Source organism: Leptospiraceae bacterium (genome assembly GCA_015075105.1).
In the GTDB taxonomy this organism is placed as follows: domain Bacteria; phylum Spirochaetota; class Leptospiria; order Leptospirales; family Leptospiraceae; genus JABWCC01.
Window position 1 is genome coordinate 450,686 of the sequence record JABTUZ010000002.1, and the last position, 230,686, is coordinate 681,371.

Here is a 230,686-nt window from a genome sequence, read left to right on the forward strand (position 1 = left end):
TCAAATCACTTTCATAAAATTCACCTTCTAAAACTTCCCGCCCTAAAATATTTTTAAAATTTTGTTTTGCGATATTGATTGCGCTTATTGAAATATCGGAAAAAACAACACGGCTCTCCGGTTTGGTCTTCTGAATGGATATTCCAATGCACCCACTTCCACAACATAAATCTAATACAGTTAATGCGCTATGCGAATTACGAATCTGCAAATACCATTCGACCAATTCTTCTGTCTCAGGTCTCGGAATTAATACATTTTCATCCACATAAAAATTAGAATCATAAAACATTTTTTTGTGAACAATATAAGCGACTGGTTTGAAATTACCTCGCTCTTGGATTTTTTTTCTATAATCATTTTCTTCTTCGAGTGTAAGCACCCTCTCAAAGTTAGAATACAATTTGATTCGTTCAAGTTTCAGAACATCAGATAAAATTATCTCGGCATCTAATCTGGGATTTGGAATATTTTTTTTTTCTAAATACTCCTTGGATTTATTTAATACATATAGAATTGTTTTACCGTTTGTAATCATCCAACCTTACTTTCTTCCAATCTCTTTGCACGATCACTTTCTGAAAGTGCTTCCAATAAATCTTCTATATCCCCATCCATGATCGCTGATAGATTATGGCTCGTAAAATTTATTCTATGATCTGTACATCTTCCTTGAGGAAAGTTATAAGTACGAATTCTTTCAGACCTATCTCCAGAACCAATCATTGATTTTTTCATTGCGTCAGAACTTGCTTTTTGGTCTTCTTGAATCTTTTCTAAAATTCTAGATCGTAAAATCCTCATCGCTTTGTCTTTATTTTTTAATTGAGACTTTTCGTCTTGGCAACTGACCACAATTCCTGTTGGAACATGCGTTATACGAACTGCTGAATCTGTTGTATTCACGGATTGCCCGCCAGGACCCGAAGAACGAAAAACGTCAATTCTTATTTCATTTTCATTGATTGTAACCTCTGCATCTTCTGCTTCAGGAAGTATTGCAACTGTCACTGCACTTGTGTGAATTCTTCCACCTGATTCTGTAGTTGGAATTCTTTGCACTCTATGTGCTCCACTTTCAAACTTTAACAATTCATAAGCGTCACTATCTTCTACAGAAAAAACTATTTCCTTGAAACCACCAAGTCCGGTTGGACTGGAATCTATAATTTCATACCTCATTCTTTTCTTTTCACAAAACTTTGTGTACATTCTAAATAAATCAGCTACAAACAAAGCTGCTTCTTCTCCACCTGTCCCTGCTCGCACCTCTACAAAAATATTTTTTCCTGAGTTTGGATCGGGAGGAAGTAGTAAAATCTCAAGCTCTTTCTCTAAGGTTTGTGATTTTTCTGCCGAGTTCGAAATTTCTTCCTTTAACATCGAAATCATTTCACTGTCTTTTTCATTCTCAAGCATTGTCTTGGCATCATTTTGATTTTTCTCTAAATTCAAATATTCTTCAATCTTTTCATAAATCGGAGATAGTCTCACTCTTTCCTTGGAAAGTTCTTTCAACTTTTCGGGTTTAGATGAAATTTTTGGATCTTGCAATTCTTCATCTATCTTTAGAAATTTTTGTTTTATTTTTAATAGTCTGTCTAACATTCTGTATCAAAGGAAAATTTTAGCGAATTTTTTGAAAGAATTATCTAAATTATAAAAATTTGTTTTAAGGCAACCTGGGGAGTGTTAGAGAATGAAAATCAATAGACTCTATCCCGATAATTGGATTTGATGAAAATTAATGAAAAATGAATATTCTTTGGGTGATAGTATTTCTAAATATCTTATCACCTTATTTTCCGGAATCGACAACTACAACAGTCCGTACGCAAAAACTGTAAACGACCCTTCTGAAATCGTAGATTCACTAATCCAATCAGCCAGTTTAAAATCTGCCGCTATCAGTGCTTCGCTATCTTTGCCTCCAGGCCCTTTTGGATGGATAAGTGTCTTGCCCGAGCTATTAATTATTTTTAGAATTCAAGGGCATTTAATAAAAGACATCGCTGCATTATACGGAAAAGAAGTTAAAGTGAACCGAGAGTTACTTTTGTATTGTATGTTCAAACACGGCAGTGCTCATATTTTTCGACGCATGGTAGAAGAAACAAGCGCAAGGATTATAATCCGTCCGACTACGATTCAATTTTTTGAAAAAATTATAAAACTAATCGGAATGCAAATTTCCAAAAAAATGCTGAAAGGAAATTTACTTAGATGGGTGCCTCTTATAGGGGCTACTTTAACCGGAGGATTTGCCTACCTCGACACAAGAACTGTAGGTAAAACTACCAAAGAACTTTTTGCAAAAGAAATACTGACTATACCACTCGAAATCAGTGAGACAACCAAGAATGATTAAATACCCAATGCAACAAGGACAAAAAAAAATTCCTATTATTCTATTTTCCATTTTCATATTTTTATTATTCTCTCAATGCCAAAATAAATATGAAGCTTTAAAAAGTGATGTGGACGTTCTTATCGAAAACGAAAAATTTGATTCTGCCAAAGAAAAAATTAAGATCAAATTAGAAGGGTTAAAATCAACGGATGAAATCATCTCTTCAAATAAACCCAAACTTCCAAGAATTTTAGAAATGTCAAATGACCGAAATCGCATTGTGTGGACTGAAGACAAAAAAATTATTTTCCGAGACCTTGCTAATCCAGTCGTTAAATCTAAAGATATAGGCGAGTTGATTGAGTGGGTTAGCGTATCATCCGAATCCGAATACGCAGTACTTGCAATTAAACTCGTTAATGGTTCAGGTTGCAGACTAAAAACGGTTTCTTTTTTTGATTCCAAAGATTCTTATGATTCGGGTGCTTTTGTTTCTTGTTTCAACAAAGGTGCAATCTCAACCGAAGGAACAAAAATTTATTATTTTGTAGATGATAATTTATATCAGGAAGAAACAAAAGAGCCCAAAAAACCAATTTTAGTCATACCGAAGGAAAAATTAATTTCTCCTTTTCCAAAATTAAAGAATAAATTTTCAATGTTCCCAATAGGTAAAACCTTTCTGATTTTTTCCGGAAACGCAGGCTCTTATTATCTTTATTGGTTTTCTCCAAAATCAAACTCTATAAAAATTTTAGCTAAAGATATACTCAGCCCAAAAATTTTTCACTCGGACGGAAAATCGGTTTATGCAATAGGAGGGACAGTAGGAGCAATGCTATTACGAGAGATAAAATTTACTCATAGTGGAGAGCCTAATATTACCAAAGGACTTCCTATAAGTCAAAATGAAATAAACCCTTGGAGCACTACTAAAAAAAATGAATTTATATCTGGAAATGGAGATTCAGTTTACAAGTGGGGACCAGGAAAGAAAAAACAAATCTATCCTATCATTTGCGAGAGATTTTGGGGCGTGGCTCGAGATCATATTATATACGAGAATAAAAAAAATGAGCTGATCCTTGCAAATACAGAATTTTCACTCGAAGACTGGAAGATTTTAGATTTATATAAAGAAGTTAAAAAGAAAAAGGAAAAATAATTCTATGAATATCAAAATTGGTAATGGAATTGATTTTCATAAATTAGAAGTCAACAAGGAAAGACCATTTATTTTAGGTGGCTACATTATTCCTACCGATCTCTCTCTCATCGGACATTCAGATGCAGATATTCTATTGCATGCGATTGCCGATTCAATACTCGGTGCACTATCGCTCGGTGATATTGGAATTTATTTTCCAGACACGGATCCTGATTTCAAAAATATGAATTCTAAAACTATTATTGAAAAAGTCCTAAACCTAATGAAAGAAAAAAATCACGAAATCGGAAATATTGATAGCACAATTATTTGTGAGAAGCCAAAAATTGCACCTCATCGAGAAGGAATTCAAAAATCTTTAGGAAATATCTTGAATATAGAAATTGATAAAATATCCGTAAAAGCAACTACCTCTGAAAAAATGGGGGCATTGGGTCGATCTGAAGGTATATGTGTTTTAAGTAATGTTCTTCTACACTCTGTAAAATAAAATTTTAGTCTATAAAAGGTGCCATCCTTTCTGCCAAAATTCTCCGGTTATCTCCACTTTGAAGAGATAGAATTCCTCTTACAATAGCATGCCTCTTTCCATTTTCTTGTTTGGAAAAAGAGCGAACTTTATTTGCAAGTGGTAAAAATAATAAATTGGCAAATCCGATTCCATAGAAAGTAGCTATAAACGCAGTAGCAATTCCCTTCCCTAAGGCAGATGTTCCTGCACCTAAATTTTCCAATACATGAACAAGTCCGACTACAGTACCAATGATTCCCATTGTAGGGGAAAAACCCCCCGCAGTATCTAAGATTTTTGCAGAGAAGATTTCTTTTTCTGTTTCTTGTTCTGCGGATTCAAAAAGAATTTCTTCTACAATAGATGGATCAGAGCCATCTACAATCAATCGAATTCCTTTCTGGAATAGTGAATTTTGTATCCCGGAAATATCTTCTTCCAATGATAAAAGTCCGTTTCTTCTTGCTTTTTCTGCAAAGCCTTGAAACAATTCGGATAAGTCATCGTTTTGTTTAAAATAAATTGCTCTCTTTAAGCAGACAAACATGGTCTGGATTTGGGAAAATGTAAAACTTGCAAAAGTGGCCCCAAGTGTTCCTCCCAATATCAAGAGAAGTGACGATAGTTTTATGAATCCAGATACACTCACTCCCTCAAAAATGAGAGCAGCCAAAACTGAAATTACAGCTACCGATATACCAAAAATTGTAGTCAAGTTCATATTATTCAATAGTTATATTATTCCGCTTCATTCTATTTAATATCCATCTTTGCTGAATCTCTTCTCTCTGTAAATTCAAATCTTCGGCTAATTTGCCCCAAGCTATAGAAGTAGGATTTTGTTGCAACTCCCTCAAGATAATCTCACCTGCTTTCACAATATCTTTTTGATTAAGAAAAATTTTCGCTTTTTCGATTCGCAATGATTGTATTTCTGTGTCTCTTTTATTTGCACTGTAAAAACCAATAAGCTCATCAATCTTTTTCATAGCCTCCTCATAATTGTTCGTTGCAATAAGAACAGGAATCAATCGTTTAAGCATTTCTTCTCGATAAGAAGGCACCTCTGAAAGCATTTGAAAAATTGAAACATATTCTAATTCAGGTGAAATTTGCAAAATAGAATCGTAAAGTATTTTTAAATCATTAGCCTCTAATTTTCCAAATTGTGCTGCGATCATTGCAGATTGAACCACTTTGGAATAGAATTTTTTAGAATAAAAGTATTCACAATAAGCGATATAGGAAACAAAAAAAATTTTTCTAACTTGTTCAGAATACTCTTTCAGTTCTTTGCTTGAAAATTTTTCGACAACTTCAAAAATTGAATGTATATCTGTGTAAGAGCTTTTATCTTTTAACTTTGGAAAAATATAGGCTTTTGTCCAAATTGCTGAATCTGCATCATACGAGTACTGAGATTTTTTAAAGTCAATATTGGAATATTTGGGATAATACATTTTAAACATAGGAAATTCTACAATGTTCAATTGCAATTTTTTGAAATTTTCCGTCTCAAAGATATTTTTACTGATTACTATGAATTGAATATTTTCACGAATCAACTCAGCTATATAAGAAGAATATATATTTGTCTCGTTTTTAATCCCTAAGACTAAAGTTTTTTCTTGTATTTTATTTTTATCAGGCAATTTTTTTTTGTCTTCAAACGGTAGATCACTATTGTAGTATATGAATTTATTATTATCAAAAGGAATTTTAGACAACTGAAAAGGTATCAAACTTTTCTCTTCCTCTACTTGGTAAGAAATATTTTTAGAAAAATCGAATGGAGAATGAAATAGAAATGAGAGTATTGAAGAAATGCACAATACTAGAATTCTATGGTATAACCCGATCATTTTATTTGTATATAGTGGAAACAAAAATAAAATTGCAAATACCACAACCGCAATATCTCTTATTCTATAGCTCGACGTTGATGGTAAAAAATAAATCAATACTACCGATATAAAAATTCCCACCATTACAGAAATTGTAACGAATCTTTTACTTACTTTAAATGGTCGGAAAAAAGTCAAAAGTGCCAAATCCGTGAAAAATAAAAAGAATGAATACTCGTAAAATCCTGATTGATTTGCAGTTAAAATTATATTCCCAATAAGAAATATCTCTGCTATTAGAAATTTTATTTTTACTTTTTCGTAAAGTACTCCTGAATACGACATTACACTAAAAAGTAAACTTCCAAAAATAATCCCCGATAAAAATAACTCTGTTTTTTCAGTGGGCGTAACAAACACTAAAACTATATGGCTCGTGAATAAGATTACGCCCGAATAGAAAAATGCACTATAGGAGTCACGATCATTTGATTTTTTCTTTTCAAAAAATATTCCATACTCATGGAAAAAAATACTCAATCCAATTTTTAAAGCCAATATATACAAAAAAGGGTATAAATAGTCTTTTGCATTAATATCATCTATTTTGCTAAAAACCGAATACAGAATTACTATTAATGAGCCTATCAAAAAGCTCCACATTCTAAAATTTTTAAATGAAGATAGTATGTATCCGACAACAAAGCAATTTAATGAATAAAATATTATAAAATGGCTTTTATGAAAAATATAATCAATTACAAACTCATTTGAAGCAAAACTAAAATTCCAAACTATTTCTAAAATTAGAGAAATAACAATGGTCGCTTTAAATATCTTGGATTGAGTAAATGGAATTAATTTTTCTACAAACAGACCAAAGATAAAAAAAGATAGAAAAATAATTCTCAATGTATAGAAATATACATCTCCTTCTTCAACAGACTTTATCTCAAGGATACTTTCTTTGATTAAAAGAGTGAATAAAAATCCTATAGAAAGATTAATCACTAATCCCGGAAGAATCAACCAAACTATAAATTCTTTATTGTGTTGATGGTGTCTCAAGGAATTGTCTGAAATCATAATACCTATGTATCCATTTTTTTATTTAATGGCACTATTATATTTTTACTTATGATTTTTAAAAGAAAAAAAGCGGGACGGTTGGATGTATCCGCCCCGCACTTCATTTGAAGAGAAAATTCGCAGTGTAGAGGGAAGCTATCAATTTGGGAGGTGACAGATTTCCCCTCTATCTGTAATTTTCGTCAAATTGCCTGTATAACTTTAGCAGTTTTTTTAAAGAAATCGACATTTAATAGCAATCAACTCATGCAAAGCAAGGGACAGCTGGTTAGAAACGTCATAAATTTTTGTGAATTTCTTGAAGAGATCGAATCGAAAATCCTTTATTTTTCATCTCTGCTAATCCATTCACTAAGGCTTTTGTTGCAGAAGCTGAGGTAAAATACGGAACTTTATATTTAATTGCAGCCTGACGTATAGCATATGCATCATCACGAGTAACCCGCGACAGTGGAGTGTTTATGATTAAATTAATTTTTTTCTCTTTGATATAATCTACTACATTCGGGTAAGAGCCTTCGTGTAGCTTATTAATCATAGAAGAAAGAATTCCATTGTCTGATAAAAATTTATGAGTGCCTTTGGTTGCAATTAGATTAAAACCCATCTTTGATAAAATTTCTATATACGGCAGCAAATCCGGTTTCGTTTTATCATTTATGCTTACGAATGCAGTTCCGTTTGATGGAGGCTCTTCACCTGCCATAATTTGTGATTTTACAAACGCTTCCCCTGCACCCTCTGCAATTCCCATAACCTCCCCGGTAGATCGCATCTCCGGACCAAGGATAGTATCAACTCCGGGAAATTTATTGAATGGAAGAACTGCTTCTTTAATATTGACTAAAGTAGGAATGATTTCTTTTTCTAATTCAAGCTCACTTAGATTCTTGCCAAGCATAATCATTGTAGCGTATTTAGCTATTGGTACTCCAATAGCTTTAGAAACAAAAGGAACTGTTCGAGACGCTCTTGGGTTTACTTCTAAAACATATAGCTCATCATCTTTTATTGCAAATTGAATATTAATTAGACCAACTACTTTCAACTCCAACGCCAGTTTCTTGGTTGCCTGCCGAATATCTTTAAGAATCTTTTCTGATAGATTTTTGGGAGGAAGCATACAAGCCGAATCTCCACTGTGAATTCCAGCTTCTTCAATATGCTCCATAATTCCGGCAATAAAAACCTTGTTGCCATCGCATAACGCATCCACATCTACCTCAGTTGCATCCTCTAAAAACGAATCTATCAGAATAGGTCTTTCTTCAGAAATTTCTTCTGCGTTGTCCATATATTGATCTAAACTAGATTCTTCATTAATAATTGCCATTGCCCTTCCGCCAAGAACATAGCTTGGTCGAACTAATACAGGATACGTTATACTCTTTGCAATTTTTCTTGCATCTTCTTTAGATACCGCCATCCCATTTTCTGGCTGCTTCAAAGAGAGTTTTTCTAAAACTTCCACAAATCGTTTTCTATCCTCTGCACGATCTATAGAATCGGTACTTGTTCCAAGAATAGGAATCCCTCTTTCTTCCAAAGACTTAGCTAATTTTAATGGAGTTTGTCCTCCAAACTGAATTATAACACCATCCGGTTTTTCATTTTCATAAATATTGACGACATCTTCAAGAGCAAGAGGCTCAAAATAAAGTCTATCCGAGGTATCATAGTCTGTAGAAACTGTTTCCGGATTAGAATTGACCATGATCGATTCAATTCCCATTTCTTGCAAAGCAAAAGAAGCGTGGCAACAACAATAGTCAAATTCAATTCCTTGACCAATTCTATTTGGACCGCCACCCAAAATTATTACAGACTTTTTTTCTGTTCGTATTGATTCATTTTCTTCATCATAGCTTGAATAGAAATAAGGTGTGTAAGCTTCAAATTCTCCCGCACAGGTATCTATTTGTTTGTACACCGGATTAATCTTTTGTTTTTTAATTTCACTTTCTACTAATTTTTCATTCGATTGTAAAAGTTGTGATGCTTGAGTTTTAATTTTACTAACTGTAGATTTGGCGTTTAAAATTTCGCTAATCTCATTCTCACATAATAGATAAGCTAATTGTTTATTTGAAAATCCGGCTTGCTTCATTTTCTTAAGGATAGAAAACTTTTTAATTTTAAATTCTTTTTCTAAAACATCTAAGTCCTTCATTTGATTAACAAACCAAGGATCGATTCCTGTAATTTGGGAAATTTCTTCTACAGAAAAATTTTCATTAATAGCAACCTTAATATAAAAAATTCTTTTATCGGTGGGTCGCTTTATAAGAGAGGTGATAGTCTCTCGCCTTTTCTCTAAAGGAATCTTTTTCATTTCTAAAAGCTCTTTTAAATATCCGTCAGACCCAAACCCAAAGCGATCATTTTCTAATGATCTAAGAGCTTTTTGAAAACTTTCTTTAAATGTTCTGCCAATTGCCATTGCTTCACCAACGGCTTTCATCTGCACACCAAGAGTGTCATCAGATCCGGAAAATTTTTCAAATGCAAATCTTGGAATTTTTGTTACTACATAATCTATTGATGGTTCGTAACTTGCTGGAGTTTCTTTGGTTATATCATTTTTGATTTCGTCTAACGTATAACCTATAGATAAAAGTGCGGCAATTTTTGCTATCGGAAACCCGGTAGCCTTTGAAGCAAGTGCACTAGATCTGGACACTCTCGGATTCATTTCTATAACGAGCACTTCCCCATTTTTAGGATTCACTGCAAACTGAATATTTGAACCACCCGTCTCCACTCCAATCTCACGAATAATTTTTAGTGACATATCTCGCATAGTTTGGTATTGTTTATCGGTAAGAGTTTGTTGAGGTGCAACCGTAATCGAATCTCCTGTGTGAACTCCCATAGGATCAATATTCTCAATCGAACAAATTATAACAACGTTATCAGCTAAATCTCTCATCACTTCCAGCTCATACTCTTTCCAACCAATTACAGATTCTTCAACTAAAACCTGATTGATCGGAGAAGCGCTAAGTCCTTTGCCAACTACTTCCTCAAATTCACTTTCATTATCAATAAATCCTCCACCTGTTCCACCTAACGTAAATGCAGGACGAATAATAATTGGAAGACCAATTTCTGATTTTATTTTTTTAGCTTCTTCGAGATTGGAAGCAAGCCCGGATCGAGGGACTTTCATACCGATAGCTGTCATAGCTTCCTTAAAAAGTTCTCTGTCTTCTGCCTTTTTGATTGCGTCAACCTGAGCACCTATCAAACGAACATTGTATTTACTTAAAATTCCCTCCTTACTCAAATTCATCGCAAGATTCAAAGCAGTCTGACCACCGACTGTAGGAAGTATTGCATCCGGTTTTTCTTTTTCTATAATTTTTGCTAGAATTGAAACTGTTAAAGGTTCAATATAAGTCGCATCCGCAAGAGTGGGGTCTGTCATAATTGTTGCCGGATTAGAGTTGACTAATATTATTCTAATCCCTTTTTCTTTAAGGGCTTTTGCGGCTTGTGTCCCGGAATAATCAAACTCACACGCTTGACCAATCACTATCGGGCCTGAGCCTAAAATTAAAACAGATGAAATATCTTTTCTTTGTGGCATAGCTCAAAACAAGAATTTTAGAAAAGGCTAAATTCTCAAGTATCAATTTTTCTAATTTGTTATTTTCTTGCTTTTATTTAGAAAACGTATTGCTAAAAGGGTGGAGGCAGCAAATAATCTCCTGTTTGTTTGGCACCTTCTTTTTCAATCACCAATTGAAAAAGCTCTTTACGCAAGGACTCACCTATCGGATTTTTCCCGTATAGATTCACTTTGTTTAAGGGATCTGTTTTCCGATTATACAATTCATATAGAACTCCATCACGCGTTGGAATATAAATTAGCTTGAAGTCTGAAGTCATTATGGCTCGATGCTTAGAGAATGCAATAATATCTCTATAGTAATTATCTGTTATCATAATTTCATGATTTTCTTCTGGAACAACTTTATGAAGTTTTAAAATATTCGGATACATGATCCTTTGTTTTTGAAAAAATTGATTCCCTTGATCTGAAAACCAGATTCCCGTTTCAGAATACACTTTTCTGTCATAACCCCAATCCGACTTCCCAAATACTTTTGTTAAATTTTTACCGGGTAATTCTTTTCCGGCTTCAATTTTATATAAATCTAAAATTGTTGGAAGAATATCTATTGAACTTGTGATACCTCGAAAGATTTTATTTTCATAAGATTTGTTTTCTGTTTTAGGAAGTTTTATAATTAAAGGCACTTGTGTAATATAGGGCCCTCTTAGATGCTCTCCATGACCATGACCATGATTGTCTTCAAACAAAGACTCTCCATGATCTCCTGTTAAAATAATTATACTCGAATCGTATAAATCTATTTTTTTTAAAAACGATACCAGATTGTCAACCTCAGAATCAAAGGCAAATACTGAGGAATCAAACAAATTTCGTATAGCTTCTATGTCCTTCTTTTCTAATTCTTCACTTTTTGTCGGATCAACAAATTTAAAATATTTATAAGACCCGTAGTAATTTGGCTCGGTAAATTTTTTATAATAAGGGTACGGTGGAGAGTAGGGAAAATGAATCACAGAAGAAAAAATTGTCAGAAAAAAAGAATGCCCTCTATTTTTTTTTATAAAAGTAAATATATCATTTTTTAACTTATCTCCGTCGCCTAGCGTAGAAAACCCTCTAACCTCAGAAAGATATTCTCCTCCAAAGAAAGAACCTGACAAAATCGGAAGTAAGAATAATTGCGACTCAAGAATTCTCTGAACCGCTAACGTCTTTGCGTTAAACGTCGGAGCCAGCACCTCATCAAATCCAAAGTCTGCTCTTGGAAAAATATCTCCTGCAAAATTTGAAACAACCCCTGTCCTAAAATTTTTTTTCTTTAAATAGTGCCCTATAGTTGGAAAGCGATTACTGCCGATATTTTTCTTTTCGTCAGAAGATGGGAACATATCTCGAACTTTATGACTCATAGAATATTCTCCCGTGAGTAAATCTCCCCAACTCGGAAATGTTCTTGGTATTGTAGTATGATGATCCAAAAATATATAGGATTCTTTTGCAAGATTGTCTATATTTGGAGTAATTCCCTTTCTATTATTTAAAATTCCGATTTTGTCGTATCTAAGACTATCTGCAGAAATTATAATTAAATTTGGAAAATTTATATTTTTTGAAACTGAAATATCAAAGTACATATCTCGAATCAATGGAAAAATATACAAAAATACGATAGAGATTGCAGACAATATTTTTAGATTAAAAGAAATTTTAAAATCTTGCTTTTGTAATATTTCATAAATTGCAAGATTTACCGCAACTCCGATTATATTTCCTTGAAGATGAAAATACAAAAATAGAAAACTAAAAATTCCATGTATATAAAATTGATACTCTTTGAGTTTAAAAAAGTTATAAAGAATATGCAAATAGAAAACGCTCAAAATCCCTAACAATGGAATTGAAATCAAATTTAACGAAAAATAATCGGTTAGAAAATACAATAAAGGTTTAAGATAAGTATGTCTATAATAGAAAAATTCTCCGTACAATTGAGGATACTTTATAATTGAATGAAAAAGTATAATTACAGTAAAAGCAATAAAAGAAAAATACACATATTTCTTCGATAAATTAAATTTATCAGTATAAGGTCGAAATAAAATTCCAAGCGATGAAAAAAATATGAAATATACAAAAAATATTTTCAGATTCGTTTCTAAAATCAACAATAAATATTCACCTTTGAAAAATGAACCGATTTCAGAGCGAATATCCACTCCCATTATATGAAAAGATGTATTAAATAATAAAGATAAAATATAAACAGTTACAGAAAAAATAAATGGAGCAGAAAGTGAAGTTACACTGCTTTTTATTTTTTTTAAAAACTCATAATCAAGTATTATTTTTTTCATTTGTATTTTTAGACAGAACTGTTCAACCAAGAATGAATAATCAAATAGTGATTTCCATACTTTCTAGACTCAAAATTCTTCCAATCCGGATTCATTGGAGATTGAAAAATTAGTAAACTCTTTTTTTCTTTCATTGAAATTATACTATCCGCAAGACTTTTTAACTCACTCCTGTTGTTATCCCAAAAAGAATAAGGTGGGTCTGCAAAAAATACCATAAACTCTTCGCTATCATTTAAAGCTGATTTGTAATATCTAAAGGAGTCTCTACGAAAAAGTACAACTTTTTCTTTGTAGTCCAAACCAATTCCTCTCGTGAACGCAGTAAAACGTTTCTGGTCGATTTCAAATAGGACTGATTTTAAAAACCCACGGCTAATTGCTTCTATACCCATCTGCCCTGATCCGGCAAATAAATCTACAAAAGTTGTTTTTGCTTTTTCTAAATTTCCTTTGAGGTGTAAATCTTCTATGATTGAAAAAATAGTTTTTTTTAAAAGTGAGGGAGTAAAATTTTCCTTATTTTGATTTGTTGTTATCGCCGGAATAATTCTTCCTTTATAATCTCCTGATTGAACTCTTAGAGTTTTCATTTTACCGCATTACATAATTATCTGAAATTTTTTTCTTATGACTTTCCATTAACCCATTTACTTGAGTTGTATATTCTGAATTGGGGAACTTTTCTATAAATTTTTGAATTTCTTTTAAGAGATGTTTGTCTGGCAATACATGCAGTCGCAGAAGATGAATTTTTTCATCGAGTATTTTAGAAGTTGAATGAGACAACGAAAGATTTGACACATACAGAGACTCTCTATTTTTCCCCAATTCTTTTAAAATACAAGAGTAGTAATATAATCCGATAGGGTATTCAGGAAAAGAGTTTGCTTCTTTTTTAAAAACTCCCCCCCATTTCAAACCGAATTTATATTTTTCTGAGACCAGACATCTTTCTAAAAAAAATAAAATACTCTTCGATAACTCTTTGTCTATTTTATTTGAAACTTTATAATAAGATTGAATATATTTTTCTGCCGTGTCAATATCTTTTGAAGTAAGAACAAGTACTACTAAAATCTTTTGAGGAATATACTTCCGAGAATATAAAATTTTTTCTGCTATTTCTCTTGATCTTGAATAATTTCCTTTCTTAAAGTACTCGATAGACAACTTTATTTCTTTTTGTAGTTGTAAATTTTCTTCTCCATAAATTGAAAACTGAACTGAATATAAGAAAGGTACGATGAATAGAAAGTTATATTTTTTAATGAATTGTAGTTTTTGCATTTCAAATATCTACAGCATCCTTTCTATTTCCAAAAAAACTTTGTATAATTTTTTTAGAAGTTTGCTTATATAATTATCGGATTTTAAAAAATGAATATTTCAGGCTTATTCAGAAAAAAAGCGATCTCTGATTCTTTTTATATAATTGATATGCCCATAAAATAGAAATGTCAAAAAGGCACCGATTCCACAGTAAAAGATAATAAGCCCAAATAAGGGAAATTGAAAGGTAAACCAAAGAAAATCAAAAGTGACAGTTTCAGAATTTCCAATAAGACTCAATAGCAAAAAAATTATAACAGCTATAATTAAATTGAGTCTTACAGAGGTCAATGGAAAACCCTGTTAAAAATCAGAAACATTAGATGATCCACACATTGGGCAAATCAGTTCATCCGAAACATATTCATCGTCTTCGACTTGAACGGCACTTTTCCAACGATAATCGCAGTCCTCACAGACAAAAGTGATTGTCTCATCTTCTGAGCCTTCATCTTCAAACTCATCATCAAATTCTTCGTCTTCGTATGGCATAAAAATTAAGCAATCATAATGTTTTTAAATTGTCAAGTTAGTTATATAGAATTTTTTAGATTTTTTTTATTTCAAATAAAAAATAGATGAGTAAAAGATAAAATTCCTCAATCTGGCTTTATGCACTATATACCCAGACACAATAGTCATAAAAAGAAAAAAAGCTACAGCGGTACTATAATTTTTATTTTACTCGTATTGCTTTTTGGAATAGGAGTTTATAAATTCAAAGAAATTCGATTGCTTTTTTCGAGTGATGGTCGAAGCAAATTAATTCGTCTTGAAAAAAAAATCACCGAAGAATTTAAAAAAAATGAACTTTCTGAAGACACAATTAAAGATTATTCAAAAGCATCAGGCTCTTTTTTTTCAATAGATATTACGAATCCGGAAGCTTTTTATTTTTTAGCTCTATCTAACTTTTATGAAACTCACCTAATGGGTTCAGATATCAAACTTAGTCAAATCCCTTACGCCTGTATCAATGGAAAAAGTACCCTTTTGCCTGAATCAAGAAATTTTGATAAGACCTTTGGAAAAATGTACATTGAAGCAAAAAGAGCCAAAGCATTTGGTTTAAATAACGAATTTTCTGAATCAAATAATTTACTCATCTTATACTATGAAACTTTTCACTCATCAAAAAAAAATGAAATCTTATCCAAAGAGTTTCTTATTATTAATAAAAACAATATCTCAAAAAATTTAACAAATTTATACAAAAAGTTGGGTTTACTAATTGCTTGTTTATCCGGTAATACCAATCTGAACAATACAATACTCGAAGAGCATATTTCTTCAGGGCAATCTGAAATCTCCGAGGACGAAATAAATTTCTTAAAGAGTCTGACATTCTACAATGCAAATGAGTACGTTAAAAGTTTAGAATTTCTCAGGAACATTCAGTCTTCAATAAATCCGAGTTTATTAAAAGAAGGAAAAATATTAGAAGCCATGATTTTCTTTAAACAAAATTTGCACGAGAAAGCTATTGATATTTTAGAAAAATTATACGAATCAACCGACAAAAAAGACTCTGAAATTTTAAATAAAATCCAAACAATTGTAAACTCTAAAAAGGGGTTGAAATCAAAACTTGTAAAAGAGTAAATTATCGAATTGTTTGAACTTTGTCTATTATCTGCTTTGCTTTTTCTAATACTTTTTCTCTTTTGATTGGTTTGCCGAGAAAATCCATAGCACCGTTGTCTAAAAGACTTTTCATTACAGCCGGAGTTGTTTCTTCCGTGATAAATAAAATTTTAGGAATCATTCCCATAGATTTTATTTCCCAAAATGTTGCGTAACCGTCCATAACGGGTAAATTCAATTCCATCGTAATTAAATTTACTGTTTTGTTTTTATTGTATAATTCAATAAGCTCTTTCCCTGTTTCAGCAAAGCCAACAATTTTATATTCTTCTGATTCAAAAATTTGCTGAAGTTGTTTTGCCTGAAACTTGGAGCCTTCTGCGATGATTACGGTATAAGGTCTTCCGCTACTTGAAATCCCCTGATGTCTGCTCATTTTTTCTCACCGATTTCGTTAGAAATTTTTTCTCCCATTTCCCAAGTTCCTAGAATGTGGGCATTTTTTTCTGCAATGTCCTTTGTACGAAAACCATTTTTAATCACAGATCGAATTGCGTTTTCAATTTTCATAGCTTCTTCTTCCATTCCAAATGAATATCGTAGCATTAAAGCAGAGCTTAGAACTTGAGCAATCGGATTGGCTATATTTTGTCCAGCGATATCAGGCGCTGAACCACCGGACGGCTCATACAAACCAAAACCTTTTTCGTTTAAAGATGCCGAAGGCAACATTCCGATAGAGCCTGTAATTACAGAGGCTTCATCGGATAAAATATCTCCAAACATATTTTCGCACAAAACTACATCAAACTGTTTTGGACGAACTACAAGCTGCATAGCCGCGTTATCTACATACAAATGATTCAATTCTATATCAGAAAATTCTTTTTTATGAAGCGCAGTTACAACTTCTCTCCAAAAAACAGAAGTAGTTAAAACATTTGCTTTATCAATGCTTGTGACTTTCTTATTTCTCTTGCGGGCAGCTTCAAACGCTTTTCTTGCAACTCGCTCGATTTCCCTTTTAGAATATTTCATAGTGTCGTAAGCAAACTCTTCTTGTCCGGAGCCTTCTCTTCCCTTAGGTTTTCCAAAGTATATTCCGCTTGTCAATTCGCGAATAATTAAAACATCCAGTCCATCACCTATAATTTCTTGCTTAATGGGAGAAGCCTCTCTTAGCTCCGAGTAAATTATTGCTGGTCGAAGATTTGCAAATAAGTCAAAATGTTTTCTAAGAGGTAGCAAGGCTCCTCTTTCAGGTTGGATTTCTGGAGGGAGTGTTTCCCATTTAGGACCCCCCACACTGCCAAAGAGTATCGCATCTGATTTTTCGCACAAAGATAAAGTCTCTTCAGGTAACGGCTTCCCAGTTTTGTCAATGGCAGCTCCGCCTACATACCCTTCTTCAAATGTAAAATGATTCACTTTGTCGCCTAACGTATTTTTCAAGACATGTAGAGCAACGTTCATAACTTCAGGACCGATTCCATCACCAGCCAATACTGCAACTTTTTTCATATCAAACCTTATATAAATTTCAAAATAACTTCTTCAAATATTTTTAATCCCTTTTCTGTTTTTTCGTAAGATATATTTAAAGGAGGCATTATGCGAATTACTGTCTCTGCTGTAGAATTTACAACAAGTCCATTTCTCAAACATTCTTCTGCAATCTTTCTGGAAGGAATAGTCAGGTCAACCCCGATATGAAGCCCTATTCCTCTTACCTCTTTGATAATAGAATACTTTGATTTCATTTCTAATAGTCTTGAAAAAACAAATTCTGAAATAACTTTCACGTTAGTTAATACTTCTCTAGACAAAATCACTTTCAAGGTTTCATAAGCAATTCTCATTGCCAAATGATTTCCACCAAAAGTAGAACCATGACTTCCTACACCCAACACCGAATCATACTTCTCTCCAACTATGAGTGCTCCGATAGGAAACCCCGATCCAAGGGCTTTCGCTAAAGTAATAGCGTCGGGAATTATATCAAAATTTTCATAACAAAAAAGTTTTCCTGTTCTGCCCATCCCGGTTTGAATCTCATCTAAAATCAAAATACATCCTGCTTCTTTTGTCAGTTTTCTTGCTAATTGTATATATGATTTCTGAAGTGGAAGAATTCCACCTTCACCAATGATAGGCTCGAAAATAAAAGCACAAATTCTATCCTTGTATTTATTGAAAGTTTCTATAAGCACATCTTCATTATTTGGTTCAATATATAAAAACCCATCAAGCAAATCACCAAAGCCTTCTCTTATCTTCTCTTGTCCTGTCATACTCATTGACCCGGCTGTTCTACCATGAAAGCTACCTCGAAGAGAAACAATTAATGGGTTTTGTATTTTTTTTTGGATCGCATATTTACGAGAGAGTTTAAACGCCGCTTCATTTGCCTCTGTCCCGGAATTACAAAAAAAAACTTTTCCTGGAAAAGAATTTACTATTAAAGTTTCTGCTAAATTCGCAGCCTCTTCGGAATAAAATAAATTTGAAGAATGAATAATACGATCTGCCTGATCACGCAAGGCTTCTACTATATCTGCTTCTCCGTGACCAAGATTCGTAACGGAAATACCGCACATAAAATCAATATACTCTTTTCCGTCGGTATCATATAGCATTTCGCCTGACCCATAAGAAAACGCCACAGCGTATTTATTATAAGTACCAATCAGATACTTTTTGGTTTTCTCTTGAATTTCGTTTAAAGAAATTTGTTTCTCTTTTTCAGCCATTTAACTCTGCAATTTTCAGAAATTGTGTTTCTGCTTCTTTTATTTCATCCAATAATACCTTTTTTTTAGAAGCCAGCTCAGAGACAAATTGAATTTTACCTTCGTACATAAAGGATGAATAAATTTTTACTTTTGGTTCGGTGCCAGAAGGTCGAATTGTCAGTTTTGCATTACCACCCAACTCCAACTGAATTACATCTGATATTGGAAAAGAGTTTAATGAATTCTTTTTAGCTGCACCTTTTACGATCTTATTTTTATAATCGAGAAATGAGACAATTTTCCTATTCCCTATAGTCTTTCCGATTAAGTCTGTTTTTCGTAATAGCTCAAGGCTATCAAAAATTTTCTGCTTGCCGGATTCTCCTTTTAAAGTAATAGATTTTAAAGATTCCATAAATAACCCGTATTTTAAGTAAATTTCATCTAGATATTGCAATAAGTCCTTTTTCTCGCAAAGTATTTCTAAAATCAACACCGCTGAAGACAAGGAGTCTTTGTCTCGCACAAAATCTACAGGCAAGTATCCGTAAGATTCTTCCCCACCAAACAAAAATTTCTTCTTTGGATTTTTATCAATTTTTGCCATTTCTTCTGCAATAAATTTAAAACCTGTGAGTACATTTTTCAACTCAACAGAATTTTTTTTGGCAATCCTTTCTTGCAAATCTGTTGTAACTATAGTCTTACACAAAACAGGTTTAGTTTTAGACTTCGTATGTTTTGCTCTTTCACATAGGTAGGCTGCCATAATACTTCCTACTTGATTTCCGTTCAGCAGCACGTATTCGCCTAACGCATTTCTTACTCCAATACCTAACCTGTCAGCATCCGGATCGGTTGCGATAAAAATTTCTGCATTCTTTTCTTTTGCAGTTTTTTCACACAACACCAAGGCTTCTTTTTCTTCCGGGTTGGGGAATTTTACTGTAGGGAATTCTCCGTTAGGTTTAGATTGCTCAGGTACAAGAAATACATTTTTATAACCAAGGCTATTCAAAAGCTCTTTCATGTACACTCCACCTGTTCCGTGTAAAGGGGAATACACTATTTTTAGTTTTTTTCTTGTTTCAGATTTTATTTTTTTGTTAAATACATGAGATAACTTTACTTTTTTCTTATACTCATCAAAAACTTTTTTTTCTACATAAGATATTAAACTTTTCTCGCTTGGATTTATTTTATTAACTGGAATTTCATTCCAATCTGTAATCTCATTTATCAAGGAAATAATTTTTTTATCATCTGGAGAGACTAACTGACCACCGTCTGCAAGATAAGCTTTGAATCCATTGTACTCAGGTGGGTTATGAGATGCGGTAATTACAACTCCACCGGTAGCCTTGTAATAACGAATCGCATAAGAAAGCATAGGTGTAGGGGTTACTTCTTTAAATATTTTTACTCTAATTCCTAAAGAGGCTGCGACCTTTGCCGTGGTATTTGTAAACTCTCTCGACATTCTTCTGGAATCACAAGCAATAATAAGCAAAGGCTTATTCGATTTCTTTACTAAGTATTTTGAGAAACCAAGTGCAGCTCTTCCAACGGTGTAAAGATTCATTCTACCTATTCCATTTCCGATTACCCCTCGAATTCCACCTGTTCCAAACTCTAAAGGGACGGTATAACCTTCTATTTCAGGAGAATTTTTCCCTGATTCAAATTCTTTCAAGATCGTCTTTGCTTCTAATATAATTTTTTCATCAAAGGGTGATCTTGTCCACGATTCTATATATTCTATCTTTTTATCAGACATAGTGTCTCCTCTATTTTTCTTGATACTTTACGTTAGGCGAAACAGCTTCTATAGGTTTATTCACTAAATTTGCTTTTTTCAAAATCTCTTCTTTTTTCGGATCTACCCACCAATAATCCATTGCAAAACTTTCATCTCCATATTTTCCAAGAGGATTCAAAGGCATCCCGAATCTCTGCCAATAAAGTAATCTCACGTTTGTTACATGCCAAAGCAAAACATAAGGATACTCTTTAAACACAATTCGATCAATCTGCTTTACAATATCATTTCTTTTTTGAACATTGAATTCTCCTTTTTGGAGTTCAATCAATTTATCAACTTCTGGAATTTTTAAACCGGGTAGGTTAGGTTGACCTTGTTCTTCTGCAAACTTAGAAGACCACTGGGGTTCGGGATCTTTAAACACCCCTCCTCCCCAAGCTGCCCATGTCATATCAAAATCGTATTTATCAATTCTGGCACTCCAGCCTGCAAGATCAGTTAATTCAATTGAAGCCTTTACTCCCACTTCTTTGGCTTTCTCGATAAATATTGTAAAATACTTTTCAGTTTTTTTGTCTCGATCTAATATTGTAAAAGAAAATTCTTTTCCATCTTTTTCTAAAACACCTTTTGAATTCGGTCTCCACCCAGCTTCTGCGAATAATTCTCTTGCTTTCTTTAAATTAAACTCTGTAGGCTCGTTTGGAAGTTTTTCTCCTCCTATATAAAAATCAGGATAATAGGAGTTTGTAGGGTCGTATTCTCCAAAAGCAAGTTTATCTATTAAAAGTTTTCGATCTATTAAATAACTAATTGCTTTTCTAACACGACTATCTTTGAATATTTCTCTACGAGTATTCATTGCCCATCCTTGAAATCCGATAGGTTTTCGGTTGAATATTCTTTGCTTTACTATATAATTTTTCTCGAACTTTTCACCGGTTGCTTCCTTTGCCCAGATAGATGCACTATACACAGGAAAAAAATCCATGTCTCCTTTTTTAAAAGCTTGCAATGCAATAGACTCTTCGTTAAACACTTTAAACAACAACCTATCAAAATTGTATCGCCCTTTATTAAACGGGTAGGCTCTTTGCCACCAATCTCCTCGTCTTTCCAATTTCACATAACGTCCCTTTCTTGACTCAGCAAGTTTATATGGGCCTGAGACAACAGGAAACTCAAAATTCAATTTATTAAAATCTTGATTTTCATAGGCATGTTTAGGTAAAATAAAAAATCCGGATGCAATCTCATGAAAATTATTCCAGTGAATAGTTTTTGCCGTAAATTCTATCGTATAATCATCTATAATCACAGGCTCTTCAAATCGAGACAACCCTATTCTAAAAACTGCCGTATTATTTTTTTTATCCATAATTGTTTTATAGGTAAACATAATATCATGGGCAGTGATTGGCTTATCGTCTGACCATCTAGCATTCTTATCTAAATAAAATGTGAACTTTCTTTTGTCGGCAGAAACCTTCCATTCTCTTGCAATATGAGGAATCGTGTCTAACGTCACAGGATGATAAGCGGTGAGAGTTTCATACATAGAACCAAAGATTTGGGCTGTCGTAGAAAATTGATCGTTATAATAGTTTAACGACTTAGGAAATTGATGACTATATATTCTAAAAGTTCCACCTTTGAGTGCGTTCATAGATGCGACCGGATTCTGAATTCTTAACTTTTCGGGGATTGTGTTTGGGTCGCCCTTCCATTCAACATCTTCTACTGATTTAGAATCAAAGCTGACAGTATCCTCTCCTTTACAAGAAAGAAAGAAAATTTGGTTTAAAAAAACAAATACAAAAATAAAGCTATACAAAATACTTTGAATATTTCTCACGAGGGTCTCCAATGAAAGTTCAATTCGAACAGTTATTCATTTATGAATTAAATACAAGAATTTTTTGCAAGGAAAACTCTTGCACTCTTGATACTTTTCCGGAAAAGTTTTTTTTGTCCAAAGAATTTCAAGCCTGCGATTATCTTTGGTTAATGGGAATCTGGATGCCAAGTCAAAAATCAAAAGCAATCTGTGATACCCACGAAGGACTCCAAAAGGAATTCCACAAAGCCCTCCCTGACTTGACAAATAGCGATATTGTAGGCTCACCGTATGCGATTTATTTATACGAGCCAAATCCTCTTGTCGCAGCATCTTTTGAAGAAATTAAAAGATTTAGAGAAAAAATTCACACATTCGGTAAAAAATTGATTTTGGATTTTGTACCAAACCACCTTGCCGTGGATACTCCTTTAATCTCTGAAAATCCAAATTATTTCCTACAAGGTGACAACCTTTCCTATAGCCACAATTTCTTTCTACACTCAAACGGTAAATATTTTGCGCACGGAAGAGACCCATATTTTGACGGCTGGACGGACACTATTCAATGGGATTTTTCAAACCCGGATGTCTTAGAACTGCATATCTCTATTATTCAAAAAATTTCTGATGTATCCGATGGGGTTCGATGTGATATGGCAATGCTTCCAGAAGAAAAAATTTTTCAAAAAACTCACGGTAAACGTGCACTTCCCTATTGGAAACCTTTAATAGAAAAAATTAAATCAAAACAAAAAGATTTTCTTTTTATTGCAGAAGTTTACTGGGGCATGGAGTACGAACTTCAATTAAAAGGTTTTGATTTTACTTATGACAAAGAGCTATACGATCGAATGAAAACTCACACTCTCGAAATCTATTCTCACCTTCAAGCCGACCTTTCTTATCAAAGACACTCTCTTCGATTTATTGAAAATCATGATGAGATAAGGGCAATGGAAGCCTTTGGAGGAAAATCGATTCACTTTTTTGGAGTACTTGCATTTTTGCAAGGAATAGTTCTGTACCACGATGGACAAACTACCGGCAAGTTTAAAAAACTTCCTGTTCAACTTGGAAGAAGGGATAAAGAAGAGATTCCGCTTCAAATTCAAAACTTTTATAACCGTGCGTTAGACGCAATTGTATTTAGAAAAAATAGAATTCACTATATAGAAAAATGTACTGTTTTTTCTTACTGCGAAATTGAATTTTCCAATACGGTAGCCTATTGCTTGTTAGAAAAAAAAGAACTTAACCCTAAGGTAGAATTATTAATCTACAACCCTTACAATACGCAAATAAAGGGAAGATTCAATCTCCCCACAATCGTTCACAGTTATATCGAATTGCACAAAACTGATGAGGTTCAACTCACAGATATTGTTGACGGACAAGTTTACATGAAAAGAAAAACCGAACTTAGAGAAAATGATGTTTTTTTTGAATTGAGAGAAAATCAAACTCATTGGTTTGTTATGAATTTATGACTTAAACTTATGACTATTGCAAAATTTTCTAAAACTTTTTCAGAGACAGGTTTTTTTATAATTGAAAAGTCATTCCTTCTGTAGCTAAAACTATCTCAGGCAATTTATCTTTTTTAGAGAATTGCCTTTTTGCTTCATCCATCAAACTATAAATAGTTGCATCTGTGTGATCCGGCTCATGGTGAGTTAAGGCAACTTTCTTTACATTAAATTTCATGGCACTTTTGATTACCATATACCCGGAGGTGTGTCCCCAACCTGCCTTTGCCTTAGCTTCTTCGATATTGTATTGTGCGTCCATAATAAGTAAATCTGCATTCATTGTAACAACTTTTAATTTGTCAATATACTCGCAGTCGTCCTCTACGATTTCTACATCAGTACAAAAAAGAAAAACTTTATCTTTTTCTTTTATCCTGTAACCCGAACAGGCTCCAGGGTGTTTTAATGCAAAAGGGGTAATCTCAAAATCTCCTATCTGAAAAGGAACATTCATTTCTTCCAGAAAAAAAGATTTTGTTGAAAGCATTTGATCAAAAGTAATCGGAAAATTTTCTTGATGTTGTTGCCTGTCCATTCTTTCTTTTAAATTTGCAATAGTCGAATGAAAATTAATATTTACTCCTGGTACATAACCAAGTTTAAAAAACGGCCATCCTTGAATATGATCCCAATGAGTGTGAGTTATAAGTATATTCAAATTTTTTTTATCATCGGTTATTCCACCCTTCAACAAATCGTTTCCTAAAGAGCGTATCCCTGTTCCACAATCCAATATAACCTTATCTCCCGAAGAAGACTCAACATAAACACAAGTAGTGTTCCCTCCAATAAGAGAGCTTTCAGAAATATGACAATTTTCCAAAAACTTCTGAACAGAAAAATTTTCTGAATTCTGTTTCCACTCAGAATACGCTCTTTCGAGAACATTGGAGATTGCTAATTTATACAAATCTGGACTTAATGGTGTTGGAAGAGAGCCTCTGACTCCGTATAGTTTAATTTCCATTATTAATTGTTATCAAAAAGTCCTTATTATTATGTCAAAAAAAAGCACACTTTACTCTTTATAAATTTTATATACGCATAAATAGTATCGGTTTATTGCAGATACATTCTAAATATTACAAAATTAAAAGAATGAATTCTAAATTCAAATAGATAAATAGTGCATCCAAAAAAAATCTATTTTCAACCAAAAATACCAAAATTTTAATACCCATCTATAAAAAAATGATCACTATAATAATTTTCACAATCAGCTTTTTTACAGGGGTCATAAATATTTATTCAATATTTCCGGGATCTTAAAATTGCCTTCTTTCTGTTGAAAATTTTCCACTATTGCTGCAAGAGTTCGTCCAATAGCAAGCCCTGAACCATTTACAGTGTGAACTAAAATATTTTTTCCTGTTTTTGACTTATATCGAATCTTCCCTCTTCTGGATTGAAAATCTTTAAAATTAGACACTGATGAAATTTCCATATAACGATTTAATCCGGGCATCCAAACTTCTAAATCATAAGTTTTAGAAGAAGAGCCTGAAGTATCTTTGCTACAAAGAAGTAGAACACGATAGTGCAATCCGAGTAGTTTTAATATATTTTCTGCATCAGCCAGCATTTTTTTATGTTCAGCTTTTGATTCTTCCGGTTTACAAAATTTTACAAGCTCAACTTTTTGAAACTGGTGAACGCGCACAAGACCTCGAGTGTCCCTACCATAAGAGCCTGCTTCTCTCCTGAAGCAAGATGTGTGTGCTGTTACGCAAATCGGCAGACTTTCCTCTGAAAGAATTTCATCTCTGTACAAGTTAGTGAGAGGCACCTCTGCGGTTGGAATCAAATTCAAAGAATCTCTTTCCATTCTATAATATTCATCTTTGAATTTTGGATATTGCCCCGTAGTAAACATGGATTCATCATTGACAATTTGAGGAACCCATACTTCTTCGTATCCATGCTTTCCATGAATATCGAGCATAAAATTCATAAGCGCTCTTTCTAATTTAGCTGCCAATCCAAAATATGTGTAAGCACGAGCACCGGAGAGTTTCACGCCTCTTTCAAAATCAAAAATTTTTAACTCTTCTCCGATTTCAAAATGTGTTTTTATTGGAAAATCAAATTTTGGTTTTTCTCCTACTTTATACAATTCAACATTATCTTCTTCGGAAAAACCGGTTGGAACTTCTTCATCAAGAAAATTTGGTAGAGATTGATTTAACTCTTGTAAATTTATTTCCTCAACTTCTAATTTTTCTTCGAGTGATTTAATTTTTTCTCCTACCGACTTCATAGACTCGGATACTTCTGAAATATCCTCGCCTTTGGATTTTTTAACTCCTATCTCTTTGCTAACACGATTTCTTTCTGAACGAAGGCTCTCTGCTTCTGTCTGAATAGATTTTTTTTTGGCTTGAACCTCTAAGATTTTATCCACAATTTCTAATTGTGAAAAACCTCTCCTCTTCAACATACTCTTGAGTTCTTCAGGGTTTTCTGTGATTCTTATTAAATCTAACATCTATGGAGCCTTTCGTGAAATAAATTTAAGACTGTTTTCGTAAATAGTTTCTTCAACTAAAGTATTGGGTTCACTTCTTAGAGAAAAAAATTTTTCAAGGATATAAGTCAAATTAGATGAGTCATTTCTCTTTCCTCGAAAAGGTGGTGGAGCAAGAAATGGTGAGTCAGTTTCTATTAATATGGATTTCAAAGGTAACTTCTTTGCTGCCTCGTGTATTTCTTTTGCATTTTTAAAAGCGACTATACCGGAAAAAGAAATATAAAAACCCAGATCGCAAAACTTTTTTGCATATTCATAGTCATATGTAAAACAATGAATAACACCAAATACCTTCATTTTATATTTAGATAAAACTTGATAAGTAGCTTCTGCTGCTTCTCTTGAATGAATAATTACAGGCAAGTTTAAATCAGAAGCCAAATCTAAAAAACTTACAAAAATCGGAGTCTGTTCTTCGATAGAATTTTTATCGTGATAAAAATCAAGCCCTATTTCACCAATTCCGACAAAATCTAAATTGTTCTTTTTTTCCTGTACCAACCAAATAATTTCTTCTTTTTGAGTAAAATTACTTTTATACGCAGGGTGACAGCCAATTGTATATAAAATTTCTAAATCTGGAGTAGAGAATTCTTTACAAATATTATCTGCTCGCACCGAGGTTTTGTAATCAATTCCTATTTGAACTATTTTTGAAACACCTGCTAAGGTAGATTTTTCAACAGAATCTTTAATGCTTTGCCCGTTTTCTTCGATAATATCTAAGTGACAATGTGTATCTATAAGATTAGGCATTTGGTTTAATTTGGAATTAGAATGGTTATCCTTTTGACGGTTTTATTTCTTGACGTTAAATTGCAAATCTATTCTGGATATAGTTTATGTAATAATTTAAAAAATTATTAAAAAAGAGACATAAATTTGGATTTCAAGGCATACTCACGCTTAACATTCTACCGAATTCGGTACAAATTTCAGGAATGGAAATTACGACTCTCTGCATATACAAATGAGTTAAACAAAAAAGGGAAAGAGAGACTGACAATTATGATCATTCCTCATACCGAAAAAAAAAGTGTAAATCTCCACATTTCCTACAAATCAATCACTATATTTATTGTCTGTGTAATTTTTCTGATGATAATAAGTGCGATCAATGTATTGAATCATAGCGGGACAATACACGAAATTAGTGAGCTAAAATTATCAAACAAAGATTTCATAAGGCAATCATCAAAAATGAAATCTGAATTAAGCTCACTGCACGAAATCATCGGCTACTATTATCAAAAAATTTCTAACTTGTATATTAAATTAGGTGGAGATCCTACAAAAGTTTCAAAGGGAACAGGTGGAAATGATAAGTTAGATTTTATAAACCCGCAAACTGATATCAATTCTGAAACTTATAAATTAAAATCTGACGTTCACAATTTAAAAGTATCCAGTGAGCTAACTCAAGAAATTATTAAAATGGTAAAAAAAAGAAAAAGTATTATCAAACATACTCCTTCTCTATGGCCGACTCGCGGATATTTACTAAATCCGTTTGGAACTTATTTTTCTCAAATTACCGGAAGAGAAATAAATAATTCCGGTATTGATATAGGCTCATTTTCAGGTGCAGAAGTAGTAGCAACCGCTCCGGGTGTAGTTTATGAAACTTCCTATTCTGACAAAACCGGCTATATAATAAAAATATCTCACAAGTTTGGTTGGAAAACAATATATTCAAATTTAGATCGCATTCAAGTTAAAAAAGGACAACAAGTTTCAAAAAATGACCTGATTGGTTTTGTCGGAAAATCCAGCCAAAATCCACTCTACTATTTGCATTATGAAGTTCACGTAGGGACTCAGCCTCTTAACCCATATTCATTCTTAAACCAAATTCAAGAAAAATGATAGAAGAAACCGAAAATTTTGTAGTCAATAGTATAATTGGTGAGGGTGCAAGTTTCACAGGAGAGTTTCGCCTAAGTGGTCTAATTCGAATCGACGGCAATTTTAAAGGACTCATAGTTACAGACGGAAAAGTTCTAATCGGAAAAACTGGATTTGTCGATACAGATATAAAAGCTCGTGTAATTGTTGCCGGTGGAGAAATTACCGGGAATATTTATGCCTCTGAAAGAGTCATCCTATTGTCAACTTGCCGATTAAGGGGGGATGTAGTGACCCCTCGGCTCATCATTGAAGAAGGTGTAAACTTTCAAGGCAAATGCACGATAAGTCCTGTATCGTGATATCACCCGTACTTACAGAAAAAACTAATTTTAGAGATAAACAAAGAAAAACTCTTGTTGAAGGAAACTCTTCTTTTGGCTCTATCGCAGAAAAAGAAAATGGATTTCTTGCAGTACTTGAATCTATCGCGCCACAATCCAATGAAAATACTGCAGAATTAAACACTCTCTGGAGAGAATTACCCGAAAGAGAAAAAAATTTCATAGACTCACCTACAATACATAATTTAGAAGAATACAAATCTATTGTTAGAAAAATTATCCAACTTATAATACAGAAAAATACCAAGTTCGTACTTGCAAAAAGGAGAGGCGAAACAGATATGAAATTACTACACACAGTAAAAATCATAGATGAAAATATTCACTTACTTGCAACAACCATGATAAGTAAAAATAATTCTGCGTTCATTGCACTAAAACAAATAGAAAAAATTCGCGGATTGTTGTTTGATATTAGTAAGTAATACGCCTATTAAAAATAGTCGCTTTAGAAATCATAACCTGATTCCCATGTTGCTCAAAATTCTTTCAAACTCATCTACACTCGTATAATTAATTATTATTTTACCTTTTCCTGTTTTTTCGTTGTGAGACATGGACACACGCGCAGACAATTTATTTCTGATTTTTGATTCTGCCTGAAGCAACGAAGGCTCACTATTTTTTCTTGGCTTAATTTTATTTTCGCCTTTTTCTAATAGTTTGAAAATATAATCTTCTACACTTCTGACAGACATACCTTTTTTAAATATTTCTTCCGCTACCCTTTCGATCTTCTGTTTGTCGCCAATAGACAGTAGAGGGCGTGCGTGCCCTTCTGTTAATTTTCCTTCTTTGATGTACTTTAACACTAATTCAGGCAATTGTAGAATTCTTAAAAGATTAGAAATAGTAGTTCTATTTTTTCCCACTCTTTGTGCAAGGTCGCTTATCTTCATCGAAGATTTTTCTATTAGTGCTTGATAAGCCAAGGCTTCATCTACAGGATTCAAATTCTCTCTTTGAATGTTTTCGATAATGGCTGCTTCCATAATTTCTAAATCAGAATAATTTTTTACTACGACAGGAATTTTTATAAAACCCGCCAAATTACACGCTTTTAGTCTTCTTTCTCCAGAAATCAATTGATAACCATTTTCGATTTTTTTAACTACAATTGGTTGGATCACACCGTGGGTTTTAATAGTTTCAGAAAGCTCTTTTATTGATTCTTCAGAGAATGTCTTTCTCGGTTGGGTCGGGTTTAAGACAATTTCTGAAATTTTTATTTCTTTTAAATTTCCCGAAGAATCACTTTCAATAGTTTTTCCTTTTGAGTTTACAGGAATTAGATTCTCTAACCCTCTACCCAATACGCTTTGCTTTGCCATTTTTTCCCTCTTACACTCTGGCGATAATTTCTTTTGCTAAATTTTTATAACTTTGTGAACCGATTCCTTCTGGATCATAGAGCGTGATTGGTTTACCAAAAGATGGAGCTTCACTCAATTTAATATTTCTCGGAATAATAGTTTTAAATACTTTTTCTTTAAAATATTTAGTAACATCCTCTGAAACCTGATTAGCAAGATTCGTTCGCTTATCATACATTGTAAGCAGTACTCCTTCCAATAAAAGAGAAGGATTTAATTCTTGTTGAACCAAAAAAATCACCTTCATCAATTGAGACAATCCTTCTAAAGCAAAATATTCTGTCTGTAAAGTTATCATCACTGAATCAGCGGCACACAAAGCATTCAATGTAAGAACCCCCAACGAAGGAGGACAATCAATTAAAATAAAATCATAATCCCCGCGAACTTCAGCTATAGAAGATTTAAGCTTCATCTCTTTATTTTCTTTGTTCAATAGATCAACTTCAATTCCACTTAAATTAATATTGGAAGGAATGATAAACAGATTTTCTATCCCGGTCTTTTGAATTGCATTTTTTACAGACAATTCTCCAAGTAGCACTTCATAAGAAGTTTGCTCCAGCTCGTTTGCGTTTAAACCAAAACCTGATCCTGAATTTCCTTGCGGATCCATATCAACCAAAAGAACTTTCTTGCCAAGGTTGGCTAAGCAAGTTGATAAATTGATTGCAGTCGTAGTTTTACCGACCCCACCCTTTTGGTTGCTAATTGAGATTATCTTCCCCATTATGTCTCATTTCCTCTTTAATAGATTTCCAGCTTCGCGGGTAACCTTGTTTTATTTTTGCGGTCTTTTTCAAGAATATTAAATGCCTCTCCCCAAGAAAGCCTAAAGCACTCAGCCTAACCACCTTTTTAAAATTTAGCCCAAGATTTTCTAAATAAATTTCATCTTCTTTTTTTTGTATAAATTTTCCTAAAAAAGGAATAAAATACCCGTTTTCATTTAATAAGTTTATGCAAACTTCAGCCGACCATGGATAAGACACCACAGACCTCGTTACGATTATGTCGAATTTCTTGCACACCTTCTCCTCTGCACGACTATAAATAAATTGTATTTCTGAAAATTTTTCCTCTTTTGCAAATTTCTCCAATAAACTGAGTTTTCTTCTTTGAGAATCTATCAGAGTAACCTTGGGAAATTCCAATAAACAATAAAATAAAAAACCCGGTAAACCAGGGCCCGTCCCGACATCTGCCAATTTTGTTTCACGTGAAACAGAGACTTCCTTCACAATTCTGTAAACGTGGTAAATGGATTCAATCAAATGCCTTTCTAAAATATTTTCAGTATCTTTTTTTGAGAAAAATCCCCCCCGAAGGTTTTCTTTTTGCAAGAATTCGTAAAATTTCAAAATTTTATTAAAATCAAATTTTGTTTCAATTTCATTTTTTTCTTCAGGAAACAATTCAGATAATCTTTGTAGTATTAGATCCGTTTTCACTATCATTCATTTTTAATATTCTAAAATCTTTTTCTTCTGCAATAAAAATCACCACTAAAATATTTTTTATTCGAGTTTTATAGAGTTAAGATTTTTTGTTTTTTTCCGAAAAAAATAATAGATAGGCAAATATTAATAGATTTAGTCTCATCGACTAAGATTTTATTGAGTATAGAACTATCTAATTTATATTGAGCAACTTTCACTTTATTCAGGAGAATAGAAAATGAAATATTTATTACTAATTGGATCGCTTTTCTTCATTACAGGAAATCTTTTTTCTTTAACGCCTGGAAAATGGTCTCACATGGATCGGTATGTATTAGGCTATGAAAAAAATGGGCCGGTTAAAGAAATCGTAAGAAATACAGAAGGGAAAGTTACCTATATTGCTGAATACGATTACGATTCAGAAGGAAAACTCGTAAAAGAAAAATATTCCGACAAAGACGGGAAATCCGATGGCGAAACAATTTTTATTTACGAGAAAAACAAAGTCGTTGCGGAAGAGCTTTACAATTCAGAAAAAGTTCTAAAAGAAAAAAGAAAATACAAGTATAACTCTAATGGGGATTTAACAGAAATAGACTTATATTCTGGAGAAGGTAAGTTATTGGTAAAATCAAAAATTCACTCTTTTTCTAACGGATTGGTAACTGAAGCTGAAACTGTTTGGGCCGAAAATAAAGAAACAGAATCCTTTGCGATCAAAAAAGACGAAAAGCTACCAAATGTTTATAACCAATCTATTTTTGATGATAACAAAAAACTAACTGCTGAGGTAAAATACACCTACGATAAAAACGGAAAACTTCAACAAAGGGAAAACTTACAAGGAAATCAAATTCGGCTAAATAAATTGTCTTATAACGGGCTCGGAAAATTAGACAGTTTTTCGTTTCACGTGAAACAAGGCGAGAAATGGAGTCTTTTAAAGACCCATCATCTTATTTACAAACAAAATAGTATCCTTCAAAACAACCCGAATTAAATTTCAGATAGTTTCTCTTTCTTTGTTTTTTTCAATGCAAGAGTATAAAGCAAAATGTCGATATCCGATGGATCTACACCGGATATTTGACTTGCTTTTTCTAAGGTCACGGGCTTGTGTTTGGTTAATTTTTGGATGGCTTCTTTTTTTAAACCAATAATCTTAGAATAGTCAAATGACTCTGGAATGGAAATCTCAAGATTCTTTTTTCTAAATTCAATAGAATCTAATTCTCTTTTTATATATCCTTCGTATTTGATCTCCATTTCCAAAACTTCTATATCTTTTGAATCGAGATTTTTTAGAGCACTGATGATTTCCTTGCAATCTTTTAATTTAATTTCCGGTCTTTTAATAAAAGAAATCAAATCAGTTCCGAATTTTACAGATGAAATACCTTTAGATTCCAGAAGGTCTCTTAATGGCTCAGATGGTTTAAGATTCTCTCTTTGAATTTCTTTCTTAACTTGCTCTATAACAAAATACTTTTTCTCCATGGATTCATACACAGAATTCTCGATTAGACCGATTTCTTTTCCATACTGCATTAGTCTTTTATCTGCATTGTCTTGACGTAGAATAAGTCTATACTCAGCTCTACTCGTAAACATTCTGTATGGATCCTCTACACCTTTATAAACCAAATCATCTATCAATACACCGATATAAGATTCGCTTCTAGAAAAATGCAATGGAGAATCTTTTCTAAAAGAACGAATTACATTGTAGGCAGCGACCACTCCTTGAGCTGCTGCTTCTTCGTAACCAGTAGTACCATTGATTTGTCCTGCATGAAAAAGTCCTTTTACTTTTTTTGTTTCAAGTGACGGGTATAGCTCAGTAGGATCAACATAATCATATTCTACAGCGTAGCCGGGCTTCATGATCTCGGCTTTTTCCATTCCTTTTATCGACCTTACTAATTTCCATTGAACTTCTTCAGGAAGACTTGTGGATATTCCATTTACATAAATCTCGCCGGTCTCGTAACCTTCCGGCTCTAAAAAAAGCTGATGTCTTTCTCTTTCCGAAAATCTAACTATTTTATCTTCAATCGAAGGACAATACCTTGGACCAATAGACTGAATTTGCCCGGAATACATTGGAGATAATTCAAGATTATCTCGAATAATTTTATGGGTTTCTAAATTGGTATAAGTAATATAACAGGCAATCTGTTTTCGTGTAATCGATTGGTTGGAAAAAGAAAAAGGAGTAGGGTTCAAATCTCCTTCCTGAATCTCCATATCCGTAAAATCAATAGTCTTTCTATCAATTCTTGGAGGTGTGCCGGTTTTCAACCTACTTAGACGAAAGCCGAGTTTTAAAAGGGAATGCGACAAACCTTCCACAGATTCATCCCCCATTCTTCCAGCAGGCTTTTGAAATTTTCCGATATGAATAAGGCTTCGCAAAAAAGTTCCAGTAGTAAGGATTAAGTAATTCGTTTGAAATTCAAAACCTCTTCCTGTAATCACTCCTTTAATTTCAGAATTAGAAATTATTATTTCCTCAACAGAGTCCTGGCGAATTGATAAATTTTTGGTTTTCTCTAAAGTGTGTTTTACTTTAAACTGGTATTCTTTTTTGTCTGCTTGTGCTCTCGGTGCCCACACTGAGGGGCCTTTTGAAGTGTTTAGCATCTTAAAGTGAATTCCGGTATCATCAATTGTGCGCCCCATGATCCCACCAAGTGCATCTACCTCTCTTACTAAATGTCCTTTTGCAATTCCTCCAATGGCCGGGTTGCAACTCATTTGACCGATAGTATCTAAGTTTAAAGTAATCAAAAGAGTACTCAAGCCCCCCTTTGCACAAAGATATGCTGCTTCAGAGCCTGCGTGACCCCCACCAACAACTATACAATCGAATTTTTCTTTATAATTGTATTTTTCAGAAAGCATTTTTATCGTTCATTATTATTCTCATTGAAATATTACTAAGCTCAATTTTCCTGTGGATTAGTAATTCTATAATTTTTTACTTTTAGAATTATATACTTCAAGAGGTCTCAAGAATGAATACTAATATAAAAAATCTCGCATATTTTCAAGGAAAAATTGTACCGTCTGATGAGGCAAAGATTAGCATACAAACCCATGCTCTCCAGTACGGCACAACTGTATTTGGTGGAATTAGGGGTTACTATGATTCAGAGTCCGACAATGTTTTTATTTTTAGAATCAAAGATCATTTTCAAAGAATTTTCAATTCAATAAAAATCATGCAATTACAGTTCTCTTCTACCGTAGATGAGCTTATGAAAATCACTTTACGTTTGGTTAAAGAGTCCGGCTATAAAGAAAATATCTACATTCGCCCTTTTGTATATACGTCTGCATTGCAGCTATCCCCAAGATTCCATGATGTAAAAGCAGATTTAGCAATTTATATCCTACAACTCAACGATTACTTAGATACTAAAAATGGATTAAAAACAATGGTCTCCAGTTGGAGAAGAATCGACGATAATACTATCCCCACTTTATCAAAAGCATCCGGTGGATATGTAAACTCTGCACTGGCAAAGTCAGAGGCAGTCCAAAGCGGCTGCGATGAAGCTATATTTTTAGATAATAGGGGATTTGTTTCAGAAGGGTCTGCTGAAAATATTTTTATTGTAAGAGAAAACACACTCATTACCCCCCCGATCACCTCTTCTATTTTAGAAGGCATCACAAGACGATCTATTTTAGAAATAGCCAAAGATTTAGAAATACCTTTTCAAATACGAGATATTACTCGAAGTGAGCTATATATTGCCGATGAAGTATTTTTTTCGGGAACAGGGGTTCAATTAGCTTGGATTAAAGAAATCGACAAGCGGGCTATAGGAAACGGAAGTATAGGAAAAATAACCGAAAAACTGCAAAAATTTTATTTTGCGATTTTAACAAATAAAAATCAAAACTATAAAAAATGGCTAACACCTGTTTACTGATTGATAAGCATGGAAAATTCCTATCTATTGCACGATATAGTCGGTCAAGAAAAAGCAGTACATTTTCTAAAAAGCTATTTAACCGACCCGGTTAAAATTCCACCATTACTAATTTTTCATGGGCCCAGTTCAGTAGGAAAAGAATCTATGGCAGATAGATTTTCAAGACAACTATTGTGCTTTACCGGAACTTCTTGTGGAATCTGCAAGTCCTGCAAATCTTTCAATACCGGACTACATCCGGATTTTATCGTATTTCCTTCCACAAGTGACAAAAAAATCAAAATAGGGGATCCAAAAAATCCGGTAGAATTTACGATTCGATGGCTTCAAAAAACCAGAATTAATTTCATACCCCATCTTTCAAAATATAGAATAGTTCTTTTTCCGGATGCCTCTCTCATAGAAGATGAAGCTGAATCCGCCATGTTAAAGATTTTAGAAGAATCTCCTTCTCATACCAAATATATCTTCATCGTAAAAAATCTAAACGAACTGAAAGAAACAATCGTAAGTCGGGGAGTTTGTATTCCATTTAAAAATTTATCTATTCAAACAAATAGGGAATTGCATAGGGCAAAAGGTTTAGTTTATGAAAATTTTTTCGGGGGAAGTATTGGTTGCTTTTCAATTCCTTTTGAAATAATTGAATCCGTAAAATATGAAGTAGAAGAAAATATTCGTCAACCTGTATTAAGAATACAATTAGAAAACTGGATACGAAATTACGATATACCGAAAGAATACGAAGGAGAATTTTCTTATTCTGATTTTTTGGATTTAATTAGTTTATTAATTATAGATGATTTAGCCAAAGAAGACATAGATAAAAACTTAGATAAGATTTTAAAAGTGTTTGAATTTAAAAAAAATCTGCATAAAAAAATTCCCGGTTTAGACCCTTATTTAATCAGCAAGTTATTTTTTGATATTGCATAATTTCTTTTCAGGTAAAGAGACATAACCATTTTACTATTTTTTTTTAATTTTTAAGAATTCTTTTGAGTACTATATGATTTTTTTTTTCATGGCTAATTAGCACTTACCATTTAGAGGAGATATTATTTGGAAAATTTTATTTGGGAAAATATTCAAAAAGAAATTTCCAAAAACATTCCCCCGGCTTATTTTGAACCTTTTATTGCTCCCTTGACTCTAATAGGATTCAATGAAGATAAGTGCAGCATAAAAGCCCCTTCTCTTCAAATAAAAAATCACGTCGAAAAAAAATATCAACACTTTATAGAAAATGCTATCTTTTCAATAAAAGGAAATCGATTCAAGGTTGAGATTTTATTAGATACACCGGCAGAGTTGAAAACTATTGTTGAAGAAAAATATTCTGATGATAATTTTTCGTTTAATCCAGACTACACATTTGAAAGTTTTATCGTAGGCGAAACAAACCAATTTGCATTTTCCGCAGCAAAAGAAGTAGGAAATCGACCCGGGGTTTTAAATCCTTTATACATTTTCGGAGAGTACGGAGTCGGAAAAACTCATCTTTTGCACTCAATCGGCTCTTCGCTAAAAAAAGAACAACCTTGGACAACCGTAAAATACATTGATATACTTTCTTTTATGTTTGAATTTCAATATGCAGTACAAAATAGAACTACAATGGAAAGTTTTAAGATTAAGTATCAATCTTACAACACTCTGATTGTAGATGATATACAAAATCTTAATAGTGGTGCAGAGAAAACCCAAGAACAATTTTTTTCTTTATTCAATCATTTCTATGACCGAAGAAGACAGATTATTATAGCGTCGGACAGACCAAGTCACGAGTTGCCAATTCATGATAGGCTGAAGTCAAGGTTTGTTACAGGAGTCCAAGTGGATATAAAAGCTCCTTCCTACGATGTGAGATATAAAATACTTAAAAAACACTCTGATTCTTTAAATTTGAATCTTTCTGAAAATACACTCTCTTTTATTGCTGAAAAAATTATAAAAGATACAAGGTCTCTACTTGGTGCATTAAACGATCTTTTCTTATACAAAAAAACTTACAATATAATGCTTCTCGACGATGAAAAAATTAAAGAAATCATAGATAGCAGAATATCCTACAGAAACAAAATAGAAATTAGCAATGATCGGATTATTGATATTGTTTGTTCTTTCTTTTCTCAAAATAAAAAAGATATTTTAAGTAAAAGCAGAAAAGCTGAATTTATTCAACCAAGACATGTCTGTATGTATTTTCTAAATGAATTGTCTGGTTTAAACAAAACTGTAATCGGAAGAATATTCCAAATTAAACATACTGCAGTGATCCACGCGATAAAACACGTAAAATTACTATCAAATTCTAATCCAGAGTTTTCAATAATTCTAAAAAAAATTCAAAGCGAAATCGAATTCAAATAATATATGTAAATAAAATGTAAATAACTCAAAAATATCCTATAAATTTTTTGTATATAAGACATAATACTATATTATGTGTCTCTTTTATAAAAATTTGTATAGAAAGTAAAAAGTTATTTTCAAAAAAGCAAAGAGACATATTCCATTAAAAATAAGGCTATTTTAAGTAATTAACATATATACATTGGTAATAATAATAAAAAAGGTAATAAAATGAAATTTAAAGTAAAAACAAATGATTTATTAAAATCAATTAAAGCGGTAGATGGAGTAATTTCTTCCAGAGAAATAAAATCAATTTTATCTAATATAAAAATTGATGCACACAAAGATAAAATTTATCTATCTTCTACTGATTTAGAGATTTCCATAAAAACATCTTGTGTAGCTGAAATTATAGAAGAAGGCTCTACATCTCTTCCAGCTAAAAAATTAAACGACATTATTCGTTATATAAATTTTGAAAATTCTTTACTTGAAGATGATTCTGAATCAAACGCTATTAAAATAACGGATGCCGATAAAAAAAATATTTATTCTACGAAAATTAATTCTTTTGAAGGTGAAGACACTAAAACTTTCTCTTCTGTTGATAAAAAACAAACTATTAATTTTCCTTGTTTTACTTTTCGTGAAATGATTAGAAAAACATCGTATTCTGTTGCACAAGAAGATTCAAGATTTGTTTTCAATGGATTATTTTTAACATCAAAAGGAAAAAGGGTTTCCTTTATCGGTACCGATGGCAGAAGATTAGCTAAAATAGATAGGAGCTTACCCGAAGAAATACCATTTGAAAAAGGTGCAATTATTCCGCATAAAGCAGTAAAAGAAATTTTAAAAATGATTGATACTTCTGAAATCGGGAAAATAGGTTTTTTTGAAAACCAGGTGTATATAGCAATCGGTGAAACAGAATTATTATGTAAAACTATAGACGGGAAATTTCCTGATTACGAGCAAGTGATTCCTAAAAATACAACTCATTTAGTAAAAATTAATAAAGATAAGTTCCAAATAGCTCTTCAACAAGCAATTGTTGCTGCAGAAGAACCGACAAGACAAATAAAAATGGAATTCAACAATAATATACTGATGATGTTTTCTTCTTCTTCCGGGACTACCGATAGCGATGTTGGTTTAAATATCGAATACAATGGAGAAAAAGTTACGATTGGTTTTAAAGGAGATTATTTAACTGATGTAGTGCGTGCGTTAGACGATACAGAGTTTATAATAGAATTTTCAAATCCTAATTCTCCTGTTATATTCCGTGATCCAAGTGATGAAGAATTCATAGCAATTATAATGCCAATGAAGCTTTAATGATTTTAGAAGAAATTCGATTAAAAAATTTTCGTAATTATGAAAACATAATATATAAATTTACCCCGGGTTTAATTTTTATAATTGGTGAAAATGGAAAAGGAAAAACGAATTTAATAGAAGCAATCGGTTTTTTTTCTTATGCAAAAAGTTTTAGAAATAATAAAGAAATCGAACTTATAAAATGGGGAGAAAAATATTTTCATATATCAGGAAGTTTTAAAGAAAAAAAAAATATTAAAATCGAAATTGGTTATGAAAAAGAACCTATTACAAAAAGAAAAATTAAAATAGATGGAGTTCTTGTTAAAAAAAGATCAGAGCTTATTGGAGAAATTCTCTCTGTTATTTTTTCGCCTTCTGATATCCGAATTATAGAAGATGGACCGATTGAAAGAAGAAGATATGTAGATAGTTTTATCTCTATGGCAGATAAATTTTATATGCAGTCTTTACTCGAATACAATAAAATCTTAAAACAAAGAAATGCTTTACTTCGACAAAAAGAAAATAATGAAAAGCTAATTAAAATATGGGATGAACAATTAGTAAACAAAGGTAGTCAGATACAAAAAATTAGAGAAGAGCAGATAGAAATATTAAAAAATTATTACGAAAAAAATATTATAAAAATTAGTGGAGACATAGACAAGTTTAGTTTATATTACAAACCAAATATAAAAAATCAAGATGATTTCATGAATCGTTTAAAAGAAAGATATCCTCGCGATAAGAAAATAGGATTTACCTCAGTAGGAATTCATAGAGATGATATTTTCATAGGTTTTAAGGAAAAGGATATTTTAGAATTTGGATCACAAGGACAAAAGAGAAGCACAGTTCTTGCCCTAAAATTTGCTGCGTTTAAATATTTAAAAACAAAAACAGGAGTTTCTCCAATTCTATTAATAGATGACGTTATTCGTGAATTGGATTTAAAAAGAAGAAAACTATTTATTGAAATAATTTCTGAATCTGAGCAAACTTTTTTTACGACAACAGATTTAGACGGGATTAATGATTATGTGAATATATTTCCAAACAGACAAGTTTATTGTATTCAAAATAATAAAATTTTAGAAGTAGAATAAAATGTCTTTAAAAAAAGTCAATATATCAGAATTGTTAGAAATAATCGAAAAGAATAAAATAGAAAATGATGATATTTTTGATAGAATCGTTTTAGAAAAAATTCTACAAAAATGGAAGGATATTGTAGGACCGATTTTAGAAAAAAATGTTTATCCTGAAAAATATTCTAGAAAAAAATTAACTATTGTGTCATCGCACCCTGCCTATAAACAAGAGGTAAGTTTTCTAAATGAAAAAATTATTAATGAAATTAATTCACTTTTTAATCAAACTGTCTTAGAGAAAATTATATTTAATACTTCTTTTATAGGTTTAAAATATAAACATCAGATAAAAAAAGAGAAACCTGTGAATAAAACAGTTAAATAACTTGCACAGAAAAGCCTAATCTCAAAAGTTTAAATTGATAAGAGTTATATAGAAAATGAGCGATAACTATGGCGTAGAAAAAATCAAAATTCTAGAAGGTCTAGAAGCAGTCAGAAAAAGACCTGGAATGTATATTGGCACACAAGATGAGACAGGGCTACACAAGTTAGTATATGAGGTTGTAGATAATTCAGTCGATGAAGCAATGGCAGGATTTTGTACTGAAATTGTAATACGCATTTTAAAAAATAATATAATTGAAATTATAGATAACGGAAGAGGGATTCCTGTTGGAATCCATCCTGATAAAAAAATATCCACTATCGAAGTGGTGCTTACGATTCTTCATGCAGGTGGAAAATTTGAAAATGATGCGTACAAAGTTTCCGGTGGTCTACATGGTGTAGGGGTTAGCGTTGTGAATGCGCTTTCCGAATGGTTGGAAATTGAAGTTCATCAAAACGGGAAAATTCACTATCAGAAATATTTAACAGGAATTCCAGAGAAGCCGGTAGAAGTAATAGGTGAGACATCTAAAACCGGTACGACAGTTCGGTTTAAAGCAGATTCAAATATTTTTACTACTACAGAATACCAGTATGATATTTTATCTTCCCGATTTCGGGAAATGGCATTCTTAAACAAAGGGCTTATTTTAAAAATAGAAGACATTCGTAAAGAAGAAGTTCACAAAAATACATTTCAGTACAATGGGGGGATTGTATCGTTTGTGCAGATGTTAAATGAAAAAAAACATCCCCTCCATAATGATGTGATTCATTTTGAAAAAGATAAAGAATCTGTTCACTTAGAAATTGCCGTACAGTATTCTGACACATTTACAGAAAATATTTTTTGTTTTACAAATAATATAAATAATCCATTAGGTGGAACACATCTCGAAGGATTTCGAGCTGCACTAACAAGAACGTTAAATGATTTTTTAAAAAAAGATACAACGCTATCGAAAAAGTTTTCTACAGGAGTTTCTGGTGATGATGTAAGAGAAGGATTGACTTCTGTTATTTCTGTAAAAATTCCACAACCTCAATTCAATTCACAAACAAAAGAAAAATTAGTAAACGCAGAAGTAAAAGGGTTAGTGCAGACTTTAGTTTCCGAGGGATTAAGTTTGTATTTTGAAGAAAACCCTCAAACTGCAAGAAAGATTATTGAAAAATGTATATTAGCCGCAAAAGCAAGAGAAGCCGCAAGAAAAGCAAGAGATTTAACAAGAAGAAAAACGGTATTGGAAGGTGGTGGACTTCCGGGTAAATTGGCAGATTGTTCTGAAAAAAATCCGGTAGAGTGTGAATTGTATCTTGTAGAGGGGGACTCGGCTGGTGGCTCTGCAAAACAGGGCAGAGACAGAAATACTCAAGCTATCTTACCGTTGAAAGGAAAAATTCTAAACGTAGAAAAAGCACGCCTCGATAAAATATTGTCAAACGAAGAAATTCGAACTTTAATATCTGCCATGGGCACGGGAATTGGCGATGACGAATTCAATATAGAAAAAATTCGCTATCATAAAATTATTATTATGACCGACGCAGATGTGGATGGCTCTCATATCAGGACATTACTCCTAACTTTCTTTTTTAGATACATGAGACAAATTATAGAAAAAGGATTTTTATATGTAGCACAGCCTCCTTTGTATTTGATTCGTTACGGAAAAGAATCTGTTTATGTTTATTCCGATAAAGAAAAAGATGAAATTGTTCAAAAAATAGGGAAGGACTCTAAATATGTTATTCAAAGATATAAGGGTCTTGGAGAAATGAACCCTGAACAGTTATGGGAAACCACTATGGATCCAAAGGCAAGAGTTGTTTTGCAAATAAGAGTAGATGATTTTATAGAGGCTGAAGAAACTTTTAATATTTTGATGGGTGATGATGTTTTACCAAGAAGAAAATTTATCGAAATGAACGCATCAAAAGTGATGAATCTGGATTTATAAATGGCAAACATGGAAGACGAAAAAGAAGTATCAACACTAACACTAAGCACCTCCTCTCGGCCGGATATAAGCGAAGCTATTAAAAATGGTGTTCGTGTTATTCGTGTAGAAGTTGAAGATCAGATGAAGGAAGCATATCTTGGATATGCGATGAGTGTGATTGTTGGTCGAGCCTTACCTGATATTCGTGATGGTTTAAAACCTGTTCATCGTAGAATTTTACACGCTATGAACGAAAGAGCTTGGAGGTCAGATCGTCCTTATGTAAAATCTGCTAAAATAGTGGGAGAGGTGATCGGTAATTATCATCCACACGGTGACTTTGCGGTTTATGATACTTTGGTTAGGATGGTTCAAGATTTTTCTTTACGAGTTCCACTCATTGACGGTCAAGGAAATTTTGGATCTATAGATGGAGATAACGCTGCCGCCTATCGTTACACAGAAGCAAAGCTTACAAAAGTTGCAGAAGAACTACTCAGAGACATTGATAAAGAAACTGTAAATTTCTCGCCAAATTTTGATGATACAAAACAACAACCCGATGTTTTACCGGCAAATTTTCCAAATCTTTTGGTGAATGGATCATCGGGGATTGCAGTAGGGATGGCTACGAATATCCCACCTCATAACTTAAAGGAATGTATTGCAGCAGTAGTTGAAGTAATCAAAAATCCAGAAATATCAATTAAAGAATTAATGAAAATAATTCCTGGCCCGGATTTTCCTACATCTGCGACTGTGATTGGTGGTGAAGGATTAATTTCTGCATATACTACCGGAAAAGGATCGATCAGAATTCGCTCAAAAGTTGACATTGAGCAAAAAGATAAAGGAAGAGAGTGTATTGTAATTACCGAAATTCCCTATCAGGTAAACAAGAAAAATTTACTTGAGAAGATCGGAGAATTAGTAAATGAAAAAACTATCGAAGGAATTTCTGAAATATTAGATTTATCAAATCGAAAAGGAATTCGTATAGAGATACTTATAAAAAAAGATGCAAATGCTCAAGTTATACTAAACCAATTATTTAAATTAACTCAACTTCAGGTTAGTTTTGGGATTATTATGCTTGCGATACTTAATAATAAACCTAAAATTTTTAATCTAAAAGAAATTCTTCTCGAATTCGCAAAGCATCGAAATGAAGTTGTAAGAAGAAGAACGACTTTTGATTTAAGAAAAGCAGAAGAACGTGCTCATATTTTAGAAGGGCTTAAAATAGCTCTTGATAATATTGATGAAGTAATTAAAACAATACGCTCTTCAAAAAATCCTCCCGAAGCAAAAGTATCCTTGATGGAGAAATTTCTTCTAACTGAAATTCAAACAGATGCTATTTTAGAAATGCGTTTGCAACGTTTAACTTCTTTAGAAGTTAAAAAAATCATTGATGAGTTGGAGCAAATTCGTGCATTAATTATAGATCTAAAAGATATTTTGGCTACACCAAAAAGAATAGATGATATAGTTTGCACTGAGCTTGGAGAAGTTAGTCAAAAATATGGAACAAACCGAAAAACAGAAATTAGTTTAGAGAGCGTAGAAAGTTCTTCCTTTGATGCGGAAGATTTAATTGCTGACGAAGAAGTTGTAATTCAATTATCACAAGATCAATTTATCAAGAGACTTCCTTTGGATACTTTTAAAAGGCAAAAGAGAGGTGGGAAGGGTGTGCAAGGAGCCGGAGGCTCTGCTAAAAGAGACGATGTAATAAAAATAATTAGAATTGCTTCAACCCATGAAACAGTTATGCTTTTCTCGAACAAAGGGCGTGCGTTTATAATGAAAGTTTTTGAATTGCCTATCGGTTCAAAAGAAGCAAGGGGAAAATCTTTGAAAGCAATATTGTCTTTAAATCAAGATGAAATCATTTCGTCTTTGTGTACATTTAAAGAATTCAATGAAGATTCACTTCTTATGGTTACAAGAAAAGGAATAATAAAAAAGTGTGCCTTAAAAGAATTTTCAAACGCAAAAAAATCCGGAATTATTGCAATCGGTCTTAGAAAAGACGATGGGCTCATTGATGTAAAATTAATTAAGCCTGAAGAAGATGTAGTTTTCGCAAGTAAAAACGGATTAGCATTAAGAACAAACCTTTCAAAATTGAGAAGTCAAGGAAGAACTGCTACTGGTGTTACAGGAATGCGTTTAGCTGAAAATGATATATTGGTTGGAGTTACAATTGTTGATGAAAAATCAGACTTACTTGTGATCACAGAAAATGGGTATGGAAAGAGAATGGACTATTCAGAATTTTCCGCAAAAGGTAGAGGCGGAAAAGGGATGACCTATTTGAAAATAACAGAAAAAAACGGGCCTGCAGTTGGGGTAGTTAGTGTGAGTCAAGAAGACGAAGTTATTATAATAGCTGTTTCTGGAATGGTGATTCGTGTAAATGCATCTGAAATCTCAAAAGTAGGTCGAGCAACTGTTGGGGTTAGAGTGGTTAATATCAAAGAAGACGATAAAGCTCAAGATTTTGCGATCATTTCCGAAAGAGAAAATGAGTGAAAAAAAAACTATTCACGTAGGGAATGTGAAAATTCAAGGAGATATAATTTTGTCTCCCATGGCGGGTTTTTCAGATAGTCCTTACAGGCAAATTACCAGAGAATTCGGATCGGCTTTTTCTTTTACTGAATTTGTAAGCACAGACGGGATCAGCAGAGGTTCAAAAAAATCAATAGACTTGTTTCGTTTTCAAGAAAGTGAACGACCAATATTTTTTCAAATATTTGGAAATAAATTAGATGTTATTACTGAAGCGGCAAAAATTATAGAAGATTTAAATCCTGATGTTATTGATTTGAATATGGGTTGCTCAGTAACAAAGGTTGCACACAAAGGTTCAGGTGCAGGGCTATTGAAGAATCCCGCGTATGCAGGAAAAATTATTGAGTCATTGTCTAAAAATGTAAAATTACCGATTACAGCAAAAATTCGATTAGGTTGGGATCACAAAAGTTTGAATTACAAAGAAGTTGTCACTGCCTTGGAAGAGTCAGGCGTGAAAGCAATTTCTGTCCACGGCAGAACAAAGTCAATGGGATATACAGGGAAGGCAGATTGGAATGCTATAGCTGAAATTAAATCATTTGCAAAAGTTCCTATTTTTGGTAACGGAGATATTCAGACATACAAAGAAGCCAAAGATCGTATAAATGAAACCGGAGTGGACGCAGTTCTTATTGGTAGAGCAGCTATTGGAAATCCGTGGATTTTTAAAGGAATTGAAAAATCTAACTTGAAATTTTCAGAAATTCGTGAAGGTATATACCGACATTTAAAACTGATGTTAGGATTTTACGGTGAAAGACAAGGTTTGATTTTATTTCGTAAACATGTATCAAAATACTTACGTGGTTTTTTTGGAATTGCAGATCTACGCGATAAATTAGTAACAGTAACTGATTTAAAAGATTTTTATATACTATTAAACGAATACGATACAGATATTGTAGAGCCTCAAAAAAATTTTACAAATACAAAAGAAGTAGCTTGCACTTTTTCTTAGAAATCAAAAACTATTTTAATTATTAGGAAGGTACTATGGCTGGAGAAAAGTCAATTTTTAATGATTCTTTTAAGGTATTTGATCCTTCAAAGCAAAAAAGAAAAAAAGCGAGGATTCGTCTTGATATCACAGGCTTTTATACTTTAAATGGAAAAGGAAAACCCATAGATTGTAAGTTGATCGATCTTGGAACAGGTGGGATGACTTTTCAGTCTCCTATGAGTTTATACCCCGGTGACAGATTAGAAGTTGAGTTCAAGTTATCAGGAAAATTGATCAGTGTTCCCGGGGAAATTGTAAGAACATCAGGAAAAGATTGTGTTATGAAATATAAGGATTTAATCCCTGCAACAGAAGAAGTGATTCAAGGCTATATACACGATTCTTTTTTTGATGACAAATCTAAGAAAAAGCCCGGTGCTTAAACTGCTTAGACTAGATAAATGATTCTCTTTCGGAATTATGAAACCAATGTAATTTCTCAACAAAAGAATTAATTCCTTTTTCTCGGATCGTATAAGCTTCTTCTTCGGTAATTGGAAGCAAGTAAAGAAAAGTAACTTGTTTTTTATTTTCTGAAATCAATCCATTTATGTCAGGCGGACTATTTAAAAACTTGAATTGATTTGGGTTTATAATAACTAAAGTAGTAAAGTTTAAATATAGAGAATCAGGGTCACGTTTTGGAATTTCAATAGTGTGTCCGTGTCCAAACCACTTAATTGTATTCCAAGGAAACTTTATCAGCTCTCCGATTAAGTGAGGCACCCAAGTGTCTGCTCTTTCAGGAGAGTCTGTGAACCGATAAGCAAAAATAATTTCTATTCTTGAGTAATTCAAATAATCTTTATGGTACAAATCTACTTGAGGCATGTTTTGTGCGCTCATCCCAATTGTAGAATATAGAATAATTTGATCATAGTCTTTGGGTGAAAATTTTGTGATTGCAAGAGGTGGATATTTTCCTCCATCAGCAGACCAGTAGCCGGTATGTTTCCCGAGTCTGTTTTCTAGAAACTGAATTCTTTTTTCTTGAATTTCTTTCCATGAAGATTTATTCGATCTATATTCCCAAAAGTTTCTGGATTGATTTATTAATTCAGGGATAGGACCATTTTCTGAATTGCCGAGAGGACTTGCGGTCAATGCTTTTTCTTTTGCTTCTTTGGAATAGCCGTGAAAACCATTTATGCCGGAAGTCGAAGGTAAAAATGCGTAAAGCTCGTCTTTAATAAACAGTGCGACTCCGTCACCTTCTTCAGTCCAAATCAGATGAATATCTTCTTTGTCAATAGAAGGTTGTGCGTTTGGAAAAAAAGTTTCATCTTGAATTAACACAGGAGCTAAACCCGATTTTAAATCCTCCGGAATTCTGGATTTCGGGGCATCTATTAAATTTCTAATCCATAAAGATTTAATTCCAAATTGGTGATTGTATTCAGACTGAATATAAAGATAGACTGTTCTATTGTCATCTTCTAAAAATGCAGTTAAGGAAGAATAAGGATTTGTTTCTTGATAAATTATTTTAGTATCTAAATTTTCCATAAGATTGTATTACACTTTCTTTTTAGACTATGAATTGAATAGAAAAAATATTTTCATTAGTAGAATAATTGTTTTTTTATAATAAACAAAATGAGTAAGAAAGAAAATGTTGTAAATGAATTATGACACTTCTGCAAAAATATTAAAATGGGTTTTATCCTCATTAAGAAATAACGATCTTAATAAGTTTTTGAACCTATTTATTTCCAAAAAAACTTTTTGTATGTGTGTTAATTATAGGGAAATCAAGATGCCACACGAAATAACTTTAATTACTACTATTGCAGGGTGTTTTATATTAGCTTTAGTTTTTGGATTTATTGCAGCAAAGCTAAAATTTCCCACAATTATCGGTTACTTAATCGCAGGAATCATTGCAGGGCCGGCAACTCCAGGATTTGTAGCTGATGCTGAGTTATCCGGTCAATTATCAGAAATCGGTATCATTCTTTTGATGTTCGGTGTGGGTCTCCATTTCTCGTTAAATGATTTATTGTCAGTTCGAAAAATTGCGCTACCCGGAGCCATTGTTCAAATCGCAGTTGCTACTTTGATGGGAATGACACTCGCAAAAACATGGGGATGGAGCTACGGAGAAGGATTTGTATTTGGGATTACTTTATCTACTGCAAGCACTGTTGTTCTTTTAAAAGCATTAGAAGAGAGAGGCTTACTCGAAACAATCAATGGTAGGATTGCTGTGGGTTGGTTGATTGTAGAAGATCTGGCAATGGTTTTAGTTTTAGTAATACTGCCTCCCTTATCCGGTTGGCTGGGTGGATATTCGGCACCGGTTCAAAGTTCTGAATCTATTTGGGTAACACTTGGAATCACATTTGGTAAGGTAAGCGTTTTTATATTTTTGATGATTTTTCTTGGGAGGCGTATTTTTCCATGGCTACTATGGAAAGTAGCGCAAACTGGATCCAGAGAATTGTTTACGTTATGTGTCATCACGGCAGCAGTTGGAATAGCTTACGTATCTTCGGTACTTTTTGGTGTTTCATTTGCGTTAGGCGCATTCTTTGCCGGAATGGTTTTGCAAGAATCTGATTTAAGTTTTCGAGCAGCAGAAGAATCCCTACCTTTAAGGGATGCTTTTGCAGTATTGTTTTTCGTATCTGTAGGAATGCTTTTTCAACCTGAGATAGTTATTCAAAAACCCTTACAAGTAATTTCGGTCGTGCTTATAATTATTTTTGGTAAATCGGTGGCTGCATTTTTATTAGTATTGCTTTTTCGTTATCCATTAAATACAGCTTTAACAGTTTCTGCAAGCCTCGCTCAAATCGGAGAATTCTCGTTTATCTTGGCAGTTCTTGGTGCTTCTTTAAATTTATTGTCCATCGAAGGACATAGTTTGATTTTATCCGGATCAATAATTTCTATTTCTTTAAACTCTTTATTATTTAAAACTATCGAGCCGATTCAAAAATGGGTGCGAACAAAATCCAATTTGGCAAATCTTTTGGAAAGAAGTGATGATCCTTTAGCTGAATTACCAATGAGTTTTACGCCTGCACATTTAACAGGTCATATAGTTCTTGTAGGATACGGAAGAGTCGGAAAAAGAATTGGAGAAAGATTAATCCAGTCCAATATTCGCTTTGTAGCTGCAGATGAAAATAGGGATATAGTTGAAAGTTTACGAAGTCGTGGATTGCCAGCAGTTTTTGGCGACAGCTCGGAGCCCTCAGTTTTGATTCAAGCGCATATTGTTCGTGCAAAAACTTTAGTAGTGGCAATTCCTGATACATTCAAAATCAGAAAAATTTTAGAAATCGCAAAAACTCTAAACCCAACTATTGAAATCATATATAGAATTCAAACTGAGGAAGAAGCAGAGCTTTTGAAAAAAGAAACCCACGGAAAAATTTTCATTGAGGAAGCAGAACTTGCAGACAGTATGTTTGAATACATCGAACAGAAATATTCAGTTAAGAAAAAATAGAAAAGAATAATGTAAAAATACCTCATTTGTGGTATTGACAAAGAAAACATTTCTCTTAAAATTATTTTTTAAAATTAGTATGAGGTTTAAATAAAATGAGAAATAGATTTCTATTGAGTAATATTTTTATGGTAATTGCTTTTCCCTGGCTTACACTTTTCGCTTTTACGGGTTCTGTTTCAAAAGTTTCAGGTAACAGTGTAATAATTAAAGGAGATAGAATTACTACATTGAGTTATGGTACAAGAATATATTTTGTAGAGAACGAAAAGGTTTATGGAGAAGGCGAAGTCAGGGAAATTTTTTTTACGAAGGCAATATTAAAACTAAAATCAGGATCAACAAAAAAAGGAATGTCCGCAGTAACTAAAAATGAAGATGTATATTGGAGAGTGAAGAGCGAAAATTGTAAATGTATCGAAGGTGATTGCATGGAAGGAATAGGAAAAGAAGAATGCAGGGTGGGTGGTTTTCAGTATTCTGGGAATTTTAAGAACGGGAGAAGAAACGGAAAAGGAACTGCAATTTTCTATGGAGAGGAAATAACCGGACAATGGAAAAATGATAATCTTGTTGGACAAGTAAAATGGAATAGTTATTTAGGTGAGATTTCTGGTAAATACATTGGAAATTTTCCAAACTTTTCAGGGATTTGTATTGAAGGAGATTGCATAAACACAAAAAGCAAAAAATATATCTATCGTTTAGGATATTACACTGGTGATTTTAAGGGTGGGAATCCGTATGGGGAAGGAATTTTTGAATGCAATAGTTTATCTCCTGCTCCATTTATAAACTGTGCAAAAGAATTTTTTCCTGACAATCCTGAAAAAGCCTCTTTGTTATCCGGAAATATTCAAAAACGACAAAAAGGAAAATGGATAGGTTATATTTTGTGTCAAATCGGAGATTGTGAAAATGGGCATGGAATTGGAATTTCAATGAGTGGACTTCGATTAGAAGGATATTTTAAAAACGCAGTAATTCAAAAAGAAGGAATTTTAGTAAATCAGGTTGAGTTGCCTTATGATGTAAATATTGGAAATTGGAAATACGAAGGTGGGATCAAAAACAATCTTATGCATGGAGAAGGTGTATTGACATTTGCTGATGGAACAATTTTGAAAGGGACGTTCTACCAAAATTTTTATTGTAAATCAGGAAATTGTAAAGATGGAAACGGTACAGCGATTTTGATAGACGGAAGGGAATATACTGGAGATTTTCAGAATTTTGAATGGCACGGGAAAGGTGCACTAAAATTAAAAAATAGCGGTATCTACCAAGGATTTTTCCAAGAGAATTCTTTTTGGGAAGGTTTTTATATGAATGAAAAAGGAGAAATCACAGAGAACTACAAAGATGGACAGAGAATAGGAAAATAATAATCATTCTAAATAATTCAAAAATAATTTATTTTTTTAAAAAAATCAAAAATACCTAATTTGTGGTATTGACAAACTTTTTGAAAACCAGTATGTTCGTTTTACAAATTTAATTTTTTGTGTTAAATAAATAAGGAAAAAAAATGAAAAAATATATTTTTATGTTTCTGATAGTATCGAGTTTCTTAGCAAATTGTGCTACCATGCCAAAAAGTGGGTATCCGGTAGCTAACGAGAATTTAAACACGGAGCCTACAGAAGAAATTTTAGAATTATTAGACGAGCTTGCAGGTTGTGTAGGAGAAGTCTCATCTGAAAAAATAAGAAAAAATTTATTTCTTGCATCCTATCAAAAAAAAGGGAACTTGGGTGAAATAAAAAATTTATTAAACTTATGTAAAACCGGTGCTATTCAAGAATTTGAATCAGAGGGAGCTACAACTGATATAGAAATGTCCAAGAGATTTACGTTGTATAGCGAAAGAGCATTGGACAAAGACTATAGATTTGGTAGCTGGACTTCTCGTCAGGCAAGTTGCAAATACCACAATTTATCAGGAAATTTTGCGATATATCTTGGCTTTGCGTATGCGTTTGGATTCACAAATTGTATCGACTATTCTGGTAGGAGATGGTTTGGTCAAGGTTTTTCAATGGGGTTAACAGTAGGAATTGGCGCTCATGCTGGATTTACTCAAATTGACGATAAAGTAACAAGCACTCTCCCATTTTCGCCATTTTCAAGTAATGGAATTGTAGCAGGCAGTATGTGGGGAGCTTTTGGAGTTGGGTATTTCTATAAAGACGCAACAGGATATAACGAAGCTATAACAAAAGGGCCAGTAATAGGTGTTGGAATAGGATACGATGGGTTTCACTGGAGAATGGGAGGCGTGATTATTCCAAGATTTCTATTACCAAAAAACAGAGAGATTCACCATGAATGGCTAAAGGTAATTTATTTTTTAAAAAGAGACCTTTTGATTTCTCGTGTGACTAAAATAACTGGAAAAATCAGAATCGGAAAGAATCCTAAATCAGATATATTTGTAGTAATTAATAAATCCACATTAGATCCTCAAACTATTACAGATATAAATACTATAATAGTTAATAAGGATTTTATAGTTCATGGTTCAGATACAAAAGAAACTAATGTTGTTAGAATCGAAAAAATAGATAAGAGTTCAACAGCTATTGAATTTGTCGCTAAAGCTAAAATTCAAAAAGGCACAGTTTCTCCGGATTCTTTAGCGATTCTCGATTTAACAAACACTCTTCCAAAAGAATCTATAGAAGAAAAGAAAAAAGAAATCCTATTTAAAGGAAACGTATTTGCAGTAGCAGGAAATTCTATTACAATCTCTACGACAAATGCGAAATCTGTCCGGGTAGGTCAAGAGATTATATTCTTGGATAGTGCAGGAAAAGAAATTGGTAAAGGGAAAATTACAACTACATCGTTTACAAATATCAAAGTTAGTTTGACCTCCGGTAGAGCAGAAAAAGATAGAGACGCTGTAATTTATAAAAAATAAAAAAGGAGATTGAAATGAAAAAAAAATTATTAACACTTGCGATTATACTTTTCTTTGTGTTTTGCAAAGAAAAGTATAATCCGAATTCTGCAGGAATTCAAAAATCTGAAATTAACCAGAAAATTAATGAATTTATGGTAAAAGCAGAGAAGACAACGGATGATAATGAGAAGGCTGCGTTTTGGGGTGAAGCCTCTGAATTGCTATGCGAAAAAGGAGACTTTAAAAAGGCTCTTCAGGTTGCAAGGGATGCAAAACGACTAAACCCTACGAATAAAAAAGCACTTACATCTATCGCCGAAAATTATTTGTATGAAAGAAAATTTAGCGAAGCTGAAATTGTATTGCAAGAAGTTCTTGGAAGAGATGCAGGTTATGACAGAGCTAATTATTTGATTGGGAATGTCTATCTTTTTAAAAATAAATTACCGCAAGCAGAAAAGTATTTCCAAAAAGCGATTGATTCAAACCCAACCCATTTAACAGCACAAATAAATTTGGCTGTTGTATTTGATAGAAAAGGAAATTCTTTGGAAGCAATTAAAATTTTAGATAGAGCAATTGAAAAAAATCCAACAATGGCAGAGCCGTATAAAAATGCAGGAATTCTTTCCGAGAAGTCCGGAAAAAAAGCAGAAGCGAAAAAGTACTATGAGAAGTATTTAGAATTAAATCCTTATGGGGACGATGTGGAGGCAGTCAAACTTTGGCTGAAAAATTTAGCATGAAAAAACTGATAATTAGTATAATTGGAATTTGTTTAGTGGTTTCGTCTAACGTATATTCTGTAACAGCAGGAGTTACGGTAGTAAAGACTCATGACTCTGGTTTAGATCAAGAAAAAATCTCTAACTCTTTGCAAACAGAGCTGCAAAAACAAAAAGGCGTAACGATTCGAGATAGAGATGCTTTTCAAGTTGCATGGGAGCAAGTCACTCAATGCAAGGCAGGGATAGTAAAGTGTGACGATAACAACGCCGAAATGAAAATGTTGAATATACTTGTATTTGGGGATATTCACAAACATACCGATGGTTACATATTCAATCTTCGAGCTGTTAGCCAAAAAACTTATTCAGTTCTGTACTCAGGAAGTATCACTGGGAAAAACCCGGATAACCTTGTGGTGGACTTAGCGTCTGAGTTGAATGATAAATTCAAAGCAATTGCATCCAGTGAAACTTCGTTTGAAGATCAAGAGAAACAGGGAGAGGGTGGTTTTAGGATTGCTATTTATAAAATCAAGGCATCCAATGAGGCAGCGCAAAAAATTCCAATAGGAAATATACTCGATTCAGTGCTCACAACCGCATTCAAAAATAAAGGTAAATTTCAAATCGTAGAAAATTCACGTATTGCAGATATCATGAATGAGAAGAGGCTTGCGATGAGCGGGCTTGTAGAAACTAACGCACCACTTTTTGAAGCGAGAGGAATAACTCATTATCTTGCCGGCTCTTTAAAAGTTTACAATAACGATCGAGTTCTTAGCTACCAAATTATAAATGTAAAAACCGGTCTTCCAATTGTGACTTCAATGATAGAATGGGAAGACGAGAAACAACTTGCTGCTGCAATGGAAGAGGTTGCTTCAAAAACAAATGAAGAAGTTTTTCACGTAAACGGAAAATTAACAGTGGAAGCTTGCGAACCCGATGGGGTTTCTATTTTTATCGAAAACAAGGAGCAAGGTTCGAGACTTGATGAGATTGGATTATGTCCTAAAACAATCGAAGACATGCCAAAAGGAAAATACACTCTTGTATTTAAACACGAAGATAGAGACACTATGAGCCAAGAAATTGAGATCAAGGCTATGGAGACGACCAAAGTTCCATTGATAAAAATGCCTCCAATAGATATGAGTGCTTTTCAAAATGGTGGATCATTAGAAGGGCAGGGAAAATATCAGGAAGCTATTGCAAGCTATCAAGAATTTTATAAGCGTTACCCAAGACATAGAATGAGTGGGTATGCAATGTATCGGGAAGGGTTTATTACTCAGATTTATTTAAAGAACTTTGAAAAAGGCAGAAAAATTCTTGAGGATGTGATAAAAAGAAGACCTGATTATGAAATTCTAACCGAAGCATACACAGGAATTGCATTTGGTTATCAGGCTGCAGGAAATAGTGAAAAGAGTAAAGAAATTTTCAAGATGATTATTGAGCAGTATCCAGGAACATCTGCGGCTGATGCTGCAAGAACATGTTTGGATACGGGGTGCAGACTTTGAAAATTGTAATATTTTTGCTTTTATCTATTACGGGAAATTTACTCGCTGTTGATTTTGGAGAGGTAAAAGACTTCAACCCGACTACAAAAAGTATCACAGTAAGGCACGTATCTCCGGCAGCGTTTCGTCCCGGTCAGACCTTGTATATCTTTAGAGATAAAAAAGAGATAGGACAGATGAATGTTGGTATGGTACATTTCTCTTCTTTAAATGGAAAATTAATTTCAGGCGATCCTAAAGATAAAGATTTAGTAATTATTAACCAAACTGATATAGGTAAAATTGCAGGTCTAAAACCGGAGTCGGTGTCTTTTAAAGATATTGGTTCAATTGCAAAGATGTGGATAATTAAAGCAAACTATTCACTGAAATCTTTAGAGCAACAAACAAGGCCATTGGCTTTTTTAGATATAATTGGAGCAAGAGAAACAGGGAAAAATTATTATTCACAATTTCCGGTGAAAGATATTGACTCAATTGTAATGGAATGGGATGGAACAAATTTCCGTGGAAAATCAGTTCAACTAAAAAACAGAAAAAAGTTTTTGATTGATGAAGTTTTGTCTTCCAATATCCACAAAAAATTAGCTCCTCGTGATGCCACAGAAAAAGCAGACTGTGTTATTAAGTTTGTAAAATCTCAAGAAACATCAAGAGATATACCGGATACATTGAAGTTAAAAGTAAAAATTGAAGATGCAAAGTCTGAATATGGAGAAAAACATTTTTTTCTTAAAGCCTATTCAAATTCGATTTATCTAGATGAATTTTACATTGATCCTAATAAAATAGCTAAGGATATTTTTGAAGGTGAATATCATATACCGATGTATTTACTCACTCCAGGAATTAATAAATTAGAGTTATATGTTTCTGAATCGGAAGATTCTTCTGGTAACTTTGAAAAAGGAGAATCTCGTTTGATTGCGGGGAAAGAAATGGATGTGAAAGACGGGGATTTTAAATTAGAAATACAATTACTTGGTGATGGAAAAAAATTTAAGATAGGCAAATAACTATTAAAAGTTATTTTACGGATTTGGAGGAGCTGGAATTTTCCAGTTCCTCTTTAAATTTTTTCATTTCAATATTAATTTCATCTATTTGAGTTCCCGTTACTTCTTGTAATGCCTCTGCGCCACTATTGTCAAAATCTAAATTTTCGTGGTAGGTTTTTATAAATTGAGGTAAAATATTTTTTTTAAAAAGCCATAGAAATAGTATTCGAGCTTGTGCTTTACTGTGATTTTCTCTTAAATCAATTGTCTTTATAAATGTACTTAAATCGGTCCATTTTCCTTTGATAGATTCCATTCTCCAGTTTGGTTCATCAAAAATATAATTACCAAAATTGTCTTTTTTGGGAGATTCAAAAAAAGAAGAGAAGCCTTCTTCAAACCATAGAATTCTATTATTGGAAATAGATTGTAACGATAGGTAAAGGTGGACAAGCTCATGAAAAATCGGTCCAGTCCCACTATCCACAAAGCTAAATAATTCTTTGGACTTAGGTTCAAAATGAGCGTAGGTCTCATGTTGTGTATTCTTTTTTGAGTTATACTCCGTGGTGTTACGGTAGAGATAGATAACGATTTTAGGAGGAAGATTACTAAAATAGGTAGGTAAAACTTGATTTTGAAAGATGAGAAGTTCTGAGGTCAAACTTTCAATTGCTTTCTTTTTCCCTCGGTGATGAATAGTAAAATTTTCTTTAGAGTATGTTTCAAATACTAAACCATCTTTTTTAATTGGATGAGAAAATAAGGAAAAATTTATAAAAATTAGTAAAATAAAAAAGAAAAAGGGAAATTTATCGAAATAAAAAAATCGTTTCATAAATCTATACTATTTTCTTTTAACAATTTAGAAAACAATTTATTTATTGATTAGATAAAAAGAATGGATACCTTTTCCTTCAGTGAAAGGAATTTTCTCTGGACAATTGATTTTTATTTGAGTTGTATAGTGAAGCTGGTAAGGTTTTGCAAAAAACAATCTGACAAAAAAACGTAACACGGGAGAAACGTTTGAAATTACATAAATCTTACCGAGAGATTCTTTAATTTCGGTAGAGATATAACAAGACGAATCATCGCTCAAATAAATATTTTCCGATGTGGGTAGAGTGTATTCAGAAAACGGTTCAAAAGATTCTTTGAGAGTTTCTACACGTTTGACCTTTCCCGATAAAATAACTTCTCCGGTTGGCGAGACTACAGCAATAGTTTTAAAGAATTCTCCAGGAAAGTTTTTATTTCCTATAAATCCTCCCGTAAAAATTAAGTGCCCTTCTTTTGATTTACCTCTTAAAATTTCCCATCTTTTTGAATATTTATAAACCTCATAGTTAGTGTTCAAATGCTCCATCCCACCAATACCATTAAGTAGAATTTCTTCATTATTGAAGTTTAGCTTACCAGAAACCTCACTGAATGCAAAAGGAATATCGGCTCGAACAAATTTTTCTGGTGGTTTAACAATAAATTTTCCCGAGGAAAGAGCTACACCAATTGGTTTTGTTTTGAATTTTAAATGAAGTTTTGCTTCGCCTGTGTTCACATAAATTTCACAAAAATCCTCCTTCATTAACATGAAGTTGTCGTAGCTTCTTTGTCCAAAAGATCCTCGCTTGGCTTGTAAAGTTTTTACTCCAAATTCTTTGGTGTAGAATTTAGTTCCAGTTTTTCGGGATTGTAAAAATAGACTTACACCGTGGTTTAAATCGTTTGGTCCGAGATTACTTACAAGAAATGTGATAAATATATGATATTCTTTATTGTAAAAATATAAATTCCATCCTTGAAAATATCCTTCATCAGAATAACTATCAAATACATAATCCGATGGGGAGACTTTCCGAATAGATATTTCTTGTGGGTATAGAACTTGATTGGAAAGAGCAAGAAATAATACGAATAAGGTAAGTTTTATTGATGATTTAGAAATAATTCTTAAATAAGTTTTCATTAGAATTGGAAATAGATAAAAGGTATTTTTTTATCAGGTGTTAGTAAAAGAAAAATTAAAATGATAAAAGGGTAGCTTGCGTACTCTAAGAATTTCGGTATTTTAAGATTTATATTTTTTTCAAAGAAAAGATAGCCAAGATAGTGACCGATGATTACGCTTAGTATCGCAGGAATTCCTGTCTTTAGCATATAGGGTCGAAGTCCTCCATCGTGAAAAGTAAACATTTTAGAAATCATAATCCATTCTTTGGTCAAGGATTCTGCCCTGAAACAAGTTCCAAAAGTAGCCGTAAGAAAAACAGTTAAAAGAATTCGGAAAACATCCATATACGGACGTAAGCCCGAGTAATCAAAATGAATATATTTTTGTCGGAAATCTTTTAACAGACTTTCTATTAACAGTAGAAATCCCTGTATGCTTCCCCAAATTACAAAAGTCCAGTTTGCTCCGTGCCAAACACCACCCACAAACATGGTAAACCAAATATTAAACTTATGAGAGATATAGCCTCTTTTACTTCCACCAAGAGAGATGTAAACATAATCACGAAGCCAAGTAGAAAGAGAAATGTGCCATCTTCTCCAATACTCAGTAAAACTTTTAGATAAGAAAGGCATTTTAAAATTTTCTGGAAGCTCGTACCCAAGAAGCAGAGCAGACGAATACGCCATGTCGGTATATCCACTAAAGTCGCAATAGATTTGAACACAAAAAAGAAAACTGGCAAGCCAAAGAGCGTAAGTGCCGTAATTTTCAGGATTAGCAAAAATCAAATCACAAATCGGCGATACGTTATCCGACAAGATAACTTTTTTAAAATACCCCAATAGAAAAAATCTTATAGATTTGCGAAAAGGAATTTCATCAAGAGAAACTTTATTGAACAGTTGTGGGAGAAATTGTTTTGCCATAACAATAGGACCTGCAACTAATTGAGGGAAAAAAGAAACGAACAAAGCAAATCGAATAAAACTTCTTTCACTCGGAATAATCTTTCTATAAACGTCAATTGTATAGCTTAAAGATTGAAAAGTAAAAAATGAAACTCCCACCGGAAGAGTAATTTTTAAAACAGGTAAAAAATTTTCCATTCCAAAAATAGAAAGAAAATCTCCGAGCGATGAAACAAGAAAATTATAGTATTTGAAAAATCCAAGAACACACACCAAATTTAAAAATAAACTGATAATTAAATAGGTTAGTCTTTGGCGATGGCTATTTGTTTCTTCGATTAAAATTGCGAGGTAATAGTCTATGAAGGTTGAAAATAAAATTAAAGCTCCAAATCTATAATCCCAACTCATATAAAAAAAATAGCTGGCTATCAAAAGAAAAATATGAACTGATTTTCTTCGATTCTCATCGTTTTGAATGATTGCAGGAAATATATACCAGTGAAATATAAAAACGACGATAAAAAAAATGAGGTATTCTAATGTAGCAAATAGCAATTGGTTTTCCGTTTCCTAAATATAAGCAGAATAAAAAATATTTTGAATTCGTCGAGAAAAATTCTTTTTTGACTTGCCGTTTTAAAAAGGGCAAAATCTATATAACTTAATTTGATTTAGGAGACTAAAATGACTAAAAAATTTTTACGCAATGTAGCATTCGTTACGCTTTTACTTGGAGGGTTTTTCTTAGCTTTTGGAAACTGCTTTGGAAAGTTCGCTCTTACCAGAAAAGTTTATGGGTTCAATGATTCTATAAACATCGGTGGCGGTATCGTTGCAAGATTTTTTAAGACAATTATTATGTATGTATTCTTAATTTTACCAATTTATGGTATAGCATTTTTAATTGACTTTATTATCATCAACTTGATTGAGTTTTGGACAGGAAACAATCTAGTTGGGTTAAACGAATACAACGAAAAAGGTGAATACGTAAAAAGTATGAAATACCAAGACGAAGAAGTAAAACTTACTTTTTCAGAATATGGTGCAAAATTAGCAATGGAAGTAAAAAAAGGCGATACTAACGAAACTTTTTTTGCATTCAGAAATCAACCTAATAAAATTTTTAAAGAAGTGAATGGTAAAATGAAAGAAATAGAAATTTCTTCTCAAACTGTTGGTTCTAAAATGATTTTGAAAATGGCAGAAGCTGGTAAATTACAGTCTTCAAAAGTTGTAGATGTAAAAGACTTTCAAGCAATCGAGAAAAGATACGCTGCAGAAGTACAATAATTAAATTCCTACGTACGGCAGGTGAACCTGCCGTATTTTAATAAAAATCTATTCTTCCTCTATTGTCCCACTGGTTTGATTTTTTTGCAGGATTTCTGCAAGTTTTTTTGCACTTCTGTTATTTGGATCTAAATCAATTGCCTTTCTTTGATAAGCAAGAGCATCTTCTATTCTACCTAAAATCCTATTCAAATCAGCCAGGTTGATTAGATTCTGAATATTTTGTGGTTGAATATTTTTTAATTTTTCAGCAGCTTCGAGTGAGGACTCATACTTTCCTAATCTTTTATGTGCAATAGAAAGATAAAACCAGAAATCGGCAACATCAGGGTCGTATTCAAGATATTTTCCAAGTACTTCAATTGCAGTATCGTAGTTTTTTCCTTTGAAACTTAGTAAAGCCAAAAGTTTATTTAGCTTTGGGTTGTTGTGACTTTTTGAATAACCCGCTTCTAATTCTTTTAGGGCTTGCTCAGGATTGTTTTCCTTTAAGAATTTTTTTGCTTCTTGGTAGTACGATTCTACGTCTTCCTCTTCTTCAGGGTAGCTGCCATCAATATCAATAACCACACTATCTTCTGAAGAGGCAACTTCATTTGAAATAGTTTGTGTTGTTGGCTCTGCAATTTCTTCATTTCCATTCCCTTGAAAATCAATTTTTAAGAAAGATAAATCGTCTGTAATTTCTCCAGCTTTTTTAATTAGTTCGATAATTGCAGGAATGTCTCCTTTCCCTTCTTCTACAAATTTTAGAAATAGGTTTTCATCTTCATTAATTGTACGTGTGTTTTCGTCAGGAGTTAAATTAATGTCGTCTCTTCCATCGGAACCCAGAATAATAACATCTCCCGGGTGTAGTTGGTATTTGAAGACTTGAAATTCAATCTCTGAATCGAGTCCGAGTTTTCTTAGGTTGAGTCTGTCTTCTATAAAACTTGCTCTACCATCTCTATACAATACACTGAATGGATGCTCTGCATTAAAATACCACATTTCTCCGGATTCGTCATCAACAATTGCGACTACGCAAGAAAGTACCATAGTTCCGTTAAAACTTTTGAATACACCATTTGTCTCGTGGTAAATGTCTGTGAGCCATTGTTCAGGAGTGGAATCTAAAATTCTCTTATTTCCGGCAGAACGAGCCATGATAGAATTCATCACAACTCCCATAACTAAAGAGCCTCCTGCACCTTGCATAGATTTTCCCATAGCGTCTCCATTCATTGCCATAGTATATCTTTTGAAATTATCTGGAGTTCCAAACTTTAAATTACCCGTAACACAAATATCTCCTCCAAGGTCTGCTTGTTTGTTTCTAAATTCAAAAGTCTTTTTTTGTTTAATCACAAAATTTGTTTTTACCTTAGAAGATTTATTTGCGTTAAAAAATAAAGGCTTTGTAAGAAGTGAAGTGAGGTAGTAGTCTCCGTCTTGATGGATTTTCAGTGCTTTAATTTCTTCCATTTTCTCTCGAACTTCACGAGTTCTTTCTTCGACTTTTTCTTCTAAGTTGTCAGCATAATCTTGGAGCTTCTCTTGCGCATCTTTGATGGAGGCTACCATGGAGTTAAAAGACCCGGACAAGAAACCAATCTCGTCCTGTACTTTAATAGGCACAACTACATCGAGTTCTCCCCGATTTACCTTAGTCACACCACGCAATAGACTTTGAAGTGGGTTAATTAAACTACCTTTGAAAAACAAAGGATAAAGGAAAATAACTACAACTAAAACAATACCTAATATAATTTTTTGAGTTTTTGCTGCCGGGTGAATGTAATCCCGATAGGTAAGGTAAGAAAAACCGATTTCAGAAATTAGTTTTGTATTTTTATCGTAAGTCATAAAAGCGACAAAGTGTTTTTGCTTATCGTAGCTATCTAAACTTTTTCTATAGTGTCTTGTTTCCGCAGGTTTAAAATACCGAAAGTATTTATCAATTTCATGCAGCAATTCTTTTGAGCTTAACTCTTTTTCATCCCATTTACAATCTTTGAGGTGTTTGTAAATCGCATCACGGAAATGGATCAATCCTTTATTTTGATCAAGATATTTCGTAGCTTCCTTGCAGAAGTGCTCGCTCGAAAGTACGCTAATCTTATTCGTGTGAACAAACGAAGATCGGTTGAGTTTTGCAAAAAAAGGAAAGATGTTCTCTTTAAGAGAGTGGTTGTCTAAAGAAGGGTTATTTTCAAGAAAATCATTAATGGCTGCTTTGTACCCCTCAAAAGTCTCATGAGTATTTGATAAGATTTTTTTTAAATCAGAACGAAAATTTGCTTCAGGTAAATTATTGATTTCTTCATATACGATTGTATTTAGGAAATCTTCTTTAATCGAAGCAACATCAAGATTTTGATTTTCTTTATAGTCTTTATACACAATACCTTTTTTATCTAATTGAAGCAGGTATTGAATATCTTTATTTTTTGCTCCTCCCTCTATTACTCGATCAGAATATTCTAATCGCAAAGCATCATAAGCGTTATCGTTGTCTTTCATAACAAAATAGCTAAGCCCTTGAAGCATTAAGAAGAAAGTTACGAGAGTGATACCAACAATTTTAACCATGAAGGTAGTTTTATCTTTAGTATGATTGATAAAAATTAAAACTACAAAGAAAAATCCTAAAACGAATAAAGATACAAGAGAAAGAAGATAAATCTCTCGATCAATCACACCATCTCTACTAAGTACGTTAGTTATATTGGGAACAGTAGCGGCTACAAGAAAGCCTAAACCCATCTGTAGAATTGTCCATCTTTCTTTGGTTTTGACAATGATAAACTTCCCTACCGGTCTAGCTAAAAATCCAATTACAGAATAGAGCATGATCAAGATTCCAAACGCTTTACTGATAGGCTCTGCATCAAAATCCCAATAGTGGCCAGTAAAGTGGTATTTTCTTGGAACAGAGTATGTGTTTAGGATAAAAAAGATTTCCGCAGCAATAGCAATGCCCCAGCCGCCAATCATAATCACTTTAGTCATTTTTGGGTGATTATTTTCAGGATAATACATCCCCCAAAGCCCAATATGAGTGATAGTCGGCAAAACCCAAAAAGTGGTAAAGTATCTGTGGTAGGCAGCAAATGGATGATAGACAGCTGCCGCAGTAAGATACCCAAACATAAACAACGACAAACACAGAAAGGCAAACCCTAAATGAAAAGTGCTTTCTGATTTGTTTTTAAGAGTTAATAAAAATACCGAGAGAAATATAATAAAAGCTAAAGCAAGAAGAGTTCCAAAGGAAAGAAAGTTAAAATGTGAATTTGTTTGAATTATATTTAGTAGCGCCACAGGAAACTCCTAATTTTTTTAAAATTATTGTAAGTAATATTGAGGACATATATCTTCATCTTCTATCAATTATCGGAATAATTTTATAAATTCAATCGAAAATATTTTTATGATGTTTAAAAACAATATTATTGAAGTATTTAGACGAAAAAAAATCAAAGATTTTTCTATAAATGGCATACTTGCAAAAAGTCTTTTTTTTAAAAAGCAATTATTCAAAAAGCTAATAAAAGCTCCATTTTCTAGCGTTGTCTAACTCTTGTCCACAAGGGCTGGACAGTAGCGTCATAAATAAGAAAATTTATTCTTTTTGTAGAATTTCGGCTAACTTTTTGGCATTCCTATTTTCCGGGTCTAAATCGATGGCTTTTTTTTGATAGACTAAGGCTTCCTCGTTCCTACCCAGAATTCTGTACAAATCTGCAAGATTTACAAGGTTTTGGATATTTTGCGGCTGCAAAGACTCTGATTTTTCCGCAACAGATAGAGAAGATTCGTATTTTCCCAATCGTTTTAGTGAAACAGAAAAATAAAACAAGAAATCAATAGACTCAGGATCATACTCCAAATACTTTTCGATTGCTCTTGCTGCGGTTTCATAATCTTTTTCTTTAAAACTTAACAACCCTAACAACTTGTTTAGTTTGTGGTTGGATGAGTCTTTTTGAAATCCTTCTGATAGGGTGGAAATAGCTTTTTCGGAATTTCCTATTTTTAATAAATTTTTCGCTTCAAGATAAAAAGAATGGCTATTTTTATCCTTGGATGATGAGGCTCTAAGGGTTTCGTTGGTATTTATTTCTTCAGATTCTACTGATTCTTTGAATCCGATTCTTAAAATAGAAAGGTCATCCGTAATTTCTCCAAATTCTAAAATCTTACTCTTGATCGATTGAAGTTCACCTTTACCCAATTCTACATGCTCTAAGAATATAGTTTCGTCTTCATTTATTGTGCGAATAGGGCCGTCAGGTGTTAGATTGATATCGTCTCTTCCATCAGAGCCTAGGATTATAACATCTCCCGGGTGAAGCTGAAATTTAAATACTTTAAAAGGAATTTCAGAATCTAGCCCAAGTTTTCTAAGGTTGAGCTTGTCTTCAATAAATGTGGCTTTTCCGTCTCTATACAAAACAGTGAATGGATGCTCTGCATTAAAATACCACATTTCTCCGGTCTCGTCGTCAACTATCGCTACAACACAAGATAGTATCATTGTACCATTAAAACTTTTAAATACTCCGTTTGTCTCATGGTACACGCTTGTAAGCCATTCTTCTGGAGTAGTATCTATGATTCTTTTATTTCCGGCAGAACGAGCCATGATGGAATTCATCACAACTCCCATGACAAGAGAGCCACCTGCTCCTTGCATGGATTTTCCCATTGCGTCTCCGTTCATTGCCATAGTGCATCTTCTGAAATTGTCGGGATTACCAAACTTTAAATTTCCGGTAATGCAAGTATCTCCACCCAAGTCGGCATTTTTTTTTCTAAATTCAAATTCTTTCTTTTGTTTGATAAAAAAATCTGTAGAGACGTTTGTAGATTTGTTTGCATTGAAGTTTAGAGGTTTCGTCAATAAGGAAGTAAGGTAATAATCTCCGTCTTGTTGAATTTTTAATGCACTGATTTCATCCATTTTTTCTTGGATCACCCTGGCTTTTTCTGATAGCTCGCTTTCGTATCTGCTAAGTTGTTGTTGGTGTTCTCCGGAAAGTTCTATTATTATTCTATCTTTGATTTCTCTTAATTTTTGCTCTCTTCTGATTTTTGGACGACGATAAGTAGCGTTTGCAATTTTTGTCCAAAGTGATTCTGGTTTCCATTCTAATCTTGCTGTTGCTGTTGTTCCGTTATTAAAGGTAATTCCATCTATTTGAAAAGCTCCATCTTTTGCATTTGCAATAATTTTCCCGGAATCTTTTTCAATAATATTTTTTGTAGATTTTTCAAATATATAAACCTTATTATTAAAGTGAGGCATATCCGAAGGAAGGTTTGGGTAATGTGTGATTTCTAATTCACAGACTAAGCCTTTTCTATAACGAATAGCTCCATACACAATTCCAAAACCTGCAATAATAGATGTCCAGTGTGGATATTTGAAACCTTCTGGAAGACGAACATAGTTGAAATTCACATCGCCCACTAAATTTCCTTTAACCTTTGGGTTATTCGTTAGATGAGCGTGGCAAACTGAAATTACGCTGACTTTTTCTGTAGACTCTGATAATTTTTTTAATAATATAGACATAGGAGCAATTTTTAATTTGAAAGTAAATAGAGTGTCCTTCTGGTCCAATCTTCCCGAACCGGAAGCAAGACCAAATTCCCAAATCGCTTTTACGGGATCGTCAAATAGGTCTTTGATTCTATTGTAAAAAAAAACTTCGAGGTCATAAGAATTCCAATTCTCATCATCATAAATATGCTTAAATATTGAGCTATCTTTTTGAATGCCTATGTCTTTTAAAAATTTATCAGTTACTTCTTGCCCTTTAGTTTGAGTTACATAATCTATTGCAGTTCTAATGTATCTCGAAGATCTTTCTTTTTTAGTAATTGCTTTGTGGTAATCAAAAATTTCTTGAGTTTCGTTGGCATTTGTAGTCATCAGGGTCTCCCAAAATTGAAAATGGCAAGCTATCTAAAGTGTGAATTATATATTAATAAAAATTGATTGCAAGTAAAATAATTGACTTTAAAAAAAATTGTGAAAAAGAGTGTATATGTTTATGAAAAAGTCGCATATAAATATACTTTTTGTTGTTCTGGGTCTTTTTATTGCTTTTAACGGTGCATTCTCGCAAGATTGCAGTGATAAAAATACCAAAAAATCTGAATGCAAAGAAAAGAGCCAAAAAATCGGTTGTTGTAAGTTAAAATACCCTGGAGGGGGCTACGATTTTGTTAGGGCGACTGAAGGTGATTGCAAATCGAATGAGAATTATCATAAATTTTTAGGTTACAACAATTCTTTATGTATGGAATGGGAAGAAAAATAGAGCTATTCTAATAACCAGAAATATAAATTTTTTAAAGATTCAAAATTTTGCCTTGTGGTTGATAATTCTTTCTTTTCTAAGATGAAGCTGGAAGGATTTTGACTTTTCAAAAAATTCCAGTTGATACAGTTTCTTTCTACAGTTGTTGCTTGTGAATCAAATTCTACCGGTAAAGAGTTAAGCAAAATTTCCAATACCTCTTTTTTAGAAAACAGAATTTTACAAAATTCTTTGATTTTAGACAAGTCAGAAAATAAATTTAAACTATGTGTGTCTTTTATTCCAACAATGAGAGGAGTCTTGGTAAATTTATTTTCAATATGTTTTAGCGAATCTGCAATATTTCCAATTTCGGTATTTTCATTGTCCCAATCTAAAATAATTATATCAGGTTTTTTATTTTGAATAAGAAAAGTAAATTCAGGCAGGGTGTTTGAGTTCATTAAATGGATCTGAAATAATCTAAGCAAAGAATGTAATTTTTTTCTGAACAATATGTCGGATGTGAAAATCATGATGCAAGGTAGCAAATCAGGTGTATTTTTATTTGAGATGCAAACCGGAAACTCTGTTAAAGAAAATTTATCTAAATCCCAAAACTGAATAACCCCCAATTCTTGCAGATCGAGTTTTTGTTGTGAAGACAATCTGCCAATAACAGAAATTTCTATACTCCAATTTAGCAATTCCTGAATAGTTTTGTAGTCACAATTTGGAATATAAGTCAAATCATGATTTATTGGATGAATGTTTTTTACTGCTGAAAATGGGATTAAATTAAAACCGTGGTATTTGACGAGGGAACTCAACAGTTGAAACTCAATATCAGAAAGAAGCGATCCGACTATACACTTGCTAATGGGAGTATTTTCAGTTTTTTCCAATAGAATTTTTCTTGACCTATTTTCTTGTAAAATTATGATATTTGTGCACTGCATAAAAATACAAATATAAAATCTATTTTTATAGAAAAGATGAAATTATTAAAAAGATACGCAAACAGAAGGCTCTACGATCCAGAAACGAGCAAAACAATTACATTGGAAGATGTAGCCGAAATGATCGTAGATGGGGTAGAAATTAAAGTAATAGACAATATTTCTGGAGACGACATAACTCCAAAGATTTTAGGTCAGACTTTTTTGAAAGTTAGTCTGGGACAAAGAAACGAAGAATTTTCCAGTTTTATGTTGACAGCACTTATTCGCGAAACAGGAAAAGACATAAGCTCTTTATTTGGAAGATTGGTTTTGGGTGGAATTGGTGAGGGTTCTTTAACAAATGAAAAAATTGAAAAAATCCTTCAAAGTATGGTAAATCTTGGCGAATTAAAATTAACTGAGCTACAGGACTACAAAGAAGACCTATTAAAGAATTTTGCTGCAAGAGCCAGCGAGCGAAAAATCCAGATTCAAAAAGATTTAGACAAAATAAGCGGTCAATTCCAAGAAGAAAAAGGGAAATCTATGGAAGAATTGTCCGAAAAGCTCAAAGAAGTCTCTCGGATGATAAAAGAAATTCGCTAAAAAATAGAGTATTTTCTAATACAAATAAAGAACAGAGATTAAAAATTCGATATATATAGTGGAGAAAGAAATGGCAAAAATTTACGGAATTTTTATATTATTATTTTTATTACAAACAAGTGCAATTTATTCAGATTCAACTGGACTCTCTCCAAAAGAACTGTATTTTCAAAAACAAATTAACGATTTGCAATTTGGGTATTTAGAGGAAAGATTAGAAGCAGTCACAAATCTCAGAATATTCAAAAATATCTTAGCAGTTCGATCTTTAATCTCAGTATTAAAAGGTGACAATGTTCCGAATTCGGTAGTGAACACACCGATATTAAAATATTACATATCAAAAACTTTAGCCGGAATGGGTCAAGACATTGCCATTAAGCCGATTATGGATGAGTACAAGAAATATGAATCTACGATTAATGAAAACGATAAACCATTTCTGGATGAAAAAACAGAATACTCTTTGCTTATGGCACTTGGAGAAATGCTTCGCTCACTGGGTGAATTACCCTATACTGTAGATTCTTATAATCTTATTAAATCAGCCCTTACTCATAAAAATTATTATATTCGAGCATCTGCCGCAGATAGTATAAAAAGAGCCAACAGAAAAGAAGGAATAGAGATTCTTATTTCGGCATTGCAAAATGAAAAATCAGAGTATCCAAAAGTCGCTATTTTAAACGCAATTTTAGCTCTTGAGAAAAATTCAGGAAAATATTTTTTACAGCTGATGTCTTTATTAAAAAGTTCTGATCCTAATGTCAGATATAGAGCGTCAGTAGGAATCGGTGAATTGGATATTAAAGCAGCAGAACCTTTTTTAAAAGACGCAATCTTGGTGGAAGATGTCGCAAACGTAAGATTACAAATGAAAAAAGACTTAGAGATTGTCCGTAGCTTTCGATTACCTGACACATTGCCAGGGTTAAAGAATTAAGAAAGGATTGGGAGATACTGGAATCGAACCGGTGACCTCTTCCATGTCAAGGAAGCGCTCTAACCAGCTGAGCTAATCCCCCATCATGTATAGAATTTTCAATCCCTTTGCTTTATCAAGCGTAAATATTTTCTTAGATTGAAAGAAGTAAAATAGATATACTGTAAGAATAACTTTGTATGAACTCAGTATTGTGCTTGAAAAGACAGTTTTTTAAGTATTACTCATTTATTTTATACTTGATTCTCTTGACAATTTTGAAATACTGGAAGTCTCCAAGGGCCTATAGCTCAGTCGGTTAGAGCGGCAGACTCATAATCTGCGGGTCGAAGGTTCAAGTCCTTCTGGGCCCAGTTTTTAAAAAATATTTTAGTGCATATATTGTTTAAATCTTACAAGAATCATTTGACTTTTCTGAAATACATATTATAGTATATTTTCAAATATGGATTTGATTGAAGTTAGAATCTCAGATATTTCTTTAACGAATGTGGGTTTTGCAGTTTTCTTGAAACCTAAAGATATTCCAGACGCTAAAGTAGTTCCGATTTTTATCGGACCTTTAGAAACTCATTCGATTACGTCTGTTTTAGAGGGTGTAGTTCCTCCTCGCCCAATGACCCATGATCTGTTAATGCAAATAGTAAACACGATTGGGGTAAAGATTGTTAAAATAACAATTGATCAAATTATTGATAACACTTTTTTTGCGAAAATATATCTTCGTAAAGATGAAGAGATTTTGATTCTTGATGCAAGACCTTCAGATTCTATTGCGGTTGCACTTAGAGCTGAATCTCCCATGTACATCACTCAAAAAGTATTAAATGAAGCAGGGATTGTAATGAAAGAAGAGCTTTCATCAGATAAAATTCCTGAAATAGAACAACCTATAGTTCCTAAAACCAGATTGCAGATATTGGAAGAAACCCTTTCCAATGCGGTCAAGTCAGAGGATTACGAAACCGCAGCCAAGATTCGGGATCAGATTAAGAAAATAATAGAAAGCTCTTAAACTTTATTTGGGTTTTCTTAAAGAATCTCCTAATAAAAAAGAAAACTTCTTTTGTATTTTTCACAATTTTTTTTAAATGTTTTAAAAGGAGTGTTTTATGGAAAAATTGATACAAGACATAGTAAATGCAGGAATAGCGATTTTTAAAAGTGGGGAAACCGAATTAAAAAATTCAGTGGCTAATTTAGAAAAACTATTCAATGAAATGAAGACTAAAGGTGAGACAGATCAATCTGAACAAGCAGTTAAGATAAGAGAATTGTTGAATAAAACTGTTCGAGATGCACAAGAAGTAATTAATAAGGCAGATTCCGGTTACAAAGAAATTATCGGAAATCTTCAAACAAATTTTGATTCGATTTCAAAACAAATCGAAACAGCAATTCCTCCTCAAGTGAAAACTACTTTACAAACTGGTTTGGATGAATTAAAAAAACTAATGAGTCAAATTAAGAAGTAAACTATATTAAAAGGCAGAAGACAATCCTGCCTTTTAAAAATATCAGTATGAATCAAAATTCCGGAAAAAATCGAGTAATATTATTTTTGATAGTATTTTTGGATATGATGGGTTTTTCTATTATATTTCCAATTTTTCCGGAAATTTTACAATTTTTTAATTCTAAAGGACATGACTATACCTTAGATATTTTTATTAAGATCGCTCATTATATCACTCCTTCCCATGATTCAAAAGTAATTATTGTACTACTTGGAGGAATCTCGGGAAGTATTTATTCATTTTTACAATTTGTATTTGCTCCACTTTGGGGGAAGATTTCTGACTCTGAGGGAAGAAAGCCCGTTTTAATATTCACGTCTATCGGAAATTTACTTGGTTATATTGTTTGGTTATTTTCAGGAAATTTTACGATGTTTGTCTTATCTCGGATTATTACAGGATCGATGGGAGGAAATATTTCTGTAGCTTCAGCGTCAATGGCCGACAGCACATCAATTCAAGACAGAGCTAAGGGGATGGGAATGATTGGAGCAGGGATTGGACTTGGATTTATTTTTGGTCCACCGATAGGAGGTTTTTTATCAAAGTATGAATTGTCTTCTGTTTTTTATTTCTTGTCTCCTGTTTTGACAAAATTTTCTATGTCAGCATTTTTTTCTGTTTTAGTTGCGGCCATGAATATATTATTATTAATTTTTCTTTTTCATGAAACCAAAGAAAAAATCAAAACTCAAACTAAAAAAGTTCACCCTCTGCTGGAAATCAACAACATACAAAATAAAAAGTTGATAACAATAGCTTTAGTTTATTTTCTATTTATGTTTTCATTTTCGGGATTTGAATTTGTATTAAATTTTTTCTTAAGTGAAATTTATAATTTTTCTCCTGAAAATATAGGGATGACATTTGTTTTTATAGGAATCATTATTATTTTTATACAAGGTGGGATAATTCGCAGGATTTCTGGGAAAGTATCGGAAATTAATATTTGTATATTCGGTGCGATTTCTTTGATTATTGGTTTTAGTATTCTAATATTTATCCCTGTGCTTAGTTTTGTATTTTTTGCATTTGCACTTCTTGCGACAGGTAGTGCTTTTCTAAATCCCGGGTTTACCTCGTTGGCTTCGATAAATGCGAGATTGGAAGAGCAAGGGAAGAGCCTTGGTGTTATACGTAGTTTTGGATCATTGGCAAGAGCTATTTCTCCGATTACTTTTTGTTTGATTTATTTTCTAAATGGTGCCTATTTTAGTTTTACTGTTTCATTTATGATTACAATCGTGTTTTTTGTTTTGCTTTTGGTTATGCGCTACAAATATACAGAGCAGACGAATCTTTGATAAAAAGCAAATTTCTTTTTTATCGTTAAAAATATTTTTTTGTAATTTCCAGAGTAGAAATATTTCTGTGATTACTGTTTGCGACTGGATAGGATTATATAGATGGGGAATATTCTTAAATATTTTAAGAGCTATCATTTTTGGATAGTTGCAGTATTTTTTATTTTTATATTTTTTCAAACATTGGAATTTTTAACAGAAAGTAAATATGCTTTCGGATTGGATGGATATTATTATGTAGTTCAGGTTAGATCGTATATCGAAAACGGAAAATTTCTAATTCCGGATTTTTCTTTAGTATTTTACTTTTTCGTTTTTTTATCAAAGTTTGGAAATGATATTGTATTCACAAATAAGTTAGGAATTTCACTAATTCTTTCGTTTATAGCTGTGCCCTCTTATCTGCTTGGGAAAAAAATATCAAATCGAACAGGAGGGATATTTTTATCTGTATTTATAATTTCTAATACATTAATATTTTATTTTGCGATAGAGTATTTGAAAAATTTATTAGGAATAATGTTCATGTTGTTTTTTTTGAATGAATATTTTTCTATTTTAAAAAATAAGATGCATTCATTCATAGCGATTAAACTTTTTTTATTTGCTTCCTTTTCACTTTTATCACACAAACTTACAGGTGCACTATGTATTTTTTTACTTTTCGTTTTGTTTTTATATTATTTTAGAAAAATTTCATTTCTATTTAAAATAATCGGGTTTATATTGATTTTTTTTATATTCTTAATTGTTTATCAGAATTTGATTTTTCATTTTTTGGATTTAGATAGGTTTAATAATTTTGATTTGGAACACTTACAAATTTCAGCAAGATCGTATTGGAGAGAAATTCAACCTTGTTCGACATTTTATTCTGTTGAAATATTTGTTTATGCAGTGATTCCAATTTTTTCAATTTTATTGTGGTTTTATTCTAATGGTTACGAAAGAAGAATTTTATTCATTGCAATTTTTTTGTATTATTTGTTTAATATCCCTTTTTTAAAGTTTATAGAAAAAGACGCAGCGTTTCGATTATATATTGTAAATTTTATTCCTTCAGGAATCGTATTGCTCCTTGGAATCAAAAGATTGCCCAATACAATAATTTTAATGTTTTCGGTTTGTATTTTTTTGTATATAATTCCATCAAGAAATTTTCATAATAACAGAACCAAGATAAATTATTCAGAGCTTGAAAAAATTGTACCAAAAATTGCAGTTCCGTCTAACGCACTATTGATCGCTCATCCCGGTTTTGATTATTTTTATCATTATACTACTAAAAAAGAGGTTTTCCGATTTTTACCGGAAGTCGAGTATAAAGAAAAACCTATATATAGAATCGTTTTTGGACTTAGTTATGATTATGTGAATAAGAAGAATCTTTATTCAAAAGATATAAATATTTTAAATAGTGAATACTCTTTAATGAAAGAAGAAAGTTGGAAAAAAATACACAATTCTATGCCAAAGAATATGTACAATTCGTATAATAATTGGAGAAATCCCTACTTGCATCGACCCAATTTTTTAAAATATAGGAATTCGATTTAATCAATTATCTTTTTCGATTCATTATCAAACTATACCCCGAAGGAACAATTACAAGAGTGAGTATTGTTGAAATGAGCATTCCACCGATCACCGCAATAGCCATTGGAATTCTGGATTCTGCCCCTGGCCCAAATGCTAATGCAGGTGGAATTGCAGCCGCTATTGTAGCTATTGATGTCATAAGGATTGCTCTGAGTCTTTGTGGGCTTGCAGTTTGAATAGCCTCGTCAACCGGTACTCCTTTTTCTATTAGTTGGTTTGTGAAATCTACAAGTAAAATCGAATTTTTTTTAACAAGTCCCATAAGTAAGAGTAGCGCAATAAAACTGTAGATGTTCAAAGAATAGTTGAATATCCAAAGCGCAAAAATTGCACCTGAGAAACTGAATGGTAGAGCGAGTAATACAAGAATCGGTAAAGTAAAGCTATTGAATTGACTTGCAAGAATCATGTAGGCAACTGCAATTCCCAATAGGAGTGCAATGTACAGAGATTGAAAAGAGTCAGACATAGCTTGAGATGAGCCGGTCGGATTTACTGTGTATCCCGGGGGTAGTAATTTAATTGCGATCTTTTGTGCCAAGTCGATTGCTTCTTTTTGCCCTATTTTGTTAGATGGGTTTGCATAAATACTAATTGAACGAGAGCGATTTTTTCTGGTAATCGTCGGTAAAACAATTTGTTCTTCTAATCCTACTACCGAAGAAACCGGAACAACTTCTCCTCTTTGATTTCTTACGATTAGATTTTTGATTTGTTCCGTTTTTTCTCTATCCTCTGCTTTTAATCGAACTCGAATGTCGTATCTATGTCCACCATCAGTAAATTGCCCGACCTTAACCCCTCCAATCATTGCTTCTAAAACTCTTCCGATAGATTCTATGTTTACGCTATAATTTGCGGCAATATCTCTTTTAGGGAATACGTGAACTTCTGGAGCACCTTCTTGAAAACTTGAATCTATATCTGTAAATAATTTAGAGGAATTCATCTCACTTTTTATTTTCTCTGAGACTTCAGCGAGTACATACCAGTCGGATCCTTGAATACTCAATTCAACCGGGTATCCTCTGGATGCAGTAAAACCTCGTGTTGATAAATCTTGGATGGATATTTTTAAATCCGGTGAAACTGTTTGTAATTTTTTCCTAAGAACTCCGGCAAATTCATTTTGAGAAAGTCTTTTTCCGGTCTCTTTATTTTTTGGTCGATCTTTAGGATCTTTCATGGTTAAAAAAATATTCAGTAAATTCGATTGCCCGCCTTGCATTCCCCCAACACTTGAAAATATTCTTAATACTTCTCCTTCCGAGAGAACAACAGCCTCGACTTTTTTAGCGATCTCATCCATATATGCCATCGAGGAACCGGTCTTTCCCTGAACCTTCACAAACAATCTGCTTTGATCCATAGAAGGCACAAATTCTTTTTTTAATGGGAAGAATGTCCAGACAGAAAGTGCAAAAACTAAAATGGATCCGGATACAACTATCAACCTATTTTGTAAGCAAATTTTTAAAACCCTTGCGTATATCTTGTCAAAAAAATGAAGTAGATTGGCTATTTTGCTGGTAATTTTTCCGGTATGAGAAGTGATTTCTAAGTATTTAGAAGCGCGCATTGGGGTTAGGGTGAGTGCTTCAAGAAGTGATAATAGAACGGTAGCAGAAATTGTAACACCAAATTGAAAGAAATATCTACCAATCACTCCTTTCATAAAAACTACAGGCAGGAAAATTGCGACAATGGAAAGGGTCGTGGCGATTGCTGCGAAAGTAATTTGTCTTGCTCCTTTTCTGGCTGCTGTAACTTTTTCTGCTCCACCCTCTCTGTGCCTGACAATATTCTCTAAGACCATAATTGCGTCGTCAACGACTATCCCTATCGCAAGAGACAGAGCCAAAAGAGTGAAAGTATTCAGTGTAAACCCGAATATCTCCATAACAAGAAAACTACCAATAATAGATGTAGGAATCGAAAGTAAAATATTCCAAGTTGAAGACCAGCTCCCCAAAAATAAAAAACAAACAATTGCAGTCGTAAAGACCGAAAGAATAAGAATAAACTCTAATTCACCGATGGATTCTTCTATAAACAAAGTAGAGTCAAAAGAAACTTCCATGTTGTAACCTGGTGGAAGTTGTGCTTTGATTTGGTTCATTTTCGCTTTTACGGATTTTGCAACTTGAACTGCGTTAGTGCCTCTTTGCTTTAATATTCCAAGTCCTACTGCGGGTTTACCGTTCAGTCTGGAAATTCTTCTGATATCTTCAAGTCCGTCTTCTACCTCAGCTACATCTTTAAGAAAGATAGACTTTTCGAGGATTGGAGTTCCACCTCTCGAAGGGATCCTGATTTTGGAGAATGACTGAACGGTATTTACTTCTCCCATAGACCTTACACTTTTTTGTGTGGATGAATTTTCGAGTAACCCTGCTGTTTCTACGTGCTCTCTTTGAACTGCATTAATCACATCTTCAACTGTAAGCTCGAGCCTTGTAAGTTTTTTTTCATCTATCCATATACGAAGATTTCTATCCGCAAATCCTCCAAGGTAAATTTGACTAACGCCTTCCACAGTGGAGAATTGACTTTTTAAAACATCTCTTACATAGACCATCAAATCTCTTTTTGTACCGGTAGAAGTAACGGCTATAAACATAATAGGCGTGTCTTCAGGATTTGTTTTTGTGATAATAGGTGGGTCTAAAGTAGTCGGCAAAATCTTCTGCGCTTGCGCGACTTTTGTTTGTACTTCTTGGAGTGCTGCATCAATATTTCGAGACAGATCAAATTCAATTTGAATATTGGCTTGACCATAGCTTGAGTTTGAATTAATTTCTTTTACGCCCTCTACTGAGAGCAAATTATCTTCTATAATATCTACAATGTTTGTTTCCATTACCTCTGGAGATGCACCTTGCATAGTCAACTGTATGTTGATGACGGGAAAGTCAACGTCCGGCATCTGAGAGATTCCGAGTTTTAGAAAAGACATTGCACCAAATAAAATCATCCCCCAAAATAGCATCCAAGCAAAAACAGGTCTTTTAATAGATAGATCGGCTAAGGTCATTTGTTTTTTTCGTCCTTTTTGTTCTCATCAGTTTTCCAGTTATTGGCTTTATAGGGAAGCTCTCCTGTTACTATTCCCAGTAGCACTCTATTTAATTTATTTTGGAGGTAAGCTCTGTCGTAGCTTTCTCTCGCCTGGGCAAGGCTTGTAAGTGAGTTTAGTAATTCAAGAGAGTTGGTGATTTTATTTTGAAAATCTCGACGGATCAATCTATGACTTCTTTCGGCAGAGTCGAGTGCTTTTTTATAGGCTTCTACTTCGCTAACGCCCGTACGATAGGCGGAATAGGTTCTACGAATTTCTTCTACTCCTGAACGAATTGTATTTTTTAAAAAAATCTCGGCTTCTTTTTTAATTGAGTTTGCTTCCGAAATTGCAAAAATTGTTTTTCCGCCTGAGAATAAAGGGAGTTCAAATACGAATTGTGCAAATATGCTGCTTTTCGTATTGCCTTGTGGAATACTATATTGTGCATCAACATACACATTGGGCAAAAGTCCGCCTTTTGCAGCGAGTACTTTTTCGTGTGCAAGCCCGAGAGAGGCTTTTGCAGTACGAACATCAACCCTGTCCTCTAATTTTTCTATTGCTTCGTTTAGAGTAAAGTTTGGTTCTTGAATCAGAATGTTATCGCTTAGTTTTGGATTAGCACTAACTACATTGCAAAGATAAGAAATTTTTTCATTTCCTGCGACAATTTGTTCTTGGATAGAGAAAACTTCAGCATCATAAGTTGCGAGTCTTGCTTGGATACTCGAAAGCTCCGAGTTTCTTGCCTGACCGAGATTTACTCTTCTTCTGTACTCAAAGATTAATTCTTTCGTTAATTTTTGGATTTCCTTTTTATGTTGTAAAGATTTTTCCAATAGTAGTATTGTGTAATAGGTTTGAGAAAGGTCAGTAAGTAGCAGCATGGCTTCTTGACTCATCTCTAATTTTCTAACTTTGATTTCAGACTTTGCGCTTATATAACTAGAATATTCTGTTAATCCCGTAAATATGGGAACGTGTAAAACTAATCTTTGACCGGAGCGAAGTGTAGGAGGTAAGCTGGTTCCCGAAGAAGACCCCGATGAATTTAAAAGTGGAAGATAAGCCGGGGGAACTCCTGCAACTGAATAGGCCATTTGTTTATTTCTTTCACTCTCTTGCTTATCTGATGGGTTTGGATAAAATTCGGTTCTTTGGTTTCTGTAAGATAGGGTTGGTAAAAACATACTGAAAGCTAATCCTTTTTTAGCTTCGGCTTGTCTTACTTTCTCGTAACGCATGGCGAGTTTGTCACTCGACTCAACAGCAAGTGCGTATAAATCAAACAGATTCCATTCTGTTTTCTTTTTAGCTTCTCTTACTTGCTCTGAACTTATACCTGAAACTTCTACCAGAGAAGGCTCAACTATTCCATCTCCCGTAATTACCGGAGCAGATACACACGAAGTAAAAAATAATAATACTATAGTGAAATATATTTTTTGATAATTAGATTTAAAAATGGCGCACCTGCATAAAATTATTTGTGGAAATAAATAGGATTAAAAATTCTAAGAAGTCGCTATTTGTTAGCGATAAAAAAACTTCGTTTAGAGTTTGTGCAGAAGTGTCATAAAAAAAATATAAATAGTTTAATAGCATAAAAAAAATTCTGATACAACTCCTACTTTTGTGACCCTTGTTTTTATAGAATAGTTCCATACCTAAAAATAAAATTTCCTATTTTCAAAAATTATTTTGGTTAGAGAAATATCGTTTAAAATATAAGTACCAAAAAAATAGAAATGAATGAAATTTCAATAGTTTAACCTTAAATTATTAAAAAATTTGTTTGCAATGTAATTTAGTGGAGATGTTTTTGTAATATGTTTCCTTTGATTGTAGTATTAATTTGTTTGTTTATTTATTTCCTTGGGTATAGATTTTATTCAAAGTTTTTGTCAGAAAAAATTTTTAATCTCGCTGGAAGAGAAGTAAAAACTCCAGCTCATATACTAAGAGACGATTTAGATTATATTCCTACTAAGCCGGCAGTTTTATTTGGTCATCATTATGCATCTATTGCGGGACTGGCTCCGATTTTAGGTCCTGCGGTTGCTGTGATTTGGGGTTGGTTTCCGGCTATGATTTGGGTCGTACTCGGAGGACTATTTATTGGTTGCGTGCATGACTTAGGGTCTATTGTAGTTTCTGTTCGATCAGACGGTAAGTCGATAGGTCAGGTTGCGGAAGACTTGCTTGGGAGACGTGCAAGAAGTTTATTTCATGCGATTATATTTTTTCTTGTCTCGCTCGCAATGGGTGTTTTTGTTTTAGTTCTTGCCGGGTTATTTTCGGCTTCTCCAAAATTGGAAAAATTACCGGAAAAAATAGCGATCGAGGAAAAAGTCACAGTAAATGAAGTAAAAGAATTCCACGACAAAGGACAAATTCAAACGGAAACTAAACCCAAAATAGAGCTAAGAAGCAATTTTCCAGAATCTGTAATTCCAACAATTGCGCTTATGATTTTTGCTGTAATTGTTGGTTTTTTGCATTACAAGAAAGGAATCGATTTAAAACCACTTACCATTATTAGTTTTGTTTTAGTTTTATTAGTGATATATATAGGGATGTACAAACCATTTTTGGATTGGACAGGGTTAAACGATCCAAATAGATCACCTTCTACAGAAAGCTGGAAATGGTACTTATTATCTTATGCTTTTCTTGCATCGGTCACGCCTGTTTGGCTCTTACTTCAAAGCCGAGACTATATCAATTCATTTCTATTGTACTTGGGAGTAATTTTAATTTTCCTCGGTTATTTTACAGGCGCAATAACAGGGAGGTTTTCTCAGTTTAATGCTGAAGCTATCAGAATAGACTCTATAGGTTTAGATTTAATTCCATTTGTATTTATCACTATTGCTTGTGGGGCTGTGTCCGGTTTTCATTCTTTGGTTAGTTCAGGCACTACCGCAAAGCAGATAGATGTAGAAAAAGATGCGAGAGTGATTGGTTATGGGGGTATGATCGGAGAGTCATTGTTGGGGTTGACTTCTGTAATTGCTTGTACTATTGGATTTACTTCTTCGTCGGAGTGGACTTCGTATTATAAATCTTGGTCAGGGATTCAAGGGCTTGCTCCTCAGGTAGGTGCATATATTTACGGTACAGGAAGATTTTTAGCTCAGATCGGAATACCAGAAAGTTTTGCCCAAGGGTTTATAGCATTAATCGTAGTTAGTTTTGCGCTTACTTCATTAGATTCTGCAACGAGGTTACTTAGATACAATATAGAAGAAATTGCAGAGTCAACAAATTCTAAGTTTATGAAAAAATATGTAGCCAATAGATATACTGCGAGTTTACTGGCATGTCTTGCTATTGCAGTTTTTGCATTTTTAAAAGTAGAAGAAAATGGACAGTGGAAACCGGCAGGGCTAACTCTGTGGAAGTTATTCGGAACTACAAATCAATTACTTGCAGGGCTTGCCTTACTTGTGATTGCGATTTATTTATACAAATCGAAAAAGCCTACAATTTATGTAGCAGCACCTATGGTTTTTGTTTTGGTAGTTACGTTTTGGGCTATGGTGGATAATTTTTTTGATTTTTTAATTGGGAAAAACCCAAGTGTATTACTTAGTGCAGTGGGGGGAATTTTAATTCTTCTTACAATTTGGTTAGTTATTGAAGGAATTTTGTCTATGATAAAGTTAAGAAAAACAAATGTGTAAAAATTTTTAGATTGCTAAAATATTCAGGTATTCTAAAAAAAGAATTTTACAAGAATGTGGAGTAAAACAAGGATAAGAATACTTATGGAAAAAATTAATAAAATTACACTATCAGAAAAAGAAATTCCCAAATCTTGGTATAATATTCAGGCAGATATGCCGAATCCTATGTTGCCTCCACTCCACCCGGGAACAAAACAACCTGTTGGCCCTGAAGACCTTGCACCACTTTTCCCAATGGAGCTAATTAAGCAGGAAGTTTCTCGTGAGCGTTATATCGAAATCCCTGAAGAAGTGATAGATATATACAAAGTTTGGAGACCGACTCCTTTATTTAGGGCGTATAGACTCGAAAAAATGTTGGATACTCCAGCAAAGATTTACTATAAATACGAAGGGGTGAGCCCAGCTGGGTCGCATAAACCTAATACTGCAGTTCCTCAAGCCTACTATAATAAAAAACAAGGCGTAAAAAGAATTACTACTGAAACCGGCGCAGGCCAATGGGGCAGTGCGCTCAGCTATGCTTGTAATATTTTTGGAATAGAATTAGAAGTGTATATGGTAAAAGTTAGTTTCGAGCAAAAACCGTATAGAAAAACTCTGATGAATACTTGGGGAGCAAAAGTATTCGCTTCACCATCTGACAGGACAGATGCAGGAAAATTAATTTTATCAAAAGATCCAAAATCTCCAGGTAGCCTTGGGATTGCTATTTCTGAGGCAGTTGAGCTTGCAGCAAAAGATGAGGATACCAAATACGCGCTCGGAAGTGTTTTAAATCACGTTTTACTTCACCAGACAATCGTGGGACAAGAGGCACTTTTGCAAATGGAGAAAGCTGGAGACTTGCCCGATGTAGTGATTGCGCCTTTTGGTGGTGGTTCCAACTTTGCAGGAATAAGTTTTCCTTTTTTAAAATTAAATTTTACGGATAACAAAAAAATTCGTTGTATTGCGGTTGAGCCTGCGTCTTGCCCTAAACTTACCAAAGGGGAATTTAGATACGATTTTGGAGATAGTATCGGCATGACTCCACTAATTCCGATGTACACTCTCGGTCATTCTTTTGTTCCTCCTTCTATCCATGCGGGTGGGCTTAGATACCACGGTGCAGGCGCGATAGTGAGTCAATTATTGAAAGATAAGCTAATAGAAGCTGTGGCTATTCAACAAAAAGAGTGCTTTGAAGCGGGTGTTGCATTTACTAAAGCAGAAGGAATTTTACCTGCTCCAGAGGCGACACACGGCATAGCAGAGGTATTTCGTCAGGCAAAAAAAGCAAAAGAAGAAGGTAAGTCTAAAACGATATTATTCAATCTTTGTGGACATGGGTATTTGGACCTTGGAGCTTATGAAGATTATTTTTCGGGAAAGTTAGTTGATCATAATTTAAGTGATGAAGAAGTAAAAAAATACTTAGTTGACCTTGAAGGATTTCCTAAAGCTATTTAGTTTTTTTATTGGCACCCGAGTAAACGCCTTATAGAATTTGAAATTTTGCTAAAATATAGGTTCGTGGAAATTTACTCAAAACGACTTTTTGCTGCGATACCGTTTCTATTTTTATTTGAAATAATTTTTTTCTCTTTCGAAATTTTTCCTCAGGAAAAAAATATCATAGAAAAAGATAAATCTGCCACGGAATTAAAAGAAAAAAGTTTAGAGCTTGAAAAAGAAAATGAAGAAATTTCAGATAAAGATATTGTAACTTCAAAATTTTCGGAGATAAAAATTTTTGGGTTTGTGGATGTTTATTACAACTATACATTGAATGATAAACAAGGTAATAAAGTTGATTCCTCTGAAACATTTCACCAGTACAATAAACAATTTGCTGTCAATTCAACCGAACTCGATTTAGAAAAAATTGCTAAAAAAGAAAGTCCATGGGGTTTTCGGGTGGATTTTATGTATGGACAAAACCCTGTATTTCAGGAAAGGCCAAGTGCTGTGACAAATAATATTTTTAATATGAATATGTTGCAGCAAGCCTATATTAGTGTATTTTTTCCTTTGCTAAAAGGCTTACACGTTGAACTAGGAAAGATGACCGGGCATATCGGTTTTGATTCATTAGAGTCAATGAACATGAACACATATACACTTGGATATATATTTTTCAATGTCCCATTTATTAATACGGGTGCTAGAGCAGTATTAAAATTTTCTGAGCACTGGACTTTTTCATTGTTCTATTACAATAGTGCTCAAGGAACAGGGTATGCAAACCCTAATTCGCATAACGTCCCTCCATCCGATAAACTTACCTCTACTTTTCTAACAGATACTTCACGCCATGCGTATTCGGACGGTTTGAATAAGGCTCAAACTGTTGGCACCAGATTGAATGGGGATATAATCAGGGATAGATTGAGTCTCACTTGGAACTTGATGCTTGGAAATGATAATGAAGTAGGAAGAATTTCCAATAGAAATATCTATATCCGAGATGTAACCGGAATTTCTCCGAGTACGCCACCTACAAATTCAAAATACGATTACTATTTTATTCATCAGTCTTGGTTGACAATCAGTCCGAATAAAAGTTTTACATTTACCTTAGATTGGACTCACCAGATTCGCTCTGGGAGTACGGCAGTCGGAAATGGCGTTTATGTCAATGAAGGAATACAACAAATCGGTACAACCAATTTGCCTGTAACGGTCGGTAGAGACGATAGAGATGTAAAAAGAATAAATAACACTTACGCAATATTTGCAAAATACTGTTTTACTGAAAATTGGGCACTTGGATTTCGCTATGAAAATATAGACGATAAAAGATACGGTGGTTCTTACGTCGCCAATCCTCCACTTTCCGGGGTAACACCAAATTATAGATATGACTTGGTTTATTTAGATAGGATTGGGCTGAGAAAACCTTCTAACCTTGGGCAGTTGCGCTCCGTGACTGTTACACCAACTTATATTTTTTCTGAGCATGTAATCATTAAGTTGGATTTAAGGAAAGATTGGGCACTTGGTAAACAGTTTGTAAATATCCATGGAAACCCTTCAAGCTCTCAAGTTGGATTTATATTGGGAGTAGTTGCCAAGTTTTAAATTTCAAAATCGGAGTGACTGGATTCGAACCAGCGACCACTTGCCCCCCAGACAAGTGCGCTACCACTGCGCTACACCCCGATTGGTGTATCTTCTTGTCCCATAATTTTCTGTAAAGAATTTTTATGTTAAACTTGCCATAGTTCAGATGCAATCAAAATTTTAGGGAATCCAAAATAAGCTAAGCTCCAGAAGTTAAAAGGGAGGATAATGGAAAAAAGCAAATAAATATAAGGAAAAAATGGCTTTCATATAATTTTTTTAAAGCCCAAGTTTTGAAAAAAAATTTACCAATTTTGCACACAGTGTGCAAAATGTGAAACATGGGACGTTAGGCGGAACTGTAATTTCTTGGCGTATGAAAATATAAAAGAAAAAATTTATGAACTTGATTTTATATTTTGGTTCAATAGCCTATCTATCCCTTCTTCGATTTGTACTTTTGGAGAGTATCTGTATTCTTGGATGGCTTTCGTTGCAGAGATTTCTTGAGATCCGGTTAATGGGCTTAAATCAATTACATATTTTGTTTTAGTTAGTTTGAAAAAAAAGGCAATTCTATTAAAGTTAGAAACTGTTTGTAATAAAAATTTAGAGATAGGTATTTTTAAATACACCGACCCAGAAAGGTTTTTTTGGATTAGTCGAATAAGGTTAGGGTACTCTACTTTTTCCGGGTTTACGATGTTGAAAATAATGTTTGACTTTCTATCTTTTTTTATTTCGAGTAGAAAATATTCAACTAAATCGCCTATATAGATAAAATTTTTACTATTTCTCCCATAATTTAAAAAAGGAATTATTCTTTTTTTCATCAGATGTATTAATTTATTTATAAAACTTTTATTGTTTTCTCCGTAAACAGATCCTATTCTAAAAATTGTTACCGGTACTTTTTTATTTTCCAATAAAATATTTTCAGCGAGTATCTTGGATATTGCGTAATCGGAGATTCCTTCTAATTTAGAGTCCTCTGTGATTTTTTCTTTTTTGTTTTTACCGTAAACAGACACAGAGCTTGAGAAAATAAATTTTTTTACGCTTTTCAATTTTGCAAATTCTAAAAGTATCTTAGTAAAATCTAAATTACTCTTTTTATAGTCTTCAAAAGAAATACTTTTGCCTGCTACTTGCCCGCCAAGATGGATAACGCAGTCTATTTTTTCGTGAATCGATATATGCTTTACATTTTGGTAATCACATTCTATAAAATGAAAATTTTTGTTTAGGCAAATATCTTTCGGGAAGTTTTTCACCTTACGACCTAGTGCATAAATTTTGTAATGGTCTATCAACTTTGGAAGTAAAACTTTTCCGATACTCCCGCTTCCACCGGTAATTAATATAGAATGAATTTTAGAGGAAGTTCTTGACTTTTGAGTGATTTTTTTTACCATTGGAATAGATTCTAAAAGAGGGCTGACTCAAATGATTAATTCTCGTTTTCTTACAATTTCTGCAATGATTTTTTTGGCTGCGATTAGTAGAATACTTCCGCATCCGTCTAATTTTACTCCAATTATGGCTATTTCACTTTTTGCAGGAGCTGTTCTGCCTAAAAAATTGGAAGCTCTTCTCATTCCTACTCTTGCTATGCTTGTAAGTGACTTCATAATAGGTTTTCATCCTCTAATTTGGGTGGTCTATCCTTGTATTTTACTCATGGTATTTTTAGGCTCTTTAATCAAGGAAAAACATAGCGCCTTGAGAATTCTTGGAATGAGTTTATCTGGCTCTGTTTTATTTTTTCTAATTACCAATTTTTTTGTATTTTTAACAACAGGAATGTATCCTCAAAACCTTGGTGGACTAATTCAGGCATACACTCTCGCAATTCCATTTTTTCAAAACAGTGTAATTGGAGATTTATTTTTTACTGTAGTGTTGTTTGGTGCGTTACGCGTCTTTGAAATGCGTGGCTGGGTATCACCAGAATTAAAATCTTCAGAGGTTAGAATTTGAATAAAGTTTTATTTTCTGTTTTTCTTTTAGTAGGGATTTTTTCTTTGACTTTGTTTTCTAATATAACTGCACAAAGTTCAGGAAAAGAAATGAATCTTCACGACTTCATGGAAGATTTTACCGAAGTTGCGATTGAAAAAGCCAAAAAAAATGGCGATATAAAATATCTTGAAAGAGTATATAAAGAAATTCCCAATCTCGCTCTACCTGAAGCAAAAGAAAAATGGACTGAGATTACTTCAAAAGCTATTGCAGGAAAAGACTACGATAGTTTTAAAAAATCCTGTAAAGCCTGCCACAAAGAGTATAAAAAGCCATACAAAAAAACTTACAGAAAAAGACAAATTACTATTCCTTTAGATTTAATTCAGTTGTTTAAGGATATTTAGAAGCATTACGTTTACAGTAAACATAAAAATTTATTGATTATGGCTACTGCAATTTGTCTTGACAAAATATTTTGGGAGCACGACACAGGTAACTCTCACCCTGAAAACTCCAACCGGCTAACTTCTATTCAAAAGAGGTTGCAAAGTTCAAGTTTTTATAAAGACTTGATTCAACCAAAAATTCAAGCTGCAAAGTTAGGCGACATTGCTAAGATTCATACCGAGTCTTATATTCAAAGCGTAGAGAAAATATCTGGGAAAAGGGGGTATTTTGATTTAGACACTCCTTATTCGGAGATGTCGCATAACGCAGCATTTTTAGCGGCAGGTTCCGGTATCACTTTAGCTGATTTAATAACGAGTAAAGAAATTCAAAATGGTATGGCTATTGTAAGGCCTCCTGGTCACCACGCAGAAAATGACCACGCTATGGGTTTTTGTATTTTTAACAATATCGCTATCACAGCGCGCTATATACAAAGCCTTGGATTTACAAAAATTTTAATCTTAGACTGGGATGTACACCACGGCAATGGCACAGAGCGTTCATTTTACGATGACGATAGCGTGTTTTTTATTTCTTTGCATCAGTATCCGTTCTATCCCGGAACAGGAAAAGAGACGAGTAAGGGAAAAGGAAATGGGTTAGGCTATAATTTGAATGTGCCTCTTTCTTCAGGTAGCAGCGACTCCGATTATCTTGCTGCCTTTGATAAACTCATAGAAAAGGAGATAGATTCCTTTTCTCCTGATTTTATTTTGATTTCGGCAGGGTTTGACGCACACAAAAATGACCCTTTAGGTGGAATGGATTTGAGTACTAAAGCTTTTGAAAAATTTTCTATCTTTATGAAAAGAAAGGCGAGTGAGCATTGCGACAATCGGCTAATTTCATTTTTAGAAGGTGGATACGATTTAAAAGCACTTGCAGAATGTGTTGAGTCTCATATTGCAGTACTAGTAGGATGATTTTTAATTATCGCTATACAACTCCTTTACTAAAGAATTTAATACATAATAAGCAAAATTCAGATTATTTTTATTTTTTACTTCCAAAATATCAAGGTTGTTAATAATTTTATCCACACTATTAAAAGAATTATTATCTAACTGGATAAGTTTAATTTGGATAGAGTTTGAAATATCTGATATTTTTTTGGCAATTTCTTTGTTAGGTAGAATTATTTTTTTGAAATCATCCCACGAAATTTCTTTACGAACTTTCAATTGGTTTTGCATTTCATCAAATAAGAACTTTGCTAGGTTTGTGCCGCGAATTTCAAGTGAGATGATTTTTTTATTCTTTAGTTTTAATTGAATGTTGTGATTAAATCCATGTTTCTTTAATCTATTCTCCGGTTCAATAAGCGAGTAACCTTCCCCGGCTATTTCCAAGACATCTTTGATGAGAAAATTTTTAGGAACTTCACCAAAATAAATATAGCTGTTCTTTATTGAATCTAAATCGTTTATATGATTATCAAATATCGTAACTCTTTCGGCGGTTTGAATTTCTATTTCTTTTGAGAGTGAATTTGCAATAATTTGATAATCATATTTTAAATTTTTGATATTTTTATTATCTATATCAAATTCAAAACCAAGATTTTTATAGGAATATAGCTCTCCTGTCCATTCTATAATATAGTCAACCAACCCTTTCTCTTTAATGAATGTGTTACTTGTTTTATTATGTTTGAACTGAGTTGTATCTTTTAAAGTCCTATAATCTCCTGCTAAAAAATCGTGTATTTCTTTTTCTCGTATATTGGAAAAATCGATCTTAGGAATTGGGATTTTAGAAACAGAGGTTGTAAATAATTCAAATGAGTTTCCTTTCATTTTGCAATTACCACTTTTTAGCCAATTCAAAACGTGATCTGAAATGAGCACTCCAAATATGTATTTCAAAGATTCTTCTGTTTTATCTTTTTTATTTATGTAGTAAGTATCTGTTGCGCTATAAAAAGGATGATTTGTGTAAGCAAAACTATTTGTATTTGTACGATAGGAAATCATGATTTTTTCAGATTCAAAGAGAGACTTTTCTCTTGCCCACCACAAATCAAACCATCGGATTTTTCCTTGCTCGACCTCTCTCCTTGTTTCTAAATAATCCGTATATTTTTCTATATGATTTTTGAATTTTGGAAAATTTGATATTTTATCAATTTTTGGTGTGTAAATTAAAAAGTTATTTGAAGAGAAATTTAAGAATGCTTTTTTAATATCTGAATTTTTATAAAACGTATAAAGCAATTCTTTTTCAATAGATTTATGTTCGACTTCTTCTTTTGAAAGAACAAATACTCCTTCATTGTCTGTTATTTTATATTCCTTAATCTTAGAAGATTTTAATTTATTAATCATTTTTCTTGTATCAACGGGACCTGGAACTACCCCCTGATTTACATTACAAAACTGTTGCAACTCTACAATATTTCCATGAATCTGAATGGAGTCTTTTTCTTTTTTATAAATATACCAAGCATTCTCGTCTAGTTCACCTTGTAAATTTACGCTATAATACACATCTGCAATTTCTTCTCTTTTAAAATTTCCAAGTAAAAAACTTGATCTATCAGGGTTTGCAAATAAATCAAATTGTTCTTTATTTAATAAGAGGCTTTGCCATCTATCAAAATTTTTGATAACAGTTTTTTTTGTAGTTAAGGTCTCGGTGGGGTCTAATATCCAGTCTTTTTGAAACTGGATAATTTTAATTTTGTTATTTTTTCTTTCATTCTCTTCGCTACATTTTTCTAAAACAAAAACAATATTTTCCTGTCCTTTCGCTTCAGGAAATAGCTTAATCCCTTTAAAATCAATTATCTCTATTATCTTTGCATTGTTTAAGATATATTTTCTTAACTGGCTGGCTCCATCTGCGGTAAGCCAGTATTGTGTTGTAATAAAAGAAAATCTTCCGCCCTCTTTTAATTTACTTAAGCCAAGTATTATGAAATAGTAAAGGTAGTCACTTTTTCCCTGATAGAAATTTTTCCAATATTTGTGGGTTTGAAGCGGTTTGAAAATATCCTTATGACCGCTTTCACCGACATAAGGAGGATTTCCGACTACAAAATCAAAATCATTCTTATTTATCAAGGAAATAAATTTCTTTTCCTTAGGAGAGGCAGTGACGCTCAAGTCAATTGGCGTAGCCGTTTCTCCGTTTATTTCCTGATGGTTGTAAATCTGCAAAAGACTGTCTTTTCTATACACATTTAATGTGTGGATTTTTTTTTGGGCTTCTTTTTCAAGATTTTTTATTAAAGGCAAAATTTGTACTATTAAGTTTATCTCGCAAAGAAAATGAGCAAATGCAGTCAATTCTGTTCCGAATAAATTGTTTGCAATATGAATTTTCGCCTGACCTTCTGTGTTTAAAGAAGCCATTCTGATTCGTTTTGCTGCCTCAACTAAAAAACCGCCTGATCCGCAAGCCGGATCTAATAAAGTTTTATTTTCTATCTTAGACAAATCTTTAAACGAGAATCCAACCCGATTTAAAATAAATTCTACAATATAGTGAGGAGTATAGTATTGCCCCTTTTCTTTTCGTTCTTCATAATTTAGATAGTGCTCATATAAATCGCCAATCAAGTCAAAATCAATTTCTGAAAAATTTATTTTACTTAATTCAAAAAGAATTTCTATAAATGTGTCTTCATTTTCGATTACAAAATTATAAACACTCTCCTCAAAAAAACTTGGTATAATATCGCTTGCATCAATGTTGGATTCTCTTAGAATTCTTTTTAGCGTAAGACTAAAGGGAGGCTCTGTTTTTAATTTAAATCCTCCGTTGTATAAATGAATCGGGATGAGGTTGTTGTCCTCCAAAATTCTAATTAGAATGAGTTTAATGAGTAGCACATAAGAGGCTTGCTTAACAAATTCCTCAAGTAAAATTGATTCTTGGTCTTCTTCGTTTCTTATCTTAAATTCAAAACTGATTTTTTGCAATTCGGAGTGAAGCTGCTCCCAGTCGTAGCTGTCTTTTGTAATTCGCTCCACTTGATTTTTTATATCAACATTGATTGCGCTTAACGTATTATATATAGTTGCTTTTAACAGATCTTTATCTGGTTTTATTAAATCTTCTTTTTGTCTTGTTTTGATTTCTTCTGTAAATTGAGATCTATCAATCTCGTGATATTTAAAATTTTCAATAAACCATAGAAAGTTCTCGTAGTCTTCGCCTGAAAAGTCATCCTGATGAAATTGATTGTAAAGATTTATAAAATTAATTTTTTTTGGTAAATGCTTAATAACAAAATTACCATTTATATCATAATCCCTTAGATAAAATTCAATGCTGACTAAATTATAAAGAATACCGTATTTATAGCCTTCAAATGATCTTAAATATCTGGAGATTTGATTGTAAGAAGTTTCTGTAGTGTTGGAAGAAATAGGTTTGATTTCAATCCCTGTGGATTTTGCATCTAAAAGAAATAAGTTATTTCTAAACGTTCTGAAGTCTGGTTTATCTCCTCCTTTGGTACCTTGCTGAATAAGATTTACTCCAGATTTATAGCCAAGCAAATCTAAGATTTTTAATAAAATTGGCGTTACTACAGAGTCTTCATCACCCTTATACTTTCGATTATAATCTGTTAAGATAGCATATTCTGTGAAGTTAACAGGTTTGTTCTCTTTAGATCGGAATCTATCTTCTTTCAAAATCCGAATGATTGAATTTAAGAAATCCTTTGTTTTCACTTGAGACATAATGAGCACAGTTAATACAAAGTCAATTTCTAAATATTGAATTTTAAAAAAGCAATATATCATCACTTAAAATTTCACAAAAATAAACGCGGATTTACTATCGGGATAATTTTTTTCCTTTTTTGTAGAATTTTTATATAAAATTATAGTCAAATAATTAACCTAGAGGTTATTTTTCGATGAAATATGTTTTTGCGATAGCTGTAATTTTCTTTTCTATGGGCTCATTTTCATATTCGTTTGCAGACGATAGACTATACACAGATTGCCTTGAAACAGTGAAAGATAAAGAAAAGTGTACAGAGCTTTTAAAAAAGACAAAGGAAAGCTACGAGGATAAAAAACTTGCTTCAACCCAAGATTTTGGCTCTTCTATTCTGCTTCGTCAAAATATTAAAGATTCTTTGCAAAGTAAAAATAAACTCTACGTTATTAATTATTTAGGTGAGCCAGATGAAAGATTGAAAAACGGCCCTGATTATGACCTATTTGTTTATAAAAGGCCGGTTAGTCGTCGTACTAAAACATCTGATCCGGATAGAGAAATTACAATAGTGTTTAGAAGAGAATTAGTTACTGAAGTGGTTCATCTCCCCCCTTCAAATGAGAGCAAGTCTCAATTGCATTTTCATGAGGCAACCAAGCATCATAAATAAGATAGTTGTATTCTTTTCTATTCTTTGTAATATGATTTTTAAGTAGAAAGAGACTTACTTTTTTGCATAACAATTGAAAGTGGATTTTTTTTCAAAAATGAATTTATTTTTTTGAAATTTTACTTTACAATTTATCAAAGTGAGTCATTATACCATATCTAAATTATGTATTTGAAGGGTTATGAAAATAAAAGTAGTAGTTAAAAACGACGTTCATATTTTTAAAATTGAAGGTCCCATAAAAGCAGGCAATGAATTCGAGCTTGGAGAGAAAATCGAAGAATACATAAAGAAAGGTGTAGTTCCGAAATTTATTATTGACTTGAAAAAGGTTCCTTTTATCAATTCTGCGGGTCTTGGTATTTTTTTAAATATCTACAAACACGTGGATAGTCTGAAAGGCAGGATGGTTTTTGCAAACTTAAATTCTGATATTGAAAATTTAATGGAAATCACAAAACTTGCCAGTATATTTGAAATTTTTAAAACAGCAGATGAGGCTTTGGAGTCTTTCGACTTTTAGCGTAGCTTGAATATTGAGGGAATACAAGAAACATTTGTAAGGATTTTGAAGAAGAAGAGTTTTATTATTCTTTTTCTTGTCTTTTGTTTTTACAAACTGGTTTTTAATTCCTTCACGGGTGATTTTTTAGTCTCCTATATTTTTAAGAATTACTCTACTGGAAGCTATTCTGGAAATGTATCTCGGTTTTCTTTATTTTATGGATTGGAAATTAAAAAAGTTTCTATTTTTTCAGGTGAAGACTTCGGAAAAAATAAAATATTTGAAGCCGAAAGGATCGCTGTAAAGTACAACCTGCCTCTTCTATTTTTGGGAAGATTGAAACTTTCTGAGATCGCTTTAATCGCTCCTAAAATAAATTTAATAGAAAAAAATAAAAAATGGAACGTGGAGACTCTTTTTCCTTCTGAAAGCAAGCCTGAAATAAAAAAAGAAGAAAAAGAAACAGAAGAGGAAAGTTCCGACTCAATCAAAACCTATATTCCTGTAAGTGCATTTTTAAAACTCATAATCCATGATATGGATCTTAGCATCGAAAAAGAAAAAGGCGAGAAATTTTTTCATGCAAAAATAGACGGGTTTACTTTTCGATTTCTTCTTGATACTAAAAGAATCAATTCAATTCCGTTAAATACACAAATTGTGACTATTTTCGATAGATTAGAAATTGGTCTAAACCCTGATAAAGAAATCAAGGTTTTATTTGAAGATAATTCTAAGAAACTAAAAAATCCGTTTCATCTGACTTGGACACTATCTCAAGACGCAAAAACAAAGCCTGTACTATTTTCCTCCAAAATGGATATCGGTGCTAAGTCTATTCCGATTTCTGTTAAAAATAAACTTGTCGCACCTTTTGGATTTGGCTTGTCTTACGATTTGCAGTACGAGCCAACAGAAGATATTCTATCTCTAAAAGAATTAAAAGTAAATTTTAATGAGGATGTTTGGATTGGGTCTTCCGGCAAAGTAACTAACGCATTAAAAAAGGAAAGAAATATTCATTTTGAAATCAATAAGTCGTTTATGAATTTAGACCCGGTTTCTAAGGTTTTAAACGATTTACCGGGAATGCCTTCTATGAAGCTTGCAGGAGTCATCAGCCTTGCTCCTTTAAAAATCACAGGCTCTCTTAATAACATGAATGTAGTCGGTGAGATTTCCATAAAAGATCTTATCTACTCTCAAAGTAAAAGCTCTCCTCATAAGGTATCTTATTTAAACTTTCAATTTTCTACAAGTTTAGATTTTCAATCTAATACAAAACCGAGTGCGGCCAATCCTTTGCCTTACATAAAAACTTTAAATATTTCTAAGTTAGATCTAAATTACAACGGGGCTGATATAAAAATTAATGGAGAGTTTTCTATCGGAAAAATTATAGACTTAAATATTGTTTTTGATAAAGTTAATCTTCACACTTTTGTATCTTCCCAATACGGAACGACGAAAGGTAAAATTAATCTCAAAGGGAAATATTTTTCTATTCTTTCTACAGATTTGTATCTATACCTTGATTCATACAGGTACACTGCCGGAAACAGTATATCCGGCGCGCATTTTATAGACTTTTGGTTGAATGGAAATCTTATTTTTAAAGAAAACTACCAGCTTACTGATATTTTGCTAAACAACATGAAAACTATTTTGAAAAATCAAAATGGTGGCGTTGCACTCACTCTTAACACAAAAGGCTCGATGAATCTGGTTGGCGGGTTTACATTGGATGCAAAGAGTATGAAAGTGGAAACAAACTTGACCAATCTCATACCTACATTGGCTTTAAGCTCCAGAGATGCAATTGTGTCTTCTCGTGAGTCTTACGGAAATACGCAAGTCTTAGATGGAGATTTTTTATATTCTATTAAAAAAGGAAATCAAGTTTATGCCGGAAACTTGGTTATAGGGCTACCTGCGTTTGAGCTAAAAGATTTTAAAACAAGGTTTGAAGCGCATTTGCTCGACGATAAAAATGCAACGATTAAAATTCCAAAATTTGATTTTTCTGCGTACAATAATTTAGTTACCGGGCAAATTCAAGGAGTTCTATTCAAAGGAGATCCCAATTTCCCTGCGCCTCTTGGAGTTTACTACCCTGACTTAGACGTAAAAATTTCTCTTAGCTCGGATAAGTCCCAATATATGTTAAAAGGAATTTCTTTTCTCGGAAAAATGGAAATTTATACTAAACTAAAAGATTTCTTAATCAAAGGGTATATTCGTTCTAAGAATACAAATTTTGCCTTTTCAAAAGGGAAGTGTCCGGGTGCAGATTGCCAAACTTATTTAGTGAATAAAATAAATATGGACTTTCCTTTCGAGCACGACTTACAAAAAAGAACTACACCTGAATTAATAGAAGGAGACAAGTCCAGATTTATAAGAACCTACGGACAGACCCCTCCACCAAATTTTACAATTCATCAAATCACGGGACCTCACCCCTATATCACCGGTATAGTTTTTGAGTATGTAAAAAATATCGGGAACACTCCCGGGTTTGAAACGCACTTAGACTACAAAGAAAATTATTTCTTTTTAAACGGAATGAAAATTCGTATGCTCGATGGAGTTATTTATGGAAAAGACGTACTTTTCAATGTAGGGGAAGGTAAGCCTGAAAAAATGGAGTATTCTACTACTCTTCAAATACGGGATATAGATCTTAAACAACTCCTTCCTGAAGCATCCCGAAAAAAAATTGATGACGGAAAAATCAAAGCAGATATGAATATATTTGGAAGAAACTTGAGCGATGCAGTAAGTAATCTAAATTTATTTTTTAGTTGTTTTCAAATCGGAAAAGATTTTGGTAAAAGTGCAGTGAATGTGATTAGCCCTCAAAATATTTTAACGGATTATATTGTCGGGAGTTATTCGGTGGATAAGATGGATGTCCAACTTTCCAAAGGGTTAGTATACGCTACGATACTTTTCAAAGGCTCTCTTTTATCTGCAATGTTTATGAATATTGAAAACAATAAAATCAGTCAAGAAAGAATGCCTCTTGCAAATTTTTTAAAAAGAGCAGGCTCGGAGATTTCAAAATATGAAAAATAATACGATACTATTGTTTATAATTTTATTAGGAGTAATTTTTTCTTTAGGGTGTTTGAGCTTGAAGCCGCCACCAATTACTTTTACACAAACTCAAACTTCGGCAGAAAAGCAGATGGTGGGCGAAGACAAAGAGCTTGAAAAAAATGGCTGGCTCATTGCCTCGATTAAAACTTCATCTTCAGGCTCGGAAACATGGCAAAAGGAATCATCAGGAGATGAATTTTCTGATCCCGAATATATGATTTCCCTTCGTACAATAGCGTATTTTACAGGTGAATTAAAAAAATATAAGAGGCACGGTATTCTTGGAGAAGGATTGGATGGAAGCGTTAGGAGAAATCCTCTTGTAAAAGAAAGCAAATTTTATGCAGATTACTCTACAGCAGAAATGGTAAAACGCATTGATGAAGTCGTCAAAATCATAAATGAAGCAAGAGAGAAAGTAGTAAATTTCAGAATTGAACAAGAAAAGAAAAAAAATATTTCCCCTAAAGAGATTTTAGTGCTAAAGGAAAATCTATCATTGACCTACTATAGAGAAATAACCCCTGGAGAATATTACGAGTCCGCAAAAGGAAAGTGGTCAAAAAAAGAATAGTGCCTATTTAATCTTTTTTATATACATACAACGTAATTTTTCAAAAAATTTATTTTCTTTAAAATACTTTTTTTACCTAAATAGGTATGAAGAGTTTTTTAAGAAAATTTATTCCAAAGAGCCACTTTGCTTTTTTAATTTTAGGGTTTTTAGCGATAGACAGAGTTGTAATTTTTTATGATTATAAAATTTTAACTATACTATTTTCCGGTGCTTTGCTTATTGTTTTTTATCTTTTAAAAAACAAAAGAGTTTCTTATTTTTTATTTGGTATATTTATCTATTTCGCATTTCTTTCGATTGAAACAGAAACCACCTTTTCAAAACTAAATATTTTATCACTTACAGAAATAAAAAATTTTCAAAAAGTAAAAAAGCCTGTTATATTTCAACTTGAAAATGAAATCAAAAAAAATTATTGGAAATCAACCATCGTCATCAATGAAGAAAAAAAAGTAGTAATTGTATATCTAAAGAACTGGAAAGAAGATTTTACTCCAACATTTCAATGCGGTTCGGAATTAATAAAATTAAAATTTCCACAAAGTAGTTTTGGCGACTATTTTTTATTCTTAAAAAAATTTGGGAACTTTTACCTACAATTCCCAAATAAAAAATGCCACATAGTAGAAAAAATTTTAAACCCGAAAAGAAAAATCAGAAATTATGTAGAATCACTTTTAATTTTGGGAGGAATGGAAGACTATAGTTTGGACATTAGCCTTGGATTAATTTTTGGTGATTCGAGTTACTTGGATAAAGAGTTTAAAGCAAAAGCAAAAGAAGGAGGAATCTTACACTTGTTTGCCGCTTCGGGCTTGCATATAGGAATTTTTACGGGATTTGTGTATTTTCTATTATCGAGAATTCAGTTCATAAATTACTACGCATTAAAAATTATACCGACGATAGCTGCCCTTTTTTATTTATACCTACTTGATTTTCCTGTCTCTCTTACAAGAGCATTTTGTTTTATTTCTATTTTAACACTTGCTTCGATGTTTTTTAGAAAGACTCATCCGACAGATGTGCTTTTATATTCGAGTTTTATAATTTTTCTATTGGATCGAGACAGCTATCTTTCTTTATCATTCAATCTTTCCTTTTCGGCAGTTATGGGAATTTTTTATTTTAAAAATGCGTTAGACGAAATACTATTTCATAAACTGAAAAGTTCTTTTGGAGATAATTTAACGATTTCTTTATCTGCTACAATAGGTACATTTCCTGTGCTTATGTATTATTTTCACGCTTTTAGTTTTGGTTCAGTCATTGTAAATTATATTTTAGTTCCACTCACTTCATTTATATTGCCAGTTCTTTATGTTGCAATTTTTGCTGAGCTGATTCAGTTTCCTCTTTTGAATAAAATTCTTTGGACTTACGCAGATTTACTCATTCGTATTCAAGCCTTTCTGTCGGATTTTCTCGGAGAAAGAGTTGGTTTTTATAAAGAATTTGATCATTTTGGAATTTTTCATATTGCCTTATTTACTTGTTTTATTGCTTTAATATTTTTTTGTATATTTATTTACTGTAAAATAATTTTTATTCGAGATGACTTAAAGAATCTGGATCACCGCCAAGATACAAAAATCAATCAACGAAAAATCTTTATTTTATCTATTTTTTCTTTTTTAATTGTGTTTAGTTTTTTTATTATTGGAATTATTTTTTCTCCTGAAAAGAAGAAAATCAATACAGAGTTTGTTCAAATTGAATCAAATTCATTCATAATTTTTTCAAAGAAAGAATTATATATAGGTGGAGACTGCAAATACAATATATATAAATTAAAAAAGAATTTTTCAAATCAAGTTTGCAAGGATACTATTTCAAAAATATTTATCGAAAAAGAAAGTTGTATTGAGCTATTGAAATCTTGCGATAAGAAATCCTTCCCTAAAACTTTATTATTTTACGATTCATCTATTGTTTTATGGAAAGATTCCTTTTTCTCAGTAACACTCGAAAAACGAAACGAATCCAAAAAATTTCAACTTGCAAATTCTTCTTATGTTATTTTTTTTAGACCAGACAAAGATGGATTGAACTTTCTTCAAACTGAAACAAAAAATGGTTTTGGAAAAATTGTAGTGATATTTCCGTATAAATCCAAGGACAATATAGACGATTGGAAATTATATCAAAAGATTCTGGGGATAAATGAAAACTGGCAATTTGTTTCTGCCTCAGAATTTCAACTTTGAATTTTACAAGCCTTCAAAGATAAATGAGTTTCTTCGATCCAACCAAGTCAGTCCCCAGAAAAAGTGGGGACAAAATTTTTTAATAGATCCAAATATCGTTGAATTGATTTTTTCCTCTTTTCCAAAAAACGATTATGAAATTGAATGTATCGGTGAAATAGGAACAGGACTTGGAGTCTTGTCACATAGAATCGCATCCTCTGATTACCCGGTTTTCTTTTTTGAGATAGACCCATTTCTTTGTAAATTTTTACAATCAAATGCTTACTTCCAAAAAAATAAACATACATTACTTCAAGGGGATGTATTGAAAAACTTGAATCAGGTTGCCAATAAAAAAATATTTATTTTTGGAAATCTACCCTATTACATCACTTCTGATATTTTTACAACTCTATTGAAAACAATTCCAGAATTTCAAGGAGGAGTTTTTATGGTTCAAAAAGAATTTGCTAAAAGACTAATAGAAGAAATATCTTCCATTTCAATTTTTATTTCAGCTTTTTGTGAAATTAAATGGATAAAAAAAATATCTAAAACTTGCTTTTATCCTTCACCAAAAGAAGAATCTGCTCTCATCACCCTAAAAAGTTTTCCAAATCGAATATTTACAACTAAATTAGAGGTAGAAAAATTTGAATTAGTGCTTAAAACTTTTTTTTGGGGAAAAAGAAAAACTTTGTACAAATCAGCAAAAGAGGCTCCCTTTTATTCCTCAATTAAAGAAAGAGATACGTTATGCGAAGCTCTGGTAGAAATAAAGGTTCCTGAAAAAACGAGACCTGAACAACTGACTAAAAATCAATTCTATGAAATAGCTAAAATCTTTATAAAAAAGGGGGCATAACCCCCTTTGTTTTTATGCAGCTTTTTTTACCTCCTTGTACTGCGCACTATCAAATCGAACTCTTGAAGCTACAATTTTATACTTTTGTCGTGACAAACCGTCAGCAGTCTTCCACCTATCCTGCCTTAGAGTGCCTATAACGGTTACCTTCCTACCTTTTTTTAAATAAGAAGCACACGCTTCTCCATCTTTTTCCCATGCCTCTACATCAAAAAAGGATACCTCTCCTTCTTCTTTGTCTCCCTTCGGATCTGTGTGATTAACAGCAATTGAAAATGTAGTTACATTTTTTCCATTGGGTGTTTTTTTTGCCTCCGGATCTGCTGTTAAATTTCCATCCATAACGATATGCGCTATGTTTACCATAATTTTTCTCCTTTGAAGCGAATTCATTCGCATCATTAATATAGGTAAATAAAGATGTAGATAGAAAAAAAATTTTTCTATAAATTACACTTTTCATCAAACAAAAATACAAATTATGAAATTCTGTTTGTAAAAATATTTTATTAAATCCAATGTTTTTTTACCTTTCTAAGTATATGGATTACAATAAAGAACAAACAAGTATAATCGAGTGTAGAGAAAAATACCAACAAGTGATCGCAGCCGCAGGATCAGGAAAAACCAGTACAATGGTTGCCTTACTAGAAAGAATATTAGACGAAAAAACAGAAGATCCAAGATCAATTTTAGTCATCACATTTTCCAGAAAAGCAGCAAACGAGATTAGAGAAAGACTTCAAATAAGAGTTGGTGAAGTGGAACTAAAGATAAAAACTTTTCATGCGTATTGTTTGTACGCAATTCAAAAATTTCATCCAGAATATGTGTCGAGCACAATCAAAATTATTGAAGACGAAGAAAAAGAAGAACTGTTTAAAGAATATTTTAAAAGAGAGAAATTTAAAGTCGGTGGGATACCTTACAAGTTTCTTCTCGAAGAAAATTTTTCCTTAAAAAAAGAATTCCCGGAAATTTATAATGATCTCGAAATAGAATATAAAAAATATAAAGCTCTTACAAAGAAATTAGACTTCAAAGATTTAATTGAAATATTTGTTACAGGATTAAGGCAAAATTCAGATTGGACAAATAACGCAAAAAGCGAAATTCAGAGAATCATTGTTGATGAATTCCAAGATACAGATATGGAACAATTAGAAATGATCAAGCTCATGGATCCGAGTAGCTTGACAGTTGTTGGAGATGATTGGCAGGCAATTTATGGTTTTAGAGGAGCAAGCACGATTCCATTTCTAAAGTTTAAAGAATTCTTCTCTCCCTGTAAAGTTCATTTTCTTGAAAGAAATTATAGATCACTTTCTAAAATTATTCAAACCTCTGCAATTCCTATCTCAAAAAATTCAATGAATATTAAAAAAATAGTTAAACCAAAAAGAGAAGGGAAGGGATTCGTCGGAAAAATCTTAATAGAGACAAACTCTGAATTAGCAATTCTTACACAAAAAATTCAAGCTATACCTGATTATAAAAATAAAATAAAGATACTATGTAGATCCAATTTTAGAATTAGTACTTATCATCAAACAAATTTAGATGAAAATTGCCTTATGACAATTCATAAATCTAAAGGGTTAGAATTTGAAACTGTATTTGTCGATTTATTTTCTGGTTGGAATTTAAAAATAGATGAACCCAAAGATACAATTGAAGAAGAAAGAAGAATATTGTATGTGGCTTTGAGTAGAGCTAAAAATAATTTAATAATTCTTGGAAATAAAATAAAGTCCAATGATCGCATAGAAGATTTATTTTTTTCTTATTTTAAACGAATGAAAACTTTAAACCTGGATTGCCTCCCTAATGTTTTTTAAGGAAAAAAGTCATGAAAAAAAATTTAAATAGGTATAAAAAAATTTAGGAGAATACTATGAACCCTGAAAAATTTGAACGAACTCAATCGAGTTTACTTATTCCAGAAAAATACATGGATGAGTTTGATCGCAGGACAGAAAATATTTCGAGAGAAGATTACTTGCATGAGTTGTTAGAGAGGTACAGGAATGTATTACTTTGGGGGACTTTTGAAAAGTTGGATTGTGTGAAAACTTGCTATCAAGAAGAAGGACAGAATTTGCAAAAGAAGAATTTTCGTCCGGAGAATGCAGACTGGATTGAGTTAGGTGAGTTTGCTCAATGGCTTGGTATTTCCCGAACGGCTCTTTTTACTCTTCTTTTGCTGCTTGACATTGCCGGATGGGACATAATCATCCCTGCCAAGTTCTATGACTTTGGAGTTCCACCCAAGGTTAGTTCTATTGCGGTAGGAGTTTACCTCTCCAAGAGAAAAACTATACGATACAATAGACTAAAACGACATAAGCTGAAAAAATAAAGAGCAAAAAAAAGCCAAACTACAAAAAGCCAAAAAGAACAGAGGTGAAACTATGCTTGGAGGAGAAAAAATAGAACTTGACATAGTTTAAAGGAAGTCCAATAAGTAAGTATAGAGAATTATGTCTCTTAAATTTTTAAAATTTTTAGGTAGGTAAACACGGTAAGCTTCCTTGAATTTTCAATAATTAAATTGAAAGAATAATTTATGAAAAAGAAACGTTATGCTATATTCCTCTTCTATTCTATTTTATTTTCTGGAAATTTATTTTCAGAAGGATTGCCTCCATTTGGTTTAAAAGAAGAAAAAGCAAAAGAATTATTTAAAACCGGATTAGTGTATTTCCATAATCGGAATTATACTGCTGCAAAAGAAAATTTTTTAAAAAGTCTATCTATTAAAGAAGACTTTAATCTATCAAGAAAATTTTTATCGGATTCCTACTTTTTGAATGGAGAGTGGAATGAAAGCCTTAATGAATTAGAAATTCTTGAAGGGAAAAATACAAAAAGCCCATATATAAAAAATCGCGCAGACGTTATGCGCCAAATCCTCGGTGGTAGTACTGGAAAAGGCAAGAGAACTTTTTATAAATCAATTTCCGGTGATAGTTTTCGAGGTTTTAGGTTTCGCAATCCCACTGATGCGTTAGTTGATGAGGATGGAAACTTATATGTCCTTTCTTTTGAAACTCAAAATATAATTAAATTCAATCCTGATGGAGTTCCTATTGGAAATTTTAAAGGAGGAATCGGTAGATCTTTTGAGGGCCCTCTTTACTTTACAATTTTTAAAAAAAAATTATTTGTTAGTGATTTTGTTTCTGATAGAATAAATATTTTAAGTGATGCGGGGGATTTTCTTTTTAGGTTTGGCTCTACTGGAAAAACTCCTGGAAAATTTCATGGCCCTGCTGGAATCTCTATTTCACCAAAAGGTGAAGTCTATGTTTGCGATTCTGGAAATTCCAGAATTCAAAAATTCTCTTTGGAGGGAAATTTTTTACAAGAGTTTGGTCTGGCAGGAAAATCAAAACTTTCCAATCCAGTAGGTATTTTATACAAAGACCAAGATCACATTTATGTAGTAGATAAAGCTAGCAAAAAAATTATTATTTTTGATGATGAAGGAAATTTTGTTTCTGAAATTTCTCATAAAAACATGAAGAAGCCCCGGTCGGTTAAAGTACACAACAACAGACTTTATATTGCAGATGAATTGAATGGGCTGATGATATATTCTCCTGATTCGGGAAAATGGTCAAAGGTATCTTCTTTTATGGATGAAACTGGCAAATACAGGAAGTTAGACAGACCATTCTCCAGTGCTTATGATTACACAGGTTCATTGTATGCAGTAGATTATGCAAGGCATAGAATAGATATATTTTCTCCCAAAAATTTATTATTATCCAATCTGAATATATTTATTGAGAAAATTGAAACTTCGAGATTTCCAGACGTTAGTGTATTCTTAACGGTAAAAAATAAGAGTGGTTTAGATATAACAAAAATTCATAAAAATTCTTTTCGTATTTTTGAAAATGACAATCAGGTTCCATTGCCTGGTCTTACAAATTTGAATAAATTTAATGATAACTTAAGTGTTTCCTTAGTTTTTGAAAATAGCAAAAAGCTATCAGAGCATTCTGACAGATTAGAAAGTTTTTTAGGACCTATGCTTAGAAAATTTTCTAAAAACGATAAATTAGAAGTGATTCGTTCTGGACAAGATTCTACAAAAGTTTATGAATTTGGATATTCTATGCACGATATTTTTGCACGAATAAGAAAGTCAGCTCCAGAAAATGAAATCAATCTTGGAAAAGGAATGTATTTTGGTTTATCAGATTTAATACCTGAATTAGGACCGAGATGTTTAATACTTTTAGTTTCAGGAGAGAGTTTGCCTAACGCATTTAATCAATTTGGAATTAGAAAAAATGTTCAGTTTGCAAAAGCCCACTCTATTCCAATTTTCGTTTTATCTCTTGGTGCAGATAATCAAATGTCTTCAATATACAAAGAGATTGCAGATTCTACCGGAGGGCTTTACTTGAAAGTACCCGGCTCTGCGGAAGAAAGAAATTTATATGAAATAATTAAAACTCACATAGACAAAAGATATATCCTTTCTTTTAAAAGTGTAATCAATCCCGACCTAACCGGAAAATACATTGATTTACGAGTAGATGTAAACTACAGAAATACGATAGGAAAATCAGAAGGAGGGTATTTTGTTCCATAGAAAAATTTACTTCCTTTCTCTGTTTACGATTTTTACATTTTTTAATTCTAATTGGAATGCCACAGAAATTCATGACTACCTTCAGAAAGGAGAAGAATACTATAGAGCAAGAGATTATAAAAATTCAGTAATTCAGTTTAGGTCAGCTTTGACCATGAACCCTTCGTCCAAAAAGGCACTGCTCGGGTATGCAAAAAGCTCATCTATAATTGGTGAAAAAAAAGATGCACTCGATTCTTATTTAAGAATTCTTTCTCTTGATTCAAAAAATCGAGACGCTCTTATTGGAATATCTTTTTATTATATTAGTCAGGAAAAATTTGACGAGGCTCTGAAAAATGTAAACCTTGTATTAGAAAATGACCCTTATGATCCTGATGCACTTGTTGTGCTCTCTCAAATCTATCTTAAAATAGGGAAGAAAGAGTTTGCACTAAAAAAATTAGAAGAAGCCAAAAGAAAAACAGCACAAAATAAAGATTTTCTTTTCATGCTCGCAAACGCCTACACTGAAACTGGAAAATTTCATTCCTCTGAAGACCTCCTCTCCAATTTAATAAAAGAAAACCCTGATTACCCGGAAGCCTATTTTGGTATGGCAGAATTAAAAACTCGATTAGCTTCTTTAGAGAATTATGAGAATAGAACGATGTTGATTGAAGAGGCCTATCTGAATTCAAAAAATGCCCTGTCTATTGATAAGTTTTACCCGGATGCAAGGAGACTATTTGCAAGAGTTTGTATTTATTTGCACAAATACGACGAAGCAAAGGATACCTTAGAGTCTTTGTTGGAAGATTTTCGCAATGATTACAATATTCGATATTTATATGTATATACTCTGGAAAAAATTGGTAAACCGGAAAAGATTCCGAATGAGTTTAAAAAAATTCTTACCACGAATGAGTTAGACGACATCGCAAGATTTTATTCAGAAGAATACAGTATTCAACACCTAAAGGAGGGCTCAGAGTTAAGGTCTGTACTTGGAGAATATAGGATGGAAAGAGATCGTTTCGATAAAAGAAATTTTATTTTTATAGATCCAAATTACAACCTTATGAGAGCAAAATATCTAATCCCACAAAAAAATTCTGTTCGTTCTGAAATTCTAAACTACTATCTTAGTAAAGGATTATCAAAAGAATTTTTGAATGCGTTAATAAAAATTAGAAATGATGATCAAAATAATTTTAAAATACAAAATCGTCTTGAGAGTGCGATAAAAAAACAAAAGGAGTCTCTAAGCTATCTTGAGGGTTTTATAGATTTACACCCGGGCGGACTTCGATTGAATTTTGAAAAAAGTTCTCCTGAAATATTTTTATTCGACATTTTTCCTGAAGAATTTTTAGACTACAAACCAAATGCTGCAATTCTAATTAATAATTCTTTAAAATTTTATCTTACTCAAAAACCAATTATAAAAGTGATAACTGGAAAAGAAGAAAAAGCGATAAGAGAAAAGTTAGTTTCTAAATCTATTCCGTTTCCATATACAGGAGGAGTGTATTTTTTTCGTGAACTTACTGGAGTTTTGGATGAAGTGAGAAAAAATTCCAACCCAATTCGTTATGTAGGGCACGGAAGCTATTCTCTTAATAAAGAAACTCTATCTGTAAAATACCGGGTTTACGATATCGAAACCGGTAAAAATATTACTGAATTCAAATTGACTGCATCAGGTAGGGGGTATCTCGGAGATATTACTACAAGGCTTGCACAAAAAATAATATCTGTCTTACCTGTTTCAGGCAAGACAATCAAAGTAAAGTCGAACAGTGTAATAGTAAATTTTGGAGGACACGATGGGATTACAAAAAATCAAAAAATTGTTTTTGAAAGAAATGGAATAGTTTTAGGCGAAGGGTCAGTAGAAAAATTAGATGGACTTATTTCTGAAATAGTTCCATCTTTTAAAAATTGGCAAAATGTATTGAGTATTGGTGATACTGTTTATCCTAAAAAATAGTTTGAGCTTTTTGCTAAACAATCTCTTGACCAAAAACTAAATTAGAAAAAACTGCCACTGTGAAAGAAATTTCAAAAATAGGTCACAACTCATCAAAAGAAGAAAGAGATTTTCTATTAGAGTACAAAGCGATTGATTTAAAATCACTCGAACAATTTACTCTTGGAGGAGTCACATTCGATAATGTAACTATTGATGAATCTATTGCAAAAATAATTTCCTTTGTAGAAAAAAAAGATAAGCACTACCATATATTATTCCTTGATCCCATTAAATTTATGTACATGAGAAAGGGTGCAAAATTAGCACGGATTGCAGAAAAGGCATCGATGGTTCTTGCCGATGGGAGTGGTCTTGGTTGGGCTGCAAGAAAAATGGGTTTTATTCTTAAAGAAAGAATTTCTGTAATCGGACTTATGATGGATATTGTTAGAATGGCAGAAAAGAAAAATTTTACGATATTCATGCTTGGAAGTAAAGAAGATATAATCGAAAAAGTTTTTTTTAATCTGATTCGTCACTTTCCTGATTTAAGGATTGTCGGTCGTCACTCAGGACACATGAACGCTCAAAGAGAATTAATGGTTAAAGAAGCAATACGAAAAACTAGCCCTGATATTATTTTTTTAGGATTGGATTATCCCGAACAAGAAATCTGGATTGAAAACAACACAGGTTATTTGGGCAAATCAGTAATTGTAGGTGTAGGTGGGGCATTTGATATACTAAGCGGCAAAATAAAAAAAGCTCCGGACTACTTTCAAGTCAATGGATTAACTTGGCTTTGGAGAATTATTGTAAGACCCTATCGAATCAATAGAGTGTTTAAACTGCTCTATTTTATCATCTTGGGTATATTAAAAAAATACTAATACTACTGTAATGCATTAGAATGAACATTCTTTAGCTCACGAATTGTATCTAAAGTAGGTGCGAGCCAATCATCTAACAAAGGTTCATTTCCTTTTGGTCTCACTTTAAATACTAAATCTTTATTTGAGTTTGCAATTTCATTTGTTATAGAAAGTTTTCGAGCTTTCTCAATAGATTTCCAATAACTCTTTAGAGCTTCGGTTGTATTATTTTTTCTTTCATAGACCGCACCAATGTTATTATAGATTGCAACTAACGTCTGATAAATTTCCTGATGGTTCATATCTTCTGGAACAGGGGTTGTGATCGCAGCTTCTTTGTCTTCAAAATCTTCTTTAACTTTTAAATAATTTCCGAGACTCGCATTCAATTGACCTGTATAGTAAAAAGCATTTGCTTTTCCGATTAAAAGAGTAGGATTTGAGTATGCGTCCTCTTCTCCGATATTAGACCAAATATTCAGTGCTTCTGTCCAGTTTGAGTGCATGTATTCTATCCAGCCTTTATAAAAATACATTTCTCTTTTTAACATTTCATTTTTTAAATTTAGGTCATTTGCTTTGTTAAAAAATATCAAAGATTCGTGAAGTTCTTTTCTTCTATTTTCATCTTCTTGAGTTAATTTTCCGAGACTTCTTTCGGGATAAATTTTTCTTCCGGGAAATTCTACAATATTATCTTTTTTTGTAACCCCTACCGATGCAAGGTAAATGATTTTTCCCATGTCAAAATATATTCTTCCCGGGTCTCCTTCGATTAGTACTTCATCTTCTTCTCTAACTCCATAGTCAATTTTATAGGTCTCGTATCTTTCTTTAGAGTTTGTGAGTAACTTTGAAGCTTCGGACATATCATTGACACGCATATAATATTCTGCCATCTGCAATACTGCAAGGTAATGAGCCGGATCATAATTAGCAGCAAATTCAAATTGTTTTAAAGCTCTTCGGGTCTCTCCTTTTTTTAAATGAAATCTCCCTCTCTGGTAATAACCTTCTGCGTATTCTCCACCTTTGATTTCCTCTCCATCCCTATCTTCTTTTTTTGAAAACAGTATTGCTAATAGATGCTCTACGTTATCATCAATCTCCATTCCTGTTACTTGATCTTCAGGATTTATATTATATCGTATCCTTACTTCTTTACTATCTAAGTCGTTATAGAAAGCGGCTAATTTTGCCAACACGAACATCGACAAGTCTTCCTCGATGCCTAACGCATTCCTTACTTGACGATGGTGGTTTAAAACAAATTGAGGATTTTTGTCTCTTTTCCACATCTCTATATATGTGCTAAGCAACCCTCCATGTCCGATTTCATTTTTTGGATAAGCCTCGATAATTTTATTGTAGTAGGAAGCCGCTTTGGAAAATTCGTTTTTGTTGTAATAGATTTTTGCAATACCGGTTATTGCAGGAACATTGTAAGGGTCATTGCTGTCCGTAAAAACTTCTTTATAGTAATTGATTGCAAGCTCATCATTTTTATAATCAACACCTTTGTAACGATTTCTATCTGTAAACGAATTTGCGGTATTGGAATGAAATCTTCCTAAATTAATATAAGTTGCAGTATCGTGAATATCTTTTTCTAATCTGGACACGATATAAGCACCCGCTTTCAAGATTTTTCTTTCTACTTTATCTTGAGCGATTAATTTCATCGTATCATTCTCATTAATTACCCTACCTGCAATGGGGAGTTTGAGATTATTCCAGCTTTCATTTTTTGCGAGGGTAATGTTAGGAACCTCTGTTCTTTTATTCCACGCTCTACGATTGTTTGGGTCTGAGCTTTCTGTTCCAAAGTCAGGGCTTACTTTTCCAAATAGTTTTTCAAAAGCTCTTTCATATTCTCCAGCTTTCATATAATGAATGCCGTAAAGATTAAGATACTTCAAACTATTTGGTTCGATTTTTTCACCTTTGGAAAAAAATTCTTCCGCATAAGCAAATCGAATCTTTCTTTTTTCAGGGTCTTTTTCTTCATTCGCTTTTCTAATTTCCAATAATCCTAGCTCATATTGTCCACCAGCTTGCCAAGGTTTGTATAAATGTTTATACGCAGAAAAAAATCCAAAAACGAAAAATAAGGATGCCGCAACACCCAGAATAGATTTTTTAATTAATTGCTTTTGTCTGAGTAGCCCTTCTTTGGTATAAATAGGTTTTGTGGCAATGATCGGTATTCCATCTGCCGAGTATTGCCCGGAGCTATCAAACAATTCTACTTTGTATCCTAAAAGAGGAGACAAGAACGAGGTTATATCTTCCGGTTTCTGATTGGCTTTGATTAACTCGATTAAATCTTTTTGGTTTTGTTTGGAAATTCGATCGTTTACAAAAGCATCGATTACAGTGCGTTTTAGTTTTGGAGGATATTTTATAATTTCTTGTTGAATAGAAGCCAAGTCTTCATCAGAAAGGTTTTCTTCATAAGAAGTTTCTTCATCAGCAAGACTGGAAAGATCGTCATCAATAGAGCCAGGCTCTTCTCCACCGGAATCTGAAATATCGGAATCATCGAAAAAGCTATCCTCTGACGACCCAGAAATATTTTCTATAGAGCTTGTTCCTAGATCAGAATCAAAATCATCGAAATTCATTGAAGGGCCGGAAGATTCTTCTTTGGAATCAGTTGAAATATCGCCTATGTCGCCAAATACATCGTCTGATGAAGTGTCAGTGGGTGTGTCACTTGAAAAATCAGGTGGAGAAGCATCAAAGCCAGGAAAAATATCTTCATTGGATTCGGATGAAATAGGATCGCTATCGCCTCCAATCTCGTTAAACATGCTGTCTGTACTCGAAGTAGATTCTCCTAAACCAGCAAATGGATTTTCTTCTTCAGTGGAAGTTGTAGAATCCATATCGGAGAAACTATCTAAGGATGGTGTATTTGAATTGTCTGTAGAGTCTCCTCCAAAGTCAGTTTCTGCCCCGGAGGAGAATTCATCTTCGGGTAAGGCGTTCAAATTACTGAAGGGATCTTCTTCTGTAGTTTCAACAGGATCATCAAGCCCGCTAAAAGGGTCGTCTCCTAAGTTAGCCATAGATGCGTCCCCCATATCACTAAATGGGTCTTCTTCTTTTTCTTGTATAGGTGTATCGTCTAACGCATCAAATGAATCTGTAGATACACTGTCTGATGGAGAATCGAGAAGATCAGCAAAAGGATCGTCGGGAGTGTCTTGAGAAAGGTTTTCAGGTAAAGAATTCTCTGGTGCAGATAATCCAAAATCATCTGAAGGTATATCTGATTCGTTTACGGGGATTTCAATATTAGAAATATCCGGCTCTTTGGATTGTTGAATTTCTTCTGCCGATGGTTCTCTCAGTAACTCGTCAAGGTCAATATCGTCATCGTCAGAAATATTGGACTCCGGAGGGCTGTTAAAATCGTCATCGTCTCCACCTGAAAAATCGAAGTCTTCTACATCGTCAGAGGGAGTTCCAGATTCATGCTCTGGTTTCGTTTCTTCAGAAAATGAAATAGGCTCTGCGTGTCCTAATTTACCTCTCAAAACTTTTGCCATAGGACTCAATGCTTCTGAGGTACTCGGATTCACATTTAATGGCTCAAGAATCTGCGAAATATGCGATTTGTCTTCTTCTGTAATTTCTAATTTTTTATCAGCCATTTTTGGATTACGAATTCATGTATTATTTGAAAAATTTGATTCAGAAAACTCCCTACTTACATATATTTATCGGTTAAAATTGAATTTTTTGTCATTAGTTTTTTATTATGTCACAGGTAGAAATACTAATATTTACACGATCCAGTTTTCTAAATTTATCTATTTTAGGAAAACTCTCTATTTTTTTTAAGAAAAATACGAAAGATAGAATATATAAATGATCCCTATATAGAAAAAGGGTCAGTTTTTTTGGACTATATATGAAAATGAAAAAATACTTCTTGGCTTTCTTTGTTGTTGGAATTCTTGTATCCGTAGGAATTTTTGGTCAAAATGCAATAGATTGGATCGGCTCATATTCTTCTAATGAATTTTCTGATCCTAAAACAAAAGACAATAACGATAAATTGTATTATTATTGGCAGTTGGAAAGTCTGAAAAAAGGAATTTCTCCAAGATACATTCGATTATTAGATGCAGAAAAATACCCTGAAACAGGAAAATTCCTGAATAAGGGGATATTATTTACTTACGAGGGGATTCGAACCGAAGAAGTAGAAATTTGTGGAAATTTTACTGCCTATAGATGCATTCCAATGAAGAAAAATAAATACGGAGTTTTTTATACTATCCTACAACCTGAGTTTAAAGACAAAAATAGAAATTTAGCAACTAAATACCTTTATAAATACAAAGCTGATGGTTTATTTGAGCCGGATCCCGAAAACCAGAAAAGAATTGAAGAAGATGGGACTATCCTTTCTGAATATATTTTGGAAAAAAAGGATATAGAAAATCAAGCAACTGTTTTGATTGCAGAAAATGAACTGAATGATGAGCCTGATTTTAGGATAGTAGAATTTAGAATATACCAACCCGATGCTACTATTGTGTCTCTGGTTGGAAATTTTAACCATTGGAACCCTGAGCTAGATTACATGAAAAAAAATCGAGATGGGATTTTTATCTTTCGTAAAAAACTAAAACCTGGAGAGTATTTGTATAGTTATGTTGTTGATGGCGAAAAAACTCTCGATTTGTACAATCCTGAAACAAGGATTCGTTACGATACAAAAGAAATATCTTCTTATCTAAATGTAGAAGAAAGAGAGAAGCCCTACGAGAGACCGTAAAATATTGTTATGCAGTATTAACAAAAAGTCTGTTTTATTTGTTAAAGTAGTGATTTGTACTAAAAAAATTATTGAATAATAGCCTCCTATTTATAGGATTTGAATATAATATAATAAGTTTTTAATATAAACAAAAAGAGAGCCTATTCTTTTCAAAAAAGTGGGGCTATACCATTTCAAGAAATTCGACATGTATACATGAAATATTCTATCATTTTAATTATTTTGTTATTTAACTTAACAAAGTGTAATGTAAAATTACCCGAAGTCGATTCTTCACCAGAGCTACTTGCAATATTTAATTGTGTTACCAACCAGTCTCATTGCAATATAGGTTTTTTAGTGGGTGGAACTGTCTCTGGTTTAGTTTCTGGAGAGTTAGTCGTCTCCTTAAACGAAAAATCTGACTTGTCTATTTATGGAGGACAAACAAATTTTACTTTTTTAATGGGACTTATGTTAGGACAAAGCTACACAGTAACTGTTAAATCTCAGCCAACAGGTTACTCTTGTTCAATAGCGAATGGTTCAGGCACAATTGGAGGGAATGTTCATACAGTCCAGATATCCTGTGTAGTTGCAAATATAAATTATTTATATTCTAATGGTTTGAATTGGAATGACTATATAAAAAATGATGGAACTAATATTGCAAATGCTTCAAATACTGCATGTTTAGGAACAGAAACTCAATATCGCGGGTGTATTCCTGCATTTTTATATAGAGTTTTTGAGATTACAGGAAAAACAAGTTGCACCAATATTTCAATCGTTGACAATCTCACATTACTCAATTGGGCTTGCGTGGTATCTCCTAACGGATCTGTTTATGCTCTTTCAACTGGTTTAAGAGATGGGAAAGGTCTTTCTGATACGATTGATTTTACAAATCTACAATTTAAAAATATAACAGTAGCTGTCTATGATGGTCAAACTACATATATGCAAACCAAAGAGCGAGTATTCTGGGGAAATGAAATTGGAACAGTGTCTCCTCTTTGTGTTCCAACAACTTCAGGAGAAGGTGTAATCTATGCAATATCGTCAAACGTAACTTGTTCAAGCACAGTGACACTTGGGAACTCAAAAGTAGGAATAGTTACAAATCCATCAACAAAAACAAAAATTATTTCTACAGCAAATACTGGAATTATAGACACAAATTCTAAGAATTTTGTATGGCTCGAAGTGACATTAGATGGATCGGCTATTACAGCTGCTTCTCAAGGAATAAACCTTTTTCAGTCTAATTATAGTAAAGTTCATAATTCAAGAATCGCTAACATGATTTTTGCAGGTTCAGTAGGACTGAAGATTCAAAATTCAAACAATAATATAGTTCAAAATTTATTTACGGGAAATAATGAATTAGCAGGACTTCAAATTTCAGGTACATCAAGCAATAATTTAATTTTAGGTCTAAGCAGTTATAACAATAGAAGAGGAATTGATTCTAATGGATTCAGCGTATCTTCAAATATTTTTCTATACAATACGATTATGAATACAACAGAGGCCGGAATAGACTTATCCGGGGCTGCTCAAACGAAAAAGAATAATGTTTTTATTTCGGTCACTGTCGCTAATAGCTTTACTAATGGAATTAATTTAGGGGGTACTGCAAGTGGCGGAAATTTATTAATGGATATAGTTTTAGCAAATAATCAAACTAATGGGCTATTAATATCTGATAATTTATCCTCTACTTTAGGAACTCATACATTCAATCATACGGCCTATATCGGAAATGGTGCAGCTGTTTCCATGAACTCTACAGGAAATTCAAGATATTATTTTACAGGGCTTTTTAAAAATACTTTAGCCAGTACATGCACCAATACAACTAATACATCGGGACCAACTACCGGAACATGTAGTCCGGCTGTAGCTCCATCAAATTTTACTTATCAACCAATATCAAGTCCTTATGGTATCTTCAATGGTAAATCTACTGACTCGATAAATTCTTCTGCCGATGGAACAGGACAAGCAATTTATAATATTAGCAACGATTGGTATTTTTTAAATAGTATGACTAAAGGCTGGGGTATAGCTCATGCAAATCCATTTCCTGATACAGGTCATCGTGGAAAGTGTACAGCCGGAAATTGTCAAATCTTTGCTTTAAGTTTAAGCAAAATTAACTCAGAAATCAGGAATGTTTTGACTTGTCCAGATGGAAATTTTACTCAAACTCATTTTTGGCATGCTACAGGACAGACTGACGATGCAAGTTGTAATTTAGTTTTCCCTGGGGCTAAATATTATGGTCCTTTGGATTGTAGAACTACATTTTTAGCCAACGCAATTGAATTAATAAATGATGGTACTGGTAACGATAATGGATTATGCGAATCTAATGAAAATTGCCTATATTCTCCAAACATAGGAGCGTACCAGGGTCACGGAACGATACAAAGTGCATCTAATGTATCCGGGTGTTCAGATATTGGAACAGGTACCGCAATTACAAATGTCAAACTTTTTCAATATGTAGGAAATGGTTACTAAAAGGTTTTCTTTTAATGATGAATGATAAGTTTACTTAAACTTCTATGCTAGTTTGTTTTGAAATGTTTTAATACAAATAAAAATAATAATCTTCCTCTTTAAATACTATGTCCCATAGGAAGTAAGATATTTGTATTTTAACTTTTTCAACTGAATTGTTTTTCTTTTTAATTCAATCTATATTGAAATAGAATTTTGATTTATCTTTTTCGGCACAGTTAGAAAACTGTAATATTACTGAATTAGAAAATGTTTAAGACCATAGTAAATTTTATATTTAAGAAATTATTCGTAGTTTCTGTTTTTTTATTTATTTTATATATACCCGATAACCTATTATCAGAAGATTGCAACTCTGTAATTGGTAGTTTCGACAATAAAATATCGCTGACTTCCGGTTGGATGTATCGCAGGGGAGATAACCCGGATTGGAAAGACCCTCTTATGGACGATTCCCTCTGGACAAAAAAAAACTTACCGGATTACGGTAAGGATAAGTCTGTTAAAATCATAGGTTACCATTGGTACAGATGTAAGTTTTATATTCCTGAAAATTTAAAAGAATGGAACGAGCCACTTTCGATTAGCTTAGGAGAAGTTCGAGATGTTGATGAAGTATATTTTAACGGGAATCTTATAGGTTCTACCGGTCAGACTGTACCAACTCTGAGTGTAGATCTTCACAAATTCAGAGTTTATACAATTCCTAAAAAATTTTTTATAAACGGCTCTAATTTAATTGCTATTCGAATATACTCTTCTACAAATACTTCCGGTTTTATAATCCCACCTGCAATCAACAACCAATTAGAAATCACAAAAAGTGTAGCAAGAAAAAATATTTTTGGAATTATGTCCGGGTATGTTTTTTTAATGATGGGAATTTTTTTTATAATGGCTTCTATTGTAAAATCTACGAATAGAGGTAATTTATTTTTTTCCTTATTCTCTATTGCTTTAGGTTTTTATACACTTTTGCGAACTCAGTATAGATATAGAATCTTTGAAGATTTTGCACTTTCGTTTAAAATAGAGCTAATCATCGTTATCACTCTTCCAGTCTTATTTGTAAACTTTCTGTATATGTATTTAAACCAAAAAAGAAATCTTCTTCTTTATGTTTACGAAATTGGGATGATGATTTTATTGCTATTTACTTTTATAAGTAAGACAACAAGCCAGTGGACTTTGATTATAGATATTTTCAATTTGACTTTAATCTACCCGATGGCTTTGGTACTTTTTACTATTTACAAAAATTACCAAACTAACAAGTCAAAAATAAAATATATTTTTATCGGTATGATCGGACTCGTTCCTACAATTATTATAGATTCATTAACAGCCATAGAACTAATAAAACTCCCCGGTACTGTGTATCTTGGCTTTATGTTTTTTCTAATCAATATTTCTATTCAGCTTTCTGATGAAATGGTTGAAAGTTTAAAAAATTATTTAGACCAAGAAAAAGAATTAATCAAAATGGAAAAAATTAAAACAGATTTTCTTTGGAATGTATCGCATGAGTTTAAAATTTATATGGATGAGCTTGGTAAAATTATAAGCTCAACTATTCAAGGATTAAAACCTTCAAAAAATCCAAAACTTAACCTTGATGAAATTGATTTGTATGTAGGATTATCTCTTTCAACATTCAAAGATGCCATTACATTGAAAAGTGTCGAAGATAAATCATTTGTACCGATCATTACACGATTTTCTATTCGAGAAGTGATCGTAGAAGCTATTGAAACTGTAGAAAAAAGACTCGGACAAAAACGAAAAAATAAAACTGTTACAATCCACCCACCTGATTTTGAAACCACAAATTCTAAAAAATTATTATTTTTAATTGCATACCATCTGATTGAAAATGCATATAAGTATTCCGGGAAAACAGATAGAATTCATATTTCATTCAAGTCTGAATTGGGGAAGGGCCAACTTATTATCAGTGATGAAGGGCCTGGTATTTCAAAAGAAGTTCAAACGAATATTTTTAATAAATTTGTGCGAGGAGGTTTTTCCGGAAAAGAGTCAGAAAATGTAGGTTCTGGAATTGGATTAACCTTAGTGAAAGCATCTGTAGAGTATTTAGGAGGAACAATTGAACTTCAAAGTCAAAATGGATTTGGAACAAAAGTAATGGTTGTACTTCCTTTGAAGGCGGCGTAATATGAAAATTTTTACAAATATACTTTTTTTAATACTCTTAATTTTTCAAATACATTGCAGCTCAGAGAGAAATGAAAAAGGTACGCACATTGTTGATTTATCTGGTGACGATTGGTCTATTGATTTTAGAGATAACCCAAACTATGCTTCTCCAGAATATTCGAGTCAAAACTGGGAAAATACAAAAGTACCGGGAAATTTTCGTCTCTTAAATAAATCTCAAAGGGGAATTCTTTGGATTAGAAAAGGTGTTGATTTGAACCCTGAGATGTACAATCAACCGATGGCTCTATATTTGGGTAGGGTGTATGATAAAGACGAGGTGTTTTTTAATGGAGTTCTAATTGGAATCAACGGAAAAAAACCTACCGATAGCATTCAGAATAATTATGCGTATGGTAGAAAAAGAGTTTATTATATTCCTCAAGAAATTATTCGTAAAGGACAAAATACAATTGCGGTCAAGATCGATTCTGAATTCAGAAATATTGCCGGTATTACATCTGCTCCTGTACAAATTGTACCATTTTCAAATGCGTTAGACGATATATACAACGCTGAAACAGATGATATTATCTATGTAGCTTTTTATTTTTTTATAGGATTATTTTTTCTAATCAATTTCTGGAAGATGAAAGAAATGAAGGAGTATTTATTCTTCAGTATATTTACTTTTTGTTTTTCATTGTATCTCTTATTTAAAAATGAGTATAGATTTGAAATTATAGATAGTTTTTTATTGTTCAAATATTTAGAGTACTTAGTTCTTTTCCATCTCCCTTATTTGTATTTAATTTTTATTCAGGAGTTTTTTTCAGTTCCAAAAATAAAGTACCAAAATATTTATTATTTTGTAAATCTTGGTTTTGCTGTAATTTTTGCAATTTTCAGAAACCCTTATTTTTGGGATAATTTCATATCTATCTGGTCATTGCATATTGTTCTTTTGTTGGGTTACACTGTTTTGATTTGTCAAAGAAAAATTATCGAAAAAAATCGAGAAGGAATAATATTCGGTGTTGCGATTTCTTATTTTATTTATGCAATTATAAAACAAATATTAATTGAGCGAGGCTTTATTGACAGTGATTCATCATTGGATAAAGCGTATTTTATATTTATATTATTTTTAACTCTCTCTCTCAGACTACGATTTATCATGTTTAAATTGAAAATACAAAAACGATTTGAGCAATTGAAAGAGGTGGACTCACTTAGAGAAAGAATATTTAAACACATGGATAAAATGATGACTACTCCTCTTCTTCATATTCGTCAAATTATCGCAAAATTAAAAGCCAAAGATGAGACTTCAAGTATTCCTGAAATGTTTCGAGAGATGAAATCTATCCATGACAATCTAAATTATACTATGGATGATATTTTAGAGTTGTCTCGTCTTGAAGTTATGGCAAAAGCTCAGTACAAAGAAACAGTAAATTTTGTAGATTTTATTCGAGCAGTTTTACCTGAAGGAAAAATCACGTATTCAATAAAAGTTGATTATGCATACGAAATTCACAATAGTTTAGATTTAATCAATTCTATTATTATGCGTCTTATAGATTTTCCGAGTTTTAAAGAATTTCAAAACATTGACTTGATAATCACCTCAGATCTAAAAGGTCAACTTCATTTTCGATTTATGCTATACCATAAAAATCATAAAGTAACCCAAAGACTTTACGAAGAGCTTGCCGGTAGAAAATCAAATGAAAATGCCGTAAAATGGGCAATCATTAAAGAAACTTTACGATTGCTCGAAGGTCATTTCGAAATGAAAATACTGCACAAGAAATATTTAAGAATTGATTTTGAGCTTCAGGCAGTTCCCATAACGGCCAATATTGATATAACTCCGAAAAAGGAAAAAAGATTTAAGCTTCCTACTTTTGGAAAAAAGAAAGTTGCCTGAATTTTTTATTCAGGCGTGGTGTTCTATTTTTTTTCAGGTTTATCTAATTTGTTGTATTTTACAGCAAACCCTGTAGCTTTCCAAGTTACTTTTTGCCATAGGAATAATACTGCGCTTTGGTTTATAATATCGACTTTTACATTCATTACTTCATCTCCACCTAACTTTTTCGCTTGGTCAAGAAGTTCAAAATATCCGGCTCCTCCCACAGAAACAAGCCAGAAATAACTGGAAATGGATCCGGATGCTTCTACTCTACCGAGAATAGTAAAATCAGCAGTTGTAAAATTGTATCGTGTTTCATCTGATGTTTTTATTGGGGCAACAACATTTGTGTAAAGGCAACCAATTGAGTTTAGTGAAATCACAAAAGCTAGTATTAAAAAAAAGATTTTTTTCATATATCTCTCCTTATTCTATGTATGTGCAAATCTAATTTTATAGTAAACAAGAATTTGTATTTTAGAATTGAAAAATACGCTTTAGGAAAATTCTATTTTACTTCGCAGACCTATTCCTCTAAAATGCAAGAAGTCTAAGTAAGTTTTCTACTTCCAATTTTCTACCAACACTTTGAATACGCTTCGTATTCTTTTGGAACTAAATCCGGCAATTCTAGAATTTTCATTTTATATTTAGATTCTAATTTCAAAAGCAAGCTATGAATTTGTTTTTCATTTTCTGTAGTAGGAAAACGTGTTTTTAAAAATATTTCCTTTAATTTACTTATTCTTTTTGTGTATTCTGTTTGACCCAATCGAAACAAAAACTCTGGAGAAAGATTGATGATAACGCCAAAACGAGTTTTCATATTTTCGTCGTATTCGGAATTATTTAAAGAGCAAAAAAATACTCCTTTATCAATAAGATAATCCAACCCAACACTTCTTTCGTGCCCGGGACGAAAGCTACCGGGGCGTTTTTGTTTTGCAATGAATTTATCGGTTAATCCTTGCTCGTCAATTATAAATACGTTAGTGCCTGCTGCTACAGAATAATATCCAAGACCTAAACCGGGCGCACATTTTGCATTTGTAACTGAATTGGTTATAATAAAATTTTTATATTGCAAACAAGTTACAAGCTCTTTCATCTTTAGCCCTTCTATATACCAAGGATAGCGGATTTCTTGAAATCTGGAAAATATATCTTGGTTTAGACCTCTGGTATAAACTTGTCTTTCATCAACGATAAATCCTTTGACTAATGGAATTTTTTGATTAAAGAAAACAAAATATATACAAAATACAAGCAAGATGCTATTTACGAGATAAGTTGATTTAAGAGATAAATCTTTGGATGCCCACAGAGTATTTTGATAGAACTGAAATAAGTATGTAAAGATGACTATTGAAGGCAAGAAAAATCGAAACGCCATAAAATCTCCACCAACACGAACAATATAAAACATTAAGAGTAGCAATCCACTAAAGTCTCGCAATAAAAACTTCACTTGATGGTTGCTTTTTCCCAATCGAATAAAAGCAGGAATTGAAAATAGAAAGATTAGTATTGAAGGTATGAGGAATGGCGAATAACGTAATGTATGAGAAAGGTACTTGATACCTTGGAAGTAGTTGCTTTCACCTCCGGATTTTGCGTAATAAGTATTCGGAAAAATATCATGATAATAAAAAAACCGAAACGCGTGATAACTTCCTGCGATTAAAATTATAGGTAGAACAATTTGAAAAATGTGCTTAAAATCTTTTTCTTTCAAATAGATAAATATTCCAAGCGAACCATAATAAAATAATAGAAGCCCCATTTCCGGCCTTGTTAAATATAAAAGAGACAAGATGGAAAACACAACTATATGGTTTTGAATCTCTCTACCTAAGATAAAAATAAAAAGCATCGTTAAAAGAAAAAATGTCAGAGAAAATTCCAAACCGGAAGTAGAAAAATCTCTAAACCCAGAGTTGGAAATTAAAAGAAAAGCAAAAAGAAAAAGTATTTTGTCAAATCTACTTTGAAAAAATCTATACGCTAAAATTAGTCCCCCAATCGAGAAACATAATCCAAGAAAGATGGCTCCTTGATGGTTTGGTATTCCTACAAATCTTAGTGCAATTAAAAGAAAAGTCCATAGTGGATGGGTAAATCCTTCTACTCGCTCTCCGTTATTGAAGGTCAATCCATTTCCGGCAAAAAAATTATCTATATGTCTAAATGTGATATATGCGTCTTCAGCTACCCAAATTCTATCGAGTATTCCAAGAATAGCTAAAATTAGAAATGCAAAAGCAAACCATTTATTCCAATCATACTTTTTATTCATCTGCCCAATATAATCACTAAGTTTCATTTGTCAAATAAAGTAGAAATTTATTTCCGGTGCATTTTTTTTAAAAGGTTGCAAACATACTATTTGTTTTTGTCTCATATTAGCAAAAATATCTATAGATTCGTTTTAATTTCTTGTTATCATTCAAAAAAGTGCTAATAGATTTTTTAAAACGATGCGAATATTAATAGCAGAGGTGCAAAATGTTCTACTTACTACTCAGCCTTTTACACGAAGATTTAATCTCTAAAAGAATTGACAGAGACACATACACTACAAACGTATTTATGCTGGCAAATGATTATGAAAAACTTGGGGCAATCACCACTCTCTAAAGTTTCTTTAAAAGAAAATGGCAGATTGCTTGTGCAATTTTTTCTTTTTTAGCTGGCCCAAAAGTAATTTCAATTCCATTCGTGGAGTATATTTGAACTGTGGTATCCTTTTCTCCAAAGCCTTTTTGGTTTGAATCGACATAATTTCCTATAATATAACTTAATCCTTTCTTGTTCAATTTATCAAGTGCATACTTTTTCAAATTTTTTGTTTCTGCGGCAAATCCAATTGTTCTTGTATTTTTCCATTTCTCGAATTGAATTTTTTTCTTACACTCTATTAAAATATCCGGGTTTTCAATCAGCTCTATAGTATATTTGCCGGTTAAACTTTTTTTTATTTTTTGCCTTTCTTGTTTTTTAGGTCTAAAATCCGCAGGGGCAGCAGCCATAATTAGTAGTGTAGATTCTTCAATCTCGGATAAAACCGAGTTTTTCATTTCTATCGTTGTTTCGACTTTGATAGTTTTTCCTTTTTGGAATGTCGCATAACGCTCAGTAGTGTTGCCGCAAATATAAACTATTTCAGGAATTTTTTTGCTAAGTTCGTATGCTATGCAATAACCCATTTTTCCTGACGACGCATTTGAGATATATCTTACAGGATCAATCCACTCTCGTGTAGGCCCGGATGTAATAATCGCTTTTTTAAATGTCATGAATTTTTCTGATGAAGTTGTGTCAGAATTTTTTGGATTTCGGATATATCTGCCATTTTTCCGTAACCTTCATCACCACATATAACTACTCCTTTTTGTGAATCGAGGACTATCACTCCATCATTTTTTAGTAGTTCAATATTTCTTTGAACAACTTTTTTGGAATACATTCCCGGATTCATGGCAGGAGCGATAACCACAGGGCAATTCGCTGCAAGGTAGGTGGAAGTGAGTAAGTCACCTGCAATTCCATGAGCCATTTTGCCGATTGTGTTAGCCGTAGCAGGAATTACAGCAAACACAGAAGCAAAATTTTTTACTTCAATATGAGGCATTCCTGATTCAAACTTGTCTACCATCACAGAGTTTCCTGTAAGTGCTTCAAAGGTTATTTTTCCGATAAATTTAGTTGCGTTATGCGACATGATTACTTTTACAGGAAGATTGTCTTTTTTTAAATTTCTGATTAGTTCGCAAGTTTTATAAGCGGCGATACTTCCTGTTACAGCAATTACGATTTCTTTCATTTTAATAAAACCCACTAACCTTTTTTAATAAATTTTACTCGACTAATTTTATTCCCTTCCATTTTTTCTACTTGCAAGTCACCCATAGCAATTGAAATTGTAGTGCCTTCTTCGGGTAGATCTCCATACTTTTCTAAAATAAATCCGGCAATTGTTCTGACATTCACCATATCCGCTAAATTTTCACCTTCTAAAATTTCTTTTAGCTCTTCCAATTCGGCTTCTCCATCCATTGAGAAAACAGGGGACTCCTCTATTTGAGCGGGATCTACACCATGGTCATCTGTTTCATCCTGAATTTGTCCAAAAATTTCTTCAATGATATCCTCAAGAGTCAATAGCCCCGCAACTCCTCCATATTCATCTACTACTATAGCCAAATGTTGTTTGGCGTGTCTCAGTTTTTGTAAAACTTTTTCGATAGATAAAGTTTCAGGAACAAAGACGGGAGCTTGCATAATACTCGTGATTTTGTCTTTTGTGTTTTTTTTTGGATTCGCCATCCACTCGATAAATGCTTGAACATGAACTACTCCGATAATTTTATCAGTTGTATCTTCGTAAACAGGGTAACGAGAGAAGTTGTGCTCTGCGATAAGCCCTAAAATTTTCTCCATTGATACGTTAGCCGGAATCCCTACAATATTGAGTCGGTGTGTCATCACTTCTTTTGCTTCGTGCTCGGAAAAAGTGAAAGATTTTTGAATCATTTGAAACTCGGCGTTATCTATATTTCCGTGTTTATTCTGTTCTTCTATCAATATTCTCAATTCTTCCGGTGAGTGCAAAAATCTTCCTACGCTAAATTGCATTCCAAAAATTCTAAGAATCCCTGAAGTAATTTTGTTCATTATGAAGATAATCGGAAAAAATAAATAGTAGAAGAAAAATAACGGAATGGATGCTCTTAACGCAATAAATTCTGTCTTTTGTATAGCAATTGTTTTTGGTGCAAGCTCTCCTAAAATAATATGAAAAAAAGTTATTAGAATAAAGGATGCTGTGATAGAAAAAGCATGAATTGTAGCAAGACTTGAATTGAATTCAAAAAAGTTTAGTACCGCTTCCAATCTATGAACAATAAACATTTCTCCGAGCCAACCAAGAAGTAAACTTGCAATCGTAATCCCGACTTGGCAGGTGGAAAGCATATCGTTCAGATTGGCAACAGCTCTTTGGGTTAAGTAAGCTAATGGTTTATTCTCTTTGATTAGCTCCTCTAAACGAGAAGGTCGCATAGAAACTAAGGCAAATTCAGTGGCTACAAAAAATCCATTCGCAAGAATTAAAGATAAAATAATAGGTATTTCAAAAATTCCTTCCATTTCAGATTCGTCTTTTAGTTTTTTGGTTGAATCATATTTCTTAAAGATTCCATGCATCCAACCATTCATGGGAATCAATAATGAAACCATACTCTTTTTGTAAAATATTTAAGAAATCAGGAATGTGCGCTGCTCCATACAACATTCCGATTATTTGAGGGTTTTTTTGATTGAGTCGCTTTTGAACAAAACTCAATGCTACTTTATTTCTTTCTAAGATAAGTATTTTCCTTGCAAGTTTCATTTTTTCACTAAAACACAAATCATTGGCTGATGTGACAAGATTTGATGCTATGATTTTTTTATACTCCTTTATCTTTTTTATAAATACTGGATTTGTTTCATCCATATTCTCTATTTCATTATAATTCTGAAAGGTATTTTTATTGTCGAGCGATAAATAATTCATCATCTTATGTTGAGAAATCTCATGTTTTTTTAAAATATTTTGAAATTCGGCATAATTCACATCTGCATTTACCCAATTGTACTCAGGAATTAATTCATCTACCTGACGAGCCAAAGAAACTTTTTTTGCAAAAGACTCTTGGTATTTGAGAATCTCTTTAAAATTGGTTTGTTTATTTGCAACTTGTGCGATATTTTGTAAAATAGAATGTTTAGTATTGCTGAGTTTTTGAGTGGAAAAGGAAACCCCTTCGTAAAAAAGGACATCCATATCTTTTGAAAATACGTTGATTTTTTCGTAGTAGGATTTTTCTCCAATATGAATCACTCCGATTAGGTAAATTATATCTCCGGTGTCAGGAGAGACTAACTTGAATTTCCCTGTTTGAAGTGATGAGTCTTGTAACCTTAAAAATCCGTCTTCTACTGAATGAAATTCTTGGATTTGAGAAAAAATTGAGTAGTGAATAAATCCAAAAAGAAAAATAAGGAGGAATTTCTTCATTTTAATAAATGTCAATAGATTTAAACGCAGAAATCTCACCTAATCTTCTTCGAGATAATTTTTTTAATGATACAAGCCCTTCAAGAATAAATTCTATTCCAGAAGCTAATAACTTCTCGTCTTTGTCTAAATTTTTTTCGTTCAATAAATCCCACATACTTGGTACAATTTCTAAAATATTTCTATATTCAGACAAAGGCATGCTATCAGAAATTTCTAATTTTTGAGAAGAATATACTTGCCTTGTAATTTCTTCAAACTCTTTAGAATACTTTTTTGGTGGAAAGTATTCTTCAAATACAGTTTTTGTAGCGAGGTCAATTAATTTCATTACCACTTGATACTCTGTAATAGCCTCGTCTCTATAGGGATCAAGCTCAATTTTTCCAGAAGAAGACACAAACAGATTTCCAAGATCGGTAATTCTTACGATTCCATTCTTTTCACCAAAAAATAGGCTCCTTCTTCTTGCAGAACTTACTGCTGTTTCATAATTTGCAATACTCAATCTAGCACTAACACCGGATTTTTTATTGATCAGATGAGAATTTCTTGCTTGGATAGTAACTTCTTCTATAATCTCTTCAATAAAATTCGGAACGTCTATTTTAGGAGATGAAATCGGTAAATCAATCTCCTGCTTGGTGATATCTAAACCTATTTTTCGAGATCTTGGGTAGTGAGTTCTAATTTCAGAACCAATACGATCCTTCAATTGAGATATAATTTTCCCTGTTCTGGAGTAATCTTCAGGATTTGCGGTAAAACAAATAAACGAGTCTAATGAAAATCGAATAGGGATTCCACGAATTTGAATATCTGATTCTTCTAAAATATTAAACAAAGACACTTGAACAAGGTAGTCTAAGTCAGGGATTTCATTAATAGCAAAAATTCCCCTGTTCATCCTTGGTAGCAACCCAAAATAAATTGCTCCTTCCGAAGACAGAGCTTCCCCACCTATAATTTTTGAAGGATCAATATCTCCAATTATGTCAGCTATCTTAGAGCCTGGGGCTAAACGTTCAGCGTATCTTTCAGAACTATGAATCCATCGAATCGGTAAACGATCTTTTTCTTCTGCCAATCTTCTCTTAGACTTTGCTGTAATCGGGTGAAAAGGGCTTTCAAATACTTCACTTTCATCTATAACAGGTATATACTCATCGAGAAGTGAGGTGAGCGACCTCATTATTCTTGTCTTGGCTTGTCCTTTTTCTCCTAATAAAACTATATTATGACCGGATAGAATTGCAGTAATTAGTTGAGGGATCACAGTATCGTCATAGCCGTGAATTTCAGGGAAGATTTTTTCTTTGTTTTTGATTTTCAAAGATAGATTTTCAGCCATTTCTACTTTAATTGGACGCTCTCTATACTCAGATTTCTTCAATTGTGCAAGATTGGATGGTTTAATTTTTTGGATTTTTGTTTTCATTGTGTAAAAAATTATATTATTCTGAAATCTTTACTTAAACTTACTAAAAGGGTTTGATTCTTCCAGCAAAAAATGTTTTTTTTAATTAGATTTTTTGAGAAAATAGAGAAAGAATACATAAAAAACAAAAAACCCGCTCTATTCAAGCGGGTTCTAAGTAAATCTTACGATTTTTATATATCTAAAAAGTTTTTTTTATTTATTTCTTTTTAGCAGCTGGCTTTTTTTTAGCAGCTGGTTTCTTTTTTGCTGCAGCTTTCTTTTTAGCAACCATGAAAATTTTTCCTCCTCTCGGATTTGTTTCATATTCATTATTAAACTTAATGAATTAATTTTGATAATGAATACTCTATTCAAGAGACATAATGAATTAAACCCATAAAAGTTGTAAAGAAAAAATAAAAAAAGTATAAATTTTTTTTCATTTTTTTTCTATGCTCATTATGCTTGAACTTTGATTACTTTTGTAATCTAAACAAATTATCGTTCATTAGTTGGAATAAATTCAGTTGATTTTTTTTATCCTTAATTCAAATTAAATTTTATTTTCATCTGTATAGAAACTATCGAATACAATGCTTCATATAGAATATTTGCAAAACTCTATAAACCTTCTTTCCAATTTGATGAATCGTCTTCAAATACTTCCTTCTTCCAAATAGGTGCATTCTTTTTTACGGAGTCTATGATGAATTGATTTGCGGTATAAGCCTCCTTTCTATGAGGAGAAGAAGTTATAACAACCACTGCAGACTCAAGGGGCATCACTACCCCTAAGCGATGAATGCAAATTGCGCTATTCAAATTCCATTTCTCAGTCGCTTCTTTTAGTATTCCTTCTATAATTTTTTCTGCTAACTCTGTATGCGACTCGTATTCTAAGTATTTTACTGTCTTTTCTTTGCTATAATCTCTTGTTTCACCGCTAAATAGAACAATAGCTCCCGATTTCGGGTTGTGGTGCTCGCTTAATAATTCTCCTAAGTCGATTGGATCGCGTGTAAGATATTTCAAGATGATCAACCTCCGCTACAAGGTGGAAGTAAATACACTAATGAGTTTTCTATTAAAGAAAATTCTTTTTCTACAATAGAATCATCTACTACAAAGGCTGAAATAGATAAAAGCCTTTCTGATTCAGGAGAAATGCTTAAGATTTTTCTTTCCAAGTCTTCGATTGTAGAAGACTTAGGCATATTGACCACAATCTCTCCTCCCAATAATTCTTTTAGACCCGCAAATGTTTTTACTTTTATATCCAAATCACCCTCCAATTGATTGCATTGAAATAGAACTTCCCGAAAAAATTCTTTCTTTTTTCAATAAAATTGCTTTCTCAAGAGCTATCTTCAGCTCTTTTTCTTCTTTTTGTATTGGGAAATAGGTGTTTTCGCTTAAACAACCGTATATATTTCCTTTATAATCCATTCTTAACCTATCACAATCCGAGCAAAATGGATTTGAATGGTTTGAAATTACTCCAATTTTTATACTCCCTGGAATTTCCCAATAAGTGCAAGTATCTGACTTCTTCCTTCCAAGCTCGATTAAATTGTATTTCTGCTGAATGATTTCTATAATATTTTTTTCTGAAAAATAAAAGTCTTGATGAGAGTAAAAAATACTCCCCATTTTCATAAGCTCTAAATAACGAGTAGTTATATTTCTTTCTTTTGCCCATTCCAGTATAGGCAGGATCTGGGTTTCATTTATACCTTTCATTACTGTACAGTTAATTTTAACCTCTATACCCGCATTTAGTGCAGACTCAATACCTTCTAAAACAGTACCTACCCCTTTAAATCTATTTATTTTTTGGAAAATTTCTTCACTTATCGAATCTAAGGAAACATTAATGCTGTCTAATCCTGAATTTTTTAGACTAGTTGCTGATTTTTTTAGCCTACTTCCATTTGTAGTGAGTGCAATTCTTGGAATATTGAGTTTTTTTAAGCCTAAAATTAGCTCGATTAAGTTTTTGTAAAGACTTGGTTCCCCACCCGTTAGCCGGATCGACTCTAAACCTACAATATCATGAATCCTAGAAATATTTTCTAAAATCTCGTTTACAGGGGTTTGCTTACCTGTGTTTACTAACTTACTTCCACTTGGAGAACAATACGCACAAGAAAAATTGCAGTTTTGTAATAAACTGACTCTTAACTTTTTAAACTGTCGGTTCTTTTTATCTATTATCATAGTAAACCCCTTTGCAATTTAGTCAAGCTACCTTGACCTCGGCTTGGTGTGGAGATTTCTCTCATACCTTTCGTCCTCTTACCATAGCTTTCGCCTTAGATAATTCGGATCGGAGTCGATTTTAAAAAATTTGCCTTAGTGTCCCCCTCCAAGAATCATATTCAATGCGTGAAACGCTCCAGGTAAAATTGCATCCAAACTTTCCTTTGCACCATTGGAGCTACCGGGCAGGGTAACTATTAAAGACTCGCCTGTGATCCCTGCAATAGTTCGAGAAAGCATAGCCCAAGGTGTTCTTTCAAAACCATGGCTTCTCATCGCCTCTGCAATACCCGGAACTTCCTTTTCTAATAAAGGTTTCACTGCTTCTATTGTATTGTCTCTCGGTCCAAGTCCTGTTCCACCTGTTACAAAAATAAAGTGGATTTTTTGATTAACCCATTCTTGAATCTGCTTTTGAATTATTTCTATATCATCGGAGACTATTTTTAAGTCCACTACTTCTACTTTGTATTTATCCATATACTTTTGGATAATTTTACCGGACTTATCTTCTCTTTCTTTTTTAGAAGTTGAATCAGAACAAACGAGTATAGCCGATTTTGAATTTTTTGGGACTTTAAATTTCTTATCTGATTTGCCCCCTTTTTTTTCTAATAGTTTAATTTCTGAAATTTCCATTTCTAAATCAATCGGCTTTAATAAATCATAAATTGTAAGGGCTGTAACCGAAACTGAAGTCAATAACTCCATCTCAATTCCTGTCTTATGTATAGATTTACCTTGAACAAGAATTTGGATAGCTCCCTTGCCATCAGAATAATTTTCTAAAATTTGAAATTCAATCTGTAAAGAGTCTATAAATATAGGGTGGCAGTGGGGTATCAGAAGATGGGTTTGTTTGGATGCAAGTAGTCCCGCAGCTTTAGCCACATTGAATAAATCACCCTTAGGTAAATCGGAGGACTTAACGCGAGTAATAGTTTCTTTAGAGCAAACTACAAGCCCTGAAGCTTTTGCTTCTCTTAAACTAGAATGTTTATCACTTATATCAATCATAGTCGATTTTCTCTCATATAATAAACATTTTTATAGAAGCAATTATTAAAACACAAAATAAAGCACCAAGGATCACTTTATTTTCCATTTTTTTTGCACCGAGTGTCGAGCCGGCTAATCCACCTAAAATAACGCTTAGGGACCAAATCCAAACCGATTCGTTGATTTGTATGCTTTTTGAAAATTGGCCTACAAGTCCTGAAATAGAATTTACCAATATAAATAAGGCAGAAATTCCAGAAGTGTTTTTAATTGTAGCCCACCTGAAAAATATTAATAAAGGAGTTAGAAAAATCCCTCCACCCACTGAGGTAAGCCCAGATAGAAAACCGATTGTAGATCCACTAACCACTCCAACCGGTATAGGGAGTTTTCTTAAGGTATAGTCGCTTTTCAAAAAACCTCTGATTACCATTACAAACGCAGAAAGTAAAAGTACAGCTCCCAGAAAAATTTTCATTTCTTTATTCGGTAATATAACTCTTCCTCCAAGAAATGAAAATGGAACTGAAAAAATTGCAAAAGTTAAAAATACAGATAAAGAAAAACGCTTATTGTAAATATACTGAACAGAAGAAATCGAAGCAACAAGTATATTCATAATCAGGGCAGAGGATCTCATTTCCGGGGGACTAATTTCTGCAATTGCCATTATAGCTAAATACCCTGAAGCTCCTGCATGACCTACTGAACTATATAGCAGCGCTATTACAAAAAATAAAATCGGTAAAATAATACTACTAAACTCCATACAAACTAAGTAGATGAGTTTTTAAATAATTCATGTGTGTCGCCTAACGCACTATTTGTAAAGGTTACGTTGTAAGAATTGTCTGAATTATTTGTTTTAGTTTGGGGAGGGGAGCCTGCACATTCAAACTGACTGTCATAATTTTCCTGATTTTTTGGTTTTAAGTAACTATCTACTCTGATTGGTTGAATTTTCAAATTTTGGATTTCCAATTCTAAAAATAACTCTAAAATCATGGAAATATATCTATAAAATTCTATCTGAGATGTTTCTATTAATTTAAGAGAAAAAATAAATCCCCATCTACCAAGGTGGTCCTGCAAAAATTTTTTTTCTGAGTCTATTACGATTTCGAGATTATCATCATCGTGGGATTCTTTTGCGTATCCTTCCTTCAATGCAAGAAAGCTCATAAACATTAGCTCCATCTTCATTGAATCTGGAGTTCCTTGCTTAGAAGAGGGCTGTAATTTATACGCTTCGTAAAATGCGCTCACATCTCCAAGTATTGTTCCCCTATCTACCGGATAGTAAGAGCCTTCACTCTCCGGGCAATTCATTCCTGATGAAAAAATTCGAAAATACTCTGATTCCAAACTTGGAATCATTTCTTCCGTATAAAAATTTTTTACGTTTTCTAATAAGGGCTTTAGTCTTACATCTGTTAAATCAGATTCTAACAAAGCTTCTGAGATTTCTTGGATTATAGAAACATTTTCTAAATTAGGAAAATCTAAGGAAATAGATAAGAGCCTGTAAAAATCCGATCTATACAGAGATTGGTGTACAGGTGATTCCATTACATTCATTTTCCAGCCTCAATCAAGATTGGTTGCCAGCTCATTAGTATATTTTTTCTTGAGCCTACGTTTCCCTTTCCTCCCTCCCAAATTGCAAAACTAATTCCCGTAACTTTTCCTGATTCTAATTTTAGCTTTTCACTTTTCATCTTCATGGCAAATCCTACTTTCCATGTATTTTTCTCCCAAACCCCCCAAGATTTTAGATCTGTAGTAGGTTGTAATGCAAGAGAGCCAAATCCTTCTGCAATAGCGAGCTGGGAAGGAGTAGTTCTATCGTCGCGAGACGCTTGGTTCTTTGAAAGTAGAGCAGTATTTTGACCGAACTTATCGGTATTTTCTACCCAAGTATTCGGATAAATATCTTTAATTCTTTGAAATCCTTTTTCTACATCTGTTTGCCAAACTGCTTTCCATTGACCGATTGCAACCGGTGAGTTCTTTGATCCCATGAACGGAGAAGTTTTAGTCATCTCTTTTATTGGAAATTGAATAGCACAAGCATCAGTCATTTTTTCTGTTTCAAGACTCGAATCTCTTGTGGAATCACCCCATTCCAACAAAACAAAAATCGTATCATTATTATGAACTGAACGAAATGTTAGGTTGGCAACGGTTGATTCTTTGAGTGTAGGCTGGGTCATCTGCTGTGCAGATAGATTGATTTTTATCGGAGTTACGTCTTTCCAAAAACCGGCAGAAGGTTCAGGCTTTTCAGAATACTTCGTATCTACTTTTATAAATTTCACTGTATATTGTGCTTGCGCAAACAATGAAACTGAAATGAGATTGCATACTATCAGTAAAAATAATTTTTTCATCGAATTCTCCTTTTATAGTACATTATGCCTATATACATTTTCTTTTTTATCAAAATACGGGCGCTCAAAGAATGGCTCTGTAAACGGAACTCTAACTACCTCTTTTCCACTTTCGTTATAGCCAATTGCTTCCTCATTTTCGACTTTATACTTAGTGATTATGTACGGGGTATTTCCAAAAAGTAAAAATGCACCGAGTAACTTTGGATCGGATTTTATGTTTCTGTAAATCTCAACTGCCTTATCACAATTTGGACCAAACATTTGTTTTAAAAAATCTTTTGGAACATGGACAGGTGGAATATAATATACGTTAGGCTCTGTCCCATACTGTGGGTAGAGTGGGAGTGCAGCTTTTTTAATATGTACAATGTAATCAAGGGGGTTATCTTCTTTTGCTTCTTCTGGTTTAGATAACCAACCTTGCATACGAATTTTACCTATACAAGTTTGAACACACCTTGGCTGCTCTCCCCTTTCTAAAAGAGGAAAACAAGCGATACATTTTTCTGAAGTACGAGTAATCATATTATAAAAAGTTTTTTTATAAGGACAGGCCTTTACGCACTCTCTGTAACCGTTACACCTGCTTTGATCGACTAATACTACACCGTCTTCGTCCCTTTTATAAATTGCTTTTCTTGGGCAAGCCGCAAGACACGCAGGGTATGTACAATGATTACAAATTCTTGCAAGATAAAACATCCAGGTTTTATGAATTCCTTGGAAAAAAGCACCTTTTTCTATGCTTTGAGTTATTTCGTCTTCTCCGATATTTGGATGGGCATAATCTTTTTGCTCTGGTAAATAACCTTGTACTCTTTCGCCTTGAGGAGCATTTTCAAAAATTGTTTTTCCTGAGTACTCTTCTCCCTTCCAAGTCTGCTCGCCGAGATTTTTTAACCCATTCACATCCCAAGCAATCGGATAAAATCCGTAAGGCTTAGTCTCTACGTTATTCCAAAACATATTTTCTTGTCCTTGCCCAGAAGTCCAAGTAGTCTTACAAGCAATAGAGCAAGTCTGACATTCAATACATTTGTTTGTATCAAAAATATACGCTACTTGTTTTTTAGGTCTTTTCCCTTCGTAAGGGTATTCCATTTCTCTGGATATTTGCCAATTTTTTACTTTTCCCATTGTATATTCTCCTTCATCCTGTTTCGCCTAACGGATGTATCCACCTTTGATATATTTTAACAATTCAGCACTTTCATAGCTTGGTCTTAGTTTTTGTGCTGCAAGTCTCCATAATCCTTTTCCATCCATGCCTCCATTTTCTGCTTTGGTAATTTTGACAAAAGACTCCCTTGGTGCGCCGGTAGGACAATGAACATCAGGCTCGAAACCTTTTCCGATTTTTTGACCTGCAATATCTTTTCTAACAAGACTGTCTGTCATCCAAGTAGGTTTTAGCCAACCTCTTGTAGCACTCTGGTGAGAACCGCCACGGAACATGGACTGGTAACCCGTGTCTGGACTTTTTGCAAGACCATCTGCCCTTGTTTTTGCACCTTTTATACTACCAAAAGTAGAGCCATACATATTGTGCCACATACGGGTAACTCCTTTAGGAGTTCCGTTGTAGTACCTTGCTCTACACAATAGCCTTGCAACCTCGTACTCTTCTTTTCTGTTTTGCCAACCCATAAACGGCCTGTCGTGTGGGTCTGCATCTATATATATGTAGTCTCCATCTTCAATTCCAAGTGACTTGGCATCTGATGGATTTATATCCATATACGCTTCAGTAACAAAAGGCATTCTTTTGTCTCTTCTGTGCATATCTCCAAAAGGCCCAAACCATACTGCAATTATATCTGTGTCAATTGGAGTAGTGTGGGCTCCGTGTCTGTATTTTGGTGTATGGAATATAAACTTAAAGCCCTGGCTTGTAAGAGGGTGTCTCGTGCCTTCTACACTTCCCCAAGGTTTAACTACGTGGCGAGCTTGTCTGGAATCTGCATCTAACTTACTTGAGCTAACCCCATAGCTTTCGGGAGTTCTGGGTCTGATTGCAGGATTAGGCTTAGATACAATCACATTCGGCTCATAAAAAGTAGAGTCAATTGGTTCTCTGTAAACTGGGATATTTTCCCCACTATCTATAAATTCCTTCTCTCCTCTATAAAATTCCAGCCTACCTGTTTTAGTATAAAAAGGTTTGTTTTCTTTCATCTGCTCATAAGAGCTGAATTTAGGATAAGTTCTAGACATTAAAAGTGCAGGAATTCCTTTTTTAGCCTTAGCTTCTAAATCGTCAAAGTTGTATCCTTTTGTAGCGTTACTTGTATCTAAAATTCTTTGTAAGTAAACTCCTACCTTATTTTTATGTACATACTTCCAATAATCCTCAAACCTATCGTCATTAGTCATTTTTGCAAAAGCTTTTCCAAGACCTGCCGCAACCTCTATGTCCGACCTAGTGTTGTAAATTCTTTCCATTGGAGTTCTAGGGAACACATACAAAAATGGATTCGTTACAGATATTGTCATGTCTGGGTGCTTAAATTCTGCCCAGCTATCAACAGGAAAAACAATATCTGCATATTCACAAGATGCAGTCCACCACCATTCGTTTACCGCTAAAAATTCGGTCTTAGGAAGGGTATTCATCACAACATCGTAGTGTCCTTTTACGTTTCCAATTAAAGAGTTACTGTTCGCTACGTGGATCGCTTTTGTAGGCACAGGAATATGAGTTTTTCCGGTAAGAATTTCATTTCCCATTCTAAGAATTTTATCGCCGTGATTCCAATAGTGAACTGATTCTGCCTTCCAATAACGCTTGATCTTAGATGGTGCTGCTCCGTTGAAATTAATATTGAATGGGTCTTCCATAGTATAATTTCCAAGACCACTCATAAACCCCCATCTATAGTTTCCAGCATAGCTGCCTACGTTACCCCCCATCTGCCCTACGTTTTCAGTCAAGGCAGCTAAAAGAAAAACTGCCCTGTCTTTTAAATCGCTATTAAAAAATTGGTTTGGACCCATACCCATTGCAAATAAAGTTTTGCCTTTGTTGTTTATAATTTCATTTGCAATTGCTTTAATTCCTTCAACAGGAGCCCAAGTGATTTTAGATGTACTTTCCGGGTCGCAATTATCTAAAATATAGTTTTTTAACAATTCAAACACAGGCTTTACTTCGATTTCTTTTCCATCTGCAAGTTTTACCTTGAAACTTCCGTCCAAAGCTGCATCTACTCCAAGTTTTTCAAATTCTTTTCCGTAGTTGTCTCTGGTAGCAACTACTGCTTTTTTGGTTTTTGTATCCCATACTAAAAAGTCTCCCCATTCTTCTCGTAATTCTTCAGATACAATAGGGGATTTTTGCTTTATGGGTGGAGGAAGAGTCTCGTCTTTTTTCAATACTTGTATATAGTTTTGAATAGAAGCATTTTTGTGATTTTTATCTAAATCACTTGCTTTCAACATTTCTAGATTATCCATTCTTACTAAAAACGGAAAGTCCGTATATTTTTTAACATATTCAGGGTTGAATTTTTTTTCTTTAATTATATGGTAGCAAAATCCAAGCGCAAGTGCAGGAGTTGTTCCAGGTCTTACAACTAACGCATAGTCTGCTTTTGAGCATGTTGCGCTATATTCAGCAGCAATCACAGCAACTTTTGCTCCCTTCATCCTTGCTTCTGTAAGCCAATGAGAGTCAGGCATCTTAGTGGTAATCCAGTTCATACCCCAACTGATTATAAAGTTAGAATATTCAGTGTTTACTAAATCGAAGTCATTTGTTTGATGCCCTGTTACCATAGGATGCCCTGGTGGTAAATCTGTGTGCCATGTATAATTATCCCAGCCTGTTGCACCTACTGCTTTATCAGGACCTACATTTCTAATTTTAGAGTCGAGTAATGCAAACATATTTGCAAGTCTGTACTGTGCATGGATTCGAGTGATACCGAGCGCAGGCATACCACCTCTTAGCTTAATTGTTCTAATTCCTGCACCTTTCATTTCTTCTACCATAGCAGGATCATAACCTTGCGAAAGTAGTGCTTTTTTGCCTTCCTCACCCGTGTAAGTCTTTGCGATATTTTCAAGAGCTTTTGCTTCTAAGTCCAAAGCCTCTTCCCAACTTACTTTGACCCAAGAGTCTCTTCCTCTATTTAGGTACTTTGCGGGAACTGCCTTAGTATTCAGATCTCTTTCAAAGTTTGATTTGACCCAGTCCATAAAACCTTTTCTGACCATTGGCTCCTTGCATCTTCTATCTCCATAAACCCTTCGAGCAAGTGCTAATCCCTTTTGACAACACCTTGGATCCCATCTATGAGAGGCCTTATTTCCATAAATGTCAGTTGCCTTTCCAAAACCAAAACTTGGACCTATCCTTACTGTTACTCCATTTTTTACATAAGCGGTCAAAAGACAATTGTGTGTATCGTTTGGGGCGCAAAGGAAATGAAACGTAGAATCATAATCAAATAAATTTCTGTAGTGTTTTTCCCAACCTCTATTCGGGTAGCCTGTCAATGGATTGGCATGGTCTAATGGTTTTAGATAATCGAACATATCTCCCTTATCTTTACACTTTGAAAGGAAAGCAGATGCTCCAAGTAGTGCAGCTCCTTTCAAAAAGCTTGTTCTGGGTAGTTTTGTTTCTTTATTTTTTGATTTAGATTTTGTATTCATCGTGTTCCCCATAATTTATTTTAATATAGTATTATTACTAAATTTTAGTTAAATTTATTTTGAAATTTATTTGCAACGATATTTAGGCAAATTGACCCCTTAGATGAGTATGATAAAAATCACATTTATAATTTGATTGGGCTATAAAGTTGGATCTCCAATTCGGAGGGCTATGATTGAAATAGAGAAGTTGGAAATCTTTTTTTAATTGATTCCCCTTTTTCGGATGAGTTTTTAATATTACACTTTTAGTGTAAATTTGCACTTTTCATGCAAAAATGTGGGAACTCCACCTTTTTTGGGGAATTTCAAGAGATTACGTATTTAATACAGATTAGGGACTTTTTCTGTAAAAACCTAGAAAAATCTTCAGAAAACATAAAAAAACGCAAAAAATTTATTTCTATCACGATATTATTTTACCTTATATCAAAAGGCAGGGTCAGGATAGAGAAAAGAAAACTTTTATATTAGGAGAAAAAAATGAATCCGGAAAAATTTGAGCGAACTCAATCAAGTTTACTCATTCCAGAAAAATATATGGATGAGTTTAATTCGAGGACTGAAACTATTTCGAGAGAGGATTACTTGCATGAGTTATTGGAGAGATACAGGAATGTGTTACTTTGGCGGACTTTTGAAAAGTTAGATTGTGTGAAGACGGTGTATCAGGAAGAAGGGCAAAATCTTCAGAAGAAGAACTTTCGTCCTGAGAATGCAGATTGGATTGAATTGGGAGAATTTGCTCAATGGCTCGGTATTTCCAGAACGGCTCTTTTTACTCTTCTTTTGTTGCTTGACATTGCCGGATGGGACATAATCATCCCTACCAAGTTCTATGACTTTGGAGTTCCACCCAAGGTCAGTTCGATTGCGGTAGGAGTTTACCTCTCCAAGAGAAAAACCATACGATACAATAGGTTGATACGACATAAGGAGGGTGTAGGAAATTTTGTGTAAAATCCTTTTCCGTTTAAATTTCCATTCTCCCTTCAAAATTTATTGCAAACTGATTAATCGCAACATCCAATTGTAATAATAGGCATGGTCCATTTTTTTGATGCATTCTGCGGAGCCAGATACAACAGTTTTTGCCGCATCATCATTGGGAAATGAAGCCAGTTTTGATCACTTTCAAGCATCATATTCAAAGACTCGATTGCATGGTTGTGTAAATTACTTTCTGATTTCTGCCGGATTTGCAAGAAAAGGTTATCTCATTCCATCTGTTTTCCAGGATTTTGAAATCATCAGGATATTTTGAATCCATTTTTTAGAAAATTCCTGAAGTTTTAATTTTGCTTCCTCAACGTTCACTGCACGATAGATTTTTTCGAAGTCGGATGAAAGCTCTTTTCGATTTTTAAAGGAAACATACTTCAGAATTTTCTGACCATATGAACGATACAAAGCTGAGACTGGCATTTGGATAAATAGTTTTAATCGCTTCCGGAAAACCGGTAAGTCCATCAACACAGGCAATCAATATATCCTGCAACCCACGGTTTTTTTGGTTTAGTCAGGATTGGGCCAGAACTTGGATCCTTCATTTTCTTCAATCCAGAACCAAAACCTCTTTTAAAATCGTTCATATTGACGCCGATATGAGCCATATGAACAGCCTTGTTTTTGACCTGACCATAGTCTCTGCAATTTTGACCTCAATGTGCATCAAGATAAATAATCGGATAGATTGAATCAATAGGTCTGGTCTGCCGTTTTTTTACTTCTTGATTACACATATCTGTTATCAGGGAGATCAGATCAGGAGAAACTTCAACCTGATAGATTTCCTGAAGATGAGCCTGGATAATGCGTGTCGTCATTCCTCGCGCATACATAGAAATATTTTATCATCAAATCCATTCCAATGGGTCTGGTTTTCTTGATTATCTTCATTCAAATTGGAATTCCGGTCTCTGGGAACGTCGATTTCCAGGTTTCCAAAATCGCCTTTGATAGTCTTTTTCGAAAAAACCATTTGGGAATTGCCGGCACCATTTTTGCAATGAGAATGTTTTTCATAACCCAATTCAGGGTCAGTTCCTGCTGTATAGCAAATGGACTATAGCTTTGATTAATTGCTTTTCAGAAGACCATTTTCACCGATCAATTCTTCAGGATTTTTGTATTCCTTGATCAACTCTTCAAGGAGCTCGTCTTTTTCTGGATTTTGTTTTTGCCATATTCTTTACCCTCTTTTATTTTCGGAGTAAAAGATATTTACACAAAATTAATTACACCTTCGACATAAGAAGAGAGAAAATTAGAAAAACTAACCAAACACTAAACTAAAACAACGAAGAAAAACCTTTCCTAAGAGAAAAGGCTGGATACCTATATTCTAAATAAAAAAATAACCTCGCATTTTATTGCGAGGTTATTACTCAGAGTAGTTCCTAATTAGGTTTTATAAAAAACTTTTCTATAAGCCTAATAATTGTCAACTATCCTAACTACATCATTCCACCCATACCGCCCATTCCTCCCATGCCACCCATTCCTCCTGGCATTCCACCACCACCCTTGTCAGCTTCGGGTTTTTCGGTGATAGTTACCTCAGTTGTGAGAATCATGGAGCCGATAGATGCCGCGTTTTGCAATGCAGTTCTTACAACTTTTGCAGGATCCACTACACCGGCTTTGATAAGGTCTTCCCAAACCATGGTAAGTGCATTGTACCCAATGTTAGCGTCTTTTCTTCTTGCCTCGTCAACAATTACAGAGCCTTCAAGACCTGCATTGTTAGTGATCATTCGAATAGGCTCTTCGAGTGCTCTAAGGATAATTTTAGAACCGGTTGCTTCATCGCCTTCAAGTTTTAGTCCTTTAACTGCTTCTTGAGCACGAAGTAAAGTTAATCCTCCACCGGCTACAATTCCTTCTTCAACAGCAGAGCGAGTTGCAGATAACGCATCTTCTACTCTTGCTTTTTTTTCTTTCATCTCTACTTCAGTAGCTGCACCTACATGGATTACTGCAACACCACCTGCAAGTTTCGCTAATCTTTCTTGAAGCTTTTCTCTATCGTATTCAGAGGTAGTATCTTCGATTTGTTTTTTGATTTGTCCGATTCTACCTTGAATATCTTTGGAAGAGCCTGCTCCTTCGATGATTGTAGAATTCTCTTTATCAATAACTACTTTCTTAGCTTTACCGAGGGTTTTTATATCTGCATTTTCAAGTTTCATTCCGAGGTCTTCAGAAATAACTTGTCCGCCTGTAAGAATTGCAATATCTTCAAGCATTGCTTTTCTTCTATCGCCAAACCCCGGTGCTTTTACTGCAACACAAGAAATAGTTTTTCTGAGAGTATTTACAACGATCGTTGCAAGTGCCTCACCTTCTACTTCTTCTGCAATTATGAGAAGAGGTCTTCCACTTTGAGCAACTTTTTCGAGTACAGGAAGAAGATCTTTCATAGATGCAATTTTCTTGTCATAGATTAGGATGAATGGGTCATTCAGAGTAGCAGTCATACTTTCTGCATCAGTTACCATATAAGGAGAAACATACCCTCTATCGAATTGCATTCCCTCTACAACGTCTAAGGTAGTTTCGATCGACTTAGCTTCTTCAACGGTAATTACTCCATCTTTTCCGACTTTATCCATTGCATCTGCGATTAAGTTTCCGATCTCTTTATCGTTGTTTGCAGAAATAGATGCTACGTTTGCTATATCTTGCTTTTTATCAATTTTGACCGCTTTTTTCTTGATGTAGTCAACAGCTGATGCAACCGCTTTGTCGATTCCATGCTTGAGCTCCATAGGGTTAGCCCCTGCGGTTACGTTTTTCAAGCCTTCTGTTACGATTGCTTGTGCAAGAATTGTAGCTGTAGTAGTTCCGTCTCCTGCAACATCGTTTGTTTTCGTGGAAACTTCTTTAACCATCTGAGCACCCATATTTTCAATTGGGTCTTCCAACTCTACTTCTTTAGCAACAGTCACTCCGTCTTTAGTGATTGTAGGTGATCCGAATTTTTTATCAATTACCACATTACGTCCTTTTGGACCGAGTGTAACTTTTACTGCATTTGCCAGTTTATTGACCCCAGCCAATAATTTTCTGCGTGCTTCTTCATCGTATTCTAATACTTTAGCCATTATTTCCTCCTATTTGATGACTGCGAGAATGTCGCTTTCACGGATAATGAGATATTCTTTTCCGCTTTGTTTAACTTCTGTTCCGGAATATTTACCATAGAGAACTGTATCTCCAACTTTTACTTCAAGAGGTATTAGTTTTCCGTCCTCGTATTTTCCGCTTCCAATCTCTACAACTTTTCCTTCTTGAGGTTTTTCTTTTGCAGTGTCGGGAACGAAAATACTTCCGATTTTTTCTTCAGATTCAGACTTAGGCTCTACTAATACTCTATCACCTAATGGTTTAATCGCCATAATGAACTCCTTATATTCAATAATTTAGCACTTAAATAAACAGAGTGCTAATCCATAGACACCATTTTTTTTTGAATGGTTCACAAGTCAAGCACTAAAATTATTGGAGTGCTAATTTGATTGTATCAGTTTTAGGGGTATTTCTGCGAAAAAACTCCATTTTTATGTATATTTTTTAGATTTTTTTTTATTCTTCTTAGTTTTAAAATAATGACAAACAGTAAATGGATTATTTTTTCTCTTTATTGACTACAGGAAGGATAAAATTAAAATCAAATAGTATGAGTGAACAATTTGTCCCACCAATTTTTGATGTGCCTACACTTTGGACGGCAGATATGCTGTATCCATTCTTGTTGAAAAGCGTTTTCAATATCACAGATATTCAGGTCTCCGATAAAGACAAAGAAATGCTTCGTTCTCTTAGAAATAATAAATTGATTTATTTTAGCAATCACCCAACCCATGCGGAGCCTGCTATAGCCTTTCGGGTTGCAAATATTATGGGGTCTAGATTCAATTACATGGCTACAAGACACGTTTTTAATTGGGGTTCTGGTGCAATTGGACATTTTATTAAGCGACTTGGTGCTTTTTCTGTACTTGCTGGAGCAAACGATAGAGATTCAATCAAAATGGCTAGATCGATTCTGTCTTCTCAAAAAGGGAAGTTAGTTATTTATCCTGAAGGAATGACGGATGGTGAAAATGATAACCTTTTACCTTTTATGCCGGGTGCGATTCAAATTGGTTTTTGGGGTTATGAAGATGCAAAAAAATTAGATTCGAATACTGATATAATCATCCTTCCCTCTTTTGTAAAATACACAATCAATGGAAGCTCTGAGTGGATTCAAAATGAGCTGTCAAATTCAATTGCCAGAATTGAGAATGCTTTAAGTTTTGATCCCGGAAATAGAAATCTACTTAGGCGTTATCTTGCGATAGGAAAGGTACTTCTAGAAAAAGCTGAAAAAGATTATTCAATCAAAGAAACTTCTTCAAATGATTATGAGTATAGAATTGGTAGAGTGCGTCATGCGATATTGGATAGTGTCGCAAATCGGTATAATATTAAAAATTACGATAAATCAAAAGACGCTATCTCAAAAATTCGTCACCTGTTTACGGTGATTGAATCTATAGAGGCAGGATTTCCAAGTAAAGATTTAGAAGGACTTTCTAAAAGAGAATTAGCCGAGGCAAAAAAAGAAGTCCAAAAAGCTTATGACTTCATTGTAGTCAAACGAGAATATTTATTGTCGTACCCTTCACCGGAAAGATTTTTTGAATGGCTTGTTCGATTTGAAAGTATTGTATTCGGTAAATCTGAAAACAGATCTCGTACTGCAAGAGTCTTATTTGCGAAACCTTTTGGGCTTTCTGAGTATTACAATAAATATAAAGAGAATAAAAAAGCTACAGTAGAAGAGCTTACACTTAGGCTAAGAAACGATTTAGAAAAGTTAATGCGAGAAGGAATTCGGTTTACCTCACCAATTGTACAACCAAATGATGTAGGCAATGATTAAGCAAATTATGAGTTATTTAAAATTTATTTTATTTATTCTTTTTTTAGTGCATTGTAATTCGACTACGCTTCTTACTAAACAAGATTACGCTGTTTCAAAAAATTTAATTTCATCAGGAGAAGTCCTTGCAACTTTAAAATATTTTCCTGAACACAAAGAAAAAGATTTTATTACAACCATGGAAAAAACCTATCTTCAGTTATTGAATGGGATTCCCTCTATTGACGAGCTTATTAAGTATTCCAAAAAAATCGAGACAAGACTAAGGTTTAGTGCAACAAGAGAATTGAAGAGTTTTTTTTATTTAGAAACCCCGGAAGGTTACTATGCTTCTGAGCACGAAGTGATATGGATGCATATACTACTTAGCTGGGGTTACTCACTTAAAAAAGATTTCGAGAAAGCAGCAATAGAAGCAAGAAAAACCGCAAGTCTTTTGAATGGACAATGGAGTGAAGAAGGTAGGTTTGACGACCCCATGCTTAGAATTGTATTAGGTGCTATGTGGGCAATGTGTGGGCATTGGGAGGAGGCAAAGGTTGACTTTAGAGTTGCTTCTAATTTATCTCCAAATCTTCGCTGGGCGAGAGAGCTTTCTGAATTAGATTCTCCACCAACAAAATTAGTTTTAGTGCTTGCAGGAACTGGACCTGAAATTCTCTGGAATCCTAAATTAGACATTAATCCTTTAAGAAGTGCAAGGGGAATTGAGTTTAAGCAAAACGGTAAAAAAAGTGTGCTAAAAATAAAAGACTTTGAAGGCAATGTTTTTAAATCAGGGATTTCCACAGACTCTTCCAATTGGTATAAAAGGCACTTCTTAAGGGAGAATGCAATTCAAGACGCAATCAATGATTCTAAATACGGTCAAAAAATGTTTATAACTGCCTCGATCAGCTCAGCAAAAATCGCAGCCGGAATTACTGTGGGAATAATTACTGGAACTTTGTCCGTTGCGCTTGGTGGCGCACTAATCTATGCAGGTTTACAAATTGGTTCAGACGTTGGAGGAACTATAGCAGGTCTTGGCTTAGCTACAGGAATTGGAGGAGTAAACTGGAGTTACAATTATGCGAAAGACACTACAAATGATGCGCTAAACGAAGCTAAAGAAAATTTGGATAGTTCTAATACTTACAGGTTTGTAAGATTTCTTCCTGAATATGTCTGGATTGGTTGGAGTAAAAAAGAAATCAGCTACCCGATATATGGTATTTCAAAAAAAGAAACTGTATTTTCGATTTTCTCCCCTCTGCAAACTCAAAATGAATCTAACCCGGTTTCGATTACTTTTTTTCCCGACGTGAAGTAGGGGTAATAAATTAATCAAACAAGGCTTTTTATTTTTTTTAATGTCCAATCCGGAATTTCAAACGGAAAAAAATGTGTTGCTTCGTCTATTACTGTAATCGAAGAATTTGGGTTTCCTCTAATTATTTTCTTTGCAGTATTTGGGGGACAGACTTCGTATTTTTTTGGATAGATCAAATGCGTTTCTGTTTTAATTTTTGAAAATTTAAACAATGTAGAAAAATTAGACATGTTGAAAATTTTAGTTTCAATTTCAGGATCACAACAAAGCTCGATATCTGATCCATTCACTCTAAAGCAAGATTTTAGATAATCTTCAAACACTCGGTTATCCCATTTTGAAAAGGCTGGAAATTTCTTGAAAGCCTTTCTTACAAATTCTATACTTTTAAATTTTCGCCTTCTATTTTTAGAAGTTTTTGCAAGCGGCCCTCCAAAAACTTTAACATACAATATTCTATAAAAATCGAGTATTACCGGATCAAGAGCAATTACTTTTGAAAATGAGCTTGGCTTTTTGGACGCAGCGAGTAAAAGAGAGGCACCTCCGAGAGAATGGCCGATTCCAATAACGTTTTCCAAAGACTCATGATTTATCAGTTCTAAAATTTCATCTCTAAAATAGTACCAACTTTCAAAGTTTAAAGAAGGCTCGGATTTTCCGTGTCCCGTAAAATCAAGGGCTATGACCCGAAAGTCTTTCGCTAATTCTTCCAAAATATACAAATAGCATTCAGAGCTGTAACCGTTTGCATGAGTGAGTAGAATTGTTTTTTCAAAATTCCCTTCAAAATCTATGTAGGACAGTGAATGAGAATCAAAAATAAATGATTTGTGCTTCATTTTAGAACTGATTTGCAAAATAAATTAGTTCATTTTTTTTAAAACTCAATTTTTAGCTTACTCAAGAACAAATTTTATAAAAAACCTCTTGCACTTTAATAACGATAGAAAGTAAAATACATTTTTGTATTAAATTCGAGGGAATCAAAATGGATAAAAATCACGAAAAACTCTGGAATCTTTTGGATAGGGAGCAAAATACAGACGCAAGCTCTCTTGAGAAGTCTTTTGCACATCATTTGGAATATACGGTTGGAAGGCACAAGAACAATACCGAAAAGCAGGATATTTACAAGGCGCTTAGTTATACAGTTCGAGATATTATGATTGATCGGCTGAATGAAACTCAACTGAAATACAGGGAAGAGAATCCCAAAAGAGTGTACTATTTATCTCTTGAGTTTTTGATCGGCAGGACTCTTTGTAATTCTCTGATTAATCTCGGATTGTATGACGTTATGCAGAAAGTGATGCATGATTTTGGATATGACCTTACAGAAATCTTGGAGTTTGAACCGGATGCAGGACTTGGGAACGGAGGTCTTGGAAGGTTGGCTGCGTGTTTTTTAGATTCTATGGCTACTTTAAATTTACCCGGTTACGGATATGGGATTCGTTACGAGTACGGAATCTTTAACCAGCACATTCAAAATGGTTATCAAATTGAAAAACCTGATCATTGGCTTGGAAATTTGAATCCTTGGGAAATGGTAAGGCCTGAGGTTCAATTTCCTGTACATTACTATGGTCATGTTGAAACAAGAGTGGATGCGACAGGCGAAATGGTTTCTGTTTGGATTCCCGGTGAAACTGTTCTTGCAGTTGCACACGATTATCCTGTTCCGGGGTACAATACGAATACTGTTAATGATTTGCGGCTTTGGTCTGCACGCTCATCTGAAGAGTTCAACTTAGATTATTTTAATCACGGAGATTATTTGAAAGCAGTTGAGGATAAACAAAAAACCGAAAACATTTCTAAAGTGCTTTACCCTAACGACACTACCCAGCAAGGAAAAATGTTGCGATTGAAGCAGCAATATTTTATGGTAGCATCAAGTCTCCTCGATATAATCAAGAGATATAAAAGAAAGAATACCAATTTTGATAATTTTTCAAAAGAAGTGGCTATTCAGTTGAACGACACCCATCCGAGTATAGCGATTCCAGAGCTTATGAGAATTCTTGTAGATATTGAAAAAATTTACTGGGACACTGCATGGGAAATTGTACAAAATGTTTTTGCTTATACAAATCATACAGTTTTACCGGAGGCTTTAGAAGTATGGAGTGCGAATCTTCTTGGTGAATTGTTGCCGAGACATTTAGAGATTATTTATGTGATCAACCATAGATTTTTAGAAGATATTAGAAAATTAGGAAAGTTTTCCGAAACAGAAATTTCTCAGCTTTCTATAATACAGGAAGGCCCGGAACAAAAAATCAGAATGTCTAATCTTGCAATCATCGGAAGTCATAAAGTAAATGGAGTAGCCGAGCTTCATTCGGAATTATTGAAGACTTTGGTATTCCCGGCTTTTTACAAATTGTCTCCCGATAAATTCAACAACAAGACAAACGGAATTACTCAAAGGCGTTGGTTGATACAGTCCAATCCTTTGCTTTCTGAGTTGATTCATTCTAAAATAGGTGGTAATTTTGCGACCGACTTATACGCTTTAAAAGAATTAGAAAAATATTCTGAAGATAATAATTTTAAAAAAGCATGGCGTGAAGTAAAATTAGAAAACAAGAAACGCTTAGCTCAGATTATTTTGGCAGATACAGGAATAGAGGTGGATATTCACTCTATGTTTGACGTACAAGTAAAAAGATTCCACGAGTATAAACGCCAACTATTAAACGTGCTTGGAGTTATAGGTGAATTTATTAAGATCAAAGAAAATCCAAGAGCAGAGGTTGTGCCTCGAACAATTATTTTTGGAGGAAAGGCAGCTCCGGGGTATTATATGGCAAAGCTAATCATCAAGTTTATTACTTCTATTGCAGAAGTGATTAATAATGACCCTGATGTAAATGGTAGAATCAAAGTGGTGTTTTTGCCAAACTATAGAGTGTCGCTTGCCGAAAAAATTTTTCCTGCATCTGATCTCTCAGAGCAAATTTCGACAGCAGGAACAGAGGCAAGCGGGACAGGAAACATGAAATTTGCATTAAACGGAGCCTTGACTATTGGGACGTTAGACGGAGCAAATATTGAAATCATGGAAGAAGTGGGAGAGGAGAATATCTATATCTTTGGTTTAAAAACCTCAGAGGTGCTTGAAATTAAAAAGAAAGGATACAATCCCCAAGATTATGTTAAAAGCAACCACGAGATAAAAAAAATCTTCACTCTAATCAGAGAAAATTTCTTTTCTAAAAATCAAGTCGATTTGTTTAAGCCGCTTCACGACAATTTGTATTATACGGATACTTATTTACTTCTTGCTGATTATCAGATGTATTTTGATTGCCAGAGAAAAATTGATGAAGATTTTAAGAAAGAAGATATTTGGGTGAAGAAATCTATTATGAATGTTGCGAGAATGGGAAAATTTTCTACAGATAGAACGATTCAAGAGTATGCAAAGGATATATGGAATATTCATCCGGTTCAGGTAAAAAAACCAAACACACTTTTCTCATTCAAAAACACTAAGCAGGGTAAATAGGGATTTTTGATTAGTTTTAAAAAAGATGAGAAGATATTACAAAAAAATCTTTCTTGTTTAGACGATGAAATACGAGAAAAAATACAAAACTCTCCGGATATAGGAGAGTTGATTCCGTCTAAGTCCGGTGAATGGAACTTAGTGATAGACAAAGTATTTTTTCACAGCAGATACAATCCTTCTACTGAAGCATCAAGACTTATATCAAATTTTATAGATGAAAAAGAAGAGCGAATACTCATCTTTTTTGGAGCTGGACTTGGTTATATGGTTCAGCAAACTATTTTGAATCCGTATCTAAAAATATTTTGGTTAGAAGCATTTCCTGGGATAATGAAAATTGCTCTGTCTCTTGAAGACTATTCCGAAGCAATTCAAAACAACCGCTTAGTCATTCTTGTCAAACCTCTAAAAGAAGATATTTTATTTTCATCGTTCAAAGGACTTTCGAGTCTTCCGGTGAATTTTATTCCCCACAGGGAAAGTTTTTTGTGGAAAGAATCCGAATACATAGAGTTTAAATATATCTGTGAGTCTTTTTTTAAAAAGAAAGATGTAAATATTGCTACTTTAAGTAGGTTTGAAAAAATTTGGACTCGAAACATTCTGCAAAACTTACCCGATATATTGAACCTTTCTCCCGTATCTAAAATTTTTAATATTTCGCCTAACGTACCAATTGTGATAGCCGGAGCTGGTCCAAGTTTATTTTATGACCTCGATAATTTAAAAAAATATCGAGACGAATTTTTACTAATTTCGGTAGATACCGCGCTCCATATTTTAGAGAGTTCAGGAATACACCCTGATTTGATTTATTCTGTAGACCCTCAAGCGATGAATACTTCTTATTTAGAAGATTATACCGGAGACGGAAAAATTGTTTTTGATCCAACTTCCAGTTATCACACTCTTCGTTTGTCTGAAAACTTAAAACAGGGATTTTTCACCTCTTCTCCTTTTCCTCTTACGAAAATGATTTCAGATGTTTTTAATGAGGAAATAGGAGATGTTCCTTTTGGAGGCTCGGTTTCAACTAACGCAATTGGTCTCGCAGAATTAATGAAAGGCTCTCCTGTGTATTTAGTCGGGCAGGATTTAGCATTTACGGATGGGTATGCACACTGCAAAGGTGCAGTATTAGAAGAACGATTAAATTTTTTAGAAAGCAGATTTTTTAGGCGAGAAAAACACAATTTTAGGCAAATTCATGCACTTGCCAAAAAAAAAGTTACAGGCTATAATGGGAAAACTTACACAACCAATGATAAAATGTTAATCTTTAAGAAATGGTTTGAAGATTCTTCAAAAGAAAAAAACTGGATCAACCTTACATCTTTTGGTGCAAAATTAGAAGGAATCCCACAGAAAAAGTTTCAGGATTGTTTTGAAATTGGAAAAAATTCTAAACAAATTCAAATACTGCGAGAAAAAATTAAATTACTTGCTGGAAGAGGAAAAGAGTGTTATACTATTCTCGATTTACAAAAAAAAATAGAATCCATCGTTTCCAATCTTTCTGATTTTGAAAAACTATTAATTCAAGGGAATAATTTAAGCAATACAATTTACAAGTCTATTGAAAATGGAGATACTCTTCCTTCAAAAATTCAATCTGCATTAAGTGAGATGGAAAAAATAGATGAGGCAGTTTCTTCTAAGAAAAATTTGAATGAGATTATTGGAACAGCAATTCAAAGAATCATTCTAATGATTACAGAAGATTACGAGGTCAGTTTGAGTCTGAAAGAGAAAAAAAATCCTCACTTGCAAATTGCAAAGAAAAGCATTCTTTTATACGAAGGGTTGTTGGAAGGATGCAGGTTGACAAAGATTCAACTGAAAAAAGTTCTTTATCGAGTTGAAAATTACAAAAATTTTTAGCATAGTAGAATTTTATGTTATGAGAAAAAATACTCAATTTATATAGGCTTACGTACAAAAAGTCTTATTTGGAAAAATATACGACTAAATACACAGGAAAACGCTATTTCCTATCGGTACAAAACCTGTTTTAGGGTTTTTGCGGTAGTGTCACATATTTTTGAAATCTATAGACAAAAATTCCGATCCATTCTTTAATTGCAATTGACGTGGTGCCTAACGCACTAATAGTCGGGATCACAGTTTCCCAATTCAACACAGGTAGAAGAGATTTATAATCGGTAGGAAAGGTTTCCACTTCAAAGCCTACCTTTTTAAATAGAGCCTCACTTCTTTTTAAGTGGAAGGCAGATGTAACTAAGATAATTTTGTTAATTTTCTTTTCTTGTAAAATTTGAAAAGTGTATAAAGCGTTTTCGATAGTGTTTCTGGATTTTTCTTCGGTGAGAATAAACTTTTCATCTACCCCGATAGATATTAAAAATTTCTTAGCAAGTTCAGCCTCTGATTTTCCTTGAAAAAATAAAATTCCAGAGCCACCGGTTATAAGTATGTATTTTGCTTTTTTAGCCTTCCAGAGTAGAGCCGATTCGGTTAATCTTTCTACTGACTCTCCTAATTCAATTTTGCTTTGATGCTTTACTAATATATTTATCATTCCACCGAGCACCACTATTGCTTCTGCAGGATGAATGGATTGTATTTCTTTAGGGGGATAGTCGTCTTCGAGGGTTTCGATCAAATACTGGCTAACAGAAAAAGTGGATGCACTCCATAAAATTAAAATAGGAAAAATTGAAAGTAATTTGTTTCTAAATCCTCGAATCAGAAAAATTGATATGAATACGCTAATCAGTATAATTGCAGGTAAAGGAAAAATAAAAATAGACAATACTTTGGAAAAGAAAAAAAAATAATCGCTCATACTATTCTTATTAAAACTCTAAAGTGAATTTGCTATAATCTTTTTCAAAAGGATTCATTTACAAAAAAATAAACGCCTTTGTGTTCATCAAAAGCGTCTAATAATATTAGTCTTGCTCTACGATTTCAGCAACAGGTGCATTTTTTTTAACAGACTCTATTCCGTTAAGACACGCCTTTTTAGAAGAATAACCTTCTCCAACTGCGATGACTTCTCCATTTCCAGCTTTTAATCTAAATCTGTATTCTCCTGCTTTGTCTTTATATACTTCAAATTTTGCCGACATAATTTCTCCTTTCTAATAATAAAAAATTGATTAGAAAAAGTATCAACCAAAAAAGATAAGAGGTAATATATTATTTCAATATTTTATTTTGAAGTAGTGCTTTTTGATATAGTTTTTTCATTTCATTGTTGATCTCTATTGCTTTCAATTTTGCTGAATCCGAAAAGTTTTTTCCTGAGGAAGAAAAAATAATGGATCTGGAAGAATTGATGATGGAATTTGGTCCTGAATTTTTTACAATATCTTCCAATGACCCTCCTTGTGCTCCATAGCCCGGAATCAAAAAGTTTAGCTCCTTGTGCGTTTTTCTCAAATCACCGATTTCTTTCGGGTGAGTTCCACCAACTACAATTCCAACTTGATTGTGAAATTCTTGATTCAGTAAATCAGAAAACTTGGCAACTTCCTTATAAAAGAAAATATCATCAGAAGTTTTTAACTTTTGAAAATCGCTCGAACTTGGATTTGAGGTGAGGCACAGCAAAAATACGTGTCCCTTGGACATTTTTAAAAATGGCTCTATGCTATCTTTACCCATATATGGAGATAGTGTAACAGAGTCAACTCCAAGCTCATCAAAATAGTACTTAGAGTATTCTTTTGCAGTATTTGCCAAATCTCCTCTTTTTACATCTGCTATGATTGGAGTTTGCGGATAAGTTATTTTAATATATCGAATTAATTTTTCAAATTCAGAAAAGCCTCTACTTCCTCTTCTTTCAAAAAAAGCAATATTAGGTTTAAAGCATACGGCTTCTTCACAAGTAGCATCTACAATTCCTTTGCAAAAATCCAATAATGGGGTTGGAGAATTTTTTATACTTTCGGGGAGCTTTTCTTCTTCAGGGTCAAGCCCTATACATAAAAAACTATTTAGTTTTTCTTTTTGAAGATTTATCTTTTCGTAAAAGCTCATATTTTTTTCTCTATATGTGAAGCGTCTTCGTGTATCAGTCTTGCACCCGCACCAAAAGTAATATAGCTCCAAAGCCAAGTAATTAAAATAGATACCTTATTTTTAAATCCTACTTGATAAAACAAATGCAACAGTAACCAAGAAAGCCAACCTACAAATCCTGAAAATTTAAAGATTCCTAAATTGGCTACAGCATCTTTTCTTCCAATAGTTGCCATATTGCCCTTGTCGATATAATGAAATTCTTGCAATTGCTTTCCTTTGGTTAGTCGAATAATTTGCTCTGCAACATACCTCCCCTGTTGCATCGCTACAGGGGATACGCCCGGAAGAGATTTACCGTTCTCTTCAAAATAAGCAAGGTCTCCAATGATAAAAATATTTTCCATTTCTGGTATTTGACAAAATTTATTTACATAAACTCTACCGGACTTATCCAAAGTAGAATTTAATTTTTCACCGATTGAGTTGCCTTTCACTCCGGCAGCCCAAATAATATTATGAGAAAAAATCTTCCTATCTTGAAGGTGTACTCCTTTTTCATCGATGTTCAATACTTTTTCATTCAGTAAAACTTTGACTCCTCGTTTTTCTAACTGCTTTTTGGTAATCTCGGAAAGTTTTTCGGGGAACGAAGACAGAAGTCTTTTGCCGGCTTCGATTAAAAATATTTCGCTCATGGCAGGATCAATTTTACGGAAGTCTTTTCGAATAATTTTGTGTGACAACTCAGCAATCGAGCCTGCAAGCTCTACACCTGTTGGTCCTCCACCAATAATTATATACGTCAAAAGCTCAGAGACCTCTTCTTTTGTCTGGGCAAGCTCTGCTTGTTCAAAAGACAAGAGAATTTGTTTTCTTATCTTTAGTGCGTCTACCAATGTTTTTAGGCTTGGCGCATAACGCTCCCAAGAATCATTTCCGAAATAACTCGTCTCTGCCCCACAAGCAAGAATTAAATAATCATAAGAAAGAATTCTTTGGCCAATATACAAAATACTTTTTTCTTTGTCTATGTTGGCTACCTCTGCAAACATTACTGATACATTTTTCCATTTTGTAGTCAAAGATCGAGTAGGGATAGCAATATCTGCCGGACTTAATACTGCAGTTGCGATTTGATAAAGCAAGGGTTGAAATAAGTGATGATTTATTTTATCAATAACTGTAATTTTTATTTTTGAGTGCTTCGCTATTTTTTTTATAAATTGCAGACCGCCAAGACCGGCTCCTACAATCACGACATGAGGTTCTTTAGAGATAGCCATAATTTTTTATACACCTTTTTTCTGAAAAGAATGCACTATTTTACCAATAAAAATTTTTATGAATACTGTAGAGAAAAAAAACTTCATCATACTTGTTAAATGCCACATAAAAAATCGGATATGTCTGTGACTTGTTCTTCTTGCATTGTGGACTACTACTGAATCAGGACAAAGAGCTATTTCCAAGCGAGCCAATCTAACCCTTGCACATAAGTCAACGTCTTCATAATATAAATAAAAATTTTTATTGAAACCTCTAATTTTTTCAAATATACTTTTTGGCATCAAAAGAAACATTCCTGCAACCCAATCCGGGTAGATAATCTCTTTGCCAATCATATAATCACTGCCCCTGCATTTACCGAATAATTTACAAATAATTCTTAATGGGGTAGGGAAGAATCGTGCGTTATCTTCTATCTCTCCATTTTCATTGAGTACTTTGGGGCTAACAATTCCAATAAAAGAATTTTTTTGTAGGCAATGGATTAATTTTGAAAAAGGATCAGACTGAAAGCGAATATCCGGATTTAAAATACAAAAATATTTTCCCTTGATTTGTTGAAACGCTCTATTGTGATTTTCTGCAAATCCTTTTGGAGACGAGTTTTGAATCATAGAAATAGGAAATATAAAATCCTTCAAAGAGAAGGGAAGAGCTTCTTTGGTATTTAAGGTGAGAATCACTTCTAAAGAATGTTTTTTACAGTGTTGGTTTAAATCTTTCAAAAGATTTAAAATTAAACTTAGATGAAAATGACTCACTATCGAAATAGAAATTTCTATTGAGTCATTTGTTTGAATATTCGCCATTTAATAAAAGGCTTGGAAGTGCACTGTTACGGCCTAAGTAAGAAACTTACAATAGACCGTAACAAAAAAATTTTACTTTTTAGAATTGGCACGAATAATTGAAATCATAGTTCTAGTCCCTCTTCCTGTCATCTCAAAATCTTTTCCAGTTTCTGATAGTAGCAAATCAGAATCGTTTTGCTTAATACTTTTTAAGAAGGCATCCATCGAAAACTTTGAGTCATTTTCCAGAACATAACTTGGGTCTTCAGTCATTTTAGGACCAAATGCTTTTACAATCGCTTTATCCAAAGTTTGAGAATGCTCTGCCGCAAAAGTGCTTTGATGATTCATTAACTCTTCAGGGGTATTGACACCAGAGTAGATGGAATCACCCTTTGAAGCAAATTTGACTAAATTTTGATAGAGAGGATTTGTGTCAGTGTAAGACTTTTCTAAAGCAACAGAAACAAAATCTTCATAAGCAAAATGTCTATTTCCAAGAAGAGTCTCTGCCTCACTTTGAATTTTTGCTCTATTGGGAGACAGGATAAATTTAATATAGAACCACCAGTTTGCACTTGGAGAAGCCTTTGAGTGATAAGGCTGACCTAAGTCTTGAATGTAATGAGAAGCCCAAGCAGAGAATCTATACGCCCAGTATTCGTGGCCGGTTTGAAGTGCAAGCGATGCAAGTCTGGAAAATAATTCGATTCGATCCAACATCATCCCACCAGAAACAATATTTGGAGCAAATTTTTTGATTAATAAATTCTCGTGTAAAAACTGCATGTGAAATGGTGCCTTAGAACTTTCTCCTTCGTTTTTGCCGTAAGGTTGAGTCCCGTATCCGTATTCAGGAAAATCCCACAATTTGTGATCCATATTCCAATCAGGCTCATCAATAAAAGTAGTGAGAATGGATCGAATACTAACGTCTTGTCCTGTTACATCTTCAAACACCATATAAAAGTTTCCTTTATAGGTTTTAAAGTAAGGAGAAACTAAATCTTTATCTACAGTTTTTAGAGTAGGTTTAGATCCCGGTAGAATCCGATTTACAAGCATGTATTTGGTAGAAGGATTTAATCTTGCGGCTTTTAAAAATGCTAAAGTATTCGGATTTTTTACTTGGAATTCTGCTTTTTTGAAACGGGTTGAGCCTCTTTTCCCAAGCCAAATATAATAATCATCAAATAAAACTTTGAGTTTGTCTTTTTCAGATGCAAGAAATTTGTCTAAGGTTTCAACTTTTACCTTTTTATCCGTGAATGCCATAGAAGGATGCTCTAAAGATCTATCCATGACTAAATAGTGAGATCCCCACGAAAATAGGGAGTTTGTGCAAACCAGAAAAGCGAAAATGAGTAGAATTACTCTGCGCAATAAATTTAGTTTCATTATTCTTACCTTGTTTTTGAATTGAATAGACATAGTGTAAGTTTTGCCTTTTCAAAATCAAGAAGAAAGTTTCAAGAAACTTGCAAAATCTAAAATTCTGTCTTGAACTGAAAATTCGCAAAATAGACCTCTCCTTTGCCGTCTTTTTTTCTTGAGCCACTAATATTAAATACTAAAAATGAGCCTGAGGTTTTTAGCTTAAATATAGCTTTTCTATCTGTTAGAATTGTATTTACATTTTCTCCATCGCTCCACTGCTCAAATAAAGATTTGAATTTATTCTCTTCACTTTGCACTACGGAAGAAATTTCAAATTTCCAATTAGGAATTGGTTTTAATGTGAGCTTAAATTCGAGTAGCTTGTCTCTATTTTTTCTTTCTTCAACGCCAAGTAAAAATTCTGTAGATTTTAAACGATACTCATACCCAAAACCTCCGGCTAAGGTATCGCTTGTTTGTTTTTCTTCTTCTAAATCTTTTTTCTCGTACCATCTTCCTTTCACACAAAAGGCACCTAAATTTCCGGAAATTAAAGCTGTATTGAATCCGTAAACACTTTCAATAGATCCGGGCTTTCTTTCTTGAAATGCTTCGATTCTATCGTAATGGTATCTGGAAATTTTTACAAAGACTGCGTTTGTATTTTTATCAATTTGCGATTTGTCGCTATTCATGGCAAATAAGTTTCCTTTGTCTTCTCTGTAAATAGATACTTCTGTTTCTATTCCTTGTCGCGGTACGATTAATTTTGGGTTTATATATCCATAATAATTTTTTTTATCTCCAAGAATCTGTGAGCTGATTGTAAATTCCGGCTCTCCTTTTTTATCGTCAAATTTCAGATTACGAAAATCTAAATATAAAGTTCCGTATTTTGTTTCAGGGGAATAGGTGACTGCAAATTGATCTTTGGGAGATTTTAAATAATAAGAAAGATTATTCTCTGAAATATTTTTTCCCATGAATACTCCAAACCCCCATCCACTAAAAAATCCCCCTGCCCAAACAGATCTTTCGAGAGGTTGAGGAATAATACCTGTTTCAGGATTTTGAAAAGCAGAATAAAATTTTTTATCTCTCAATAAATAAAATCCGGGAATTGCCTTGTATCTGTGTCCCGCAGAAAGAAAAAAATATTTGTTTTGGATTTGCCCGGAGCCGTAGAATATTTCGTTTCTTTTTTCTAAGAATGCTTTAAAATAGGAGTAGTCGATAGCTCCGAATACACTTGTTTTAGATTGGCTATTCTCTTGAATAAACCTACTTTGCAGAATTTCAGCAGTTCCGCCTAACGTGTATTTTATATTTTCATTGGAAAGAATTTCTGTTGAGAGGATAATAATAAATAGAAAAACTTTGCTATTCATTTTTTGTCTCGGATTGACTTTTTTTGTATTGGAGATAATTTAATTTTTTAACTATTGCCTGCGGTAGAGTTTTTAGTATATTTGAGTAAGAGTCTTTGGATTTGCTTGCAGTTCTGATTTTCAAAGCGATCGCAAGTGGAATTTTTTCTTTTAAAAGCTCATCCAATGTTAACGGATAAACGATTTTTTCATTTTTGATTTTAACATTTTTTTTCTTTTTATTGAAATGAATTTCTTCTTCAAAGATTGGATTTTTTTCTTTACCCAGTAAACCCGAATTGCTTTGTTCTGAAAAATTGTACGCTAAAAATGCAGTGCTTTCGGATTTTTCTTTTGATTCAGGAAAACTTTGATAAAATCCAAGTTCACTGTTTCCGATTTTAAATCCAATAAGAATAGAAAATAAAAACTCAGGAGGATCGTGAGGGTAAAATTTTTTCCCTGCCTGGAATGTTAAATAAAATTGCTCTCCACTTTTTACCCCAAAAGAATATTCTTTCTCAAATTTTTGAATATCGGAGTATAGGAAAAATATTTTTTTATTTTCAAATAAATGAACTTCGGTAAAAAAAAACTTCTTTTCAGATTTTTCTTTCTCATAACCTACTCCAACTTTAATGTTATAAAATGTAAGATAAGGGAATAGAGCGTAATTAGTTTTTTTTAGTTTAACTTCCGGTGAATCTTCTATGTATGGATTTTTTTTAATTGTTTCATAATTGGAAAAAGAGGAGAGTACCCCACCGCGAATTTTTTCAGAAAAATTTTTATTCAGATTTAGGAAAACACCCGGATTTGTGGAATTTATCCTATCATAAGTCTTTTTATTTGTAAAAATTCCTAAAAAATTTTGATCTTCGTGAATACTGAAAAAAACTACAGTTGGTTGAACCGCGCATAGGCTCGCCCCGCATAAAAAAAATACAAATGCAAATACAAATCGTCTCATCAATAGATGAGGTAAAAAAAATCGAGCTTATTAGAAAAAAATGGAAAAAACTAAGTGCACTTAAAGTGTAAAAATACAAAAAAATAGGAAAAAAATTAAAAAAAATTTATATTTTTCCCTAATTTTGTCTGATCCACATAGTATTATTTTTTTCATAGATGAAAAAATTTACTTGCAGTAACTAAACATAGTTTTAGTATGGTAACAAAAGTATAGTTATTTGCTTTTTGATATTTTTTCAAAAATTGAAAATTTTTTATAAAATTTACGATTTTTGTCAAATTTTTATCGAAAATTCATAGATTATGTCGTCTAAATATAAGAAATGGAGGGGTGCCATGGTGATAAGATCGTTGGAACAACCCGTTTACTACAGAAACAGAAGAGGGGGCTTACCCGGAGCAGGCTTAAAAGCTAAAGGTGTAACCGAATCTCCTCTGGCAGGAAAATCTTTTGAAGAATATCTAACTGAAGCATTTCAGGGTGAGATTGTTCAAGAGGGCAATTGGTATTCAAGCCAATTAACTGAAATGGGAATGAAAAATTTAAAAAGAATCTGAAGTTATCATTCAGAAAAGGGGATTCAGATCCTCGCTCTAAAATTTTAACAGACCCGGAAAGACTCGAAAACTGGGAATTGTTTGCAATTCTTATAGGTAAGGGTTGTAAAACAAAAAATGTAGAAGTTCTTTCCAAAGAGATTCTTTCTAATTTCGGGGGCTTGATAGGATTTTTAAAAGCATCTGTAGGCTCTCTTTTGAAACTTCCCGGGATCGGGAATGCAAAAGTTGCCAGCTTACTTGCAGCCAAAGAGCTTGTGAATCGCTTTAAACTGATTCATTTGCAAAGCTATGATAAAAATTCTACGATTAAATTGCAAGATATATCTGAACTTCTATACTTGCGAACAGTTAGAGAATTCAGAGAGTGCTTTTTTCTTGTTCTTTTTGGTGCGGATAATCATCTTATCCATATCGAATTACTGTCAAAGGGAGGCTTAGAAGAAGTAGGAGTGTATCCAAGAGAAATCGCAAAAGTCGCCTTAGACTACGGAGCCAAATCAATTCTAATTTCCCACAACCATCCAAATGCTGATGCAGTCCCAAGCAGAAAAGATATAATTTTATTGGAACGGTTAAGAGAGATTTTACGTCCATTGGAAATCACGGTAATTGACCAGTTGACTATCGGTAAAAATGGAGTGTATTCTTCAGATAAAAAAAATTGGACATATAAGCAAAAATAGAAATTTTTGTATAAGAATATTTTACGTGATAAATTTTTTTAGGTATGAATAAATATGAAATCTCAAAACTTTCAACTTCTCAAAATCCTTTTGGTAAATCTATAGTCGGAGTGGTTCTTTGTGGTGGGCTTTCTAAAAGAATGGGGACGGACAAAGGCACATTGAAAACTCGCGGGAAATACTGGGCAGATTACTCTTTAACTATTTTAAAAAATTTTACAAATACTGTTATCTTTTCAATTCGTGAGGATCAATTTGGTTTATACAGAAAAATTTTTCCAAATTCAAATTTAATTTTAGATAATGCAAATGCTAAGGGCCCGTTGAATGGAATCCTAAGTGTCTATGAAAAATTTCCAGATTGTGATTTACTTATTCATGCCTGCGATATGATTTCAATGGATAAAAATATAGTTTCAATATTATATACAAAATTTAAAAATTTCACTGGCTTCGAATTTTATGTTTTTAAAATTGATGGAAAAATTGAGCCTTTGTGTGGAATTTACACTTGTCATGGATTGAAAAAATTAAAAAATCAAATTGATTCGGTAGGTTTTCAATCCTATTCACTAAAAGAAATTTTAGCAAAATTCAAAACTCTTTATATAGAGGATGAAAATATTTCTAAAAATTTTTTCAAAAATATTAACTATCCGGAAGATATATTGCTTGAATAATAATATTTTAGAACATTATAAATTCTTTCTTTGAATAAATTGATTGTAAAAACTTAAACACTGCTACCATTTACTATAGACAAAAAATCTCATGTTGAAGTTTTTGTAAGTATAACTACAAAGAATTTTTAATATTCGGAGAATATAGTTTTGGAAAGTATATATAAGAACACTACCAGATTTAGCGATCTGGATACGCAAAGACACGTAAATAATATCGTCTATGAAAACCTTGCTGAATCAGGAAGGATTTCTCTTTTGTCGGAATCTGGTTGGACATTAGAAAAGCTTTTAGGAGAAGAAATACATTTTCGTCCTGTAAAGTGTTTCGTGAGTTTTACAGAGCAGCAAACAATGGGAACAGAGATTATAACAAAAACTAAATTGTTTCCACAATCGGATGGAAAGCTACACTATTCTACTCTTATCTCTAATACAACCTCTACAAAAACAGCCTGTCAGATTGAGTTTTTGTTTGAGCCTCGCAAAAAAAATAAAAAGTTCGTTGTATTTGAAAATCTTTCAGAAAAAGCACCTTTTGAATTTGAGAAGGTCAAGAAATTTTCTGGAAGTTGTTCACAAATTTCATTTATCCATACTCCAAATTTATCCGAGAGAAATATTTTTGGAGTATTGCCGGGGGCATCTTATTGGAGGATATTTGAAGAGTCTCGTTGGGACTTTATGTCAAAACTTGGAATTACTTTTGATTTAATCAAAAAACAAAACTCTACTATGTTTTATATGGGCGGGACATTCCACTTTCAAAAAGAAATTCCCGCAGGTGAAAAATTAAAAATCTATACTTGGATAGATCGAATTGATAAAATTTGGGTGTATATGAGGCAAGATGCCTTTAGCGAGAAAAATAAAGATTTACTCATGTCAACCAATGGAAGATTTTTAATTGTTTCTGTAGATAAGGCTCGCCCTAAAAAAGCAGATGAGCCATTAATAAATTTGTATAAAAAATATACAGAAAACAAATAAGCTGTATTCTTAAAAATTTAAACTTGAAGTTGCAGGAACTTTTACTTTATATTTCAAGTTTAATTCTTTTTTGACGTTAGGCGAAATCGTAACCGACCATTCATAAATACCGGAATTTTTAACTTTTTCTTTATACCCTGATGTAGAATTTTCTTGATCAATTTCTATTTCTGCCTCTTCTATATCAGAAACTGGAATTTGATCCATTACATTGATTTTTTTTTCTGATTTATCAAAATTCTCAATAGAAATGTATAAATTTTTTTCAAAGACCTTTTTATTCGATACGATTCCAGAGTTATAGTTTTTAGTATCGACTCTATAAGCAACCCTCACATTATTTTCGATTCCAAAGGATATAGTGAATTCTGATCCTACAGGAATATAAGATATAGAAGACTCTCCTACATACCCGGATTCTCTATAAAGATTTACTTTTCCTGCAAGTAACGGAAAGCTAATTTTATTTTGTATCCTTCCTGTAAGAAAAACAGTCTTTTTTAATTTTGGAATTGTTAGAAGTTCAGGTTTTGAATTTGCCTGAAATTTAGATATAGCTACACGATGAAATTCTTTATCAGAAGGAATTTCAATTTTTTCAGAAGAATGAAAAATAAAACTGCCGGCTGTCTTGTCAACAGAACCTTCAATATTTGTAGGCTCTGTCTCTGCTACAGGAGCTGCCATAGTTGTTGCGCCCCTTGCCGATTCTTTTTTATATAAAAAAAAGTTATCCTTTTTGGTTTGCGTTTCAATATTGTGCAATAATGTTCCAAATACTTTTGGACGAACTTGAGACTTTCTTGGTTCTGCTGTAGAAAGAGAGAGCTTTACATTTTTCCAGTTTTCACCACTTTCTTGTTGAATCTCTGCAATATACTCTACTTCTATTTGTCCGTTTTCAGAAAGAGTGATGTTATAGACCGGATTCCAAAGAGCACCACTCACAAGATAAGAAACTTGCAAGGGATAATTGATAGTCTTGTTAGATGAGTTGATCACTTTCACTTCTGTAGTTCGAATTGACTTTCCGCTTCTGGAGATAATTTTATTCAATTTTTGATCTAAAATAGAAAGCTCAGATGTTACTTTGTCTAACTCTTTTTGTGTTTCATGGGAATAGTTTTCTAATTTTAAAAATTTATTTTTTAGTGATTCAAATGAATTTTTCCAGCCCAAAACTTCTTGTTCAGATTTTGTATAAGCTGCATTGTACGATACAGAACCAATTGTCAATTTTTCAAAATCTGAGTTTAGAGATTTCTCTTTTTGTATAGAAAAAAGTCTCCCTTCTAAAAATTTTCTTTCTTTTTCTTTTGAATCAATCTTTTCTTTAAGCTCTTGGATCGAAGAATCATTAAAATTAGTTGTTAGTTCAACAAAAGAATTTACAGAAGAAATATTTAACTGATTTGATTCAGGGAAACTTGCTCTTAAAGTCGAATCCATTAAGTTTACAGGTAAAGAAGAAATTTTAAAAATTGTTTCTCCCGGAGGGATATTAATCTCTAAACGCCTTGTTATTTGTGCTCTGTCGCTGTAAATTAAAACTTCTTGAATCGGGATCGTTAAAGGCTCTGAAAAAAGTGAAGCAGTGGTTATTGTAAAAATTATAAAGATTTTTTTCATTCGATTTCTGCTCCTGATCCTTCTTTTAAAATATTTTTTGCAGGGTATTTAACAATGTATTCAAATTGTATTTTTTTTTCTTCACCTGGATTCAAAGAAATATTAAAATAAAAAGCACCATAATTTTTCTTTTCCGGATTGTGGGTTGCATGAATAAGCTCAACTTCTATGTCTTTGTCAAATGTGTATGGAATTCGATCAATAACTCTCAACTGTATTTTTTCGTTCTTTTTATTTTTTAGTTGTATCTCAATCGAAGTTTTCACTGAATTTTTTTCTGAAAGAATTCCTTTCTTTTCTCTGTATTTAGTTTCTCTCCTGTCCACTTCAATATTATTGTCCGGACCTAAGTCGAATTTTAATTTTTCTCCTTTAGAGGTCATGTTGAGAATTGAAGTTCCTAAAAAATCTTCTTTGACAAATATATCTAAAGGACCAGCAAGAAGCGGTTCTTTATTTCTCGACAATGAAGAAGCAGACATAAAAACTGATTTTTGCGATATAGGAGAGGTTTCGTAATATAATTCAGAATTCAAATTTTCAATATTAATCATAATTTTATTAAATGAATTATCTGATAGAATTGTTTCTTTTGACTTTGGAAAATATCTATAATCAAATCCACCCGAAGAAGATATAGGTGAAATGAGATTGACTCCGAGCTTGGAATTTGATTGTAAAATAGCCGATCTTCTTGAGATTTCTTCTATTTTTTCAGAAGTTTGTATTAACTCTTTTCGGTATCTTTCATTTAAACGTAAAATTTTTTCTTTAGCTTGTTTTCCATAGTCTATCGCGTCAGAATAGTTTCTGGAAGCAAAAGAATCTTGCAAATTTTGAAAGTCATTTTTTAAGCTGTTCAAATTATTTTCTGTAGCAAAAGATCGAGATTGAACGGCATTGTTAGTAAGAAAATTTTTAGATTGAGCTTGAATGTCTGTTTGTTGAGGACTATATTCATTTGCTTCTTGAGGTTTAAATTTTTTCTTTTCAGACTTTTTACGAGGGCGTGGTTTATAATTTTCTACTTCTTCATCATCAGTGCTTAAAGTGTCACTTGATAGAGAATCATCTGAAATTTGACCGTCTAATTTTGAAGAAGGCATTTCTTTTTCTTCGGAAATTCTTCTTCGACTTTGTTTAGGCGAAATTTGTGGTTTAAGATCGTCTTGGATTTCTTCATAGCCGATTCTCCATTCTTTCAAAATTGGTAGGTCCGAATTTTGATTCGGGTCTGCTGCCGAAAAAGAAAAATCAACATTTTGCCAATCTTCTCCTGTGTTGTTTCTAACTAAGGCGTAAAAAAATAGTGAATTTATTTTTGTAACTGTATCCACTTTTACTGCATAATGCGGATACCATTCGGCACCTGAAACCATATAATCAACGTGAAATTGAATCTTCTCTCGAAGTGAAGATTGAAAATCAATAATGATTTTCTTTCTAACTTTTTCTTCTGCTCTTTTGTAAAAGTCTAATTTTGCTTCTGCTACGAGTAATTCTTCTCGCAAGTTGTCAATTTCTTCTAATTTGGCTATTTCTTGTTTTGCATTTTCTTCTAACATGACACTAATTGTTTTTTGTACAGTATTCCAAATAGAAGGATTCATCTGAATTTCCGGTACAGAAAAATTGGACTCTTTTTTCTTGGCAGTTATACTGTTGATTTTTTCTTTGTGTGAAATTAGAATAGAAAATTCTTTATTTAATAAGTTTAACTTTTTTAAAAGCTCATCGTATTTTATTTTAGCTTCTTTTGCTTGCTCATTCTGAAAAACCTTCTCGATTATTTCGACTACTTGAACACGTTTCACTTTGATAGGAAATTTCTTTGGCTCAAAGCTAATATTGATTGACCTATCTATAATTGATTCGGGAATATTTTCTATGTAAAAACTAGTCAGATGTTTTTTGATATCCAACTCACCACTTCTACGAACATAAGCCTTATTTTGATATAAACGAACTTGAGTTATTTTTGTATCAATACTTTCCGAAAAAATATCACCCGTAAATAGGCTAAACAAAAAAACAAAAAATAGTAAATAGGAATAGTTCATCGTAAACCTTCAATATATTTTTAAAAATTGCGCATTGCTGTTCAATTTTTGAAATTCACAATATTCTAATACTTTTACAAGACTTTTCTTTTGTAAATAAATTTTTTGCTTGATTTGAATTTAAACTTATTTTCATATCTAAATATCTAATAATAGTAAGGAAAATTTATGAGAAATGTGTTATTCTTTGGTTTTATTTTTACTGTAGTCCTTTCTAATTGTGCTCTACCTTATGCAGATAAGCAGTTTCTTAATTTTGATTCCTCGTCCAAGGCTGAAAGAGTAAAATATGAAATTATGGGTGAGAATTTTTTATTCTTAAAGATTAAATCTGGAGATTCTCCTTCTATCCGAACTGCAATCAATGTACTTGCAAAAATAAATTCATGTAAAGATTTAAAAAATATTGATATAGAATTTTTTGAAAATTACTATTTTCTTGTAGGCTTCCCAAAAATTATTATTCTTGCAGATTGTGTGAAAACTGTTGAGGAGAAAAAACAATGAAAATTATTTTATCAATTAGCTTTGTATTTTTATTAAGCTCGTGTATTGTTAGTCACTCGAATAATAATTTAATCGAATACGAATGGAGTTCATTAGACAGCAAAATCCAACTCGTAACAAAATCATATAATGGAAATGCACTAATTCTCGGTATGTTGCCTACAGGTGAAGAGCCGGATACCAAACTTGCACTCCTTGATCTGATGACTGAAAACAAATGTAAAGATTTAAAAAATATTGAAATTGAATTTTATCAAAGAAATTTTATTCTTGTTGGTTTTCCTAGAATGATTATCAGCGCGCAATGTTTAAAATAATTTCTCGCATTTTTTCAAGATAAACATAAACTACAAGTAAAAATACTCTTTTTTGAAAAGTGTATGTTTTATACTAATTTTGAACCTTTTATGCAAAAAGGTGGGAACTCCAATCGTTTTCAAGAGATTACGCATTTAATGCAGAATTTGGACTTTTTCTGTAAAAGTTAAAAAATTTTTTCTAAAATCGCAAAAATTTTATTTCTATCACGATATTATTTTACCTTATATCAAGAGGCAAGAAATGCCGCTGGGGCAGAAACTATATGAGGAAAAAATTTTATAGAGACTACTGAACCCGGAAAAATTTGAGCGAACTCAATCAACAGTTTAATCATTTCAGAAAAATTTATGGATGAGTTTAATTGTAGGACAGAAAATATTTCGAGAGAGGATTACTTGCATGATTTGTTAGAGAGAGTACAGGAATTAATTGCTGTAAAGACTTTTGAAGAAGTTGGATTGTGTGTTGAAACTTGATTACCAAGAAGAAGGCAGAATCTTCAGACAGAAGAATTCATTCTGAGAATGCAGATTGGATTGAGCTTGGTGAGTTTGCTCAATGGCTTGGTATTTCAAGAACATCTCTTTTACTTTCTTTTGTTACTTGACATTGCCGATGGGACATAATCATCCCTGCCAAGTTCTATGACTTTGGAGTTCCACCCAAGGTCAGTTCGATTGCGATAGGAACCTCTTATCAAGAGAAATGAATGTATACGATACAATGACCTGATACGACATTCAAATGCAACAATAAACGAAGAAACCAGAAAAACAAAACTATGAACACAAGATAACCTAAAGAAGACATAGAACTACTCATGCCCAAAAAATGTATAGCTTTACAAAACATAGTTTACAATTAGAATAATAAAAAAGTTGAACGAATTGGCTTGCATAATACTCTTTAATATGAAAGGAATTTTTTAATGAATACTAAGGCTATTGAAAAAGAATATCCGGTAGAAGAAACTTCTGTATTGATTTCTCGAACCAATTTGAAAGGAGTGATTACTTATGTCAGTCCTGATTTTGCTCAAATCAGTGGTTATCCACCAAGTGAGCTAGTCGGAAAGCCACACAATATAATCAGGCATCCCGATATGCCAAAATCTATTTTTCGTTCTCTCTGGAGTACAATTAAACAAAATAAACCCTGGAGTGGGGTGATTAAAAATAAAAGGCAAGACGGAGATTACTATTGGGTTGATGCAACTGTTACTCCAATACGAAAAAACGATACACTTATCGGCTATATGTCTGTCAGAAAAAAACCTCTTCCCGGAGATATAGAAAAAGCAAAAGAATTGTATTCTTTATTACTTAGAGCTGAGAAAACTATCGCTTTTAAATTACAAACTTTTTTTGCTAGCATAAGGGCTTCACTTAGTCAGAAAAAATTTTTTATATCGATTGTTTTATTTTCAGTCGGATTAATCTATTCTATTGGCAATTTATTTTTTTCGGAATGGAATTTAAGAAATATTATAGCTTTGGGAACCCAGTTAATCTTTTTAGTTCTTGGAATATTTACTTCAATGTATTTTTATTTCAGTAAGCAAAAAGAAGAAAATATACTTCTTGAAGCGGCGGACTATATTAGCAGTGGTGGATTGAAAAAAAGTCTAAAGACTTTCAAGCAAGGAGGGATATTTAATAAAGAAATACTCCTACACTTAAAAAGTATTTCTACTGGTCTTTGGGGAGTTATATTTAAAATAAAGCTTAACTCAACAGAATCAGAAACTCTGTCTGTCAAGTTATCAAAGTCAACAAAAGAAATTTCAGAACTAATTCAAAAGCAAGCTGCAGCAACCGAAGAAATTACTGCGTCATCCGAGGAATTATCTGCGACTATTCATTCAATTTCTTCCAGTGTAGAAACCCAAACCGAAAATATTTCCTCTATCAAAGAAAAAATTGGGGTATTAGACGAGTCGATGAACAATGTGAAAGTAGAAATGGGGAAGTTAGACGAAATCTCAGATAAAACGTCTAAGACTGCCCAAGAAGGAGATCAAAAGATTCAGAATCTTGTAGTCAGAATTCAAGAAATTAGCAGCAATTCTGCAAAGATAAATGAAATAGTTTCCCTCATTACAGCGATAGCAGATAAAACTAATTTACTTTCTTTGAATGCTTCGATAGAGTCTGCAAGAGCTGGAGAAGCAGGGAGAGGGTTTGCGGTTGTAGCAGGCGAAGTTTCTAAATTGGCTGATCAAACTGCGGTTAGCGTAAAAGAAATAACTGGACTTATAACTTCGAACAATAAAATTATTCACGCTACAAGTGAAGAAGTTACGGAAACAGTATCGTATTTACGATATATTTTAAATGGAATCCAAAAATCAACGACTCTGCAATAGTAGTTTCCAAATCAGTTCAAGCAGAGGCAGAAAGGATTTCTAGAATAAAAGACAATATTTATGAAACTGAAAAAAGTGCGAATGAGATCAACTTTGGTATTAAAGAGCAAGGGCTTACTGCCAATGGAATTTCTGAAACAGTGATGTCTATTTCACACGAGATATCGGCGATCGGTCAGCAGTTGGACATACTCGCAGAGATTTCCAACAATTTAGTCAAGCCGGTCAGAATGATGGGTGAGCTAATTGATCACTTTGAAGTTTGAAAAATCTGTTTAACGAATTGTATGGAAAAAAATATTATGAATTGGGCTGAAGATTTTTTATACAAAAACTTTTTCAAGCCATTGCTGTTTAATTTATACCCAGAAAATGCGCATGATGTTTCTTTTGAGCTTTTAAAACTAGCTGACAAAATTCCTGGAATTTTTTCTATTTTAGAAAAGAATTTTTCTTTTAAAAGTGCCAGATTAAACACTACTGTTTCAAAAATACAATTTCAAAATCCTCTTGGTATGGCAGCAGGATTTGACAAGACCGGAGAATATTTTCCTTTTTTTGAAAAGCTCGGATTTGGATATGCAGAGGTAGGTACGATTACTGGAGAAGAGCAACCTGGAAATCCTAAGCCAAGGTTGTTTAGATATCCAAACCAAGACGCTTTCATCAATAGAATGGGGTTCAATAACCCGGGTTCAGAGAAGGCATTTCAAATTCTTTCTACACAAAATAATTCTATTCCAATGGGAATTAATATCGGAAAGACAAAAGTTGTAGATTTAGAAAATGCACTTGAAGATTATTTGAAGTCTTATAAAAAACTCTACCCTTTAAGTGATTATTGTGCGATTAATATTAGCTCTCCGAATACTCCGGGTTTGAGGTCTTTGCAAGAAAAAGACACTCTTGCCTCACTTGTTGGAGGTTTAAGAAAAGAGCTTGGTGGAAGTTTTCCGATTCCTACTTTTATAAAATTTGCACCGGACTTTACAGATACTGAATTTGAAAAATTATTGGACGTTGTACTGGACTTGGGAGTGCAAGGAATTATTTTGACGAACACTACCTTGGATAAATCTTTACTACAAGAAAAAAATCCTGAGGAAGGTGGGCTTAGCGGAAAACCTTTACGAGAAAAATCTACTCATTTGATACGCCTTGCGAGAAAAAAGCTAAATGGAAGGTTAAATATTATTGGGGTAGGTGGAATAGATTCGGGCGAGTCGGCTCTTGAAAAAATTTTAGCCGGTGCAGACTTGATTCAAATCTATACCGGGTATATTTACAACGGTCCAAATCTGCCGAGTACCATTTTAAAATACATCGACAATTATTTAGAAGAAAATGGAATTAAAAATATTTCTGAAATCGTAGGAAAATTTGTTTAATTTTTCGTTAAATTTTTTATTTTATAAATGGTGCGTCTGTAAAAGTCATTTTTTACTGAAATTGAGACTCAAAAACTCAATAAAATCGCTATTTACTAGCGTTACAAAAAGCCCAGAAAGTGATTTTTGTAATAGCGTCATAAATAAATTTCTTGATTTATATTAAGTTGAATCTATAATCTTGAATTATGCAAACTAAAAAGACAGTTGAAGAATTACTGAAAACTATTGAGCTTTGGAGAGTGGCAAACCCTCCTAAGGTCGTCGTTCAAAAAGGAACAAAGATTTCTAAATGTATTCAGATGATGAAAGAAAAGCGAACCGGAGCTTGTCTTGTTGTAGAGAATGAGAAACTCTGTGGAATATTTACCGAAAGAGATGTATTGAAAAAAATCCATCAACAAAAGGTTAGCCTATCCGAATTAGTTGAAAACTATATGACTCCAAATCCTAAAACTTTACCTGGCAATACCACCTTAGGGAAGGCGATCCACGATTTAGTCCAAGGTAGTTTTCGACACTTACCAGTTGTGAATAATGAGAACAAACCAATCGGGATGATTTTTGTTCGAGGAATAGTTGATTATATTGCAGAGCATTTTCCGAATGAAGTATATAATCTTCCACCCAAGATTCAAACTTTTACTAATCAGGAGGGAGCATGATTTGTCCAAGTTGTACTTCACACAATATTAATGGAGACGATACCTGCAACAACTGCGGGCACGATTTAAGAGGAAACGATATTGAGAATCCTGAAACAGAGTTGCAAGAGTCTATCATGCTTGCAAGAATTGATTCACTCTTTCCTGTTACTCCTGTGTTTTTAAAACCAACAGATACTATTCGATCTGCGGTAAATGAAATGGTCAAGAATGGACAGGGTTGTGTACTGGTTCACGAAGAAAATAAGCTCATAGGAATTGTAACCGAAAGAGATATACTGTTTAAAGCTACAGACGATTCTATTGACATAGATAAATTTTCTATCTCTACGATTATGACTAAAAACCCGGATACATTGAAAGGAGATGCACCGGTTGCTTACGCAATGAATGCTATGTCGGTTGGGGGATTTAGGCACATACCGATTTTGAACTCGGATAATAGTTATAGCGTGCTATCTGTGCGACGCTTATTAAAACATCTTGCATCTACGATTAGTAGCTAATTTAAAAAAGTTTAGAATAGAATAGAAGGCAGCCATTTTGACCCGCAAGGGATTTTTCTTTATTTTAGTTTTTTCAATTTTTATATCGAGTATTTTAATCGATTTGAATTTTGAGCTATTGTACAAAAAATCCGATATATCAAAAAATTACAGAACTGTTAGAGAAGCGACAGTTGCTATAGTTCCGGGGGCTGCAGTTTATGGGAAGACACCTTCACCGGTTTTGCGAGATAGATTAGAGTCAGCCTTACTTTTATACAAAAACAAAAAAGTTAAAAAAATTCTATTGTCTGGGGATAACGGATCACACTACTACAATGAATTAAAACCTATGTTAAAATTTATGTTAAATAACAAGGTCAGAAAAGAGGATATTTTTGTAGACCACGCAGGGTTTAGAACATTAGATACGCTCATCCGAGCCAAAATTATTTTTGAAATAGAAGATGCGATCTTTGTAAGTCAAAAATTTCATCTGCCAAGAGCTATGTTTATATCCAAACAACTTGGGATCAGAATAGCCGGTTATGAGGCAGACAGAAGAATTTATACAAGTGAAAAGTACAATCGTATTAGAGAATTTTTAGCTAGGAATCTTGCTTGGATAGACATGAATTTAATGCACACAAATCCCAGATTTTTGGGTAAGCCTTATCCTATTTCTGGTAGTGGAGAAAAAACATGGAAGGGATCTATTTTGTAGATCAAAATCTTTCTACAAACTCCCAAAAGCCGATAAATGGCGTACCTGTAAAAAGCCCTGAAAGGGGTTTTGCAGTAGCGTCATAAATGAAAAATTACAGAATAAGCCCTGCCCCTATACAAATATAAGAGCAGGGCAAAAAATTAAACGAAGAAAATAAATGTGATAACTACAAATAGTGGAATGAGTATTCCAAAAGAGTACAGTATATACCCACCAAAACTTGGCATATTTACTTTATTTTCTTCTGCAACTGACTTCACCATGAAGTTAGGCGCATTCCCTATGTAGGTATTTGCTCCCATAAATACAGCACCCACAGAAATAGCTTTTAGTAGTCTTTCCCATTCAGGGTTTGCTAAGATTTGAGTTACACCTGTAGCACCCGTAAGCCCTTTAGCAAGGCTTAAAAAAGTCAGATAAGTAGGTGCGTTGTCCAACACTGATGAGAAAGCTCCGGCAGCCCAGAAAAATTGCCAAGGCTTGGTTACTCCAAGTGACTTCCCGTTTGCCTCGAGTAAAATTAGTGCCGGGATCATAGTTAGGAAAATTCCAATAAACAAATAAGCGACCTCGATAATCGGATTAAGGGTAAACTTATTGTATTCTCTAAGTTTTGGACTTGAAGTAACCTTGGAAAGTAGTATAAGTAATATCATTACACCTTCTCTGATAAATGCAAGAAAAGGATTTTGTTTTATTGCAGGGATATAGTTTTCATTGATAAATGCAACAGACAATACAATTCCGAATAACCATATAAAATTGACTTGTCCATTTAAAGAAATAGGCTCTGCATTGGATTTATCTTTTTTAATATCTGTCTTTAATTCTTTTTTGTATTGGATCGTATCCCAGACAAAATATATACTCAAAAGAACAACTATAGATAAAATCATCTCAGGAAATAAACTGAACGTCCATGTAAACGGCACTCCCTGTAAATATCCTAAGAAAAGTGGAGGGTCTCCGAGTGGGGTGAGCGAGCCTCCAATATTCGATACCAAAAATATAAAAAATACTACCGTATGGACTACGTGTTTTCTTTCGGAGTTAGTTTTCAAGACCGGTCGAATGAGTAGCATGGATGCACCTGTAGTTCCTATAAAGGAAGCAAGAAATGCACCGAGTAGTAAAAAAAGAGAATTGTTCAATGGAGTTGCTTCTATATCTCCTTTTAAAACAATTCCACCTGAAATATAAAATAACGCCCCAAGTAAAATAATAAAAGGCACGTATTCAAATACTAAGGTGTGGAAAATTGTATGCCCCCAGTGGTTAGCAATAAGAATCCCAAAAGAAATTCCACCAAGTGCGAGTGCGATAATCAATTTGTTGTTATTATTTTCCCACCAGTGTGCAGTTACGTGAGAAGCAATCGGTAGAATCGCAATAGATAGTAAAATCGCAACAAAAGGAATGACCGACCAATAAGGAAGGGTGTCCCCTTTGTGGTGATCTGTTTCTGCCTTGACTTCTTTAGCTTCTACTGTAGTAGTTTCCTTAGTAGGGACAGGGGATTTTGTATCTTCTGCAAATAAACCTAAGGTTAAAGAAAAACAAAACCCGGTGATAAAAACTAGATAAAGTATCTTAGAGAAAAATTTCATACGACCTCTTATTTAAAAATTTAAGACATCTTCTCACGATCCCTTTAGAGTTACAAATGCTTTTTTAGGCAGATATCGAAAAAGTTAGGTGGCACGCCAAGGCGGGCAAAACTATTTTGGTACAAACGAAAAATTTTACTTTGCAGCCAAGTCTATTTTTTCTCGAACACGAATTACGTCGTAAGCGAAGTATTCACCCATTTTCCCTTTTAAATTCAAAGGCCCTTTTTTTTCTGCATCAATAAAATCTTTTACGACTTCATAAGTAGATTCACTAATCAAGACACCATTAGTTTTAGAATTACTCTCTAATCTTTGTCCGACATTTACAGTATCACCAATGACTGTGAAGTCTTTGCGATGAGTCTTACTTCCTATATCACCAATGTACAATTTTCCATAATTGATTCCAATTCGTATTTGAATCGGAACTTTCTGGTTGAGGTTAAATTCCTTTAGTGCCTCGACCATTTCAAGCCCTGATTTAACAGCTTGATAGGAGCCGTCTTTATCACTGAATATTGCCATTATCGCATCACCAATAAACTTGTCTATGATAGCGTTGTTCCTTTTTAGCACGGTGCACATTAGATCAAAATAATCGTTCAATAAATTGATCAGATCTACCGGCTCTAGCATTTCACAAGTAGAAGTAAATTTTACTATATCCGAAAACAAGACAGTTGCATATATTTCTTTAGCCCGCATACTACTTGAACTTATATTGTGCAGGGATTGTTGTTTTGCAGAAGCCAAGGCTACATCGGAAACATAAAATTTCAGAATTTCTCTTTCTCTATCAATTCTTTTCTCTGCCAAAACCTTTTCTATAACTACGAGTAATTTTTCGATTGGGAAAGGTTTTGTCAGGTAGGCTTTTACACCGGCTCCTGTACTTTTCCTTTTGTCAACAGTTGAGTCTCTTGACGTGAGCATGATAACAGGTATATCTTTTAGCGCATCTTCTCTTCGGAGAGCAGTACAAAATTCCCAGCCATTCATCACAGGCATATCGTAGTCGCTTGTTATTAAGTCCGGATTAATTTCTCTTGCTTTAGCAAGACCATCCATTCCATTCACTGCGGTAAATACACGAAAGCCTTGTTGTTTCAACCCTTGGTACAGCATTGACGAAACAATACTACTGTCATCGACTACTAAAATTTTCTCGCGCACAGAGCGGGCATTTTTTTGTAATAGATTTTGAATTCTGGAAACTAACTCATCGTTGTTGATTGGCTTTGTTAGATAATCGTTTGCACCAGCTTCAAACCCTCGGTCAATGTCTAAGTTTGAATCTAAGGACGATAAAATCATTACAGGTATGTGCTCTAAGTGGGTTGAATTTTTGATTGCCTTACAGAACTCGTACCCATCCATTTCAGGCATTTCGATATCGCTTATGATTATATCCGGTTTACACTTCTTTAAAAATTCCAAACCTTCCCAACCATTGTAGGCGTTCATTATTCGAAAATTATTTGCTGAAAGAACCTCGTCAATCATTTGGTGTATAATCTTACTGTCGTCTACGAGAAGTACGTATTTTTTTTCTGAAACAGCTTTATCAATTTTCATTATAAGCTCTTCTCTCCAAATTGGGAAATAAACAAAATGAAGTTTAGGATCAAAGTCAAAAATAGAATCGTCGTTGTCGTCTGTGTCTTTCTCTGAGCCTATCAGCGACAAAGATAGAATAGGTGTATCTGTAAAATTAATATCTACGCGAAGTTTTTCATAGATTTTTTGAGAAGTAGGGTTTGTTTTTATATCTACAATCAAAAAGAAATCGACTGAATTTTCTTGAGTATAGCGATGAAATTTTTCATAATCGGAAAAATAGGTGATCTGATCTAAGGAGAGTGAATTTGCGATAACATCTAAATAACTGTTTCCTTCAAACGGAGAACAAAGTAGCTCGGTAAAATAATGGATATAGTTTTCATCTTCGGAAAAGAAAGCGATATTTTTATTCAATGTTTTTCCTCTGATAAAAATATTGTTGGATGAGTTCATTTGGCTCTATGATAAATCCTACACTTCCGTCTCCCATAATCGTTCCACTTTTTAATCCAGGAACTTCTTTGAATCTATTCCGAAAACTTTTTGACACTACTTTTTGTTTGTGTAAAATTTCATCTACTATGATTCCATAATAACTATTTTCATATTCAATGACCAAGATGATAGCTTGCTCGGGGTTTTTTATATAGTCTGAAATTTCGTAGTATTCTCCGAGACTGACGATTGGAGTAGTTCGATTTTCAAAGAATATATATGACCCTTCACTTCCGATTGTAAACTGAAAAGAATTTAATTTTGGGATGAGTGTATATAAAATTTTATTTACTGGAAAAATAAATTTGCTTCTTCCCACACAGGTCACAAGCCCTTCTATAATGGAAGAAGAAAGAGGCAATTTAATACTCATAGTTGTCCCTATATTCATCGTTGAAGAGAGGCTGATATTTCCACCGAGTTGTTCAATTGTTGTACGCACAACATCCATTCCAACACCTCGTCCAGAAATTTCAGTGATCTCATCCGAGGTAGAAAATCCCGGCATAAAGATAAGGTTGTAAATCTGGCTATCAGTAAGCTCTTGATTATTTGTAATAATTTTTTTTTCAATCGCTTTTGAAAGAATTTTTTCTTGGTTTAGCCCTGCCCCATTGTCTCGAACTTCAATACTTACGTTATCAGCAATATTTTCTACTTTCAAACTAATAGTCCCGAATTCTGATTTTCCTTTTTTTAGTCGATCTGCCGAGCTTTCAATACCGTGGTCAATACAGTTTCTGATAATGTGCGATAAAGGAGAGTGGATTTGGTCAATCAATGTCTTATCAATTTCAACTTCACTTCCAATTGTTTCAAATTGAATTTTTTTATTTAGCTTCTGACTCAAATCTCTTACAGTTCTGGAGAGTTTGTTAAAAATACTCCCGATTGGAAACATTTTCATTTTTAAAATATTTTTTTGTAACTGCTCTATAGTAAGCTCCATTTGGTCGAGTTTTTCGGCAGTACTTTTATCTTGGTTATTATTAGAAATGGCTACTTGCTTTACAAGAGACAAAGCGATGGTCAATTCTCCAACCATCTCTTCTGCATCTTCAATTTTTTTTTGAGGAACACGAATTGTATCTGTCAAAAGTATTTCTGTTGTTTTGTTTAACTGGTTTGCATTGTCCGTATCCGTTTGATCTGTTTTAATATGAGAAACAGCTCCACCCGATAAAACAGTTTGTAGTTGTTGAAGGGGTTCTACAATATCAACATTTTCAAAAATAGCATCGGGAATTTCTTTTGTAAGAACTTTTAGTTTGAGACTGATATTTTTAATCATTTTTTTTATAGTCTCTAAAACGGATAAGAACAAAGAAATTTTTTCACTATCGATTAGGATGAGCTTACTTCTGCATTTTCCCAAGAGAGTTTCAAATGCGTGGCTCAATGTTTGTATATCAGAGAGTTTCAGAAAACCGGAGTCACCTTTGAGAGTGTGTATTCCTCGAAAAATTTCGTTGATAACCGATTCATTTTGAGGACTATTTTCAAGAATGAGCATATTGTCTTCAACAGCACTTAATATTTCGCTGGAGCTGGTAAGAAAATCATTAAGTAGATCTTTTTCTTCGATTTTAATATTTTCATAAGAGTTTTGAACGTTCTCTATATTTTGCAGAGCGATTGCAACTTCTGTAACCTTGTCCAAGCCTTCCTTATTTTTAAATTCATGAAATGTTCCAATGCTATGTTTTACACCATCTTTCCATACCGTGTTTAAAAGAGATTGAAATTTTTGAGTCATCTGATGAATTGTTTGCAGTTCTGAAATAACCATAGACTCATTTTCCTTTAGATACTCACTTGGCATATCATCCAATTGAGAAAAAAATTCTTCGATTTTGCTTATTATTTCAAAAACAAATTTGAAAGAATCAGGAGGTGCTTCCTTCAAGTGTACAGATTGAATGAATTCTGCACAAATGGAATAAGCGTTTCTAAATACGGCAAGATCATCAATCGTAAATTTACGATTCAAATGAGAGAGAAGAGTAAAAAGGTGGATGCAATTCAATGCCTCAAGATTTTCTGTATCAAAAAGAGCAAGGCTTGCATTCAAATCACTTCGGATTGAAACTGTTTGTTGCAATGTGTCTAAAAATTTATGCTTTGTAGTTTCAGAGAGTTCCATTGATTGCAAGTGTTTACATTTTACCCAAAATTTTTAATAGCCGAATGGGAATCTCTTCTATGTCTTCAATGTAATCGACTGCATTTTTTTTAATGGCACTTGCAGGCATCCCAAAAACAGCGCAAGACTTCTCACTTTGAGCAATTGTTAGAGATCCACTATCCTTCATCTTTAACAGACCTTCAGCTCCATCTGATCCCATACCGGTAAGGATTACGCCTATCGCATCTTTTCCGGCAGTTTGTGCCACAGAGAGAAACATTACATCTACACTTGGTCTAAAACGATTTACTTTTGGACTCATTTTTGTTGTGACCTTGTATTTTAATCCATCCTTTTGTAAAATAAGATGATAGTTCCCGGGCGCAATCAAAGCAAGACCGTGTTGAAGTACGTCACCCGATTCTGCTTCGCGGACTTCAAGATACTTGCATAAGTCGTTTAATCGCTTTGCATAGGTAGTGGTGAAACCCTCTGGCATGTGTTGTGTAATTATGATTGGAGGAGTGCCTTCAGGAAGGTGCTCTAAAATATATCGAATTACCTCTGTCCCGCCTGTAGAAGATCCGATTGCAATAATTTTTTCTGCGGGACGAATGTTTGATAGTGATGTAATCTGTTTGACTGTTTCTGGGTTTGCTTTAATAATCTGAATTTTTGCACCGTTGATTCCTCGAATTTTATTTACTAATATAGTTGAAATAGACGGGATTGCATTTGCGAGATCGTGCACTGGTTTTGGAACTACTTCTAATGCTCCTAGCTCCAATGCTTTTAAACTTGTTTCACATTCTCCATCTACGAGTGAGCTGAATACTAAAATCGGTACCGGGTGGAACTCCATCAAAACTGTGATAAATTCAAGCCCGTTCATTCGAGGCATTTCCAAATCTAAGGTAATCACATCTGGTTTTAGTTCAACTATTTTGTCGCGAGCATCGTAAGGATCGACTGCAGTTCCTACGACTTCTATGTCTGAAAATTTTTTTAGATTCTGATGTAATAAACTTCTTACGATCGCAGAGTCATCTACAATCAAGACTTTGATCATGATTTATCTTCATCCTCAAAATTTTGAAAATCATCCTTCATCGGAATTTGTCTTTTTGGATTGGAAAGATTCTTTTTTTCTTTGGAGTTCATTCTTGAGGACAAATGAGGTAAAAGATTTTTTTGAGTTGAGTTTTTTTGAGCAGTCATAAAATTTAGCTCATTTATAATAAGTAGGAGCGATTCGGCTTGACTATTCAATTCTTCGGCAGCCGATGAAGTTGCTTCAGATACGCTTGCATTTTGCTGAGTTACATTGTCTATTTGATGTATTGCTTTTGCTACTTGCTCTATTCCCAACGATTGCTCAATTGTAGATCGTGATATATCTTCAATTTGATTTTTGACAGAGCTAACGTATTCTGCGGCTTGATTAGAATTTGTATTTATTTCAGTAATGATATTTGCAATCTTGAAAGAGTTTTGTAAAACATCTTTTAAGGTTTCTGTCCCCATTTTTGCAATAAGGTTTCCTGACTCTACTTTTCTTACACTTTCTTTAATTAGCTCTGCGATTTTTTTTGCCGCAGCTCTACTTGTTTCTGCAAGCTTACTTACTTGATCGGCAACGACCGCAAATCCAGCGCCATGCTCGCCGGCACGAGCAGCTTCTATTGCTGCATTGACTGCAAGCATTTTTGTTTGTTGGGTAATCTCGTTTATAGAGTCAATGATCTCGGTAATTTTTTCACTTCCTTGACGAATTTCATCCATTGCCTTTGTGATTTCTGTGATAACTTCGTTTCCTGATTCTGCGGATAACCTCGCTTCCTCTGACATCCCAACAGCTTCTTTTGCACTGTTCGCACTCTGGTGAACTATGACTTCAACTTTATTCACAGATGCAGTTACATCTTTACTTGAATCTGCATTTAAGTGAGCTTGAGATGCAATTTCTTCCATAGTGCTGGAAATTTCTTCGATTGAAGCTGCTTGCTCTAATGTTCCTGATGAAAGTTGTGCACTTGCTGTAGCGATTTGATTAGAAGCTGCACTTACCTCTTTACTGCCTACACTTAAATTTGTGACGATTCTTGAAAAATTCCGAAACCCGATAAACCCAAAAATTATCGTAAACCCGACTACAATACACATAGTCAATATATAAAAGATAATTTCTTTCTCAATCCACTCGCTTTGTTTTTTTGTTTGAGCAAGAATCTTGGAAGATAGAGTGTTGCTAAAACTCCACATAAGATCTATTTTTCCAGTAATTTTTTCGAACCAAACGTTTGTGTTTACTGTAAACTTTCCATCTATTGCGTGCTCGATTGCTAAGTTTTGCATTTTTTCAACATCATCAATATCCGAGCCTTTGATGGTACTTTCTGCAAGTTGTATCCATTCGGATGGGGCGTTTCTTTTAAAGATGGCAAGAAAATTATTTTGTCCTGAAATAGCTGCTAAAAATTTTAGTAAATTTGCTTGAATAAATTTTCCGTCGGCGAATGCGTTAGTCAACACTGCTCTTTCAACCCCATTGAACTCTATAATAGAAAGAAAGGCCGCAAGAGCATTTAGCTGTAGAGAAAGGTCGGCGTTTGTAGTAAGCTTTGGCATAGCTGCAATTGTTTCTAAGAAATTCCAATTCATTTTGGTATAATATTCTGTTCCTTCAGGGCCAGAGATTGTAAAATTAGTTTGTGCTTTTCTCATTTCTTTGAGACGGTTTGTTTCAAGAATTGCTTTATCAATGGCAAATTTAAACTCTAAATTGTATTCATTGAAATCAAAATTCTTTAGTGCAATTTTTAGCTCTTCTAATTTTTCATTGGTTACAGAATGTTGCCTAGGTAATTCAATTGCAAACTTTTCTCCTTTAGAACCAAGAAAACCTCCGACCATCCCTCGTTCTTTTTGAGATTCTTGAATAAATGCACTTACTTTTATAGCAAGAACTGCATATCGTTCAAACTTATTTAATTCTTTTTTTGTTTCTAATTTCATAATCAAAAAAATAATTGAAAAAAATAAAAAGGCTATAACTGGAATGAATACCAGTAGAGCAAACTTTGTTGACATTTTCATTCGCAGTAGTTTCATCGTATCCTCTTTTGTTGTAATTATAATAAATTATCTATTTCATCATTACTTAAAATTTTTTCAATTTCCAAAATTATGATAACTCTCTCGTCTAACTTTATCATTCCGGAGATGTAGTCCGAACGAATATTTTTTCCGAGTTGTGGTGATGGTTCGTATTTTTCTGCATCAATTGAGATGACTCCAACAAGTTGGTCAACAATGATCCCTGTTAGCATGCCATTCAAATCAACTACAATAATACAGTTGTCTTTATCTGTTTCTTTGTGCTCTAAATTGAATTTGCGCCGCATGTCTACAATTGGGACAATTTTTCCACGCAAATTAATTACACCTCTCATAAACGATGGAGTCCTTGGTACAGGGTCTATGTTTTGTATTTCAACAACTTCCCTTGCTTCTAAAATACGAATTCCGTATTCTCTTCCATCTAAAAGAAAGGACAAGAGCTTTCCGGTTGACTTGTTTAATGGATTTTCCTGAGCAGGTGACATTTCTTTCCTTTTTAAAATACGGCAACTTTTTACTATTGCGTGAGTGTTTTTTGTCGTAAAGAGAAAAAGTGATTTATTACTCCCAACCTGGAGTAGTTGGAGCTACGGACTTGTCTTCAAAGGGAACTAACTTTTTCTTTAAATCCTGTCCGCTAAACTGAAGTTTTAAATAGCAATTTCCACCCGGGTCGTTTTCTTTTTCTACAGTTCGTATTTGGATTTTTAATTCATGGAATTGCTTTGAAAATTTTTGTTCCGGATAGAGCAGGCTATCCCCGGTGTTGATATTTTTCAAAAATCTATAGTTGAATACCTTAATACCATAATTTCTTGCATTTTCGCAAGCGAGTAGTTTAGCAGTTGCTAAGTCCATTTGCTTTTCTGGCGGAAAGCCATTGGCTCTTAATTGAAAAGTGTGCTCATCTACCCATCCATAACTATCGGATTCCTTTTCTTTAACAGGTGGAGGATTGACTGGAGGCTTTGCGCAAAAAACTAATGCGAAAAACATGAAAAGATATTGGCAAGCAGAAATTTTTATGAAAGTATTTTGGTTTAGTTTCATTTTTTCTTTTTTAGTATAGCACCTAACTTACCTAAATCTTCGGGTTTGATATTGATTGCAGATGCTTTTTTGTTTTCGTCTTGGATCTCCTGATAGATTTCTGCTCGGTGTACAGAAATATTCTTAGGAGCTTTGATTCCTATTTTTACTTGATCACCTTTGATGTCAACTACAACAACTTCAACATCGTCTCCAATCATTATGGATTGATTTAACCTTCTTGCAAGTACGAGCAAACTAAATTTTCTCCAATAATGAATAACACTCTAAAATTTTTGTTCTGACAGAGTGGCTTTCATTTCTTGAAATACACTGTCTCCCAAGGGACAGCTCTGGATTTATAATTACAGGCCCTTGTAAATTTGCGGTCATTTTAGAAGGGTCATCTGGAGGTATAGTTACAATCGTAAGAATTAGCGCAGCGTCTAACGTATCAAGTTTTATATCTACAAGATCATTCTCTGGTATCGATGGAATATATTTCGGAGAAAACAATTGAGGCTGCATAATCACAAATGCGAGGTCAGTGTTTTCTGTAGATTGCAACCATTTGAATGGATTGTCAGGAGAATCTTCGATCAGTGCATATTGTTTTTGCATTTCAAAACCGAGAAGTCCATCACGAAAATATATTAGTTGCTTATCGGAAATTTGTATTTTCCCGAAAGGTTTTGTAACTAGTTCAATTGCCATTATCTTAGAAAGTCCATTAGAGTAGGTTTAATAATTTTTGATCCAACATTTAGAGCGTATTGATGAATCGTTTCTAACCATTTTAAATTCATAATCGTTTCTGGAAAATCAATCCCCTCATTTTTTGCGAGAAGCTCTGTCATGTAGGCTGAATCAAAATCAACTCTTTTCGTGTGCTCTTCGAGTCTGTTCATTCTGGCACCAACAATCGACCTATATCTCAAAACATTCTCTAAAGCTAAATCTAAGTCTTGCAAATCTCTCCCGGAAATTCTTTCTTGATCTTTTCTGATTAAATCATTTCTAAGCTGAATTAATACATCAAAAATGGAAAGCCCTGTAACGCTTGCACTCTTTGAATAATTATTCGGAGGTTCAGAACTTGCGGCATCAACCAGTCCGATATCTTTTAGAACTGTTCCTCCATCTGTGTCTTCTAACCAGATTTGATGAGGCGCGGTTGAGCTAAGTGAAATATTGTCCTGCGCCAGTTTACTTGCTTTCACTTCAATAGGAGAATTATTAATTTTATCTATAATATCGTCGATTGTATCACCCACAGAAATGTGAACCTCTACACCATCAATTTTAAATTTTTGATCTGAAGTTGCAGAATAAGAAGAATTGTCAACCTTACTTGTAATAGCCATGTTTGTTCCCCAGAAAACTTTGTTCCCAGGAAGAGAAACAGGAATATATTCTCCTCTCTCAATTTCACGAATTTGCTCACCTATATCTCCCCTATACTCTACTCCGATATATTGGTTTTTTAATTCAAGACCTTGAAGCCCTTTGATTTTAGATTCGATAGGCTCAAAAGGAGGTCTCTCAATTACATGTCCTCCAAATAAAGGTTGCCCTGTAGCATCTCTTGTGTTGGCAATATCAACTAACGCACGTAAATGTTCGTCGATTTCTTTTCCAATCGCTATTTCCAGTTCAAACCCTTTATCTCCTTGGTAGATACCATTGGAGGCTTGAACTGTCAGCACTCTTGCTCTTTGAAAAATACTCCCAATTCTATCTAACTCACCATCGATCTGTTGCAACCTTGAGTGACCATCTGTGATATTTTCTTGAAATTGCGTAAGCTCATTCAAACGAGAACGAAAATACATTTGGTTTGTCGCAAGACCTGGTTCATCAGAGGGTTTTCGTATTTTTAGTCCTGTACCTAACTGGTTTTGGGTCTCATCTAAAAGAATCTGGTGTCTCCCCAAATTTTTGACCAGAGTGTTGTTTGTCATTTGGTTTGTAATTCTCATTTATTTTTACACTCCCATTCTATTGATTACTGTATCGAGCATTTCTGTCATAACAGAAATCATCTTAGCTGATGCGTTATACGCCTGCTGAAACTGGACCATATTTGCCATTTCTTCATCTAAGTTTACTCCCATTACAGATTGACGCATATTTTCTAATTCTGAAAGCAAATCATTTTGAGTAGTAAATTCTTGCTTTGCCTCTCTTGCTTCTGTTCCAAGTTTTGCAATTAAAGAGGTATAAAAATCATCAGTAGTTTTTGAATATTCTACCATGATAGGCTTGCCTCGTAAAGAGCTTGCAATAAGAAGTGCGTTAGACCCATCCTTGTGTCCGTTAGGCGAATTATAATCTCCTGTTCCACCTACATCTTTCCCTCTACCGGCAGCAATATTTGCCGAATTATTTATTACGTCTTCTGTCATTTTCACAAATGAGGCTGGATGGTAATGTGGGGTTAGGGTAATATCTTGAGTATTCGATTGGAGTTTTGCAATTTCGCCTAACTTCCTGTAATCGTAAGATCCAGAAGGGCCACTCGCATATAGTATTCCAGTTAATCCAACAAGTAAATCACCAGAGTCTTCCAAGTGACGTATGATGAAATTATTCTTTGGATTGTCTTCTGCAATTGTAGCTTTTAAAGCCAATTGATTGTCGTGGTTCATATAGGCTACGATTCCTGATTCGCTTCTATTGATTCTTTTGATAACCTCTGCGAGAGTATCATCTTTGGAATAAGGGATGATAACAGGAGTAGATTCTTTATTTGGCTTGTGAAAAATTATATTCCCTGAAATCCCTATCGGTCTATCACTATCAATAGACACCTTTCCTGTAACCCTAAATACTGCCGAAATATCATTTTGTCCATCACCGTTTGAATCATATTCTCCGAAAGAATTTGCACTTAAATTTCTTGGTTGAAAGAAATTCAAATTTGTCTTTCCGTTTAAACCAAATCCATCTTTATGGATTTCGTTTACAACATCGGTCATATTAATTGCAAGAGAATCAACGTAATCTATTTTCTCTCTTAGAACTTGATCTCTTATTTCCATGACCCCGTGAATTCTGCCGCTTCGTAAAAGAGTGGGTTTTCCTGTTTCTGCCCATACAAGATCGAACATCCCGTCTCTATCCGGATTTCCTATAAGTTGGATTTTATTTGACTTACTGCCTTGAACGAAAATTTGCTGTCCTATAAAAACCATAAATTCATCTTCGTCACTTCGCCCGACGTTGATATCTACCAAAGAGGACAATTCTTGAAGAGCAGCATCTCTTTTGTCATATAAATCATTTGGTGTGTCGCCTAACGCTTCTGCCTTGCCGATTCTTTCGTTTAAGTTACGAATATTTTCTGCAAGTAGATTTATCATATTGGTTTTAGATTCTACTTCTCTGTTAGCTTGATCTCTTAGTTGTGTTAATTTTCTAAATGTATCTTCTATTCGTGTGCCAAGTCCTGTGGCTTTTTCTTTTACAATAGACCGATGTGCGCTTTCTTCGGGGTAATTGGCTAAGTCTTCCCAACTTGTCCAGAATTGATCCATTTGAGTACGAAGAGTAATCCCTGTAGGCTCATTGAAAACTGTCTCGATCTGATACAGGTAATCGTTTCTTGCACCCCAGTAATCTTTTTTATTATTTGTTTCAATGATTCGGTCATCAATAAAATTATCTCGAATTCTTTCAATTCTTGTCACCTCAGAGCCTTGCCCGATTTGTCCTGCAACAAGTGCACGATTGTAAGCCGGATCATAAAGTGGATCAGGTGCAGACATATTTACTCTTTGTCTCGAATAGTGCTTATTATCTGCGTTAGATATATTGTGTCCTGTAGTTTGAAGAGCTTGTTGGTGAGTGCTCAAGCCCCTTTTTCCTACTTCTAAACCCATAAACGTAGAGCCCATTTTTCCTCCGTTATGCTTTTGTGTTTAACATGACCGGTGTGTTGCGGGTACTGGTCTTAACACTAACGCTTCCGTAAGAAACCGGGATTTCAGTTTCGGAAGCTCGTTTCAAAGCATCTATACTAAGTTTAAAAATTTCCTGATTGGTTTTCATTAATTTTTCGTTTAAGATAATTTTTTCTTTTAATGACTGCAAAACTTCTTTTAATTCTCCAGCGAGACCTTTTAGTTTAAAATTTGAATTTCTATCTATATGATTTAAAAACTCGTTAAATGAATTTTTTTCTTCTGAAATTTCAATTTTTTTTTCTTTGTAAAAATTTTCAATTTCGTTCATTCTTACTCTCTCTAATTCAGATGCACCCACCATTAAATTGTAAGATTCTTTTGTTAGAGACTCTAATGCTTTACCGTTTTTTTCTAGGATATTACCTTTCTTTTGAATTTCTAAATCTAAAAGATTTTTATAAATTTTGATTTCTTTTGTAAAAATTTCAGATATATTACTAATCCATTCAATAAAAGGCTGTTTCATTTTTGCTTTTCCTATAGATAACTTCGACCGAATCTATAAACTGATTAGGAAAAATTCATTCTTTTTTTGGTAGATATGTCTCTTTGTAATTAAGACAAAGTGATAACTTAGGAAAGGTGGGCTTATCCACTAAATTGCATTCAATAAATTTAGCTCTAATTCTGCTTCTTTTTTTAATTTCGAAGTATTTTCTTTTGAAATGATCTCTTCAAAAATTTTTTTGGCTTCTTCAATTTTCCCTATTCTTACAAAGGCTTTAGCTACATTCAAATAAGCATTCATACCTTCTTCTGTTTCTGGACTCTCATTAAAAAGATTCATTTCTGTTTCTGCTACCAAATCCCACTTTTGTATTTTTTTATACGCAAGACTTAAAATTTTGTAAGACTTTAGAAAAGACGGATGGTCGTGGTAAAGTATTTGAAATTCTTTAATTTTTTCTATACAGGAAAAATATTTTCTGTCTCCAAGAAACTCATTTGCCTGTTTTAAAGAAATTTCACCCTGAAAAATTTTTTCTTTTATATTCACAGGAATAAATCCTTCTTCTTCCGAATATATACTAAAAGTAAGTATTAAAAGACATAATAAAAAATATTTCATAGTACTATTATCTTGAATTTTATAGGAAAGCATGATGTTTTTATTTTTGTGTATAACAAAAAATGGATCTTTTTAAAAACTAAAGAGCTTGACAAATTTGCAAAAGTTTTAATGATTTAAGGGCAATGAGAAATATAAAAAAGATTTTATTAATTTTTACACTTATCGAAATTTTTTTCTTTTTATCCAATTGTCAAAAACCAAAATTTGATAACCCTTGTGATCTAAATTCGGATTCTCATCGAAACACCAATATCGTAAAATATATAACCTCAGATAGTTCTTCTTTTTGTGGGATTATTCCTTCATTTGGAAGTGTAGCTACTCCTATATTTACTCCATCCGCAGGAAATAAAACTTCCCTATCCGATATAAATATATTGACATCTACTTTTGGAGCAACGATCTACTATACCACAGATGGAACAAACCCAACAATCGGATCCAATAGATACTCTAGTGCTTTGGAGAATATTTGGTCCTTAGCTGGAAAAACGATAAAGGCATTTGCTGTGAAAAATGGAATGACTGATAGTGCAATTTTGTCCGGAGTGTTTAGCTATCCGCCTTTAAAAACAGGGCAACAGACTTCATACGCAGTTGGAGATGATGGAGAAAGTCAAACAGGTGTAAGTCGGAGCTACACTGATAATGGAGATGGCACGGTAAAAGATAATGCGACAGGGCTTATTTGGCAGAAATGTAGCATGGGATTAAATAATGATGCGGGATGTACAGGAACTGCTTCAAACCCAAACTGGGCAGATGCGGGCACTTATTGCAGTGGGCTTAGCTTGGGATCTAAAACATGGAGACTGCCATCAAGATTAGAATTAGAAACTCTATCACATTTTTCTGGACCAATTATAGCAATTGCAATTGATTCAAGTTATTTTCCAAATACTACAACAAACCCGTATTGGAGTTCAAGCAATTATGTGCCTTCCAGTACAGAGGCTTGGTATATAAATTTTAGTGCCGGTGAAATAAGTAAAGATAGCAAGGCAGTTTTTTACTATGTCCGTTGTGTTTCAGGTACAGTAAAAGAGTACGGTAATAATTTAACAGAAAATGGAGATGGCACAGTAAAAGATAATGTGACAGGACTTATTTGGCAGAAATGTAGTAATGGGCAGAGTGGTTCGAACTGCTCTGGAGCTGCAAGTAGTGATCTTTGGGCAAATGCACTATCTGCTTGCAGTGGACTAAGTTTAGCCGGAAAATCATGGAGGTTACCAAATATCAATGAATTAAAATCCATCATTGATATAAATAAATCCAGTGGTGAAACTATAGACACAAATATTTTTCCAAATACTGCATCAGGTTCGTATTGGAGTTCAACTACTCTTGTGTCAAATACTAATTTTTCTTGGGAAGTCAATTTTTCTAGTGGTTTCTCAGTAAGCGATGACACCAATCTTCAATATTCTTATATTCGTTGCGTCTCTGGTCCTTAGGAAAAAAAATAGTTAGTGATTTGTATGAGTAGATTAGAGCTGTTTTTTTAGTTTTTCGGATTTTGGTTTTTTCCAGGCTTGTTTTTTTTTATTTCCGCATCTTATGTCGTATTAGTCTATTGTATCGTATAGTTTTTCTCTTGGAGAGGTAAATTCCTACCGCAATAGAACTGACCTTGGGTGGAACTCCAAAGTCATAGAACTTGGCAGGATGATTATGTCCCATTCTTTCAAATGTCAAGCAACAAAAGAAGAGTAAAAAGGCAGCTGTTCTTGAAATACCAAGCCATTGAGCAAACTCACCAAGCTCAATCTAATCTGCATTCTCCGGACGAAATATTTTCTTTTGCAATGTTTTTATAATGGTTTCAAGAACCTGATACACCGTCTTAACACAATCCAACTTTTCAAAAGTCATAGCCAATGTAAATTTTATTCTGTATCTTCCTCAACATTCATGCAAGGCTAATCCTTTCATCTGAAATAGTTTCAGTCCTCGAGGTAAACTCATCCATATACTTCTCTGGAATAATTTCAGACTCGATTGATTGTATCAAATTTTCTGGATTCATAGTATTCTCCTAATATAAAAAGTTTTTAATCTTGTTCTCTGATATAAGGTAAAATAATAGCGTGATATGAAATAAAATTTTGCGATTCATCTGAAGAAATTTTTTCATCTTTGCTACAGAAAAATGTCCCAAATCTGTATTAAATGTAATAATCTTGAAATTCCCTAAAACGATGGAGTTCCTTGTGATTTTTGCGTGAAAGGTGAACAATTGGTATAAAACATGCACTTTACTGGTAGAAAGGAGGTCCTAGCTATTTTAGCACGAAAAGTGCAAAAACTGCACTAAAAGCGAAATTTCAAAAACTCTACTAAAGCTCAAAACCTCATCCTAAAAGATACACCTAATTGCAAAGATTCTAACCCACCTATTTCCGACCTCAGACCTCAGTCTATTTGTCCTCCAAATTGGAGCCCCACATTCTTGAACGAAAACAACAGCCAAAAGGAGGCGAGGAATCTTATATCAATGGCTACACTAATGGATTAAGATTTTTTCAAATAACAATGAAGCCCAGACACAAAACCTTATTCTTATATTTTTGAGGTATCTCAATCTCTAAACAATAAGAAATTTCTATTTTTTCCTTTGATCACTCCCCATTAAATAAATGATTGGAAGCACGAATAAAGTCAAAATACTCGAAGTGATTAATCCACCAATAACGACTGTAGCAAGTGGACGCTGGACTTCTGCACCCATGCTTGTAGAAAGTGCCATCGGCAAAAATCCAAGCGCTGCAACGACTGCAGTAGTTACAACAGGTCTTAGTCTAAGTTTAGCAGATTCAAATATTGCAGCTGAAGAATCCTTTCCTTCGTGCTCTAATTTTTTCGTAAAAGAAACGAGTACAAGTCCGTTAAGGACAGCAACTCCAAATAAAGCAATAAAACCTACTCCAGCAGAAATGCTAAATGGAATTCCTCGAATATAAAGTGAAATAACCCCTCCGGTAATTGCAAAAGGTACGTTAAGAAAAATAATCCAGGCAGGTTTCATTTCTCCAAACGCAACCCATAGTACAAATAAAATTACAATTAGAGTTAAAGGCACTATGATAAGAAGAGTATTTCTTGCAGAGATATAATTTTCGTATTTCCCGCCGTAGTCATATCGAAAACCAGCAGGGAATTTTAGTTTTTTTTGCAAAATTTCTTCTACTTCTCGAATTACGCTTACCATGTCCTTGCCTCGAATATTGAACTCTACAATCATTCTCCTCGATTGGTGTTCATGGCTAATTTGAACGGGACCTTCTTCTGTATAAATTTCTGCAAGGTCAGACAAAGGGACAGTTTGCCCATAGTGGGAGCGTATTGGAAAAGACTTAATTCTGTCTAATGGGTTTCGCCTATCGTCCTTTGCTTTTATTACTAAGCTAAATCTTTTATTTTCTTCAAAAATATTTCCTGCATAGTTTCCGGAAGAAATCATTTCCACTGCTTGGTTAACTTCATCAATGCTAATTCCATAACGAGAAAGGCTTTCCCTATTTGGGACTACTTTCAAATATGAAAGACCTTTCAATTGTTCTATCTTTATATCCACAACACCCGGAATTTTACTTATATTGTGAGATACTTCTTCACCGATTTGTTTTAATAAGGAAAGGTCTTCACCATAAATTTTTATACCAACATCGGATCTCACACCTGCAATCAATTCATTCGTCCTCATCTGAATCGGTTGTGATATAGAAAATGCAACTTCAGGAGTATATTTTTCTAAGGTCTCTGAAATTTTCTCAATAAGTTCATTTTTAGAAAATCTCCAGTCTTCTTTTGGTTTTAACACTAAGTAAATATCACTCCTATCAATTCCCATTGGATCGGTTGCAATATCCGGTGAGCCGGTTCTCGAAACTACATTTGTAATTTCAGGAAAATTTTTTAGCAAAATCCTTTCTATTCTTTTAGAAGTTTCTAAAGACTCAGTCAAAGAAGCAGATGGTAATCGATTTACTTCGAGCAAGAGTGAGCCTTCGTCAAGTTGCGGGATAAATTCTCCTCCAGAAAAATAAAACAGTATGAGGGAAAATACAAATCCTCCAAGAGTTCCAAAAATTATTTTTTTTGGATTTTGAAATGCTTTTTCTAATAAAGGCTCATAATAGATTTTTAGTTTTTGAAAAATTATAGTTTCGTGTTCTTTTTCATCCGCAGGTTTTAAAAAAAGTAATGCAAGAACAGGAACGACGGTAAGAGTTAAAATGAACGCACCAAGTAAGGCATACAAAACGGTTAGCGCCATAGGGATAAACATTTTTCCTTCTACTCCAGACAATGCAAGAATAGGTAGATACACAATTGCAATTATGATTTCACCATAGATCGTTGCTTTTCTGACTTCTACTGTGGATTCAAAGATTACCTTTTTTTTCTCTAGGAAAGTTAGTGCTCTTTTTAATTCGATTGTCTTTAAAGATAGTCTCCTATAAGAGTTCTCAACAAGAATTACAGCACCGTCAACAATCAAACCAAAATCTATTGCTCCCATACTCATCAGGTTTCCGGGCGCATCTCGAACTCTCATTATGCTAATAGCAAAAAGCATAGCGAGAGGAATCGTGAGAGCGATCACGAGTCCTGCTCTAAAATTTCCTAACATAAAAAATAAAACTACGATTACAAGTATTGCTCCTTCGAGTAAGTTTATGATTACTGTACGAATTGTTTTTTTTACCATTTCCGATCTATCGTAAAAAGATTCTATTTTCATTCCGGGTGCAAGAAACGGTTTTATTTCTTCTAACTTTTTTTTAATAGACTCGGTTACTTGAAGAGAATTTTCTTTCATTAGCATCATTGTGATTGCTCCGGTGACTTCACCTTTACCATCTTTTGAAGTAGCACCTCTTCTCAGCTTGTGACCAATTTTTACATCTGCAATAGAAGAAATTGTTACTGGAAACCCATCCTTTGTTTTACCTACATAAATTTTAGAAATATCTTCTAAAGAAGAAATTAGACCATCACTTCCGATTACGATATGCTCTTTTTCTTTTTCGATATATCCCCCACCTGTTGCAGCGTTATTTTTCCTTAACGCCTCTAATACATCCATTCCAGAAAACCCAAGAGACTGCATTTTATTTAAGTCTAAAATAATTTGGTACTCTTTGGATTCTCCTCCAAAAGTATTTACTTCTACAACTCCCGGTACAGTTTTTAAAATCGGATTTATAAACCAATTTAGTTGAGTCGTAAGATCAAGTAAACTATGTTTATCGCTTGTTAAAGTAAACTGAAAAATTTCACCAAGCCCTGTAGATATTGGACCCATCGTAGGAATTCCGTAACTTGGAGGAATATTTGCTTCTGCTTCTTTTAATCTTTCTGAAACCCATTGCCTTGCTCGAAAAATATCCGTATCGTCTTGAAATACTATTGTCACTACAGAAATTCCGTAACGCGAGATGGAGCGAACTTCTACAAGTTTTGGGAGACCTGCCATCGCTCTTTCAACTGGGTAAGTAACATACTTTTCAATTTCAATAGGCGACAAGGCAGGTGCAGTAGTGATTACTTGTACTTGTATTGTTGTAATATCGGGAACAGCATCAATTTTTAATTTTCTTGCAGAGTCGATTCCGAAAAATAGAAATATTACGGTTAAGCCTAATACAATCGTTTGATTGTTGAGTGACCAATGAACTAAAGAGCTTAAAAATTTCATCAGTCCTCTGCACCAAATGTTGATTTCAGTAAAATAGACTTTAAGAAAAAAATTCCCTTTCGTACTACAAATTCTCTCTCGCTTATACCAGAAACGATTTCAACTAATGTATTTGATTTTCTTCCTATAGCCACTTCTCTAAATACATATTCTCCCGGTTTTTCTTCTACGAAAACTCCTACTTTCCCGTTCACCTCTGTCAAGCAATAAGAAGGCACAGAAATAACTTCAGGCTCTATGGCAGAAATCTCTGCGACTCCAAATAAGCCAACCTTAGCGAGATTTTTTTTGTTCTTTAGAACTATCCTTGCGTTAACAGTTCTTGAAGAAGGGTCAATCTGTATCCCAATATACGTTAGTCTCCCTTCAAATTTTGTATTTGGATAAGCATTCAATTGAATAATTGCATTTTCTCCTGTGCCTATTTTAGATATATCTTTCTCAAATAATTTTCCGATAAACCATACTTCTGAGATGTCGCCTACCGTCCCCATATTTGTATTTGCATCTACCTGTCCACCAACGATTGCTTCTCTACTTAGTATTATACCAGACTTTGGAGAGCGTACTTCATAATTACCAATGGTTTCTTTTTTTTCTTTAGCCATATTAGGTATCGCAATATCATATACTCTAAGATTTTCTCTGTCTGCTTCAAGCTCTGACTCCATTATCCTTAATTCGGATTCGGCGTTTATAGCTTCTTGCTCACCAGCCAGTCTTAAAGTCACAAGCTCTTTTAATCGCGAATAATTTTTTTGGGATGCAGTGTATCTCGATAAAGACCCAAGGAATTTGGATCGGAGTCTGGATGCATCCGGCGAGTCCAAGGTAATTAGGGTATCTCCTTTTTTCACGTGGTCACCTTCTTTAAAATTCACGCTTGTAATTCTTCCCGCAAGTCTTGCTCCAATTTTTCTTATATTGTCCGGATTTGCAGAAATCTCTCCTATTACTGAAATCGTATCTTGGAAATCTTTTCGCTTCACCTCAATCGTTTCTATTTCAGTGTCTTCTTTAATTTCAGAAGGAACTTTTATCTTCATGGATAAATCTATTCTATTTGAATTTTCCTTATTGGAAGTTGTCGAATCTTCGGTTGGATTTTTTCCTTCGGGAATGGCTTTTTTTTCTTTTAGTTTTCCATACCCTAAAACTAAAAAGGTTACAGCCAAAATAGCTATAATAATATATTTACCTGTTTTCATTTTATTTCCTTTTTACTTTCAGAGTTTAGATAATCCGTAAACGGAATTCCTGATGCACGAATAACTTCAATCGAAGCAATTGCAAAATCTGTTTTAGATTGAATGTAAGAAATTTTTGTACCGATTAAGGATTGTTGACTCATTAGAGCTTCACGTACATTAATTCTGCCGTTTAATAAAGCTTTCTTGATTGAGTCGAGGTCTTTATCTATTCTTTGCAGAAGCTCTTCCGAATAACTCTCGTACTCTTCTTTTAAAGAATTGTAACCAGAAATTGATTTAATTACTTCATATCGAATTGTATGCCGACTAACTTCCGCTTTGTTGATTAGTTGTTGTTTTCTTGATAGCTCTTCTAGTAATTCGCCGGAATTGTCTCGGAAAATTTTTAAAGGTAGAGACAATCTTCCTCCGATTACATTTTCGTTAAATCCGTCTCTTTGCAAAAATCCCGAGATCGTCAAATTGGGAATGGTTTCTTTTTTTAGTAAAGTAATTTTTGAGTCTTGGGTTAATATATCTGCTTCACTCGCTTGTATCTCAGCTCGCACTTTCAGTGCCTCTTCTGTCAATCTGTCAACACTCATATTTTGAAATACTGGATTTTTTGGCTTTTCCAACAACTCTATACTTGCATGAAATGGAATTCCCATCATAACTGTTAAATTTCCTTTTGCCAATTCCGTTTTTCTTTTTGTCAAAAGAAAAAATCTTTTCATCTTAACTAATTCTGCCTCTGCAATATCAGTATCAATCGGTGCAGCTAAACCTTTTTCTGATCTGGCTTTCGCGACTTCGTATATATCTTTTGCAAGAGAATATAAGTTTTCAGATAGCCTTAACTCTTCGATGAGACTAAAATACATTAGGCTTGCAACGAGCGCATTATAGATCATTTCTCTTTCCATTACTGTGACTCGTCTTACTTGGGATGCAAACTCTTTGTCTGCTACATCGAGTCTGCCTTTTCTTTGACCTCCGATATAAATTTCTTGGGATAGCATTACTTCTCCATTTACCGAAGATTGAAGACCGGTAAATTCACCCTGATTTTGTGTTTGCTTTCGATAACTTTGCATTAAAGAAACTTGAGGGTTCGATGGGAAAAAGTAACCGGCCGCAATTTTTCTGCCCTTAATTACATTTAGCTCCAACCGTGAGCTTTTGTATTCGGGGCTATGGTCTATTACGCACTCTACAATATCTTTTAGAGTAACACTTCCTGTGCAATGTAGATGAGGTTCGTCGTGATCATTCCCACCTGAAAAAATTCCATAAGCTGGAATGAAAAAAAGTATAAATAAAAAATTAAATTTCATGTATATCTCCCGTTACATTGTGAGAAGACCGAACAGAATAAATTTTTGGTTTAATATTATTTCATTAACATAAATTTGCAAAAATTCTCTTGGCTTCTACAATCAGAATTAATTAAATTTTTAAGAAAGAGTATTTTTGGGGGGACGATTCAAATAGGAGATATAGAGAAAATTATACGTTTTTGAAAATAGGTTCACATTGTATGAGGATTGAATTTCCGTAATTATTTTTGCTTCATCCATTCCCCAGTTAGAGATGAGTATTGAACTGCATGGACAATTCACGCAAGTGTGTCTATGGTCTGAATCTTTGTGGTTTGTTTCAACATTGTCTAAATAGGCAAACGAACAGAAATCTTCATTTATACCTTTTCCACCACAGATTGAGTCGTTATCAATTGCATATTGATAGGTAAAAAGCACCAAGAAAAATAGAAAAAATAAAAATTTCAGTTTCGCCATAACATATTATTCAATATATATTTTTTATAAAAGTCAAGCAATTTTCAAAATTCTGATGGAAGTACTCCAATTGTAGTAGAAATTTTATCTACTATTCCATATTCAATTGCTTCTTTTGCAGTCATGTAATAGTCTCTATCCGTATCCTTTGCCACTTTTTCAAGAGGTTGGCTACACGCATCTGCAAGAATTTTATTTAGTGTCTCTTTAGTCTTTACAATTTCTTGAGCGTGGATTTTAATATCGGTTGCGGGGCCTGTGATTTGACCGCCTATACTCGGTTGGTGGATCATTACTTTTGCGTGGGGCCAGATATATCTTTTGCCCTTGGCTCCGGCTGATAATAAAAATGAGCCCATAGACGCAGCCATACCCATACATACTGTGGATACAGGAGAAGTTATCATTTTCATAGTATCGAAAATGGCGAGTCCTGCTGTCACAGAGCCACCGGGGCTATTGATATAAAAAATTATATCTTTACCGGGGTCTGACATTTCTAAATACATTAATTTAGATACGATTTCTTTTGCAGAATCATCGTGAACGACTCCCCATAGAAAAATTTTTCTTTCATCTAAAAATTTTCTTTGGATCTTTCCGGCATTTTTTAAATCTTCTAAAATATCCGGTGAACTTTCTTCTTTGTCTGCCATTTATCCCTCTCTAAATTGAATTATATAACCATAATCAGTTATTTGAGTTTTATGAAAACTCCAATACTAAGAGAAACTGCACAAACTACAAAGAAAAATCTGAAAATATAAATCGGAGGTATATGGTTTTTAGAAGATTTATTTTTTAAAGAAGGAAGATTTTCTCTCGAAGCAAGTAGGAAGTCTTCTGACTTTTTATTGGCTGCTTCCTTAAATTTAAGAATATTAGAATTTTTAGATAAGAGATAGTGCTTTCTTGCTTCCATTTGGACTGCAAACTTTTCATTTTTTAGTAATTTTCTTTTTGCTTCTAAAGTTTGATTTTCTGCTTCAATCTTTTCAATTTCTATCTTAAGAGATTCTAATTTTTCTTTCATTTCCATACGAACAAGAATTCCAGACGTACTCAATAAGCTAAAATACACAAGTCCTAAGATAAAAATTAATGAAGATACAATTTGTAGTCGCTTTAGATTATTCAAGATTATAAAAAGTCTCCCTTCCTCTGTAATTGGCAATCTTACCAAGCTCTTCTTCTATACGAAGAAGCTCATTGTATTTTGCTACCCTATCTGTTCGAGACAAAGACCCGGTTTTAATTTGCCCGGCGTTTGTAGCAACTGCTATATGACTAATTGTTGCGTCTTCTGTCTCCCCGCTTCTGTGACTAATCACTGCGGTATAATTTGCTTTCTTTGCCATTTCGATTGCTGACAATGTTTCAGTCAAGCTGCCGATTTGGTTTACTTTGATTAGAATTGAGTTGCAAATTCCTTCAGAAATTCCTTTGCTTAGTTTCTCAATATTTGTAACAAAAAGATCGTCTCCTACGAGCTGAATCTTTTTACGAAGTTTCTCACTAAACAGTTTCCACCCTGCCCAATCGTTTTCGTCCAATCCATCCTCTATAGTAATAATCGGATACTTATCTACCAAATCTGAATACATCTTTATCATTTCTTCAGAGCTATATTCTTTTATATCACTAGAATTTTTTGATTTTTTACCTAAGATATACTTCTTTTTTCCTTTATCGAAGAATTCGCTACTTGCTGCGTCGAGGCCTATCAGTATATCCTCTTTCGGCTTGTACCCAGCTTTAGAAATCGCCTCTAGAATCACTTCGATTCCCTCTGCATTACTTTTTAAGTCAGGTGCAAATCCACCTTCGTCACCAACGGCAGTATTCAAGCCCTTGGATTTAAGAACAGATTTCAAATTGTGAAAAACTTCTGCTCCCATTCTTAGTCCTTCGTGGAAAGATTTTGCACTGACAGGTAAGATCATAAATTCCTGAAAGTCGATATTATTATCAGCGTGGGATCCTCCATTTAATATATTCATCATCGGGACAGGCAATTCTCTTGAATAGCTTCCACCAATATATCTATAAAGGGGAAGTCTGCAATGGTTTGCGGCTGCCTTAGCTACAGCAAGCGATACTCCTAAAATTGCATTTGCTCCTAGATTTTTCTTGTTTGGAGTTCCGTCTAAGTCAATCATTGCTTGATCGACTTTAATTTGATCGGTTGCGTTTAGTCCGATTACTGATTTAGAAAGTTTGTCGTTTACATTGCTGACTGCTTTTAAGACTCCTTTTCCAAGGTATCTTTTTTTGTCGTCATCTCTCAACTCGACTGCTTCGTACTCACCTGTAGATGCACCTGAAGGGACTGCGGCTCGCCCAAAAGATCCATCCTCTAAAAAAATATCCACTTCCACGGTAGGATTTCCACGAGAATCCATTATCTCGCGCGCTTTTACTGATTTGATTTTTGAAGAGTCAGAGTTCATTATAATTTAACCTCATTTTTTTCTATTTATGTTATTTTCTAACTATAAGAAGGCTTGTCCAGAAAAATCTCGTCACACTATTTTAAAAATAACAAAAATGTTTACCGTTATCTCTATTAAAAAATGCTTGAATTTATGAAACTAAGAGATAGTAGAAAAGAGATAAAAATTTATCTAAACAGTAAAGATGAATTTGAAAAAGTGCCTTTATACAAAGTGCTTGTGGATAAATTTCTTAAAATGGATATTACCGGCTGCACGATCATTAAATCAAATTCGGGTTACGGTTCAAACTTAAAGCTAAAATTTTCCGATGACTTACTTTCTACGTTACTTCAAAAAGAATCTACTGTAATTTTGACGGTGATTGAATCAGAGAAAAGAATCGAAGAAATCATCAAAGTTTTAGACGAGTTTATAGGAGACGGGATTGTAACGATCAAGGATGTAGAGTTCATTCGCTATACAAAAACAAAAATTACTCCAGAGGATATTCGCCTTGCCGAAGGGGCTTGATTTCAGATGAGCGAAAGACTTAAATATATCAGAAACTTTTCAATCATAGCGCATATTGATCACGGTAAGTCAACTTTAGCCGATAGACTTCTTGAATATGGTGCTTTGACTGATGATAGAACAAAAAAAAATCAAATCTTAGATTCTATGGATATTGAGCGAGAAAGAGGAATTACTATCAAGGCGAGTAACGCTTCTTTTGATTACAAATCTAAAGATGGAAACATTTATCATTTTAATTTAATTGATACTCCCGGGCACGTTGATTTTAATTATGAAGTTTCAAGAAGTCTCATGGCTTGCGAAGGAGTTTTATTGATTGTAGATGCAAGCCAAGGTGTAGAAGCTCAAACTCTTGCCAATCTCTATTTGGCAATGGAGGCAAATTTACACATTATTCCTATTATAAACAAGATTGATCTGCCGAGTGCCGATATACCAAGGTGTTTGAAGTTAATAGAGAACACGCTCGGTCTCGATTCAACAGAAACGGTTGCGATTTCTGCAAAGACTGGACTTGGTGTCCAAGATGTTCTTGAAGCAATTGTAAAATATATTCCTCCACCAACAGGGGATGATAACGCTCCTCTGAAAGCCTTGGTCTATGATTCTTATTTTGATGCGTACATGGGAGTTGTGGCAAAGGTTCGTATTTTTGAGGGAGTCGTAAAAAAGGGAGATCGGATTCTATTCATGTCAAATGGAAAAAATTTCACAGTGACAGAAATCGGAATCAACCAGTTAAGACTAATTTCAAAAGATACGTTATACGCCGGTGATGTAGGGTATATTGTTGCTGGAATAAAAAATGTAGCTGATGCAAGAACAGGAGACACGATTACTTTACTCGACAAACCTACAAAAGAGCCTGTTCACGGGTATAGAGATGCTAAACCAATGGTGTTCTCCGGGCTATTTCCGATTTATGGAGAACAGTTTGAGGAATTTGTAGAGGCTATAGAAAAGTTAAAATTAAACGATGCAGCGCTTATCTATGAAAAGGAAAGCTCAAACGCTCTTGGTTTTGGTTTTAGAGTAGGGTATCTCGGACTTCTCCACATGGAAATAGTCCAAGAAAGACTCGAAAGAGAATTTAACTTGTCTCTTATTACCACAGCTCCTTCTGTAAAGTACAGGATTACAAGTACGAAGGGAGAGACTTATGAAATAGACAATCCTTCTAAATTTCCTGATCCACAAACTATTGAAATCATGGAAGAGCCTTATGTAAAAGCTACAATCCTTACTCCAAATGAATACGTCGGAAACATAATGAGTCTTGTAATCGAAAAAAGAGGTGTTCATCAAAACTCAGTCTATTTAGATTCTGATAAGGTACAATTGGTTTATGAGATTCCTCTGGCAGAATTGATATTTGAATTTTATGACAAATTAAAGTCTTATTCCAAAGGTTATGCCTCCTTAGATTACGAGCCGATTGGTTATATGCAGTCCAAACTCGTAAAGTTAGATATTATGGTGAATGGAGAAGTTGTAGATGCGTTATCTACCATCGTTCATAAGACAAGAGCAGAGCAAAGGGGCAGGGCAATCATTGAAAAACTAAAAGAGTTGATTCCTCGACAACAATTTGTAATTGCAATCCAAGCAGCCATTGGAAGTAAAATCATAGGACGAGAAAATGTAGCAGCTGTAAGAAAAAATGTTACTGCAAAATGTTACGGTGGAGATATTACTCGAAAGAAAAAACTTCTCGAAAAACAAAAGGAAGGCAAAAAAAGAATGAAACAATTCGGCTCCGTAGAAATTCCGCAAGAAGCCTTTCTCGCTGTTTTAAAGACAGATTGAAATAGGTGTATTTTTATCTTGGAACGATTTAAAAATATTTCTCCATTGATTTACATAAACTCAATTCTTCTTATTGTTCTATTTTTATTAATTTATCATCCGGGTGTAAAAAATAGAATTCTCTCGATAACAGCAAAAGAAACAAAACTTAGTAAAACCGAACAAAACAGCGCAGTTCAAATTCAAAAAGTTTTTCGGTCTGTTTATTCGCTTACCAAAGATAGCGTAGTTTCTATCAGAACTACTCAAGACGAAAATCTACCGTATTTTTATGAGGGAAGAGAAAATGAAATCTCAGCGCTTGGAAGCGGGTTTATCATTGATTACAGCGGGCATATCTTAACAAACTACCATGTAATAAAAATGTCTAAGTCAATCGAGGTGATTTTACCAAACGGAAGAACTGAAAAAGCAGAATTTATTGGAAGCCACGAGAGAGCCGATCTTGCACTTTTGAAAATTCCAAATAGTGAAGGACTGAAACCGGTTACTTTTGGAAATTCTGATGAAGTAGAAGTAGGGGACTGGGCGATTGCTATTGGCTCTCCTTTTGGTTTGGAAAAAACTTTTACTGTAGGAGTAGTGTCCGCAAAATCAAGAGCTGATCTAGATGAGACAGGGCAAAGCCATATTCAAACAGACACTGCGATAAATCCCGGAAATAGTGGAGGTCCCTTACTCAATATTAATGGAGAAGTCATCGGAATTAACAGACTCATTCGATCAAATTCAGGCTCCAGTTCTGGAATAGCTTTTGCAATCCCTATAAACTACGCCAAAAAAATTCTTGAGATGATTAAGGAAAATCCAAAAGTTAATATTCGTCCTGCAACACTTGGAGTAGTTGCAACAGCTCCACCGACGGAACACAAAAGAGCACTTGGTATTCCAGTTGACGAAACCGGAGTTTTGGTTTATGGAATCGAGCCTTTTTCTTCTGCCAATAGAGGCGGGCTTCAAAGATTTGATTTGATTCAAGAAGTCAACGGATCTAAAATACTCAGTATTCGAGAGTTGAGAGAAGAAGTTTCTCTTGCAGGGCTTGGAGGAAAACTAAAAATCCAAGTACTCCGAAAAGGAAAAAAAATTACAATACAATTAAAATTAATTCACAAACAATGAATCACTTTTGAAATAATATTTTAACTAATTCATTGTATGCAGTTTGCAAATCACTATTTACAATTCTGTAATCAAACTTTTCAGATAGTTTCAATTCCATTTCGCCATTCTTAATTCTTTTTTTAATTTCTTCCGGGTTGTCTGTAGCTCTGGATTGCAACCTATTTATCCAAGTCTCTGTATCTGGGGGAAGAATAAAAATTGAAATGCATTCAGGGATTTTCTTTTTAACAATGGAAGCGCCTTGTACATCAATGTCGAGGATTACGTTATTACCTTTTTCCAAATTTTCAAAAATTAAATTCTTAGGCGTACCATAATAATTCCCGTGAACCACAGCCCATTCAAAAAAACTATCTTTTTCAATTAGTGTTTCAAATTCATTCTTAGAAACAAAATGATAGGTAACTCCTTCTACGTCACCGGGTCTTGGTTGTCTGGAAGTAACAGAAACAGAAAATTTACACTCCGGATAATCTTTTAAAACCATTCCGATCAGAGTTGATTTTCCCCCGCCCGCAACAGATGAAATTATGAATAATTTTCCTTTTCGCATATCTACTCAATTGCTATACTTGACTCCTCTTCTTCTATTGCAACCGAATTATCCTCAGTTTCTATCCTCTTTATCAAAGATTCTACTCTAAGTGCAGACAAAATCAAGTGACCACTATCGGTAATTATAATAGACCTTGTTTTTCTGCCTTGAGTCGCCTCAATCAATAATCCTGATTTTTTTGCTTCATTTCTAAGACGCTTTCCTGATGCAGAGTCTGATTGAATCATGGAAACAATTTTAGAAATCATAACTATATTGGAAAAGCCGACATTCAATACCTTCAAGACTAAAGTTTAGGAAAAATTCCTCTCCTGTCAAATTTAATAGTTTCGATTAGAGAAACTTCTGGGATTGCAATTCCAAGCTCAGTGGCTATTTCTGAATGAGAATAATTTTTTTTCAACAGAAAAACAACTTTTTCTATTCTTGTTGCACTCTCCGGTATTTCTTTTAAAGCTACTCCGGCAGAAATTTTGATTTCATCTTTTTTTTGATTTCCATAGACTTCTTGTGGGTGTTGAACCATAGACAACACTTCTGCAAAAGAATTTTCTTCTTTCATATTGTTTGTAATATCAATAGAATTTGTCTGGCTCTTGAAAGGGTCTCCTCCTATAGAATAGTCTAAAGAATTTTTTACTCCTGATGATTGAACAAGGTAATTTTCTGAATGCTCTTCAATTTTCAACGGATCGTTTATTCCAAGAAAAGACTTTACGCCTTTTCCTAATCCTGTAATAAATTCCATGAGGATTGGACCCGATGTAAGTGAATCTGACTTGGACTCTTTATTTTTTGTATTGGATCCTAAGTTATAATTTTCTTTCTGATGAATAAATTCATTTTTTAGATACTCTCGATTGACACCCAAGGCTTGAACCCCTTCACGTATATTTTCTTCTGCCTGTAAATTTTTGACTGTTTCTTTTTGAGAATATTCTTTAAGAATAGGAAAGGAAGAGTTTTCTTTTTTTAGGTTTGTTGTAGTAGAGGTGACTTCATTTGGTAGATTTAAAGACTCAGCTTTTTGAATCAGATTTCGTAAAATAACTATTCTAGAATCCATTTGAGCTAAATAACTTTCGCTTTCTTTATAAAATAAAAGAATATCTCTGTTCATATCTGCTTTGAATTTTTTACTTTGATACTCTTTGACGCTATTTGTAACCTTGATGGAAACAGCATAGTACAACACTACTGCAAATATTAAATTTATAATAACTAAAGCCAGAAGTTCCAAAAAAATCTCCCTCAATGAAAGTTTCCAACAACATTCCATCGAAAATCCCCACCTATTTTTCTATTGGGTATTCTTTTTTAACGAATATCTGACATAGGCATATTTTTACGCAAAAAACTCAAAAGAGCTTTTCCCTGATATGCTTTTTATACCTTTTCCCTCAGAGTTGTAAAAAAGTATAGAGTTATTTTCATATTTTTTTAAATCTGAGCTATTTGCTTTTTTTTGTCCACGAATATAGGGCTCATCTTTTCCACTTCGATCCTCTTTCCAGAGAATGCCTGTTGACTCGACTGGGGGGGCTAATTTATTTCTTTTTTCAACGTATTCTTTTAGAATTTTTGTTTGTTCGACCATCTGATTTAGAGTAGTATATGGATTCTCAAACTGCCATTTTCTGGCAATATCGTGAGATTGAAGTTGTCCATATAAGGTCTCTGCTATTCTCATTTCACTTTGTTAGAAGGTTTTTTGTCCTTTGACCTTTTTTTCCTCCAGTCAGCCTTTGCAGGATTTGGATCCTCGTAGGGCATTTGTTTAATCAGACCGTTTTCTTGGTAAAAAGTTTTAGTTTTAATTTCGTTTTTTACTCTGTATTCTGCATTTTTAATTCTTAAAAAAACTCCACCAAAAAGTATCTTTTCTACGCTAATTTTACCATGCTCGCTTGTTTCTTCAAGATAATTTTGTAAAGTTTGGATTTCTTGTTCGTATTCGGTGATTCTTTTGTGAAGTTTTTTCCCGCCTTGCTCAAGTTTTACCATGTGCGCAGCATTTTCTTCGGAAAAAGAAGAAGGGTCTGCCTCTTTTCGGGCTTTTAAAGTTTTTAAACTTTTTTGAATTTGATCTAATTTACCCTTATTTTCCTCTTTTTTGGCTTCGTAGTCTGCGATTTGCTTTGATATTTTAGGATTAAATCCGACTACGAGATCAGTTTGCGGGTTTGCTTTAGAGCCGATAACCTTTGCTACAATTAGATTTCCTGCTTTGGAAACTCCACCTACAATTTGACCTCTTTTTCCTTGGCAGGCAATTTTTCCACCGGCACTTATTTCGGAGTGCATAATTCCCTCTTGCACAATTACGTCTTTGTCTGTGGTTACAGTTGCATTCTGGATAAACTTAGCTACAATATTCCCACTGGTTGATTCAATTTTTGCTTCTCCTCTACCAGTGACTCCCTGACGAATTACAATATCCCCGTCTGCTTCAACTATCGCCTTTTGAACTGTACCGTAAACTTCTATATTTCCTGCGGCCTTAACTTGAAAATTGTCTTCGATATTGCCTGTAATTATGATAGAGCCGAGGAAGGTAATATTTCCAGTCCTATTTCCTACGTCTCCATTGATTCTATAAATAGTTTCTACAGACAGTTTATCATTTAGAAATAAAACCTGTCCGTTAACTTCTGCGGTTAATTTAGAACGATCCTCTGATAGAATTGTACCCTTCCCTTGCTTTAGTTGAATATCAACTCCGTCTTTTGCTTCTAATAACTGATTGTATAAATCTCTTCCCCATTTTCCTTTTTCAGGTGGAATTTTCTCTGCAAGCAGTTGACCAACCACTACGTTTTCAATTAAGTCCATATTTCTATAATCTACTTTTCCAAAGCTATCTTCTTTGAATTCGATTACTTTTTCTGTTCTTACATGATACACGATGCTTGCATTTTTCCCGTTCACAGGCGGGTCTCCTGTTGCTGCGAGAAATGCGATATTATAAGTATCTGCCTCTACTTGGTTTTTAATTTCTTCTTCTTTGATTCCATATCGAATCCCAGAATTTTTTAGAGTAGATACGATATCCGATACTTCTAAATCTCTACCGTTTGGTTTTGGAGGAATCAGTGTAACCATTGCTTTCATTTTATCAGCAGAAATATCCACCATGATTTTTCCTTCCATGCCTGCTTTAATTTTTGAGTCTGCAATTCTAACAGGCTCACCGGACTCTTCTTTTAAAGATTTTGAAATTAAACTTTGGTTTACGTCGGTGATTCCTTTATGGGACAATCTTCTTACTACTTCATCTTGCGTAACTCTTCTGCCTTCTCCTTTGGGTGGAAAGATTGTAAGCCAAACACCGGATTTATAATTTTTCAGGCAGACCCAACCATCTTTGTTCTTCGGTACAATTAATTCTTTTAAATTCGTGGACAATAATTTCCCGGAACCACCTGTAAGTTTTTTGTCCAATGCGATTAAATCGTCATAGGATTCATCATCAGGTAAGATAGAAACTCGAATATGGTAAGGCTCTCCAAAGAAAAAATTTTTCTTTCCTCTTTTTAAAACGATGTAATCTAATTGGTGAATTTGTTTTCTGAGGTGCTTTGATGCCAACTTCAGACATTCATCTACAGTATCGCCGATTACTTCTACTTGTTCGCCCTCGAGCTTGTGCAAAAGCTCGTCTTGCTCGCTCATGAATGTTTTTAAAGCACCCATATCGCCCCTCTTTAAAGTATTAGAATGAATTAATTTTAAATATTACTTTTTAGTAACTACTGATTTTACTTTTCCGAGTTTACTTCTAAGCCTCATTACAGCTTTTGTGTGGAGTTGAGAAATTCTAGATTCAGTAACTTCCAATACTTCACCGATTTCTTTTAATGTGAGGTCTTCATAATAGTATAGAACGATTACCTTTTTTTCTTTTTCCGGCAGAGTCTGAATTGCTTCCACAATTACATTTTTTACTTCTTCTTTTTCGATAATCACATCAGGATTCATATTAGCCGGAGATTCGAGAGTTTCCATAAAAGAAACTTCATCGTTTTCGTCTCCCAAAAACCAAATATCATTCAAGGAGACAAGTGAAGTCCCACTAATTTTAGTAAGTAAACTTCCTAGCTCTTCTACAGATACTCCAAGCTCTTTTGCAATCGCTTCGTCTTCAACAGTCTGTCCTTCTTTATTTTCGAGCATTCCGATAATTTGTTCTAATTGTCTTGCTTTTTGTCGTATTGATCTAGGAATCCAGTCGATGGAGCGAAGCTCATCAAAAATACTTCCCCGAATTCTTGTCATTGCATAAGTTTTGAATTTGATTTCTCTGGCAGGATCAAATTTCTCGATAGCGTCTAAAAGTCCAAATACACCATAACTCACAAGGTCGTCGAATTCTACATTTTGTGGCATACCGATAGCCACTCTTCCGGCAACGTGTTTTACGAGTGGTGAATATTTTTCTACTAAATAGCTGCGTATTTCTTGTTTTTTAGAAATCCTGTATTCTTTCCAAAGCTCATTCTCTTCTATCTGATTGTATTTCTCTAGCAGCTTTGACATATTCTTCCGAAATCTAAAATCTAACCTTTATTTATTTCCAATCTTCTGATTGAATGCTATCTCTTTATACATTCGTTAAAAATGAATATTTAGAATAGTACTTTTTTGTAATTATGTAGCAAAAACGTAACTTTTTTAGACATAATTTCTATCTATTTCATTTTTGGGCATAGGTATTTACAAAAAGGCTTTTTCTGGGTGTGTGGTTGCAAATAAAAATAGATCAACCGCCAGCGTCGTCGTCTTTTGCGAGCATAGTTCTTACTGCTTCCGCCATAAGTTTAGGTTCATTTTTTAAAGTTATGTTTTCTACGATTATGTGATCTCCGTATTTTCCATCTTTTGTCTTGGTTTGAGGACGAGATATTTCTACTCCTAAATTATCCGAATGAGTTTCTGTAGGTGTTCCTGATTCCGTGCTTGCAGAAGTGGATCTGAAATTAATAGGGTTAGAAATTTTTGTAGTTTCATCTTCGTCACTTTCTCCACCCATAAGCTCAAATTGACTTAAAATTTCTAAAAATTCAGGCACTTTCATTTGTAAAATAAAATGAATGCCGAACCCTAAAGTTGCAAATACGAATGAAGAAATGAGTGAAACAAAAGCAATATGGGTAACTCTATTTCCTACAATAAAGCCGGAAATTGTGCTGATTAAAAGACCTAAAGCAAAAAAGAAAACTATAAATTGGAGCTGTAAGCTCAAGTGTCTTCTCCCATCTGTTTTTCCATTTCTTGTTCTCTATGATCTAAGAATCCAAAAAACTTTTTAAAGAAATCACCAATCTTTAGTTCATCCGTTAGAGAATTTTCTGAATTTGTTAGGGTGTATGTAATTCTGTTTAAACAAGATGCAGCTTTTGAACGAGGATAATTTATTACATAAGGTTTTTGTTCTCTGATACTTTTTTCAACTTCTTCGTCTTGGAAAATAAAACCTAAATGTTCAACTCTTACCTCTAAAAATTGACCGCTAATATCAATTACGCGATCAGCTACTTTTTTTCCTTCTATGGCACTTTTTACTCGATTTACAATAATCTTTAGATTTTTTTCTTTGCTTTGAGTTACAATAGATTTGATAAGCCCGTAAGAGTCTGTAATTGAAGTAGGTTCAGGGGTAGTGACAATAATCACTTCATCGGCGGGCATGATTAGTCCGATTACATTCGAGCTGATGCCTGCACCGGTGTCTATTATCATATAATCGTAGTGTCCTAAATCTGAAAAGCCTTTGATCAGGTTGTTTCTTTGGGTCTCGTTTAAGTTTGCAAGTTGAGCGTAGCCACTGGCTCCGGCAATTATATCGACACCTTCTGTAGTCTGAATAATTATGTCTTTTAAAGATTTATGTCCCTTAACTACATGGTATAAGTTGTATTTAGGAATAATTCCCAAGAGCACATTTATATTTGCCAAACCAAGATCCCCATCAAAAATTAAAACTTTTTGGCCGGTTTTAGCAATAGATATTCCCAGATTTACGGACAGGGTAGTTTTACCCACTCCACCTTTACCGGATGCCACAGCAAGAATTTTAGTTCTTCTTCTCTGTGGGTTGATTACCTTTAAAGGTGAAACCTGATTAGCCAATTTTCGTAAATTTGTAGCTTGATCCATTCTTTAACCTACTATTTTAGCTAAAAGTGGATCAACCGGCAACCGCAAAGACCTCACCTTTAAGCTCTCTGATTTTCTCAGGATAAACAACAATTTCAGCAAGCAACTTTCGGTCGGCAGACGTAATATCAAAAGGAACATCCTGACCAGTACTGAAAAATGTAAATCTCTTATTTAGTGTATCGGCTAATTCTACAAAGCTACATAAAAAATCTGCCTCGTCTGTTTTGGTTACTAAAATTCTGTTGTAATTTAAACTTTCGTAAGCTGAAAATACAGACTTTGCATTGCTGTAGGAAGACGTTGCAGAAATCACCAATATATTTTCAACTGAATCTCTCTCAGAAAATACACCTGAAAATTCCTTCATTTTAGAAAAAAATTCAGGATTTCTGTGGCTGTGACCTGCCGTATCTATCAGAATTAATTCTGATCCGTCTCGCAAAAGTGCTTCTTTCATTTTTTCGGGGTCTTTTGCTGCATAAAACGGCAACTCCATTGTATCCGCATACCTTTTTAATTGCTCGATTGCAGCAATTCTGTAATTGTCTAAGGTGTATAAGGAAACTGCTTTTCGCATATTTAGGTAATACCTTGCTGCAAGTTTTGCAATCGTGGTAGTTTTCCCGCTACCTGTTGGTCCTACAAAAAAGATTATCTTTCTTCTGTTTCTGGGAGTTCCCGCAAATAAATCCGAATCTACTGAAATCCTCTCTCTTAGCACTTCAACGCATTTTTCATTTACAAGAGAGCTTTTCGACTTTTCGATCAAAGACAAATTTTCTTCGAGTCTGTCCATTAATTCGGAAGCATAAAAAGAACTCATACCTTCTGTGATAAGTCTTTCTCTTAATCTTATCAAATTGGTCGAGAGAGATTCTTTTATAGTAAATTTTGAATCATTTCTTTTTTCGATTTCCTCGTGCAAAGAAAGTCCTAAATTTTTTCTTTCTGGTTTGATCAATTCTTCTTTTTCTTTTTCAACCAAGATAGAAGTAATCTTTTCTTCTTTTGGGATATCGTCTAACTTATCAGATAGAGTTTTTAACTCACTTAATGGTTTTGCTTTTTTTGCTTCATCTGTTTTTTGTCGAAGAAGTTCTTTTAAGTCCTGAACTTTCTTTTCTACCTTGTCCTTTGAAGATAGCTTTTCAGGAATTCCAATCTCGATTTCATATAGTTTCTTTGCAAGAAAGCCAGAACCAAGTACTCCGCCTTCGGTCACTACTCTTTGATCGTAAACATGGGCTTCCGGCCCATACTTCATCTTCATTTGCATGAAACAATCTTGTATGCTTTTTCCTCTAATTTTTACAAAATCCATATTTTTTTATCCACCTTTATTTATATATTTCTTTACATTAATTCTTCAACTGGTACGGCAACTTGTTTCGCCGGCTCTGTAGTCAGTGTAATCACTGCATCTATAACCGATTTAGTTATAGTATGAATTTCTTCTGCCGCAAGAACTGCAAAATTTCTTGGAGGAAATTCTTTTGCAAGCATATAAGAAAACGGCAAGCGTAAATCTCTTGATACGACTATTATTGGAAACCTCCCTTCTTTTTGAGATAGGTGGTATCGATCGGTAATTGCATTGATTAACTTAAAATGGTAGTCAGGCGGTAAAGAGATTAAAACGCCTTCAATGGGATCACTAACCAAACTTTTGGTGAGGCGATCTGTTATTTTTGCATCCAAAGCAATTACGTGTAACTTTCCGTCAGAGCTCAAATATTCTTTTACAATCTGATTCGATATCGCCTGACGTGCATTTTCCGATAAGAAATTCGGATCGTTTCTTCCGGTAGTATTGTTTGCAATCGACTCCAATATTGGCGTTAGATTTCTAATACCAAGTCCTTCTTTTAAAAAGTTTTGCAAGACTTGTTGAATGATTCCAAGGCTGATTTTTTTATCTTCTAACTCACTGACAAGAGTCGGATGGGTCTCTTTTTGGTGGTCTAATAATTTTTTTACTTCTTCTCTTCCAAGTATGGATGCTGCGTGATTTCTGATAAGCTCAGTCAAATGAGTTACGATCACTGTAGCGGGGTCAACTACGCTGTATCCTCTGCTTTCTGCATCTAATTTATCCGATGGGTCAATCCAGAGTGCTTTGAATCCATAAGTAGGCTCGATAAACTCCTCTCCGGCAATAGGGTCTTGCACCTTTTTCGCATTGTCTAAAGCCATTAGTTTATCGGATCTGACTTTGCTCTCTCCGACTATTACACCATGAATTTTAATAGCATAGAAATCGTGATCCAATTCCATATTGTCCATGATCCGAACAGGTGGAATTACAAGACCAATATCTATTGCAAACTTTCTTCTAACATTTTGAATTCTGTCTAATAACACTCCTCCATAGTTTGCATCAACTAATGGAACAAGATTCAATCCAAGCTCCACTTCGATAGGGTCTGTTCTAAGCTCTTTGTAATAATCGATCTTTTTCTCTCCCTTGCTTTCAATTTCTTTCTTTTCAATCGTTGCAAGAGTTTCTTTTGTATTTCGATCTATTGTATAACCGAGATAAGCCAGAAGTGCTGAAAATGCAATTAGTGAGAAAAAAGGCAGCCCGGGTATGAGTGCAGCCAAACCGAGACTTGATGCAACCACATACAAAACTTTTGGATTGTTGAAAAGCTGTGCCTGAAAATCTTTTGCTAGGTCAGTATCTGAACCGGCTCTAGTGACTATCATACCGGTTGCAGTAGTAGAGAGAAGTCCCGGAATTTGAGATACTAAACCATCTCCGATAGTTAATCTTCCATAAGTTTCAATCGCAAAAAGAAAACTTTCACCTCGAATTGATGTTCCAATAATAATTCCACCGATTAAGTTGATTGCAGTTATGATGAGTCCTGCGCGAACATCTCCTTGTACGAATTTACTCGCACCATCCATAGACCCGTAAAAATCAACTTCTCTTTGAATTTTCTTTCTTCTTTTTCTTGCCTCCTCTTCTGTAATATTCCCACTCGACAATTCTGTATCAATTGCCATTTGTTTACCGGGGAGAGCGTCTAACGTAAACCTTGCAGCTACTTCTGCAATTCTTGTCGCACCTTTTGTAATAACAAGAATCTGAACAATCGTTAAAATTAAGAAAATGATAAAACCAACTAAATATTTTCCGAGTCCTGTCCCACCTCCAACAACAAAAGTTCCAAACGCTTCAATAATATGACTATTGATACCCGGCCCTTGAGATAAAATTTGCCTTGTCGTTGATACGTTAAGCGCTAATCTATAAAGGGTGGTAATAAGCAGCAAATTTGGAAATATAGAGAAGTCGGAAGACTCTCTAACTGAAAGAGAAGTAATCAAAATAATAAGACCGATAGCTAGACTTATTGCAATTAATAGATCAAGTAAAAATCCGGGTAAAGGAACAATGAGCATGCTTACAATTGCCAAGACACCGACGCCCATTATTATATCTGACTCTTTGTACCATTTTTTTTCTTCGTTCATGCACGTAGCCTTTTATACTTATCTAATTTTGTAATAATAACCGAAACTGCATGAAAGAATTTTTCAGGGATAGGTTGATTCAATTCAACTTCCTCATACAGCATACGAGCCTGAACTCTATTTTCCACTATTGGGACGTTATTCTCTCTTGCAATTCTTCTGATGATTAGTGCAATTTCATCCATTCCCTTGGCAATTACCACAGGAGCTAATTGAACTCCCGGTTCATATACCAAAGCAACAGCATAGTGGGTGGGATTGGTAATTACAACGTCAGCAGTTTTGACTTTTTGCAGCATCCCGCTTTGAATCATATCCCTCATTCTTTGGCGACGTTTTTGTAGAATTGCTTTATCACCCTCTTCTTGCTTCATCTCTCTTTTTGCTTCAGCGGGAGTCATTTTTAGAGATTCTTCAAACTCAAATTTTTGGTAAAAAAAGTCCACTATACTGATTACAAAAAGAATAATTCCACAAACTAAAAATATCTTCAGTGATGTGTAAGCAATCATTCCAGTCGATTGGATCACTCCCATATCTCCGGTCATTAAAACAGGTAAAAAATCAAAAGAGATGATGATATAACTTACCCAACCGATTAGAATTATTTTTAGAATAGATTTACCTAAATTAAAAAGAGTTTGACGAGTGGGCAGTACTTTCTTGAAGTTAGGCGACACCCTTGCTAAATCAAATCTGAGTGCTCTCGGTGAAAATAAAAACCCTACTTGGACGACATTTCCTATGATTGCTGTTATGAATGTTATCCCAAGAATTGGTAATAGCAAATAAGAAATCTCTTCAGCGACAGACCTCGACAAAGCTATGAGAGCTTCTGCACCAAATTCATTATTTTTTGCAATTCCATGAAAGTATTTTTTAACCATAAAAGAAAATCGAAAAAAGAGATACTTGCTCAAGAAAAAAATTAAAACCACTCCTGCAATCATCACAAGTGCTGAAGGAATTTCGTTTGATTTAGGAACATTTCCTTTTTCTCTTTCCTCACGCCTTGTTCTTTCACTTGCTTCTTCTGTACGACCTTCATCTTCTGCAGCAAATAATTGGAGTCTGATCCAATACTTTAAATCTGGATCATTTTCTGAAATGACTTGATCTAAGCTCATTTATCAGGCCACTCGCTCAATAGATTGTTGATTCTGTCAAAGGTAATCTCAAAACCATGAACCATTTGTTTTTCGATAAATGGCATAATAGCGATTAAAACAAATATACCGACGACTAATTTTACAGGAAAACTTAGATACATGATATTCATCTGGCTTGCAGCCTTTCCCATGAGTGCTTCTGCAATAGTAATCAAAAATAAAATCCCAAGAACAGGTAAGGCAATTTTAAATGCTACAAGAAACATAGCTCCAAAGGTATATTCAAAAGTTTTCAATATCCCGGAGTTGACCTCACTGGTAAATCGAATCATCTGAATTTTTTCAAAAGAAAATGCAAGGCTTTCAAATAAGATTCTATGTCCACCCGTAATCAAAAAAATAACTATCGCCATTAGATTTTTTAATGTACTGATTACAGGATTGGAAGTTTGACTTACAGGGTCTAAAACCTCAGTATAGCCAAATCCTATCTGTACGCTAAAAAATTCTCCTGCCATCTGAAAAGAGGCAAAGATAATATTTACCAGAAACCCGATAAGTATTCCAATGAAAATTTCTGAAGCCACCAACAACGCATAAGTTCCCATACTTCCCGGGACAGGAGGCATGTATCCGGATGCAAATGGGAAAAGAATTATACTAAATAGGAAAGAAAACATCATCCTGACTGCAAACGGGATTGAGTCGGCAGAAAAAATCGGAGCAACTGTGAGTAAGCCTAAAATTCTTGTCAGAATTAAAAGAAATACTTGAAAGTTATTTACAAAAGGCTCGATCATATTTTTTCAATTACCAAAAATAAATTTCTCGTATAGTCAGTTAATGTCTTAATCATCCAAGGTGAAAATATAACTATGACTACAAAGATAGCAATTAGTTTTGGAACGAAGGCTATTGTTTGCTCTTGAATGGATGTAGTGGTCTGAAGTATTCCTACAATAAATCCTACAATCAGTGCTGAAAGTAAAATAGGCATAGAAACTTTTAAAGTAACTGTAAGAGCTTCACGTATTAAAGTCACTACATCAACTTCTGTCATTTGTAACTCCTGACTAATTCATAAACCAATAGATTCCAACCATCTACCAATACGAATAAAATCAACTTTAGAGGAAGGCTCACCATTACAGGAGGAAGCATCATAAGACCCATAGAGACAAGCGCACTTGCCACAACCAGATCAATTATTATAAAAGGGATAAAGAGATAAATTCCTATGATGAAGGCTTTTTTTAACTCCGATAGCATAAACGCCGGAATCAATACATAAGAGGGAACATCTTCAAAAGATTTTACATTTTTCACTTTCCCCAATTTTAAAAATAGTGCAACGTCTTTTGTTCCGGATTGACCGATTTGTTTCATCATAAATTCTCGAAGAGGTACCATAGACCTTTCAAAAAAAGTATTTGTATCTATTTTTCCGTCGAGGTAGGGATTGAACGCTTTCTCGTTTACAACTCCAAGAGTGGGAGCCATTATAAAAAAAGTCATAAACAGCGCAAGCCCCATCATCACTTGATTGGGTGGAAGGTTTTGTATGGAAAGTGCCCTTCTTACAAAATCTAAAACTATTACAATTTTGGTAAATGATGTAACACTCATGACTATTGCCGGTGCAAGTGAAAGTATTGTCAGTAAAAACAAGATCATCAACGAAAGGCTGGTTTCTCTTGGGGTTTTGGCTTCGTTTACATTAAAATTCAAATTTGGAATTGGGAATCTTGTACCACTTGCTTGTGCAAATATTTCACTTGAGAAAAGACTGATACCAATTAGAAATAAAATTGATGCGAAAATAGTTTTTTTATGTCGCATTATTTGAGAAAATTTTTTAAAATACATTTTCAAATATCCCCAAATAGTCCTGACTGATCATTTTTTTTTAGGTTTAATCTTTCTGATTTCAAGCTTTCTAATTTTTCTAATTGCCTTTTTCGGATTTCCTGTATGACCTCTTCTTCGTTTTCAGAAAATTTGGAATCTGCTTTTCCAAATCCGGGAAATTTTAAATCGACACCTTTTAGAGTGTGTAAAAAAGTAACAAGAAAATTTTCTTCTGTTGATTCAATGGAGCTTTTTGAATGATAGATTCTTTCTTTGATTTCAGGAGATTCTATTTCTTTTATAAGGTTCACTGAATTGTCTGAAACTCCGATAATAAGTAAGATCCCGGAAACATCTACAATCTGCAATTGCTTACCTTGAGATACAGGAAGACTTGATAGCACTTTCATCACTCCGTGAACAGGGTAGCGAGCATTTTTTGTTTTCGATAGAATTTTCAGTATATAGTACAATGCACCAATTAAAATCCCAAATACAATAAGAACTTTCACCAAGTTCCAAAGAATTCCTGACTCTTCTTCTTTCGGACGAAATCTTTCTTCAACAGGATTTACTTCTTGGGTGGGTTCTTTTTTGGGTTTAGATTCTTTATCCTTTTCGTTTAAGGATTGTAGTCCAAGTTCCTTTCTCAAGGATTCATCCATAGAATCTTTTTCTGATTGGCCAAAAATTCCACTTGTAGTAAAAACAAATAGAATAAGAATTAATGAAGAAAAAAACCGACTCTCCATAAATCAGGCACTCCTATTTCCCTTCACCTTTGATTCTATCTGTTGGGCTGACAATATCAGTTACGCGAACACCAAAATTTTCATCAATAACTACCACCTCACCTTTTGCAATGAGTTTCCCATTCACAAGTAGATCTACAGGCTCACCGGCAAGTTTGTCTAATTCAATAATAGAGCCTTCACCTAATCCAAGAATATCTTTAATATACATTTTTGTACGCCCAAGCTCAACAGTTAAAGCCATCTGAACGTCCATCAATAGATTCAGGTTTGTAGCTCCACTTGGAGAGCCTGCAGTTGATAAGGAAGGAAATCCTACAGACTTGATCCCCAATTGAGAAAGAGATTGTCCTGCACCGGGATTCATGTTGATATTCATCCCGCCTGTTCCTGAGTCTTGCTGTTTATTCACACCTCCTCTTTTGGAAATGGTAAGCATATCGTTTGCAGTAGATAGGGACAATAGATAATGCACTTTGAAGGAAGGTATTCCATCAATAGATACGTTTAAGGAAGTTCTAATTAAAGTTGCACCATCAGGGAGAATTAGGTCTGAAGGAGTTTTTACTACAGAAATATTTGCAGGAGTTCCATTCACCGAAGCATTCAACTTCAATCCTGTCTGAGCGGTTACTGTGCCTATAATCGGTGAAAGGCTATCTTTTAGAGTTTGAATTTGGGCTTCGTCCATTTCCCCTGTGGACATACCACCCATCATTACATTGATAATTTTAGATGCGTTGTCGATAGACATGATAAACGCAACTCTTCCCGAAAAAGATCCACTCAAATCTGAATACATGCAAATTGAGTTTGAGCCTAACTCGGCTTTTAGCTCTGCCGGCGTTTTTGTTTCAGAATTTGGGCTTGAGATTCTAACATTTTTGGAAAGAATCGTTCCCAAAGTATTTCCGGCCATAGAAAATGCAGAGCCAATCAATTCTGCAATTATATCTCTATCTACAGGAGATAGTGCATCCGATCCACCTCCACCCGTTGCTACGGCAGAGCCGGAAGTATCAAAGCTTGTTTCGTCTGCACCTTGCAAAAGTGCATCTATTTCATCTTGAGAAAGTGAACCTTCTCCCATATTTTTCTTTAGTCCCCACTGTAAAGCCTAAGAGACATAATTTATAGTTTTTTGTCACTTATATTTTTTTTTCTTTAAAAAAATTCTTTCTATTTGCATCCTGAAATTTTACTTATTTCTGTAGTCATTTTATTAATTGGGATAGGGTCTTTTTTATTTGGAGAAATATGAAAAGATTTTCCTCCTTCCGCCCATTCCACTCCATATCCTAATGCAGATACTTCCGTTCCGTAATTAGTCCCGACAAAACACAATGGGAATTCTTTTGCTGTGGAAACCGTAGTCTTCTCTAAGGAAATCACTCTAACCTGATTTTTTTCCTTAATATAAATAAATTTTGAATTTTCTGACCAAGTAATTATATCCGATAAATGAAAGCCTGTCCAAAGTCCAATTTCTTTAAACAGGTTATTTTCTTTTAAAAGCGAAACTACCCGTATATTAACACTTTCAGGAGATTGGTTTTGTTCTTTTGATGTTCCAATAGCCAACTTTTCACCATCCGGAGAAGGTATAGCAAAAACTATCACACTACTTCCTTTATTTTCTGTTAAAGGAATCGGATTTTTGTCTCCTATTTGCAAAATATATAGGCTTCCATTTTCTGTACCGTACTCATTGTTTGACGAGCCTTTAAAGAAAACGATCCTACCTGTCTTTTCGTGGTAATACACTGAGGTAGGTAAAATCCATGAATCTATGATTTCCGATTCCCAGACTTGTTTTATAGAATTTTTTTCTTCTATCTTGAATATTCTTAGTTTGGATTTATAATTTTTTTTGCGAGTTGTTCCATTCAAAGGATTCCAAGGGTCTTTTTCTTTGTACAAAAGTTCAAGAGTCACATAGCTTTTTCCAGTTTCAGACCAAGAAGGCTCCACTAACATAGTTGAATTTCTCCAAAAAAGAAGAGAGCAAGATGAAAAGCACATACTATATACCATAAAAAATAGCACTAATAGAAAAAATCTTTTTTTTTGTGCAACTCTTTGAAAAAGAGGGTAAACATATTTTAAAAGGGTATTAGACTGTTTTGTTGGCAGAGCCATGGAATTCAAAATTAATTTTCTATTCATACAATTATTTCCTCGCATAATTTATTCAACAAGTAAAGTACTGGTGTACAATCTATAACCATTCCAGTGAATCTCATCAGGATAATTTTTTTTCACCTCTGAAATTGCGTCTATAAATCTTTCTTTGAGAGATTTTTTTATTCGAGATCGTAAAAATAGATTTTTCAAAAAATAAACATTGCTCAAATCTTTTTGAGAGCCGATAGAAAACACCCCAGGCCCGTAATGGATTTTATTTATAAATTGAAGAGTAGCATTTATATCATCCGAGTAAAAGGACGTTTCGTGTAGATACGAAGAAGACAAAAACCAATTTCCTGTGCGTTTGCCAAATCGCTCAATATCAAGAAGAGGAGAGCCTCCGTAATAAATTTCTTTATTGTCTTTTAGTAAAATTTCTTCTTGAGATAGAATTACTTTTGAGTCGAATTTTTTTCCTGTTACAGTTTCTGCTTCTAGATTTTCCAATCTTTTCAATTTCAAAAACCAATCTTTAGAAAAGTTGGTGTTTTTCTTTTTCTCCAATGAAAAGTTGGGTGAAATATCTTCTGAAATATTGTGTGCAGTTCGATTCAATAATTCTCCGGGGTCAGTAACCAAATAGAAATTGTCGTCTTCTCTATATTCCAATGGGGCTTTAAAATGGTAGGAGCTTAAATACAAATACGTTAGGCGATTTTTGTCTAATTTAATTGACTTCCTGTATCTTTCTTCTATTGCTTCTTTCTGTAAAATTGCGTTCCCATTTTCTTGAAGATTACGATAATAGTCTGTTAGGCTGTCATAAACAGGACGATTGTCTTTGAACGCTAACTCTCCGTTGGACTTCCCGTTATAGAATTTTATAGAAAAAGTTTGCAATCCAAAATCAAAAACACTGAGTAGGGTTTGATTCTTGGGCAGTGCTTTGAAAAGCTCGTAAGACACAGTTTTGAATCTTGGGAGTTTCCCAAAATTTGAATTTTGGCCTATTATTCTTTCGTTCCACCCTCGAATTTTATCTTTGGCAAGTCCGAGATCAAAAAATACTTCTGAGTTGTTTGCTTTGAAAGACAGGTGTTGCAAGTAAGTTACCAATTGGATTAGCTCTCTTTTAGAAAAAGTTTCTATTGTGTTCTTTGATTTTTTTTCTATGACCGAATTCAAATATTCTACTAATTTTTTTACCTCAGTTTTTTGAGCCGTTTCGTAAAAAGAATATTTTTCGGGTAATTTTAATTTCAAAAAAGCAGTTTCTTCATCTAAAAATTTTAAATCTTTGTTTAAGAGGGAATACCTGAATTTTAGATATAAAAATCGTAAGAACTTTTCTTGAGTTGAGTTGTGGATAGAAGTTTCTTTTTGAACTTTTTCAATATATTTTTTTGCTCCAGAATTATCGCCTTTTTCAAGAAGACATTCAGCCCAAACAATCATCATAAGTTGAGCCTTGCTTAAGTTTCCTAATTCATTTTCTGTTTGTAGAATTTTATCGAACAATGAATTTATCTCTCCACTCAATTGCCCTGGAATTGATTCAGTTAAAATATAAAACAATAAACTTCTATCTATAGAGTTGATATAGTAAAGAGTCGATTTTCCATTTTCTAATTCTTCCGGTGATAGAAACAAAGGAATAAAATCTCTTCCAACACTTAGTTTTTTAAAAGTTTTAAGAATGTCTCTTTTGTAATCTCTCACTACGCTTTCAGAGAAAGTGTTCTCATCATTGTACAATTGTTGAACTTTCGTGTCGAACTTGTCCCATTCTTTTTTTACAGCATAATAATAAGCACTTCCGTCATCTTTTAAATTCATGGTTACCGGATTTTTTCCGTAAAGAAAGACCTTTTCGATTTTTGAAATATTTGAATCTTCTAATTCTGAATTTATTCCAATAGAGTTAGAGAGATTAGTCTCTCTATCCGGGTTATCGATAAGATTTTTCTGAAGAATTTTTCGTAATTCTGAGTATAAAAAAGGATTATTGTCTTTAGAATTGTTTTGCAGATAATCGGATAAGTTCTTATCGAAATCGATCAATTTTCCTGAGTAGATATTCCTGAAAAATCCAATGTTCTTTATATACTTAGAATTTGTAGAGTTGGTATTCTCTGAAACCTTGTCTTGAAATTCTTGATCAAACTTTTTACAGTCAAACTTTACTAAACCTAAAAAACAAGACTTCACTCTCGAATACAAGACTAAGTTTAACTTTTCTGCATCCTCTTTGTATTTTTCAATTAGTTTATCAAAATGTTTGAATGAGGATTCTTCTCTATAAATTTTTACTTTAGTAGAAGACACAAGTATTTCAGAATCTAAAATTTCCTTCTCGTATTTTTTATCGAGAGAATACAAAGCAGATTCATATTGAATTAGAGCTTCGCTTAACTTTCCTTTTTTTTCTAATTCTATTCCTGTTTTTAAGAATCTATCATAATCATTTTTATTTATAGATTCTTCTTTGTTGAAAATTTTACTGCCTACCAAAGAAATCAGACTAAGCTCATTAATAAAATTTTCATTTTGTAAAATTTTCTTTCTAATTGCCGTGTTGTCGTTCCCTTCACTAACATAGAAAATATCTCCGACTCCGGAAGAGCGAAAGACTTCAGACGAAAATGCAAGTTTTTCAAAATTTCTTTTTGCAAATTTAAAATTATTAACCAAGACTTTTGAAATACGAGTATTCTTTTCAAATATTTCTTTTAAATTAATGTAACCGGGTATAGATTCCCCAAAATAATTTCTTGTATAAGAAAAATCCAAAGATCCATCGAGAGTATCCGGGACATAACTATCGCTTCCTAGCGAGCTTTTTTTGAAAATCATATAGGATTCCGATTTGTTTAAAGCGGGCTGAATTTCTTTGTCACCGAGTATTGCAAAAGCTCTCTTTGTTTGCCCGCTTCTCATTTTCTTAGCGTTGTTATCGAGCTGGCTTGACAAGAAAGCATAACGGACTTTCAATACTTCTCCTAAGAGTTTCTCGCCGATTTTCATTTGTGAAAAATTTAATACAAAAGTGTTAGAATCTGGAATAATAATTGTTGTAGTGCTTTTCTGAATATCATTTTGAATTTTTGTTAAAAAATCTTCGATAGTTTTTTTTAGGTTTCCATCTTTTTTTTCTAAATTGGTGAAAGAGTTTTCTTCTTTTGATATTTTGTTTATAAGTAAATTATTTCCTATGTCTATAAATCGTAAAATCAATTCTCTCCCTGAGGGTTTTGGAATAGGGTTGAAGGTCATCGCAGGATCAAAGAAATGCGCTTTTTCTGGAAAACTTGTTTGAATTTGTTTTAGTTTTGTAAAAATCTTTTCGCGAACTTTTGCTTTTCTATTTGTGTATGTTTCTACGGATTTCTTATCTGTCCAGTTGGTTTGAATTTTTTGTTCCAAGAAGCTACTTTCTTCAAAAAGCCCTTGCAACTCCGAATACATTTTAGATAGATCGGCAGACTCAAAATTCAAATTTGAAAGAAGTACGCTTTTAAAAAAATTCAATTTTATAATTCTGTCTTTTGACTCAAACATCTCAGAGTATTTTTTCTGAGCTAAATATATTTTATTTTTTAGTATATGAATATCTTCAAAAATTTTATTGTTCAAAGTTAGAACTAATTCAGGGTTATTCCCGATTATGGATTCTGCTTCTAAAACTTTTCGTAAAGCGTCGTCAAACGATTGCTTAGTCGTATTTTCGTTATAAATAAATTCAGATTCTAAAATTTTCAGGTAGATCATTTCTTCTAAGAAATTTCCGTTGGAGGCAAGCTCTCCTGCAAACTGTAGATTTGTCCGAAAATTTTCTTTATCCCCGAGTTTTCTGTAAAGTTTGATTAGATTGATTAAGATTCTGGTTCTTTCTTTTTTAGAAAATGGATCTCCCGAAAGTCCAATCATACTCATTTCAATTTGAGAAGGGTTTTTCAAATACGGGAAACTTAATCCGAAATAATAGTTTGCTTTTAAAGACTCGCCTTGACTTTGTAAAAATTCTCCCTTGTAAAAATACAATACACCTAAGAGAGGCTCATAGTTATTCCATTCTTTGTAAAAATTATCTTCGCAGAATTCCTCTTTTTCTAATTCAGATTTTACCAATCCGTCTGTATCTATTCTTTCGCTACATTCGTTAAAATACTCTTTTCTTTCGTTTAAATATATTTCAATAAATTCATTTAGTAAACTCATTTTTGAATCTATGTCTGATTCTCGGGTAATAGTTTCAAGAAGGCTGACGCTTGAGTCTCTCAAGAATCTTCTTGCTTCTTCTGTGTTTCCTTCTTTTTTCCGCAACCTGAAAGATTCTAAAAACTTTTTATAAGAAGTGAAATAGTCTCCCTTTAAATAGTTGCTCGTAGCAAGCATCGGCTCCGTAAAATTGAGAATTCTTTTGCCTGCAACACTTTTTATTAGATCATTTGCTTGAATGAATTTTTTTCTTTTTTCAAATAATTTTGAAGCCTTGGAAAATTCGTTTCTTTCCAAAGAGTTTTCGATCATAATTCCCTTTGCGAGTAAATTGTGGTACTCAGGAGGAAAAGCTCCCGGAAACCTACCATCTCCAATAACTCGTACGCTATCCGGCATGAGGATATTCCAAACTGAAAAAGAAGTTAGCTTTTTGAATGTTCCCTTTTTATTTTGAATCGTAGCCTTCTCTGCTAATTTTGCATAACGATCCGAGTTTTTGAATTCTTTCCTTTTTTGATAGCATATCGCTATAGCATTGTACAAGCTGGAATTTTCTAAGTAATGGATTTCCCTGTTCATAGCGAGGGCTTTTTTGTAATAGCCTATTGCCTGACTGTATTCGAGAGACTCCATTGCCGCAAGACCGGTTAAGGCAAAAAGTAAACTAAGTTTTCTTTTTGCTTCATTTAATGGATTTGTCAATTCGTTTGATTCTTGAGTTAAAGTTTTGGCTTTGGAGTATGCGATATAATACTCATTTTTATAATAAGTTGATGTTGCTTCTTTCAACTCAACTAAAGCATTTTCAAAATCAGAAAGATAAATCAATGTTCTACCAAAATTAAAATGAAACAATGCTTTTTGTTTATAATTTTCAAATTGAGTTTTAGAAACTATAAATTTTTCCATTTTTTTAGTAATGTCGTAGTGTTCTTTTGCTCTTGGATAATTACTTAATAAAAAATAATTATTCGCAAGATTCAAATTCAAATCTGAAAGAACTTTCTTATTAGGTGAGTTTCCAAGAAAATTTAAAATTTGTCTATACAGCTCTATATTTTCTTCAAAGTGTTTGCCCGGAAAAAATTTCTCGTATTGAGCTTGGAATAATTCTTCTTCGGTGGATTCTTCATCTGAATTTTTTGAAGACCTTACAATATCTATATATTGGTACAACCAACCTAATAATTGGTAGGCATCGGTAAACATTGGGTCTGCAAAAATAATCCATTTTAATTCGTACTCTGCTTTTTTAAAATCTTCTAAGATAGAAGCTTTTCGAGCTTTAGTCATAGCTCCTGCGGAATAATACGCATTTTCGTAAATCACTCCTTTATTAATCAGATAATAAGCATAACCATAGAGAGATGCTAAATACAAATGAGGTCTTGCTCTGGGTAAGCCTTGCTTAAAGTGCAATTCAATTAGTTTTGTAGCTTCGTCGCCTAACACTTCGATTCCCTGTAAATCTCGAAAGTCTCCGAGTACTTTTAAATTTTTCACTCCTTTTACATCCGTAACTTTTGACAAGGCACCTGTTACGTTTCCTACAACATTGACCCCACCTTCCCCAAGTAGATTGATCTTACTCAAAATGCTTTTTCGTTTATCGTCTGCTAATTTTTCTCCGTAACGGAAAATTGATTCAACCATTCTTCTTTGATAGTAGATCGCATAATCGCGGTAGAGTGTGTCTAAAAATAAATTTTTTGATTTCAACAAAAACATATTTTCTGTGTTGTAGAAATAGTGAAGTGCAGCTTCTCTTAGGTTCCCAATTTTTTCGTGCTCGATGGCTTTATTTTCGTAATAACGAAAAGATTTTTCGATTTCTGCTTCTTTTAATTCTACCCCCAGAGCCGGGTCGTAATTTTCTAAATACAATCTCAACTCATCAAAAGAGCCACTAACACTACCGAGGCTTTCAAAATTTTTTGATTTTAAGAGATGACTTTTTAAAAACAGAGGTCTTGCAACCGGAACTTTATTCAAATAGCTATCAACTAAAGTATTGCTTTCAGAAAATTTTTTGGCTTCGTTCAAAGCCAATGCTTTAATATAAAGCATCAAAGCATCCATCATGGCAGAAACTGTTGGAAGTTTATTTTCTGTAATAATCTTTTCTGTTATTTGGATTTTTTCATCCGGTGTGCGATTTTGAGAGATTTTATTTTCGATATCTTTTTCAAGAATACTGATGTCTTCTTTTTTAGATATAGGGTCATTCATAATCTCGATATATTCTTTAGGTAAAATTGTAGAAGTACTTTGAAACTCTAAGGCTCCGATTTTTTGCTTAATCTCTTTTGATAAAAAATATTCCGGGTAGCTTGCCAACAACTCACGATAGGTCTGAATGGCAGAAGTTGTGTCTTGAGTTTTAAGCTCTACGTCTCCTATATGATTTAAAATTGCCCCGGATACATTCCTATTGATTGAAGGAGTATTTCTAACTTGCTGAAAATATTTTTTTAATAAAGGCAGTTGATTTTTATTTTCTTCTTCCGACTTATAGCTGATGTACAAAGCGTGAGAAAGGGCATGGTTCGGGTCTAATTTCGTTTTCTCCATTTTTTTTAGAATCTCATCGGCAAATTTAGAATTCCCTGATTTCTTACTCTCTTGAACTTTGATCAGTTCTATTTTGGAATTGTAAATTGGAAATAATTTATCTTCTCCAAAAAATAATTCGACTGAATCCAAAGCTAAAAGGAAACTTTCATAGGAATGTTTTTTTCTATATCGAAGAGAGTATTCCATTTGCGAATCAATTGTATCTTGCTTTGGGACAGAACCGGATGCAGGAATAAAATAAATATTGATTGAATTGTGCAAAGATTCAGAAAATAAAATACTTCCACCGTTAAAATTGGAGTATTTTGTATCAAATACGGAGGTCTTTCCTGAAGAAAATAACTTTTCGATTTTATTTTCTAAATTGACCCGAACGATATAACTATTATCTCTTTCGTCTAACTTCCCATTTTTGTTGGTATCTTTTCTGATTGAAGTATAAAATAAATACTTTCCGTCGATTGACAAAGAAGGAGAGAAGTCCATATAAGAGTCGTTTGTGAGACGCTCTTCTTTTCCAGTGCTAAGATCATAGAAATATATCTCTCCATTAGGATCGTCTTTGAAGGATAAAAATACGATTTTTTTTCCGTCGAATGACCAAAAAGGTGAAGCTCCTCCTTCTTTAGTTAAAGGCTTCATTTCATTTTTTTTCTTTAAATCAGCTAACACTAAATTTTGTTTTCCGGGTGAAAATCTTTCGCTGGAGAATACCAAGAAACGAGAGTCGGGAGAAAAAGCAGGATCGGTATCAACTAACCTCTCTTTTCCTGAAGATTTTATGTAATCAGGATTTGTGATCACTTGGTAATCAGAAACTTCTGGTTGATTTCCTTTAGCAATTTCACTCACCCACTTGGAAGGATTAATTTTTAGAATAGCAATATCTCCCTCCGAATCAAATTCTTCAGTAACATAAGCGAGAGTTTTTCCGTCCGGACTAATCGCAGGTTTATATTCGTGAGATGGGTGTCTTGTAACAAGACTCACTACAGAGCTTTTTAAATCTCTAAACCAAATATCATTGTTCCCTTCTTGATCTGTGGTAAAGAAAAGAAAATTCCCATCAAATGTAGTAGAGTTGTAGAGATTGTGTCCTCTGTGAACAGTTAAAGGAAAAGGTTTTTCGTTTGAAGGAGTAAAATAATTTTTAGATATAGAAGAATATTCAAAATTCAATGGTTTGATTTTTACGGATTTTTGAAATAAGGCACATTGGAAAAAGGAAAAAGAAAAAAATACAATTACAAGTTTTCCTAAATGTTGAAAATTCATTATTACTCCCCTTCTCGGATAATGCTGTAAAAGTTCACAAGAGAATCAAGGGAAATTTATGACTTATAAATCAAATTCTTTCGAAGTAGGTTTGCTAAATCTGATTTATTAAAAGGTTTTTTAATGCTGTCTGTAAACCCATAAATTTTCGGATTTGCAATAACCGGATCACCAGAATATCCGCTTGAAACAAAAACAGGAATATCCGGATCATATTTTCTAATTTCACCAATTGTTTCTAATCCACCCATTGCACCAGGGATTGTTAAATCAAAAATCATCCCTACAAATTTTTTACCTGAATTCAAGGAATCTTTAAAACAGGATATTGTCTCACTGCCATTTTTTGCACATACAACGGAATACCCAAAAGACTTCAGCATTTCGCTAATTATTTCTAATAATATTTCTTCATCGTCCATTATTAAAAAATTTCCTTCACTACTATAGTGGGAATTTTCAGAAGGAGTTTCAAAATTAAAATTGTCTTTCAATGCAGGGAGGGCAAAATGAAAAATGGAGCCAACGCCTATTTCTGTTTCAACATCAATACATCCTCCATGTTTGTTTATGATAGAATAAGACGAAGCAAGACCAAGACCGTGCCCCTTGGGTTTTGTAGTAAAAAAAGGATCAAATATTTTAGAAAGAATGTCTTTTGGAATTCCTGTACCTGTATCTTTTATAGAAATTTTTACATAGCATCCTTCTTGAAGAAATGAATGTTCATTTTCTTTTATGGTGCAATTGTTTGCTGTAATATCAATTGTTCCACCTGTAGGCATTGCTTGAAGAGCATTGATGATTAAATTATCAATCACCTGTCCTATTTGATTTTTATCAAATTCACAAAGAAATAGATCATCCGGAATTTGAAAATTGCACTTAACATTAGAGCCACTCAATGCAAAAATTACAGTTTCTTTAATAAAAGGTTTTAATTTACCAACCTTCTTAATCGGAGCTCCACCCATTGCAAATGTCAACAGTTGTTGAGTTAAGCCGCGAGCACGATCTATTGTACTTTTTGCTTTTGTTAGATATTCTGAAACTTTTTCGTCAGTGGATAAATTGAGTCCGAGATCTATATAACCAAAAATACCGCCAAGAAGATTATTGAAGTCGTGAGCAATTCCCCCTGCGAGTACACCCAATGATTCAAGTTTTGTTGTGCGTTGAATCGAATCCAAAAGTTTTTGTTTTTCAGTCATATCACGGAATACAAGCACAACTCCATAGGTATTATTATTGTTATCTATAATAGGTGCACCACTATCGGCGATAATTCTCTCACTACCGTCTTTAGATAACAAAAGAGTGTGATTTTCTAATTCAACTACCTTCCCTGTTTGCAACGCTCTTTTTACTGGATTTTCTCGAGGCATTCTGGTAAACTCATTGATAATTTTGAATACTTCTTCAACAGGTTTCCCTTGTGCTTCGCTTTGAGTCCAACCTGTAAGTGTTTCAGCAATCGGATTCATTACTACAATATTTCCAGATAAGTCTGTAGTAATTACTCCATCACCAATACTTTTCAAAGTAACTTGCAGTCTTTCTTTTTCAGAAGAGATTTTATTTTCGGCGAGTATTCTTTTGTATTCTTCTTCTCTTCGTTTTGTTTCTGCTTTTTTTATTAATAGTGATGACCAAACAATTCCGATTATACCGAGTAACCAAATAGCACTATGACTGAAACTCGTATTGATTTCTGCATTTTTAATTTGTTGGTAATAACCAGTTAATGGAAGATTGATTCCAGTCGCCCCTCTCATATCTCCGATTTTATACCCTAAAATTCCATGGCATTTTTCACACCCAGGCTCCATATACATTGCTCTCAAATATCGTAGATGGGGCTGTCCATTGATATTTGCAATTTCCCATACTTCTTTTTTTTCTTCTGCGGTAAAAGATATGAGTTGGTTTTTTTCCCAAGAATCGGGAGCATTCCCAGGATTTAAAAATTTAAGACCGGTAATTCTTCCTCGAATTCCATAGTCGGCGGCGTATCTATCCATAATCTGTCTAAGCATTGATGCCGGATTTAAAAGAGTCAACTTTTTGCCATCAAGTGTAACAACATCTCTGTCCGGTACATGGCTTAACCATTCAACTGATCCTTGGGTTTTTGTAATTGGGACATAGACTCCACCATGCTCTGTAGCCCATCTCCTAAAAGTACGATCTTTATTAATATTCGCTTTTGCTTCTGAATAGGCTCTTTCCATTCCGTCTATTTTAATATATTGTAGATTCCAGAAAAGAGATAGTCCGACCATTAAAGTCCAGATGAAGCCCACAATCAAGATAATTCTATTAATCAATCTATAAATGGCACACCTCCAAAAAGTCTTTCTTGAAAAAGCAATTATTTAATAAACCAATAAAAGTGCCATTTTCTAGCGTTGTCCAGCTCTTGTCCACAAGGACTGGACAGTAGCGTCATAAATGACGCACCTACCCAAATGTCTTTCTTGTATATACGATCAAATACTCGGATAAATCGCCACTTACTATCGACCTCGGTCGGCATTTGCAAATCAATAGCCGGGCAGAAGCATCATAAATAGAATTATTTATGAGTTTTGAGTGAAAATTTATAAGTACTAAAATCTCTCACAAGCAAGACGAAATTTAGCTAAGTGTATTAGATTTTTTTATTAATGCAAGAAGAAAAAAAGCATTTAGAAATTTATGATATTTTAATTTATATGATAAATTTTTGAAAAATCTATTAGGTCGGCCCTTTGTATGAAAAAAGAGCCGACTCTATGTATTTATAAAGGAAGAACCGGGTAAGTTACAGTAATAGGCCTTACATCCGTTAGACTTTTCATAAATTCTACTAAATCTTTTTTCTCTTGTACGGTTAGCGCAAGAGGTTTCATTTGTGGGTCTAAGTTTGTTTTATCGTCACCACCACGGTCGTAGTGTTCGATTACTTCTTCAAGAGTTTTGTACATGCCGTTGTGCATATAGGGAGCCGACAGAGCCACATTTCTTAATGTAGGAGTTTTAAATGCACCTAAATTCATCTGAACCTTAGTGACTGCAAATCTGCCCGGATCCGGTTTGTCTTTTTTAATACCCAGATTATGAAAATTATTATTCGTAAAGTTAAACCCGGAATGGCAAATAACGCATCTTGCTTTTCCTTCAAACAAAGCAAATCCATTTTTTGCAGAGTCACTAATCGCATTTTTATTTCCGGCTCTCCATCTGTCAAAAGGAGAATCTCTGGCAACAATAGTTCTCTCGTAACTTGCAATAGCTTTTGTAATCGTTGCAAGAGTAATCCCTTCTCCGGGATAGGCTTTGTCAAATAAGATTTTATATCCTCCGATTGCAGATAATTCTTTTACAAGTTCATCTACATTTTGATTCATCTCACCCGGTGCTTGAATGGGTCCGGCTGCCTGCTCTTCCAAGGTAGCTGCACGCCCATCCCAAAATTGTGTTTTTTGAAATGCAGTATTGTAAATGGTTGGAGAGTTTTTGTCTAAAAATTTCATTCCGTGCCCGAGTGCAGTAGGAAGACCATCAGAAAAGCCAAGACCGGGATTGTGGCAAGTAGCACAACTAATCCAATTGGATCCGGAAAGTCTCGGATCAAAATACAAACTCTTACCAAGCTCAATTCTTTCAGGAGTGAGTTTGTTATTTTCAGGTGTAGGAATAAGGGCTGGAACCTTATAAGGATCGTCTTTTTTCTGGCAAAAGAGCATCGTCAATAAAAGTGTCGCTATTAGGATGATCGTTTGTATTCTTTTATTCATTTTTTTCTCCGATAAGTGTTAGTCTGTTTTTATGAAGATATTAGCAAGTGAAATTTTATTTTTTTACTGTAGAGAGTTATATTATTTTACTTTCATTTTCCAGGGGTATTGTGAAATAAAAATTACTGCCTTTACCAAAGGTACTTTCTACCTGAATTTGTCCTCCTTGTTTTTCTATAAATTCTTTACAAATAAGCAGCCCAAGTCCAGTGCCGGTTTCGTTTTCTGTTCCTGTTTTTTGGTATAGAGATTCTAATTGAAATAATTTTTCTAAATTTTTTTGCTCGATCCCAATCCCGGAATCTATAATTTCTATTTTTAGAAATTTGTCAAAAATCGAGCTTCTTACAGTTATCATGCTATTCGGGTGAGAAAACTTCATAGCATTTGTTAATAAATTTCTTAATACGGTACTTAATAAAGACGTATCTGTGTATATCGTGTCGTCTTCGCATAGTTCTGTTTCAATTTGTATTTTCTTTCTGATTAAGTTGGCAGATAGAAGTGGTAGTGTAGAATTCAATACTGCTCGAAAAGAAATATTTTTCGGCTTGTATTCAATTTGCTTACTTTGTGATCTTGCCCAAAGTAATAAATTTTCCAATAACGCAAGAGCTGATTTTGTAGCACCTTGAATCATTGTCAGATATTCAGTTTGCCCTTCTTTACTAACTCCATCTTTTACTTCTAACAAAAATAATTCTACAAGTCCCAAAATTCCGTTAATAGGATTTTTTAAATCGTGACCGATGATACTGAAAAATCTGTCTTTGGTTGCATTGGCTATTCTCAACTTTTCTTCTATTTCTTTCAATTCGGTAATATCCGTCCGGATCGATATATACTCGTAGATTTTTCCTTCTATATTTCTAAACGGAACGATGGTGGACTCAACCCAGTAAAAGCTGCCGTCTTTTCTTTTATTTTTGATTTCTGCTTTCCAAACTCTTCCTTTCATCAAAGATTTGTACATATCTTTGAAAAATTCTTGTGAGTGGTATCCCGAATTTAGAATACGATGATTCTGACCAATCAACTCTTCTTTAGAATAGTAGCTAATTTCGCAAAATTTGTCGTTAGCGTATAAAATTTCACCTTGCACATTTGTGATAGCAACGATCGCATGCTCGTCTAACGCATGTTTCTGGTTGGACAATTGGCTAAGCGCATTTTTTGCTTCCATTTCACTTTTTTGGAATTTATCTGTCATTTTTTCTGCGAGTGAAATCGCATTTTCTTTTGTGTGGATTAAAGATGCCCAAACAATTGTTACAAGAAAACTAATTAGAATTCCTGTAAGGAAAACAATGAGGGGCATGTCCGAGTTACTTCCTTTTTTGAACTCCGGTAGAGGCACTACTTTGATAGACCAAGTTCTGCCCGAATGGTTTATGTTGAATTCCTTTGTATAAGAATATTTCTTGTAAAACTTTTCAGTGATTTTATCTTCATTGTGGTTTTGAAATATATTTCCTGAATCATATAAGATGGTAGATTTCTTATTTTTGTCTTCTTCAAACACTACAAAATCTGCAAGATTCCCTAAGCTCTCTGAAATTCCTTTTAATAATTCGTTTATTTGAATTGGTGCATAAGCCCAACCAATTAAAGAATTCCACCTCTCTTTTTTTTCTGTTCCGTAAATATTTTTTTTGAAAATAGGGGATAGCATTAGAAACCCGGGAAGCCCTTTCAAATCTTGGATGAGATTAACTTTTTTTGTAAGTATAGTTTGATTTTTTTCGATAGACTCAATTGCAGCTTCTCGTCTATTTATTTCCGATCCAATATCCAATCCTCTCGCAAGAATATTTTTATTGTATGGCTCAATGTATTCTATTATAAACAATTCAGGGTAGTTGCCTTGTGTTTTTAGCTCAAAGTTTGATGCTCCGTCTGATTTTGTATTGATTAAAAACTGCGGCAGTTTTGAGCGAGGTACATAACGTATAAATCCATAGCCTAAGACTCCCGGATACTCTTCCAATGGAAGCTCACTGACATAACGTTTCCATTCACTTCGGCTGACATGGTCGGATGCATAAAAGAAACCTGCCATTCCTTTTAGAGTTCTGGAATGGATGTTTAATCTGCTATTAATAGTTTGACGGACTTGATCGGCTACATTATCAAAGCGTATTTGATTGGAGCGAGTTACTTGAGCATGGGCTATATAAGAAATTAACGCTGAAAAAATTATTCCTGAAACAAAGATTACAAAAAATAAATACCACTTAAATAAAAAGCTAATTAGCCGTAGGAAGATTTTCTTTTTTGTTAAGAAGTATAATGAGCTCAAGGGGCAATAGTCATCGAAAAATATTGTATTTAATGATACACCAGAGTGCTCGAAAACCGTCTTTCCAACCGATTTTTTTGCCTTCTGCATAAGTCCTTCCGTAATAAGAAATCCCGACTTCATAAATTCGAATTTCAGGAATCTTAGCTACTTTTGCTGTAATTTCCGGCTCAAATCCAAACCTGTTTTCTTCTATAGAAATATTTTTGATTACATTAGAGCGAAATGCTTTGTAGCAAGTTTCCATATCTGTAAGATTAATATTTGTAAACATATTCGATAAAGTGGTAAGAAATAAATTTCCTAAACTATGCCAGTAGTAAACTACTCTATGTGGTCTTCCACCCATAAATCTGGATCCAAACACTACATCGGCTTTCCCCTGCAAAATAGGCTCAATGACTCCGGGGATTTCCATAGGATCGTATTCCAAGTCTGCATCTTGCACAATTAAAATATCTCCTGTTGCTGCCTGAAATCCGGTTCTAAGCGCTGCACCCTTACCTTGATTCAATTCGTGATATACGATTTTGTTTGCTAATTTTGCGGCTTTCGTTTTTAAAATCTCTCTTGTACCATCTTTTGAGAAATCATCCACAACGATAACTTCTTTGTTTTTATAGGGGACTTTTTTTACTGCTTCCAGTACGTTCAAGATCGTGTTTTTTTCGTTGTAACACGGAATAATTATTGACAATTTCATAGTTAGACAGATATTTTTTACTCCGAAAAATTTTACTACTTTTTTTTCTGTTACTCTACAATTTTCAATAGAATTGACGAAATGAACCCAAGTAAAATTCTCGTGGTGTGAAAGAAGAAAGACCATTCCTGCATATATTTTTATTTGTACTAACCTTCCTTTCTCTTACTTATAGAGAAGCTCTCCCCTATATTCTGTTTACTGGTGACGGCAAGGTAGCTTTTGAAATTCTATCTAAAGAGTGGTCTTACTCTGTGGCTCTGATACTTATTTTATTTTCTCATGAAATGGGGCATTATATTCCTGCAAGGTACTATGGAATTCGGGCAACACTGCCTTATTTTATCCCATTTCCATTTGGACCAATAGGTACAATGGGTGCTGTGATTCGCATAAAAGATGCTATACCAGACAAAGAAAAACTTTTTGATATAGGAGTCGGTGGTCCGGTGATGAGTTTGATTTTATCTATTCCTTGTTGGGTTGTTGGTTTGTATTTATCAGAACTTGTACCTATTGATAATTTTCAGAATAAATCGGAATTGATTTTTTTTGGGGATAGCATTTTTACCTATTTTAGTGGACAGTGGATACTCGGTCCATACAACACTCAGCAATTCGACGTAATGATTCATCCACTTGCAAAGGCAGGGTGGGTGGGACTACTTGTAACTGCGATCAATCTTCTTCCATTTGGGCAGCTTGATGGTGGCCACGTAATTTATTCTGTATTCGGTGAAAAATATAGAAGATGGATATATTACCTTTTCTTAGCGTTTATGCTTCTAAGTCTTTGGAACTTTTCTTGGCTTGTGTGGACACTTTTAATTTATTTTATAATAAAAGTGGAGCACCCTTATATTCCAGATTCCCATTTTCCTTTAACTCCGTTTAGAAAAAAACTTGGGATATTTATGCTTCTCTCTCTAGTATTTATTTTTGTGCCTTCTCCGATTTTTCTTGGTAGTGAAATGGAAAAATCTTCAATTTTAGAAAATATTTGGAAGTCTATTTTCGGATCGTAACACAAAAATGTATTTGATTTTACATTCAATAGTTGTATTTACTGTAGGATAAGAATAAGAAAAATGAAGAATTTAATATTAGCAATACTTTTGACTTTTTTTATAATTTTTCCAAATCCTATTTTTTCAGAAGACGTTGAAGAATACGCACTATCCGATAGTCCTTATGGATTGACTTTTGACGGATCCAATTTTTGGTATATTGATTCAAAAAGAAGGGCCTTGTATAAAATTGATGAATTTGGCAAGCAAGAAGTATTTAATTTAGGAGTTCCAAAACTCACTGGAATTACCTTTGATTCGAGAGAAGGTAGAATATTTGTAGCTTCCAGCAGATTAATTCTAAAAGTAGAGCCCAATACAGGTGGGGTGACAGATCGGATTCACATTCCGATTGATAAGATTGGTGGAGTAGCAAGTGTCGCAGGAGTTTTGTATATTCTAAATTCCGAAAATGGAAAAGTAGTTATATACGATAAGGCGACAGAGCAAATCATTGGTGGATTCTTTTCTGATCGATCCGAGCCAAAAGATATTTGTTACGGGAAAGAAAGCCTTTGGATAAGCGATTCTACAGACGGAAATATTTATAGATACAATATTGAAACAGGGAAGATTACAGGCTCCGTAAAATCTCCGGGTAAAGATATTCGAGGACTTGTATTTATCGGATCGAAACTTTGGATTGTTGACAAAGAAGAAAAAAAAGCAAAACGAATCAATTATATTGAAACAGACAGATTTATAGCGTCTTTGGAAAAAGAATTTCATATAGAAGTAGAATTAAACTTTTCACTGAACGAGCCTTCTATTGCAGGTGGAGAACTGGCGATCCTATTTCCTCCTACTACAGAGCACCAAAGAGTAAGAAATGTAAAATCAAGCGATGAAAGATTTCAGGTAAATACAACCGAATTTGAAACAAGGTCTTTAATAAAAAGTTTGATCATTGGAGATACAACAGGGAAACAATCTTTAAAATACAGCTTTTCTGTAAGAACTCAAAATATTCGGTATTATATTACAGATGAATATCTTGCGAAAAAAGAAAGCATCACTTCCGACCTTCACTCTTTTCAAAAATTCCCTGAAGCTGCAAAAGGGAAGAACACTACTTTTTTTCTAAACAAACTTTTTGATGGTAGGTTATACAGTTCTAACCTTTCTTCTCTCTCTTCTAATCTACTTACCAATGGCTTCCCCGTAAAACCAGCGATGACTATCAAGTTTGACTCACAGGGAAATAGTAAAATATATGAGTCTTTAAATTCCTATATATTGAATTTTGGGTGGATTCCTATCAATGAAGTCAAACTTTCCAGTGGA

At 33.6% G+C, this 230,686-nt stretch carries 184 protein-coding genes, 3 tRNA genes and 1 pseudogene (2 of these 188 cut by a window edge); 78 read left to right on the forward strand and 110 right to left on the reverse strand.

The window, feature by feature from the left end; all coding sequences use genetic code 11:
• Positions 1 to 538, reverse strand: partial view of a peptide chain release factor N(5)-glutamine methyltransferase gene (prmC, locus tag HS129_12110; GenBank protein MBE7412781.1) — the 5' portion only. It extends 335 nt beyond the left edge of the window; 538 of the gene's 873 nt are visible here — the first part of the coding sequence; it begins with the start codon at positions 536 to 538; the stop codon falls past the left edge of the window.
• Entirely contained in the window at positions 535 to 1,608 is a 1,074-nt protein-coding gene (gene prfA, locus HS129_12115; protein ID MBE7412782.1) for a peptide chain release factor 1, read from the reverse strand. Before prfA ends, prmC begins: the two co-directional genes overlap by 4 nt.
• 139 nt (positions 1,609 to 1,747) lie before the next feature.
• Here prfA and HS129_12120 point away from each other — a divergent pair, with 139 nt between their 5' ends.
• The 3 genes from HS129_12120 to HS129_12130 are packed head-to-tail and all read left to right on the forward strand — an operon-like array spanning position 1,748 to position 4,008.
• A complete protein-coding gene (locus HS129_12120) occupies positions 1,748 to 2,368 on the forward strand; it encodes an EcsC family protein (GenBank protein MBE7412783.1) in 621 nt (206 codons plus the stop codon).
• Positions 2,361 to 3,515, forward strand: a complete 1,155-nt coding sequence (locus HS129_12125; protein ID MBE7412784.1) for a hypothetical protein — start codon at positions 2,361 to 2,363, stop codon at positions 3,513 to 3,515. Before HS129_12120 ends, HS129_12125 begins: the two co-directional genes overlap by 8 nt.
• A 4-nt stretch (positions 3,516 to 3,519) precedes the next feature.
• A complete protein-coding gene (locus HS129_12130; GenBank protein MBE7412785.1) occupies positions 3,520 to 4,008 on the forward strand; it encodes a 2-C-methyl-D-erythritol 2,4-cyclodiphosphate synthase in 489 nt (162 codons plus the stop codon).
• Positions 4,009 to 4,012: 4 nt separating this feature from the next.
• Here the strand turns inward: HS129_12130 and HS129_12135 are convergent, their stop codons facing one another.
• The 8 genes from HS129_12135 to HS129_12170 form a co-directional block, all read right to left on the reverse strand.
• On the reverse strand, positions 4,013 to 4,750 hold the full coding sequence (locus HS129_12135; GenBank protein MBE7412786.1) for a MotA/TolQ/ExbB proton channel family protein: 738 nt from the start codon (positions 4,748 to 4,750) through the stop codon (positions 4,013 to 4,015).
• A gap of 1 nt (position 4,751) precedes the next feature.
• A complete protein-coding gene (locus tag HS129_12140; protein ID MBE7412787.1) occupies positions 4,752 to 6,959 on the reverse strand; it encodes a hypothetical protein in 2,208 nt (735 codons plus the stop codon).
• Between the two features lie 280 nt (positions 6,960 to 7,239).
• Positions 7,240 to 10,551: a carbamoyl-phosphate synthase large subunit gene (gene carB, locus HS129_12145; GenBank protein ID MBE7412788.1), complete on the reverse strand. Its 3,312-nt coding sequence runs from the start codon at positions 10,549 to 10,551 to the stop codon at positions 7,240 to 7,242.
• A 92-nt stretch (positions 10,552 to 10,643) separates the two neighbouring features.
• Positions 10,644 to 12,896, reverse strand: coding sequence for a sulfatase-like hydrolase/transferase (locus HS129_12150; protein ID MBE7412789.1), 2,253 nt, complete (start codon positions 12,894 to 12,896; stop codon positions 10,644 to 10,646).
• 8 nt (positions 12,897 to 12,904) lie between these two features.
• A complete protein-coding gene (locus HS129_12155) occupies positions 12,905 to 13,489 on the reverse strand; it encodes an RsmD family RNA methyltransferase (GenBank protein MBE7412790.1) in 585 nt (194 codons plus the stop codon).
• A 1-nt stretch (position 13,490) separates the two neighbouring features.
• Complete coding sequence (locus tag HS129_12160) at positions 13,491 to 14,186, reverse strand: hypothetical protein (GenBank protein ID MBE7412791.1); 696 nt, start codon at positions 14,184 to 14,186, stop codon at positions 13,491 to 13,493.
• 105 nt (positions 14,187 to 14,291) lie between these two features.
• Positions 14,292 to 14,519, reverse strand: coding sequence for a LapA family protein (locus HS129_12165; GenBank protein ID MBE7412792.1), 228 nt, complete (start codon positions 14,517 to 14,519; stop codon positions 14,292 to 14,294).
• A 12-nt stretch (positions 14,520 to 14,531) separates the two neighbouring features.
• On the reverse strand, positions 14,532 to 14,720 hold the full coding sequence (locus HS129_12170) for a hypothetical protein (protein MBE7412793.1): 189 nt from the start codon (positions 14,718 to 14,720) through the stop codon (positions 14,532 to 14,534).
• Positions 14,721 to 14,840: 120 nt separating this feature from the next.
• Between HS129_12170 and HS129_12175 the strand changes: the two genes are divergently transcribed.
• Entirely contained in the window at positions 14,841 to 15,830 is a 990-nt protein-coding gene (locus HS129_12175) for a hypothetical protein (protein ID MBE7412794.1), read from the forward strand.
• A gap of 1 nt (position 15,831) precedes the next feature.
• Here the strand turns inward: HS129_12175 and HS129_12180 are convergent, their stop codons facing one another.
• The 5 genes from HS129_12180 to HS129_12200 are packed head-to-tail and all read right to left on the reverse strand — an operon-like array spanning position 15,832 to position 22,143.
• Positions 15,832 to 16,248: a response regulator gene (locus HS129_12180; GenBank protein MBE7412795.1), complete on the reverse strand. Its 417-nt coding sequence runs from the start codon at positions 16,246 to 16,248 to the stop codon at positions 15,832 to 15,834.
• Complete coding sequence (gene leuB, locus HS129_12185; protein MBE7412796.1) at positions 16,245 to 17,333, reverse strand: 3-isopropylmalate dehydrogenase; 1,089 nt, start codon at positions 17,331 to 17,333, stop codon at positions 16,245 to 16,247. Before leuB ends, HS129_12180 begins: the two co-directional genes overlap by 4 nt.
• 8 nt (positions 17,334 to 17,341) lie before the next feature.
• Positions 17,342 to 18,562 carry an aspartate aminotransferase family protein gene (locus HS129_12190; protein MBE7412797.1) on the reverse strand — a complete coding sequence of 407 codons (1,221 nt, stop codon included), beginning with the start codon at positions 18,560 to 18,562 and terminating at the stop codon, positions 17,342 to 17,344.
• Entirely contained in the window at positions 18,555 to 20,306 is a 1,752-nt protein-coding gene (locus HS129_12195) for a phospho-sugar mutase (GenBank protein ID MBE7412798.1), read from the reverse strand. The genes HS129_12190 and HS129_12195 overlap by 8 nt, the downstream gene beginning before the upstream one ends.
• Positions 20,307 to 20,331: 25 nt before the next feature.
• The gene (locus HS129_12200; protein ID MBE7412799.1) at positions 20,332 to 22,143 is read right to left on the reverse strand and encodes an ABC transporter substrate-binding protein; all 1,812 of its coding nucleotides are present in this window, start codon (positions 22,141 to 22,143) and stop codon (positions 20,332 to 20,334) included.
• A gap of 29 nt (positions 22,144 to 22,172) precedes the next feature.
• Here HS129_12200 and HS129_12205 point away from each other — a divergent pair, with 29 nt between their 5' ends.
• Positions 22,173 to 23,633 (forward strand): alpha-amylase, encoded by a 1,461-nt coding sequence (locus HS129_12205; GenBank protein ID MBE7412800.1) that lies wholly within the window; start codon positions 22,173 to 22,175, stop codon positions 23,631 to 23,633.
• A 55-nt stretch (positions 23,634 to 23,688) separates the two neighbouring features.
• Here the strand turns inward: HS129_12205 and HS129_12210 are convergent, their stop codons facing one another.
• The 3 genes from HS129_12210 to HS129_12220 form a co-directional block, all read right to left on the reverse strand.
• The gene (locus HS129_12210) at positions 23,689 to 24,642 is read right to left on the reverse strand and encodes an MBL fold metallo-hydrolase (GenBank protein ID MBE7412801.1); all 954 of its coding nucleotides are present in this window, start codon (positions 24,640 to 24,642) and stop codon (positions 23,689 to 23,691) included.
• Positions 24,643 to 24,909: 267 nt separating this feature from the next.
• Positions 24,910 to 26,160: a serine--tRNA ligase gene (gene serS / locus HS129_12215; GenBank protein ID MBE7412802.1), complete on the reverse strand. Its 1,251-nt coding sequence runs from the start codon at positions 26,158 to 26,160 to the stop codon at positions 24,910 to 24,912.
• Complete coding sequence (locus tag HS129_12220; protein MBE7412803.1) at positions 26,161 to 26,958, reverse strand: TatD family hydrolase; 798 nt, start codon at positions 26,956 to 26,958, stop codon at positions 26,161 to 26,163.
• A gap of 126 nt (positions 26,959 to 27,084) precedes the next feature.
• Here HS129_12220 and HS129_12225 point away from each other — a divergent pair, with 126 nt between their 5' ends.
• From HS129_12225 to HS129_12235, 3 genes are read left to right on the forward strand one after another with little or no spacing between them, the layout of a single operon-like run.
• Positions 27,085 to 28,068, forward strand: a complete 984-nt coding sequence (locus HS129_12225; protein ID MBE7412804.1) for a M23 family metallopeptidase — start codon at positions 27,085 to 27,087, stop codon at positions 28,066 to 28,068.
• Positions 28,065 to 28,409, forward strand: coding sequence for a polymer-forming cytoskeletal protein (locus tag HS129_12230; GenBank protein ID MBE7412805.1), 345 nt, complete (start codon positions 28,065 to 28,067; stop codon positions 28,407 to 28,409). Before HS129_12225 ends, HS129_12230 begins: the two co-directional genes overlap by 4 nt.
• Positions 28,406 to 28,876, forward strand: a complete 471-nt coding sequence (locus HS129_12235; GenBank protein MBE7412806.1) for a DUF327 family protein — start codon at positions 28,406 to 28,408, stop codon at positions 28,874 to 28,876. Before HS129_12230 ends, HS129_12235 begins: the two co-directional genes overlap by 4 nt.
• Before the next feature lie 30 nt (positions 28,877 to 28,906).
• Here the strand turns inward: HS129_12235 and HS129_12240 are convergent, their stop codons facing one another.
• Genes HS129_12240 through HS129_12250 form a run of 3 tightly spaced genes read right to left on the reverse strand, consistent with a single transcriptional unit; the run spans position 28,907 to position 31,281 of the window.
• A complete protein-coding gene (locus HS129_12240) occupies positions 28,907 to 29,782 on the reverse strand; it encodes a ParB/RepB/Spo0J family partition protein (protein MBE7412807.1) in 876 nt (291 codons plus the stop codon).
• Between the two features lie 10 nt (positions 29,783 to 29,792).
• On the reverse strand, positions 29,793 to 30,554 hold the full coding sequence (locus tag HS129_12245; protein ID MBE7412808.1) for a ParA family protein: 762 nt from the start codon (positions 30,552 to 30,554) through the stop codon (positions 29,793 to 29,795).
• Complete coding sequence (locus HS129_12250; protein MBE7412809.1) at positions 30,532 to 31,281, reverse strand: class I SAM-dependent methyltransferase; 750 nt, start codon at positions 31,279 to 31,281, stop codon at positions 30,532 to 30,534. Before HS129_12250 ends, HS129_12245 begins: the two co-directional genes overlap by 23 nt.
• A gap of 220 nt (positions 31,282 to 31,501) precedes the next feature.
• Here HS129_12250 and HS129_12255 point away from each other — a divergent pair, with 220 nt between their 5' ends.
• Positions 31,502 to 32,266, forward strand: a complete 765-nt coding sequence (locus HS129_12255) for a hypothetical protein (GenBank protein MBE7412810.1) — start codon at positions 31,502 to 31,504, stop codon at positions 32,264 to 32,266.
• On the opposite strand, the gene mnmG is transcribed toward HS129_12255, so the two are convergent.
• Positions 32,263 to 34,170, reverse strand: coding sequence for a tRNA uridine-5-carboxymethylaminomethyl(34) synthesis enzyme MnmG (mnmG, locus tag HS129_12260; protein MBE7412811.1), 1,908 nt, complete (start codon positions 34,168 to 34,170; stop codon positions 32,263 to 32,265). The genes HS129_12255 and mnmG overlap by 4 nt on opposite strands.
• A gap of 113 nt (positions 34,171 to 34,283) precedes the next feature.
• On the opposite strand from mnmG, the gene HS129_12265 reads away from it, so the two are divergent.
• The 10 genes from HS129_12265 (at position 34,284) to HS129_12310 (ending at position 46,284) form a co-directional block, all read left to right on the forward strand.
• Positions 34,284 to 35,207, forward strand: a complete 924-nt coding sequence (locus tag HS129_12265; protein MBE7412812.1) for a branched-chain amino acid transaminase — start codon at positions 34,284 to 34,286, stop codon at positions 35,205 to 35,207.
• A 9-nt stretch (positions 35,208 to 35,216) separates the two neighbouring features.
• Positions 35,217 to 36,146, forward strand: coding sequence for a hypothetical protein (locus HS129_12270; protein MBE7412813.1), 930 nt, complete (start codon positions 35,217 to 35,219; stop codon positions 36,144 to 36,146).
• Positions 36,147 to 36,272: 126 nt separating this feature from the next.
• Entirely contained in the window at positions 36,273 to 37,583 is a 1,311-nt protein-coding gene (gene dnaA, locus HS129_12275) for a chromosomal replication initiator protein DnaA (GenBank protein MBE7412814.1), read from the forward strand.
• Between the two features lie 213 nt (positions 37,584 to 37,796).
• Positions 37,797 to 38,909 (forward strand): DNA polymerase III subunit beta, encoded by a 1,113-nt coding sequence (gene dnaN / locus HS129_12280; protein MBE7412815.1) that lies wholly within the window; start codon positions 37,797 to 37,799, stop codon positions 38,907 to 38,909.
• The gene (gene recF / locus HS129_12285) at positions 38,909 to 40,000 is read left to right on the forward strand and encodes a DNA replication/repair protein RecF (protein MBE7412816.1); all 1,092 of its coding nucleotides are present in this window, start codon (positions 38,909 to 38,911) and stop codon (positions 39,998 to 40,000) included. Before dnaN ends, recF begins: the two co-directional genes overlap by 1 nt.
• Position 40,001: 1 nt before the next feature.
• A complete protein-coding gene (locus tag HS129_12290; protein ID MBE7412817.1) occupies positions 40,002 to 40,370 on the forward strand; it encodes a DUF721 domain-containing protein in 369 nt (122 codons plus the stop codon).
• A 55-nt stretch (positions 40,371 to 40,425) separates the two neighbouring features.
• Positions 40,426 to 42,336: a DNA topoisomerase (ATP-hydrolyzing) subunit B gene (gyrB, locus tag HS129_12295; GenBank protein ID MBE7412818.1), complete on the forward strand. Its 1,911-nt coding sequence runs from the start codon at positions 40,426 to 40,428 to the stop codon at positions 42,334 to 42,336.
• Positions 42,337 to 42,345: 9 nt separating this feature from the next.
• On the forward strand, positions 42,346 to 44,856 hold the full coding sequence (gene gyrA / locus HS129_12300) for a DNA gyrase subunit A (GenBank protein MBE7412819.1): 2,511 nt from the start codon (positions 42,346 to 42,348) through the stop codon (positions 44,854 to 44,856).
• Positions 44,849 to 45,859 carry a tRNA dihydrouridine synthase DusB gene (gene dusB / locus HS129_12305; protein MBE7412820.1) on the forward strand — a complete coding sequence of 337 codons (1,011 nt, stop codon included), beginning with the start codon at positions 44,849 to 44,851 and terminating at the stop codon, positions 45,857 to 45,859. The genes gyrA and dusB overlap by 8 nt, the downstream gene beginning before the upstream one ends.
• 35 nt (positions 45,860 to 45,894) lie before the next feature.
• Positions 45,895 to 46,284, forward strand: coding sequence for a PilZ domain-containing protein (locus HS129_12310; protein ID MBE7412821.1), 390 nt, complete (start codon positions 45,895 to 45,897; stop codon positions 46,282 to 46,284).
• 10 nt (positions 46,285 to 46,294) lie between these two features.
• Here HS129_12310 and HS129_12315 read toward each other — a convergent pair whose 3' ends face one another.
• Entirely contained in the window at positions 46,295 to 47,407 is a 1,113-nt protein-coding gene (locus HS129_12315; protein ID MBE7412822.1) for a suppressor of fused domain protein, read from the reverse strand.
• A gap of 250 nt (positions 47,408 to 47,657) precedes the next feature.
• On the opposite strand from HS129_12315, the gene HS129_12320 reads away from it, so the two are divergent.
• The 6 genes from HS129_12320 (at position 47,658) to HS129_12345 (ending at position 55,533) form a co-directional block, all read left to right on the forward strand.
• Positions 47,658 to 49,358 carry a Kef family K(+) transporter gene (locus HS129_12320; GenBank protein MBE7412823.1) on the forward strand — a complete coding sequence of 567 codons (1,701 nt, stop codon included), beginning with the start codon at positions 47,658 to 47,660 and terminating at the stop codon, positions 49,356 to 49,358.
• 95 nt (positions 49,359 to 49,453) lie between these two features.
• Positions 49,454 to 50,743, forward strand: a complete 1,290-nt coding sequence (locus HS129_12325) for a hypothetical protein (protein MBE7412824.1) — start codon at positions 49,454 to 49,456, stop codon at positions 50,741 to 50,743.
• Positions 50,744 to 50,886: 143 nt separating this feature from the next.
• Positions 50,887 to 52,281 (forward strand): hypothetical protein, encoded by a 1,395-nt coding sequence (locus HS129_12330; protein MBE7412825.1) that lies wholly within the window; start codon positions 50,887 to 50,889, stop codon positions 52,279 to 52,281.
• A 14-nt stretch (positions 52,282 to 52,295) separates the two neighbouring features.
• Entirely contained in the window at positions 52,296 to 53,009 is a 714-nt protein-coding gene (locus tag HS129_12335) for a tetratricopeptide repeat protein (GenBank protein MBE7412826.1), read from the forward strand.
• The gene (locus HS129_12340) at positions 53,006 to 54,517 is read left to right on the forward strand and encodes a tetratricopeptide repeat protein (protein ID MBE7412827.1); all 1,512 of its coding nucleotides are present in this window, start codon (positions 53,006 to 53,008) and stop codon (positions 54,515 to 54,517) included. Before HS129_12335 ends, HS129_12340 begins: the two co-directional genes overlap by 4 nt.
• On the forward strand, positions 54,514 to 55,533 hold the full coding sequence (locus HS129_12345; GenBank protein MBE7412828.1) for a hypothetical protein: 1,020 nt from the start codon (positions 54,514 to 54,516) through the stop codon (positions 55,531 to 55,533). Before HS129_12340 ends, HS129_12345 begins: the two co-directional genes overlap by 4 nt.
• 10 nt (positions 55,534 to 55,543) lie before the next feature.
• Here HS129_12345 and HS129_12350 read toward each other — a convergent pair whose 3' ends face one another.
• The 3 genes from HS129_12350 to HS129_12360 are packed head-to-tail and all read right to left on the reverse strand — an operon-like array spanning position 55,544 to position 58,938.
• Positions 55,544 to 56,353 (reverse strand): hypothetical protein, encoded by an 810-nt coding sequence (locus tag HS129_12350; protein ID MBE7412829.1) that lies wholly within the window; start codon positions 56,351 to 56,353, stop codon positions 55,544 to 55,546.
• 39 nt (positions 56,354 to 56,392) lie between these two features.
• Positions 56,393 to 57,484, reverse strand: a complete 1,092-nt coding sequence (locus tag HS129_12355; GenBank protein MBE7412830.1) for a hypothetical protein — start codon at positions 57,482 to 57,484, stop codon at positions 56,393 to 56,395.
• The gene (locus tag HS129_12360; protein MBE7412831.1) at positions 57,484 to 58,938 is read right to left on the reverse strand and encodes an MBOAT family protein; all 1,455 of its coding nucleotides are present in this window, start codon (positions 58,936 to 58,938) and stop codon (positions 57,484 to 57,486) included. Before HS129_12360 ends, HS129_12355 begins: the two co-directional genes overlap by 1 nt.
• A gap of 129 nt (positions 58,939 to 59,067) precedes the next feature.
• Here HS129_12360 and HS129_12365 point away from each other — a divergent pair, with 129 nt between their 5' ends.
• Positions 59,068 to 59,676: a DUF3332 family protein gene (locus tag HS129_12365; GenBank protein MBE7412832.1), complete on the forward strand. Its 609-nt coding sequence runs from the start codon at positions 59,068 to 59,070 to the stop codon at positions 59,674 to 59,676.
• Between the two features lie 48 nt (positions 59,677 to 59,724).
• Here HS129_12365 and HS129_12370 read toward each other — a convergent pair whose 3' ends face one another.
• Complete coding sequence (locus tag HS129_12370) at positions 59,725 to 62,982, reverse strand: SpoIIE family protein phosphatase (protein MBE7412833.1); 3,258 nt, start codon at positions 62,980 to 62,982, stop codon at positions 59,725 to 59,727.
• A gap of 301 nt (positions 62,983 to 63,283) precedes the next feature.
• The gene (locus tag HS129_12375; protein ID MBE7412834.1) at positions 63,284 to 65,599 is read right to left on the reverse strand and encodes a SpoIIE family protein phosphatase; all 2,316 of its coding nucleotides are present in this window, start codon (positions 65,597 to 65,599) and stop codon (positions 63,284 to 63,286) included.
• Between the two features lie 121 nt (positions 65,600 to 65,720).
• On the opposite strand from HS129_12375, the gene HS129_12380 reads away from it, so the two are divergent.
• Positions 65,721 to 65,990 (forward strand): hypothetical protein, encoded by a 270-nt coding sequence (locus HS129_12380; GenBank protein MBE7412835.1) that lies wholly within the window; start codon positions 65,721 to 65,723, stop codon positions 65,988 to 65,990.
• Between the two features lie 2 nt (positions 65,991 to 65,992).
• Here the strand turns inward: HS129_12380 and HS129_12385 are convergent, their stop codons facing one another.
• Positions 65,993 to 66,874, reverse strand: a complete 882-nt coding sequence (locus HS129_12385) for a hypothetical protein (protein ID MBE7412836.1) — start codon at positions 66,872 to 66,874, stop codon at positions 65,993 to 65,995.
• 90 nt (positions 66,875 to 66,964) lie between these two features.
• On the opposite strand from HS129_12385, the gene HS129_12390 reads away from it, so the two are divergent.
• On the forward strand, positions 66,965 to 67,516 hold the full coding sequence (locus HS129_12390; protein ID MBE7412837.1) for a polyhydroxyalkanoate biosynthesis repressor PhaR: 552 nt from the start codon (positions 66,965 to 66,967) through the stop codon (positions 67,514 to 67,516).
• Between the two features lie 70 nt (positions 67,517 to 67,586).
• A complete protein-coding gene (locus HS129_12395; GenBank protein MBE7412838.1) occupies positions 67,587 to 68,459 on the forward strand; it encodes a HEAT repeat domain-containing protein in 873 nt (290 codons plus the stop codon).
• A gap of 8 nt (positions 68,460 to 68,467) precedes the next feature.
• On the opposite strand, the gene HS129_12400 is transcribed toward HS129_12395, so the two are convergent.
• Positions 68,468 to 68,541 (reverse strand) — tRNA-Val (locus HS129_12400).
• Positions 68,542 to 68,738: 197 nt separating this feature from the next.
• Here HS129_12400 and HS129_12405 point away from each other — a divergent pair.
• The 5 genes from HS129_12405 to HS129_12425 all read left to right on the forward strand — a co-directional run bounded on the left by HS129_12405 (position 68,739) and on the right by HS129_12425 (position 72,837).
• Positions 68,739 to 68,812, forward strand: a tRNA-Ile gene (locus HS129_12405).
• 92 nt (positions 68,813 to 68,904) lie between these two features.
• On the forward strand, positions 68,905 to 69,474 hold the full coding sequence (locus HS129_12410) for a bifunctional nuclease family protein (protein ID MBE7412839.1): 570 nt from the start codon (positions 68,905 to 68,907) through the stop codon (positions 69,472 to 69,474).
• A gap of 97 nt (positions 69,475 to 69,571) precedes the next feature.
• A complete protein-coding gene (locus HS129_12415) occupies positions 69,572 to 69,934 on the forward strand; it encodes a hypothetical protein (protein ID MBE7412840.1) in 363 nt (120 codons plus the stop codon).
• A gap of 47 nt (positions 69,935 to 69,981) precedes the next feature.
• Positions 69,982 to 71,280: an MFS transporter gene (locus HS129_12420; GenBank protein MBE7412841.1), complete on the forward strand. Its 1,299-nt coding sequence runs from the start codon at positions 69,982 to 69,984 to the stop codon at positions 71,278 to 71,280.
• Between the two features lie 102 nt (positions 71,281 to 71,382).
• Positions 71,383 to 72,837, forward strand: coding sequence for a hypothetical protein (locus tag HS129_12425; protein MBE7412842.1), 1,455 nt, complete (start codon positions 71,383 to 71,385; stop codon positions 72,835 to 72,837).
• A 4-nt stretch (positions 72,838 to 72,841) separates the two neighbouring features.
• Here HS129_12425 and HS129_12430 read toward each other — a convergent pair whose 3' ends face one another.
• Together HS129_12430 and HS129_12435 are read right to left on the reverse strand one after the other, a co-directional pair.
• On the reverse strand, positions 72,842 to 75,913 hold the full coding sequence (locus HS129_12430; protein ID MBE7412843.1) for an efflux RND transporter permease subunit: 3,072 nt from the start codon (positions 75,911 to 75,913) through the stop codon (positions 72,842 to 72,844).
• Positions 75,910 to 77,184, reverse strand: a complete 1,275-nt coding sequence (locus HS129_12435) for a TolC family protein (GenBank protein MBE7412844.1) — start codon at positions 77,182 to 77,184, stop codon at positions 75,910 to 75,912. Before HS129_12435 ends, HS129_12430 begins: the two co-directional genes overlap by 4 nt.
• 7 nt (positions 77,185 to 77,191) lie before the next feature.
• On the opposite strand from HS129_12435, the gene HS129_12440 reads away from it, so the two are divergent.
• The 4 genes from HS129_12440 (at position 77,192) to HS129_12455 (ending at position 82,692) form a co-directional block, all read left to right on the forward strand.
• Complete coding sequence (locus HS129_12440) at positions 77,192 to 77,389, forward strand: hypothetical protein (GenBank protein MBE7412845.1); 198 nt, start codon at positions 77,192 to 77,194, stop codon at positions 77,387 to 77,389.
• 380 nt (positions 77,390 to 77,769) lie between these two features.
• A complete protein-coding gene (locus tag HS129_12445) occupies positions 77,770 to 79,626 on the forward strand; it encodes a carbon starvation protein A (GenBank protein ID MBE7412846.1) in 1,857 nt (618 codons plus the stop codon).
• Positions 79,627 to 79,710: 84 nt separating this feature from the next.
• Positions 79,711 to 81,081 carry a TrpB-like pyridoxal phosphate-dependent enzyme gene (locus HS129_12450; protein ID MBE7412847.1) on the forward strand — a complete coding sequence of 457 codons (1,371 nt, stop codon included), beginning with the start codon at positions 79,711 to 79,713 and terminating at the stop codon, positions 81,079 to 81,081.
• Between the two features lie 63 nt (positions 81,082 to 81,144).
• Entirely contained in the window at positions 81,145 to 82,692 is a 1,548-nt protein-coding gene (locus tag HS129_12455; GenBank protein MBE7412848.1) for a porin, read from the forward strand.
• Positions 82,693 to 82,701: 9 nt separating this feature from the next.
• On the opposite strand, the gene HS129_12460 is transcribed toward HS129_12455, so the two are convergent.
• A tRNA-Pro gene (locus tag HS129_12460) sits at positions 82,702 to 82,773 on the reverse strand.
• Between the two features lie 299 nt (positions 82,774 to 83,072).
• Positions 83,073 to 84,089 (reverse strand): NAD(P)-dependent oxidoreductase, encoded by a 1,017-nt coding sequence (locus tag HS129_12465; protein MBE7412849.1) that lies wholly within the window; start codon positions 84,087 to 84,089, stop codon positions 83,073 to 83,075.
• 31 nt (positions 84,090 to 84,120) lie between these two features.
• Here HS129_12465 and HS129_12470 point away from each other — a divergent pair, with 31 nt between their 5' ends.
• Genes HS129_12470 through HS129_12480 form a run of 3 tightly spaced genes read left to right on the forward strand, consistent with a single transcriptional unit; the run spans position 84,121 to position 86,012 of the window.
• Positions 84,121 to 84,654 (forward strand): hypothetical protein, encoded by a 534-nt coding sequence (locus HS129_12470; protein ID MBE7412850.1) that lies wholly within the window; start codon positions 84,121 to 84,123, stop codon positions 84,652 to 84,654.
• Positions 84,651 to 85,043 carry a hypothetical protein gene (locus HS129_12475; GenBank protein MBE7412851.1) on the forward strand — a complete coding sequence of 131 codons (393 nt, stop codon included), beginning with the start codon at positions 84,651 to 84,653 and terminating at the stop codon, positions 85,041 to 85,043. The genes HS129_12470 and HS129_12475 overlap by 4 nt, the downstream gene beginning before the upstream one ends.
• Positions 85,044 to 85,082: 39 nt before the next feature.
• Positions 85,083 to 86,012 (forward strand): histone deacetylase, encoded by a 930-nt coding sequence (locus HS129_12480; protein ID MBE7412852.1) that lies wholly within the window; start codon positions 85,083 to 85,085, stop codon positions 86,010 to 86,012.
• Between the two features lie 3 nt (positions 86,013 to 86,015).
• Here the strand turns inward: HS129_12480 and HS129_12485 are convergent, their stop codons facing one another.
• A complete protein-coding gene (locus HS129_12485) occupies positions 86,016 to 89,843 on the reverse strand; it encodes an N-6 DNA methylase (GenBank protein MBE7412853.1) in 3,828 nt (1,275 codons plus the stop codon).
• A gap of 116 nt (positions 89,844 to 89,959) precedes the next feature.
• Here HS129_12485 and HS129_12490 point away from each other — a divergent pair, with 116 nt between their 5' ends.
• From HS129_12490 to rsmA, 6 genes are all read left to right on the forward strand, one after another.
• Positions 89,960 to 90,436, forward strand: coding sequence for a hypothetical protein (locus tag HS129_12490; protein MBE7412854.1), 477 nt, complete (start codon positions 89,960 to 89,962; stop codon positions 90,434 to 90,436).
• Between the two features lie 181 nt (positions 90,437 to 90,617).
• Complete coding sequence (locus HS129_12495) at positions 90,618 to 90,959, forward strand: STAS domain-containing protein (protein MBE7412855.1); 342 nt, start codon at positions 90,618 to 90,620, stop codon at positions 90,957 to 90,959.
• Positions 90,960 to 91,004: 45 nt separating this feature from the next.
• On the forward strand, positions 91,005 to 94,019 hold the full coding sequence (locus HS129_12500; protein ID MBE7412856.1) for a hypothetical protein: 3,015 nt from the start codon (positions 91,005 to 91,007) through the stop codon (positions 94,017 to 94,019).
• Entirely contained in the window at positions 94,009 to 94,617 is a 609-nt protein-coding gene (locus tag HS129_12505) for a DUF1318 domain-containing protein (GenBank protein MBE7412857.1), read from the forward strand. The genes HS129_12500 and HS129_12505 overlap by 11 nt, the downstream gene beginning before the upstream one ends.
• 86 nt (positions 94,618 to 94,703) lie before the next feature.
• Positions 94,704 to 96,827 (forward strand): ComEC/Rec2 family competence protein, encoded by a 2,124-nt coding sequence (locus HS129_12510; GenBank protein MBE7412858.1) that lies wholly within the window; start codon positions 94,704 to 94,706, stop codon positions 96,825 to 96,827.
• Positions 96,784 to 97,674, forward strand: a complete 891-nt coding sequence (gene rsmA / locus HS129_12515) for a ribosomal RNA small subunit methyltransferase A (GenBank protein ID MBE7412859.1) — start codon at positions 96,784 to 96,786, stop codon at positions 97,672 to 97,674. The genes HS129_12510 and rsmA overlap by 44 nt, the downstream gene beginning before the upstream one ends.
• Before the next feature lie 12 nt (positions 97,675 to 97,686).
• On the opposite strand, the gene HS129_12520 is transcribed toward rsmA, so the two are convergent.
• On the reverse strand, positions 97,687 to 98,040 hold the full coding sequence (locus HS129_12520) for a single-stranded DNA-binding protein (GenBank protein MBE7412860.1): 354 nt from the start codon (positions 98,038 to 98,040) through the stop codon (positions 97,687 to 97,689).
• Positions 98,041 to 98,192: 152 nt separating this feature from the next.
• On the opposite strand from HS129_12520, the gene HS129_12525 reads away from it, so the two are divergent.
• From HS129_12525 to HS129_12545, 5 genes are all read left to right on the forward strand, one after another.
• Positions 98,193 to 99,512: a UvrD-helicase domain-containing protein gene (locus HS129_12525; GenBank protein ID MBE7412861.1), complete on the forward strand. Its 1,320-nt coding sequence runs from the start codon at positions 98,193 to 98,195 to the stop codon at positions 99,510 to 99,512.
• Between the two features lie 56 nt (positions 99,513 to 99,568).
• Positions 99,569 to 100,033 carry a DUF1564 family protein gene (locus HS129_12530; protein ID MBE7412862.1) on the forward strand — a complete coding sequence of 155 codons (465 nt, stop codon included), beginning with the start codon at positions 99,569 to 99,571 and terminating at the stop codon, positions 100,031 to 100,033.
• Between the two features lie 207 nt (positions 100,034 to 100,240).
• A complete protein-coding gene (locus HS129_12535) occupies positions 100,241 to 102,280 on the forward strand; it encodes a 6-bladed beta-propeller (GenBank protein MBE7412863.1) in 2,040 nt (679 codons plus the stop codon).
• Entirely contained in the window at positions 102,270 to 104,252 is a 1,983-nt protein-coding gene (locus tag HS129_12540) for a tetratricopeptide repeat protein (GenBank protein ID MBE7412864.1), read from the forward strand. Before HS129_12535 ends, HS129_12540 begins: the two co-directional genes overlap by 11 nt.
• Positions 104,253 to 104,311: 59 nt before the next feature.
• The gene (locus HS129_12545) at positions 104,312 to 105,124 is read left to right on the forward strand and encodes a WecB/TagA/CpsF family glycosyltransferase (GenBank protein MBE7412865.1); all 813 of its coding nucleotides are present in this window, start codon (positions 104,312 to 104,314) and stop codon (positions 105,122 to 105,124) included.
• A 2-nt stretch (positions 105,125 to 105,126) separates the two neighbouring features.
• Here HS129_12545 and HS129_12550 read toward each other — a convergent pair whose 3' ends face one another.
• Positions 105,127 to 108,765, reverse strand: coding sequence for a hypothetical protein (locus tag HS129_12550; GenBank protein ID MBE7412866.1), 3,639 nt, complete (start codon positions 108,763 to 108,765; stop codon positions 105,127 to 105,129).
• 260 nt (positions 108,766 to 109,025) lie between these two features.
• On the opposite strand from HS129_12550, the gene HS129_12555 reads away from it, so the two are divergent.
• The 4 genes from HS129_12555 to HS129_12570 all read left to right on the forward strand — a co-directional run bounded on the left by HS129_12555 (position 109,026) and on the right by HS129_12570 (position 116,499).
• Positions 109,026 to 109,898, forward strand: coding sequence for a carbohydrate-binding module 48 (locus tag HS129_12555; protein MBE7412867.1), 873 nt, complete (start codon positions 109,026 to 109,028; stop codon positions 109,896 to 109,898).
• Between the two features lie 198 nt (positions 109,899 to 110,096).
• Positions 110,097 to 112,409 carry a right-handed parallel beta-helix repeat-containing protein gene (locus tag HS129_12560; GenBank protein ID MBE7412868.1) on the forward strand — a complete coding sequence of 771 codons (2,313 nt, stop codon included), beginning with the start codon at positions 110,097 to 110,099 and terminating at the stop codon, positions 112,407 to 112,409.
• A gap of 249 nt (positions 112,410 to 112,658) precedes the next feature.
• Positions 112,659 to 114,584 carry a sensor histidine kinase gene (locus HS129_12565; GenBank protein ID MBE7412869.1) on the forward strand — a complete coding sequence of 642 codons (1,926 nt, stop codon included), beginning with the start codon at positions 112,659 to 112,661 and terminating at the stop codon, positions 114,582 to 114,584.
• A gap of 1 nt (position 114,585) precedes the next feature.
• The gene (locus HS129_12570) at positions 114,586 to 116,499 is read left to right on the forward strand and encodes a sensor histidine kinase (protein MBE7412870.1); all 1,914 of its coding nucleotides are present in this window, start codon (positions 114,586 to 114,588) and stop codon (positions 116,497 to 116,499) included.
• A 23-nt stretch (positions 116,500 to 116,522) separates the two neighbouring features.
• Here the strand turns inward: HS129_12570 and HS129_12575 are convergent, their stop codons facing one another.
• The 16 genes from HS129_12575 to HS129_12650 all read right to left on the reverse strand — a co-directional run bounded on the left by HS129_12575 (position 116,523) and on the right by HS129_12650 (position 134,272).
• On the reverse strand, positions 116,523 to 116,900 hold the full coding sequence (locus HS129_12575; protein MBE7412871.1) for a hypothetical protein: 378 nt from the start codon (positions 116,898 to 116,900) through the stop codon (positions 116,523 to 116,525).
• A 161-nt stretch (positions 116,901 to 117,061) separates the two neighbouring features.
• Positions 117,062 to 118,807 (reverse strand): hypothetical protein, encoded by a 1,746-nt coding sequence (locus HS129_12580; GenBank protein MBE7412872.1) that lies wholly within the window; start codon positions 118,805 to 118,807, stop codon positions 117,062 to 117,064.
• Positions 118,808 to 119,117: 310 nt separating this feature from the next.
• Positions 119,118 to 119,780 carry a phosphopantothenoylcysteine decarboxylase gene (locus HS129_12585; protein MBE7412873.1) on the reverse strand — a complete coding sequence of 221 codons (663 nt, stop codon included), beginning with the start codon at positions 119,778 to 119,780 and terminating at the stop codon, positions 119,118 to 119,120.
• The gene (locus tag HS129_12590) at positions 119,777 to 120,322 is read right to left on the reverse strand and encodes a phosphopantothenoylcysteine decarboxylase (GenBank protein MBE7412874.1); all 546 of its coding nucleotides are present in this window, start codon (positions 120,320 to 120,322) and stop codon (positions 119,777 to 119,779) included. The genes HS129_12585 and HS129_12590 overlap by 4 nt, the downstream gene beginning before the upstream one ends.
• Positions 120,322 to 121,632, reverse strand: coding sequence for an HlyC/CorC family transporter (locus HS129_12595; GenBank protein MBE7412875.1), 1,311 nt, complete (start codon positions 121,630 to 121,632; stop codon positions 120,322 to 120,324). Before HS129_12595 ends, HS129_12590 begins: the two co-directional genes overlap by 1 nt.
• A 40-nt stretch (positions 121,633 to 121,672) precedes the next feature.
• Positions 121,673 to 122,545 carry a hypothetical protein gene (locus HS129_12600; GenBank protein MBE7412876.1) on the reverse strand — a complete coding sequence of 291 codons (873 nt, stop codon included), beginning with the start codon at positions 122,543 to 122,545 and terminating at the stop codon, positions 121,673 to 121,675.
• A 1-nt stretch (position 122,546) separates the two neighbouring features.
• Positions 122,547 to 123,983, reverse strand: a complete 1,437-nt coding sequence (locus HS129_12605) for a magnesium chelatase (GenBank protein MBE7412877.1) — start codon at positions 123,981 to 123,983, stop codon at positions 122,547 to 122,549.
• Between the two features lie 603 nt (positions 123,984 to 124,586).
• A complete protein-coding gene (locus tag HS129_12610) occupies positions 124,587 to 125,006 on the reverse strand; it encodes a molybdenum cofactor biosynthesis protein MoaE (protein MBE7412878.1) in 420 nt (139 codons plus the stop codon).
• The gene (locus HS129_12615) at positions 125,003 to 125,245 is read right to left on the reverse strand and encodes a MoaD/ThiS family protein (protein ID MBE7412879.1); all 243 of its coding nucleotides are present in this window, start codon (positions 125,243 to 125,245) and stop codon (positions 125,003 to 125,005) included. The genes HS129_12610 and HS129_12615 overlap by 4 nt, the downstream gene beginning before the upstream one ends.
• A 1-nt stretch (position 125,246) precedes the next feature.
• Positions 125,247 to 126,182: a radical SAM protein gene (locus tag HS129_12620; GenBank protein ID MBE7412880.1), complete on the reverse strand. Its 936-nt coding sequence runs from the start codon at positions 126,180 to 126,182 to the stop codon at positions 125,247 to 125,249.
• A gap of 135 nt (positions 126,183 to 126,317) precedes the next feature.
• Positions 126,318 to 127,241, reverse strand: coding sequence for a bifunctional molybdenum cofactor biosynthesis protein MoaC/MoaB (locus HS129_12625; protein ID MBE7412881.1), 924 nt, complete (start codon positions 127,239 to 127,241; stop codon positions 126,318 to 126,320).
• Between the two features lie 13 nt (positions 127,242 to 127,254).
• Positions 127,255 to 127,992: a sulfite exporter TauE/SafE family protein gene (locus HS129_12630; protein ID MBE7412882.1), complete on the reverse strand. Its 738-nt coding sequence runs from the start codon at positions 127,990 to 127,992 to the stop codon at positions 127,255 to 127,257.
• A 5-nt stretch (positions 127,993 to 127,997) separates the two neighbouring features.
• Entirely contained in the window at positions 127,998 to 128,792 is a 795-nt protein-coding gene (locus HS129_12635; GenBank protein MBE7412883.1) for a molecular chaperone TorD family protein, read from the reverse strand.
• A gap of 5 nt (positions 128,793 to 128,797) precedes the next feature.
• Positions 128,798 to 129,613, reverse strand: coding sequence for a hypothetical protein (locus HS129_12640; protein ID MBE7412884.1), 816 nt, complete (start codon positions 129,611 to 129,613; stop codon positions 128,798 to 128,800).
• A 12-nt stretch (positions 129,614 to 129,625) separates the two neighbouring features.
• Positions 129,626 to 130,753 (reverse strand): dehydrogenase, encoded by a 1,128-nt coding sequence (locus tag HS129_12645; GenBank protein ID MBE7412885.1) that lies wholly within the window; start codon positions 130,751 to 130,753, stop codon positions 129,626 to 129,628.
• A 27-nt stretch (positions 130,754 to 130,780) separates the two neighbouring features.
• Positions 130,781 to 134,272 (reverse strand): molybdopterin-dependent oxidoreductase, encoded by a 3,492-nt coding sequence (locus HS129_12650; protein ID MBE7412886.1) that lies wholly within the window; start codon positions 134,270 to 134,272, stop codon positions 130,781 to 130,783.
• A gap of 483 nt (positions 134,273 to 134,755) precedes the next feature.
• Here HS129_12650 and HS129_12655 point away from each other — a divergent pair, with 483 nt between their 5' ends.
• Complete coding sequence (locus HS129_12655) at positions 134,756 to 135,232, forward strand: DUF1564 family protein (protein ID MBE7412887.1); 477 nt, start codon at positions 134,756 to 134,758, stop codon at positions 135,230 to 135,232.
• A gap of 13 nt (positions 135,233 to 135,245) precedes the next feature.
• On the opposite strand, the pseudogene HS129_12660 reads toward HS129_12655, so the two are convergent.
• The 3 genes and pseudogenes from HS129_12660 to groES all read right to left on the reverse strand — a co-directional run bounded on the left by HS129_12660 (position 135,246) and on the right by groES (position 138,675).
• A pseudogene (locus HS129_12660) lies at positions 135,246 to 136,460 on the reverse strand (IS256 family transposase).
• Between the two features lie 268 nt (positions 136,461 to 136,728).
• A complete protein-coding gene (groL, locus tag HS129_12665) occupies positions 136,729 to 138,378 on the reverse strand; it encodes a chaperonin GroEL (protein MBE7412888.1) in 1,650 nt (549 codons plus the stop codon).
• Between the two features lie 9 nt (positions 138,379 to 138,387).
• Positions 138,388 to 138,675 carry a co-chaperone GroES gene (groES, locus tag HS129_12670; GenBank protein MBE7412889.1) on the reverse strand — a complete coding sequence of 96 codons (288 nt, stop codon included), beginning with the start codon at positions 138,673 to 138,675 and terminating at the stop codon, positions 138,388 to 138,390.
• A 221-nt stretch (positions 138,676 to 138,896) separates the two neighbouring features.
• On the opposite strand from groES, the gene HS129_12675 reads away from it, so the two are divergent.
• Positions 138,897 to 140,204, forward strand: a complete 1,308-nt coding sequence (locus HS129_12675; GenBank protein ID MBE7412890.1) for a 1-acyl-sn-glycerol-3-phosphate acyltransferase — start codon at positions 138,897 to 138,899, stop codon at positions 140,202 to 140,204.
• A 7-nt stretch (positions 140,205 to 140,211) separates the two neighbouring features.
• Positions 140,212 to 141,516 carry a hypothetical protein gene (locus HS129_12680; GenBank protein MBE7412891.1) on the forward strand — a complete coding sequence of 435 codons (1,305 nt, stop codon included), beginning with the start codon at positions 140,212 to 140,214 and terminating at the stop codon, positions 141,514 to 141,516.
• A 14-nt stretch (positions 141,517 to 141,530) separates the two neighbouring features.
• Here the strand turns inward: HS129_12680 and HS129_12685 are convergent, their stop codons facing one another.
• On the reverse strand, positions 141,531 to 142,358 hold the full coding sequence (locus HS129_12685; GenBank protein ID MBE7412892.1) for an alpha/beta hydrolase: 828 nt from the start codon (positions 142,356 to 142,358) through the stop codon (positions 141,531 to 141,533).
• A 149-nt stretch (positions 142,359 to 142,507) separates the two neighbouring features.
• On the opposite strand from HS129_12685, the gene HS129_12690 reads away from it, so the two are divergent.
• Positions 142,508 to 145,033, forward strand: a complete 2,526-nt coding sequence (locus HS129_12690; protein ID MBE7412893.1) for a glycogen/starch/alpha-glucan phosphorylase — start codon at positions 142,508 to 142,510, stop codon at positions 145,031 to 145,033.
• A gap of 6 nt (positions 145,034 to 145,039) precedes the next feature.
• On the forward strand, positions 145,040 to 146,917 hold the full coding sequence (locus HS129_12695) for a motility associated factor glycosyltransferase family protein (protein ID MBE7412894.1): 1,878 nt from the start codon (positions 145,040 to 145,042) through the stop codon (positions 146,915 to 146,917).
• A 130-nt stretch (positions 146,918 to 147,047) separates the two neighbouring features.
• Here the strand turns inward: HS129_12695 and HS129_12700 are convergent, their stop codons facing one another.
• From HS129_12700 to HS129_12735, 8 genes are all read right to left on the reverse strand, one after another.
• Positions 147,048 to 147,842 (reverse strand): YdcF family protein, encoded by a 795-nt coding sequence (locus HS129_12700; GenBank protein MBE7412895.1) that lies wholly within the window; start codon positions 147,840 to 147,842, stop codon positions 147,048 to 147,050.
• Between the two features lie 106 nt (positions 147,843 to 147,948).
• On the reverse strand, positions 147,949 to 148,128 hold the full coding sequence (locus HS129_12705; GenBank protein ID MBE7412896.1) for a YegP family protein: 180 nt from the start codon (positions 148,126 to 148,128) through the stop codon (positions 147,949 to 147,951).
• A gap of 70 nt (positions 148,129 to 148,198) precedes the next feature.
• Entirely contained in the window at positions 148,199 to 149,044 is an 846-nt protein-coding gene (gene pyrF, locus HS129_12710; protein MBE7412897.1) for an orotidine-5'-phosphate decarboxylase, read from the reverse strand.
• Positions 149,041 to 150,312, reverse strand: coding sequence for an NAD(P)/FAD-dependent oxidoreductase (locus HS129_12715; GenBank protein MBE7412898.1), 1,272 nt, complete (start codon positions 150,310 to 150,312; stop codon positions 149,041 to 149,043). The genes pyrF and HS129_12715 overlap by 4 nt, the downstream gene beginning before the upstream one ends.
• A 6-nt stretch (positions 150,313 to 150,318) precedes the next feature.
• Complete coding sequence (locus HS129_12720; GenBank protein MBE7412899.1) at positions 150,319 to 151,125, reverse strand: glycosyltransferase; 807 nt, start codon at positions 151,123 to 151,125, stop codon at positions 150,319 to 150,321.
• Between the two features lie 72 nt (positions 151,126 to 151,197).
• Positions 151,198 to 152,409 (reverse strand): hypothetical protein, encoded by a 1,212-nt coding sequence (locus HS129_12725; protein ID MBE7412900.1) that lies wholly within the window; start codon positions 152,407 to 152,409, stop codon positions 151,198 to 151,200.
• A gap of 185 nt (positions 152,410 to 152,594) precedes the next feature.
• Positions 152,595 to 153,872, reverse strand: coding sequence for a hypothetical protein (locus HS129_12730; GenBank protein ID MBE7412901.1), 1,278 nt, complete (start codon positions 153,870 to 153,872; stop codon positions 152,595 to 152,597).
• Positions 153,865 to 154,821 (reverse strand): hypothetical protein, encoded by a 957-nt coding sequence (locus HS129_12735; GenBank protein MBE7412902.1) that lies wholly within the window; start codon positions 154,819 to 154,821, stop codon positions 153,865 to 153,867. Before HS129_12735 ends, HS129_12730 begins: the two co-directional genes overlap by 8 nt.
• Before the next feature lie 338 nt (positions 154,822 to 155,159).
• Between HS129_12735 and HS129_12740 the strand changes: the two genes are divergently transcribed.
• The 4 genes from HS129_12740 (at position 155,160) to HS129_12755 (ending at position 157,737) form a co-directional block, all read left to right on the forward strand.
• Positions 155,160 to 155,381: a hypothetical protein gene (locus HS129_12740; GenBank protein MBE7412903.1), complete on the forward strand. Its 222-nt coding sequence runs from the start codon at positions 155,160 to 155,162 to the stop codon at positions 155,379 to 155,381.
• Positions 155,378 to 156,067, forward strand: coding sequence for a DNA repair protein RadC (gene radC / locus HS129_12745; GenBank protein ID MBE7412904.1), 690 nt, complete (start codon positions 155,378 to 155,380; stop codon positions 156,065 to 156,067). The genes HS129_12740 and radC overlap by 4 nt, the downstream gene beginning before the upstream one ends.
• A 44-nt stretch (positions 156,068 to 156,111) precedes the next feature.
• Entirely contained in the window at positions 156,112 to 156,747 is a 636-nt protein-coding gene (locus tag HS129_12750; protein MBE7412905.1) for a molybdenum cofactor guanylyltransferase, read from the forward strand.
• Between the two features lie 150 nt (positions 156,748 to 156,897).
• Positions 156,898 to 157,737, forward strand: coding sequence for a thioesterase family protein (locus HS129_12755; protein ID MBE7412906.1), 840 nt, complete (start codon positions 156,898 to 156,900; stop codon positions 157,735 to 157,737).
• A 9-nt stretch (positions 157,738 to 157,746) separates the two neighbouring features.
• Here the strand turns inward: HS129_12755 and HS129_12760 are convergent, their stop codons facing one another.
• Together HS129_12760 and HS129_12765 are read right to left on the reverse strand one after the other, a co-directional pair.
• Positions 157,747 to 159,366 carry a mucoidy inhibitor MuiA family protein gene (locus HS129_12760; GenBank protein MBE7412907.1) on the reverse strand — a complete coding sequence of 540 codons (1,620 nt, stop codon included), beginning with the start codon at positions 159,364 to 159,366 and terminating at the stop codon, positions 157,747 to 157,749.
• Positions 159,363 to 161,426: a mucoidy inhibitor MuiA family protein gene (locus HS129_12765; GenBank protein MBE7412908.1), complete on the reverse strand. Its 2,064-nt coding sequence runs from the start codon at positions 161,424 to 161,426 to the stop codon at positions 159,363 to 159,365. The genes HS129_12760 and HS129_12765 overlap by 4 nt, the downstream gene beginning before the upstream one ends.
• 168 nt (positions 161,427 to 161,594) lie before the next feature.
• Here HS129_12765 and HS129_12770 point away from each other — a divergent pair, with 168 nt between their 5' ends.
• The 7 genes from HS129_12770 (at position 161,595) to HS129_12800 (ending at position 167,881) form a co-directional block, all read left to right on the forward strand.
• On the forward strand, positions 161,595 to 161,933 hold the full coding sequence (locus HS129_12770) for a hypothetical protein (protein ID MBE7412909.1): 339 nt from the start codon (positions 161,595 to 161,597) through the stop codon (positions 161,931 to 161,933).
• Positions 161,930 to 162,250, forward strand: coding sequence for a hypothetical protein (locus HS129_12775; protein ID MBE7412910.1), 321 nt, complete (start codon positions 161,930 to 161,932; stop codon positions 162,248 to 162,250). Before HS129_12770 ends, HS129_12775 begins: the two co-directional genes overlap by 4 nt.
• A gap of 932 nt (positions 162,251 to 163,182) precedes the next feature.
• Complete coding sequence (locus HS129_12780) at positions 163,183 to 164,619, forward strand: PAS domain-containing methyl-accepting chemotaxis protein (GenBank protein ID MBE7412911.1); 1,437 nt, start codon at positions 163,183 to 163,185, stop codon at positions 164,617 to 164,619.
• Between the two features lie 302 nt (positions 164,620 to 164,921).
• Positions 164,922 to 166,007 carry a quinone-dependent dihydroorotate dehydrogenase gene (locus tag HS129_12785; protein ID MBE7412912.1) on the forward strand — a complete coding sequence of 362 codons (1,086 nt, stop codon included), beginning with the start codon at positions 164,922 to 164,924 and terminating at the stop codon, positions 166,005 to 166,007.
• A 188-nt stretch (positions 166,008 to 166,195) separates the two neighbouring features.
• On the forward strand, positions 166,196 to 166,672 hold the full coding sequence (locus HS129_12790; protein MBE7412913.1) for a CBS domain-containing protein: 477 nt from the start codon (positions 166,196 to 166,198) through the stop codon (positions 166,670 to 166,672).
• Positions 166,669 to 167,178, forward strand: coding sequence for a CBS domain-containing protein (locus HS129_12795; protein ID MBE7412914.1), 510 nt, complete (start codon positions 166,669 to 166,671; stop codon positions 167,176 to 167,178). Before HS129_12790 ends, HS129_12795 begins: the two co-directional genes overlap by 4 nt.
• 34 nt (positions 167,179 to 167,212) lie before the next feature.
• Positions 167,213 to 167,881, forward strand: coding sequence for a YdcF family protein (locus HS129_12800; protein MBE7412915.1), 669 nt, complete (start codon positions 167,213 to 167,215; stop codon positions 167,879 to 167,881).
• 143 nt (positions 167,882 to 168,024) lie between these two features.
• On the opposite strand, the gene HS129_12805 is transcribed toward HS129_12800, so the two are convergent.
• The 13 genes from HS129_12805 to HS129_12865 form a co-directional block, all read right to left on the reverse strand.
• The gene (locus tag HS129_12805; GenBank protein MBE7412916.1) at positions 168,025 to 169,491 is read right to left on the reverse strand and encodes a sodium:proton antiporter; all 1,467 of its coding nucleotides are present in this window, start codon (positions 169,489 to 169,491) and stop codon (positions 168,025 to 168,027) included.
• Positions 169,492 to 169,626: 135 nt separating this feature from the next.
• Positions 169,627 to 171,507 carry a response regulator gene (locus HS129_12810; protein MBE7412917.1) on the reverse strand — a complete coding sequence of 627 codons (1,881 nt, stop codon included), beginning with the start codon at positions 171,505 to 171,507 and terminating at the stop codon, positions 169,627 to 169,629.
• A complete protein-coding gene (locus HS129_12815; protein ID MBE7412918.1) occupies positions 171,461 to 173,692 on the reverse strand; it encodes a chemotaxis protein CheA in 2,232 nt (743 codons plus the stop codon). Before HS129_12815 ends, HS129_12810 begins: the two co-directional genes overlap by 47 nt.
• Before the next feature lie 13 nt (positions 173,693 to 173,705).
• On the reverse strand, positions 173,706 to 174,743 hold the full coding sequence (locus HS129_12820) for a chemotaxis response regulator protein-glutamate methylesterase (protein ID MBE7412919.1): 1,038 nt from the start codon (positions 174,741 to 174,743) through the stop codon (positions 173,706 to 173,708).
• Entirely contained in the window at positions 174,740 to 176,785 is a 2,046-nt protein-coding gene (locus HS129_12825) for a methyl-accepting chemotaxis protein (protein ID MBE7412920.1), read from the reverse strand. Before HS129_12825 ends, HS129_12820 begins: the two co-directional genes overlap by 4 nt.
• Positions 176,786 to 176,805: 20 nt before the next feature.
• Entirely contained in the window at positions 176,806 to 177,279 is a 474-nt protein-coding gene (locus HS129_12830) for a purine-binding chemotaxis protein CheW (protein ID MBE7412921.1), read from the reverse strand.
• Positions 177,280 to 177,355: 76 nt separating this feature from the next.
• The gene (locus HS129_12835) at positions 177,356 to 177,844 is read right to left on the reverse strand and encodes a hypothetical protein (protein ID MBE7412922.1); all 489 of its coding nucleotides are present in this window, start codon (positions 177,842 to 177,844) and stop codon (positions 177,356 to 177,358) included.
• Positions 177,841 to 178,080, reverse strand: coding sequence for a carbon storage regulator CsrA (gene csrA / locus HS129_12840; GenBank protein MBE7412923.1), 240 nt, complete (start codon positions 178,078 to 178,080; stop codon positions 177,841 to 177,843). Before csrA ends, HS129_12835 begins: the two co-directional genes overlap by 4 nt.
• 1 nt (position 178,081) lies before the next feature.
• On the reverse strand, positions 178,082 to 178,537 hold the full coding sequence (locus HS129_12845; GenBank protein MBE7412924.1) for a flagellar assembly protein FliW: 456 nt from the start codon (positions 178,535 to 178,537) through the stop codon (positions 178,082 to 178,084).
• A complete protein-coding gene (locus tag HS129_12850; GenBank protein MBE7412925.1) occupies positions 178,537 to 179,802 on the reverse strand; it encodes a flagellar hook-associated protein 3 in 1,266 nt (421 codons plus the stop codon). Before HS129_12850 ends, HS129_12845 begins: the two co-directional genes overlap by 1 nt.
• Before the next feature lie 6 nt (positions 179,803 to 179,808).
• Positions 179,809 to 181,719, reverse strand: a complete 1,911-nt coding sequence (gene flgK / locus HS129_12855) for a flagellar hook-associated protein FlgK (protein MBE7412926.1) — start codon at positions 181,717 to 181,719, stop codon at positions 179,809 to 179,811.
• Positions 181,720 to 181,729: 10 nt separating this feature from the next.
• The gene (locus HS129_12860) at positions 181,730 to 182,254 is read right to left on the reverse strand and encodes a flagellar protein FlgN (protein MBE7412927.1); all 525 of its coding nucleotides are present in this window, start codon (positions 182,252 to 182,254) and stop codon (positions 181,730 to 181,732) included.
• 129 nt (positions 182,255 to 182,383) lie between these two features.
• Positions 182,384 to 182,857, reverse strand: a complete 474-nt coding sequence (locus HS129_12865; protein ID MBE7412928.1) for a hypothetical protein — start codon at positions 182,855 to 182,857, stop codon at positions 182,384 to 182,386.
• Positions 182,858 to 182,982: 125 nt separating this feature from the next.
• Here HS129_12865 and HS129_12870 point away from each other — a divergent pair, with 125 nt between their 5' ends.
• The gene (locus HS129_12870; GenBank protein ID MBE7412929.1) at positions 182,983 to 184,317 is read left to right on the forward strand and encodes a DUF1566 domain-containing protein; all 1,335 of its coding nucleotides are present in this window, start codon (positions 182,983 to 182,985) and stop codon (positions 184,315 to 184,317) included.
• 88 nt (positions 184,318 to 184,405) lie between these two features.
• Here the strand turns inward: HS129_12870 and HS129_12875 are convergent, their stop codons facing one another.
• The 8 genes from HS129_12875 to eno all read right to left on the reverse strand — a co-directional run bounded on the left by HS129_12875 (position 184,406) and on the right by eno (position 194,003).
• Positions 184,406 to 184,543: a hypothetical protein gene (locus HS129_12875; protein ID MBE7412930.1), complete on the reverse strand. Its 138-nt coding sequence runs from the start codon at positions 184,541 to 184,543 to the stop codon at positions 184,406 to 184,408.
• Positions 184,544 to 185,465: 922 nt separating this feature from the next.
• Positions 185,466 to 188,564, reverse strand: a complete 3,099-nt coding sequence (locus HS129_12880; GenBank protein MBE7412931.1) for an efflux RND transporter permease subunit — start codon at positions 188,562 to 188,564, stop codon at positions 185,466 to 185,468.
• Positions 188,564 to 189,772, reverse strand: coding sequence for an efflux RND transporter periplasmic adaptor subunit (locus HS129_12885; protein ID MBE7412932.1), 1,209 nt, complete (start codon positions 189,770 to 189,772; stop codon positions 188,564 to 188,566). The genes HS129_12880 and HS129_12885 overlap by 1 nt, the downstream gene beginning before the upstream one ends.
• Complete coding sequence (locus HS129_12890) at positions 189,769 to 191,091, reverse strand: TolC family protein (protein MBE7412933.1); 1,323 nt, start codon at positions 191,089 to 191,091, stop codon at positions 189,769 to 189,771. Before HS129_12890 ends, HS129_12885 begins: the two co-directional genes overlap by 4 nt.
• A gap of 120 nt (positions 191,092 to 191,211) precedes the next feature.
• Positions 191,212 to 191,553: a hypothetical protein gene (locus HS129_12895; GenBank protein ID MBE7412934.1), complete on the reverse strand. Its 342-nt coding sequence runs from the start codon at positions 191,551 to 191,553 to the stop codon at positions 191,212 to 191,214.
• Between the two features lie 44 nt (positions 191,554 to 191,597).
• Positions 191,598 to 192,209 carry an ATP-dependent Clp protease proteolytic subunit gene (locus HS129_12900; GenBank protein ID MBE7412935.1) on the reverse strand — a complete coding sequence of 204 codons (612 nt, stop codon included), beginning with the start codon at positions 192,207 to 192,209 and terminating at the stop codon, positions 191,598 to 191,600.
• Between the two features lie 38 nt (positions 192,210 to 192,247).
• Entirely contained in the window at positions 192,248 to 192,736 is a 489-nt protein-coding gene (locus tag HS129_12905) for a septum formation initiator family protein (protein MBE7412936.1), read from the reverse strand.
• Positions 192,684 to 194,003 carry a phosphopyruvate hydratase gene (gene eno, locus HS129_12910; GenBank protein MBE7412937.1) on the reverse strand — a complete coding sequence of 440 codons (1,320 nt, stop codon included), beginning with the start codon at positions 194,001 to 194,003 and terminating at the stop codon, positions 192,684 to 192,686. The genes HS129_12905 and eno overlap by 53 nt, the downstream gene beginning before the upstream one ends.
• A gap of 135 nt (positions 194,004 to 194,138) precedes the next feature.
• Between eno and HS129_12915 the strand changes: the two genes are divergently transcribed.
• From HS129_12915 to HS129_12925, 3 genes are read left to right on the forward strand one after another with little or no spacing between them, the layout of a single operon-like run.
• Entirely contained in the window at positions 194,139 to 194,519 is a 381-nt protein-coding gene (locus HS129_12915) for a DUF190 domain-containing protein (protein ID MBE7412938.1), read from the forward strand.
• A 6-nt stretch (positions 194,520 to 194,525) separates the two neighbouring features.
• Positions 194,526 to 196,328 carry an elongation factor 4 gene (gene lepA / locus HS129_12920; protein MBE7412939.1) on the forward strand — a complete coding sequence of 601 codons (1,803 nt, stop codon included), beginning with the start codon at positions 194,526 to 194,528 and terminating at the stop codon, positions 196,326 to 196,328.
• Positions 196,329 to 196,346: 18 nt separating this feature from the next.
• Positions 196,347 to 197,450 carry a trypsin-like peptidase domain-containing protein gene (locus tag HS129_12925; GenBank protein ID MBE7412940.1) on the forward strand — a complete coding sequence of 368 codons (1,104 nt, stop codon included), beginning with the start codon at positions 196,347 to 196,349 and terminating at the stop codon, positions 197,448 to 197,450.
• Position 197,451: 1 nt separating this feature from the next.
• Here the strand turns inward: HS129_12925 and gmk are convergent, their stop codons facing one another.
• From gmk to HS129_13035, 22 genes are all read right to left on the reverse strand, one after another.
• Positions 197,452 to 198,006 (reverse strand): guanylate kinase, encoded by a 555-nt coding sequence (gmk, locus tag HS129_12930; GenBank protein MBE7412941.1) that lies wholly within the window; start codon positions 198,004 to 198,006, stop codon positions 197,452 to 197,454.
• 2 nt (positions 198,007 to 198,008) lie between these two features.
• Positions 198,009 to 198,293 (reverse strand): DUF370 domain-containing protein, encoded by a 285-nt coding sequence (locus HS129_12935; GenBank protein ID MBE7412942.1) that lies wholly within the window; start codon positions 198,291 to 198,293, stop codon positions 198,009 to 198,011.
• Between the two features lie 2 nt (positions 198,294 to 198,295).
• Entirely contained in the window at positions 198,296 to 199,249 is a 954-nt protein-coding gene (locus HS129_12940) for a hypothetical protein (protein MBE7412943.1), read from the reverse strand.
• Between the two features lie 105 nt (positions 199,250 to 199,354).
• Complete coding sequence (locus tag HS129_12945) at positions 199,355 to 199,699, reverse strand: hypothetical protein (protein MBE7412944.1); 345 nt, start codon at positions 199,697 to 199,699, stop codon at positions 199,355 to 199,357.
• Complete coding sequence (locus HS129_12950; GenBank protein ID MBE7412945.1) at positions 199,696 to 201,702, reverse strand: FapA family protein; 2,007 nt, start codon at positions 201,700 to 201,702, stop codon at positions 199,696 to 199,698. The genes HS129_12945 and HS129_12950 overlap by 4 nt, the downstream gene beginning before the upstream one ends.
• A 42-nt stretch (positions 201,703 to 201,744) precedes the next feature.
• On the reverse strand, positions 201,745 to 202,545 hold the full coding sequence (whiG, locus tag HS129_12955) for an RNA polymerase sigma factor WhiG (protein MBE7412946.1): 801 nt from the start codon (positions 202,543 to 202,545) through the stop codon (positions 201,745 to 201,747).
• A gap of 223 nt (positions 202,546 to 202,768) precedes the next feature.
• Entirely contained in the window at positions 202,769 to 203,251 is a 483-nt protein-coding gene (locus tag HS129_12960) for a hypothetical protein (protein MBE7412947.1), read from the reverse strand.
• A complete protein-coding gene (locus HS129_12965; protein ID MBE7412948.1) occupies positions 203,248 to 204,165 on the reverse strand; it encodes a MinD/ParA family protein in 918 nt (305 codons plus the stop codon). Before HS129_12965 ends, HS129_12960 begins: the two co-directional genes overlap by 4 nt.
• A gap of 31 nt (positions 204,166 to 204,196) precedes the next feature.
• Positions 204,197 to 205,489, reverse strand: a complete 1,293-nt coding sequence (gene flhF / locus HS129_12970; protein ID MBE7412949.1) for a flagellar biosynthesis protein FlhF — start codon at positions 205,487 to 205,489, stop codon at positions 204,197 to 204,199.
• A gap of 32 nt (positions 205,490 to 205,521) precedes the next feature.
• Positions 205,522 to 207,648 (reverse strand): FHIPEP family type III secretion protein, encoded by a 2,127-nt coding sequence (locus HS129_12975; GenBank protein ID MBE7412950.1) that lies wholly within the window; start codon positions 207,646 to 207,648, stop codon positions 205,522 to 205,524.
• Positions 207,645 to 208,775, reverse strand: a complete 1,131-nt coding sequence (gene flhB / locus HS129_12980; GenBank protein MBE7412951.1) for a flagellar type III secretion system protein FlhB — start codon at positions 208,773 to 208,775, stop codon at positions 207,645 to 207,647. Before flhB ends, HS129_12975 begins: the two co-directional genes overlap by 4 nt.
• Positions 208,772 to 209,554 carry a flagellar biosynthetic protein FliR gene (gene fliR, locus HS129_12985; GenBank protein MBE7412952.1) on the reverse strand — a complete coding sequence of 261 codons (783 nt, stop codon included), beginning with the start codon at positions 209,552 to 209,554 and terminating at the stop codon, positions 208,772 to 208,774. Before fliR ends, flhB begins: the two co-directional genes overlap by 4 nt.
• Complete coding sequence (gene fliQ / locus HS129_12990; GenBank protein MBE7412953.1) at positions 209,554 to 209,817, reverse strand: flagellar biosynthesis protein FliQ; 264 nt, start codon at positions 209,815 to 209,817, stop codon at positions 209,554 to 209,556. Before fliQ ends, fliR begins: the two co-directional genes overlap by 1 nt.
• Complete coding sequence (gene fliP / locus HS129_12995) at positions 209,814 to 210,596, reverse strand: flagellar type III secretion system pore protein FliP (protein MBE7412954.1); 783 nt, start codon at positions 210,594 to 210,596, stop codon at positions 209,814 to 209,816. The genes fliQ and fliP overlap by 4 nt, the downstream gene beginning before the upstream one ends.
• A gap of 29 nt (positions 210,597 to 210,625) precedes the next feature.
• The gene (locus HS129_13000; GenBank protein ID MBE7412955.1) at positions 210,626 to 211,357 is read right to left on the reverse strand and encodes a FliO/MopB family protein; all 732 of its coding nucleotides are present in this window, start codon (positions 211,355 to 211,357) and stop codon (positions 210,626 to 210,628) included.
• Positions 211,358 to 211,370: 13 nt separating this feature from the next.
• A complete protein-coding gene (fliN, locus tag HS129_13005) occupies positions 211,371 to 212,447 on the reverse strand; it encodes a flagellar motor switch protein FliN (GenBank protein ID MBE7412956.1) in 1,077 nt (358 codons plus the stop codon).
• A gap of 89 nt (positions 212,448 to 212,536) precedes the next feature.
• Positions 212,537 to 213,523, reverse strand: coding sequence for a hypothetical protein (locus HS129_13010; GenBank protein MBE7412957.1), 987 nt, complete (start codon positions 213,521 to 213,523; stop codon positions 212,537 to 212,539).
• Positions 213,524 to 213,544: 21 nt separating this feature from the next.
• Positions 213,545 to 221,554 (reverse strand): PD40 domain-containing protein, encoded by an 8,010-nt coding sequence (locus tag HS129_13015; GenBank protein ID MBE7412958.1) that lies wholly within the window; start codon positions 221,552 to 221,554, stop codon positions 213,545 to 213,547.
• A 56-nt stretch (positions 221,555 to 221,610) separates the two neighbouring features.
• Positions 221,611 to 223,881 carry a DUF3365 domain-containing protein gene (locus HS129_13020; GenBank protein ID MBE7412959.1) on the reverse strand — a complete coding sequence of 757 codons (2,271 nt, stop codon included), beginning with the start codon at positions 223,879 to 223,881 and terminating at the stop codon, positions 221,611 to 221,613.
• 453 nt (positions 223,882 to 224,334) lie between these two features.
• Complete coding sequence (locus HS129_13025) at positions 224,335 to 225,333, reverse strand: c-type cytochrome (GenBank protein ID MBE7412960.1); 999 nt, start codon at positions 225,331 to 225,333, stop codon at positions 224,335 to 224,337.
• Positions 225,334 to 225,409: 76 nt separating this feature from the next.
• Positions 225,410 to 227,632, reverse strand: a complete 2,223-nt coding sequence (locus tag HS129_13030) for a CHASE domain-containing protein (GenBank protein ID MBE7412961.1) — start codon at positions 227,630 to 227,632, stop codon at positions 225,410 to 225,412.
• A 10-nt stretch (positions 227,633 to 227,642) separates the two neighbouring features.
• Positions 227,643 to 228,335 (reverse strand): glycosyltransferase family 2 protein, encoded by a 693-nt coding sequence (locus HS129_13035; protein MBE7412962.1) that lies wholly within the window; start codon positions 228,333 to 228,335, stop codon positions 227,643 to 227,645.
• Positions 228,336 to 228,442: 107 nt separating this feature from the next.
• Here HS129_13035 and HS129_13040 point away from each other — a divergent pair, with 107 nt between their 5' ends.
• The gene (locus HS129_13040) at positions 228,443 to 229,360 is read left to right on the forward strand and encodes a site-2 protease family protein (protein ID MBE7412963.1); all 918 of its coding nucleotides are present in this window, start codon (positions 228,443 to 228,445) and stop codon (positions 229,358 to 229,360) included.
• Between the two features lie 63 nt (positions 229,361 to 229,423).
• Positions 229,424 to 230,686, forward strand: partial view of a hypothetical protein gene (locus HS129_13045; protein MBE7412964.1) — the 5' portion only. Its footprint extends 162 nt past the window's final position; the window shows 1,263 of its 1,425 coding nt (coding positions 1–1,263); the start codon lies at positions 229,424 to 229,426; its stop codon lies beyond the right edge, outside the window.

What these genes read in the sequence shown, in the direction of transcription:
- HS129_12890 (MBE7412933.1), bottom strand. Translation starts at nt 191,091, where the DNA reads ATGAAATTTAATTTTTTATTTATACTTTTTTTCATTCCAGCTTATGGA.
- HS129_12430 (MBE7412843.1), bottom strand. Translation starts at nt 75,913, where the DNA reads ATGACCTTAGCCGATCTATCTATTAAAAGACCTGTTTTTGCTTGGATG.
- HS129_12135 (MBE7412786.1), bottom strand. Translation starts at nt 4,750, where the DNA reads ATGAACTTGACTACAATTTTTGGTATATCGGTAGCTGTAATTTCAGTT.
- HS129_12795 (MBE7412914.1), top strand. Translation starts at nt 166,669, where the DNA reads ATGATTTGTCCAAGTTGTACTTCACACAATATTAATGGAGACGATACC.
- HS129_12525 (MBE7412861.1), top strand. Translation starts at nt 98,193, where the DNA reads ATGTTTTTTTACCTTTCTAAGTATATGGATTACAATAAAGAACAAACA.
- HS129_12365 (MBE7412832.1), top strand. Translation starts at nt 59,068, where the DNA reads ATGACTAAAAAATTTTTACGCAATGTAGCATTCGTTACGCTTTTACTT.
- HS129_12520 (MBE7412860.1), bottom strand. Translation starts at nt 98,040, where the DNA reads ATGGTAAACATAGCGCATATCGTTATGGATGGAAATTTAACAGCAGAT.
- HS129_12725 (MBE7412900.1), bottom strand. Translation starts at nt 152,409, where the DNA reads ATGGATAGATCTTTAGAGCATCCTTCTATGGCATTCACGGATAAAAAG.
- flhB (MBE7412951.1), bottom strand. Translation starts at nt 208,775, where the DNA reads ATGAGCTTAGATCAAGTCATTTCAGAAAATGATCCAGATTTAAAGTAT.
- HS129_12575 (MBE7412871.1), bottom strand. Translation starts at nt 116,900, where the DNA reads ATGAAAAAAATCTTTTTTTTAATACTAGCTTTTGTGATTTCACTAAAC.
- HS129_12780 (MBE7412911.1), top strand. Translation starts at nt 163,183, where the DNA reads ATGAATACTAAGGCTATTGAAAAAGAATATCCGGTAGAAGAAACTTCT.
- HS129_12730 (MBE7412901.1), bottom strand. Translation starts at nt 153,872, where the DNA reads ATGAATAGCAAAGTTTTTCTATTTATTATTATCCTCTCAACAGAAATT.
- HS129_13035 (MBE7412962.1), bottom strand. Translation starts at nt 228,335, where the DNA reads ATGAAATTGTCAATAATTATTCCGTGTTACAACGAAAAAAACACGATC.
- HS129_12580 (MBE7412872.1), bottom strand. Translation starts at nt 118,807, where the DNA reads ATGAAACTTAGTGATTATATTGGGCAGATGAATAAAAAGTATGATTGG.
- HS129_12950 (MBE7412945.1), bottom strand. Translation starts at nt 201,702, where the DNA reads ATGGGTGCTTTAAAAACATTCATGAGCGAGCAAGACGAGCTTTTGCAC.
- HS129_12265 (MBE7412812.1), top strand. Translation starts at nt 34,284, where the DNA reads ATGAATACTAATATAAAAAATCTCGCATATTTTCAAGGAAAAATTGTA.
- HS129_12585 (MBE7412873.1), bottom strand. Translation starts at nt 119,780, where the DNA reads ATGACATTTAAAAAAGCGATTATTACATCCGGGCCTACACGAGAGTGG.
- HS129_13010 (MBE7412957.1), bottom strand. Translation starts at nt 213,523, where the DNA reads ATGAATAGAAAATTAATTTTGAATTCCATGGCTCTGCCAACAAAACAG.
- HS129_12735 (MBE7412902.1), bottom strand. Translation starts at nt 154,821, where the DNA reads ATGAGACGATTTGTATTTGCATTTGTATTTTTTTTATGCGGGGCGAGC.
- HS129_12870 (MBE7412929.1), top strand. Translation starts at nt 182,983, where the DNA reads ATGAGAAATATAAAAAAGATTTTATTAATTTTTACACTTATCGAAATT.
- HS129_12335 (MBE7412826.1), top strand. Translation starts at nt 52,296, where the DNA reads ATGAAAAAAAAATTATTAACACTTGCGATTATACTTTTCTTTGTGTTT.
- HS129_12810 (MBE7412917.1), bottom strand. Translation starts at nt 171,507, where the DNA reads ATGAACTCATCCAACAATATTTTTATCAGAGGAAAAACATTGAATAAA.
- HS129_12425 (MBE7412842.1), top strand. Translation starts at nt 71,383, where the DNA reads ATGGGGAATATTCTTAAATATTTTAAGAGCTATCATTTTTGGATAGTT.
- HS129_12895 (MBE7412934.1), bottom strand. Translation starts at nt 191,553, where the DNA reads ATGGCGAAACTGAAATTTTTATTTTTTCTATTTTTCTTGGTGCTTTTT.
- fliN (MBE7412956.1), bottom strand. Translation starts at nt 212,447, where the DNA reads ATGGGAGAAGGTTCACTTTCTCAAGATGAAATAGATGCACTTTTGCAA.
- HS129_12535 (MBE7412863.1), top strand. Translation starts at nt 100,241, where the DNA reads ATGAAAAAGAAACGTTATGCTATATTCCTCTTCTATTCTATTTTATTT.
- HS129_12245 (MBE7412808.1), bottom strand. Translation starts at nt 30,554, where the DNA reads ATGGGGAAGATAATCTCAATTAGCAACCAAAAGGGTGGGGTCGGTAAA.
- HS129_12410 (MBE7412839.1), top strand. Translation starts at nt 68,905, where the DNA reads ATGGATTTGATTGAAGTTAGAATCTCAGATATTTCTTTAACGAATGTG.
- HS129_12170 (MBE7412793.1), bottom strand. Translation starts at nt 14,720, where the DNA reads ATGCCATACGAAGACGAAGAATTTGATGATGAGTTTGAAGATGAAGGC.
- gyrA (MBE7412819.1), top strand. Translation starts at nt 42,346, where the DNA reads ATGGAAGACGAAAAAGAAGTATCAACACTAACACTAAGCACCTCCTCT.
- HS129_12765 (MBE7412908.1), bottom strand. Translation starts at nt 161,426, where the DNA reads ATGAACTATTCCTATTTACTATTTTTTGTTTTTTTGTTTAGCCTATTT.
- HS129_12785 (MBE7412912.1), top strand. Translation starts at nt 164,922, where the DNA reads ATGAATTGGGCTGAAGATTTTTTATACAAAAACTTTTTCAAGCCATTG.
- HS129_12865 (MBE7412928.1), bottom strand. Translation starts at nt 182,857, where the DNA reads ATGAAATATTTTTTATTATGTCTTTTAATACTTACTTTTAGTATATAT.
- HS129_13000 (MBE7412955.1), bottom strand. Translation starts at nt 211,357, where the DNA reads ATGGAGAGTCGGTTTTTTTCTTCATTAATTCTTATTCTATTTGTTTTT.
- lepA (MBE7412939.1), top strand. Translation starts at nt 194,526, where the DNA reads ATGAGCGAAAGACTTAAATATATCAGAAACTTTTCAATCATAGCGCAT.
- HS129_12915 (MBE7412938.1), top strand. Translation starts at nt 194,139, where the DNA reads ATGAAACTAAGAGATAGTAGAAAAGAGATAAAAATTTATCTAAACAGT.
- fliQ (MBE7412953.1), bottom strand. Translation starts at nt 209,817, where the DNA reads ATGACAGAAGTTGATGTAGTGACTTTAATACGTGAAGCTCTTACAGTT.
- HS129_12595 (MBE7412875.1), bottom strand. Translation starts at nt 121,632, where the DNA reads ATGGAAGGAATTTTTGAAATACCTATTATTTTATCTTTAATTCTTGCG.
- HS129_12210 (MBE7412801.1), bottom strand. Translation starts at nt 24,642, where the DNA reads ATGGAAATTAAACTATACGGAGTCAGAGGCTCTCTTCCAACACCATTA.
- HS129_12945 (MBE7412944.1), bottom strand. Translation starts at nt 199,699, where the DNA reads ATGAGAATAGCAGAGACCTTATATGGACAACTTCAATCTCACGATATT.
- HS129_12555 (MBE7412867.1), top strand. Translation starts at nt 109,026, where the DNA reads ATGAAAATGAAAAAATACTTCTTGGCTTTCTTTGTTGTTGGAATTCTT.
- HS129_12600 (MBE7412876.1), bottom strand. Translation starts at nt 122,545, where the DNA reads ATGAAGAAATTCCTCCTTATTTTTCTTTTTGGATTTATTCACTACTCA.
- leuB (MBE7412796.1), bottom strand. Translation starts at nt 17,333, where the DNA reads ATGAAAAAAGTTGCAGTATTGGCTGGTGATGGAATCGGTCCTGAAGTT.
- HS129_12700 (MBE7412895.1), bottom strand. Translation starts at nt 147,842, where the DNA reads ATGAGCGATTATTTTTTTTTCTTTTCCAAAGTATTGTCTATTTTTATT.
- eno (MBE7412937.1), bottom strand. Translation starts at nt 194,003, where the DNA reads ATGAACTCTGACTCTTCAAAAATCAAATCAGTAAAAGCGCGCGAGATA.
- HS129_12880 (MBE7412931.1), bottom strand. Translation starts at nt 188,564, where the DNA reads ATGAAATTTTTAAGCTCTTTAGTTCATTGGTCACTCAACAATCAAACG.
- HS129_12565 (MBE7412869.1), top strand. Translation starts at nt 112,659, where the DNA reads ATGTTTAAGACCATAGTAAATTTTATATTTAAGAAATTATTCGTAGTT.
- HS129_12125 (MBE7412784.1), top strand. Translation starts at nt 2,361, where the DNA reads ATGATTAAATACCCAATGCAACAAGGACAAAAAAAAATTCCTATTATT.
- HS129_12255 (MBE7412810.1), top strand. Translation starts at nt 31,502, where the DNA reads ATGAAATATTTATTACTAATTGGATCGCTTTTCTTCATTACAGGAAAT.
- whiG (MBE7412946.1), bottom strand. Translation starts at nt 202,545, where the DNA reads ATGTCAAAGCTGCTAGAGAAATACAATCAGATAGAAGAGAATGAGCTT.
- HS129_12350 (MBE7412829.1), bottom strand. Translation starts at nt 56,353, where the DNA reads ATGAAACGATTTTTTTATTTCGATAAATTTCCCTTTTTCTTTTTTATT.
- HS129_12310 (MBE7412821.1), top strand. Translation starts at nt 45,895, where the DNA reads ATGGCTGGAGAAAAGTCAATTTTTAATGATTCTTTTAAGGTATTTGAT.
- carB (MBE7412788.1), bottom strand. Translation starts at nt 10,551, where the DNA reads ATGCCACAAAGAAAAGATATTTCATCTGTTTTAATTTTAGGCTCAGGC.
- HS129_12490 (MBE7412854.1), top strand. Translation starts at nt 89,960, where the DNA reads ATGAAATATGTTTTTGCGATAGCTGTAATTTTCTTTTCTATGGGCTCA.
- HS129_12175 (MBE7412794.1), top strand. Translation starts at nt 14,841, where the DNA reads ATGCACTATATACCCAGACACAATAGTCATAAAAAGAAAAAAAGCTAC.
- HS129_12480 (MBE7412852.1), top strand. Translation starts at nt 85,083, where the DNA reads ATGGCTACTGCAATTTGTCTTGACAAAATATTTTGGGAGCACGACACA.
- HS129_12330 (MBE7412825.1), top strand. Translation starts at nt 50,887, where the DNA reads ATGAAAAAATATATTTTTATGTTTCTGATAGTATCGAGTTTCTTAGCA.
- HS129_12830 (MBE7412921.1), bottom strand. Translation starts at nt 177,279, where the DNA reads ATGTCACCTGCTCAGGAAAATCCATTAAACAAGTCAACCGGAAAGCTC.
- HS129_12775 (MBE7412910.1), top strand. Translation starts at nt 161,930, where the DNA reads ATGAAAATTATTTTATCAATTAGCTTTGTATTTTTATTAAGCTCGTGT.
- recF (MBE7412816.1), top strand. Translation starts at nt 38,909, where the DNA reads ATGATTTTAGAAGAAATTCGATTAAAAAATTTTCGTAATTATGAAAAC.
- HS129_12680 (MBE7412891.1), top strand. Translation starts at nt 140,212, where the DNA reads ATGAGTTATTTAAAATTTATTTTATTTATTCTTTTTTTAGTGCATTGT.
- HS129_12240 (MBE7412807.1), bottom strand. Translation starts at nt 29,782, where the DNA reads ATGGCAAAGCAAAGCGTATTGGGTAGAGGGTTAGAGAATCTAATTCCT.
- HS129_12325 (MBE7412824.1), top strand. Translation starts at nt 49,454, where the DNA reads ATGAGAAATAGATTTCTATTGAGTAATATTTTTATGGTAATTGCTTTT.
- gyrB (MBE7412818.1), top strand. Translation starts at nt 40,426, where the DNA reads ATGAGCGATAACTATGGCGTAGAAAAAATCAAAATTCTAGAAGGTCTA.
- dusB (MBE7412820.1), top strand. Translation starts at nt 44,849, where the DNA reads ATGAGTGAAAAAAAAACTATTCACGTAGGGAATGTGAAAATTCAAGGA.
- flgK (MBE7412926.1), bottom strand. Translation starts at nt 181,719, where the DNA reads ATGGGCTCTACGTTTATGGGTTTAGAAGTAGGAAAAAGGGGCTTGAGC.
- groL (MBE7412888.1), bottom strand. Translation starts at nt 138,378, where the DNA reads ATGGCTAAAGTATTAGAATACGATGAAGAAGCACGCAGAAAATTATTG.
- HS129_12340 (MBE7412827.1), top strand. Translation starts at nt 53,006, where the DNA reads ATGAAAAAACTGATAATTAGTATAATTGGAATTTGTTTAGTGGTTTCG.
- HS129_12420 (MBE7412841.1), top strand. Translation starts at nt 69,982, where the DNA reads ATGAATCAAAATTCCGGAAAAAATCGAGTAATATTATTTTTGATAGTA.
- HS129_12815 (MBE7412918.1), bottom strand. Translation starts at nt 173,692, where the DNA reads ATGGAACTCTCTGAAACTACAAAGCATAAATTTTTAGACACATTGCAA.
- HS129_12965 (MBE7412948.1), bottom strand. Translation starts at nt 204,165, where the DNA reads ATGGATCAAGCTACAAATTTACGAAAATTGGCTAATCAGGTTTCACCT.
- HS129_12875 (MBE7412930.1), bottom strand. Translation starts at nt 184,543, where the DNA reads ATGGGACATAATCATCCTGCCAAGTTCTATGACTTTGGAGTTCCACCC.
- HS129_12650 (MBE7412886.1), bottom strand. Translation starts at nt 134,272, where the DNA reads ATGAATACAAAATCTAAATCAAAAAATAAAGAAACAAAACTACCCAGA.
- HS129_12820 (MBE7412919.1), bottom strand. Translation starts at nt 174,743, where the DNA reads ATGATCAAAGTCTTGATTGTAGATGACTCTGCGATCGTAAGAAGTTTA.
- HS129_12450 (MBE7412847.1), top strand. Translation starts at nt 79,711, where the DNA reads ATGGAAAAAATTAATAAAATTACACTATCAGAAAAAGAAATTCCCAAA.
- mnmG (MBE7412811.1), bottom strand. Translation starts at nt 34,170, where the DNA reads ATGCTTTCTGAAAAATACAATTATAAAGAAAAATTCGATTGTATAGTT.
- pyrF (MBE7412897.1), bottom strand. Translation starts at nt 149,044, where the DNA reads ATGAGCTTTTACGAAAAGATAAATCTTCAAAAAGAAAAACTAAATAGT.
- HS129_12180 (MBE7412795.1), bottom strand. Translation starts at nt 16,248, where the DNA reads ATGAGCAGACATCAGGGGATTTCAAGTAGCGGAAGACCTTATACCGTA.
- HS129_12900 (MBE7412935.1), bottom strand. Translation starts at nt 192,209, where the DNA reads ATGGCAGACAAAGAAGAAAGTTCACCGGATATTTTAGAAGATTTAAAA.
- HS129_12845 (MBE7412924.1), bottom strand. Translation starts at nt 178,537, where the DNA reads ATGGCAATTGAACTAGTTACAAAACCTTTCGGGAAAATACAAATTTCC.
- HS129_12375 (MBE7412834.1), bottom strand. Translation starts at nt 65,599, where the DNA reads ATGACTACAAATGCCAACGAAACTCAAGAAATTTTTGATTACCACAAA.
- HS129_12160 (MBE7412791.1), bottom strand. Translation starts at nt 14,186, where the DNA reads ATGCAAAAACTACAATTCATTAAAAAATATAACTTTCTATTCATCGTA.
- HS129_12620 (MBE7412880.1), bottom strand. Translation starts at nt 126,182, where the DNA reads ATGATAATAGATAAAAAGAACCGACAGTTTAAAAAGTTAAGAGTCAGT.
- HS129_12505 (MBE7412857.1), top strand. Translation starts at nt 94,009, where the DNA reads ATGAAAAATAATACGATACTATTGTTTATAATTTTATTAGGAGTAATT.
- HS129_12645 (MBE7412885.1), bottom strand. Translation starts at nt 130,753, where the DNA reads ATGGGAAAAGTAAAAAATTGGCAAATATCCAGAGAAATGGAATACCCT.
- HS129_12835 (MBE7412922.1), bottom strand. Translation starts at nt 177,844, where the DNA reads ATGAAACTAAACCAAAATACTTTCATAAAAATTTCTGCTTGCCAATAT.
- HS129_12530 (MBE7412862.1), top strand. Translation starts at nt 99,569, where the DNA reads ATGAACCCTGAAAAATTTGAACGAACTCAATCGAGTTTACTTATTCCA.
- dnaN (MBE7412815.1), top strand. Translation starts at nt 37,797, where the DNA reads ATGAAATTTAAAGTAAAAACAAATGATTTATTAAAATCAATTAAAGCG.
- HS129_12715 (MBE7412898.1), bottom strand. Translation starts at nt 150,312, where the DNA reads ATGGCTATCTCTAAAGAACCTCATGTCGTGATTGTAGGAGCCGGTCTT.
- HS129_12655 (MBE7412887.1), top strand. Translation starts at nt 134,756, where the DNA reads ATGAATCCGGAAAAATTTGAGCGAACTCAATCAAGTTTACTCATTCCA.
- prfA (MBE7412782.1), bottom strand. Translation starts at nt 1,608, where the DNA reads ATGTTAGACAGACTATTAAAAATAAAACAAAAATTTCTAAAGATAGAT.
- HS129_12740 (MBE7412903.1), top strand. Translation starts at nt 155,160, where the DNA reads ATGGTGATAAGATCGTTGGAACAACCCGTTTACTACAGAAACAGAAGA.
- HS129_12380 (MBE7412835.1), top strand. Translation starts at nt 65,721, where the DNA reads ATGAAAAAGTCGCATATAAATATACTTTTTGTTGTTCTGGGTCTTTTT.
- HS129_12140 (MBE7412787.1), bottom strand. Translation starts at nt 6,959, where the DNA reads ATGATTTCAGACAATTCCTTGAGACACCATCAACACAATAAAGAATTT.
- HS129_12825 (MBE7412920.1), bottom strand. Translation starts at nt 176,785, where the DNA reads ATGAAACTACTGCGAATGAAAATGTCAACAAAGTTTGCTCTACTGGTA.
- rsmA (MBE7412859.1), top strand. Translation starts at nt 96,784, where the DNA reads ATGAAAACTGGCAATTTGTTTCTGCCTCAGAATTTCAACTTTGAATTT.
- HS129_12805 (MBE7412916.1), bottom strand. Translation starts at nt 169,491, where the DNA reads ATGAAATTTTTCTCTAAGATACTTTATCTAGTTTTTATCACCGGGTTT.
- HS129_12230 (MBE7412805.1), top strand. Translation starts at nt 28,065, where the DNA reads ATGATAGAAGAAACCGAAAATTTTGTAGTCAATAGTATAATTGGTGAG.
- HS129_12390 (MBE7412837.1), top strand. Translation starts at nt 66,965, where the DNA reads ATGAAATTATTAAAAAGATACGCAAACAGAAGGCTCTACGATCCAGAA.
- HS129_12975 (MBE7412950.1), bottom strand. Translation starts at nt 207,648, where the DNA reads ATGAACGAAGAAAAAAAATGGTACAAAGAGTCAGATATAATAATGGGC.
- HS129_12355 (MBE7412830.1), bottom strand. Translation starts at nt 57,484, where the DNA reads ATGAAAACTTATTTAAGAATTATTTCTAAATCATCAATAAAACTTACC.
- HS129_12625 (MBE7412881.1), bottom strand. Translation starts at nt 127,241, where the DNA reads ATGATTGATATAAGTGATAAACATTCTAGTTTAAGAGAAGCAAAAGCT.
- HS129_12705 (MBE7412896.1), bottom strand. Translation starts at nt 148,128, where the DNA reads ATGTCGGCAAAATTTGAAGTATATAAAGACAAAGCAGGAGAATACAGA.
- HS129_12635 (MBE7412883.1), bottom strand. Translation starts at nt 128,792, where the DNA reads ATGGAATCACCTGTACACCAATCTCTGTATAGATCGGATTTTTACAGG.
- HS129_12130 (MBE7412785.1), top strand. Translation starts at nt 3,520, where the DNA reads ATGAATATCAAAATTGGTAATGGAATTGATTTTCATAAATTAGAAGTC.
- HS129_12120 (MBE7412783.1), top strand. Translation starts at nt 1,748, where the DNA reads ATGAAAAATGAATATTCTTTGGGTGATAGTATTTCTAAATATCTTATC.
- HS129_12720 (MBE7412899.1), bottom strand. Translation starts at nt 151,125, where the DNA reads ATGGCGAATATTCAAACAAATGACTCAATAGAAATTTCTATTTCGATA.
- HS129_13025 (MBE7412960.1), bottom strand. Translation starts at nt 225,333, where the DNA reads ATGAATAAAAGAATACAAACGATCATCCTAATAGCGACACTTTTATTG.
- fliP (MBE7412954.1), bottom strand. Translation starts at nt 210,596, where the DNA reads ATGCGACATAAAAAAACTATTTTCGCATCAATTTTATTTCTAATTGGT.
- HS129_12495 (MBE7412855.1), top strand. Translation starts at nt 90,618, where the DNA reads ATGAAAATAAAAGTAGTAGTTAAAAACGACGTTCATATTTTTAAAATT.
- HS129_12190 (MBE7412797.1), bottom strand. Translation starts at nt 18,562, where the DNA reads ATGGCTGAAAAAGAGAAACAAATTTCTTTAAACGAAATTCAAGAGAAA.
- HS129_12320 (MBE7412823.1), top strand. Translation starts at nt 47,658, where the DNA reads ATGCCACACGAAATAACTTTAATTACTACTATTGCAGGGTGTTTTATA.
- HS129_13015 (MBE7412958.1), bottom strand. Translation starts at nt 221,554, where the DNA reads ATGAATTTTCAACATTTAGGAAAACTTGTAATTGTATTTTTTTCTTTT.
- HS129_12550 (MBE7412866.1), bottom strand. Translation starts at nt 108,765, where the DNA reads ATGGCTGATAAAAAATTAGAAATTACAGAAGAAGACAAATCGCATATT.
- HS129_12465 (MBE7412849.1), bottom strand. Translation starts at nt 84,089, where the DNA reads ATGGTAAAAAAAATCACTCAAAAGTCAAGAACTTCCTCTAAAATTCAT.
- HS129_12470 (MBE7412850.1), top strand. Translation starts at nt 84,121, where the DNA reads ATGATTAATTCTCGTTTTCTTACAATTTCTGCAATGATTTTTTTGGCT.
- HS129_12860 (MBE7412927.1), bottom strand. Translation starts at nt 182,254, where the DNA reads ATGAAACAGCCTTTTATTGAATGGATTAGTAATATATCTGAAATTTTT.
- HS129_12690 (MBE7412893.1), top strand. Translation starts at nt 142,508, where the DNA reads ATGGATAAAAATCACGAAAAACTCTGGAATCTTTTGGATAGGGAGCAA.
- HS129_12605 (MBE7412877.1), bottom strand. Translation starts at nt 123,983, where the DNA reads ATGAAAACAAAAATCCAAAAAATTAAACCATCCAATCTTGCACAATTG.
- HS129_12760 (MBE7412907.1), bottom strand. Translation starts at nt 159,366, where the DNA reads ATGAAAAAAATCTTTATAATTTTTACAATAACCACTGCTTCACTTTTT.
- HS129_12250 (MBE7412809.1), bottom strand. Translation starts at nt 31,281, where the DNA reads ATGATAGTGAAAACGGATCTAATACTACAAAGATTATCTGAATTGTTT.
- HS129_12570 (MBE7412870.1), top strand. Translation starts at nt 114,586, where the DNA reads ATGAAAATTTTTACAAATATACTTTTTTTAATACTCTTAATTTTTCAA.
- HS129_12415 (MBE7412840.1), top strand. Translation starts at nt 69,572, where the DNA reads ATGGAAAAATTGATACAAGACATAGTAAATGCAGGAATAGCGATTTTT.
- HS129_12155 (MBE7412790.1), bottom strand. Translation starts at nt 13,489, where the DNA reads ATGAAAACTCTAAGAGTTCAATCAGGAGATTATAAAGGAAGAATTATT.
- gmk (MBE7412941.1), bottom strand. Translation starts at nt 198,006, where the DNA reads ATGCGAAAAGGAAAATTATTCATAATTTCATCTGTTGCGGGCGGGGGA.
- HS129_12150 (MBE7412789.1), bottom strand. Translation starts at nt 12,896, where the DNA reads ATGAAAAAAATAATACTTGATTATGAGTTTTTAAAAAAAATAAAAAGC.
- HS129_12395 (MBE7412838.1), top strand. Translation starts at nt 67,587, where the DNA reads ATGGCAAAAATTTACGGAATTTTTATATTATTATTTTTATTACAAACA.
- HS129_12790 (MBE7412913.1), top strand. Translation starts at nt 166,196, where the DNA reads ATGCAAACTAAAAAGACAGTTGAAGAATTACTGAAAACTATTGAGCTT.
- HS129_12885 (MBE7412932.1), bottom strand. Translation starts at nt 189,772, where the DNA reads ATGAAAACAGGTAAATATATTATTATAGCTATTTTGGCTGTAACCTTT.
- HS129_12270 (MBE7412813.1), top strand. Translation starts at nt 35,217, where the DNA reads ATGGAAAATTCCTATCTATTGCACGATATAGTCGGTCAAGAAAAAGCA.
- HS129_12750 (MBE7412905.1), top strand. Translation starts at nt 156,112, where the DNA reads ATGAATAAATATGAAATCTCAAAACTTTCAACTTCTCAAAATCCTTTT.
- HS129_12675 (MBE7412890.1), top strand. Translation starts at nt 138,897, where the DNA reads ATGGATTATTTTTTCTCTTTATTGACTACAGGAAGGATAAAATTAAAA.
- HS129_12685 (MBE7412892.1), bottom strand. Translation starts at nt 142,358, where the DNA reads ATGAAGCACAAATCATTTATTTTTGATTCTCATTCACTGTCCTACATA.
- HS129_12560 (MBE7412868.1), top strand. Translation starts at nt 110,097, where the DNA reads ATGAAATATTCTATCATTTTAATTATTTTGTTATTTAACTTAACAAAG.
- HS129_12640 (MBE7412884.1), bottom strand. Translation starts at nt 129,613, where the DNA reads ATGAAAAAATTATTTTTACTGATAGTATGCAATCTCATTTCAGTTTCA.
- HS129_12770 (MBE7412909.1), top strand. Translation starts at nt 161,595, where the DNA reads ATGAGAAATGTGTTATTCTTTGGTTTTATTTTTACTGTAGTCCTTTCT.
- HS129_12205 (MBE7412800.1), top strand. Translation starts at nt 22,173, where the DNA reads ATGAAAGTTCAATTCGAACAGTTATTCATTTATGAATTAAATACAAGA.
- HS129_12445 (MBE7412846.1), top strand. Translation starts at nt 77,770, where the DNA reads ATGTTTCCTTTGATTGTAGTATTAATTTGTTTGTTTATTTATTTCCTT.
- HS129_12290 (MBE7412817.1), top strand. Translation starts at nt 40,002, where the DNA reads ATGTCTTTAAAAAAAGTCAATATATCAGAATTGTTAGAAATAATCGAA.
- HS129_12220 (MBE7412803.1), bottom strand. Translation starts at nt 26,958, where the DNA reads ATGCCTAATCTTATAGATACACATTGTCACTTAGATATTATCGAAGAA.
- HS129_12850 (MBE7412925.1), bottom strand. Translation starts at nt 179,802, where the DNA reads ATGAGAATTACAAACCAAATGACAAACAACACTCTGGTCAAAAATTTG.
- HS129_12510 (MBE7412858.1), top strand. Translation starts at nt 94,704, where the DNA reads ATGAAGAGTTTTTTAAGAAAATTTATTCCAAAGAGCCACTTTGCTTTT.
- flhF (MBE7412949.1), bottom strand. Translation starts at nt 205,489, where the DNA reads ATGGATTTTGTAAAAATTAGAGGAAAAAGCATACAAGATTGTTTCATG.
- HS129_12435 (MBE7412844.1), bottom strand. Translation starts at nt 77,184, where the DNA reads ATGCGTTACGAGAAAGTAAGACAAGCCGAAGCTAAAAAAGGATTAGCT.
- HS129_12315 (MBE7412822.1), bottom strand. Translation starts at nt 47,407, where the DNA reads ATGGAAAATTTAGATACTAAAATAATTTATCAAGAAACAAATCCTTAT.
- HS129_12485 (MBE7412853.1), bottom strand. Translation starts at nt 89,843, where the DNA reads ATGATATATTGCTTTTTTAAAATTCAATATTTAGAAATTGACTTTGTA.
- serS (MBE7412802.1), bottom strand. Translation starts at nt 26,160, where the DNA reads ATGTTAGATTTAATAAGAATCACAGAAAACCCTGAAGAACTCAAGAGT.
- HS129_12630 (MBE7412882.1), bottom strand. Translation starts at nt 127,992, where the DNA reads ATGGAGTTTAGTAGTATTATTTTACCGATTTTATTTTTTGTAATAGCG.